Here is a 195,928-nt window from a genome sequence, read left to right on the forward strand (position 1 = left end):
CCCTCAGCAGTTGCTGTGATGAACGGAAGGTTGATGTTTGTTGTTGTTGCGGAAGAAAGCTCTTTCTTAGCTTTCTCAGCTGCCTCTTTCAGTCTCTGAAGAGCCATCTTATCGTTGCTTAAGTCTACGCCCTCTGTTCTCTTGAACTCGGAAAGCATGTAATCTGTAACTTTCTTATCAAAGTCATCTCCACCAAGACGGTTGTTACCAGCTGTGGAAAGAACCTCGATAACGCCATCACCAATCTCGATCACAGATACATCAAATGTACCACCGCCAAGGTCGTATACCATGATCTTCTGCTCTTTCTCATTGTCAAGACCATATGCAAGAGCTGCTGCTGTAGGCTCGTTGATGATACGTTTTACATCAAGACCTGCGATCTTACCTGCATCTTTGGTAGCCTGACGCTGAGCATCGTTGAAGTAAGCCGGAACTGTGATAACTGCCTCTGTTACTTTCTCACCAAGATATGCCTCTGCATCCTTTTTCAGTTTCTGAAGGATCATTGCGGAGATCTCCTGTGGAGAATATTTCTTGTCATCGATGGTTACACGGTAATCGGTACCCATCTCTCTTTTGATAGAGGAGATCGTTCTGTCTGCATTTGTAACTGCCTGACGTTTTGCAGGCTCACCTACCAGACGCTCTCCTGTTTTTGTGAATGCTACAACGGATGGTGTTGTTCTTGCGCCTTCTGTATTTGCGATAACTGTCGGCTGTCCACCTTCCATTACGGCTACACAGCTGTTTGTTGTACCTAAGTCAATACCAATAATCTTTCCCATGATTTTTTCCTCCTGTTTTAGTCTGTATCTGTTAAAATAAAGTTTGTTGTCAGTTAGTTCGCAACCTTCACCATACTGTGGCGTACTACGAAATCCTTGTAGGTGTAACCCTTCTGGAATTCTTCCACCACGATGTTCTCTCCAACCTCTTCATCCTCCACATGCATCACTGCATTATGGAAATCCGGGTTGAATTCCTTTCCCACTGCTTCGATCGGCTTCACGCCAAGCTCATCCAGTGTTGTGGTAAGCTGCTTGTAGATCATTTTCATTCCATCTGCAAAAGCATCGCCTTCCTGTGCCTGTGCAAGACCTCTTTCAAAGTTATCCACAACCGGCAGGATCTTTTCAACGATCTCTTTTGCTCCGATGATGTACATACTGGATTTTTCTTTTTCCGTTCTTTTACGGAAATTATCAAATTCAGCCATGGTACGCTTCAGGCGATCGGTAAGTTCCTCCACCTTCTGCTCAGATTTATCTTTTTTCTTCTTTCCGAAGAAGGAAGTTTTTGATTTTTCTTCTTTTTTATCCTCTGAGGCAGCTTCTTCGCCTGGAGTATTGTTTTCTTCCTCCGGCAGATCTTCTCCCTCCGGTGTCAGGTTTTCTTCTTCCTGATCTCCGTCAGTTACGGGGATTTCCTTCTCCGCTTCCTGCTCTTCGGATGTTTTCTTTGTTTCCTCCGACACTTTTTTTCTACCGCCTTTCTAAGTTTTCTTCTTTTTCAAAACGTCATCCAGATGATTCTTCAGTTCCTTCAGACTGTCCACTACATTCTCATAATCCATTCGTTTGGGACCGATGATCCCGATGGTTCCGTACATTCCGTCTCCCAGTTCATATCTGGCAGTTACAATGCTGCAGTCCTTCATGGTCTGGATTGGCATCTCATCACCGATGTAAACCTGGATTCCTGTATTCTCTCCATCTGACATCTGTTCTTTTACAAGATCGGCAAGTTCATGCTTCTCCTCAAATGCGGAGATCAGCTCCGTTGCCTTCTCTTTATCGGCAAGCTCCGGATACTTGAAGATGTTAGTTGCACCTGAAGTATAGATCTCCATATCTTCCTCTTCCACATGAATGGTGGCTGCCACTGCATCCAGAACCGTTGCCACCACACCGCTGTGGCTGCCTGCCTGTTCCTTCAGTCTGGCGATCATCCCAAGATTGATATCCTGGATCGGGATCCCATTGAGATTGGTGTTAAGAAGAAGATTCAGTTTCAGGATCGTCTGGTCGTCCATTTCCTCATCCAGATTGATGATCTGGTTCCGGACTGTGTTGTTGTCACTGACAACCACTGCCACAAGCTGAAGCTCGCTCATCCTCGACAGCTGGATGAACTTGACCTTGTTGCCGCTGTACTGCGGAACGGAAACCATGGTAGCATAGTTGGTATTGGAAGCAAGAACCTTCGCAACCTTCTTAAGCACCTTATCCATCTTATCTGTCTTCTCAATGATCAGATCTCGCAGCTCTGCGACCTCCGCTTCCTTCTCCTTCATCAACTCATTGACGTAAAGTCTGTAGCCCTTATCTGAAGGAATCCTTCCTGCTGAGGTATGAGGCTGGACGATATAGCCCATATCTGTCAGGTCTGACATTTCATTTCGGATCGTTGCGGAACTGACATTGAGATCCGCATACTTGGAAATGGTCCTGGAACCAACCGGTTCTCCGGTTTCCATATAGGTCTTGATGATTGCTTTTAAGATTTTTTGCTTGCGCTCATTCAACACCTCTTCCATGAATCCATCTCCTTTCCTTTTTATTCTTTCCTGACGGATGTTGATTCTTTTTTTACATCTGTTAGCACTCATTTTAGTGGAGTGCTAACATCTACAGTCTTTAAGATATCACCATGTAAAATATTTGTCAATATGTTTTGAAAAAAAGTTCTTATTTTTTCAAAACAAAAAAAGCATCAGTACGATGCTTTTTTGTAATACTGGTCTATGCAGTTCTGTGCCCCGGCAAAAAATTCCGCTTCTGTTTTCTGTCCCAGCATATATTTCTGAAATTCCGTTCCCATGGACGAAACGGCTTCTATGGAATCGGCACACAGTGGTCTTGCTTTCAGCTTATAATCTTTCAGATATTGCCGGATCATTTCAATGCCATCCAGATCAAAATTCTTATCCTCGATCACATCCAGTCTTGCCGGACACATTTTTGTCAGCTGTCCGTAATTTTTACTGGCCTCATATCCGGACACATACTGAAGGAACTTCAGAGCTGCTTCTTTATGATCAGAATTTTTATTCAGTACATACTGCCAGGTTGCGATATTGGTCACCTTCTCGTCAAATTCCGGAAATGGTGCCATATGGATCTTATCTTTTCCATACACGCCTGCATTCTGAAAAGTACTCAACACACCGGTATACATAAACATACATCCATACTGGCCGTTTATAAATTTTTCATTCAGCTGGTCATGCTGGTCGATCAGATTCTCCTCTGATATCATCCCTGTATCCAGCATTCGCTTCATATATTCTGCCGCTTCTCTTGTTTTCGGATCCGTCCAGTCTGTATAATCTCCTCCGAAAAAATCGACATACTCGCTGATACTATTATATATGTAAGAAATCTCCCATGCATCCCCATATGCATATTTTCCCGTATTCTGAAGCTTTTTCTGAAGGATCTCAAGATCACTGAGACAGGAGAGTCTGTCCAGACCAGCCTGATCCAGCAATTCCTGGTTCACCCAGAATGCCATGATATCCATCCTGAACGGTACCGAAAAAATATGTCCGTCTGACATGCATATTTCTTTCAGGTATTCCTGCAGAAAATTCGCCGCTGTCTCCTCTGTCATAACCGTATCTTCCAACGGAAGAAGAAATCCCTTATGTTTAAATTCGGATATCATCTCATCATTTACTGTGATCAGATCAACAGAATCATCTCCTGATGTCAGAAGAGTTGCTATTTTGGCCTGGCGATTGTCCGCATTGGCCGGACATTTTTCAATATGGATCTTTATTCCAAGATCTTTTTCCGCCTGGCTGATAAAAGAATCAAAGCCTTCTGTGCCTGCATCCACATGAAGGATCGTCAGTTCCTGTCTGTTCTCCGGCACAATATCAGATGCAGCCTCCTTCTTCTGGACTCCACATCCTGTCACTGCCAGAGCCAGGGCAAATACCCCGCAAAATACCTGTTTTTTCAATCTCTACCACCCTTTTTATCTGGGCCATCTATCCTCTTTTGACATCAACGGCTGGAACGGTGCATGAGGAAGTGTCTGATACCAGTACGCTACACTTGCCACATCATCCTGTCGTTCAAACAGGCCACGGTATCCGACGCCTATCTGCTGAATCGTAACGCGAAGATCCTCTTCAAAGCAGATTGGATCCTGTAAATGCCATCTGTAAAAGCCTCTCATTGGCGGGCAGTCATCATTATGATAAAAATTGTGGATCAGCTCGTCATGGGCAGAATAATACGGATATCCCAGATACGGCGTGTTATAATTCTGTTCCACGGTTTTTCCATCCACCTGTTTGGCAAAGCTCCAGGAACCACCAAAGTAATCTTCCGTTCCTGTTCCACAGATGGTCGGATACTCCTCATCTCCGTCAATATAAAACTTCATTTCTCCCTCGCCCCACCAGTAACGTTCCAGTGTGGTAAGTGCCATGTAGGTTCCTATATAATGGCCTTTTCCTTTTACTCCATCCAAAATTGTATAATCTTTTGTTTTTTCTGTCAACCGTTCCCTTCTCCACTGCGCATGGAAATAAGCAATATCGTCCGGAAGCTCATCATAGAGACAGTAATCTACCTGATAAAAGAAAGCCGGGATTTTATTTGCATGCTGGTTTTCCAGTGTGATCTTTGCTTTCTTCTTAAACGGCATCGGGAAATAGCAGTTAAAGCCCCTGTTTGGAACAACAGCCACCGGAACAGAATTTACAAAACATTCCCTTCCGAATCCGCAGCAGAAGAAATCACCCAGAGGACTTTCCACGGAAGGAGTTTCCTCGTCATCCCAGTACATACGGATTACAAGATCTCTCAGTACAAAGCAATCTGCCTCTGTAGTCTTGTTATCAACGGTGATCCAGATATGATTGATCTGTCCCGGTCCTTCCATTTCTGCCAGAGTTACCACAGTTCCCGGCTCAATATCCCTGAGACACGGGCTTCCTTTTCTGGACGGTCCCAGATGACTTGCAGCCATACCGCCTCTGCCTTTTTCTCCATGAGGATTTTCTGCGTTGATCGCACGGCTTTTTCCATGCTTTGCAAGTGCGATCCCTCCCAGTCCGCCTGTAAATGCCTGATACATATCTGTTTTCTCCTCTCTTTTGGAAATTAAAAATATTATATTTACGCTTTTACTCCACCTGCCATGATACCATCCATGATCTGTTTCTCAAAAACAGCTACAAAGATAATGATCGGAAGAAGGATGATCCATCCCATGGCGCTGACCAGATCCCACGGAACTCCATACATGTTGTCACGTAACGGAAGCTGTACGATGGAAACAGAAAGTACCTGAATACCATTTGAATAAAACAACGGTGTGAAAAAGTTATTCAGACAGGTAATAAAGTTGATAATGCAAACCGTAGCGATTGCCGGCTTCATCAGCGGCAGAACGATCGTAAACAGTCTCTGTGAAAAAGATGCGCCGTCAATAGCAGCTGCCTCCTCCAGTGAGATCGGGATCTCACCGACAAAGTTTCTGAGGATCAGAACCGTAAACGGTATAACGGTACTGATATAAAGAAGGATAAGTCCCGGATATGTATCATACAGCTTTACCTTCTGCATAAACTCATACAGCGGGCGGGCTGTGACAACCTCAGGGATCAGCATGGTAGCCAGAACAAACGCAAATGCAACAGAAACTCCCTTTGAGTTAAATCTTGAGAAGCCATAGGCAGCCATTGCACACAGCACGGTACTGATCACAAGTGTAATGCCTACGATCAGAACTGTATTTCCGATCTTTGAAAGCAGTCCTACATTCTGTATCAGAAATTTATAGCTTTCCAGTGTGGGATGATCCGGAAGATAATCGATCGGTGTTTTAAACAGTTCTCCTGACGGTGTGATCGAAGAAATAAAGATCCAGTAAACCGGGAACAGGATCAGAAAAGCCACAACTGCAAACAGAACCCATCTTCCAACGGCTACCACTCCATGATAAACATTATATTTTCCTGTATTCTTCACGATAATTCCCCCTAACTGTCAAACTTATTCATAACACGTATATTCAGCCAGCTGAAGATCGCCATTACAACAAACAGCAGCATAGCCAGCGCCGAAGCATATCCTACGTTTAGATTTGTAAATGCTTCTGTTGTGATTCTGTATGCGATCAGCGCAGTATCCTCTCCAGGGCCTCCAGATGTCATGGAATAAACCAGATCGAAGGTTGTCAGTCTCCAGAGTGTGAACGGAATACATAAAGTCAGGACATTTTTTGCGATCAGCGGAAGTGTGATCCGGAAAAAGCTCTGGATCCCGTTTGCACCGTCTACCTTTGCTGCCTCATAGATATCGCCGGAAATAAACTGAAGTCCGGAAAGTACAAGAATTGCAAAGAACGGAAGGTCCTTCCACAGGTCCATTGCAATTACCGCTGCTCTTGCAGTACCTGTATTGATCAGCCAGCTGTTCTGGTAACCCGGTACAAACCAGCGGATAAAATCATTGATCAGACCATAATCATTGTTAAATGCCCATTTTGCAGCCATACCGGCTACTACTGCAGGCATAGCCCACGGGATCAGCACGATGGTCCTCAGAAAACGGCGGCCTTTGAATTTCATATTCAGGATCAGTGCCAGGATAACTCCGAGGATCACATGAAAGATCATGGAAGCAACCACAAATATTGCCGTAAAGCTGATCGATGTGAGCACTTTAGGATCAGAAAATACCTTCAGGTAATTCTTGAAGCCTATAAATTCATTGATACCTGCAAGGATACTGATATTAAAGAAGCTGTTTTTCACAGTCATCAGAATGGGATATACTGTTGTAAAACCTCGAATCAGTACAACCGGCAGGATCAAAAGCCATGGTATCCACTTCATATTTTTTTTGCTTATTGTCATGGAACTTTCCTCCCTGTTCATCAAGCAATGTAAAGCAGACTTTTACCTCTGCTTTACATTGCTGTTTTTTTATATCTTTTACTTATACATATCTACCACATCCTGAGCCTTCTTGCAGAACTCATCAACTGTAATCTCGTCTTTCATACAGGACTGGAAGATTGTTCCCATATCGCTGATAAATTCCATTGTCTGTGCCACCATCGGACGTCCCTGTACATTGCATTCATTTGCATATCTGCTGTACATTTCTTTTGCCGGGTCAGAATCCGGAACTACCTTCTCTGCAACATCCTTTCTTGCAGGATATCTGTCAAATGCTTTATAGGAAGCTTCCATTCCGCCTTCATCAGCCATATACTGGAGGAATTTCACAGCTGCATCTTTATTCTTGGATGCTTTGTTGAGAACATAGCTCCAGGAATCTGTAAAGATCGCACGCTCTCCCTTGCCGCTGAAATCCGGTACCATTTCCATGTGGATCTTATCTGCGCCAAGCATATCTGCCTTTGCATAATCTGTTCCAAGGCCCCACATGAACCAGCATCCGTATTTTCCGTCATTGATCTTCGGATTCATCTGCTCATATTTATCAGCGATCTGCTCGATGGATGTTTCTTTATCAGCAACCAGATCGTGGAGGAACTGAACTGCTTCCTTGTTTTCCTCTTTGGTCCAGTCAAAATAATCGCCGCCGAACATGTTTACAAACTGTGCAAGCTCGTTAAATGCATAAGTTTTCTCCCAGGAACCGCCGTAGCCGAATCTTCCGTCCTTGGAAACAGCCTTCATATACTTCATGAAATCCTCTTTTGTATCAATGGATTTGATTCCGACCTCATCCATGATCTCCTGATTTACCCAGAATGCAAAATATCCTGTATAGCCTGGAACACCGATAATGTTTCCGTCCTTATCTGTGATCATATTCTTTACATATCCCTGGGCAAACTGATCAGCGATATCATCTGTCATTACTGTATCATTCAGTCCTTCCAGCCATCCGGAATTTTTAAATGCCGCACTCATCTCATCGTTGATCTGAATGACATCCACGGAAGCATCTCCTGTGGAAAGCATTGTGGTGATCTTCTGCTGACGGGTATCTGTATCTGTAGGTGCCGCAATTACATTAATGTTCAGGCCCGTGGCATCTTCCACATTTGCAAGCCAGTCCTCAAAATCCGGGTCTGTGGTGTCGATGCTGTATAAGGTAAGATCATATTTCTCCTCTGCGGAAACAGTAACCACGTTACCTGCCATACCCACAACCATCGCTGCTGCCAAAACTGCACTCATTACTTTTTTCTTCATATCTTTCTTCCTTTCTGGACATTTTCGTGTTTGTCCACACCTGTTTTTGATGGTTTAAGGATACCAGAGAGCCCCCTCATTCTAAATACAATATTTTATGATTTCTTTATATTATTTTTCGTTCTCTTGTATTTTTGTTGTTAATTTTTTATAATCCTTTTATATAATCTATATTTGTAACGGCTTTTTTTCACAGCTGGATTCGGTTTCATTAATTTGTTTTCGACATAAAGGAGAGTATGTACTATGAAATTCCACAAATGTATCCCACCCATTTTTTCCTCATTTCGCTATAAGCTCCTGCTCGCATTTCTGATCGCAACTATGGTACCTCTGATTTCCCTGACCTTCATCAGCTATCACATTTCCTATAACATTGCCAGAGATCGTATCATCGATTCTGCCGTAATGACTGACAAGCAGCTGGTCTCTCAGCTGAACGACCGCCTCGGTCAGGTTGAAAATGTAGCAGATACCATACAGTTTCAAATGTACTCCCTAAATCAGCCTTCCTCTAATAAGGTAGATGCACTGAAAAAATTCACCACTGTAAAAAACAATATTTCGCTGTATAAATCCACATTCGATTTCTTCCATATATATGTTTTTCTGCAGCCCGATCAGCTCGGTTCAAAAGAAAGCCTGTACTTCTTTTCCACAGATGAGCTTTCTGCATATGGTCTGGATAAAAATATTGTTTCCGGTTCAGGCTTTTCCTCTGTCTGGATACCGGTTTCCAATATGCCTCTGCCTAAAATACTGTCCACAAAAAAATCATCTGCCGATGTGATCCTCTGCGTCCGGGCACTGAAAAATCAGGCCACCGGTATTCTGGAATACGCCTACGGCATTGCTCTGGACACCTCAGAGCTTACCACTTATCTGCAGCCTGCTGCTTTGGATTCCCGCATATACAGCTACATTCTCACAGATCACGGAGAGATTGCAGCAAAAAATACATCCTCACTGAATTTATCCGGAATTTCCAAAGCACAGTTTCAGAAACTCAAAGGAAATGCAGATTCTTCTTTTCACAGCGGCGACAAATATTATAACTGCTGCACCTTAAGCAATGGCTGGCTTCATGTTACCGAAATCCCGGAAAGCTATATTCAGGGCAACACGCACATCCTGATCCGTGCCTTACTGATCACTGTCCTTATTTTCTTGCTCCTTACTGTTATCATCGTTATCCTGTTTTCCGAAAATCTTACCCGGAAGATCACTGCACTTTCCTATGCAATGGAAGCCTTTCAGCTGGGATATGACCCGGAACATCTATCTATCGTTACTGTTCCCCACCCGGATGATCCTTCCAGGTATGATGAGATTGACAGACTGGGCATCACCTTTGAAGATATGCAGCACACAATAGCCGGAAACCTGAAGTCCATTGTAAATCTTTCCGTAAACGAAGAACGTCTGAAATACCAGCTGCTCCAGTCACAGATCAATCCGCATTTTCTTTACAATATCCTGGGATCGATCCGTACCTGCCAGTCCCTTGGAAAGCTTGACATTGCTGATCAGATGATTGCAAATCTGACTGCCTTTTACCGTCTTACCCTGCGTAAATCAAAGGAACTTATTCCTATTAAAGATGAATTGGAAATTGCCCGGCTTTATCTGGAAATGGAAAAGCTCTGTCATAAAGATAATCTGGACTGGGAGATCGAAGCAGAAGATGGAATCGAAAATTTCCTGATCTGCAAGTTTACACTTCAGCCATTTCTCGAAAATTCCATTCTGCACGGGATTTCTTCGGGCACACCAGCTGTTTTCATTTCGATCCATGTTCTTTATGGCGATGATACGGTTGTGATCTCCATTGAGGACAACGGTGCCGGCATGGACTCCGAAACCCTTGCACAGCTGCGCCATGCTATTGAGCATAATGTTATTGATTATGAGAAGCATTTTGGAATTTCCAACGTAAGTTCCCGTATTTCCAACCCATTATACGGAAACGGTTCCGTAAGGATCCGCAGCAACCCCGGAAACGGCACATACGTCACCATTGAATTCGAACAGATGGAGGAAGATATCGATGAAAAAAATAATGATCGTAGATGATAATTACTTATCTGCAGAAGGTATCGAAAAAAACATAGACTGGGAAACACTGAATGCAGAGATCATCCATGTCTGCTACAATGGAACCTCTGCTATCGAAGCCATGAAAAAAGAACCGGCAGATCTGATCATTTCTGACATTGAAATGCCTGATCTTGACGGCATTTCCATGAGCCGTCAAGCTCTTGAGATCAATCCTATGGTGAAGATCATCCTGATCAGTGCCTATGATAAATTTGAATATGCAAGACGCGCTCTGCTCCTCGGTGCTCTGGATTATATCGAAAAGCCTCTGGATTATGCCTATCTTATCCAGAAGGTAAAAAACGCTTTTGCACTGATGGAAAAGGAACAGAAAAATCTCCAGCTTCTGAAACAAAGCAGGCCTCTTCTTACGGAAAAATTTTTCCGCGAGATCACACACCTTCCGTCTTCTGAAGCAGCCTACCGACTGAAGCCTTATCTTAAGTATCTGAACCTGGAGCTGAATTATGATTTTTATACAGTTGTTATTCTGGAGCTTGAAAATGCTCCGGATCTAAAAGCTGTTTACGGGATTGAAAAGTTTCAGATGGAGCTTTTCAACCTTCAGGATCTGATAACTGAGGAAACCGCTTCTCTTGATTTTGTGTATCTTCTCCCGGATATGGATGGCTATCTGTGCATTCTGGGACACAGCGGCTGTCAGTCCAACAGCTTCCGCCAGCTTACCAGCGGACTTATTTCCTCAATCGCAGATGCCTGCCAGCCACTGGGACTTTCTCTCAACGCAGGTATTGGAACAATTGTCCAGGATTTTTGGAACCTGAACCATTCTTATAAAAGCGCCGTACATGCACTGGAATACAGATTCTTTTTCCCGCATCAGAATATCTTTGACGGAAGAGAGGCTCTGGGTTCCGATCTGTCTGTTGCAGATTTTTCAGATACAAAGGAGGATGAACTGATCCGGCTTCTCTGCAAAAAGGATACCGCTGCCATAGATCTCTGGTTTCAGAATTTTTCCGACTGGCTCACTCAGAAATTTCGCACAAAGAATTTCGCTTTCATACAGATTTATTCTCTTCTTGGCCGGATCCTGAAATTTTTCTATGAATTAAATCTGGATACGCATGACCTTGAAGCTAAAATTTTGTATGTTTACAACCACATAAATGAGTTTCATAATACGGAAGAGCTATGTCAATGGCTGAAGGATCTGTGCCATCTTTTATGTCGGAAGCTTGATTCCTCCATGAATGATTATCACCAGAAGCTCTGCGAACTGGTGATTTCCTATATCAACGAACACTACACTGACAATACGCTCTGCCTCAATGATATTGCTGCCTCTGCCAATGTAAGCCCTGCTTATTTAAGTGCTCTTTTCAAAAAAAATCAGGGAATCAGTCTCAGTGACTTTATCACATCTCAGCGAATTTCCGCAGCCGCCCGTTACCTGACTACGACTACTATGAGTCTGAAGGAGATCAGCCTGAAATGTGGTTATGCCAATCAATATTATTTCAGCACCAGCTTCAAAAAGAAAATGGGGATCACACCTTCCGCCTATCGGGAACAGCATACATAACTTCTTCTCTTCTTTATAACAAAGTTACTGGCACAAATGCCAGTGCCCTTCTCCGGAATTTTACTTATAATCAATCAATAAAGAGAACCATCATATTTTTTCGAAGGAGGGATCGCTATGAAAAAATGGAAAAAATCCTGATATCTCTGATAACAGTCTTTGTACTGACCATGCTTCCGGCAGAATCGGCAATTCTGCCTGGCACAGTCTGTGTTACAGAGGCCGCTCCCAGGATCAGTTCTTCCAAGCTTACCATGATCAAGGGGCAGAGCAGAACACTGAAGATCACCGGTCTCAAAAAATGGCAGAAAATCACCTGGAAGAGCAGCAATTCCAAGATCGTCGCTGTAAACAAAGCAGGCAAACTTCAGGCAAAGGCTAAAGGCTCTGCCACCATTACAGGAACCGTTTCCAAAAGGAAATACACCTGCAAAGTCACTGTACATGCCCCGAAGCTGAACAAAACCGCAGTAACTCTGAAAGTCAGTCAGACATATCAGCTGAAGCTTAGTGGTACCAATCAGAAGATCACCTGGAAGAGCAGCAATTCCAAAATCGTCACTGTAAACAAAGCAGGCAAGCTTTTTGCAAAATCTGCAGGAAATGCTACAATTACTGCTCAGGTAAACGGGATCCGCTTTGTCTGCAAGGTTAAAATCCAGAAAAAAGCTGCTCCAGTAAAACCAGCCCCGACTTCCGCCCCGGCAAAACCAACCCCTACCGCAGCTCCGAAGCCCGGCATAAAATTAAAAAACCACATTCTGAGCAAAGGCAAAAAGGCCAGTGATGGAAGCGTAAAAATCGAGCTTAACACACACGATGAATCAAAAAAAATCGATATGGATTTAGGCGGTTTGGGTTCGTCATCTTCTTCTATGCAGGTTTCCGTAGATGAATATCGAAGTATCACATACATTCCAAAAAACAACAGTTTTAAATTCTATTTCCGGTTTTCCAGCCATGATGATTTAAAAAGTGATATTACTTTGACTTTCCCGATGAATTCTACTGCGGCTTCTTTAAACTTTTATTTTTACATGAGCATACTTCCTGATGATGAATCCGGTACACTGATCGCCACTATGAGCAGCTCCGCTCCGCTTTCCGCCATCAGGAATGAATCCTCTAATTTATCCTTCCACTTCCAGAAGCTTACAGATCCTTATGAAATCCTGACACAAAAAGATGCTTCCGAGCTTGCCAACGACACTCTGGATATGGCTGTTCCATATTGGACTGATCTTCTCAAGGGCTCCGGCATCACCCTGCGCTCCCTGGGCTTTTCAACTACAAAATAAGCTTTTCCCAAAAACAGATCGAGCATACCCGGCAACACCCCTGGCTGTAACAGCCAGGGGTGTTGTACTGTCAGCTGCTTCGCAGCCTATTCCGTTAATTCTTCCAAATTCTTTTTTAATTCGAGCATCTTGTCTCTCAGCTCAGCAGCCTGCTCGAAATTCAGGTCTGCTGCCGCAGCGCGCATCTGCTTCTCTACCTGAGCGATCACCTTCGTCAGTTCTTTTCGGTTCATGGATTCCGGATCCTTTTTAAGCTTCACTTCTGTCTCTGCCACCTTCTTCGAAACAGCGATCAGATCACGGACCGCCTTCTTGATCGTGGTTGGAGTGATGCCATGCTCCCTGTTGTAAGCCTCCTGTATCGCTCTCCTTCTTTCTGTCTCCGAGATTGCTTTTTCCATGGATTCTGTCATATTATCTGCATACATGATCACATGGCCTTCGCTGTTCCGGGCAGCACGGCCGATAGTCTGTACCAGGGATGTTTCCGAACGAAGGAAGCCTTCCTTATCTGCATCCAGGATCGCTACCAGCGTGATCTCCGGAATATCCAGTCCTTCTCGCAGAAGGTTGATCCCGACTAGCACATCAAACACATCCAGGCGCATATCGCGAATGATTTCCGCACGTTCCAGAGTGTCAATGTCTGAATGAAGGTATCGGACACGGATTCCCAGATCCTTCATATAATCGGTAAGGTCCTCTGCCATACGTTTGGTCAGGGTCGTGATCAGGACTTTGTTTTTCTTTTCAATTTCCTTATTTACTTCTGCTACAAGATCATCGATCTGTCCTTCGATCGGACGCACCTCCACCTTCGGATCAAGAAGCCCTGTAGGACGGATGATCTGCTCTGCGCGGAGAAGCTCATGGTCATATTCATATTCTCCCGGTGTCGCAGATACAAACATTACCTGGTCAAGCTTGTTCTCGAATTCATCAAAGCTCAATGGACGGTTATCCTTAGCAGACGGAAGTCGGAAGCCGTAATCCACCAGTGTCTGTTTACGGCTCTGATCACCGGCATACATACCGCCAACCTGGGGAACTGTCTTATGGGACTCATCTATAATAAGTAAAAAATCATCTCCGAAGTAATCCATCAGTGTATACGGTGGCTGCCCCGGTGCAAGCCCTGTCAGGTGCCTGGAGTAGTTCTCGATCCCGGAGCAGAATCCCGTTTCCTTCATCATTTCCACATCAAAGTTGGTACGCTCCGCAATTCTCTGAGCCTCGATCAGCTTATCCTCACTTTTAAAGTATTCCACCTGCTGCTTCATCTCTTCCAAAATGGCATCTGCTGCACGACGGATCTGCTCCTGAGGCACAACGTAATGAGATGCAGGGAAAATCGCTGCATGGCTTTCCACACTTTTGATCTCTCCGGTAAGCACATCGATATCTGTGATACGCTCGATCTCATCTCCGAAAAACTCCACCCGCACTGCCCGGTCTGTAGAATTCGCCGGAAAAATCTCCAGCACATCACCCCGGACACGAAAGGTTCCACGGTGAAAATCCATCTCATTTCTTGTGTACTGGATATCGATCAGCTGTTTGATAACCTCGTCACGATCCTTCTCCATCCCCGGCCGAAGTGAGATCATCATATCAAAAAATTCCTGCGGCGCACCTAAGCCATAGATACAGGATACCGACGAAACCACGATCACATCCTTGCGCTCACATAAGGCTGCTGTGGCGGAGAGACGGAGCTTATCGATCTCATCGTTAGTGGATGCGTCCTTAGCGATGTAAGTGTCTGTGGAAGGAACGTAAGCCTCCGGCTGGTAGTAGTCGTAGTAGGAGACAAAATATTCCACTGCGTTCTCAGGAAAAAATTCTTTCATCTCACCGTAAAGCTGGGCCGCCAGTGTTTTATTGTGGGCAAGTACCAGAGTTGGTTTATTTAACTGGGCAATGACATTCGCCATTGTGAAAGTCTTACCGGAGCCAGTAACACCAAGCAAAGTCTCGAACTGGTTGCCTTCTTTAAATCCCTCGACCAATTTCTCGATGGCCTGGGGCTGATCGCCGGTTGGCTTGTATGGGGCTTTTAATTTGAACTCATTCATGGTAAATCCCTCCATTTGTGACTTTTACTATGATCATTATCAGCCAAAAATTCGTATCCAGATTCGTAACGAAAAGCTCATTTTTATAGTGAATAGATGTGTTTCTCACCTCGTTACGAATAAAAGTCACAAAACTAATATTTGCGGATAAAACAGCACTCGGAAATACCTGAAAATACTAACCTCCGGTCCTGTCATATTTTTACTGTTTGTTCTTGTAACAGTCCCTATTATATCAAATAAATTTTTGAAAGTATATAGATTAACGCAAGAAAAAAGTACAAATGTTCGATTCTTATTTGTACTTTTTTCTATCACTACTATTCTATTTTTTATCATGCTGCGTTGAAATATTCCTCCAGAATTAAGTCTATTTCAATCACTTTCGATACTTCACTCAATATGATAAGTTTGCGTAAACGCAAAGAAACAGCGACTTTGAAAAGTCAAAGCCGCCGTTTTATACGGGCGTGTCAAATGACTGCTGTACGACGGCTTTTTTCTTTTGCCGTCGTACGGCAGATAATTATTTCTTATTTTTAATTGAAAAAGAATTTTTATAATATCGCTTATTTTTATATTTGAAAAGTTATCCCGCTTTTGCTTAGCATATTATTTTCTTAAATTAACATTCATGTAACGCCCAATATTACGCAAATTCATCGAGTCCTCTACAAACTGAAGTTCATCCCAATATGCAGACCTTTGATTATACACGCTTATAAATTATTGGTTCATCATATCCAAAAGTTCTCTTTCCATTAACTTCCATGCTTTCCGATACTTCCAGAAAATTGTTGGAAAACTTTTCCCAAAGTTTGAATGTCATTACCGGAGAGAACTGGCTTGTGCTGCCTCCCTCCCAGATTCCGTCCTTTTCATGATAAAGTGCCGGATTAAATTTTTCAGATTTTTCTAGTTTAGAGTAATCAACATTCTTCATAGAATCATATGAAAATGTATTTTTATCTTCTCCTTTTGGAATTTTATAAGAAGAAAGTAAAATTCCCTGTTCTATTTCCGTGATAAGGAAAAGATGTGGAGATGCATGACGTTTTCCATTAATTTCATAATAACTCTCTTCAACAACAAATTTTCCTTTGAAATCTTCAGGAAGGTTATTTATTTTGTCATTACAGATTGTATTTACATGTTCCGCATATGGATATGTTTTCCCTTCTGCCTGCATCTTATTAAATTGATCCTTATTATCAAAATGTCCTGTCATCATTCCTACAAAATTATCAAGTTTCATCATATACTTTACCTCCTGGTATTTGCCTAATCACACTATTCCTCTTTTGCTTTTGCCATACTGGCGATATCTCCCACTCCATTCAATACCATTGTCGGAAGATAAGCATAAGTTTTGAGTGTATCCTTCGTTGAACATCCAGAGAGAACCAATACAGTAGACATACCACTTTCCATTCCTGAAATCACATCTGTATCCATACGATCCCCAACCATTACAGCTTCTGCTGAATGACATCCAAGCATATTCAATCCTGTTCTCATCATCAGTGGATTCGGTTTCCCACAGAAATATGCCTGTGTACCTGTTGCCATTTCTATAGGTGCAATCAATGCACGACAAGCAGGAGCAATGCCGTTCTCAATCGGTCCGGAAACATCTGAGTTTGCTCCGATCAGCTTTGCACCTTTCAGAACTAAATTCGTTGCTTTCGTTAAGGTATCCAATGAATAGGAGCGTCCCTCTCCCACAACAACATAATCCGGATTTACATCATTCATTGTGATACCTACATCATAAAGTGCATTTAACAGGCCGGCTTCTCCTATCACAAATGCCGAACAGCCTGCCGCCTGTTCTTTTAAAAATGCGGCTGTTGCCAATGCACTGGTATAAAAATGTTCTTCTGGCACATCAAGTCCCATCCTAGCCAGTTTCTGATTTAATTCTCGTGGTGTATATCCACTATTATTTGTCAAAAACAAATATTCTTTCTTTTCATCATGCAACCACTGGATGAATTCTGGAACACCTGGCAATATCTGATTGCCATGATAGATCACACCATCCATATCACAGATGAATCCTTTTTTTTCATTAAAATCGATTATGGATTTTATCATGTTCATATGCGCCCTGCCTTTCTTGTTTCTTTAGAATACACCTTACTCTTTTCATAATAAAATAAAGCGCTATTTTCTACAAATATTTTTTTATTATATCATCCACACATGAAATCAAATACATAGCACTGTAAAATCAAAGTAAATATTTCGATCAACAGAACCTTTTATGACAACATCTCTTTCACACAAGTACTTCGATAATCACTTGGTGATATTTTATATCTTTCTTTAAATACTCGGTTAAACGTTCTCTGACTTTCAAATCCACTATCCAGACAAATATTTGTAATAGAATCACTCGTATTTTCCAAACGATGGCATGCATAGTTCAGCCTTGCATCATTAAGATATTGATTAAAGTTTCTATGGAATGTCTTGGAAAAGAGTCTGGATAAAACATATTTGCTCACGCCCAGGTCTTTTGCCATCTCTTCCAACGAAAACTTCTTCTTGAAATTTGCTGATATATAGGAAACTGTCTGGTAAATAAGATCGTTGCTCCCCACACTGCTCTTTTCTACCAAATTTAATTTTCCTATGCAGCGTGCCAACACAATTTGAAGATATGCCTGTGCAACAGTAATATCCGACTGTTCTGTCTCTAAAATTGCATTTATAACCCTATATACCTCCGGTTCAACCTTTTCCGCTTTGATGATTGGGTATTCAGGAGCCATGGATTGCATGATATCTGCAAATTTGGCTATCGTAAATGGCGATGCAATCAGATAAGTCGCTTTATTTACACCGGGTGTCAGTACCTGATAGTGATGAATAACATCTGGAAATACAAAGCCTATATCTCCTTTTTCCATATGGTATAGTTCCTGTCCGACACCAAGTTCTAATGCTCCACTTGTTACACAAACGATCTCCAGTGCATTATGAAGATGTGGTTCAATATGTTTTGACTTCCTATTTATTGCTATGATCTCCTCTTTTGTGTCAACATATTTTAACTGCATGAAATACTCCCCTTTGCAACATTTGTCTATATCTTCTTTCGATTTGGCAAGCAATCCTTTTACACCTATCTTATAATCAACTTGTAAATAAGGAAAGGAGGAATTGCAAATGAGCAACCTAAAAAAATATCTGAATGGCCTTTTAGTATTCTACACTGAATATTTTGAGCATCCTTACCATGTATAAATACTAAAAGGACTATTTTGTGAAAACTGAATATTTTCTTAAGGCCATTTCACAAAAATGAAGTGGTCCTTTTTTATTTTCAAAATACAGTTCAATCACTTTATATATAGAAAAAAGCACTGTCTCATCGAGCAACGACCAGACAACGCTTTCTCCTGTCAATTCTAATTTATGTCTGATGCATCTGTTACTTCATCTGCAGCAATTTCTTTTTCTGCTTTCAGTTTTTTATTTGCATCTTCTACATTCATTCTTGAAAGTACAAACATAATCAATACATCAAAGATTAACGGAAGCCAAAGATACATAAACTGCATCATATCAAGTGCAGACTGCGGCTGAGTTGCATTTGTTCCGATATATCCACTGAACTCAAGCAGCCATCCAACAACAGCGGTTCCAATACCTCCACCGATTTTTACGCCAAGAGAAGTACAAGAGTACATCGTTCCGTCAATTCTCTTTCCCTGTGTAAGATAAGTGTACTCAGAGCAGGATGCGATAACTGCATTCATATCTCCCTGCCATGGTCCCTGACCTAAGGCTGCAAGAGCTGTAAATGCCATCATCAGCGGAACACTGCCCATATATCCGGCAACAACAACAAGTGCTCTACCGATGACTGCTAAGACATAACCTCTTAAGTTCAGTTTATACATACCTTTCCACTTACCAACTAATGTCGGTGTGAAAATCAGGGCAATGATCAGTGGAATATTTACTGCCCATGCAAATTGTCCAAACAAATTCTTATTTTTCAGTACCCATGTCATGTAATAAATGCCAGCTCCAATCATGGCACCATATAACTGCTGTAAAATATATGTTCCACAAATCATCATGTAATATTTGTTTTTAACAAGAAGCTTGAATGCCTGTACCATTCCGTACTTTTCATTATCATCCTTTACTTCTCCTTCGTTAAGTTCTTCCTCCGGAAGTTCCTTAACAGAAAGTGCTGAAATCGTATTTACGACCAGACCAATGATTGCATAGATAATAGCAACCGTTCTCCATGCCGCAGCATCTCCACCACATTTATCTACAAATCCAACTGTAATCGCCTGAATCAGAAGACTTGTTGAAAATGCAAAAATAAAACGGTAAGATCACATCTGTACACGCTCTTTGCTGTTCTTTGTAATCAGTGACGTAAGTGCTGAATAAGCAATATTGTTTGCTGTATAAAACACACCATTTAACAGTGTATAAGAGATAAAGAACCATGCATATTTAGCCGTTGTTCCCAAGCTGACTGGTATTGCAAAACAGCAGACCAGCGTAATGGCACAACCAATATATCCATATAGCATCCAGGGTTTTGCTTTTCCCATTTTACTGTGTGTTTTGTCAATCATTGATCCAAAAAATATATCCGTAAAACCATCAAATAGTTTTGATACGGCAATCAGGGTACCTACGACACCTGCAGCAAGTCCTACTGAGTCCGTCAGATAGACCATCATAAAAGATGTCAGGAAGGCATAGACTACATTACCTGCAATATCACCTGATCCATATCCAATTTTGTTATACCATTTCAAATACTTTTTTTCTTCCATCGAATTTCTTTGCTCCTCATCTTCATCGCACTTAGAATTTCAAGATGTCTAACAGAGTATGATGTCTTATTCTAGTTTTTTCTCTGTTTTTGTCTGATTGCTCTGTATATCCGGACTTTACATAACAATCAGACTCTCTTTCCTTGTTTACGGGTTACATGAAACTTTATTATCCCTTTACATACGGTATCAGTGTAAACTGGAACCGGAATAATACATCATCAAATCGGTACTGCTCCAATACAACTGGACCACAACTATTAGAACCAATGCCATTTAATGCGTAGTCAACACAGAATACTACACTATCTGATTCTATTAATTCATAATTATGCGTTTTCTTCTCAAGTTCTTCCTGTGTATAATAAGAAGCATTGAATGAAAATGCCTTTTCTGCGGATGCCACAATTCCATATCGGCTGTTGTTAAGCTCTACATATTCACAATCATAATGGCTTCCATTTTCCTGTGGACGGATATAGTCCTCATGTAAATCCCCTACATCTGCCCGGTACAAACCGTGGCTCGCAGCCTGATGTTTATCACAATAACTTTCCTGTGGTCCCATTCCAAAGTATCTTACAGCTGAAAGTTTTTTATCCAGGAACATCCTCACACCAAATCTCGGAAGATCCGGGAATTCATCGTCTTTTGTTACTGCAATATCTGCATCAATCTTTCCAGCAGCTTCTATTTTCCATGTAATCGTCACATCAAGAATCTTCTGTACTGTCTCTGCCACAACGGATGCATGGCTTGTAATTTTCACACCATGTTTTCCCTGCACAACCTCTGTCGTATAGGCTCTTGTGTAAGCCTTATCATAGTGGGCTTTCTTCCATTCAGACTTGATGTACATATCGTTATCTGTTGGAGCTCTCCAAATATTTAATTCCATCGGATGGTTCAAGTATTCCCGCCCTGCGAATTTCATCTCTGTAAAGAGTGCAGTACGTTTGTCTATGGTATAAGCAAATTCACGCCCCTTGATATGAATCTGTGTATCATTTTCATTTACCTGTAATTCAGTGTCCACTACTGTTTTTGGTATCCATTTCTCTGCAAGTTTACATTTTGTATCCTCTTTACTTACCTCAATTTCATCAAATCCAAGAATATGGTCTTCATCCAACAGTGGCAATTCTTTTTTCAGATGGTAAATAAGTTTTAAATAACATTTCCCATTCTCTGGAACATTGATCTTCAGGTTTGTTTTTCCTTCCCCGTGTGGTGCCACAGAAAACTCCGGAAGTATGCCTTTGCTGATCACAAGACCATCCTGTGTCAGCTCATAACTAATCTTCACATAATCTTTCAAGTCATCAAAATCCATGTAGTTATGAAGCACCAGTTCTCCGCTTTCTTTGTTATAGGAAATAACTCTTGCCGGGCGATAAACATTCTTGTATTCCAAAAGTCCTGTATGTACCGTTCTGTCCGGATATACTAATCCATCCATACAGAAGTTGCCATCATGAATTTCTTCGCCATGGTCGCCCCCATAAGCATATATAGTCTTTCCATTCTCAGCAGTTCCATGAGCAATCGCATGATCACACCATTCCCAGACAAAGCCGCCGCACATTTTATCATTATCCTGAATCATCTGGAAGTAATCTTCAAAATCTCCAGGTCCGTTTCCCATGCTGTGACAGTACTCTACCAAAAGGAAGGGTTTGCTTCCATCTTTATCCAGATATTCCTGAATTTCGGAAAGCGCTGGGTACATCCGGCTGTACACATCCAGATTGCTGTAATCATATGTTTCATCATAATTACGGTATCTTGCACTCTCATATTGTGTGATACGGTCTGGATCAAAATTCTTTGTCCATTCCAGTGCTTTTTCAAAGTTGCAGCCATAAGCACTCTCATTTCCCATTGACCACATAACAATACAGAAACGGTTTTTGTCACGTTCCACCATGAGTTTTACGCGATCAACGATTGCCTCTTCCCATACCGGATCATCTGCAATCTTCTCATTCCATCGTTTGAACCGATTGTAATCAGTGTCTTCTTTTCTGTAGATCATAAATGGACCATGAGCTTCAATATCTGCTTCATCTATTACCATGAATCCATACTTGTCACACATTTCATAGAAAAATGGTGCGTTCGGATAGTGGCTGGAACGGATCGCATTAAAATTATGCTGCTTCATTAACGTAAGATCGGTTGTAATCTGTTCCGGATTGATTGTAAATCCAGTAACCGGATCAGAATCATGTCGATTGACACCACGGAATTTAATCTTCTGTCCATTTAAATAAATAACCTGGTCTTTAATCTCTATCTTTCTTAATGCAATGTGATCTACTATTACTTCATTCTCTGTTTCAAGAATCAGTTTATATAGATATGGATTTTCTGTATTCCAAAGTTCTGGACTTGCGATTTCTAATACAGCTGTTCCTTCTTCAGCAATACTTCCTAGTGCTACAACTGCTCCGTTTCTATCTTCAATCGAAATTTTTACATTTAACGGAGAGTAGAATTTCATTTCAATTTCTACTTTCGCAAGCATATCCTCAATTCTTGTTTTAATATGATAATCACTGATTGCCTGTTTTGGGCGTTTCAAAATGTACACATCCCGGAAAATACCACTCATACGGAATTTGTCCTGATCTTCCAAATAGGAACCATCACACCACTTCATTACCAACACTGCCACCGTATTCGTTCCATCCTGAAGTACATCGGTAACATCAAACTCACTGGTCATATGCGAAACCTGGCTGTATCCTATGTAAGAGCCATTGATCCATACGTAAAAGCAACTGTCTACTCCTTCAAAGTTCAAAAAAGATTTTGGCGCTTTCTCATCTCTACTGTACTCAAAAGTATGTACATAGGCTCCACACGGAATGTCCTGTGGCACATATGGTGGATCAAACGGAAATGGATACCGGATGTTTGTATACTGATGTGTATCATATCCAGCCATCTGCCATACACTTGGAACCTGAATCTCATCAAAATTTTCTGTATCATAATTCTTCTCAAAGAAAGAATCCTGAATGTCATAGATGCTGTTAAAATACTGGAATTTCCAAGTTCCATTCAATAACTGCATACGATCTGACTCTTCTCTGTGTTCCACCAAGTTATCCATTCTTCTGGATGCCGGAATATAATAGGCTCTGGCTGGCATTGTGTTTTCGTGCAGTACGCTTAGATTTTCATAATAACGTGGTACGATCATAAATAGCTCTCCTCCAATACATATACTTTTTTGTTCTTTGTTTTCCTAAAGCAAACCTTATACTTTACTTTTTGTTTACGTTCCTTAGTTATGTTATATATAGCTTATCCTAATCCGCAAAATATGTCTATGAATTGGATTAGACAAAATATGCACTAAATGATACAATGATAAAAAATACGAAAAGAGGTGCTGTCCTATGTATTTGAACACCGGTTATTTGAACCACTCACATATGGATTTCAAAGACAAAAGTCGTCCGCTGATTGTAGGTAGCTGTGGTACTTACCGTCTTTCCAGACATCCCAAACTTCCGACCTACCGTCCAAAGGGTCGTCTGGATTATCAGATTATATATATCACTGCTGGTTGTGGGCATTTTCATTTTGATAATGTAAATAATGAAACGATTGTTCCAGCCGGCAACATTGTACTGTACAGACCGAAAGAACTCCAAAAATATGAATATTACGGAGAAGATAAGACAGAAGTATACTGGATTCACTTCACAGGAAGCAATGTGAAAAATATCTTACGTCAATATGGGTTTCCAGATAAAGAACGTGTCTTTCAAGTGGGTACATCTAATGAATATGAACAAATTTTCAAACGTATCATTATCGAACTCCAACGCTGTCAAGACAATTATGAGGAAATGCTTGTCCTTTTGCTACGTCATCTTCTGATCAGTTTCCACCGGGAACTGACAAGAGAGCACATATTAAAAAATGAATACCTTGATCATGAGATGGATAATGCTGTTACCTTTTTCAGTGAAAACTACAATCAAAATATCAATATTGATGATTATGCTGCCTCACGAGGCATGAGTGTCAGCTGGTTTATCCGAAATTTCAAAAAATATACCGGTTCTACACCAATGCAATTCATTGTGGGAATCCGCATCAACAATGCTCAGATGTTACTAGAAACAACAACTTATTCCATCAATGAGATTTCTAAGATTGTCGGATATGATAACCAGCTTTATTTCAGTCGGCTTTTTCACAAATTGAAAGGATATTCGCCAAGAGAATACCGAAAAATAAGAAATAGGTTATGAAATCTATAATGTCATAAAAAGTGAACTACTCGGCAACTTAGTTACCAGAGCATCTGAAATCTGGCGGGATACCGCCTTTTTTCAGGGTGCGTCCATGACACCAATACTGCTTGCCTTTCGGCTATACAGCTACTTTTATTACTTCTGGATTTTTTAGTCCGGTTACGGACAGTTCCTTCTGCTTTCCGGATACGGAAAGATATTTCCGCAGGATATTAAATGCGCCTACTGCATCTGCATTGTAGCTTACTCTGTCAGTTATATACATACCCCGTTCTTTTCGGTTTGTTGCTTCTGCATATCTTTTTGATACTTCCGGTGATAACGGACTGCACTGGCTGGTATAGCTTTCCTCCTGTTTTATCAATTGGATCCCATACAGTTTCAGCTTATATCCCAGCATGATATAAAGCCTGTTATATGGCAGTCCGTGAAACTTCTGGTTGACTTTATGCCCCATATCTTTCTCTTTACGGATATTTCGGATATCTCCCACAACCACACAGCGGATATCTTCTTTTCTGCAGTATTCTGCAATCCATCTGGTCACTTTATGAAGATAATCCTTCACTGTATTCTGCTTTTTTCTGTAAAGTCTCTGGATATGTTTCGATGATCCTGGATATCTTATCCCTCTTTCCGATTGCTGCGCATACCAAACAGACTGCACTCTGGCGATCTCTTTATGAAAGTATCTTTCCAATGAAAGATATTTCCTTCCAAGGATAAAAGTCCGGCCATTTCCGGAATCATAACAGGTCATCAGATTATGAAGTCCAGGATCAATAGATAAATAATGTCCATTCTGGGAAAGCTGCTCTGGTCCTTCAATCTCATAGATAACGATAAGGTCACATTTTCCGTTTTCCGGCGGATAGATCCGCAATTGTTTTATATGATCCATGTCCCTGAAAATCTTATTTTCAAGATATAGAAATCTTTCATGGATCCCATAGGTTTCTTCCATATAGATTTTCAGATCCTTTGGCAGAGACAGCCGCAGCTGGTCTGAACCTTTCTCATGCCGGATCCCCATCTGCATGTATGTGACCGGGATATTGTCCTGTTTAAAACGGGGCGGATTTGGATCTTTGATCCCTCCGGTCTTTTTCAGGACATAGAAAGATCTCCATGCTTTGTCCAGCTGCTTGCAGGTCTCCTGTGCTGTCTGTGACGGAAGCTGTCTGTACCACAGATCTCCTTTATGCGCTTTTTTCTGATAATACCAGTCAGGATACTTTTCCAGTCCCAGCTCTTTATAATGATGACGTTCGTAGTTGCAGACATTCCAGAGTTTGGAAGCTGCATAACACATATGCCCTATGATATTGGAATATTCCGGCCGGATCTTTACAGATGTTCTGTGTGACAGCAGCATTCCTCTTCCCCCTTTGGACAGCTATGCAGATAGAAATCTACACTCCACCTTGGTTTAATACGACTTGCTCTGATGCTCAATATAACGGCGGATATTTTCCTCCGATACAGATCCGATCGTTTCCACATAATAGGAATGGTTCCACAGCTCTCCCTTCCATAGCTGGTCTCTTATTTCCGGAAAACGTTCGAACAGTTTTCTGCCGGTGATCCCCTTCAGATACTTGACAATCGCTGTTATGGACAGTTTTGGTGGAGCTGATACAAAACAGTGGACATGATCACCTTCACCACATTCAAATAAATGAACAGTAAAACCTTTATCCTCAGCGATCTGCTGCACCAGTTCCTTTAGGTATTCCTCAATTTCTGGGTTTAATATCTTCCGCCGGTATTTCACCGACCACACCATATGGTAATTAATATTACACACACAAGTCCTGTAATGTATTAGCTTTTCTTTCATACATATAGTATAACATAACAAGTAGAAATGCGCAATAAAAAACGAACATATTTTCGATTGATTATATGCCGGTTACGGCATTAATACCAAGGGATTGGGAGATTATTATATTATTTCAATGTGCAGATATGCACAATCCTGCGCTTTCATCTCGGTAATTGAATTGCCAAGGATTCCCGCTTATTGTCCTAAATATCAAAAAAGGATGCCAACGAATCAAAGCAGATTACGTAACATCCTCTTCTTTTTATTAGTGCTATTTTATAAATTCAACCGAATAGTAATACATGTACTCATTATCTGTATCTATATGCTCCCCTGCAATATCCTGTATTGGCAACGAGCTTAACCCTTTTTCTCCATAAATCAGTGCTGCTAATCCTTGCTCTGTTCCATACTCTATCTTGCATTTGTTTTCAATAGTCGTTGCTGATCTTCCATAATATTCCCTGTTTTTAACTCCCTCCAAAATTGGTATTTCTGTCATATATTTTGAATATTTATCTGCTGCGATGAGCTTTGCAGTAAAATTATCAAAATCCGGTGTAATGACAATCAATCCATTTGTGGAAGATTTCACATCTTCATAGGAAAGTTCCAAAACTTTTTTATGTGAAACTCGTTGTCCAAGCTGATATTCTGACAAGTAAATAGATAACGTTTTAAATGTATCCCTTGAATTGTATCGAAACATCATTGTTCCATCAATTCCTGATAACAATTCAGCAGTTTTCATTTCTATACTATCTGAGTCTACTGCTTCAATATAGTTTTGTGGTTGTCGCAATTTATTACATACGATGGATCCAAAAGTAACCATAGATATTCCCACTACAATAAGAAGCACTATAATGATTGACCAGTTTTTCGATAGCCTGAGGCTGGTCTCCTGTGGGTTGGTATTCGGAGTGTAATTTGAAATGATCCATACGGTTCTCCTTGTTGTTCTGAAATTTGTGGATATGTAAATACTGCCTGTTACTATATGTAAAGAGAGTGCTTTTATCTTTATTATTGTTGCTTTTACAGTATGTCATTCAGCGTAAAAAAGTATAGGGCAACCGAATATTTGTTCTATACTTTTTACTGCACCACACAAAAAGGCAGAGCCTGCTCCACTCAGACTCTGCCTCTCACTTTTTTCTTTTTATACTGCCGTCATTCTTCTACTTTTCTCTCATAAACGATCTCACCGCCAAGAACTGTCATATCCACTTTCGTGGTCTTGATCTCATCCGGATCAATCTTATAAATATCTTTCTCCAGAACTACGAAGTCTGCATTTTTTTCCACTTCGATGGTTCCGTTCTCGTCTTCTGTATAGGAAGCGTAAGCTGCGTTTTTTGTAAAAAGCTTCACCGCCTCATCTACAGACATTTTTTCGGAGGGGATCCAGCCTTCCTGTGGCTGACCGCTGATATTTTTGCGGGTGACTGCAAAATAAATATTCTCCATGGCATCAAAGCTTACCACAGGAGCATCCGAACCGCCGGACGTATGGATTCCCATATCCAGCATGCTCTTCCATGCATACACCTTATCCATACGGTGTGCGCCGATGGCAGGTTCCACTGTGTTCATATCCAGATCGATAAATACCGGCTGGATATATGCCAGAAGATCCTGGTCTTTCATCCCCTGCAAAATACGCGGATTGGTGATCTGGCAATGTACGATACCATGTCTGCCCTTTTTATTATCCTTCCGGTAAAGAGATTTCGCAGCTGCCTCAATGACCATATCCATGGCACGATCGCCGATACAGTGTACCGCTGCCTGCATCTGATGCTGGTCAAAAAAAGCAAACAGATCGTCAAGCTCATCCTGACTGAATGTGATGATCCCGGTATTTCCCGGCGAATCCTCGTAAGGCTCATTCATGGCCGCAGTTCTTGCACCAAGGGAACCATCCTGGATCAGCTTCATTGGTCCGACAGTAAAGTGATCCCCCCTCTGTCCGGTACGATATCCTTCCTCAATAAAAGCCTTCGCATCCTCCGCCCGCTCAAAAAGGCACTGCTCATAATGGCGGATACTCAGCTCCCCTCTGGCATCCAGTGCCTTGTAGGAGGCCATGATCCGACGCCAGTTTTTCCCCGGAAGTGAGGCAAGATCATCGGACTGTACACCTGTAAATCCACATTCATTCAGCTTCTTCGCACTGTATTTGATGTAGCCTTCCACTTCTTCCTGGGATGGTGCTTCCAATACGGAAGAATAAAACTGTACTGCATTTTCCTTCAGAAGTCCGGTATCCAGGTCAACCTCCTTCGCAATCTCCGGGAACTCCGGGATTTTTTTCAGAAGCTCCAGACCGCAGCTGTTGCACACAGCCACATGCCCGCAGACACGCACCATAATGATGGGGATTTCCGTTGAGAGCGCATCCAGCTCATCCTTGTGCGGATAGCGTGGCTTATCAAAATGCTCCTCATTCCAGCCTCTGCAGTAAAGCCAGGTCAGCTTCTGACCTTTGCTCTCCTCCAGTCTTTTTTTTGCTGCGGCAAGCATTTCCTCAACACTTGTACAGTCAAACAGTTTTACAGATCTTTCCACAAATGCATAATGCAGCATATGCATATGTGTATCCACAAAACCGGGCAGCATCAGCCTTCCCTTAAGGTCGATCCGTTTTTTGCAGGAAAAAGCTTCCGCTTCTTTATCAGTTCCCACAAAAACGATCCGACCATTTTCGATTCCCACAGCCTCTGCCACTTTTTCACTGTCATCCAGTGTTCTTATACATCCGTTAAAAAAAATTGTATCCACTGTTTATTTTTCCTCTTTTTCTTTTTTATCCTCGTAGAAAAGTGCCATATCCTTGTCTACCTTTCCAATTCCCATGTAACGCGCCTTGTAATCCTTCAGCAGTTTAAAGAAAGTACCACTTAAGATAAATAATGTGGCAACATTTACAAATGTAGGGAATACGGTTGTAAAGTCTGCAATTACCCACAGCTGCGCCGGTGTTCCGTTTCCGTAAAGAGTAAGCACTGTGACCAGAAGACCCCATAATGGTGTTCCAAGGATAAAAACCTTCTCTGCAATCTTCAGAACCTTCTGATTATTTTTCAGCCAGTGCTTCAGGATCACGCTGTAGTAGGTGAACCATCCGGTTGATGTTGTCAGTCCGAAAAGGAAGATACTGATCGCGATCAGTGCTCTCGCAACAGAGCCCATTCCGGACTCAAATGCTGTCAGTGTCAGCTCTGATCCCTGAAGTCCTGAATTCCAGTAGCCAGTGGTAATAACAACAAGACCTGTCATGGAGCACACTACGATAGTATCTGCAAATACCTCAAATGCTCCCATCAGTCCCTGTTTTACAGGATGATCTGTCTTTGCGGAAGCATGAATCATAGGAGAGGTTCCCCAGCCTGCCTCGTTGCTGTATACGGAACGGGCAAATCCAAGACGCATTGCTGTTGCAACACCGGCTCCCATAAATCCGCCGACTGCCGCCTGTGTTGTAAATGCGCCCTTGAAGATCATTCCAAAGGTTTCCGGCAGTTTGTCAAAATTCACTACCAGTATTGCGAGAGAGCCTACAATGTAAAGCATGCACATGATCGGTGTCATATAGGAAGAGATCACGCCGACTTTCTTTACACCGCCGATGATGATCAGATAAATCGCTGCCACATACAAAAGTGACGGTACGATGTACGGCAGGTGGAAGGTACTTCCGACAGCCTCTGATACTGTATAATTCTGCAAAGTAATGAACCATGTCATGAAAATACAGCCGCCGAACAGTACTGCAAAAAGTTTCCAGAAGGGAAGCTTTTTCTCTCCGCCAAGACCCTTCTGCATGTAGTAGGTCGGGCCTCCCTGGTACTCACCGTTTGGCTGTTTCTCTCTGTAGTATACAGCAAGTGTTACCTCTGCCATCTTGATGACCATGGCAAGAAGCGCCGCGATCCAGAGCCAGAATAATGCCCCAGGTCCTCCTGTTGCAATGGCCGTTGCAACACCGGACATATTGGATACACCAACAGTACCTCCGATCGCAATGGAAATAGCCTGGAACGGTGTCAGGCTCTTTCCGTCATCTCCGCCTTCCTGGCGACGTTCTTTACTGAACATGTTTTTCACAATGTAACCAAAATGGCGAAACTGGAAGAAACCGGAACGTACTGTCAGATATACGCCTGTAGCGAGGATCGTAATCAGCAACGGCAGTCCCCAGAGCCAGTTGGTCAGATTTTCAAATAATTCAAACATCTTTTCCTCTCCTGTCCTTCTTATTTTTTGTCTTTTGCATCCATTCGGAAAATCTGTGTATAGAATATAAAAAATCCCCGGAACATGAAGGCAGATACGGATACCCGGTGTTCCCGACATACAGCTCTTCTGCCATATATCTGCGAGCCCCGTTTCTATCCTCTTTATCCTTCATGCTCTGGGGATCTTACATTTCAGCCCACGAATCTTCCAAACAATGACAGTATATCACAGTTCCGGAGGAATTTCTACTTTTTCTGTTTGAATTTTGTATTTTTATTCATTTTTCGTGAATATTACTATTTTACCGTATGGATTCCGGATACTCCACCCCTTCCGGCATGGAATCCCATTCGTTAAGGCCAAGGCTCTGCTTGAATTTCGCCTGTTCAAGCGTAAGCTTCGGGAGATCATCCTGCAGATAATCCATCAGCTCACTGATGCCTTCCCTGGTCTTGTTATTTACCATGAAGATCCGTTCACAACCCATGTTCTCCATCCACTGTCTGACCATGGGAATGTTGGCATGGGGAGAATCCACCTTGGTGATGATCCCGATCAGCGGCCGTAGTAGAAAATTCCTGCTGCCGTCACTAAACAGGTTAAATGGCTCATTGGCTGCCTGTACAATGGCGATCACATCCGCCTCAAAGGAAAAGCAGGCCAGTCCTACGCTGAAATGCTTGGATTCCGCATATTCTCCCGGTGAATCAATAGTATCTTCATTTGTATTGGTATACTGAGTCTTATGATAATGAAGCTCTTCCCCTTTAAGCGCCTGTGTCAGGGATGTTTTGCCGGCTTCACTTCGACCCATCAGAAAAATTTTTTTCATTTTTTATCCCGTCCTGCCTCAGCTTCTGTGGATCTTACAGACATCGAATTTCAATGTCTCATGGAAAAATCGTACCACTTCCTCCACAGCTGTCATCACTTCCGTAAAACCGCCTGTCAGGATCAGCGTCCCACAGAAACGATCCATAAATCCTACTTCCACATGAGCTGCCTTCACTGCAACATCTGCCGCAACCACGATTGCCTCCCAGGGTGTGACACGGACCATGCCGATGGCATCTCCTCTGTGATCTTCACCTTCATGAACACCGATATGTAACGCAAGATTCTCATAAACAGATTTATCACTTGGTGTAAAAACATGTGCAAAGGAAAGCTCCTTTCCAGGTACTCTCACCCGGGTCAGCCGAAGTCTTCTTCCCTTAAGGTTCTCATAATCATCATGAAACAGCCTCTCCAGCAGTTCTTCCTTCGTTATCCGTTCTTCCATGGTACACTTCCTTATCGCTTGGTGATATTGCATACTACATATCCCAGAGTATCACGGAAATAATCCACGATCTCCTCCATTGCAGTCTGCACATCGGAAATCTCTCCTGTTATGATCAGTGTTCCTGTAAAACGGTCTGCAAATCCAAGATACACATTACCGCTCTTCACAGCAATATCGGATGCGATCACAGCAGACTCGGAAGGTGTCATATTCATGATACCAATTGCAGATGATCCATAGTCCACCTGCGGATTCAGTCCAAGCTTCTGATATATGATAGGTGCCGGACCACCCATGATATGGGCAAATGTGATCTCCTTACCGGCTACGGTTTCCTGTACGATTCTGATCTGATCTCTATGTTCATCCGCCATTGATGATTCCTCGCTTTCAAAAATTTCGTATTACAGCATTTTTTTAATTACTGCTATATTCTTCCCGATTGATCTATAGCACTCTCAGAAATTACTGCATCAAGTTCAGCTGTGCAAAACATAATTTGATGCGTCAGATGTTCTCGACGTACGTAATATTCGATAAGCCGGACTCTGTTCATCCGGCTTATAATTTCCCTACGTTAAATTTTACTATCTGAGCCTCTTAATGTCAATACAATTCTTCGAAAATAAGGCAAAAAACAACGTTAATTGAAATATAAATCCACAGAAAACAACATCTATTTCCACATCAGGATAAAAATCATTCAAAAATCTGCTTAAAACTCAAACACCTTCTTAATACTGTCATAATGTAGGAATTTTCCCTCTGCGGCAAACGCCCGGATCTGCTCCAGGGTTGCAAACATATATCCGTCTGTCTCTTCTGTCTGAAGCTTCAGATCCTTATCCTCCACATCCATGACAAAACGGTACACATCCACAAAGTAATTATCTCCTTCCCCCGGATTCTCTCTTTTATATGTAAAAAGGTATCCGCCCTCTGCCTCACTGGCGTCCAGTCCGGTCTCCTCTTTCACCTCACGGAGTACTGCATCACGGGAAGCCTCTCCTGCCTGGGCTGCACCGCCGGAAACCTCCCACCAGCCCGGAGCCCAGGCCTTTGTCATCACACGTTTGGTAATAAGAAAGGTCTTGTCCGGTCTTGCTACCACGCCCAAAACTGTCAGATGATACTCTCCATCCTTTAAACACCAGTCATTGCGCTTCATAGTTCGTCCTGTCGGTTTCTTATCTGCATCGTAAATATCCCAGAATTCCATTTTATCTATCTCCTGTCTTTTTACAGAACGCGGAAATACAGTCTTACATTTGATCCGTTTCAGCCTGCCCGTTTCTCCGTTTTCTGTATCTTTTTTATTTGTTATGATAACACGTTAAAATCATATATGTAAACCCCTGGATCCGATACCATTTTCCAGTTAGCGCTACCGTTCACTCCGTTCTCAGTAACCAGTTATCCTTCTGCATCTGTTTTTTTCACATTATAAACATGCAAGTACCTGCAGCCTGAAAGATGATATGCAAAAATCTATAGATTATTTTTATTATATCGCTCGTATTATGAATTAGTTTTATAGATTATTCTGTTATATAATTAACACAAACAAACGATTCTATTTAAAATAACCAGGGAGGTTTTTTCAGATGAAGAATGATTATCCGCATATTTTTTCCCCATTAACCGTTAAAAATATGACTATCAAGAACCGTATTGTTATGATGCCGATGGGCACCAACTACGGTGAACAGAACGGCGAAATGAGTTTTCTTCATATCAATTATTATGAGCAGCGTGCAAAGGGTGGCACAGGTCTCATCATCGTAGAGAACGCAAGCATCGATTCCCCGCAGGGCTCCAACGGAACCACACAGCTGCGCATCGATCATGATAACTATCTGCCACGTCTTTTCAAATTCTGTGAAAATATCCACAGATATGGAACAAAGATCGCGATCCAGATCAACCATGCAGGTGCTTCTGCAATTTCTTCCAGAATTAACATGCAGCCGGTTTCCGCATCCGATGTTCCATCCAAGGAAGGCGGCGAGATCCCGCGTCCTCTTTCCAAAGATGAGATCCTTCACATCGTAAAAAAATACGGTGAGGCTGCAAAACGTGCACAGACAGCTGGCTTTGACGCGGTAGAGATCCATGCAGGACACTCCTATCTGATCAGTCAGTTCCTCTCCCCGATCACAAACAAGCGTACCGATGAATTCGGTGGATCTGTTGAGAACCGTACCCGTTTCTGCCGTATGGTCATCGATGAGGTAAGAAAACAGGTAGGACCTTTCTTCCCGATCATGCTCCGTCTCAGTGCGGATGAGCTGATGGAGGGCGGAAATACACTGGAGGATACTCTGGAATACCTGGATTATCTTCAGGAAGAGGTTGATATCTTTGATGTTTCCTGCGGACTTAACGGTTCCATCCAGTACCAGATCGATGCAAATTATCTCCCGGACGGATGGCGTTCCTACATGGCAAAGGCCGTAAGAGAAAAATTCAACAAGCCATGTATCTCCATGGGTAATGTCCGTGACCCGAAGGTTGCTGAGCGTATCCTGGCTGACGGTGATGCAGACCTGATCGGTATGGGCCGTGGTCTGATTGCAGACCCTGCATGGGTAAACAAGGTTGCCACAGGTCATGAGTGTGACCTCCGCAAATGTATCTCCTGTAACGTTGGCTGTGCCGGAAACCGTATCGGTGTAAACCGTCCGATCCGCTGTACTGTAAACCCATCTGTTCTTGAGGGCGATGTATATAAGAAAAAACATGTAAATAAAAACTGCAACGTGGTCGTTATCGGCGGCGGTACTGCCGGACTGGAAGCTGCCTGTACAGCCGCAGAGGTTGGATGCAATACCTTCCTTCTGGAAAAAGGCAATGAGCTTGGCGGACTTGCATCTCTGATTTCAAAGATCCCTGCAAAGAACCGTCTTGCTGATTTCCCGCACTATCTCATGCATCGTGCTGAACAGCTTGATAATCTTTACATCTTCAAAAACACAGAAGGAGCACCGGAAAACATCCGCAAGTTCCATCCGAATATCATCGTAAGCTCCACCGGCTCCGCTCCGCTTCTGCCTCCGATTGCAGGACTAAAGGATCGTATTGACAACGAGAACCATAATATTTATTCTATTCTTGGTATGATCAGCCACATTAATGATTTTCCGAAGGATCTGGAAGGCAAAAAGGTTGTTGTTGTAGGCGGCGGTGCTGTAGGTCTTGATGTTGTGGAATTCTTTGCTGACAGAAACGCAGACATCTCTATCGTTGAGATGATGGATCAGATCGGACGTGATCTTGACCCGGTAAGCAAAAATGACACAAAGACCATGATGAAAAAACACAATGTACATCAGCTTACAAAAACTGCTCTCCTTGAGGTTAAGGATTCTTCCTTCCTTGTCAGGGGCGACGGTGAGCCTTATGAGCTTCCATTTGAGTACGGCTTCGTATGTCTCGGAATGAGAGCTCAGGGACAGCTTTACCAGAACCTCACAGAGGAATTTTCTTCTGAGGATGTTGAGATCATGAACATCGGCGACAGCCAGAGAGCAAGACGAATCATTGACGGTACCCAGGAAGGACGCAATATCCTTACCATTCTTGAGCAGAAGGGATACCTTTAATATTTTTCCGCTATACCCTTTCCGGGAACATTTCAATCCTTCTACCGGAAAGTGTATATAGATCTGTTACAGTTCACTCGGTGATCCGTAACATAGATTTTCCACGTCTTCCTCCCCCGCAGCCGTCCGGAGAATGTCCGCAACTTCTTCAGATCTATGTGGTGGGAGGTTTAAAAAAGACAAATCTTCATCCAGATTTTACCAATGAGAGGAGTTATTACCATGTCAGAAAGAATTACAGGACATACCGAACTGATTGGTCTTATGGCATATCCGATCCGCCACTCCAGCTCTCCTGCCATGCAGAATGAAGCTTTTGCAAAGCTTGGCTATGATTATGCATATCTTGCATTTGAGGTTGGTGCAGACGAGATCGAGGATGCTGTAAAAGCAATCCGTACTCTGAAAATGAGAGGTTCCAACGTTTCCATGCCGAACAAAACTCTGGTAGGCCAGTACCTTGACGAGCTTTCACCGGCAGCAGAAATGTGCGGCGCTGTAAACACCATCGTTAATGATCATGGTCATCTTACAGGCCATATCACAGACGGTATCGGATTTATGGCAGCACTGAAAGACAATAACATCAACGCCATCGGAAAGAAAATGACCATCGTAGGTGCAGGTGGTGCCGCAACTGCTATCGAGATCCAGGCAGCACTTGACGGTGTAGGCGAGATCGTGATCTTCAACCGCAAAGATGAATTCTGGGGCCGTGCAGTATCTACGGTAGAAAAGATCAACACCAGAACTTCAAGCCATGCTATTCTCTATGATCTGGCAGATCTTGACCAGCTGAAAAAAGAAATGGCTGACAGTTATATTTTCGTAAATGCGACAGGTGTTGGAATGAAACCACTGGAAGGTCAGTCCGTTGTTCCGGACAAGTCTTACTTCCGCCCGGAGCTTATCGTTGTTGACGTGCCTTACTCCCCTCTTGAAACTGCTATGCGTTCTATGGCAAAGGAAGTTGGCTGCAAGACAATGAACGGCCTTGGCATGATGCTTTTCCAGGGCTCCGCTGCATTTGAACTGTGGACCGGCGAACCGATGCCGATCGAACATATGAAAGAGATTCTTAACATCAGATACGACGACTAAACTGCTATCTGTTCCTGTCGTATCAGAAAGGACCATTATGAAAACAGTTCAGGTAAGAAATATCACACTCGGAGAGGGAAGACCGAAGATCTGTGTCCCGATCGTGGGACAGACAAAGGATGATATCCTCCTTGAGGCAGAGACCTTCGCAAGGATCCCCGTAGACGTTGTGGAATGGCGTGTTGACTGGTTTGAGGACGTTTTTGACACAGACAAGGTTCTGGATGTGGCAAAAGATCTCCAGACCGTTTTAAAGGACACTCCGATCCTCTTCACCTTCCGTACTGCAAAAGAAGGCGGAGAAAAAGCGATCTCCAACGAAGCTTACAAAGCACTCAACATGGCTGTCGCAAAAAGCGGCTATGTAGATCTCATTGATGTAGAAGCCTTCACAGGTGAGGAGATCGTAAAAAGCATGATCCAGGAAGCACACAGCTATGGCGTAAAGGTCATCGCTTCCAACCATGATTTTGACGCAACTCCTGAGAAGGATGAGATCGTGCGCCGTCTTCGCATGATGCAGGACTATGGCGCAGATATCCCGAAAATGGCTGTTATGCCAAGAAACAAACAGGACGTGCTTACACTCTTAAGTGCCACGCTGGAAATGTCCGAGCAGTTCGCCGACCGCCCGATCATTACCATGTCCATGGCAGGTACCGGTGTTGTCAGCCGTCTCGCCGGCGAAACCTTCGGTTCCGCCCTTACCTTCGGTGCAGCTACCAAAGCTTCCGCACCGGGACAGATCAATGTCAACGAGCTTGCACAGGTTCTTGACATTATCCACAAAAGCCTGTGATCCTGTAACCTCCCATAAAAAGGATCTACGGTAGATTTTTGTAACAGAACGCGAATTATAAACCAGTTTTTAAACCCAATTGATGTAACAAATTTTTGCAATTTTAATCCCATAATAGCAAATCTATTAAAATAATAATTAAAAACAACAAATCTCATGACAAAAAGAAGAAGTGTGCTGACCCATCCAGCACACTTCTTCTTTTTCTTTTTTTATATCTTTGTTATTCCTCTGATCAATTTTTATCCTCGATGGCATTCTCCTCTTTCTTTCTGGGGTCCCAGTTTGAAAGGAAGATATTCAGGCCGAAGCCTACAGCCAGGGCCCATGCGGATGCCCATGCAGTTCCCTGAGTTGCAAGCACCGCTGCCATAACACCTGCGATCATCTTGTCACGGTCTGTTCTGCAGTAATCCATACCGATCCTTGCACAGACAAAGGCCTGAAACATCAGAGTAATGGAGGAACCGACTCCGAAGATCGGACGGAAGAAGCTTACAACCGGAATGATCAGCACACTTAAAAACGTTGCAATACGGAAGGATGCCATACCGCCGATCAGAGACTTCATAGCTTTCTTTCCCTCCTTGTAACGGATGGAAACAGATACTGTCATTCCAACCCATAACGGACCGGAAAGCGGCGGGAACGGGGCAATGACGGAAAGGATCAGGTTCCTGATGCCGCTGACCAGGTTGGAACGGCTGGAATTGAAATCAATGTACTCATCATCTCTGGACTGGCGTGCCTCTGTAACCAGTGTCTCTGTGGTAACAAAATCACCAAATGCGATAACATAGCATACAAGTGCCAGAGGAAGCGCTTTGACAAACATGGAGACCGGCGGGATTCCCACACCAAAGATACTTACCTGTGAGATGATCTCTTTGAACTGCGGGATCTTGATAAAGGTTCCCAGCTCCAAACCAGGCGCATCCAGTTCTCCTACAAGAAGACCTACCACCATGGCGATCAGATACGGGAAAAGGTTTCCATACCTGGCAACAAGATCCAGGAATTTGTTGTTCTTTCTCTTCTCCTGATATTTATCTGAAAAGCTGATCAGGATCAGAAGGCCTACACCGGCAACGATCGCCAGCGGATACTTATGCATGTTGCCGCCCTCTCCCAGCTGTCCTGCCATAACCGTCACCGGCGCAGCAAGAAGGATACCACCCTTAACAGAATTTGGTACTGCATGGACAAATTTATCCGCAAGCTTGGTGATGCCCATAAATATGAACACGAGACCAACCAGCATCTGCAGGGCGATCATTGCCTGGATACGTTCTTTTCCCATAGGGAAGCCTTCCAGGAATACGATCGTCAGCGGAAGGGTCGGTGTGATCCATCCCGGTACAACCGGATCACCAAGTAAGCTGTGTAGCATATACAGCATGGTCTCTATGATCACACAGCTCCATGCCAGCTCATAAGGCAATCCCAGATATTGTTCCAGATAAGGAACCGCCGCCAGTGCCGTAACCCCGAGGATCAGGCCCTGGATAAACTCTACGGACTCAATTTTATAGTGAATAAACGGAAAACGAATCTGAAATGGCCCAAACGGAATGTAGGGCAGTTCGTGTTCTCTTCGCTGTCTTGCTGCACGTGCCATAACGATTCTCCTTTGTCGTTTTTTTTGATAATACATATATAGTATCTTTTATTTTATAAGTTTGTTAATTAACAAACATTTTCAAAAACGGTAAAGTCCAATCCGGGAATCGTTCCCGAATTGGAACTTTGTTTTGCACAGATTCAGTCATCTTTGTCTGTATCCATACAATGATTCACTTTTTTTACTGTAGTCAAACGGATATTCACCCCAAGGGATTTCCTTGATTCAGTCAAGCCTCTTTTCCACGGTTCATCTTAACGAACAGTGCAAGAAGGATTCCTATGAATGTCACTGCCATATTGAGAAGCAGGATCATTCTCGGAGCACTGGTTCCGGCAGTCTTTGTAATGTAGCCGGCCAATGTCAGAATGGTGTAGTTCGCAACGCTGGATGCGATCATGACCATGGATGTTGCAGTTCCCTTGTTTTCCGGGAAGAACTCCGCAGTTGTGGAAACAGCCAGCTGAAGCACACCGCCTGCGCCTGCAAAACCGATCACAAATCCACCGATAAGACAGATTGTCGGATTCTGGATAAAGTAGCAAAGTCCCAGCATGATGAAAGAGATCAGCGGATAAATGATCAGGATATTGATCTCCTTCAGTCCTTTTTTGATAAATACAGAGGAACACAGGATTGCTGCAAAGGTTCCTACTGCATAGAATGACTGGATCTTGGAAGGATCACTTAAGTTATAAAGCTTTCCGAGCTCCTGGTTACAGTTCAGCCACAGCATGAATGTAGAAGAGCTTGTAAATCCGATGAGGATTGCTGCAAGAGCTGCAGGAGTGATCTTTAATTTTGCTTTTTCTTTCTTTACTGTACCTGCTGTATTTCTCTCCGGGAATGGCAGGAACAGGATCAGGATTCCATCGATAAAGATCGCAGCACCTGCAACAATAAAGATGGTTCTGTAGGACATATTCGCCGCTACTACAAATCCGATGAGGAATGGAAGCAGAAACTGGCTGATACACATGGAGAATTTTGTAAACAGGTTCGCTACAGAAGGATTGTTTACATAAATCTCCATACATGTTGGGCTTACGCAGGTGTCCAGGAAGGAGTTTGCGATACCGCCTACAATGGCAAAGGCGTAGGCAACTCCCATAGACGGAGCAAATGCGATTCCCATAAAGTATGCTGCATAACAGATCACGCCGATGATTCCGCTTAATCTGCGTCCGAATTTGTCGGACAGGGGACCGGAAAACGGAAGAGAGATCAGTCTTCCAAGTCCAAGTGCGGCAATTACAGATACTACCATGCTGACATCCATAGTTCCATCACTTAAAGCCTTTGCTCCCCAGTGAGCAGCAAGCTCCGGCTTGTACTGACCCATGATGGAAGCTCCGATTCCATGGATGAAATATGTAAAATACAGCGCGATAGAAGTAATCACTAAATTTTTCTTACCTGTCTGGCTCATTTTTCTTATTTCCCTTCGTTCTCAGCCTGAAATTTCTGGTACTCATCTGTCGGCATCTCAAGACCTGTGTAAAGCTTGTAAGATGCTGCACCCTGCCACAGAAGCATTCCTTTTCCGCCTACCGCAAGCTTCACGCCTGCTTCTTTTGCTTCTTTTACCATCTTTGTCTCGGCCGGATTGTATACGCAGTCAGCAACAACAAGCTCCTTATGGAACATGGATTTATCAACCAGTGTGATGTCATCATGTGGTTTCATTCCTGCAAGTGTTCCGTTCGCGAGGATATCTGCGTTTGCGATCTCTTCTCTCAGTTTGTCCTGGTCGTCAAGGCAATATACGCTTACTTTGCAGTCCGGTACTTCTTTTGCAAGCTTCTCAGCAGTTCCTTTTGCTCTGTCAAGGAATGGATCGTCAGGATTGAAGATCGCGATGGATGCAGCTCCGTCAAGGGCACACTGTACAGTAAGGGCTGTAGCTGCACCGCCTGCTCCGAGGACTACCATCTTTTTACCCTTTACATCAACACCGTGCTCTTTCAGATTGCGGACAAATCCGATACCGTCTGTGATATGTCCAACAAGTTTTCCATCCTCATTTACGATGGTGTTTACAGCGCCGATGATCTTTGCTGCCGGTGAAAGCTCGTCTACACACTGAGCTACTTTGTTCTTGCAAGGCATGGTTACATTGCAGCCTCTCATTTTGAACAGACGCATTGCATCAAGAGCTGCCGGAACCTGATCCTCTTTGATATCAAATGCCATGTAAGCATAATCCAGGTTATGGTACTGGAAGCTGAAGTTGTACATAGCCGGGGATCCGGAATGTCCTACAGGGCTTCCGATCAGTGCAAGTAAACCAGTTGTTCCTTTAATTCTCTGTTCCATTTCTTTTTACCTCCTGCATTTTCCCCTGACAGACACCGGATTATTTTTCTCCGATGTCTGTCGGGCCATCTTTTTAATCTTTATACTGTCCGGTTTATCGGATAGTTATTTTCTTTTGTATCAATACGATCAGCGACTGGCAGATCAGATCCTGGAAGCTACCTCATAAGCCTCTTTTGTTGCATCCAGTGCACGTCTTGCACGGATAGCATCTCCGATCACATGTGTCTCAGGTACAAGGTCTTTGATCTTCTCTTCCAGAGGATTGTAGTTGCGGAATCCCATGGAAAGGATCACAGAATCATATCCTCTTGACTCGTGACGTACTCCGTCAGCGGTCTCATATTCTACACCGTCTTCATAGAATTTGCATACCTTTGCTCCGGTGATCTCCTTGATTCCGTAGTCCTCGAAATCCTTCATCAGATATACTCTGTGCTCGTGGATCACGTCTGCACCTACGGTATCACGGAACTCGATAACAGTTACATCATGCTCCTGCTCGCCTAAAAATGCAGCTGTCTCGCATCCAACCATTCCACCGCCGACAACGAGAACCTTTTTGCCTGCTGCTCTCTTGCCATCCAGAAGGTCAGAGCCGTGGATGATAGCCGGATTGTCGATTCCCTCGATCGGAAGGATCAGAGTCTTGGAACCGGTGGCAATGATCACGCTGTCCGGCTTCTCTTCTTTGATAAGCTCCGGAGTTACCTCACAGTTCATCACGATCTTAACGCCATCCTTCTGACAGCGATGGATGTAGCTGCGGATCATGTTTGTGATGTCACCTTTTCCCGGCGGATATGCAGCAAGTCTCATGTTTCCGCCGAGAACATCTCCTGCCTCATAAAGCGTTACCTCATGTCCTCTCTCTTTTGCGATAAATGCAGCGGAAAGTCCTGCAACACCGCCACCGATAACCATAACCTTCTTCGGCTCCTCCGCTTTCTCAAGCGGCTCTGCCTCATGACCCAGGAACGGGTTTGTCAGACAGCATACCGGATTTCCTGCATACATGTTTGCAACACAGCCCTGAAGACAGGCGATACAAGGAGTCATATCCTCAAGACGCTCTTCCTGTGCTTTCTTCGGCATAGCCGGATCTGCAAGGCTCTGACGTCCGAATGCTACAAGGTCTGCTCTTCCTTCTTTTACCATCAGTTCTGCGAACTGTGGCTCTGTATAACGTCCAACTGTGATCACCGGGATATTTACCGCACGTTTGATTTCCTCAACCTCTGCTGCAGAGAATCCACCGTGGATAACAGTCGGTGCCCACATAAACTCATCCTTGATATGAACGGCACGGGATACATGGAGTCCGTCCAGTCCGCAGCTTTCCAGATATGCTGCGATTGCTGCACTGTCGTGGACATCAAGTCCTCCCGGAACCTCATCTGCACAGTTGATTCTTGCAAGAACTGCAATTTTTCCCTGTGTTGCTTTTTTAACTTCCTCGATGATCAGACGGGAGAAACGCATACGGTTCTCAAAACATCCGCCAAACTCATCCACTCTCTTGTTTGTTCTCGGAGAAAGGAAGGTACTTACCAGATAACCGTGTGCCATATGGATCTCAACAGCATCTGCTCCTGCTTCCATTGCTCTTCTTGCTGCCTCACCGTAGCCTTTGATCAGCTCATAAACTTCCTCAGTTGTAAGCTGCTTCGGAATATCACGGCCGCACACTGACGGGATACTGGTTGCTGCTGTGATCGGTGCTCCTGCGTTCTTTGCATTTCCTTCCGGACCTGCGTTCTGAAGCTGGATGGACACCTTTGCTCCTTCTGCATGACATCCGTCGATAACCTTGCGGAAGCTCTCGATCGTAGAGTCGTCATAAAGACATGGTTTACGCGGGCCGCCCTTTGCGCCCTTGTGAACTACAGTAGCCTCGATGGTGATCAGACCAAATCCACCTTTTGCTCTTTCTCTGTAATATGCAGCGGACTGCTCACTCATTGTTCCGTCTGTGTTTGCAAAGTTATTTCCCATTGGCGGAACAACAAAACGATTCTTTACTGTCATAGGACCGATCTCGATCGGCTGAAACATCGCATTGAATTTCATATGCGTTCTCCTTTCCTTTGAAACAATCTTTTTGTTTCTTTCATGGTAACGCCCTGTCACCGGTATGACGTCGGAAACAGGGGCCCGTCTGAAATATTCGTTTCTTATATTAATTACAGTACTTCCGGCCAAGCCTCTTCCAGTACCTTCTTTGTGTTCTCATATGTATGTTTTGCAGCATACTCGATACCCTTTTCAAGGTTTGCATCGCTGATAACCTCTACGCCGATGGCATTTGGTCTGATGCCTTTTTCTTTGATCATTTTTACGAACGGTACTGTTGTTCCGATTCCTGTTCCAGGAGCAAGACGGTCATGCATGGACTCATCTCTTAAGATCGTTGTTGCATATGGTCTTTCCCATACATCGTTGATCTGGATGGATACGATCTTGTCTGCCGGGATTCCCTCAAGTACGGAAAGCTCGATCGGCTGGTTTGCTCTTACCCAGTGCCATGTATCAAGGATCAGTTTCGCATTCTCGCAGTCAGCAGCTTTTACAACAGCCCAGCCCTTTTTCACATCTGGGATTCCGCTGTATGGCATTGGCTCAACACCGATGATGTATTTGCCTGCTCTGTGGCAAAGCTCACGAAGCTTCTGTGCTGTGTACTCTACGGAATAGTTCTCCATCAGTCCGCAATTGATCTGTTTTACGTTAAATAATTCACACATATGGAAGCAGAGCTGTTCTTTGTATTTCTGCTCATAGGAACGATGCTCCTCTGCCCACTGCACGATGTACTCAACCTCTGTTACCTTCATGTCATATTTATCCAGGATCGCCAGGATATCCTCGTCGAAAAGTCCCTCATTCAGGGCATCTACGTAGGTTTCTGCTCTCAGGCCGATTCCCTCATAGCCAGCCTCTTTGGCAGCTTTTACACGGTCCTCAAATTTGCACTGATCTCCCAGTGTCCAGGAACTGATTGTGATTGGAAATTCTTTTGACATGATAATTCCTCCTGAAAATTTTAATAATTTTATTTGTTTTTTTTAAATTATTTTGTATCTTTTTTCTATAAGCATTATATAACTTTGTTAAATACAAAACAAATTGATTGTACCAGGAGAATCCATAGATTTTATCAATATATCATGTTATACTATATAAAACATATTCAGCCGTATTGCCGCCGTCACTGCATACGGCCCGGCAAATCTCTTATGTCTGTCAGACTTACCGGGGATCTGTTCGAAGTAAAACATTCAGATAAACTTACGAAAGGAGTATTGAAAAATGAATCTGTATCATCTTCGCTATTTCGTGACACTGGCTCATCTGGAACATTATACAAAAGCTGCGGATGTTCTGGCCATCACACAGCCCAGCCTAAGTCACGCGATCTCTTCTCTGGAGGAAGAGCTTGGAGTGAAATTATTTGAAAAAAACGGACGGAATGTTTCTCTCACCAAATATGGCAAGTCTTTTCTGGAGGATGTGGAACAAACCCTGAACCGGCTGGATTCCTCCGTAAACGGTCTCCAGCTTGCAGGAAAGGGAGAAGGACAGATCGATGTGGCTTTTCTCAGAACTCTGGGTGTTGACTTTATGCCAAAGATCATCCGCAGCTTTCTTAATGCCAATAAGGGAAAACAGATCCATTTCAATCTGTTCTGTGATAAGGTTCTTACCGGCGATATCCTCACCGGACTGAAAGAGAAGAAATACGATATCGGCTTCTGTTCCAAATTTGACGACGAACCACTGATCGAATTTATTCCGGTTGCCAAGCAGGATCTGGTCGTCATCGTTCCGCCGGAACATCCTCTTGCTGAGAAATCCGAGATCCATCTGGAGGAAACGCTTCCATACAAGCAGATCATCTTCAAGAAGAGAAGCGGTCTCCGCCAGATCATTGACCAGTTATTTAAGAGCATCGGTCAGTACCCGGATGTGGCTTTTGAGATCGATGAGGATCAGGTTGCCGCAGGGTTTGTTGCCAATGATTTCGGCATCTGCATTGCACCGGATATCCCGATCCTTCACTCTCTGAACCTTAAGATCCTGCCCCTTGTCTCTCCAAGCTGGCAGCGGAATTTCTACATGGCCATGCTGAAGGATGTATACCATCCGCCGGTCGTGGAAGCCTTTAAAAAATTTGTGATCGAGGAAACCTCGAGGGAGATTTTTTATAAGACCAATTAAACGATCTGTTCATCTGCAAATATATGGTCCGGATCTTTTATATCATAAAGGACAGCTGTCCGATCTCCGTTCTGTTTCTGTACGGTTTATCGGACAGCTGTCCCTTTTATATGTAAAACTATTCTGTTTTATGATCAGCAGTTATTTATTTGCCTCTGCCTCACGAAGTCTGTGGATCAGCTCCTCGCAGATCTCAAGCTCACTCTTTCCGTCTGTCTCAACAACTATATCTGCTGCTGCCTCATATTTCGCGCGACGTTTTTCCAACAGATCAGCGATAAATGAAACATTTTTGTTGTTCTCAAGTAAAGGACGGTCATGATTATCCTTTACACGTTCCAGAATCGTTTCCGGCTTTGCAGTCAGAAGTACAACACGGCCATTTTTTTTCATCTCGGTAACATTGCGCTCCCGCATCGGAACACCACCGCCACAGGATACTACAACATTAGATCTGGACTGCATCTCGATCAGAAGATTTGTCTCGAGCTCACGGAAATACTCTTCACCGTAAGTCTCAAAGATATCGGAAATGCTCATTCCCTGTCTCTCCACGATACACTGATCCATCTCCACAACATCCATGGCAAGAACATTCTTCAGATAGTCGGAGATCGTAGATTTACCAGCTCCCATAAATCCGATCAGGAAGATATTATAATTGAAAAGATTTCTGGACTGGATTCTTTTACTGTTCTGTGTGATGCTTGCAAAAACATCATTGACCTCTTTCTTATGACGTCTGCCTTCCATTCTGGCTTCCAGCCATCCTTTCTGCTTCGCCTCCTGTTCCGGCTGAAGTACCGGAAGATCGTTAGCTTCCTTGTATACCATGATGTCCTCTACGATCCTGTTTCTCATAAGGAGTGCGTCCAGGATGATCTCATCGCACTGTCCAAGGCTTTCTCTTAATACTTCTAACTGGTTCATAATATCTCCTTTACTTCGTTCATTTTATTACGGATTTCCGTCATCACTTTATCACTTTAAATCAAGTATCTGTCCTTATTATACCAACTGGTCATTTTTATCTCAACCCAAATTTTCATTGAATTTACGCATGTGATCTATAGATTATTTTTATAATTTTTAGGCACGGCAAAGATATCTGACGCAAGACTTCACGCTATGATGGACTGAATTGTTTGCAGTAATTTATGGAATTGCTATAGTATTCACGCCAGGATCTGTGTCAAAAAAATCTCCGCCCTATTACAGAAGCAGAGATTTTTTACAGAAATTTTATCACCAAGATTCTACTGTATCACTTCATAGATCCGGTAATGCTTGTATATATAATCCCGGAACTGCTCCACAAGCGCACTTGGATACCGGTTTTTCATCATTCCCATGTATATGTAACGACGGCAGTGCAGATTCTCAATATTTAAGATTTTCACAGGAAGTGTATGGATCACCGGTACATCCGGCACAATGCCTACACCAAATTCCTCCGCCACCATACCTGCCAGTGCACCATCCTCTTCTACCTCAAAGGCCGTCTCCGGTGAAAGTCCTTCCTTTTCGAAAAGCTCCCGGATCACAAAATACAGTCCGCTTGCAGGGGTAAAGGTCACCTGCGGATACTGCCCCAGCTCTTTTATGGTCACTGAATTTCGGTCTGCAAGAGCATGGTTCTCAGGCACTACAGCCACCAGCTTTTCTTCTGACACCGGCACAAAGCTGATCTCCTTCTCGCCCTCTGCCCGGGAACAGAAGATCACGTCGAATTTCTCTTCCTTCAGACCCCGGATCAGACTTCCGGTAGCTGCATTCTGAAAACGGAAATCAATCTTCTTCCCCTCCTGTTCATTAAGGAACCCCCGGACAAGCTCCGGGATAAATCTGCGTCCCTGGGTATGGATATACCCGATGGAAATACTTCCTCCCGGAATCCTTGCCGCTTCCTGTATCCTCTCCACACCAAGATTCAGGATATGTAAGGAGTCCTGCACATATTTCAGAAACATTTCCCCGTATTTGGTCATGGTCACATTTCTTCCGTGACGCTCAAAAAGTGGGACCTGCAGTTCCTTTTCAAGGTTGGAAATCGCATGGCTCAGGCTTGGCTGGGTTATATCCAGCCTCTTGGCTGCTCTGGTATAATTTTCGATCTGGGCAAGAGTCACAAAATATGTGAGCTGATTTAAGTTCATATGTCAAAAAATCCTTTCTTTCCTCCGCGCGAGAGACTTTCAGGCAGGTAAGCTCAGACACCTCGCTGCCTGGTCTGTTTCACACTCCAAGGCTCAGGAGTTCTTTTCCCGCCGCAAGTCTCTCATAAAACTGCTCATAAAAATCCCGCTTCTCATCATAAGGCTTCCTGTAAAACTGGTTTACCACATACATGTTCAGGTTTCGGATCAGATCACTGTCCTCGCTCTCATAGAGAACCGACTGGACATCCAGAAGAAAATAATGCCAGTCACAGACAAATTTTTCGTAATTTCGAAAATCCGGAGTATCTACCCATTTCCGGACCTTGATCTTACTGCGGCTGGTCTTTTTGCACTCGTGGATCTGAAGGATGTATTTAAAACCACCGTCCTCATAGTATCTTCCCAGCGGGAACAAACGGCAGAAGCCCGGACGAAAGCTGTGGATGGAGCATCTTCCGTTGCCATCCAGAAATACACATCGTTCCTCTGCCCCTGTCATCCTAAGATGCGGCAGAATATTTCCGTCTGTGACGCCAAGCTCTATTTTTCCGGCAAGCAACTGGTCCACACTTAAGTGAAGTCCCTGACTTAACCGCCATACATCCAGCGGATCCAGTACAACAGAATCTCCCATTCCCGTACAGCAGTCAAAACAGCCCTTACAATCCTGACAGTCTGCCTTTACCATGTCATTTGCCTCGTATAAACGACCGTCGGAAATTTCCTCCAGTGTAACCTCCCGCCGCATCAGACAAGTGCCTCCAGTCCTGTAACTCCCCAGTCCTCAGCCAGGCTTTTCAACCCGTCCAGGATCTCCTCCCTGGAATAATCGTGATCATCCAAGTAATCTACGTCCATATCATTGAGATGCAGATAAAAGGTAAGGGCAAGCTCCAGATAATCCGGATCATCTTCCTCCATGTTCATAAGAAGCTCATTTTCCGCTCCGTTGATGTCACCCTCATCAGCAAGTCCGATAACCTTCTTAAAAAGCTGGTCTGCCTCTGTATAATCTGCCTCTGCTGCAGGAAGTGTATACTGCGGCATATCTCCCTTAAGAAGAAGTCTTGTGATCAGTCTTGCGATATCCTGAATATTTCCTGACATTCTGTCATCCTGTAATCCCAAATCGTTTTCCTCTCTTTCTGCTGTCCTGTTCTGCCAGACACATTTCTCCGACCGACGTATCTGCATCCGGTCCTCCGCTCATCCGAACCCCGGATATCTGGACAGGCAATTTATTTAATCCAGTTTAATTCCTGACAACGCCTGCGCAAATGCATTGTTCACCGGCTCATTGGCCTCTTTCTGCTGTTTCTTAAGATAACGCTGCACATCACGCTTATTCACACCTGCACCCTCTTTGGCTCGTCTTGCCTGGAAGGATGAAAGCTTTTCTTTATAGCCGCACTGACATACAAAGGTCTCTTCTTTTCCCTTCAGAAGCATCTCCATACGCTTATGGCATTTCGGACAGCGCGCATTGGTGGTCCTGGATACTGTCTCTCTGTATCCGCATTCCCGGTCCTCGCACACCAGCATTTTGGCATTCTTTCCGTTGACTGCCAGGAGATGTTTGCCGCAATTGGGGCACTTCTTGTTTGTCATATTGTCATGGCGGAAGGTTCCCTGTCCGCCTTTGATCTCATCTACGATCTCACAGGCATATTTACGGATCCCTGTGAGGAATTTATCCTGACGGAGCTTTCCGTTTGCAATATCACTGAGCTTCATCTCCCAGTCTGCGGTAAGCTCCGGCTTTTTCAGTTCTTCCGGAACCAGCTCCAGAAGCTGTTTCGCCTTGGAGGTAATGTAGATCTCATTGCCTCTTTTTTCCATCATAAAGCTGTTGAAAAGCTTCTCGATGATGTCCGCTCTTGTGGCTACCGTTCCAAGTCCACCGGTCTCACCAAGGGTTTTTGCCGCTTTTTTGTCGTGGCTTTCCATAAAATGAACCGGATTTTCCATGGCACCAAGAAGTGTGGCCTCTGTAAATCTGGCCGGTGGTTTTGTTTTTCCGTTTGTAAGGGATGCGGATTCCACGGTAAGTTTCTGGCCTTCCGTAAGCTCCGGAAGCTGCTGGTCTTTCAGCTTATCCGATGAATCCTCTTCTTCCTCATCCTGCCAGCCTCCTTCATAGACTTCTCTCCATCCGGCACTTTTTACAATACGTCCGCTTGCTGCAAAAGTCTCTCCTGCTGCTGTTCCTTCCATATTAACCTGCTCATAAACAGCCGGCGGATACAGAACACTTAAGAAACGACGCACAACCATATCGTAGATCTTCCGCTCCTCGTTTGTCATATGATCCAGCTGTACAAACTGTTCTGTGGGAATGATAGCATGATGGTCGCTGACTTTTTTATCGTCTACAAAACTTGCATTGGCCTGGACTGGTTTATTGGCAAGAGCTCCGGCAAGTTTCCGGTAGGGGCCGGTTCCGCATGCCTGAAGACGTTCTTTAATGGTAGGAACGACATCCTTTCCGATATACCTGGAATCCGTTCTTGGGTAGGTAAGGACCTTGTGATTCTCGTAGAGCCTCTGCATGATATTCAGAGTTTCCTTTGCAGAAAAGCCGTATTTCTGATTGGCTTCTCTCTGAAGAGTGGTCAGGTCATAAAGCCCCGGCGCATAGGTCTTCTTCGGCTTTCTGGAAACCTTTGTTATGGTAAGGCTGCTTTTTCCTGCCTTTGTCTGGATCTCCTGGGCACGCTCCTTCTTAAAGGTGCGGAGGCTTCCGCTTTTTCCGTCACGCCAGGTCCAGCGTACATTTCCCGCCTGCAGAGTGATCCCGTAATAATCCTCCGGCTTAAATTCCCGGATTTCCTGCTCTCTTCTTGCGATCATGGCAAGGGTGGGGGTCTGCACACGTCCGCAGGAAAGCTGGGCATTATATTTACAGGTCAGCGCTCTGGTCCCGTTCATTCCCACCAGCCAGTCCGCCTCCGCCCTGGCCTGTGCCGCACGGTAAAGATCATCATAATCATGGCCGTTTTTAAGGTGGGCAAAGCCGTCACGGATTGCTTTGTCCGTTACGGATGAGATCCACAGACGCTTAATAGGTTTATGGCAGTCTGCCTTTGCAAGGATCCATCTTGCTACCAGTTCTCCCTCACGTCCGGCATCTGTGGCAATGATGATCTCCCCGATATCCTTCCTGTAAAGCTGGGTTTTCACCGCATTGTACTGCTTGGAGGTCTGGCGTATCACCACCAGTTTCATTTTCTCCGGCATCATGGGAAGCGTGGAAAGCTCCCATTTGGTATATTTTTTATCGTATTCTTCCGGATCTGCCAGTGTTACCAGATGTCCCAGAGCCCAGGTCACTACATAGTCTTTTCCTTCCAGGGTTCCGTTCCCCTTCTGACTGCAGTGGAGGACTCTGGCAATGTCTCTGGCAACGGATGGCTTCTCCGCAATTACTAATGATTTCATATTTTTTCTTTCACCTCTTACTCTTTGGAGCCTGTTTCCTAATGGCTCCGGGGTTCAATTATTATAGCATGAAAAAAGCACTTCGTCCAGAAAAGGGCCGAAGCCTTTTTCCGTCGAAATGCTCTTTACTTTCATATTACTCTCAGCAGCTGTTCATGCACATTTTCCACTGATCTTATAGCCCACTCCACGAACTGTTTCCACCAGATCTCCTGCCGAGCCAAGCTTCTGGCGAAGGGTACGGATATGTACATCTACGGTTCTGCTCTCCCCGTCGAATTCATATCCCCAGATCTGATTTAAAAGCTGTGTTCTGGAAAGAACCGTACCACTGTTTTTCAGAAGGAGACAAAGCATCTCGTATTCTTTCAGTGTCAGATTCACAGGCTCCTGATCAACAGTTACCTCATGTCTTCCCGGACATACATAAAGATTTTCCATACGATACTCCTCTGCGCCATTGTCCTCTGATCTCCGAAGAAGGGCACGTACCCTGGAGATCAGTTCCATCATGCGGAACGGCTTCGGAATGTAATCATCTGCACCGCTGTCCAGACCTACCACGGTATCAAACTCACTTCCTTTTGCAGTAAGCATGATCACCGGAAGTTTCCGCACATCCGGACGGATACGGATTTTTTTTAAAATAGACAGTCCGTCTTCCTCCGGAAGCATAATGTCCAGAAGCACCAGTGAAGGCAGTTCTTTTTCCAGCGCTTTCCAGAAAAGTGATGGCCGTTCAAAACCCTGTGCCTCCAGACCCTGACTGTTTAATGTATATACAACAAGTTCACGGATACTTTCATCATCTTCCACAAGATATATCATAATTTTCCTCCAGCTTCATTTTTCATCTGATACGTGCAAGTATAAAGTGCATTCGTAAAATCCAACATAGAAAAAAGGTTAAGTTTATGTAAAATATAGAAATCCTTAAGAAATTTTAATTTGTAAAAGCCGAACGTCAATGTTATGATAAAGCAGAGAGTTGTTTGGAGGTTTTTTATTATGTATTCTTTTATTGTGAATCCCAATTCAAGATCCGGTGAGGGACGTAATGTCTGGAACCGGCTTCGCAGCATCATGGAAAGTCAGGGGATCTCATATCAGTATTTTCTCACAGAATATGTGGGACACGCCACAGTACTGGCACGAAGGATCAGTGCCGCCGGAACACCGGAGGATCCGGTAACTCTGGTAACAGTAGGCGGTGACGGCACTATTTATGAAGTACTTACCGGGATCATTGATCTGTCTTCGGTTGTTTTCGGATTTATCCCGGTCGGGTCCGGCAACGATTTCTGCCGCAGTATGGGCCTGCCCTTTGATCCTTTTGAAGCGCTTCGCTCTATCCTTGAGAACAGACGGACCATTTCCATGGATGTTCCTGTTCTCCACCTTGGCAGCCATTCCTACCGTTTCGGCATCAGTGCAGGAATGGGCTACGATGCGGCAATCTGTCAGGAAGTCCTGATCACACCTGGCAAAAAATTTCTCAACCGTCTCCATATGGGTAAACTCATCTACCTTATGGTGGCACTGAAGCAATTTCTCTTCCTTACTCCGTCCCCGGTCACGATAACACTTGACGGGAACAAGCCACAAACCTTCAGCAGGACTTGGTTTGCGGCTGTAATGAACCAGAAATATGAAGGCGGAGGCTTTAAATTCTGTCCAAACGCCAGTCCGGAGGATGGTTTACTGGATGTGATCGTTATTGAAGGAATCTCCAAGCTGAAAATGCTTTTCTGCCTGCCGAGCGCTCTCTGGGGAAGACATACCCGCATTCGCGGTGTACATATTTTACAGTGCAGGAACGTACATATTACAAGTGCCCATTCCCTTCCTGTGCATAAAGACGGAGAATCCGGCGGAATCCAGCGTGAATTTTCTGTGACCATTGAAAAGAAACCTTTAAAAATCATAATGCCTGTGTTATAGTAGCAGGTAGATACTTAACAAAAAAGAAGCTTAAGGCTGACATCAGCCATACCTCAAGAAAAGGAGCGGCAAAATGTTGAGTAAAATAAAAAAATACAGGCACGGTTTTATCATAGCAATCTATTTCGTTGCCTATCTTATCCTGTTTGGATATCTGGAGCAGCGGCCTGTACGAGCCTACCATGTTGTACATACTGTTTTTGATGATATGATCCCGTTCTGCGAGATTTTTATTATTCCGTACCTTTTATGGTTTCCATATGTGGTAATAACGGTTGTGTATTTCCTGTTTCGCAATAAGAATAAAAAGGAATATTTCCAGCTGATCTTCAACCTGATGATGGGAATGACGGTTTTCCTTGTTGTTTCCTACATCTATCCGAACGTTCAGTATCTCCGCCCTGCGGTATTCCCCAGAAGCAACATCTTTACACGACTGGTGGCCGAGCTCTATCGGACAGATACTCCCACCAACATCCTGCCAAGTATCCATGTATTTAATTCCCTGGCTGTTTATTTTGCCATTCATCACTGCCAGGCACTGAAAGACAGGAAATGGCTTCAGCGAGGAGCCCTGATCCTTTCTGTTCTGATCATCCTGTCCACCATGTTTATCAAGCAGCACTCCGTGATCGATGTATGTCTTGGTACCACACTGGCACTGTTCGGACATCTCCTGTTCTATCCACAGAGAGTGGAGGATTACGAGGAACAGCGCTCCCTATCCAATATGCGCAAGAAGAAGCCGGAACAGAATTTATAAAAAAAGCCCCGTTGGGGGCTTTTTTTTAATTAAATCCATAAAACTTCTGACAGATCTTATAAGCTGCCACAAACATCTTTCTTCCACCTCTTCCGGGAAGATTGGACACCCTTCCGAAGAGACTTCTCCGAAGCTTCCGATACAGTCCCATATTCTGGTCTTTGATGTAATCCTGCAGCTCCTGTTTTTTATCCAGGCATTCCTGCGTTGCAGCTCTTACCAGCATGATCGAAGAAACGGTTGTGATGATATCCAGATAGCTGAACATATAAGCACGAAGTCTGCGGTTGCTCACATTAGCCTTCAGATAGGCGTCCACCATCAGTTTGTTTACACGGATCTGCTGATCGATACGCTTGATCATCACTTTCTCATTGACAGACTGATCATCTCTTCCAATAAAATATCGATAGAAATTTACATCCAGATAATAGAGATTTTTTACATAGGGAAGCGGCTCAAACGCAAACAGGTTATCTACGTAGAACGTATGCTTCGGAAGCTCCATTCCACAGTCATGGAGAAGTTTTGTACGGTATATCATGGAATGCATAAGGAGATACTGGCCTTTTTTCATGTGGCGTACCTCATCCCATCCGAAAATCTGGTTTGTCGGAAAACAGTGTCTGTACTGCATGACCTTTTTGCGGGTAGCTCCCTGCTTCTCATAAACGAAATTACTGATGAGAAGATCCACGGTCTCAGCCCCACGTGTCAGTTCATAAAGTGTTTTCAGGACCTCATAGTAGGCGTCCTGATTTACCCAGTCATCACTGTCCACAACCTTGAAATAAAGTCCTGTTGCGTTTTTGATTCCTGTGTTGACTGCCTGTCCATGGCCGCCATTTTCCTGATGTATAGCTTTTACGATAGTTGGATATTTCTCGGCATAATCATCTGCGATCTCGGCAGTACGGTCACTGGAGCCATCATCTACAATGATGATCTCCACTTCCTCTCCTCCGATCAGCAGGGAATTGATGCATTTTGACATATAAGCCTCTGAATTATAGCATGGTATTGCTACGCTCAAAAGTTTCATGAGTTTTCCTCCTTCATATATCTGGTGTATGCGCGAAACGCAGATGGTATTGCATATTTTTTATCGGATTCTCTCTTATCCACAAACAGGAACTCCCCCTGCGGTGCTTCTTCCAGAGAGGATACAGCGATACGATAAGCACACATCCTCCATTCAATATGGGAAAAAATGTGCTTCGCATCCGGCAGTGCTTCGATCCGCAGTGGTTCCAGCCCCATGGCTTTTACCCGGGCAAGTGCCGCCTTCTCCGTCAGATGTCCTTCCACATTTGGAAGTTCATAAAGGCCTGCCAGAAGTCCTGTATCCGGACGTTTACGGATCGCTGTACCTGCTCCATCCTGGATCACAAGGACCGTTCGCTGTTCTATGGTGCGGGCTTTCTTCGGTGCTTTTACGGGAAGTTCTTCTACAGTTCCATGCTTTCTGGCAAGGCAAAAATGCCCCAGCGGGCATTCTTCGCACTTTGCTGCTCCGTTTGGAACACAGACTACAGCTCCCAGCTCCATCATAGCCTGGTTGAAATCCCCTGGTCTGTCCTCAGACATCTGCTCTGTAAGATCATTTTCCACCGATTTCCGTACAGACTGTTTCATAATATCTCCACGGTTTTCGGTGAGTCTTGCGTATACCCGCAGCACATTTCCATCTACTGCAGGGACTTTCTTTCCGTAGGCAATGGACGCAATGGCACCTGCCGTATATCTTCCTATTCCTTTTAACGAGAGAAGTGTCTCAAAATCCTCAGGGATCCTGCCTCCATATTCTTCCATGACCTGAACAGCCGCTTTCTGCATGTTGCGGACACGGCTGTAATAGCCAAGGCCTTCCCACAGCTTGATGATCCTCTCTTCCGGTGCCGCCGCAAGGGCTGCTACATCCGGAAGTTCCTGGATAAAGCGCTGAAAATAAGGTTTCACCGCTTCCACTCGGGTCTGCTGGAGCATGATCTCAGATACCCAGGTATAATAGGCATTGTCTTTATCTCTCCAGGGCAGGATCCTTTTGTTTTTATCGTACCATTTCAGAAGGGGTTCTGCAATGTTTTCAGGCATATCGTTTCCTTTCTATAATCTTACCGGTATCGGATCACAGATCTTCATGGAATCTTCCGTGACAGCACAGTCATAGGCCAGGATGTGAACACCGGCATCTGCTGCCGTCTTAAGTGTTTCTCCAAATTCCGGATGTGTCTCCCGATTTGGTTCAAAATACCTTACATCCTTCATCTGGATCACCAGAAGAAGATACGCCTCATAGCCGTGAGCTGCTGCATGCATCAGCTCACAGAGATGCTTGATCCCCCGTTCTGTAGGTGCGTCCGGAAAGCGCACGATATTATTTTCTTCCAGAGTGACGCCTTTTACCTCGATAAAAGCCTTTCGCTTCCCGGATTCCACATACAGGTCAAAACGGGAATTTCCGTATGTCTTTTCTCTCCTGACAGTCACTTTCTCCGGAAAAAGATTTCCGGCCGCCACCCACTCTTCTGCTGCTTTATTTGGGGCCTGGGAATCCATATTGATCCAGCGGCCCTCCTTGTTCACACTGATCAGATCGTATTTCGTTTTCCTGGCAGGATTATCACTCTTTTCCAGGATCACTTCTGCTTCCGGAACAAGAAGTTCCCGGCATCTGCCTGTATTCTTCACATGGACCGTTTCCAGCTGATCTCCGATCTGCACATGAGCGATAAAACGGTTCGGCCTGTCTTTGAATATACCTCTGATCGTATTCTTATAATTCATAGTTTTTCCCTCGTAACCCTTACTATAACATAAAATCTTCAAAAGCGCAGTTGCTTTTTTTTCTTTTCTCATATAGAATTGTTTTGATAGCTGTTCACTGGTAATATTCTGCGAGGTGTTTTTTGTGAGCGAAGGTCACAGAAAACCCGAGACATACCGCACGAATTTATGCGATTAGCATAAATTCTGTGCATCGCGAAGCGTATTGCTGAGAACGGAGTGAACAGTAACTTGTTTTGTACTATGTCCAGTACAAAGGGTTGTTTTTTTTTACATATCATAGTTTTTTGGGGAGGTTTTTCTGATGGACAGTGTTATTTTTGATGTTGACGGTACGCTCTGGGATTCCACCGGGATCGTAGCTGAGGCCTGGAGTGATTACCTTATCCATACGGAGCACATGGATACCGACGTAAGCGCCAAACGACTGATGGGGCTTTTCGGCCAGCTGCTGCCGGATATCGCAAAGGCTCTTTTCCCTGAGCTTCCGGAAGCAGAACAGCTTCGTATCATCGACGGCTGCTGCCAGGCAGAGCACGAGGCACTGCTTCGCAAATGTGCTCCGCTGTATCCGGATCTTGAGAAAACACTGAAGATTCTTTCCAGCCGTTTTCCTCTTTTTATCGTCAGTAACTGCCAGGCCGGATATATTGAAGTGTTCCTGAAATCCACAGGCTTCGGACACTATTTCAAGGGCCATCTCTGTCCCGGTGACACCGGCATGGCCAAAGCGGAAAATATCATGAAGATCCGCGAGGATAATAATCTTTCCGATCCGGTTTATATCGGTGATACTATAGGAGACTTTAATGCCTGCCGGAAAGCAGGAGTTCCTTTTATCTTTGCTGAATACGGTTTCGGTCAGGTGGATAAACCGGATTACCGGATCACCAGGCCTTTTGACCTTACGGAGATATGCAGATGAGTATGAAAAGATCAAAATCCATAGACCTTACTTCCGGTCCGATCCTGAAAACGCTTTCAGAGCTTGCTCTTCCTATCATGGCATCTTCCCTTCTTGGAACTGCCTATAATATCACAGACATGGCCTGGATCGGGCTTCTGGGCTCCAAGGCAGTTGCCGGTGTCGGTGTGGGCGGCATGTATGTGTGGCTTTCCCAGGGACTGGTAGCCCTTCCACGAATGGGCGGACAGGTAAACACCGCACAATCCTGCGGCCGGAAGGATTATAAAGAGGCACGTTCCTACGCGGCCAGTGCCCTGCAGATGACCATTCTGTTCGGTCTCTTATTTTCTGCAGCAAGTATTATATTTCTTGATCCTCTGATCGGATTTTTTAATCTGACAGACCCGGAAGCATATTCTTCTGCCAGATCTTATATGCTGATCACCTGCGGACTGATCATTTTTTCCTTCCTGAACCTGACTCTCACCGGACTTTTTACAGCCCAGGGAGATTCCAGATCTCCGCTGATGGCCAATTTTCTTGGACTTGTGGGAAATATGCTCCTGGATCCGCTCCTGATCCTTGGCATTGGACCTTTTCCACGGCTTGAAACGTTAGGTGCTGCCATTGCCACAGTAACTGCACAGTTTCTGGTTTTTGCAGTGCTGGTTTTCCGGATCTTTACTTCCGGGCTGGAAACAAATGTACTTCGTGAACTTCATCTTTTTTCACGTTTTCCGGGAAAATTTTATAAAAATATCTTCCGCATTGGTTTTCCAACCGCTATCCAGAGCATGCTCTACTGTATGATCTCCATGGTACTGACCAGAATGGTTTCCGCCTTCGGTGCTGCTGCCATTGCTGTCCAGCGTGTGGGCGGACAGATCGAATCCGTTTCCTGGAACACCGCGGACGGCTTTGCCTCTGCCTTAAATGCTTTTACCGCACAGAATTTCGGTGCAAAAAAATACGACCGCATCCGCCAGGGCTACCGTATTTCCTTTGGTATCCTGACAATCTGGGGCCTTATCATAACTGCAGCCTTTGTGCTGCTCCCACGCCCGATCTCCGGACTGTTTTTCCATGATCCGGAATCCCTTGGGATTTCTGTAAATTACCTGATCATCATCGGCTTCTGTGAGGCTTTCATGTCCATTGAGCTGATGACCATCGGTGCACTGTCCGGCCTTGGTATGACCAAGCTCTGCAGTATCATCAGTATTATCCTGACAGGGGCCAGAATCCCGCTTGCCATGCTGCTGACTCATGCGGGAATGGGACTTAATGGTATCTGGTGGGCACTTTCCCTTACTTCCATCGTAAAGGGAATCATCTTTACTCTGACATTCCGGCAGACCAGCCGAACGAAATTAAACTAAATACAGACAGAAAAACTCCCCGCGGATACCGGAGCCTGATCAGACAGGTTACCGTTTCACGGGGAGTTCTGCTTTTTTACCTAAAGGATAGTTCTGATACTTCTGATCATTTTTTGATACATTTTGTTCTGAGTACAAACAGAAATACCGCAAGTATCACAAACAGAATTACTACATAGGCGATCTTTGCTGCTACACTTGTGGTAAATGCGTCAACTCCTGTAGCCACTCCGATAAGTATCAGACAGATTCCTGAAACCTTTTCCATTTTTTTCTCATCATACTTCTGGGCTCTGGCCTGTGTGTTTCCGCCTTTCATAAAAAAGGAACCGTGTCCGGTAAAAAGCATAAATCCTACTACCAGTGCTGCGATTGTAAGTATAAAGCTGAATGACTGATCAAACATAATATTTTCCTCCTGCTAAAGAACAGGAGCCACACACCGGATCACCGGCTGGCTCCTGTTTGTTTTTTGACTACAGATCCGATCAATAGAAACAGACGATCGGAACATTATACTGGATAATGTTGTAAAGCTCTCCCGCTTTATCCGGCGGCATATTGATACAGCCGTGGGAACCTCCGGTTAGATACCGGTCGCCTCCAAAGTACGGCTGCCAGTCTGCATCATGGAATCCAATGCCTCCGTTAAACGGCATCCAGTAGGTTACCGGCTGTTCATAGGAATAGGTTCCGTCTGGTTTCTTGGTGCCACGTAACACATCCGGGCTCTTCTTATAGTACAAGGTGAAGATTCCAGGAGGTGTTTTTCTCTCCGGATCACTTGCAAGTCCGGATACGATATCTGATTCAAAGATCACATTTCCATCCTGATAATACCACATATACTGTTCTGTAAGGTCCACTTCAATGTAGGTATTTCCCAGATCATTCACACCATAAGAATTGGCTCTCATGGAATAAACCGGCTCTCTGGTCGTCTGAGCTCCGGACTGGATCTCCTGGGTAAGCTGTGCCACCTCTCCGTCCTGATCGATCTTCCAGCCATATGCAGAACCGGAAACCGAAACGGTTCTTCCGCTTGTTGTCTGGAACTGACGCTCTGTACCTACTGTATCATGATCCGCTGCAAGCTGTGCCACATAATCCACGATATGCTGTTTGAAGGATGCATCATCCTGGATCAGCTGGCCCTTTTCGTCAAACTGCAGCCAGTTCTTGATGGTGCTTCCATCAAGTGTTACTGTCTCATCTCCAAATGTGTAGGTGATACTTGCCCTCGCAAAGTTATTATATGCATCCACCGTTGCCTGCAGATCTGCACTGTCGCTGGTCACATCTGCTTTCACATAAGCATCTGGGTTACTGCCAAGATCTACTTCCCCGTCATCGCTGCTGATAGCATCACTGATCATCTGATAGGCTTCTTTTACCTTCAGTTCACTTCCCTCTGTCTCCGGCACGATCGTAAACTCGGAATCATTAAAGCTTACGTACGCATTCTCCGGTGCTACCTGATTCTCTTTCTGGGCACAGTTCAGTGCTTTCACTTCTGACTCCAGCTTTGACTTGTCAAAAGCTGTCTGCTCACTGGCTGTGTAAGTCGTCTTTTCAAAAAATCCTCTCACCCATTCATAGGGCTTCTGCGCTTTCAAAAGCTTCAGAACTTCACCACTGGATATATAACGATAACTGATATCCGTTCCTTCTATAGTCTGCGGTTCCTGATCTCTGGCCTTTACCTGGATGGAATAGCCTTCCATTTTTTTTGCGATCTCCTGCTCAACCTCATATGCAGTCCTGTTGGAGCTGTCGATCCCGTTAATCGTTGTGCCCTCAAAGAAATGACTGGTGTAATAATAAGATACTCCTGCATATGCACAGCCTGCCACTACCAAAACCATGGCGGCGATCATTCCGGTTACCTTCAGTGCCTTATGCTTTTTCTTTTCGGGTATAACAATAGGTTCAAATTCAGATTCATCGATAGGTACGTAGGTGATCTTCCTTGGCCTTGCTGATTTCGAAGGTCGTGCCGACTTGTGAGCAGCTGATCTGTTATTTTTATTTTCAGGCTGAGGCTCTCCTGCAGTATCACTGACGATCTTTGCCATGGCATCATTGATCCTGTCCTCGATATCCCTCTTTTCATCGTTGCTCATATTTATTCACCTCTATGTTCATGTGCCTTTAAAAAAGGCATCTTTCCATTGATACTTTCTGGTCTTACTCACCAGCTTTTTCATTATATCATACTTTCCGGAAATTGCATCTCATTTCACGGTTTTTTTATAACTTATTTGTACCGTACAGCTTCCGCGCCATATCTTTCATAACATAGAAATACATTACCCAAAGGAGCACTGACGCAAAGATCCAGGCCACCGGACTTGCAAGACAGGTACCGATATAGCTGCTTTTTCCGGCTGCAATGGTAGCGGTGATCCCTCTTCCTGCAAGCTCAGCCACACCGGCCATCATAGGAAGAAGACCATATCCCATTCCCTGGATCCCGTTTCGCAGTACATTGACAAAATACAGAGGAATAAAAAACAGTGCCACACATTTTACATAGATTGCTACCATAGGAAGCACTTCTTCAATGTTATCTGAGATAAACAGATATGCAAAATATTTTCCCGCAAAGAACAGAAAACTACCAACAACAACAGAATATACAATTCCTATAAAATGCGAAGCCCGGAAGCCTTCCCGCACTCTCTCAAGCTTTCCGGCTCCGATATTCTGTGCATTGTAGGTAGCGCTGGCAGTTCCCTGTGCCACATATGCCTGGGTGAAGATCTGCTCGATCTTACTTCCTGCTGTAAACGCCGCCACCGCATAAGAGCCAAGCATATTTAAGGCTGACTGTACCATCATGGTTCCGATCGCCGTAATGGAATACTGCAGTCCCATTGGGATTCCCACACCGATCTGCTTGGCTGCGAGGTTACATCTGAAATACCAGTCTTCTTTTTTCATACGGAGCTCCGGCACAAACTTCCAGATATATACCAGACATAAGACTCCTGAAACTCCCTGGGAAATAATGGTAGCCCAGGCTGCTCCAGGCGCTCCCAGCTTAAACACGATGATAAATACAAGGTCAAGCACAATATTCAGCATTGCAGATAAGATCAGAAAATACAGTGGTACCTTACTGTTTCCCAGTGCACGGAGGATACTGGCCAGGATATTATATAATGCCTGGGCAAAAATCCCTCCGCAGATGATCATAACGTAAGCATATGCATCCTTGAAAATATCATCCGGCGTATGCATAAATTTCAGAAGTGCATGCATACCTGTCATGCTGACTGCTGTCATCACTGCCGAGATCAGCGCTGTCAGGATCAGTGCATTTCCCACGGTCTGACGCATCTCATCCATTTTTCCCGCACCGTACTTCTGTGCAGTCAGTACGGTAAAACCGGCAGTAAGTCCCAGAAGAAAGCCTATGATCAAAAAGATGATAGTTCCTGTTGAGCCAACTGCCGCCAGTGCCTTTGTTCCTACAAATTTTCCTACAACCACCGCATCTACCATATTGTAGAACTGCTGAAATACATTACCAATAAATACCGGGATCGTAAATCCCAGGAGCACTTTTATCGGTTTTCCCTGTGTCATGTCTGTTTTCATGAAATCTTTTTTCCCCCCCATTTAATTTGATCGTTCCTAAACTTTGTGCTGCTTTTTGTTATTCTTTTTATTATTCTTTCTGTAACTTTACAGTTGCTCAAAAGTTACCTGTTTTTATGTATCAGAGGGATTATAGTTGAAATGGAATGATTTTACAAGATGATTTTGAAAATTTTTTTCATATGTGGAAACAGAAACAATCGGATGAAAAAATCCCGGCAGATCCGTAAAAATCTGCCGGGATTCCGTGAAGCTTATTTATTTCTCAACAAGAAGAGACTCTCCTGTCATTTCCTTCGGCTGCTCCATACCCATAAGCTGGATCAGAGTCGGAACGATATCTGCAAGACATCCGTTCTCACGAAGTGTGTATTTCGGATCTGCGTTTACAAGGATAAACGGTACCGGGTTCGTTGTATGAGCTGTCCATGGCTCACCTGTTTCATAATTTACAAGCTGCTCTGCGTTACCATGGTCAGCGCAGATAAAGAGCTGTCCGTCAACCTCTTTGATTGCCTCTACAGCCTTACCAACACACGCATCAACAGTCTCAACAGCCTTGATCGCAGCTGCCTCAACACCTGTATGGCCAACCATATCCGGGTTCGCAAAGTTGATGATGATCACATCATATTTGTCAGATTTGATCGCCTCTACAAGCTTCTCACAAACCTCCGGTGCACTCATCTCCGGCTGCATATCGTAGGTCGGAACCTTCGGGGATTTTACAAGGATTCTGTCCTCTCCTTTGTTTGGCTCCTCAACACCACCGTTGAAGAAGAATGTAACATGTGCATATTTCTCTGTCTCGGCGATACGTGCCTGTGTCATATCGTGAGCTGCAAGGTACTCACCAAAGGTATTGTGAAGAAGAACCTTGTGGAATGCTACCAGCTTATTCTGGATGGTATCATCATACTCTGTGAAGCATACGAATGTGGTATCCAGTCTCTTTGCTCTCTCAAAGCCCTTAAAATCGTCATCACAGAAAGCTCTTGTGATCTCTCTTGCACGGTCCGGACGGAAGTTGAAGAATACAACGGAATCCTTATCAGAAATAGTTGCAACCGGTTTGCCGTCCTTCTCGATAACAGTCGGAAGCACAAATTCATCTGTCTTGTCATCATCATAGGAAGCCTGAACTGCTGCTGCAGCATCTGTTCCCTTTACGCCTTCGCCCTGTGTAAGAGCTTTATATGCAAGCTCAACACGATCCCAGCGGTTATCACGATCCATTGCATAATAACGTCCGGAGATCACACCGATCTCGCCAACGCCGATCTCTTTCATTTTAGCTTCCAGCTGCTCTACAAACTCTTTACCGGATGCAGGCGGTGTGTCACGTCCATCCAGGAAACAGTGTACGTAAACTTTCTTGAGTCCCTCTCTCTTTGCCATCTCAAGAAGTCCGTAGAGATGTGTATTGTGGCTGTGTACTCCACCGTCAGAAAGAAGTCCCATAAAATGGATCGCGGAATCGTTGTCTTTTGCATTCTTCATAGCAGAAAGAAGTGCCTCATTCTTGAAGAAATCGCCGTCCTGGATCTCTTTTGTGATCCTTGTAAGCTCCTGGTATACGATACGGCCTGCGCCCATGTTCATATGACCAACCTCGGAGTTACCCATCTGTCCGTCCGGAAGACCTACCGCAAGGCCGCTGGCATTGCCTTTTACAAACGGATAATCTTTCATGAGTCCGTCCATAACCGGTGTTTTTGCCTCATATACAGCATTTCCGTCATGTCTGTCATTGAGTCCGTATCCATCAAGGATCATTAAAACTGTTGGTTTTTTGCTCATAATTTTCCCCTTCTTATCTTTGATCGAAAATCTGTCCGGCACAGCTCTTCACTGATTCTGAAACCCTCTGTACCATTCAGGATTCTTTTGTTTTCCATTTTATATAGTACCAAAATCCAGAAATTTTGCAACGTTTTCTTTGACAAAAATTTGTCTGTTTTCAATTTCCCGACAACTGATACGGCTGATCTGTAAATTTACGCGAAAGATATTATTTCTGGTATACACGGATCATAGAAGAAATCTTTCTTACAGATGCGCTGTTTTCCAGTTCTTCCTTAACCTTAAAGAAAGCGCCCTCGCTTACAAGTTTGGTGATCACAACAACCTCTGCGGTATCCGGTCTCTTGCTTTCTTTCTGCATGATCTGTGCCACGCTTGCCTGATATTTTGCAAAATGCTCCAGGATTTCAGCCAGCACACCGCAGCGGTCCTCTACCTGCAGGCGGAGGAAATAACGGTTATGGGTATCTGCCATATTTTTTACCGGAAGTGTCTTATAGCAGGTGCAGCCTACTCTTCCGCAGCAATCTGCCTTCATATTACGGACTACCTCAAATACATCACCGGCAACCGCACTTGCTGTAGGAAGCTCACCTGCTCCACGTCCGTAGAACATGGTATCTCCTACTGCATCTCCGTGTACAAAAACCGCATTATAAGAATCATTGACGGATGCAAGGGGATGCTCTGCCGGGATCAGCATCGGGCAGACATAGGCCTCAACGCCGTCCTCCTGACAGCGTGCAACACCCAGAAGCTTGATCTCGCAACCCATTTCTTTTGCGTAACGGATATCCTTTGCCGTGATCTTTGTGATTCCCTCTATATGAACATTATCAAGGGTAACTCTGGAATTAAAGGCAACTGATGCAAGGATGGCAACCTTTCTTCCAGCATCAATTCCCTCGATATCTGCAGTAGGATCTGCCTCTGCATATCCAAGTTCTGTAGCAAGAGCAAGAGCATCTGAAAATTCCATTCCCTCCTGGGACATCTTGGTAAGGATAAAGTTCGTAGTTCCGTTTACGATTCCCATAACTTCCGTTACATGGTTGGCCTCAAGACTGTTCTTCAACGGGCTGATGATCGGGATTCCTCCGGCAACTGCTGCCTCAAACAGAAAATCCTTCTGCGCTGCCCTGGCAGTTTCCAGGATCTCTTTTCCGTGGACTGCGATCAGATCCTTGTTTGCAGTTACAACGTTCTTGCCGGCTTTCAGTGCTGCAAGGATATAAGTACGTGCCGGCTCGATGCCGCCGATCAGCTCGATCACAATATCAATGGAAGGATCTCCCTCAATATCTGCCCAGTCTGTTGTAAGAACAGAAGGATCGTCTACCTTCCCGGACGCTTTCTCAAGGTTACGCACCAGGATCTTTGTGATCTTTACCTGGCATCCAAGCTTGGCTGTCATTTCCTGCTCCTGGCTTTTGATCACTTTATATACACCGGTTCCTACTGTTCCGAGACCAAGAAGGGCCGCATTTACGACTTTTTCGTTCATTTTCTGATGTCCCCTTTCCGTTTTTTCCAATTTTTATCAGAGTAACTCCTATGTTATGGCAGAAAACGCTTTTTGTCAAGTTCCGGCAGAGGAAGCAATTCCAGCCAGCTGCCAAAAAGTCCGGTGATCAGTTCCTGCACCATAGCTTTTGACTGTGGTTCCAGTTTATCCAGCTGGCGCACCATGGCAGCCAGACTTTTCAGACCACCTTCCTGGATTTGGGAAATGGTATCTGCTCCGGTTGCTTCCAACACAGAAAAGAGTTCCCCGATGAGATGCTCTCTCTGCTTTTCATCCATATGGTCGATCCATTTATGAAGACTTCGATCTGACGCCGCAGCTCTTCTTGTCAAACTTTCTTTCTCTATAAAGGATGGCCCCATTACCTCCCAGGTAAAAGCATCATGCTGCAGGATTCCCTTCTGTGTACTGGCTACGATCCGCGGATCTTTCTGGTGGCTGAGCAACATACCGATCACAGATGCCTCGGGAATGATACGAGTGACTTTTGGCAAAACCCTTTCCACTCTTCCGGGACTGAAAAATCCTTCTGGAAAACCCGGGCCATCATTATCATAGACAGAAAGAAGCTTTTCCTGCAGGATGTCACTGCACTGCATCGCTGCATACATAGCCAGATTTCCTCCTTTGGAATGACCGCCGATCCGCAGCATGGACTGTATATAAGTTCCATGCGTTTCCAGATATCCCAACGCTTTTCTGTGCGAAGGAACAACTCCGTTGCTTAAGTTAAAATCCTCCTTCCATCCCACAATGGTATCATCGGTTCCCCGAAAGGAAATATATGTGGTTCCATCATCCAGTCCTATAGTCACTGCCGCAAACTGCTGAGCCTGACTGGAAAGGATTTCATTGACAAAGCCTCCTACTGTACATTTCCGGAATCTCTCCGCACAGGCCATTTTTTCAAGGAGCACCGGTGTATTCTGCAGAAATGCACTTTCTGCTTTCAGATCCTTCTTCATTTCCCGTCTGGAAAAAGCCGCAAAGAGTTCTTCTACAGAAAGAGTATTTCCGTTTTTTACTTCTGCCCTCTCATCCAGATCAAGATAGGAAAAACACGCCAGTATCAGATTGTCAACTTCATTAAAGGGTGACTGCTCAAAGGTAAGATCTCCTCTCCAGTCAAGATAATCCAGAATATTCCCCATAAAATCCTCCGCAAATGATCATATAAGCGTCTTACGCACAGCTGCAGGCTTTCTTTCTATTATAATACGTAACGGCTGCATCACAGCACAGCCATCTGATGCGTTTCTGCCGTTATCAGATAACCGTTTTCTAAAACGACATACCCTGCCAGATATTTATTGTTATCATACCATAAATCCTGATCATTTGCTCCTTTCATCCATTTTTTTTCTGAGATAAAGGATGTAATGAATGCAGCCGCAGGTAAAAGCTGGAAACAGTATCGACAGGCCTGCTGCTGACATCATATAGATCACTGCCCCTTTTCCGTCATCCGGTGTTCCTGCCACAAAGCAGTAGAACATGGTAGCTGAAAAATACAGTGTGATCACCACTGAAATTAAGATTTTAAAAAACTTCCTCATTGCTTCTCCTTTCTGCAGTGTCGATATAAGGACACTGTTGTGATTCCAATTTTACCTTCATAATAAGATTAATTCAAGGATGAATCGGACAGGATATATATATGATAAAATATGACAGATTTTGGGTCACGATGAAGGAGCGTGGGATCACTCAGTATGATCTTTATGAACATTACCAGATCACCCGTTCACTTCTGGACAGACTTCGAAAAAATAAAAATGTTGAAATTTATACCATAGACAGGCTGTGTTCCATTCTCCACTGCGAGATCGAGGACATTGTGGAACACGTTCCCGAGCCTGACGAAAGGAACGAACATACAGAAAAAGCTTCAGAGAAAAACAATCCTTACTCTGAAGATAAGAAAAACTCTCTCTGACTGTGATCAGATGCAGCTTTTTTGTTAGCTGTGCTATCCGTGTCAGGGAGAGTTTTTCTGGTTTTTTTATAAAAAGATATAAAAAAAGGGGCCGAAGCCCCTTTTTAAGTGAATCTTATTTGTAGTTTACGATCTTTCCGAAATCTGGTTTCAGGGAAGCGCCACCTACAAGACCGCCATCGATGTCAGCCTGAGCGAATAAGTCAGGAGCTGTTGCAGCGTTTACAGATCCGCCGTACTGGATACGGATCTCTGCTGCTGTAGCATCATCATAGATCTCAGCGATGCATTTACGGATATCAGCGCAAACCTCCTGAGCCTGCTCTGTTGTAGCTGTCTTACCTGTTCCGATAGCCCAGATCGGCTCGTAAGCGATAACTGCTGTCTTAGCCTGATCAGCTGTAACACCCTGGAATCCAACCTTAACCTGCTGACGGATGAAGTCCATTGTCACGCCCTGCTCTCTCTGAGTAAGTGTCTCACCGCAGCACATGATCGGTGTGATACCATGCTCGAAAGCTTTAAGCATTTTTTTGTTAACGTCTTCGTTTGTCTCACCGAAATACTCTCTTCTCTCGGAATGTCCAAGTACTACGTACTTAACGCCAGCATCTACGAGCATAGCCGGAGCGATCTCGCCTGTGTAAGCACCCTTCTCCTCGAAGTACATGTTCTCAGCGCCAACCTGGATGTTTGTTCCTTTAGCTGCCTCAACAACAGGAATAATGTCGATAGCCGGTACGCAGAATACTACATCAACTTCGTCGTTAACAACAAGCGGTTTTAAAGTCTCAACGAGCTTTACAGCCTCGCTTGGTGTCATGTTCATTTTCCAGTTTCCAGCAATAATTTTCTTTCTTGCCATTGTTTTTATCTCCTTTTTGTGTTCGTGGAACACTTTATTTTTTATCAGTCTTTATCGTTAGCTGCTGCTACACCTGGGAGCTCTTTGCCCTCAAGGAACTCAAGAGAAGCACCGCCACCTGTGGAGATGTGTGTCATCTTGTCGCCATATCCAAGGATATTTACAGCTGCTGCAGAATCGCCGCCACCGATGATTGTTGTTGCGTCTGTCTCAGCAAGAGCTTTGGCAACTGCTTCTGTACCATGAGCGAAGTTCGGCATCTCGAAGCATCCCATCGGTCCGTTCCATACAACAGTCTTGGCATCTTTTACAGCGTCTGCAAAAAGCTTCTCAGTCTCCGGTCCGATATCCATTCCTTCCCATCCGTCCGGAATCTCACCACGTTTTACAACCTGGATGTTGCAGTCATTGGAGAAGTTATCACCGATTCTGTTATCTACAGGAAGAAGAAGCTTCACGCCCTTCTCCTCTGCTTTCTTCATCATGTCAAGAGCATACTGAAGGTAATCATCCTCGCAGAGGGATGTTCCGATATGTCCGCCCATAGCCTTGGAGAACGTATAGGACATACCACCACCGATGATCAGTGTATCTACCTTGTCAAGAAGGTTGTTGATTACAGAGATCTTGCTGGAAACCTTAGCACCGCCAAGAATTGCTACGAATGGTCTCTCCGGATTGTTTACAGCGTTTCCAAGGAAATCGATCTCTTTCTGCATCAGATATCCTACAACTGCTGTTTTTACATATTTGGTAACACCTACGTTAGAGCAGTGAGCTCTGTGAGCAGTTCCGAATGCATCATTTACAAATACATCACAGAGGGAAGCAAGATCTTCGCTGAACTTGTCTTCGTTCTTTGTCTCTTCTGCACGATAACGTGTGTTCTCAAGAAGAACTACATCGCCATCTTTCATCTCTGCTACAGCAGCTTTTGCGTTCGGTCCTACTACCTCAGGATCTGCTGCAAATTTTACTTCCTGGCCAAGAAGCTCAGAAAGACGAACTGCTACAGGTGCAAGAGAAAGCTCCGGTTTCGGCTCTCCCTTCGGTTTTCCAAGGTGGGAGCAAAGGATAACCTTTCCGCCGTCTGCGATCAGTTTCTTGATTGTAGGAAGAGCAGCTACAAGACGGTTCTCATCTGTGATCTTTCCATCCTGAAGCGGAACATTGAAGTCGCATCTTACAAGTACTTTCTGTCCTTTTACATTGATATCGTCAACACTTTTTTTGTTCAGCATCTCTATATCTCCTTAACTTTTATTTCTGCAAAAGCAGATGAATAAGGGCGAGCGGTATTGTTGTCCGCTCTGTTAACAGTCATTTCCTCAGACATTTTTTTGTTTGATCTTTTGGAAAAAAAGGGCCCGGTCCTCTTCAGACCGGACCCTTTCTGAGTCTATTCTTCTACACCCGTTCGCAGAAAATTAAGCGTTCAGAAGTTTTCCGAAGTGCTTGATTGTACGAACCATCTGGCTTGTGTAGGAGTTCTCGTTGTCATACCAGGAAACTACCTGAACCTCTGTTGTGCCATTCTCAAGTGGAAGTACCATTGTCTGAGTAGCATCGAAGAGGGAACCAAATCTCATACCAACGATATCGCTGGATACGATCTCATCCTCGTTGTATCCGAAGGACTCGTTAGAAGCTGCTTTCATAGCTGCGTTGATCTGCTCTTTAGTAACGTTTCCTTCAACTACTGCTGTAAGGATTGTTGTAGAACCTGTTGGGGTAGGTACACGCTGTGCAGAACCGATAAGTTTGCCGTTAAGCTCTGGGATAACAAGTCCGATAGCTTTAGCAGCACCTGTGCTGTTCGGAACGATGTTAACTGCAGCTGCACGGGATCTTCTCAGATCGCCTTTTCTCTGCGGTCCGTCAAGTGTCATCTGATCGCCTGTGTAAGCGTGGATTGTGCACATGATACCGGATTTGATCGGTGCAAGATCGTTAAGAGCCTTAGCCATTGGTGCAAGGCAGTTTGTTGTACAGGAAGCTGCGGAGATGATCTTGTCCTCGTTTGTAAGACCCTGATGGTTTACGTTGTAAACGATTGTCTTAAGGTCGTTTCCAGCCGGAGCGGAAATAACTACGTGCTTAGCACCTGCATCGATATGAGCCTGAGCTTTGTCTTTGGATGTGTAGAAACCTGTGCACTCAAGAACTACGTCTACACCGATCTCTCCCCATGGAAGCTCTGCAGCGTTAGCCTTAGCATAGATTTTGATCTCTTTTCCGTCTACTGTGATGGAATCCTCGCCTGCTGTTACTTTATCAGCAAGAGCATATCTTCCCTGTGTAGAATCATATTTTAATAAGTGAGCAAGCATCTTAGGAGATGTAAGATCGTTGATTGCTACGATCTCAAATCCTTCTGCTCCAAACATCTGACGGAATGCAAGACGACCGATACGTCCAAAACCATTAATTGCAACTTTTACTGCCATGATAAATTCCTCCTATGAATTGAATGGTGATTAAATCGTTCCTTTGTTAAAGAAACATCAACCTGTTTCATATTGTACCTAATTCCAAACAAAAATTCAAGAGCTATTTATAAAAAAGAACATTAAAATAAATATTAAGAAAATTTCTGAAAAATGTGCTATAATTCTCTGATAGAAAGTTCTGTCCTGCTGATTCCTAAAACGGATATCTATATTCCCGCTGGGAGTTTGACTTTCCCGGATTCATAACAGGCAGATACGATCATTGTCACAGAATATAAAGGCTTGAATATGGAGGTACAAAATGGACCAGAAAATTTTATGGGACTGCCATATGCACTCCTCTTTTTCCGCAGATTCCGATACACCGATGGAAGAAATGATCCAGACTGCCGCAGACCAGGGTCTCACGGGAATCTGTTTTACTGAACATTTTGATCCGGATTATCCCGATACTCCGGAAAATCTTGATTTTTCCCTGAACATCCCTGCATACCGCCAGAAACTTGAGAGTCTTGCGGATGCTTTTAAAGACCAGATCCAGGTTAACTTCGGGATCGAGCTTGGACTTCAGCCTCAGCTTGCAGAATCTTTTTCCGATCTTCTGAAAGAAGTTCCCTTTGATTTCGTTATTGGTTCCTCCCATGTGGTGCACGGATACGATCCTTATTATCCTTCTTATTTTGAGGGCCGTAAGGAATCCGCATGCTACATGGAATATTTTGAATCCATCCTGGAAAATATCGCTGCTTTTGACGAGATGGATGTGTACGGACATATCGACTATGTAGTACGTTATGGTCCAAATCAGAACCGTCAGTATTCTTATGGAAGATATAAGGAGATCCTGGACGAGATCCTGCGGACATTGATCCGCAAAAATGTGGGAATCGAGCTGAACACAGGCGGTTATCACTACGGGCTTGGTGAACCGAATCCATGTGTCAATATTATCCGACGTTACCGTGAGCTTGGCGGTGAGATCATCACCATCGGTGCAGATGCCCATACTCCGGATAAGATTGGCTACGCTTTTGACAAGGCGGCTGATGTTCTCCGTGAATGTGGTTTTTCCTATTATGCTGTATTTAAAAACCGCCGTCCTGTTTTTCATAAGCTGTAGCTCTGTTTCTCTCTCCGGTGAGAGAGTTTACATTTTATACCGAAAATATCATTTTATCTAAGGAGGAACTCTATATGTCAACAAAAAGACTCCAGAAAAAGAAAGCTGCCATGCAGGCAAAAAAAGAAAAGCAGCTGAAAAAAAATACCAGTGCTGCCAAATCTGTTGAAAATGCTAAAGCCGAAGTGAAAAAACTTGAAACCGTAAAGAAGGAAACGCTTAAAGTCGAAACTTCCAAAACTGAACCGATCAAAGTCGAGACTTCCAAGACCGAACCGATCAAAGTCGAGACTTCCAAGACCGAGCCGATCAAGGTCGAGACTTCCAAGACTGAGCCGATCAAGGTCGAGACTTCCAAGACCGAACCGATCAAGGTCGAGACTTCCAAGACTGAGCCGATCAAGGTTGAGACTTCCAAGACCGAACCGATCAAGGTCGAGACTTCCAAGACCGAGCCGATCAAGGTCGAGACTTCCAAGACCGAACCGATCAAGGTTGAGACCTCCAAGACTGAACCGGCGAAAGTTACTACTTCCAAGACCGAGCCTCTGAAAGTCGAAACTTCCAAGGAGGACACAGCTTACGATGCCCTCTACGAGAAACGTCTGAAATACTACTACAATGATCTGAAATGGCTCTACTGCGAACTGTTCCGCGATCACCCGGAAGTTACCGGCACATTCTCAAGCCTCACAAAAAAGATGAAAGAAATCTACCGTGAGCGTTCTCTTTCCATGAAGGAAGCCGACCAGAACTGCGCTGCAGATCCTGACTGGTTCCGTAAGACTACTTTCACCGGAATGGCTGTAAATCCTGCTGACTTCGCAGATACTCTTTCCGGGCTGTCCGATAAGCTGGACTATATCAGTGAATGCAAAGCAGACACTCTGTACCTGACAGATCTTTTCCAGGCAACCTCCAACTGCTCTCTTCGCATTATCCCGGAGATCGGAACTTCCGAAGATCTGTACACACTTGCAGCTAACTGTAGGAAAGCAGGTATCCGCCTGGCTCTTGAGATCCCGTTAAGTCTTTCTGTGGATGACCCACAGTCCGGTGCGCCATGTGTGCTCCAGACTCCGGCTTATTTCAATGCAATGCTTCTTCAGATCCTGGAGCTTGCAAATGAAGGTGCTTCTGTATTCAGCCTTGGTGTCCTTCCGATGATGCCGGAAGAAAATCTCTGGAAGCTTCACTCTCTGCTGCGTATGACCCGAATGGTGTGTGAGATCGTATGCCCCGGAATTCTTCTCCTTGGCGAAACAGACCGCCCACCTGCAGAGGCTGCTGCATTTGGCGGAACTTCCGATATGCCGGAACTTCACATTGTAAACAGCACCCAGCTGATGTCCGATCTCTGGCATACCGTTGCCACAAAGGACACTGCCCTTCTCCGCCGGGGAATCGACAGAGCTGCAGACCTTCCGCAGGCACCGGTATTCCAGAATTACCTCCGTAACCGCAACACGGTACGCTGGAATCTGGACTATGATTTCCTGAAAGGAAGCTTTATCACAGAAGGGCCTCACAGAGATTATCTGAATGAATTCCTGGCAGGTATTTTCCCTGATTCCTTTGCCCGGGGTGAAATTTATGTAAATCCGGAAACCGAGAAATCTGAGCTCTGCGGAACAACCGCATCTCTTGCAGGAATCGAGCGTTTTGATTATGAAGGAAATATGGAGGGTGTCAGCCGGGGAATCCGCTATGACGTAGCACTTCATGCATTGCTTCTTTCCCTCCCCGGAATTCCGGTACTTCGAAGCGGTGACGAGGTCGGACAGCTGAATGACTACACCTATAAAACAGACATTTCCAAAGCAGCTGATCCCCGCTGGCTCCACAACGGACGTTTCAACTGGGCACTTGCCCGGAACAGAGCCGATGCCGAAACGATCCAGGGACGCATTTTCAACAGTCTTGAGCAGCTGGAATCCATCCGTGCCAGCCATCCGGTATTTGCACCTGAAGTTTCTGCACATACACTGGAAACCTGGGAAAAAGCTCTCCTTGCCCTGGTAAGAGAAACTTCTGAAGAAAAGCTGATCTGCATCTACAACTTCAGCGACCAGGATAAGGTAGCCTGGATCAACGAACAGGACGGTACCTACACAGATCTTCTCACAGGAGTTCAGAGAGACGCACAGGCTGTAGAGATCCCGGCTTTCGGATTTATCTGGCTTATGCACACAAAATAATAGCTTTGTCAGGCGGATATCCACAATCTGCATTCTCTACACAGCTCTGCACCGGATAACTGGATAACTGCTTCACAGTTTATTTGCCAAAAAAGGACACTGCCATTTTCAACGGGCAGTGTCCTTTTTTATTTCTCATATTATTATTTTCTCAGCTTATCAATAAATGCAGCAAATTTCCCCTGTTCCCCACTATCCAGCGAACGGCTGTAAATATTTCTGAGCCAGGCCGTGATCACATCGATCAGGATCGGAGAAAATGTCATCAGAAGGAACACCAGAATGATCATTCCGAATTCCAGCGATCCCAGTGTCAGAAGATTCTGCAGAACCACCGCCGCACCGAAAAAGATCACCTGCATACTGTAAATGATCACCTTTCGATACTTATTCAGAGGTGCGTAAACTGTCTTAAGTGCCGCCATATAATTCCATCCTGTTACAAGCACACAGGCTGTATTCAGCATAGCATTGGAATGGTATACATTCTGGCATACCAGCATCACACTGAACACACAGCCCGTGATGGTCACAGCAGCCGGAAATGCATTCATAAATACATGACGCAAAAATGTATGGTCGATCTTCTCATAATTATTCTCCTGTGCCAGAAGGAATGTAGGAATACCAACAGCGCAGGCACTGATCAGAGACATCTGGATCGGCTCAAAGGGATAGGAATCCCCGAAGAAGATCGTGATCAGTGACAGCAGCACGGAAAAAATCGTTTTGATCAAAAACATAGATGCCGCAGTACGGATATTATTTACAACCCGGCGTCCCTGATTCACAATTTCCGGCATTGCTGCAAAATTAGAATCCAGCAATACCACATTGGCAATATTCTTGGCAGCATCACTGCCCTCAGCCATGGCAATACTGCAGTCCGCCTCTTTAAGCGCCAGAACATCATTGACACCATCACCGGTCATGGCAACCGTATGCTTCTGAGCCTGTAAAGCCTTCACCATTGCCTGCTTCTGCTGAGGTGTTACACGTCCGAACACACTATATTCTGCAACTGCCTCGTCCATCTGTTCCTGGGTTGTGATCGTTGTCGCATCGATATAATGCTCTGCATTTTTAAGGCCTGCACGTCTGGCAATTGCAGAAACCGTCACCGGATCATCACCGGAGATCACTTTCAGATCAACACCCTGACTTTCGAAATATGCCAGTGTATCCGGCGCCTCTGCACGGATCACATCGGTAATAAGCAAAAGTCCGACAGGTTCCAGTCCCTCCGGAAGCTCCGCTCCCTCACTCACATTTACACTATGGGCAAGAACCAGCACACGAAGACCTTCCTCTGCAAATCTGCCACAATACTCCATCAACTCCGGGTTCCCTTCCGGAAAAAGAAACTGCGCTGCGCCCATCAGATAAGTACCTGTATCTGTAAATGCAGCTCCGCTGTACTTCCTGTCAGAAGAAAACGGGATCACATGATCCAGCTCCATATCCTGAGATACTTTAAATCTTGCCCTGAGTGCATCGGCAGTGGCATTCTGATCCTTCAGCACAGAAAGCAGATTTCCCATGATATGCTCGATCTCCCGGATCTTCTCCGGATCTTCCTGACTATGTTTCTCCGGGTCAGCTTCTGACTTTTCCTGTAATACGAGATTCGCGCTTCCATCCTCCTTTGCGATCGCATCTGTTGCTGAAACTGCAGAAGTCGCAGAACTCTCAGTTCCATCGCTGTCACCTTCGCCGGATTCAGGATCTTTCCCGGATATTTTCTCTGAAATCTCATCATACACCGGCGGATAGCTCTCCACCGCCTCCACACACATGGTACCCTCTGTGATAGTTCCTGTCTTATCCAGGCAGAGCGTATCCACGCGTGCAAGAGTTTCTATACAGTACAGCTCCTGCACCAGCGTCTTCTTCTGGGCCAGCTTCAGCGCACCCAGAGTCAGTGCCACACTGGTAAGAAGGACCAGTCCCTCCGGGATCATTCCCAGGACCGCTGCAACCATATTGACAACAGAATCCCGGATATTGTCTCCCACAAAATAATACTGTTTATAAAAAAGCAGCGCACCCATTGGTACGATAATGATACTGATCACCTTCAGAATGGCATTCAGGGAATTTCTAAGCTCTGAATTATGTCGTTTGAATTCCTTTGCCTCGCTGGTGATCCTTGACGCATAGTTGTCACTTCCCACATGGATGATCTGGCAGCAGGCCTGTCCCGCCGTCACAAAGCTTCCGGAAAAAAGCTCATCTCCCGGATTCTTCGGAAGATTGTCTGCCTCACCGGTAAGCAGAGATTCATTGACCTCAAGGCTTCCCTCCAGGATCTTCGCATCTGCCGGAACCTGTTCTCCGGCCTTCAGGAATATCAGATCATCGACAACCAGCTTCTCTGTAGAAATTTTCCATTTTTTTCCTTCACGCAGAACAACCGTCTTGGATTCTGTCAGGATGGCCAGCTTGTCAATCGTCTTCTTGGCACGGACCTCCTGAATGATCCCGATCACGGTATTAATAAAAATGATTCCTACAAACATGGAGTTTTTGTAGGAACCAACCAGCAGTACGAGAACCAGCAGCACCAGGTTCAGAAAATTGAAGAATGTCAACGTATTCTCCAGAATGATCTGCTTATATGTCCTGGTGTTGGGGTTTTCGTTATTATTTACCTGGCCCTGCGCAATTCTTTCCTGAACTTCTTCGTTCGTAAGTCCTGTCATGCTTCTTACTTACCTGTCCTTTCAATGGCTTACGGTTCTGTTCAACTGAAGCTTGCTCATGCCCCGGTTATGATCGTAAATAAAAGGAATCAATACTCCTCTTCTGTATCCTCTTCACCCTCGTGGATATCAGACTTCGGTTTGGAAAGACCCTCGATCTTAATGTGATGTTTCTCTGCATAATCCCAGAGAGCTGCATGAATTGCTTCCTCAGCAAGCAGGGAACAGTGGATCTTTACCGGCGGAAGTCCGTCCAGAGCCTCCATAACGGCCTTGTTGGTTACTTCCATAGCTTCCTCAATGGTCTTGCCCATTACAAGTTCTGTTGCCATGCTGCTTGTTGCAACTGCTGCACCGCATCCAAATGTTTTAAATTTGCAGTCTTTGATAATATGAGTTTCGTCATCGATATCAAGGAATATTCTCATAATATCACCGCATTTTGCATTTCCTACAGTACCCACGCCACTTGCGTTCTCGATCTCACCGACATTACGTGGATGCTGAAAATGATCCATTACTTTTTCACTATACATTATTTTTTCCTCCTGGCAAGTATTTTTATTATTTTTTCTGCTTTTTAATAAAATCTTCATATAATGGAGACATGCTTCTTAAGTTTGCAGTAATATCTTTCAGCTTATCTACTACAAAATCAACATCCTCCATAGTTGTCTCCTCGCTTAAGGTCATACGGAGAGATCCGTGTGCGATCTCATGAGGAAGACCGATAGCTAACAGAACGTGTGACGGATCCAGAGAACCGGATGTACATGCGGAACCGCTGGATGCACAGATTCCGAAATTATCAAGCATCAGAAGAAGTGACTCTCCCTCGATGAACTGGATGCTTACATTTACGTTGTTCGGAAGACGTTTTACTTTATCTCCATTGAGACGTACGTACGGGATCTCTGTGAGGATCCTGCTGATCATATGATCTCTGATCTCGATTTCTTTTGCAGTACGCTCTTTCATGGACTTGTTTGCACGCTCTGCTGCAAGACCGTATCCTACGATACCAGGAACGTTCTCTGTACCTGCACGACGTTTTCTCTCCTGTGCTCCGCCATGTACGAAGGAGCGGATCTTAACACCCTTACGGATATAGAGGAAGCCGATTCCCTTCGGTCCGTTGATCTTATGTCCGCTGGAGCTGAGCATATCAATATTGAACTCATCTACATTGATCGGGATCTGGCCGAATGCCTGAACAGCGTCTGTATGGAACAGGATTCCATGCTCATGTGCAATCTGTCCGATCTCTTTCAGCGGCTCAAGAGTACCAATCTCATTGTTTGCAGCCATAACAGAGATCAGGATGGTCTCCGGTGTAATGGCTTTCTGAAGCTCATCCAGGTCAATGAAACCATTCTCATCTACATCCAGGTATGTGACCTTGGCACCACGCTCTTTTTCAAGGTACTCGCAGGTATGAAGGATGGCATGATGCTCGATCTTTGTTGTGATGATATGGTTTCCTTTATTTTTATATGCCTCAAAGGTCGCTTTCAGAGCCCAGTTATCAGACTCGGAACCACCTGCTGTAAAATAGATCTCCTCTTTTTTGGCTCCGATCACATCTGCGATCTGCTGTCTTGCCTTTGCGATGGCAGCCTTGCTGTTTGCCGCAAAATCATAAACGGTTGAAGCATTTCCATAAAACTCTGTAAAATACGGCAGCATAGCCTCCACAACTTCCGGTGCGGTCTTTGTGGTAGCCGCATTGTCCAGATATATCATTTTTCCCATTTTCTTTTCCTCCTGTTCAGGATAATTATTTTTCGTGTATTCTCCGGCTTTCTTCGATCAGCTCACTGAGCATCAGGGTATCCACTGCATCTGTGATGCTGTCGTTGATCCTCTTCCACACTAATTTAGCCACGCAGAGATCAGAACCCTGGCAGCCACCGTCACCTTCTGTTCCCGGACATGTTGCAGCCTCCAGGCCACCCTCCAGGACACGAAGGATATCTCCCACTGAAATCTCTTCTGCCGGTCTTCCAAGAAAGTATCCTCCGGCTGCGCCGCGGACACTCTTCACAAGGCCCGCTTTCTTCAAAAGTGCCATCAGCTGCTCCAGATAGCTGACTGATATATTCTGACGGCCCGCAATACTCTGAAGCGAGACCGCTTCTTTTTCACTGTAAAGACCAAGGTCTATCAAAGCCTTAAGTCCGTATTTTGCTCTTGTTGACAGTTTCATCCGCTCACCTCTTTTTTTCAATTCCCAGTGTTTCCCTCGGATTTCATGTTTACTCTATCAGAAACATATGGTTCTGTCAAGACTAACTTCTTCATATACTGACAAAAAAGACTCAAGGTTATCCATGTCAAAAAAAATATTTCTCAAAGGAACCCTGATTCTTGCCTGCACAGGCCTTATCAGCCGTATCGCAGGTTTCTTTTATAGAATATTCCTCTCCCATGCCATTGGTGCGGAAGGTCTTGGTTTGTATCAGCTGGTTCTTCCTCTCCAGGGACTTATGGCCGCTTTATCCTATACAGGGATCCAGTCTGCCCTTTCACGCCTGATCGCGTCCAGACTTGCCCTTCAGGAGAAAAAGGAGGCACGTTTTTCGCTTGTCACAGGAACACTTATGGCTGTCTTTTTTTCTGCTGCAGCCGGTTTTCTGCTTTTTCAGCACGCATATTTTTTTGCTTCCGCAATTCTGAAAACACCGCAAACTGCCGGTCTTCTTCGCATAACAGCTGTCAGTATTCCTCTCTGTGCCATTCATTCCTGCATTGACAGCTATTATTATGCCCGGAAAAAAGCCTCTGTTCCGGCAGCCGTGCAGCTCTCGGAGCAGTCTGCACGGATCGGCACTACCTATATCCTGTATCTGATCTTTCTTTCCGAAGGACGTCCGATCACTGCATTGATCGCAGCGGGAGGTTCCCTTGCCGGAGAGACTGCCGCTTCGCTGGTGTCGCTGCTGGTAGTTTCCTTTCATTTCGGAAATCACCCTGTACACGAAAAGACTCCCGTCAGGATCTTTCCGCTGATAAAGGACCTTTTCACACTGTCTTTTCCCATTTCCCTGAACAGGATCCTTCTGACACTTCTCGGCAGCATAGAAGCGGTCCTGATCCCACAGATGCTTCTGCGTTCCGGCATGACAGCCTCAGACTCACTGAAGATCTATGGGATCTTTACAGGAATGGCACTGCCCCTGCTCCTGTTTCCTTCCACACTTACGTCTTCCGCCGCTGTAATGCTGATGCCTTCCATCGCACAGCTTGATGCACTGGGAAAGCAGAAGCAGATCCGCCGTGTCACAGAACAGACCTTTTTTCTGTGCATGTTCCTGGGATTTCTATGCGGAAGCGGATTCTTTCTTTTTGGCCCATTCCTCGGAGCATTGCTTTTTCACAGCCAGACTGCCGGAACCTACATACGGTATCTGTCTTTTATCTGTCCTTTTCTTTATACAAACACCATGCTCACCAGCATCCTGCAGGGACTTGGAAAACCGGGGCTCTGCCTGATCCACAGTATTGCCGGCATTCTCATCCGTATTTTCTCCGTTGTTTTTATAATTCCGGCAACGGGGATCCGAGGCTATTTTTACGGAATTTTTCTGGGTGAGCTGCTGCTTACTCTTCTACACGTGAAAGCGCTAAAATTTCCCTATCGACAATCGGCCAATAATCGTTTATAATAAATAATCGAAATGTCTATAGTTATGGAGGAATAAAGTACTATGAGTTTTGAATTCATAAAAAAACTGCCAACTCCTGAGGAAATCCGCAATCAGTATCCGCTCGATGCTGAACTTCAGGCGCTCAAGGAGAAACGCGATGCTGAGATTCGCGACGTTTTCACCGGAAAATCCGATAAATTCCTCGCTATCATCGGACCATGTTCTGCAGATAACGAAGATGCCGTATGCGATTATCTTTTAAGACTTCGCAAAGTTCAGGAAAAGATCGAGGATAAAGTCCTTATCATCCCGCGTGTTTACACAAACAAGCCACGTACGACCGGTGAAGGATACAAGGGAATGGTCCATCAGCCGGATCCTGAGAAAAAACCGAACCTTCTTGCCGGACTGATCGCGATCCGCAAGATGCACATGCGTGCTATCCGCGAAAGTGGCTTCACCTGTGCAGATGAGATGCTTTACCCGGAGAACTACCGTTATCTCTCTGATCTGCTTTCCTACGTTGCTGTAGGCGCACGTTCTGTTGAAGATCAGCAGCACAGACTGACTGTCAGCGGCATGGATGTTCCGGCTGGTATGAAGAACCCTACCAGTGGTGACTACAGCGTTATGCTGAACTCCATTGTTGCAGCACAGGGCGCTCATCGTTTTATTTACAGAAGCTGGGAGGTTGAGACTACCGGCAACCCACTCTCTCACGCAATCCTTCGCGGTGCAGTAAACAAGCATGGGGAAGCGATCCCGAACTACCATTACGAGGATCTTCGTCTTCTCTATGACAAATACCATGCAAAGAACCTTGCCAACCCGGCAGTGATCGTGGATACCAACCACTCCAACTCCAACAAGCATTACGAGCAGCAGGTTCGTATCGCAAGTGAGGTTCTTCACAGCCGTCAGGTAGATCCTGAGCTTCACTCCATGGTAAAGGGTCTCATGATCGAGAGCTATATCGAGCCAGGCAACCAGAAGATCGGCGGAGATCACATCTACGGAAAATCCATCACAGATGCCTGCCTTGGTTGGGATGAGTCTGAGAAGCTGCTTTACACGATCGCTGAAAATTGCTAAGTTCTGTCTGATCTGCACTTCAGGGAACAGACATTTGTGATCCTTTTACACTTTATGTTCAAAAAAAGAACCGGCATTCTTCCATTTTGGAAGCTGCCGGTTCTTTTTTGAACGCGTTTTTTATATTATTTCTTACAGATCAATGCCTCGGATGTGCTTTCATATATACGTCTCGCATTTTCGCAACGCCAAAATTCAGATAGACCTGTGTGGTGGAAATATCCGAATGTCCAAGCATTTCCTGCACACTCTTCACGTCCGCTCCATTCTGCAGCATATGTGCGGCAAAAGAATGTCTCAGTGTATGCGGCGTGATATCATGCTGAATCCCGGCTTCCTCTGCATATCCCTTCAGAACCTTCCAGAATCCCTGTCTGCTCATGGATTTTCCTGAACAGTTGGTAAAAAGACTCTCCGTCTCATTTTCTTTCACAAATTTTCCACGGGCTTCCTTCAGATATTTCTCCATGGCTGTTTTGCATACATTTCCTATCGGGATCACCCGTTCCTTATCCTCATCGTGACAGACTACATAACCAAGCCGCAGATTGAGATCCTCCAGATTCAGCCGCAAAAGTTCACTGACGCGCATTCCTGTAGCATACAAAAGCTCCAGCATGGCACTGTCCCGGATTCCCTTCGGTGTATTCAGATCCGGCTGTTTCAAAAGGCGGTCTACCTCATCCACAGTAAGGATCTCCGGCATCCGCTTCTCAACCTTGGGCGGCTTCAGTTCCAGAGACGGATCCCTCTCGATCCTGTTCTCCTGATAAAGATACTGAAACAAGGCACGGATAGATGCTACATTTCTGGAGATCGTTGAGGAAGCGAACTGTCCTCTCTCCATATAGCTGAGATAGCCTTCCAGCTCCAGTTCTCCTACATCTCGGATATCATAGATCCCACGATCTGCAAAATACACTGCCATCTTCTTCAGGTCTCTCTGGTAAGATACTTCTGTATTATGTGACGTCCTTTTTCTATTATGTAAATATGTAATAAATTCCCGTATCTCTATGTCCATTTCTCTGCATCCCGTTTCTCTAAAATCATACTCGTTTATGACTGAATTATACTGTGAATTTTACATAAAATCAAACAGTTTTTCATCGTAAAACCGCACAATTTCAACACTTTCCGGCACAAACCACCAAATATCGCAGATTTTATGGAAACCATCACTAGATATTGTGGAAATTTTCCTCAAAAAAATTTCAGGCCCTTTATAACTTTTTCTACGATCCAAGGATTCAGAAAACTTTCTGCGAGGATTCCTCCTGTATACAGCAGAAAAACTGTGATCCCCTGCCGAAAATAAGCCCCTGTTTTCTGCGGCACAAGTCCATAATTTTTCCAGATCCCATACGATTGTCTGTATACGATACCTGCAAGATAAAAATACGCCGGAATATAGACCAGATACTGCGGCATCAGAAGTCCGGCGCCGGCCACACCGCCATAAATACCAAATTCCAGAACCGATAATGCCAGGATCATTCCTGTCTCCATTCCCAAAAACAGCATATATGCGACCGTCAAAGGCACTCCGAATATTGTAAATCCGCATAAAAACAACAGAAGAAAAAAACCTCCTCTTCGTCGCAGCACTTCCAGGAAATAAGCTCCGCCGGAAATATCTTTTCCTGCAAAGCTGCGGATCAGATAAAAAGAAGCCAGGGTTTTCTGTTTCCACTCCATTTTCCAGATCAGATTCGGCAACACATTTCCCGCAAAAAATCCGGTCATAAAAAGAAGCTCCGCCGGAAAACGTCCGGCATTTTTCCACTTCCGGTTCTCTGTCTTACTCTCCATTTACTCACCCTGTACCAGTTTACGCCTGTTTTTCCAGTAATATGACCGTTTTTCCACATGACAAAAAAAGGCCGGCCAGCTAAAAAGCTGTCCGGCCTTTGATATTTCCAGAACTTTCTTCCATTGAAAGCTTATTTTGCGTAGTCAACCGCTCTGCTTTCACGGATCACATTAACTTTGATCTGTCCAGGATACTCAAGCTCTGCCTCGATCTGCTTTGCAATATCTCTTGCAAGGAGAACCATATCTGCATCACTTACATGATCCGGCACGACCATAACACGAATTTCTCTTCCTGCCTGAATAGCAAAAGATTTCTCTACACCCTTGAATTCATTGGTGATATCCTCAAGCTGTTTCAGACGATTGGTATAGGTTTCCAGGGTCTCACGTCTTGCTCCAGGTCTTGCTGCGGAAATTGCATCAGCAGCCTGTACAATACACGCGATCAGAGATTCCGGCTCCACATCACCATGATGAGACGCAACCGTGTTGATAACGATCGGGGACTCCTTGTATTTCTTGCAGAGATCTACACCGATCTGAATATGAGAACCTTCTACCTCATGGTCAATGGATTTACCAATGTCATGAAGAAGTCCGGCACGCTTGGCCATACGCACATCCACACCAACTTCTCCTGCAAGAAGTCCGGAAAGCTGTGCAACCTCAATTGAATGTCTCAGAGCATTCTGTCCATAGCTTGAACGGAATTTCATACGTCCAAGAAGCTTCAGAAGTTCCGGATGGATTCCGTGTACCCCTACATCCATGGCAGCATTCTCACCGTCTTCCCGGATCTGTGCTTCCACTTCTTTCTGGGCTTTCTCTACCATCTCTTCAATTCTTGCCGGATGGATACGGCCATCCACAATCAGTTTCTCAAGAGCCACTCTGGCGATCTCTCTCCTGATCGGATCAAATGCGGAGAGTACCACTGCCTCCGGTGTATCATCAATGATCAGATCCACACCGGTAAGTGTCTCAAGTGTACGGATGTTACGGCCTTCACGACCGATGATCCTTCCCTTCATTTCATCACTTGGAAGCTGTACCACAGAAATCGTTGTCTCGGAAACATGATCCACTGCACATTTCTGAATGGCATTGACTACATATTCCCTGGCTTTCTTATTGGCATCTTCCTTTGCTCTGTTCTCAAGCTCTTTATAGAGTCTTGCAACATCCACCTTTACGTCATCTTCTACAGATTTCAGTAATTCTTCTTTTGCCTGTTCGGAGGTAAGACCTGAAACTCGTTCCAGTTCCTGTACTCCTTTTTCCTCAAGTTCATTTACTCGTTTTTCTTTTTCTTGTAACTCGTTAAATTTCGCTGTACATTCCAGCTCACGCTTCTCCACTGCATTGGCTTTTTTGTCAACAGATTCCTCTTTTGACAAAACTCGCTTCTCGTATCTCTGCAGCTCGTTTCTCCGTTCCTTGGTTTCCCTTTCCAGTTCATTTTTAGTTCGCAGAGATTCTTCCTTTACTTCAAGTAAAGTTTCACGTTTCTTGGTCTCTGCTGCTTTCAATGCTTCATCAAGAATATTCCTTGCCTTATCCTCTGCTGTACCTATGATTTCCGCATCCTTACGTACTTTCTTGTCAACAGCAACCTTGCAAGTAACAGGAACTGCAATAAGTAGCGTGACTACCACAGCGACAATAACACCGATAATTGTGCCTGCCACAGGAGCACCTCCTTATTTAGTTTTCATTGTACAAATACAACAATACAAGTTTAGCTGTTTTTCACATTTATGTCAAGTTTTTCTCATGAAAAAGCAGATTTTGGTTAGCATATATAAACTGGCTCTTTTTCTCCGCAGAGTCATTCCATATCACGGTTCACCCGGATGTTCATTTCTTCCAGGGTATGGGAAATATCCTCATACCGGAACGCTCGTCTGGCCAGATATCCATACAGCCTTCGCATCTGTCCTTCACCAAGCTCTGTGTCCGGCGCATATTTCTTCTCGATCGTCCTGCGTAATATCTCCCGCTCGTCCGGTTCCATAAGCTCTTCCATCTCATTCCAGGCATCTAGGGCAGTCTGACGGTCCACACCCTTTAACTGAAGTTCCGAGAGGATCTTCTGACGGCTCCTGGTTTCCATGCGGAAGGAGATATAGGTTCTGGCATAACGGGCATCGTTGATATACCCATAGGACTTCACATAAGCAATGGCATCTTCTACTGCCTCCGGTGAAAATTCAGCCTGACGGAGTTTATCCGTCAGGCCTTTCTCTGTGCGGTCCATATGTTCCAGAAGCCGCATGGCTTTCTTTCTTGCACGGTTTCGTTCTTCCAGATCCAGCATGGATTACTCTTCCTTCTCTGTATCTTCTGCCTGTACTGCTGCTTCTACTGTCTCATCTGCCGGATCCAGATGATAATGTACACGAACCTTCTTCTCGATCTCATCGCGGATCTCCGGATGCTCTCTCAGAAATAATTTGGCATTCTCACGTCCCTGTCCAATCTTATCCCCTTCATATGCATACCAGGCTCCGCTCTTGTTTACGATGGAGCATTCTGCAGCCAGATCCAGGATATCTCCCTCTCTGGAAATACCGGTTCCGAACATGATATCAAACTCTGCCTGCTTAAATGGCGGAGCCACCTTGTTCTTAACTACTTTCACACGGGTGTGGTTTCCAACCATCTCTCCACCCTGCTTCAATGTTTCCACACGGCGTACATCCATACGGACAGATGCATAGAATTTCAGCGCACGTCCACCGGTTGTAGTTTCCGGATTGCCAAACATCACTCCAACCTTTTCACGAAGCTGGTTGATAAAGATCACCACGCAGTTGGACTTGCTGATAACAGCTGTCAGTTTACGGAGTGCCTGTGACATCAGACGGGCCTGCAGACCTACATGGCTGTCTCCCATATCTCCTTCGATCTCAGCCTTGGGGACCAGGGCTGCAACAGAGTCCACGATCACGATATCCACAGCACCGGAACGTACCATAGTCTCTGTGATCTCCAGCGCCTGCTCTCCGTTATCCGGCTGTGAAATATAAAGGTTGTCGATATCAACACCTATACTCTTGGCATAAACAGGATCAAGAGCATGCTCCGCATCGATAAATCCTGCAATTCCGCCTCTCTTCTGCACTTCAGCGACCATATGTAAGGCTACCGTTGTCTTACCACTGGACTCCGGTCCGTAGATCTCCACGATACGTCCCTTGGGAACACCACCTACACCAAGGGCGATATCCAGGCTTAAGCATCCTGTGGGAACTGCCTCCACCTGCATATGGGAACTGGAATCTCCCAGCTTCATGACAGAGCCTTTACCGAACTGTTTCTCAATATTTCCAAGAGCCGCTTCCAGCGCCTTCTGCTTCTCTTCACTGATCATTATGTAATCTCCTATTCTTTATTCTCTTTCTAATCAGGTTTCCTTTAATTCGAACCTTTGTTCGTGTTTTCTGTATTACATAGTATTATAAAACGGAATGATTGTCAATAAGATACTTGAAAATCTCTCTGTTTTTTTGTTGACAGGATCTCTGAAAATCCGACAAAAGGCTTCCAATACATGATTTCTTTTTTCTCTCTGAATGCAAAAAAGCAGATAAAAAGATTTCCCTCTTCATCTGCTTTTTATGCAATATATTTTCTGTCACTGATCGTTTGTCAGCTTCAGTTTGTCCAGAATATAGAATACAAGGCTTAATGCCATGGCAACCACACATGCCAGCACCATACCGGTAAGCTCAACATTTCCAAGCTTCAGGGCAATTCCGGAAAGACCTACAACAAAGACAACGCTTGTCAGCGTCAGATTTCTGGACTTGCTGTAATCCACGTGATTGTCAACCAGCATACGAAGGCCGGAGGTTCCGATCATTCCGTAAAGAAGGAAGGAAATCCCACCGATCACCGGACCGGGAATGGTACTGATCAGGGCTGCCAGTTTACCAAGGAAGGAACAGCAGATAGAAAGCACTGCCGCACCACCGATCACCTGTACACTGTAAACCTTTGTCACTGCCATGACACCGATGTTCTCACCGTAAGTAGTTGTCGGCACAGAACCAAGGCATCCGGAAACTGTGGTAGAGAAGAAATCTGCAAACAGGGATCTGTGAAGACCCGGATCTTTCAGAAGATTCCTTCCAACAATCTTTCCGGTTACGATCTGATGGCCGATATGCTCGGAGGTTACCAGAAGCAGGGCCGGAAAGATCGTCATAATGGCCTCAAAATTAAATTTGGGAGATGTAAAGTTGGGAAGAGCCAAAAATGCCGCTTCCCTTACCTGTGTAAAATCCAGAAGCCCACATGCACCTGCTGCCACATATCCCGCAATGATCGCGATCAGGATCGGAATAACAGAAAGGAAGCCCCGGAACAGGATCTGTCCGAATACCGCAACTCCAAGTGTGACCAGAAATACGATCACATTCTTCGGATCTACCTTATCGTCCAGAAGCCCTGCCGTACTTGCCGCATTTCCCGCAAGCTCCAGACCGATCAGTGCCACTACCGGTCCCATTGCCGCTGTAGGAAGCACGATATCAATCCAGTCTGTTCCGCACTGGCGGACAATCATTGCCACACACATCCCAGCAATACCCAGAACAACGAAACCACCAAGGGCATACTCATATCCATACTTGCTGATCACCAGAAGAGCCGGTGAAAGGAAGGCAAAACTGGAGCCCAAATAAGCCGGTGCCTTTCCTTTTGTGATGAAAATAAAAAGGAGTGTTCCCACACCATTCATCAGAAGCACAATAGCCGGACTGATACCAAAAAGGAATGGCACCAGTACGGATGCTCCGAACATGGCGAACATGTGCTGGATACTTAACGGTATCAGCATCTTTGCAGGTACTTTTTCTTCGACCTGTATGATTCTTTTTTCCACTCTCAAATCCTCCTGTTTTTTATTATCTCACAGATTATAGCACAGGTTTTCACATCGTGGGAGATTTTTTCTGAAAATATACGGATACTGTGTGGTATACTGTTATTATCTCCGGAAAAACAGGCGGATTCCATAAATACAGCTGCCGTCTGTTCCGGAAGGAATTTTTCAGAAAGGAATATTCTTCTATGAAAGCATACCAACGACTTCTATCCTATGTAAAAATATCCACACCCAGCAATGAAGAAAGCTCTTCTTCCCCCTCTTCCCAGTGCCAGTTTGACCTGGCCCGGCTTCTTGTGGAGGAACTGAAAGATCTTGGGATCTCTGATGTGTCTCTGGATGAACACTGTTACGTTTATGCACATCTTCCTGCTACAGAAGGTCTGGAGCACTGCAAAGCACTGGGTTTTATTGCTCATATGGATACGGTTTCCGATTTCTGCGACCATGCAGTCACACCGATGATCACAGAAGATTACGATGGAAAAGAGCTCCCTCTCGGCACAAGCGGCAGAACTCTTTCCCCGGAAATGTTCCCCCATCTTGCTTCACTTGCCGGGCGTACCCTGATCACCTCAGACGGAACCACGATCCTGGGCGCAGACGACAAGGCCGGCATTGCAGAGATCCTCACTGCGCTGGAGCATATCCTTACGGAAAAAATACCTCACGGACCTCTCTGCGTTGCTTTTACTCCGGATGAAGAGATCGGCATGGGACCGGCCCACTTTGATGTAAAAAAATTCGGTGCGGATTATGCATATACCCTGGACGGTGATACGGAAGGCGAGATCCAGTACGAAAACTTTAACGCCTGCAATGCAAAAGTAACCTTCCAGGGTGTTAATGTACATCCCGGTTCTTCCAAAAATACTATGATCAACGCAGCCCTCGTTGCCATGGAATTTAACTCCATGCTTCCGGCAGCGGACACTCCCAGGAATACAGAAGACTACGAAGGATTTTTCCATCTGTGTTCCATGAAAGGAGATGTTTCCCAGGCTGAGCTTCAGTATATTGTCCGGGATCACGATGCCGCTTCTTTTGAGATCCGTCAGAAAACGCTCACACATATCACGGAGATCCTCAATGAAAAATGGGGGGAAGGTACCGTAACTCTTACCATCACCCAGCAATACCGCAATATGAAAGAAATCATCGATACCTGCCCATGGCTGATATCTCTGGCAGAGGAAGCCTGCCACAGCTGCGGTGTCACACCGCTGATCCTGCCTATCCGCGGCGGCACAGACGGTGCACAGTTAAGCTTTATGGGACTGCCCTGCCCGAATCTCGGAACCGGCGGACATGCCTATCACGGGCCTTATGAGCATATTACAGCAGAAGGAATGGATGCCGCTGTGAACGTTACTCTGGAGATCATAAGACTGTTTTCACAGAGAAAAGACTGAAAAGAAACTTTTCTTCGAAAGTCTGCATTCCCTGAAATCTGATATAATGAAAAAATACTCACAGATCCTCCGGCTGGAAATTTGCCGAAACAGATCTGTGAGTATTTTTTTCTATGCTAGCTGTGTTCACTTTGAGTTCTGCACCGAATAACTGTATTGCCGTTTACTGATCGGACTTACAGATCAGATGATCTTCATCATTCTCGCCAGCTTCTTCATATATCTTCCACCAGGCATCATACCCAGCTCTTCTTCACCGGGCTTGCTTACAAACAGATATACAATAAAGTATACAACTGCTGCCAGGATCACGGAAATGCCTAGGCAGATCACATTGGAATGGATCAGTGCATACAGACCGTAATACACCACTCCCGCAACAACCCCCATCGGGATAGATGCAAGGAACGGGCTTAAATAAGCACTTCTCCACGGATTCTTATAGCCCATATATTTCTTGATGGAACGGTCGTTGAGAAGACACATCACAACTGCATAAACGATCTGGGCGATGACAATGGTATAAACACCAAGATTGGTAAATACCAGCAGCAGGGCCATGGCTATCACATCTGCCACCAGTGCAATGGCTGCATGGATCATCGGGAGCTTCGGCTTGCCGATTCCCTGAAGTACACCGTTGGTGATATTGGAGTTGCCATTCAGGATAATGGTGATTCCTCCCAGGATCAGAAGCTGTCCGCCTACGCCATTGGTTCCCGGGAAGATCAGTCTCGTGATCGGTCCGGAAAGAACTGCAAGACCTACTGCCGCCGGAATGGAGATCAGCATACTGATCCATGTGGCACGGTCTGTCTTCATATTTGCACCTTCAATATCGTGCATTGCATAATGCGCGGAAACCTCAGGGATCATAGATGTCGGTGCTGTACTTGCCAGGGTAAGCGGGATATTGATCAGCGTCATATAATATCCGTACTCGGAATACAAGGTCTGGATCACGTCCTTGGCAGCACCCTTGATATCCATGATACCGGAATACATATAGCTGTTGATATATCCGTTTACATTATAAATAAAAGCACTGAGAATGATCGGCATGATGATGAGCACGATATTACTCATTACATGACCCATACTCTCATTTACAGAATGGCGGTCATTGACGATCCTTTTCCGGATGATCTTACGGTTTACCCCATAAACGATCAGCATAAAGATCAGCGCGGAAGCCACACCTGCTCCGGTACCCATGGTAGCACCTGCCGCACCCCAGCGATGGACCAGATCCATATCTCCTGTTGCGGAAAAATGCTGGATAAATACATGTGACATCAGAAGCGCAAAGGTTGCCACAAAGATCTGCTCAATGATCTGCGAGATCGATGTAGGCATCATATTGCGGTATGCCTGAAAATATCCACGGAATACACCGCAGAGACCGGACATGAAAATTGTGGGCGCAAGCATCTGCAGTGCCAGACGGGCGTTAGCCATACTGTCCGGAACCAGGATTCCTGCACCAAATACACAGATCAGCGCCACGATACCGCCGGCAACTGCCGCATAGATCAGTGCACCGTAAAATACCTTCTGTGCATCCTTATATCTGTGAAAAGCGATCTTCTCTGCCATGATCTTGGATACAGCCTGAGGAATACTGAAGGACGCGATCATCAGCAGGATAAAATATACATTCTGTGCAAACTGGAAAAGTGCAAAGCTCTGACTTCCCAGTGTAGTTGAAAGCGGACTCTTGTACAGCATTCCGATGATCTTGGAGATCAGCGCCGCAACCATAAGAAAAGATGCGTTTTTCACAAGTGTGTTATCATTTTTTTTACCCATTTTACTTTCCTTAACTTAAATATTCTCAATCTGCCAGTCAACAGGTTCTACCCCATTGGCTTTCAAAAATTCATTAGCCTTGCTGAAATGCTTGCATCCGAAAAATCCCCGGTAGGCAGAAAGGGGACTTGGATGTGGTGCTTCCAGGATCAGATGCTTCGGATTATGAAGCATGGATGCCTTCATCTGAGCAGGCCGCCCCCAGAGAAGAAACACGATCGGGCGATCCTCCTGGTCCAGGATCCGGATGGCCGCATCGGTAAACTGTTCCCAGCCGATCCCTCTGTGGGAATTAGCCTGATGTGCACGTACAGTCAGCACTGTGTTCAAAAGAAGCACGCCCTGCTTTGCCCATTTTTCCAGATTACCGTTGTTTGGGATATAACATCCCATATCATCCTCAAGTTCCTTATAAATATTCACCAGAGATGGCGGTGTTTCCACACCTTTTTTTACGGAAAAGCAAAGCCCATGAGCCTGTCCGTCATTGTGATAAGGGTCCTGTCCCAGGATCACAACCTTTACCTGATGCAGAGGCGTAAAATGAAACGCATTGAACATATCTTCCGGCGGCGGAAAAATCTTTCTTGTTCTGTATTCTGTCATCACGGTTTTATAAAGTTTGGCATAGTAGGGCTGATGAAACTCACCTTTCAGTGCCTCCTGCCAGTCTCCTGCTATAGGAGCCATATCTATCACCTCTCATCCAACTTATCTTCTCACGGAAATTCCTTTTTCCGCAAGGTAATCCTTCACTTCCCGGATCTCCAGCTCTTTGTAGTGGAACAGAGATGCTGCCAGTGCCGCATCTGCTCCGCCTTCTGTCAGTGCATCATAAAAATGCTCCAGGGTTCCGGCACCACCGGAGGCGATCACCGGGATGGAAACCGCATCTGCAACGGCCCTTGTAAGTTCAATATCATACCCGGCCTTGGTTCCGTCACAGTCCATGCTGGTAAGAAGGATCTCACCTGCGCCAAGTTCTTCCACCTTCTTTGCCCATTCAAGAGCATCAATACCGGTATCCAGTCTTCCGCCATGTTTGTAGATATTCCAGCCGCCATCCTGTCTTCTCTTGGCATCAATGGCAACTACTACACACTGGCTTCCGAATTTCTGTGCGGCCTCATGGATCAACTCCGGACGGTCGATAGCTGCGGAATTTACAGAAATCTTATCTGCACCTTCACGGAGAAGCTTCCGGAAATCATCTACGGTACGGATTCCTCCGCCTACGGTAAACGGGATAAATACGTTGGCTGCAACAGCTCTTACCATATCCACCACGGTATCACGCTCCTCGCAGGAGGCAGTGATATCAAGAAAAACAAGCTCGTCCGCACCGGCTGCATCGTAAGCTTTGGCAATTTCCACCGGATCTCCGGCATCCTTAAGATCAACAAAATTCACGCCTTTTACTACACGTCCTTTATTTACATCCAGACATGGAATGATTCTTTTTGTAAACATGATTATGCCTCCTTTCCGGTGCCTGACTCAAGTGCCGCAAAATTCTCAAGGATCTTCAAGCCCCACCGGCTGCTTTTTTCCGGATGGAACTGACACGCAAATACATTTCCCTTCTCCACAGACGCATGGATGCATGTGCTGTACTGAGTGGTCGCTTTCACGATTTCTTCCTCCTCTGCCTGAAGATAATAGGAATGTACAAAGTAAACGTAGGTGTTTTCCGGAATACCCTTAAATAATCTTCCGCTGTTCTGAATATGCAGGGAATTCCAGCCCATATGCGGAATCTTCAGTCCCGGACTTGGCGGGATGCGCAGGATTTTCCCCTTCAGGATTCCAAGACCTTCCACTCCCGGTGTCTCATCACTGCTCTCAAAAAGCAGCTGCAGTCCCAGGCATATCCCAAGAAAGGGTGTTCCCTTTTCCACGATCTCATGTATTACCGGAACAAGTCCGTATTTTTTGAGATTTTCCATAGCATCACCAAAGCTTCCAACCCCCGGAAGGATTACTTTATCCGCTTTCAGAAGCACCTGGGGATCTCTTGAGACGACAGTCTCCTGTCCCAGATACTGAAGTGCTTTTTCCACACTTTTGATGTTTCCTGCATCATAGTCAATGATTCCTATCATAATAATGCTTCCTCCTGCTCTTTTGTATCTCGATATTCCTCTCTCACCTTCGATTTACATTGCTTTAGTATAACGCAAAAACAGGCGGTTGCAAAGACTTTTCTCTGCTGCCGCCCATTTTTTCACATTATCACGGTAAAGTTTTATTATTTCCGGTCCAGTGTAAACCAGAATTCCACGCCATTATCAAAGTTCTGCACGCCATATTCCTGGTTCATGCTTTCCATAATGGCCTTTACAATGGATAAACCGATACCGCTTCCGCCGTATTCCCTAGTTCTCGCTTTATCAACTTTATAAAATTTATTCCAGAGATTCGGTACATCTGCCTCAGGGATCGGAGTCCCTGTGTTAAACACACTGATCTTCACACGGTTACCCTCATCCTGCAGCTTGATCTCGATTTCTTTCTCTCCCTCCAGATGGTTCAGGGCATTGCTTACATAGTTTGTCACAACCTCTTCGATCTTAAACTCATCGGCCCATACATAAACCGGCTTCTCCGCCTCAAAGATCACTTTTGCATTCTTCTGCCCGATCATGATATTCATGGTCTGAAGCACGCCGCGGATCAGGGATACGATATCAAACCGCTCCATTACAACTGCATCTTTGCCGGATTCCAGCTGATTCAGTGTGAGAAGATTTTTTACCAGTTTATTCATCTTGGAGGCTTCATCCATAATGACATCGCAATAGAACTCTCTGCTCTCAGGATCATCAGAAATATTTTCTTTTAAGCCTTCTGCATAGCCCTGGATCAGGGCAATGGGAGTTTTCAGTTCATGGGATACGTTATCCAGAAATTCCTTTCGCATCTTGTCGATCTTGATCTTGTCCTCAATGTCACGCTGCAATTCATTATTTGCAGATTTCAGTTCACTGATGGTAGTCTCCAGCTGTGAGGACATCCGGTTGAAATTATCTCCCAGAACATCGATCTCATTGCCGACCTTGCTCTCGTATTTTGCCTCAAAATCCAGATCTGACATTTTTCTGGAAAGTTCCGTAAGCTCACTGATGGGACGGGTGATCCTCCTGGTCACGACCATAATGACCAGACCACTTAAGATTATGATCATCAGACCTACCGCAAAGTAAAACTTATTGGAAATATCAGCGCTCTCCCGGATGCTCTCAAGGGGTGTCCTTATGATAAAATAATGTTCCTCATCCAGCTGTCCCCAGCATTCCACATAATCCATTCCCGCAAACCGGTCATGCGACTGCTGGATGGTATAATTGTCACCCTGCTTCAAGGTCCGGCTCTTATCTCCGTCCTCATCCAGATCATAGACATATCCGAACAGCTTGCTCTGAAGCATTTTTTCATTTTCGCCCCAGGAAAGCCAGCTGGTATTGCTGCTGTCAATGATAACCCAGGAAAGATTGTTTCTGGAGCAGGCTCTCTGGATCTCATCGGGAATACTCTCCATACCTTTCGAGCTGTTGCTGTTCATCATCTTGTCAATATCTGTATTTTCCAGAGTTGTTCGGAGGTCCAGAAGTACATCGATCTTTTTTGTCACATAATATTTTTCAAGAAAGGCGCCGTTGATCACGGTAATAGTCAGAATGGATAAAAACAGCAAACCGATAAAGTATGCTGTGATCTGATGGCGGAGACTGTGGATCTTTTTTATTTTTTCCTTCGGTTTTTTCATTCTCCTACCTCAAACTTATAGCCCATCCCCCAGACTGTCTTGATATACTCGCCCTTATCGCCCATTTTACTTCTCAGTTTTTTGACATGAGTATCAATGGTTCTGGCATCTCCGAAATAATCATAATTCCACACAGAATTCAGGATCTTTTCTCTGGAAAGAGCGATTCCCTCATTCTCCAGGAAATAAGTCAGAAGCTCAAATTCCTTGAAGCTCAGATCCATCGGTTTATCATCTACCGTTGCCTGATGCGCTGCCTTGTCAATGACAATCCCACCTGCTGAAAGTATCTCATCCGGGTTGCTCTGTCCCGTTCTTCGAAGAATGGCTTCTACACGTGCTACAAGGATCTTGGGGCTGAAGGGTTTGGAAATATATTCGTCCACCCCGAGTTCAAATCCCAGAAGCTCATCACGCTCATCTCCTCTTGCTGTCAGCATAATGATGGGAACCTTGGAATTTTTGCGGATCTCACGACATACTTCCCAGCCATCCATCTTCGGCATCATCACATCCAGGATCAGAAGCGCAATATCCTTTTCTTTATAAAAAATATCCATGGCCTCCTCACCGTCACCTGCTTCCAATACCTGGAAATTCTTTTTGGTGAGAAAATCCTTTACCAGTTTTCTCATTCTGCTCTCGTCATCTACTACAAGAATTTTTAATGCATCCATTCTATCTTCCTCCGTTTCTCAGTCGCTGTTCCGGGCAGCTGCTGACAGCCCGAAATGCTCTGTATCATCCCTCTTTACAAAAAGCTGAGCTTTTACTTCCGGTTCATTCTAAAGCGGATATTTCCATTCCGCTTTGCTACTGCTCATAATATATCACAGGTTTGTGTTGTGTGTGTGAACGTAATTTCATTTTTTTAATTTTATCCGCAAAAAAGGAGAACCCTCTAAAAGGATTCTCCGATCTTTTCTCCCATGAATACTCTTGTTTCAATTCCTTCACGGGAATTGTTTAAAATATCTTCATCCGGCTTTACCGCATTTTTTTCGGTGATCAGCACAATGGTGGAGCCGCCGAAAGCAAAATTTCCTTTTTCGTCTCCCCGTTTCACAAATGCTTTCCCTGGCCGGTTTTCGATTCTTCCGACAAGAAGAGCACCTACCTCCATCATCAGCACGGTACGGAAATTCTCTGTTTTCAAAAGAGAATACTCTCTGCTGTTTTCCTTGTAGATCGGATAGGCATCATTGGCCACGGGGTTGACTGTATGCAGGATCCCCGGGATCCTGATGCGTCCGGACTCCGCCGCATTGTCCGGATAAATATATCTGTGATAATCCTGAACACAGAGACGAAGCACCCACACATAGCCACCCTGATATCTCTTTCCAAGAAAAGGATTCCTGAGAAGCTCCTCTATGGTATATTCGGTCTGTTTGATATGAAGACGGGCTTTTTCATCTACCGGATACACACTCACCCTGCAGTCACAGGGACTAATAAAATGTCCCGGTTCCATATCAATATGGCGGGCACCCTCCCGGATCTTCCGCTTGAAAAAATCATTGTAGGAAGTATATTTACGCTTTTCATAATCACTCATATCCAGATGATTGAACCGTATAAAGGGTTTCACCGCTGCTGCCGAAAGCCTGGAATCCAGAATCCATCCCATGGCAATGGAAACAACAGGAGTGACCAGCGGCCGGATCAGCATGCGTCCGGCTACAGAACCGTAGATTTTTTCCAGAAGGTTGTTCTGAAAGGAATCCTCCTCTGTAATATGCCCCATTCTGTCCGCTGTCCGGATCATAGATTACCCCCTCTCTCCATGGAAAGCTTATAGAGATAATTGAACTTCCACCATCCTTCGTTGTAGAAAAGTACAAGAAGAACTGCCACAGCAACTACCGCAACAATGATCACCAGCTCCCTGTTGGTGGGCTTACGGAATTTAAAATCCAGGATAAACAGAAGTCCTACCGTCAGCATTGCGATATGAAGGAGCACCACAAACCATTTATACTCCGGAAAAAGCAGGGATACCACAAATAGAAGCGGCAGGACCACAGACATGGATGTGATGGGAAGTCCCTGATAATATTTTCGGTTTTCGGAGGTTTCATTCTGACGTTTTTCCTCCATAACATTGAAGTATGCCAGACGGATCAGGCCTGCCAGACCGTAAAATAAAAGAATAGCTATTCCGTAAATATGACACATTCCAAGCTTAAATCCTAGCACAATGGGAAGGATCCCGAAACAGACGATATCTGCAAGGGAATCGATCTGGATCCCGAAGCATTTCTCTTCCTCCGTTCTGTTCTTCTTAGTTCTTGCGATCTTTCCGTCAAACATATCGCACAGTCCGGAAAATGCAAGACAGCACACCGCTGCTGAAATATGGTCCGTCACAGCGCAGAAGATTCCGATCATGGAAGAAACTACGCTTATGTAAGTCATTATTACCGTGTAATCATAAAATCCTATCATTTGCACACCTCTTTTTTCTTTTTCATGTCAGGCTATATTCACAGTCCCACAGGAGACTTACCTGATCTGGGTCAAGCAGATCTCCGCGATCTGCATTCGATCAAATCTATTCAGGATTCCTTTTTTCCGATAGTGAGCTGAGCCACCGCAGTAAACACCGCACTGATCAGCAGCTCTCCGTAATATCCCAGCCCTCTGCTAAGCACCATTCCCGGAAGCAGCAGGCCACCGAATACCGGACTGAAAATGGTAAGAAACAAAGTCTCACTGATTCCCATTCCTCCCGGAAGCGGCAGCATATCCACAGATACCGATATCACTGCCTGGAGAAAAAGGATATCCCAGAAACCGGTTCCATGGAGTCCAAAAGCCTGATATACGAACCAGGTTACTGCAAACAGTGCCATACGCTGGATAAAAGTGATCTCTATTACTTTAACGATCACCAGCGGATTATTCTTCAGATATGCCGCAGTATTTCGGTAAGTATCCATGGAAGCTTCCAGTTTTTTCAGCCGTCCCTCTTTTTTCCGTATCAGATGAAACCGTTCCAGAAGCTTCATTCCCTTCACCAGGATCGCTTTTGCAAAAAGCGGGTGAAATACCAGAATGGTCATAAAAGTGACACAGAAGATATTCAGCATCAGTCCCAGATAAAACACCGGCAGGATTCCTTCCAGGTATTTGTGAAGAAATCCTCTTCCGAAAATCGCGATCCCAATACCGATCACCACAAGCACCAGCTTATAGGTAATCGTCACGATCATCAGGATCACCGTTGACACCGGAATGGAAATCTTCTCTTTTTTCATATAGTAGATCTGCATGGGCTGTCCGCCGCTGGCGGATGGTGTGATACAGCTGAAAAAGAATCCTACAGACGAAAACAGAAAGCAGGTTCTTTTTTTCAGATGGATCCCGCTGGAACGCATCATATACCAGATAATGATGGATTCCCCCCAGATAAAAAATGCTACCAGTGCAATTCCCGGAAGCAGCCACCGTTTATCTGCCCTATGTATGGCATCCATCATGGAAGACAGGTCTTCTCCGTGAAAAACGCCGTAGATAGTCAGGGCAAAAACTACTGCCAGGAACACTCCGTTAAATATGATCTTTTTTCTGCTCTTCATCACTTGACACCTTCTGTATAGCTGTTGATCTTCTTTTCAATTTTAGTTCCAAACCGTTCATAAATATGCCAGAGTTTTGTTTTCTGTCCCAGAATAAAGCATACCTGAGCCAGGATCACGCCACCTGCCACATCCACAAGTACATGCTGCTTGGTAAAAATGGTAGACAGAAAAACCAGCACAGCCAGTGTAAACGATACCCCCTTATACCATGTCGGAATTCTTTTCTGATCCTTGATCCCCAGAAAACAGAACCAGCTTACCAGACAATGGATAGATGGAAACAGGTTATCTGCCGCATCAATGGAATACAGCCAGCCGGCCAGCAGATCCCAGATCCCGTTTCCTTCGATCACCGGTCTTGTATTGGTAGTGGGATATGCCAGAAATATGATCAGACACACACAACGGGATATAATATCCGCAGTAAAAAAACGGTAAACCTGTTCCCGCTCCTGCCTTGCCGCAAGGATATAATTCACTGCCCAAAATACATAACATCCAAAATAGATAATCAAAAACTGCGGCACAAATGGGAGCCGCAGATCAAGATTACTTTCTATATTGTGATGATACCAACCGCCTGCGATCGCCCTTGAACCGGAATATACAAGACAGTTAAATACAAATGAAAAAACAAGGGGAAAAAGCCCGTACACAGGTACGATCCCTGTTACATATTTCCAAAAACGTTTCATAAATTCACGCCTCATTATTTTATTGATATCAGGAATAAAACATATTCTTCTCCTGCTAACATCTGCTAGTCACAGTATAACAGTCGGGGCGTATGGTTTCAACTAAATATGGAAAGTTTAAGAATTGTTAAGATTTGAGTTCAGTTATTTTTTCTTTTTTGTTCATACTTTTTTCAGAATGACGTCACAGAATGACCACAAAATATGAGTATATTATTAGATGTGCAAAGGGTACTACCTTTGATAACACTTTTTTCTTTTTCATACTGCCGGGGCTACCTCCAAACAAAGCCCCGGCCTCCTTCCTTTTTATTTTCCCATTTTTTAATTATGCCATGCAAGACGTACACTGGATGGATGTACTTCTTTTGTCATCCAGTCCACATCGTTGGTGATCCAGTCCATGATCCCGAGCTGGCGTGTCTCCCATGCGATGGTTGCCTCTCTTGCTTCCGGTGTTTCTTCCACTTCCATAGTTGTGTCGATCTCATCATATCCAAAAATATATCCGCCTGCACTCCAGATGCTGAAGTTGCTGTCCGGGCCCGGATCTATTGTTTCGCCTCTCTGCGCCACAAGTCCGTCATGACGGGCTTTATATTCTTCCTCACAGCCGTCTTTTAATTTTGTCATGAACATTCTGTGGCGGATCAGCTCTTTGTTTTCTCTCACAACACCAAAATTATGATACATCAGGCGCATGTCTTTTCCAGGAGTAGAGATCCAGGTAAAGGTATCTCCGATCTTTTCAGTCAATGCTGCCTTTACTTTCTCCTCTTCCGGAGAGATCACCTCTCCGTCTGCATTTTCGTAATATCCGAAGATCAGGTCTGCCGCATTCCAGATGCTGAAATTATGGATGCCGTTACGGTCAAGATATGCAGTAAGCTCCGGCCAGATCTCGCCTAAGGTCTTACGGTAATCATTCATTTTTCCTTCTTTTACTTTCATTGCAAAAGCATGTCGTTCCATTTATGCTATCCCCCTGTTTTGATGATCCTGTGCTATGTTTTCTACTATGAGCAGATGTAGTTCTTCTGCCCTCATATGATTTGATTCTATCACTTTTATTTTGTTTTTACAATTATGAGGGCAGAATTTCCGATCACTGTTCACAGGTAATGTTACTGTTCACTCCGTTCTCAGCAACACGCTTCGCAATGCACAGGATTTATGCTAATCGCATAAATCCGCGCGGTATGTCTCGGGTTTTCTGTGACCTTCGCTCACAAAAAACACCTCGCGGAATATTACCAGTGAACAGTAACCAGATAATATTCCGCAAAGCGTGTTGCCTGACACAAAGTTATCCGTAACGATTCCCTGAGATGCTCAGGCAAGATACAACATGACCATCAGTGGCATGGTTATGATACTTACCAGCGTTGTCATTACATTGATGGTGCTGGCATAGACCGGGTCCTGATCGTAGAGCTGTGCCAGCTGTACAATCGTTGTTGCCGACGGTGTGATCACTGCCATCAGACTGATAAGCAGAATGGTTTTTCCATCCTTTACCATTGAAGCCAAGGGCAGATACTTCAAAAACAACAGTATAAGCAGTGGAGTCACCACCATTTTCAAGATCGTGATCAGATAGATCCTGGAATGGCTGAAAATATCTTTCCATTTTACCTCCGTCATGGTCATTCCAAGCATGATCATACATACCGGTCCCAGGGTGGCTGAAATCTGGCTCATGGTATTTCCAAGAATCACCGGCAGTCTGATCTGCGTGAAGAACAGAACGATGCCAAGGACAATAGCGATCAGATTGATGTTGCAGAGGATTTTTTTCCAGTTGATGCCGGCCTTCGCCTCCATCAGCGACTGTCCGTGGGTCCACATCAGGATCATCTGCACACTCAGGAAAGCACTGGCATAGATCACCCATTTTTCACCAAGAACTACCGTTACAAGAGGGATCACCAGATTTCCGGAATTGGAATAGATGATGGATTCTTTTTCTACCACACTTAATTTCAGTGGCTTGCCGATGATCTGTACAAATACCAGAAGAAAAATATGGATCAGGATGGCCGCTGCCACTGCCAGAAGGAAGCCATTCCGGATGCTTCTGGAATATTCGATCTGAAAAGCATTGATCATTACACAGGGCATGATGATGTAGATACAGATGACTGAAAGTGTCCTGCTGCTTTTTGCATCGATAAGTCCGCATTTTACCACTGTAAATCCACAGGACATCATCAGAAAAAATACGATGATCTGCTGCAATAATTGTAAAGTTATCATTTTTTCTCCCCTCCGAACGCGTCAGCTCTGTCCGATCTCTTTCAGGGCTGTCTGAAGTTGCGCGTCTTCTTTATGTGTAAGTTCTGTCCAGTCTGTGATGTCTCCGGAAAGCTCTGCTTCCACATCCGGAGTGATTCCTTTTTTGTTGATATCATTGCCCTTTGGCGTAAAATATTTTGCGATGGTGATCTTTACCGCACTGCCATCGGTAAGAGGCTGGATGGTCTGCACCACGCCCTTCCCATAGGTAGTTGTTCCTACAATCGTTCCAATCCCGTAGTCCTTTACCGCCCCCGCAAAGATCTCCGATGCACTGGCACTGTTTCCGTTTACCAGAACAGCCAGCGGCATGTCCAGTTCATTTTTTCCGTCGCAGGTTTCCTCTTCCCTTTTTCCGTTTTTGTCCTCTGTATAGACGATCAGTCCTTCCGGAAGTATTTGGCGGAGTACGCCGCAGACTGCAGTAAGAAGGCCTCCCGGATTATCACGGAGATCCACAACCAGCTTCTTCATTCCCTGATCCTTCAGATCTGCAAATGCTTTTTTATACTGATCGCTGGTCACCTCAGAAAATTCGGAGATCCGGATATAGCCGGTGTCTCCGGAAAGCATCTCATGGGAAACGGTCTGAATCTCCACATCCCGGATCTCCACTTTGACATCCCGGGTTTTCTCTTCGTTTTCCCGCTGTATGGTCAGCATTACGGAATCTTTCTCACTGTCACGGACCATGGAAGCAATATCGGAAGTTTCTTTGTCTGTAACATCAGCTCCATCTACTGCCTTGATCACATCTCCCTTTTTCAGTCCCGCCTGTTCTCCAGGGCCGCCCTCATAAAGCTGTATGATCTTTGCCCCTCCGGTGTCATCCTTCTGAAGAACGGCACCGATCCCTACGTAGGAGCCTTCATTGGAAGTATTCAGCTCTTTATACTGTTCTGCTGTGTAATAGGTGGAGTACGGATCCTTCAGGCCGGCAAGCAGGCCAGCATAAAGCCCCTCACGCAGGCTGCTTTCGTCTTTTTCATCCAGATATTCTTCATCGATCAGTTCTTCCAGGTAATTCAGCTTCTGAACCGTTTTCACATCGGAAAGCGCATTGCCTTTCGGAAACAGTACTTTCTGATAGCTGGTAAAAACAGCGCCTGTCACAACCAGCGTTGCTGCCACTCCAATGGCTATACCTTTTTTGAATTCTTTATTTTTCATATTTTTCCTTTCTTCTGCACAGCCGGTAAAGCCGATAAGATCACAGATTTTCTGTACTCCTCTGTGCGCCGTCCGGTTTTTATATACCGAAAACGGCTGCCGATATTCCGACAGCCGCTGTATATCTTATGATCACACATCATGCGGATACATAAGATTCTCTGCTATTTGGTTATACTCTGAGATGTTTTCTTGTTGTGAAAAAGCTTCCCAAAAGACCGATTCCCACACCAAGTCCAAGTCCCATGGGAACCAGACCCTCATAAATCTGCCAGATCGGAATGAAATCCACGATTCCTGTCAATACATTGAATTTTGTCAGAATAAACTCTACAGCGGAATTATACAGGAAAAACAGGCAGATCAGCGGTATCGCCGCACCGATCACACCGAGGATCATACCTTCCAGAAGGAATGGCAGTCGTACAAAAGCATCTGTAGCTCCTATGTATTTCATAATTCCGATTTCTTCCTTGCGGACAGAAATACCCATAGATACTGTATTGCTGATCAGGAATATGGAAATGATCAAAAGGATTGCGATCACGGCAATCGACACATAAGAAACCAGCTTGTTAATGGAACCAAGTGTCCTGGATGCCTGTTCAGACTGATTTACCTTCCGGACATGTTCCAGTCCCTGGATATAATTCACCAGTTCTGTCTGCTTGGTAATATCATTAAGATATACCTGATAATTGGATGAATTGGCAAGAGGGTTATCATCTTTAAATCCATCTGCCGCATCTTCATCTCCAAAATATTTCTGTTTGTATTCTTCCCATGCCTGATCTGCGGACTGATAGTCCATCCTGGCCACTTCCGGCCTGGACTGAATAGCATCGCCGATCGCCTGGATCTCTTCCTCTGAAGTGCCCTCATCAAAGAATACTGTGATCGGTACTTCTTCTTCCACCTTATGGGCAATATTACCGACGTTGTTCACGATGGAATAGAAAATGCCTACCAGAAAAATGCAGGCTGCCATCGTGATGATACATGCCAGGGAAAACATCCAGTTTCTTTTTATATTCTTAAAGCCCTGCTTCAGGGTATACCAGATCGTACTAGGCCTCATGATATCCTCCCTCTTTCTCATCGCTGATGATCTTGCCGTTGTGCATGGTGACTACTCGCTTGCGCATGGCATTGACGATGTCCTTATTGTGGGTAACTACCAGAACTGTGGTTCCTCTGTCATTGATCTGCTCCATCAGAGCCATGATCTCTTCGGAGGTTTTCGGATCCAGGTTTCCGGTCGGCTCATCTGCCAGAAGGATGTCCGGGCGGTTTACCAGTGCTCTGGCAAGAGCAACTCTCTGCTGCTCACCACCGGAAAGCTCATCCGGGTATGCCTTATACTTTCCTGCAAGTCCTACCTCCTGGAGAACCTCCGGCACACGTTTGCGTATCACACGGGTAGGTCTTCCTATGACACGCTGCGCAAATGCTACATTCTCATATACATTACGGTCTTTTAAAAGACGGAAATCCTGAAATACTACCCCAAGCTTTCTGCGATACTTGGCAACGCGTCTGTGTTTCATCTTCTCCAGACGTTCCCCGCTGACTGTGATCGTTCCGCTGGTAGAATCCAGTTCTTTCATCAGCAGCTTGATCAGTGTGGATTTACCGGAGCCACTGCTTCCTACTACAAATACGAATTCCCCTTTATCAACATGTAAGTTCGCATGATTCACAGCCGGAAGACCCGGGCCGTAAGATTTGCTCACATCTACAAGATCGATCATATATATCCTCCTCTATATTATAAAAACATAATTTTCTTAATTTTTTTGTAACATTATTGTAATATATATTCTGTTTAAATGCAAGAATAAATTTCCCGGGCCCTACAACGGTTACTGTTCACGTTACTGTTCACTCCGTTCTCAGTAACCCGCTTCGCGATGCACAGAATTTATGCTGATCGCATAAATTCGCGCGATATGTCTCGGGTTTTCTGTGACCTTCGCTCACAAAAAACACCTCGCGGGACATTATCAGTGAACAGTAACCTGTTCACTCCATTCTCATTAATGCGCTCCGCGGAATATTACCAGTGAACAGTAAGCAACAGCCCTCTTCAAATTATTTATTTTAACGTAAAAATACCAAAATTACAATAGAGTCATGGATGTTATCTGTGAAGTTCATGTGAATTCGTTACTGCTCACTCCGTTCTCAGTAACACACTTCGTGAATGCTTCCAAACAGGAGGGACATTTACAACAATATTCCATGATGAAAAACGCTCATACAAAAACTGCCACCTATTCCGGGAAGGAATAAGCGGCAGTTTAAAAGTTCTAATATGTTGCCTTAATATATCAAACTATCATCCTGCATTCCGAATGCTATTAGTACTCTAATGTCTCCATATATTTCATATATCGAACAACCATCAGCGCGATCTTAAATGTAATGGCATCCTCAAACACTCTCAAATCAAGGCCTGTACTCTTCTGGAGTTTATCCAGACGATATACCAGCGTATTTCTGTGGATATACAGCTGACGTGAAGTTTCCGATACGTTCAGACTGTTCTCAAAGAATTTATCGATGGTGACAAGTGTCTCCTCATCGAAATCATCCGGAGATTTGTTGTCAAAGATCTCGCGGATAAACATCTTACACAGAGGAATAGGCAGCTGATAGATCAGACGTCCGATTCCAAGTGAGCTGTATGCGATAACTTCCCTGTCTCCGAAGAAGATCTTGCCTACATCAAGGGCCATACGCGCTTCCTTGTAGGAACGTGAAACTTCTTTCAACTCATTGACAATGGTACCGTATGCCATGTGGACATCCTCACCATCTTTATTCAGATCCAGAGTATCCATAATCGTATGAGCCAGCTTATCCATCTCCGGATAGCCCTCTCCCTCTTCCAGTTCCTTGACTATAATGATGCTCTTCTCATCAACAGCAGTGATAAAATCTCTGCTCTTTCCGCCAAAAAGGCTTTTCACGCTCTCTACAGAGCTGTGATCTTTCTCCTGGTTCAGTTCCAGGATCATAACTACACGACGGACATCTGCTTCAATATGAAGCTTCTTCGCTCTGTTGTAAATATCCACCAGAAGAAGATTATCAAGAAGAAGATTCTTGATAAAGCTGTCTTTGTCAAAACGCTCCTTGTACGCAACGATCAGATTCTGGATCTGGAAGGCTGCAAGCTTGCCTACCATATAAGTATCCTCATCATCTCCGTGGGCTACCAGGACATATTCCAACTGATAATCATCACAGACCTTAAAGTACTGAAATCCCTTGACAAGCTGGCTGTCCGCCTGGGATTCTACAAAAGCCTGGATATCTGCCGGCTGGATCTCAAAATCAGAAAAGGTAGACGCAAGTACCTTGCCGTCTGTGTCAATGACACAAAATTCCGTCCTTGATATTTCTTTAAGTCCCTCGAGCGTATTCTGTAACACCTGATTCGATATCATTCCGTTCAATCCCTTCTCACTTATGTGTATGCTTATCTTCTGTCTTTCCCTCTCTATCTATGGCTATTTTAATACAAAATCACCAAAAATGAAAGAGTAAAACTGAAAAAATTTACAAATTTTTGTTGAAATCCGCCTAATTTTTCTCTATAAAACCTTCTCCATGAACTTCTCTTGCATCGGAAACGATCACAAAAGCGTTGGGATCAATATCATCTACCAGCTCTTTCAGCTTCACAATTTCCTTTTTGTTTACCACACAGAAGATGATCGTCTTCTCCTGACCGGAATACATCCCCTTGCCACAGATTCCTGTCGCTCCGCGATCCAGGTCTTCCATAATAACTCTGGCAACCTCATCCGGCTTCTCCGTGACGATAAATGTCTGTTTGGAAAACTTCAGACCTTCGATCAGACTGTCGGATACTTTTGTTACCAGATAAACCGCAATGATGGCATACAGGGCCCGCTGGATACCGAACACATACATTCCTACGATCACAATAAGCCCATCAATAAACTGCATGATCTGTGCGATGGAATAATGACGCATATACTTCTGGATCAGTGCTGCCATCATATCCGTTCCGCCTGTGGTTCCCTGTCCAAGGAAAACCATTCCAATGCCGATTCCCAGGATCACACCACCGTATACAGCAGCCAGAAGGAGATCATCTCCCGCAATATTCCACACCGGCTGAATGGCAAGCCAGGTTGAGAGGGAGATCTCACCGACCAGAGCTTTTCTTACAAAGGAAAAGCCTTTGATCCGCCATCCCAGAAAAAACAGCGGGATGTTCAGCGTGATATTGGTAAGCCACAGTGGAACCCCGCCATCTACGATCCCACCGGTCCAGTGCTTCACCAGGATCGCAATACCGGAAAAGCCTCCGGTTACCAGCCCGGTTGCATCAAAAACGGAATTGATGGCAAGTGCCATCAGCCCGGTTCCTACTATGATCAGAAGATAATCCAGATACCAGTCCTTTTTTTTCACAAGACTCATAAAGTGCTCCTTTCATTTTTTACAGCAATTCCCGGAATTTCTGTCTTGAAATGTCCTCAATATTTCTATTCCGCTGTGAAAATCCCAGAAATGCTATAGTATCATATGACAACTGCATCAGTTTCCCGCACTGACGTGTCATAAAAAGAACGGGACCGTACACTATTCTGCGTCCGTTCCCGTTCTCCATGCTATTTTTCTGTCTTTTTATTTATAAAATGAACAAATTCATAGCTTTCCATTATCTGAAAGTATTTTACGATTCTCGGATAAAGCGGTTCTGCCTTATCTCCGAAATGCTCTTTCACCAGCAGGGCAAGCTCCTGCACGGTTTTGGCTCCATCGATCTCAGGCCAGATAAAAGTTCCCATTTCATCAAGATGAACCTTGGAAAACCTTGGCTTGCCAAAAACCTTCTGCGCGATGGTATTGAACATACCCTTATTCTCTATCTCAAGAATGATCCGCTGCTTCAGGTCCCGGTGCCACCGGATCGACTGGTTTGTTTCCGGGATCAGATCAAGATAGTTGATATCCTGTTTCTTATCCTTTTTGTTTTTTCTCATCAGGCTTTCTTCTTTCTCCAGATAGAGAATTTAAGCAGTGACAGGATCATGATGATCATCAGCACAACACCGCCGATATTTCCAAGGTTTACAACGCCGGACATATCAAGGCTGATACCGACAACTGCAAAGATCGCAAGAAGAATTCCAACAAGACCCTCGCCGGCGATCATACCAGCACAGTACAGAGTACCATCTGTGGCCTGAGCTGTCTTGGTTTTTTCGTCAACACCTTTTCTGCGGTCAAGTAATCCACGAACGATACCACCGATCATGATGGTTGCGTTCAGGTAAATCGGAAGGTAAAGACCGATTGCGAAAGGCATTACCGGGATACGGAGGATCTCAAGGCAGATTGCAAGGAATACACCTACAAATACAAGTCCCCATGGAAGGTTTCCGCCCATGATTCCCTCAACGATCATCTTCATAAGCTGAGCCTGCGGAGCAGGGATCTCTGCTGTACCGTAGCCCCATGCTGCATCCAGAAGATACAGAACACCGCCGATAGCAAGACCGGAAACAACAACACCGAGCATCTCGCCCATCTGCTGCTTCTTAGGTGTAGCACCAAGAAGGTATCCTGTCTTAAGGTCCTGAGAGGTATCACCGGCGATCGCTGCGATGATACAGATAACAGAACCAACAGCGATCGCTGCTGTCATTCCGTCGATACCTGTTTTACCGGAGCTCTTGATCGCAAATGTAGCAATCAGAAGAGTAGCGATAGCCATACCGGAAACCGGGTTGTTGGAGCTTCCTACAAGACCTACCATACGGGAAGATACTGTTGCAAAGAAAAATCCAAAAACTACGATGATAACTGCACCAAGAAGAGTTACCGGGATTGCCGGAACGATCCAGATGATAAATACCATTGCTATAACACCGAGAAGGATGAACTGCATCGGAAGATCCTGTGCGGTTCTCTCTGTGCTTGTGTTCTTGCTTCCCTTCATACTCTTCATGGAGTCACGGAAGGTTGTAACGATCAGCGGCAGGGATTTGATCAGGGAAATGATACCGCCTGTTGCGATAGCACCTGCGCCGATATATTTAACATAAGTAGACCAGATCGCTGATGCTCCGCCGTTTGCGTAAAGCTGGGCAATGGTCGTTCCCTCTGCTGCCGGATACATCCATGTATCAGGTCCGAACAGGCAGATCAGCGGAATGATGACCATCCAGCCGATAAGAGAACCGGTAAACATGTAGGATGCGATCTTCGGTCCTACGATATAACCAACACCGAGAAGTGCCGGATAAACCTCCATACCGATCTCACCCTTGAAGGATTTAAATGCTGCAGAAACATCTGCCGGAAGAAGCTTCAGTCCATCAACAACAAATTTGAAGATGGCAGCAAGTCCCATACCGGAGAATACTGTGGAAGCATTTGCTCCGCCTTCCTCACCGGCAAGAAGAACGTCTGCGCAGGCAGTTCCTTCCGGATAGAGAAGAGTTGCATGCTCTTTAACAATGAGGGCATTACGAAGGGGTACCATGAAAAGTACACCAAGGATACCACCGCAAAGTGCGATCAGAGTGATCTCAACGATGCCTGGTTTGCTTGTAAGTCCTTCCTCTGCCCAGAGGAACAGTGCAGGCATGGTGAAGATAGCACCTGCTGCAAGAGACTCACCGGCTGAACCGATAGTCTGGACCATATTGCTCTCCAGAATGGAGTTTCTGCGAAGAATCACGCGGATAACACCCATGGAGATAACTGCCGCCGGAATGGAGGCAGATACTGTCATACCAACACGAAGACCAAGGTAAGCATTGGCTGCGCCGAAGATGACAGCAAGAATACATCCCATGATCACAGATGTAACTGTGAGCTCCGGAGTGATTTTCTCCGCAGGAATGTAAGGTTTGAACTCTGTGTTTTTGTTCATATTTCCTCTCCCTTTATCTAGTAAATTAGTAACGTTATATAGTATAGCAAATTTCGCAGTATTTTGCAAGAAATTATATCTGAGATATTATATATTATTTACAATTTTCTGTATAATTATAAGCAAATAATTGGTCACTATGCAGCTTTTATGCTAACATAGTGACCTTATTCCTTACAATTGAATATTATACATTTAAAATAAAATACTTTTTTTTTTCAGTTGTCCGTTTCCAGCTGTTTTGTCAGATATCGTCCTACGATCTTTGAGAAATTTCCGATATCCCGGATATAGGCAAAATCCTTTCCAAAAATCTTCTTTTCCGCCGGAAGATCCTTCTCTTCACCTGCAAATACCCCCAGAACACTGACGCCCTGGCTCCGAAGACGCCGCACCTCTGTTGCAGTATCTGAAATGGCATATTTTCCCTGATAAGGGGCCGGATTTTTTGCATTGGGGCGGTTTATGATCACATCGTAGGGGCGTCCGTCACTTAAGATGATCAGGATCTTTTTTTCCTCTTCCCTCTGCAAAAGACTGTATCCCGCTGCTTTTATGGCAAGCCCGTCCCGATTATTGGAGGAAGTCACATAATTGAAAATATCCTCATCTGCCGAAACCGGATCATCATATTCCCGGAACCTGTGCAGGATCGTATGATCCCAGAATGTGCAGTAGCTCATAACCCGATGAGGGATTTCCACATTGCTCAGGGCAGAGCTGATCATATAAGCCTGCAGTGCCACATCTCCCTGTCGGCTCATCTGTGAACCACTGGCATCGATCAGTATATCCACCACAAAATCCGTATTGTCTCCACGAAGAATCCTCTTAAAAAGATTTGCCTCACCGCTTCTGCCTATACGCCACAGCCTGGAAGGAACGATAGTTCCCCGGTCTGATAGGACTTCCTGGTTTTCACTTCGGATCACCAGTGCTTTTTTCAGGAGTTCAGTCAATATGGCAATATTTCGTTTTGCAATTCTGTGCTTGTCATGATAGATCCATATGTTCTTATTACGCAGACGCTTTGCATACTGGTACTGATAATTATCACGAACCGGATTTTTCAGGATTCCTTCTGTAAAATACAGGCTGCAGTCTCCGTGTATTCCCCGGCACATAAGATGGTTCATTCTTTTTTCTTCCGCAGGTGTGAGATAGGTTTTTCCAAAATTCAGTTCCACATAGGTATGAGCTTTCTGAAGAGCTTCCTCTGAAATCACCGTGATCTTGTTTTTCACCTTACGTTTTTCTTCCATATCCTGTGTCAGCGAGGAATCTTCAATATCTGTCATCCGGTCTGTGAGCTTTTCCACGTAATTTTCCAGAGCTTCCTCATACATCTCTTCATTAAGGTAGTCTTCCCAGCCAAATTCCGTCAGTTCTTCCAGCGTCACCGCCATTACCCGTTCAAGGGAACCGTTTTTCTTCTCAAAGTCCGGATCGATGACCGCATTATAGAGGCTGTCGATGATCCGAATCAGTTCCATGGTGTCTCTGCTTTCTGCGCAGGCATAGATCTGATCCCGGAATGCAGACAGTTTTTTCTCCAGAGGCTGTACGCTTCCTGTAAGTACATCACGGAATACTGCAATTTTCAGCCTGTCTAACAGCTTATCGTAGGAAGGCAGGGTTTCATATTCCTGATCCAGGATATCTTCCAGAGCTTTTTTTCTCATGCGGCGAACCCCGGGGCGCTCTTCACAGATCCGCTCTCCCACTGCCGCTTCGATACAGAGCTGTGTCAGCCCGGTCAGCTCCGTCTCAGAGGCATCCAGATAGATTTTTTTTACAAGATAAAGGCCAAGCAGATTTTTGTCAAAATATCTGGCAAAAGCCCCCTGTTTGATCCCATCGTAAAGAGCGATCTCTTTTGAGCGGAGAAACAGCGATACATCCGGCTTCACATCCAGTGTATAGTCGCCGCTTACCGTCCAGAGGAGATTACGGATCCGGTTTTCCAGCTCCATCTTGTAATCTTCTATAGAAAGTTCTTCTGTCAGATCTTTATGCATAGACATCGTCCTTTGTCCACTCTTCCGGGATCCTTGTACGGACTACATCGTCCACGATCTCCTTTTCAAAAATATCGAAGGTTTTGTTCACCACTCCCATCTGCACTGCTGCCAGGGGAGAAAGTCCTGCACGAACAATCTTCATGGCAGCCAGAAGTCCTCGAAGATCCAGCGCTTTTGTGGAGATCTCACTGTTTACGGATTTCTTCTGAAGATCCATAAATACACCGATAAACTGTTCCACTGCCTTTTCCTTTGCCTCCGGGAACATTTTGCGGAAAATAAATCCCAGGGTTTCTTCTGTCTGCGCTGGCATATCGATCACCAGGAAACGGGAAACCAGAGCTTCGTTCAGCTCCTTTGTTCCTGCATATCCGTAGTTCATGGTTCCGATAAAACGTGCCGCAGGATGAAGGTCGATCCGGTCATAGCCCGGAACATCAATGGAGCGGCGATAGTCCAGAGTTGCATGAAGGACAGAGACCGCATCGTTCTTTGCCATATTGATCTCATCCAGAATACCGAAGCCACCATACTCGGCACACTGATAGATGCTGCCCTTTCGGAGGCAGACTTCATTGTTTACAAAGGTATCCGTTCCGATCAGGTCTCCACTGTTTGTATTGACATGGAAAGATACATTATAAACCGGACGGCCAAAAGCATATGCCAGATTTTCTGCCAGGATATTTTTTCCCGTGGCCTTTGGGCCTGCAAGAAGAAGATTTTCTCCTTCCAGAAGTCCTGCAATGGCCATTTCCAGGATTTCTTTTCCGTAGAACGGTATGGACGGTCTGGTAACTCTGGCTGCAGCCCCCTCATCAACGTTATAATTTCTTCGAAACTCCTCGATACCGTGGATCAGGCTTTCGGAAACGTTCTGTTCTTTTAAAAATTCTAATTCTATCATATATACTTACTCCTGAATCTGATTGAATACCGCAGATATCCTCATCCGCAGTTATTATATGATCCTATGACGGATAACCGCTTACAGATTTTTTCTCCGCCAGGTAAAAAACGGGACAGATCTTACATCTGTCCCGTCATTTGATTTCAAAGATGCCGCTGCACCCAGGGAACATCTCTTATTTCCTGTATTTTATTTAACCGATCATACCTCAAAGATCAGATCACCGTAGGATGGCATCGGCCACATATCTTTATCTACGATCATCTCAAGCTCGTCTACAGGTTTTCTTAAAGCCTGCATTGCCGGTACCACGCTCTCTCTGAAGAATACAGCACGGTCACGTCCCTCTTCATGGGATTCCGACTCAGCGATCAGTCCGGAAAGCTTATCCATAGCTGTCTTGGTCTCAGCAAGAAGTGCGGAGGTTTTTTCCAGAAGACTTGTCTGTACACTGACATCAAGCGCTGCGCTCACTGCCTTCACAGAATTGATGGACTCTGCAAGAACCGTTGTATAACGGATCACTGCCGGGATGATCTGCTTGGTAGCTACATCCACCATGGTCTTGGCCTCAATGTTGATAGCCTTTGCATAGCCTTCATACTGGATCTCTGCTCTGGACTCAAGCTCTGCTCTTGTAAATACATTAAAGGATTCAAAAAGCTTCACAGCCTTATCTGTAGTCAGCGCAGGAATGGCATCTACCATGGACGGAAGGATCGGAAGTCCACGTCTCTTTGCCTCTGCCTCCCACTCCGGTGCATATCCGTTTCCGTTGAATACAATACGCTGATGCTGGATCGCATACTCCTTGATCAGGTCATGTACTGCAGTATCAAAATCGTCTGCTGCTTCCAGACGGTCGCATGCATCGCGGAATACTTCTGCTGCGATCGTGTTCAGAACTACGTTGCACTCGGAAATGGAATCACGGGAACCAACCATACGGAACTCAAATTTGTTTCCTGTGAACGCAAACGGTGATGTTCTGTTTCGGTCTGTAGCATCCTTCATAAAATCCGGAAGTGTCTTAACACCGGTATCCAGGATCTCGCCGGTCTTACTGTGTGTGGCGGTACCTGTGCTGATCAGCTGCTCCAGAACATCCTGAAGCTGCTCACCAAGGAATACGGAGATAACTGCCGGCGGTGCCTCGTTTCCTCCGAGACGTTCATCGTTTCCAACGTCTGCTGCAGACTCTCTCAGAAGATCTGCATGCTCATCAACGGCTTTCAGGATACAGGTGAGAACAAGAAGGAACTGGATATTCTCATGAGGAGTTTTTCCCGGCTCAAGAAGGTTGATCCCGTCATCCGTTGTCAGGGACCAGTTGTTGTGCTTACCGGAACCGTTAACTCCTGCAAACGGTTTCTCATGAAGCAGGCAGCGCATACCATGGCGACTTGCAACTTTTTTGAGGATACGCATCATGATCTGGTTGTGATCTGCTGCAATATTTACCGGTGCGTAGATCGGTGCCAGCTCATGCTGTGCAGGTGCAACCTCATTGTGCTGTGTCTTTGCTGTTACGCCCAGCTTCCAGCACTCCTCGTTGACTTCCTTCATGTATGCGGAGATTCTCTGACGGATGGTTCCGAAATAATGGTCATCCATCTCCTGTCCCTTCGGCGGCATAGCACCGAAAAGAGTTCTTCCTGTATAGATCAGGTCTTTTCTCTGGAGCCATTTCTCCTTATCAACCAGGAAATACTCCTGCTCAGCTCCAACGGAAGGAGTTACTTTTTTTGATGTTGTATTTCCGAAAAGGCGAAGAAGTCGAAGCGCCTGTGTATTGACCGCTTCCATGGAACGAAGAAGCGGTGTTTTCTGGTCAAGCGCCTCTCCTGTGTAGGAGCAGAATGCTGTGGGGATACATAAGATCCCGCCGGCTGCGTCATGACGTACAAAGGCAGGTGATGTGCAATCCCATGTTGTATAGCCTCTTGCCTCGAATGTTGCACGAAGTCCTCCGGATGGAAATGAGGATGCATCCGGTTCACCCTTGATCAGCTCCTTGCCAGAAAAGCTTAAGAGTACCTTTCCGTCCTCTCTTGGCGCTGTGACAAATGCGTCATGTTTCTCGGCAGTAACACCTGTCAGCGGCTGAAACCAGTGACAATAATGAGTAGCACCTTTCTCAATAGCCCATTCCTTCATCTCATGTGCAACCACATCAGCGATCTCCATGGACAGCTCCTTACCCTCTTCTATTGTCTTTTTCAGTTCGCGGTATACTTTCTTCGGCAAACGGTCCTGCATAACAGAATCGTTAAATACATCGCAGCCAAAGATTTCCTTTACGTTGATATAATCTCCCATTTCTTCCTCCTTTTCGTTCCTGTATATCCAGTCTTTCTTATGAGGAAAGACATTTTCACCTCTGTATGATCACCTTGTCTTCGGATACTCGGATCATTCTTCGCTCTTCTGGGTAATCTCCTTGATCTCCTGCATTTTCTGGTTCAGCCGGCTTTTTTTCTGTTTCTTACTACTGGTAAGATAAAGGTTCATGGCCTCATGAAGATTATCGATCTCCACACGGGTCTGATCTCCACCGAACTCTCCATCCAGCGTCCATGGAACAGCCTCCTCTGACTCTATCACAACATGCGCAGACTTAAAAGAATAAATCAGATCTGTATTATCCTCTGCAGTAAGAAGCGCAGTCATGATCTCCTGAAGCTCCAGCGGATTCTTCGGATTGGTGATCAGTGTCACCTCAAACAGTCCGTCATTCATATCCACGTTTTTTCCGGTAAGATTCTTAAATCCGCCTACAGATCTGGAATTGCTGATCATACCGTAGATAAAATCATTCTCCACAGTCAGCTCATCGGAGGTTACCTTCAGATGATAGGATTTCACCTCAAAAAGCTGCTTCATCCCTTCCAGCACATAGGCAACATGTCCCAGGATATTTTTCAGATCCTGGTCTGTCTCATAGGAAACATTGGTAAACAGTCCAAACGCAGCCACATAGGCAAATGTCTGGTTATTAAATTTACCGATATCACAGTGATAGATCTGCTCCTCCATGATCATGGAGGCAGCTGCAGTCATACTCTTCGGCATAAACAGACTGTTGGCAAAATCATTGGTGCTTCCTGCAGGGATATACCCGATCGGTGTCTGGCTGCCCACTTCCACGATTCCGGTAACCACCTCATCCAGTGTACCGTCACCTCCACTGCAGGCGATCAGATCTACCTGATCTGCATATTCCTTCACCTGTTCATAAGCATCCTTCGGTCCCTGCGTGGCACGGATGATCACTTCGTACCCACCTTTATTAAAGATATCCACAATGTCCAGCAGATGCATCTTGATTCTTCCTTTTCCTGCTTTGGGGTTGAAAACAAAAAGCATTCTTTTTTTCATTATACAATCCTCATTTCCCGAAATGATTCGTTATGTCTATTCTTTTACTATGATAAAAAAAACGATGTAAAATGTCAATCTTAACTTTTCACATCTGGTCTTACCACAAGCAGCCGGAATTTTATAACAAAAAAAGTCCAAAAACCCAATAAAATTGAATCTTCAGACCTTTTGTTAAGTAGCGAGAGGGGGATTCGAACCCTCGACACCACGGGTATGAACCGTGTGCTCTAGCCAACTGAGCTATCTCGCCATATTCTTTTGTAACATGGGACCTATAGGGCTCGAACCTATGACCCTCTGCTTGTAAGGCAGATGCTCTCCCAGCTGAGCTAAGATCCCATATAAATAGCGAGAGGGGGATTCGAACCCTCGACACCACGGGTATGAACCGTGTGCTCTAGCCAACTGAGCTATCTCGCCATATCTTTTTGTAACATGGGACCTATAGGGCTCGAACCTATGACCCTCTGCTTGTAAGGCAGATGCTCTCCCAGCTGAGCTAAGATCCCATAACAGTTGTTCGTCTTAGGAACTCTTCCGTTCCGCAACTCGCTTTGCTATTATATAATGGTTTGTGACTTGTGTCAACAGTTTTTTTCACTTTTTTTAATTTTTTAAAAAATATATGCTTTTTTGTATTTTTACAGTGGCAGGGAGGTCTGAAATCCCCTGCCGCTGTAAGGATGTTATGGGCAAAGTATTGCCCATAACTTGATACTCCCGGATTGCTCCGCTGCACGCAGCTCACGCAATCCTCAAACATTCGGAATCCGCTAATTTACTACGTAAATTGCTACTTCCTCATGTTTGGCGGGGTCCAAGTTCAAAAGTCTTATCGTGCAAGCACGAACGACTTTTTGACCTTTTCCCCCTGGTATTATCTGAAGTACTCAACACCAGATTCAAAAATCTTGATATCCTGCTCTCCGTAGATATTGACAGCAACGCCTGCGTCACGACGCTCACTGTGTGCCATCTTTCCGAGAACACGTCCATCCGGGCTTGTGATTCCCTCGATGTTCATATAAGAGCCGTTTACGTTAAACTCACCCTCATATCCAGTCTCATCTACCGGTACATACTCCGTTGCGATCTGTCCGTTTTCCTTGAGTTTCTTCAGCCACTCATCGTTTGCGACAAAACGTCCCTCACCATGAGAAGCCGGATTACAGTATACACCGCCAAGCTGTGCTTTCTGAAGCCATGGAGACTTGTTGCTGACAACCTTGGTGTAAACCATCTTGGATACGTGGCGTCCGATGGTGTTGTAGGTCAGTGTCGGAGAATCCTCTTTCTGTCCGCAGATCTCACCGTACGGTACCAGTCCCAGTTTGATCAGTGCCTGGAATCCGTTGCAGATACCAAGAGCAAGACCGTCACGCTCATTGAGGAGCTTCATAACTGCCTCCTTGATCTTCTCGTTCTGGAACGCGGTAGCAAAGAATTTCGCGGATCCGTCCGGCTCATCTCCAGCTGAGAAGCCGCCCGGGAACATGATCATCTGTGCCTGATCGATGGCTTTCTCAAAGAGCTCTACAGAATCATGGATATCTTCTGCTGTAAGGTTCTTGAATACCTTTACGTCTACCTCGGCGCCTGCTCTCTCAAATGCACGGGTACTGTCATACTCGCAGTTTGTTCCAGGGAATACCGGAATAAATACACGCGGTTTTGCAACCTTATGTTTGCATACATAGATGCTGTCTGCTTTGTAAAGGGAACCGTCATCTGCCTTGACATCCTCGGTTCCTGCTGCTGTTTTAAATACATTCTCCAGAGTTCCTTCCCATGTGGAAAGCGCCTCTTTCAGAGTGATCTCTGTATCACCGTAGGTGAACTTCGTATTATCCGTAACCTCACCGATCACAGTATAGGTAATGGCAAGCTCACCGACTTTTCCATCCGGAACCTCACAGATGATATCGCCGAATGCCGGAGCAAAGAAATCTCTTGGATCAAGGTTATGCTCGATCTTTACACCCATGCCGTTACCAAAGGCCATCTTGCTGACTGCAGCAGCGATTCCATGACGGTCAAGTGCATATGCGGAGATCACACGGCCTGCCTGGATATCCTGGTGTAATTTATCATACTGCTCCATAAGAGCCGGGTAATCCGGAAGATCATAGGAATCCTTCGGTGCACGGAGCCATACCAGCTTGCTTCCTGCTTTTTTGAGCTCCGGTGTGATCACATCTTTTACCTTTGCAACATCCACTGCGAAAGACACCAGTGTCGGAGGAACATCAATGTCATTGAAGGTTCCGGACATACTGTCCTTACCGCCGATGGAAGGAAGGCCGAATCCGATCTGTGCCGCATAAGCGCCAAGCAGTGCGGAGAACGGCTGGCTCCATCTCTTAGGATCTTCTGTCATACGACGGAAGTATTCCTGGAAGGTGAAACGGATCTTCTTATAGTCACCACCGGTTGCAACGATCTTGGCAACAGACTCGGTTACTGCGTAGGCAGCTCCATGATACGGACTCCATGAGGAAAGATATGGATCAAAGCCGTAGCTCATCATGGTAACAGTCTCTGTTTTTCCGTTCTGTACCGGAACCTTTGCAACCATGGACTGTGTCTCTGTCAGCTGATATTTGCCACCGTGAGGCATAAATACACTGCCTGCGCCGATGGAGCCGTCAAACATCTCCACAAGACCCTTCTGTGAGCATACATTCAGGTCAGCAAGAGTATCCATCCATTTTTTCTTTACATCTGTTACATCCGGACGTTCCTCGAAAAGATTTCCGTCCTTTGACGGGATCTCAACCTCAACGGAGGTCTCCTGATGTGCACCGTTGGTATCCAGGAATGCACGGGAGATATTTACGATCTCTTTTCCTCTCCAGTTAAGGACAAGGCGTGGCTCCTCCGTTACAACTGCAACCGGAATTGCCTCGAGATTCTCTTCATTTGCAAATTTCAGGAAAGTATCCACATCTTTCGGGTCAACTACAACAGCCATACGCTCCTGAGACTCAGAGATGGCGATCTCAGTACCGTCAAGACCTGCGTATTTTTTCGGAACCTTGTCGAGGTCGATCTGAAGTCCCGGTGCCAGCTCGCCGATGGCAACGGAAACACCGCCTGCGCCAAAGTCGTTACATTTCTTGATGATATGGCTGACTTCCTCTCTGCGGAACATCCTCTGGATCTTACGCTCGGTAGGCGCGTTACCTTTCTGCACCTCAGCGCCGCAGACCTCGATGGAAGCCTCTGTGTGGACCTTGGAGGAACCGGTTGCACCGCCGATACCGTCACGACCGGTACGTCCGCCAAGAAGGATGATGATATCTCCAGGATCGGAATTTTCACGGATGACCGCACGTCTCGGAGCCGCACCCATAACCGCACCGATCTCCATACGTTTTGCAACGTAGTCCGGATGATAGATTTCTTTTACAGCACCGGTTGCAAGACCGATCTGGTTTCCGTAGGAACTGTAGCCGTGGGCTGCGCTGCGGACAAGCTTCTTCTGCGGAAGTTTACCCTTCAGAGTTTCCTTTACGGATACGGTAGGATCTGCTGCACCTGTCACACGCATTGCCTGATATACATAGGTACGTCCGGAAAGCGGATCACGGATGGCTCCGCCAAGGCAGGTTGCCGCACCACCAAAAGGCTCGATCTCCGTCGGATGGTTGTGTGTCTCGTTCTTGAAGTTGATCAGCCACTCTTCTTCTTTCCCGTCCACGTCCACCGGTACCACGATACTGCAGGCATTGATCTCATCAGACTCTTCCTGGTCTGCAAGCTTGCCTTCTGCTTTCAGTTTCTTCATTGCCATAAGTGCAAGATCCATCAGGCAGACAAACTTATCATCACGGCCCTTGTACATATCCTTATGGGCATCCAGATATTCTTTGTATGTTTTTTCAATAGGAGTCTTATAATCACCTTCGTCAAACTTCACGCTGGTAAGCTCTGTGGAGAAAGTAGTATGACGACAATGATCAGACCAATAGGTATCCAGAACACGGATCTCTGTCATGGAAGGATCGCGTTTCTCTTCATTTCTGAAATAATTCTGGATATGCTGGAAGTCCTTAAATGTCATGGCGAGGTTCAGAGAAGAGTACAGCTCCTTCAAATCAGCCTCAGCCATATCCTTGAATCCGTCAAAAATCTTCACATCCTCAGGATCAGGGAATACTGTTACCAGTGTTTCCGGCTTCTCAAGACCTGTCTCACGGGAATCCACAGGGTTGATGCAGTGATGTTTGATCGCCTCAAACTCTGCATCTGTAACGTTTCCTTCGATTACATAAGTAGTTGCTGAACGGATGATCGGTGCTGCATTCTCATCCAGGAACTGTACACACTGCACTGCAGAATCGGCTCTCTGGTCAAACTGTCCGGGAAGGAATTCTACGGAAAATACACGTGCGCCCTCTGTCACATCAAATTTTTCAAGATACAGATCATCTACCGGCGGCTCTGCAAATACGGTCTTGCAGGCTTTCTCAAATACTTCATCGGAGATATTCTCCACGTCATAACGGATCAGCTCACGGACTGCTGTCACAGTGCTGATACCAAGATAATGTTTGATCTCATGTTTCAGTTCCTTTGCTTTTACTGCAAAGGCAGGTTTCTTTTCTACATACACACGTCTTACGTTGCTCATAGAAGGCTCCTTTCTCTATATCCGATAATAAGGATGGTAAACGTGCAGAAAGCATTTCAGTCTTTCTTTTCTGCTGAAAATATAGTATCATAGGAAATATCATTAGTAAAATTAATATATCTTATATCATTTATAAGCGGAGGATTTTTCACATATGGATATCAATCTTGAACTTTACAAAGTGTTTTATTACGTGGCCACGACGCTGAGCTTTTCGGAGGCTTCCAGACAACTTTTTATCTCACAGTCTGCAGTAAGCCAGGCCGTCAAAAACCTTGAAAAAAAGCTGGGCCATACTCTGTTTGTGCGCAGCACCAAACGGGTCATCCTGACACCGGAGGGAGAGCTTCTTCTCCAGCATGTAAAGCCGGCTCTTTCCATGCTAAACGAGGGAGAAGCTGTCCTTTCCGGAGAAGGAAATCTTACCGGTCAGCTGCGGATCGGTGCCAGCGATACTCTGTGCCGCTATTTTCTCATCCCCTATCTCCGCCGTTTCCACAAGGATCATCCGGAGGTACGGATCAAGATCATCAACAGTACTTCCATCGGATGTGCGGAGCTTCTGGAAAACGGCCAAGCTGAGCTGATCGTCACCAACTACCCGAATTCCCGGCTTTCAGCCCACACCAAGCTTCAGACTGTGCTGGAATTCCGGGATATCTTCGTGGCAAATCCGGACTATTTCACCATGGGCAAATCGCCTCTTTCCATGGAAAATCTTCTGGATTATCCCATCCTGATGCTCGCTCCAAAGAGTACCACCAGCGAATATCTTCATCAGGTGTTTGCAGCCCAGGGACTGAAGCTGCTGCCTGAGGTTGAACTGAACAGCAACGATCTGCTGATCGATCTTGCAGAGATCGGACTTGGTATTGCCTGTATCCCGGATTATATGCTCCGCAACCGTCCGGGTCTGGAACCTGTCCATCTGAAAACACCTCTGCCCGCAAGAAGTGCCGTGATTGCTCATCATGAAGCACTGCAGCTTTCCCAGGCTGCCCAGTGCTTTCTTAAATATTTTTCCCAGATCTGATACGATCAAGTTCCTGCCGCTTACTGCTTTTCGCGATCGAAGCAGGATACTTCCCTGATTCAGTAAAAAAGCCACCGGAATCTGCCATAAGGTTATTACGATCCTTATGTACTCAATTCCGGTGGTCTTTTCTGTTATTGATATCGGTCAGATATTATTCTTATTACTTACGCTTCAGCCTTCGGCATCACGTCTGCTGCCGCAGTGATATACTCATTCTCGATCTTACTGAACAGACCGCTGTCTGCAAGCTCTGCAAGCTTCACGTCAATCGGCATCTTGCCCAGGACCGGAACCTTCAGTTCTGCAGCGATCTCATCGATATGGCTCTCGCCAAAGACCTTGATCTCTTTTCCGCAGTCCGGACATTTCACATAGCTATAGTTCTCCACGATTCCAAGGACCGGAACCTTCATCATATCAGCCATGTTATAGGCCTTCTTGACGATCATGCGGACCAGATCCTGCGGAGAAGTAACGATCACGACACCCTCGATCGGCAGGGACTGGAATACTGTCAGCGGAACATCTCCGGTTCCTGGCGGCATATCTACAAAGAGATAATCCAATTCACCCCAGATCACATCACTCCAGAACTGTTTTACCATATTTGCAAGGACCGGACCTCTCCAGATCACCGGTGTCTCCTCATCCGGGAGAAGAAGGTTTACAGACATAACCTCGATTCCGTTTGCAGTTGGCATCGGATAGATCCCATTGTCACTGCCCTGTGCATTGCCCTTGATGCCATACATCTTCGGGATGGACGGACCGGTGATATCAGCATCCATAATGCCCACTTTATATCCCTTGGAAGCCATCAGGTTTGCCAGGGAGCCTGTTACGAAGGATTTACCCACGCCTCCCTTTCCGCTGACAACTCCGATCACATGTTTTACGTCAGAAAAAACGTTTGGTTCTGCCATGAGGCTCTGGGGCTGTTTCTGTCCGCAGCCTTCACAGCTTGATTTGTTGCAGGATGTATTGCTACACTCTTTTGCCATAATAGATTCCTCTCATTCTTTGTATTTACACAGACAGAACTGGCTCTCTGTCCGTGTATTTTTCTCATTCACGATCTCTCATGAACTCCTTACCTTACTTCATAAATCTGTCGATCGCTTTTTCCAGTTCCTTGATAGCATCCCTGTCTCCATGCTCCACGGCATCCACGATGCAGTGTTCTATATGATCCTGCAGTATGATCTTGCCTGTATTATTGATCGCAGATTTTACGGCTGACAGCTGGATCAGCACTTCGCTGCAGTCACGTCCTTCCTCCACCATACGCTTAATGGATTCCATATGCCCGATGGCCCTGGAAAGTCTGTTGAGTACGGCCTTGGTCTGTGCGTGGCTGTGATGATGAGGATGTGTGCCATCGTGAGTATGCACATGTTCCTGTTCCCCGTGGGTATGTTCAAGAACGGTTCCATCCTCGAGAACGTGCACATGTGTTTCTTTCATGTGTATTTCCTCCTTCAGATCTCCGTGAAAGAACAGCGCTGCCGGATCATAGATGTCTGAATGTCAAAAATGATGGTTCCGTCTTCCAGTACTGTCTTCTCGTAGGAGACATCCTTCCCCTGAAATTTCTGTTTCACATACGCTTCCGGATCTGCAATCTCCACTTCTTCCACAAATACATCACGCATCTGATTTCTCGGACATTTGTTAAAAATTTCCCAGATTACTTCGTACTCTTTCATCTGTGCCTGTTCCTTTCTTAGTCATCCTATCCATTATAATAATTTTATGTTTTTTTGTCAAAAATAATTGCACTCACGCAAATATTGTCGTATGATACATATTAAAAATATTACTGCTCTGTCCGTGGGCAGTAAACATATATTAATGTGATAAATCAAAGGAGATAAATTTCATGCAGCTTTTAAAAGACAGAATTCTGACAGACGGCGTAGTAAAAGAAGGAAATATTTTAAAAGTGGACAGCTTCCTGAATCATCAGATGGATATTGACCTGATCAACGAGGTCGGCAAAGAATTCAAGAAACGTTTTGACCACTGTCCAATCACCAAGATCCTTACCATCGAGGCTTCCGGTATCGGTATTGCCTGTATTGCGGCACAGTATTTCCATGTACCGGTTGTATTTGCCAAGAAAGCACAGAGTGTGAACCTTGACGGCGAGATGTACACCACCAAGGTAGAGTCTTTCACCCACAAGAAAGTTTACGATGTGATCCTTTCCAAGAAATTTCTCGGACCGGAAGATCACGTACTCCTGATCGATGATTTTCTTGCCAATGGCTGTGCACTTCTCGGTCTGATCGACATCGTTAAGAAATCCGGCGCAACTCTTGAAGGAGCCGGAATCGTTATCGAAAAAGGCTTCCAGTCCGGCGGACAGACCATCCGTGACATGGGTATCCATCTGGAATCCCTTGCTATCATTGATTCCATTGCTGATGGCAAACTTACTTTCCGTGAATAAGATTTATCATAAAAAATACTCCTGGAAACTTATATACATTGTTTCCGGGAGTATTTTTATTTTTATCACAGCCAGATCATGATATCATTTCTGATCTATGCATCTGCACCCTTTTCCGCTTTCTCTGAAGGTGTCGGAGTTACTGTTTCCTCCGGTGTCGGTGTTCCGGAAATTTCCGTTTCTTCCTTTTCCGATGAAGCCGATGCAGCTTCCGGTGTATTTTCATCTATATCCGGTTCTTCCGTCACCGTAGCTTCCGATGTCACTGTCGGCGTTGGTGTGGCAGTTGCCTCCGGCATGATCTCTTTTTCTTCATAATATCCGTCATCCACTAGCATCTGATAATTATCTGCATCGATCAGCTGGATATCACTGGTCACAGTTCCCACGATCTTGGTCCCGTTGTCATACTGCTCATAATCGGAGATCTCCGGCTTCTCCCCTTTCAGAAGAGCATCCACCATCGTCACACAGTCATGTGCCAGTACACGGTTATCAAACAGCAGATCATCCTCAATCTTTCCCTGGATCACAGCGGTCACTGCTTCTGCCTCACAGCCGCCTCCTGTGATCATAGGCCAGCCATCCTCTCCAGACACATGTCCCGCATCCTCCAAGGCATCCACAGCCCCAAGTGCAAGGTCGTCGGCACCTGTGCAGATAATATCCGGCGCACCCTCTGTATAATTCTGAGAAAGGATCTCCGCCATATCATTCTTTGCGGTATTTCTTCCGGAACGCATCACTGCAGTATCATCAAAGGTCAGCTTTCCTGAAGTACATACCAGTGTTCCGTCGTCGAAATATTCCTGAAGCTTCTCCATCACGCCATTATAAAAGAACAGTGCGTCACGATCATCCGGAGAGCCCATAAGGAACTCAATGGTCAGAGTTTTCTTTTCTTCCCGGGCTTTCTCCAGATCCATTTTTTTTATGATGGAATCTCCCACCATTTTTCCGGCTTTTCTTGTATTAAAGGTAACATAATAGTTGACCTTATCTGTATCCATGATCAGCTGATCGTAAGAAATCACAGGGATAGATTTCTCATACACCTGCTCCAGCACATCGTTCAGGCTGTAAGCATCTGAAGGTGCGATGACAAGTGCAGAAAGCTCTTCATCGTCCAGAATGGACTGGATCTGTGATACCTGCGTATCACTGTCTTCATCTGCCCAAAATAGCTCTGCATCATATCCATCATCTTCCAGTGTATTCTGAAGAGTTTCTCCATCCGCAGACCAACGGGGATCATCTGCTGATGAAGGCAGAAACACACCTACTTTCTTATCTGCTGCCGCAGTTTCTTTTGCTTCTTCTTTTTCTTCTTCCTCTGCATCATTGCTGTTTTTGGCTTTTCCTTCCGGGTCTTCAGACTCCACACTTTCATTGGCTGCCTCTGTCGCCTCTTTGTTTTTTCCACAGCCGGAAAAGGCTGCTGTAAAGACAAAAGCTCCCACAAGCAGGATTGCTGTTTTTTTCTTCATGATCAAATCTCTCCTATAAGCCTTTATAGTCCTTTGCCAGTGATTTCAGATAGTCTCTGTAGGCAGCTGCAGATTTCTTGGGTTTCAGGATACGTACACTGCCGCCCATCCCAGTCAGCCATCCGTAGAATTTTCCATTTTCCGGAAGCTCTGCAGTTACCGTCAGATCTCCGCTATCTTTCATCTTATATTCTGCATCTGTGCCGAAAAAGTCACGCACCTCCGCCTGTACAGCTCCGGTACAGAGAAGTTTTATTTCTTTTTTTATGGTTCCGGCTGAAGCCTCAAGAAGCTTCCGGTACCCTGTCACAGAGGTCTCATGAATATCTTTAGTTTCATGAATCTCCTTAGCTTCCGCAGTCAGCCCGGGTTCTTCAGACGGCTGTTCCTCTCCGGCACTCTCACCGGCAAGATAATACCCACCCGGTCGTTCTCTTGTATAACGGATATCCATTCCAAAAGAACGTAATACCTCCACATCATCATAAATGCTCTTTCGCTCTGCACGGATTCCCTGTTTCTCAAGATTCTCAAGGATCTTCTGCATAGATATTACCCGATGCTCCCCTGTTTCCCGCAGCATTTTTTCAAGGTACAGGATCTTCGCCTTCTGATTGTTTGATTTTGCCATACTGCCCTCTTATCCTTCGTTTTTTACAAAGCGATGGAAAATATAGGAGTTTGCCTCCTGTTCCTCGCTGTCGTCCAGTTTCTCAAGTTCGATCTTTTTACCGTATTTCTTTTCCAGTGCACGGCTGATCAGAAGATCTGCAAGCTGCGGGTTCTTGGGAAGAAGCGGTCCGTGAAGATACGTACCGATCACATTTTTGTATACAACCCCTTCCTCACCGGATTGTCCGTCATTTCCGTATCCTGACAGAACCTTTCCCAGGGATCTGTTGTTTCCGATGGTGGTACGCCCTCCATGATTTTCAAAACCTACGATGGGCATATCAAAAAGATCGCTCTGCATCACAATGTTTCCAATAAGGCGGCCTTTTCCCTGCTCAGTGCTCATATCTACAAGCTTCAGACCCTCGATCATTCCCTGATCCGTCTTATAATAATTTCCAAGGAGCTGATACCCTCCACAGATTGCGATCACAACTCCATTGTCTTCCACATACGCCTTGAAATCCTTCTGGATTTCCTTCAGCTTTTCACATACCAGCATCTGTTCTCTGTCGGAGCCACCGCCAAGAAGTACGATATCCAGTTTGGAAAAATCGATTTGGTCATCCAGTTCATAAGCTATGGTTTCTGCCTCGATTCCTCTCCAGAGACAGCGCTTCATCAGACACTGGATATTTCCTCTGTCACCGTAAAGGTTCAGAAGATCCGGATATAAATGCCCTATCGTTATCTTCATTTCTCACCCTCCAGTTTCTTCAGGATATTTCTGGTGCCAAACAGCGCCGTATAATTTACAAGTACATAAAGATTGCCGCATCCATCCCCGATTCGTTTGCGGATGGCTGTCTCCACATCATTTTCCAGCATGGACGGGATATCCACATATTTCAGACGGAGGCGCATATCCTGACACCGGATACCACTGACTGTGATGGAATTGATATTGTCCCCTCCGAAAAGATCAAAATCCACATCCCAGAGCCAGGAGATATCTTTTCCATCCTGTGCATTATCATTGATCACAATGATGATATCCTTTGGTGATCCGTCCTGCATCACAGCTGAAATGTTCTGGTTAAAACCGGCCGGATTCTTGGCAAGATTCAGAACAACACTGGTGCCCTTGATCCGAAACTGTTCATTGCGTCCGTTCTCCGGATTAAACTTCCGGAGCATCTCATTAAAATGCTCCGCCTTAAAGCCTGCGGTACGAATTCCCGCATAGGCAGCCAGAATATTATACACATTATAGAATCCCTTATAATTGGCCACGATCCGTTTATCCTCCACTGTAAAGGCAATCTGATCATCCACCTTCACATCTGTGGCATCAAAGTCGATCTCCGGACGTTTAAAGCCGCATTTCGGACATCTGTAGTCTCCCAGCTGACTGTAATGATAGAAGCTGTAGATCAGCCTTTCTCCACAGCACTTACAGAACCGGCCCTCACGGATCTCGTTTGTTTTGTTCTCGATCACCGGTTTGCTGATCCCGTAGGTTACAAAAGGATTTCCGCAGTCCATGGCAAGATATGCAGACAGTGCATCATCACCATTGACAATGACCTTCATATCCGGAACCTTTTTCATCATTTCTTCCAGGATGTTCATAGTGATATCGATCTCGCCATAACGGTCCAGCTGATCACGGAACAGATTGGTCATAACCATATAATCCGGTCTGATCCTTGTGAACACATGTCTTGTGGATGCCTCATCCACCTCGATACAGGCATAATCCGCATCCAGTTTTCCGCTGAATTTTGCCCCCAATACAAAGGCTGCCACAACTCCGTTGAGCATGTTGGAACCGGTATGATTGCAGATGACCTTTTTTCCCTCTGCCTCAAGGCCTGCGCACAGCATGTTATTGGTTGTGGTCTTTCCGTTTGTTCCGCATACTACAAATATTTTTTCTCTTACCTGAGAAGAAAGCTCTTCCAGGATATCCGGACAGATCTTCATCGCGACCTTACCGGCCCAGGTCACACCCTGCCGGCCCATAAGCTTACAGACATGTCCTGTGATCTTTGCTGCCATCACAGCAATGGTTGTTCTTATTTTCATAATCTTCTGATTCCTTTGTTTTTATTTCTCTTACCACAGATCTTCCGCTGTCAGGAAATCGGTACAGATTCCTTCTGCTCCCTGCGAAATGTATCTTCTGGCCTGGTCACGGTCATTAACCGTATAAACATACAGACTGATCCCGTTTTTTTCAAAGATCTTCTCCGTTTCTTCTGACCAATACTCCCAGTATACTGTTGCTGCCGGAATTCCCTTTTCTTTACAGAAGGATGCAATATACTCCAGCTCTTCCACAGAATACTCCTGCCACAGTGAATATACATAGGAAGGAAAAGAATAGAGCATGGCCGTTCCGGGAAACATTGCTTCATTGTAGATTTCCGGAATGATCCGATCCAGCGTCTCACCGGCACCTGCATTCCTGGCGATTTCCACATAATCACTGTAATCCTCCAGTGTTCTCTGATAATTGCGAAGAGAATACTGTTTGGAATCGATCAGTACATATGCATCCGGATAATCTTTCAGAAGAAGGAAAAAATCCTCCAGTGTCATGGGGGTGTATTTCCCATATATTTTACTTTGTCTGAATTCCTTTTCTGTAAGGACTTTTTTTCCGTTGCCATCCCACTGTCCCATGGAATCGTTCCAGTTATGCCTGCAGACCCATACTCCATCGGATGTCCTGGAAAGATCCAATTCAAAAAGACGAACTCCCTGTTCATACATGAACAGAAATCCCTCTCTGGAATTCAGGTAATCCTTTCCGTCCATACCTCCCAGAGCATGTGCAATGGTCCTGTAGTCCTTCCAGCTAAATCCTCCTGATGTATTCCGGGCAGTTTCTGTTTCCGGGAAACTACCTCCCAGAAGAAAAAGCGATACAAACAGTATTTCCAATGTCAGTATAAAACGTCGCATCATCTCAGGCAACAAAAAAATGCACAAGACGTAAAGGAAAACATTTCCTCGCTGCTTTCCTTTTTATCTTCTGCAAATTTATCATATCCGGGAACCTGTCCCAAATCATTCCTATATTGTTTCTGTCCGGTAATACCAAAAGTCCCACCGACCATGTTTATCATCCTTTCGCATACGTGTAGTCGTATTTCATACATTACCGATTGTACGCTAAAAAAGGATAATAATCAAGTTAATCCTCTTCTTCCTCGTCATATTCCTGCTGAAGCCTCAGATATTCATCATATTTCTCGTGTGCATTCCGATTATAGGATCGGGAGATCGGTATTACATGCTCTCCGATATGGAAGCTGTCATTTTCAGCTCCTGTGACCCGTTCCATATTTACTATAAAGCTCTGATGACACCGCAAAAATGTACCGTCGTCAAGCTGTTTTTCGAAGTCATTCAGCTTACCTCAGGTTTCCTTTTCTTTTCCAATTCTTCCAATAAAAGCTCGCCGCTTTTAAATATCCGAATTTCTGACCCTGGAACGATCCGCTCAAGCTGTTTGTGAAGTTTTCTCGCATCCGTCTGCATATCATCACAAATGGCAATGGTCATCATCGTCATATTTATGTATCCCCTTTTACTCCATCATTGTTACTTTTTGTTCTATATATTATACCATGATTTGTTATTCAAATTATGATATCTTAATGTAATTTATGGTCGAAAACCCACCATTTATGCATTTTTTCGAGTTTTTTGGAATATTAAAAAAGGACATCTGCATTTCTGCAAATGTCCTTTAAATCGGTCAGAAGTAAATTATACAAGCTCGATAAGAACTTCCATTGCTGCATCGCCTTTACGCTGTCCGATCTTAACGATTCTTGTGTAACCACCGTTACGATCTGCGTATTTCGGAGCGATCTCGCTGAACATCTTGTCAACCATGTCAACTTCTTTTGTATTTTTCTTTCTGCCAGCGCCCTTAGCAGGAACCTCTGTTACAGGATAGAAAACTTTCATCATCTCACGACGTGCATGAAGTCTGGAAGGAGCATCTTTCTTGATCTCTTTCTGAACTTCATCGTAAACTGTTTTCTTTTTGCCGTCTACGACTTCTTTTACACGTTTTCCGTCAGCATCTTTACGAGCAACCTTAGCTGTTACTGTAACTGTCTCGAAATTGTCTTTCTCACGTACAGCCATAGCGATAAGTCCCTCAGCGATCTTACGGATCTCTTTAGCCTTAGCTTCTGTTGTCACGATCTTTCCGTGATGAAGAAGGTTTGTAACCTGATTTCTGAGAAGTGCTTTTCTCTGGTTAGATGTTCTGCTTAATTTTCTATATTTTGCCATTTTATTATCCTCCATCTGTGGGACACCAGGACATGCTTGTTCGGTCTTACTGCCCTGCTGCTGACACCCCACTCATTACTCTGTTTCCGGATTATTCCTCTGTAGGCTGGAGCTGAAGTCCCAGCTCTTTGAGTTTTGCAAGTACTTCCTCTAAGGATTTGCGGCCCAGATTACGAACCTTCATCATATCGTCAGAAGTCTTGTTGCATAATTCTTCAACCGTATTGATACCGGCTCTCTTAAGGCAGTTGTAGGAACGAACTGAGAGCTCAAGCTCATCAATGCTCATCTCCAGAACCTTTTCCTTCTCATTGTCTTCTTTCTCGATCATAACCTCTGCGGTCTTAGCATTCTCGGAAAGATCAATGAACAGGTTTAAATGCTCGCTGAGAACCTTCGCTGCAAGGCTGACTGCCTCATCCGGATCAAGTGTTCCATTGGTATATACATCCAGTGTAAGCTTGTCGAAGTCAGTTACCTGACCAACTCGTGTATTCTCTACGATCATGTTGACTCTGTCTACCGGTGTGTAGATCGCATCCACTGCGATCATACCGATCGGCATGTCATCGGTTTTGCCTTTGTCTGCACTGATATAGCCACGTCCCTTTGTAATGGTAAGCTCCATGGCCAGTCTGCAGTCTTTTCCACCGTTCAGGGTTGCGATCACCTGATCCGGGTTCATGATCTCAATATCCTGATCTGCCTGGATATCAGCTGCTGTAACAACACCTTTGCCCTCACACTCAATGTATGCGGTCTTCGGCTCATTGTCACTGCTGTGATTCTTAATGGCAAGAGATTTCAGATTCATGATGATTTCGGTCACATCTTCCTTCACGCCCGGAATGGAGCTGAATTCATGAAGTACACCATCGATCTTCACCTGGCTTACTGCAGCTCCCGGAAGGGAGGACAGCATAATTCTTCTTAAAGAATTGCCAAGGGTAGTACCATAACCTCTTTCCAGAGGCTCTACAACGAATCTTCCAAACTTCTTATCTTCGGATATTTCGGTAATTTCGATTTTTGGTTTATTGAAATCAAACACTATAAGGTTCCCTCCTTCTGGGTTAATCAACATTCGAGGGTATTACCAATTTTTGTAACTGTAGACACAGTAAACAGTTACTAATTATTTAGAATACAGCTCGACGATAAGCATCTCGTTTACAGGAACATCGATCTGCTCTCTTGTAGGAAGCTCTTTAACTACACCCTTCAGGTTCTCCTGATCAACGTCGATCCACTCCGGAACAAGTCTTCCGCCAGTGATCTCAAGGATTCCTTTATATCTCTCAGAGCCTTTGCTCTTCTCTCTGATCTCAATTGTGTCTCCTGCTTTGCACAGGTAGGACGGAATGTTTACACATTTTCCGTTAACAAGTACGTGCTTGTGATCTACGATCTGACGAGCCTCTCTTCTTGTTCTGGCAAATCCCATACGGAAGACGATGTTGTCAAGTCTGCTCTCAAGCATAACCATAAGGTTCTCACCTGTCTGGCCCTGCATTCTGTCGGCTTTCTTGTAGTAGTTACGGAAAGGTTTCTCAAGAACTCCGTAGATAAATTTTGCTTTCTGTTTCTCTTTTAACTGAAGACCATACTCAGACACCTTGCGGTTTGCACGTTTTAACTGTCTTGTGGACTTCTTATCAATTCCTAAGTAAATCGGATCCAGGCCAAGGGATCTGCATCTTTTCAGAACAGGTACTCTATTTACTGCCATTTCAACTACCTCCTAATTAGACTCTTCTGCGTTTTGGTGGACGGCATCCGTTGTGAGGAACCGGAGTTACGTCACGAATGCTGGTTACTTCAAGTCCGCATGCCTGAAGCGCACGGATTGCAGCTTCACGGCCTGAGCCCGGGCCTTTTACCATAACGTCTACTGTTTTTAATCCATGAATTAAAGCAGCCTTTGTTGCAGTCTCTGCTGCCATCTGTGCTGCATAAGGGGTAGATTTCCTTGAACCTTTAAATCCAAGACCACCGGCACTTGCCCATGAAAGAGCGTTTCCTTCGTTATCTGTCAGTGTGACGATTGTATTGTTGAAGGAAGACTGAATGTGTGCCTGTCCGTGTTCAACGTTTTTCTTGACACGACGTTTTGTCGTTTTCTTTGTAACTTTTGCCATTTTAAAACTAACCTACACTTTCCTTTTATTGAAATTAATTAGTTATATCTATAAATTATTTCTTCTTGTTTGCAACAGTTCTCTTCGGTCCCTTGCGAGTTCTCGCATTTGTCTTAGTCTTCTGACCACGAACCGGGAGTCCTTTACGATGACGGATACCTCTGTAGCATCCAATCTCCTGCAGTCTCTTGATGTTAAGGGCGATTTCCCTTCTCAGATCACCTTCTACTGTCATTGTCTCATCAATAACAGCACTCAGTCTCTTAACCTCGTCATCAGTCAGATCTCTGACACGTGTGTCAGGATTAACCTCTGCTTTAGCAAGAATTTTGTCTGCGCTTGGTCTACCAATTCCATAAATGTAGGTAAGACCGATTTCAATACGTTTCTCTCTTGGTAAGTCTACACCAGCTATACGAGCCATGTACTGTTTCCTCCATTTTCTGTTTCTGAAAGTTCCGCATATCGTATGTCACTTGCTCTCGCAAGGTGAAATGGGACATATCGACCTGCCGCTTTCTTTTCTAGTTTCCTAATTGGGGTGCCTCGGTAAAACACCCAGCTGTAATTGGCGAATCACAGCCTTTCCGAAATTGCGGATCTTAACCGCTGTTGCCTCTCGGTATTAGGCAATACATGCTTATTATCTGTTCAGTAGAACAACCCTGCCGGGTGTTTCATACTGCAGCCGCACGTTTCACAAACATTCCAAAGAAGTCCCGATATGGAAATCAACCCTGACGCTGTTTGTGCTTCGGGTTCTCACAGATGATTCTGATGGATCCCTTTCTCTTAATGACCTTGCACTTCTCGCAGATCGGCTTTACAGATGATCTTACTTTCACTGGAAATCCTCCTTCCGTAAATTAGTCTCATATCTGCAGTTTCACAGGCGCACTCATACACAGTATTTGCGCGCTTGAAATATATACTAACACCTGTTTTCCTGAAATGCAAGAAAAAATTTAAAAAATTTTTGATTTTTTTTGCAGGCTGTATTATAATGGGTGGCAAAGTCCGGCAGACATATAGAATCTGCCTATTTTAATGAAAGGAATCTTTACATATGCATACGGAAATGAAATATCGTTTTCTGATACATTACACCTTATCTTTTATCGGTGGATACCTGGGGCTTTATGCCATTGTGTCAAGAGCTGATCTTTTCGGCAATGCCCAGACAGCCAATCTTCTTGGTGTTGTGCGGGATCTCATAGGCAGGGATTTTTCGGATATGCTTCTGCGTGTGGGTGCGCTTCTCATATATATGGCTGCTGTTATCCTTACGGTCTGGATCCCAGATCATTTTTCCGCAGATCTTCGTTTTATCAGTATCGGGATCGATATCTTTGCGATCCTGCTCCTGGGATTCTTTCCTTCCGGAATGTCTCCGGTTGTGGCTCTTTACCCTGTGTTCTTTGCAATGCCTTTCCAGTGGTGTACCTTCAAGGCTCCCGGCGGATATAACAGCTCCACGATCTTTTCCACCAACAACCTTCGCCAGTTCACCACAGCTGTCACTCAGTTCCTTATGAAAAAGGACAGCGCACAGTGCGATAAAGCAAAATTCTACGGAATGACGCTGCTTTCTTTTCATACAGGTGCAGCTTTGTCTCTGATCCTGTATATGACCTGCGGTCTCTCAGGCGTATGGCTCTGTCTGGTTCCTGCCTTCTATGCTGTATGGCTGATCAGTGCAGACCGGAATACCGCAGCCGATACACCGGCAGTTACCCGAAGCACAGCTTCTGACGGCAGCAGCTTCAGAAATCTTTCCTATAAGAAAAAAGAGGCCTGACTTTATTTTAGCTTTGATAAAATAAGAGGAAATGTGATCTGTTTTTACACTGTCACATTTCCTTTTTTGTTTACGCGTAAGCCCCTCTGACGCTTACAGCTTATATGCGTTCGAAATCCAGTATCATGATTTTGAATGGCCACAAATTGATTTCATCTATATTTCTCATACTATCCTCATAACATATCAATATGCTCTGTAACTTGTTTAAACATTCCACGGTATTTACATTGCGCTTACCGGGAAAATCTTTTATAATTGTTCCAGAAATCATAAATCCTGCTATATATTTTTGACCGAACATGAATGGAGAATTGAAATGCCCAAAAGTATTTACGAAGATATCTATAAAGATCTGAAAATGAAAATAGAGGACAACACCTTTGCCTATCAGGAGCTTCTGCCTTCCGAAAACACTCTGATCCAGACTTACAGCTGCTCCCGCAATACTCTGCGACGTGCGGTCAGTCTTCTTGTCAGTGACGGCTATGTACAGACCATGCAGGGAAAAGGTGTCCGCAATATCTACCGTCCAAACGAGAAGACTGCTTTCACCATCGGAGAGATCGAAACCTTCAAGGAATCTGCTGCAAGGAACGGTCAGAATGCCCATACGGAGGTGGCTCTTTTTACAGAGCTTTGTATCAGCAAAAATCAGTCAGCTTACACAGGATTTCCCGCTGGTGCAGAAGTATATTATATTCAGCGTATCCATTATCTTGAAGATATCCCGCTGATCATCAACCATAATTATTTTCTGAAGGAATCCGTTCCCGGCCTTACTGCCGAGATTGCCAGTCATTCTATCTATGAATATCTGGAACAGGTGCTTCATATGACCATTGTCAACAGCAAACGTATCATGACTGTGGAAAAGGTTACAGAAATTGATGAAAAATATCTTCATCTGAATGTAAAGGATTATAACTGCGTGGCTGTGGTGTCCAGCCAGACTTATAACAGTGACGGTGTGATGTTTGAGTATACCCAGTCACGGCACAAACCGGATCATTTTCGATTTTATGATAATGCCCTGCGCCGATGAGCCAGGCTCATAACTGCTTCGCAGCTATACGGTTATGAGCAGGTGACAAATGTGGCTCACAAATATCCGCCTAGATCTGTATAGATACCTGGATCTGTATAGATGCTGCAGTTTCCTATTTTCCAAAATTATGTTATACTGAAACGATCAACGGAGAGAGGAAATTTTATTTTTATGAAAAAACGAGAATCTTTTAACAGCCGCTGGGGGTTCATTCTGGCCTGCATCGGGTCTGCGGTTGGAATGGGAAATATCTGGATGTTTCCCACCAGAGTTTCCCTGTATGGCGGGGGATCGTTCCTGATCCCGTATTTTATTTTTGTGGCACTGATCGGCTTTACCGGGGTGATCGGTGAGATGAGCTTTGGCCGCGGGACACGTTCCGGGCCCATTGACGCCTTCGGCATGGCCTGTGAAACCAAATGCAGACGAAGGCTGGGTGAAACACTGGGCTGGATACCGGTGATCGGTGCACTGGCCATGGCTATCGGTTATACGGTTGTTATGGGATGGATCTTCCGATATATGCTCGGAACCTTTACAGGATCTACCCTGGCACCGGCAGATATTGAGTCCTTTGGCGCCAAATTCGGAGGCATGGCCTCTGCCTGGGGAAATAATCTCTGGCAGCTGGCTGCTCTTGTGATCTGCATGTTTATCCTGATGTACGGCGTTGGAAGCGGCATCGAAAAGGCCAATAAAGTGATGATGCCTATCTTCTTTATACTGTTTGTGATCCTTGGCATCTATGTTGCCTTTCAGCCGGGAGCTGCTGCCGGATACCGCTATATCTTCCGCGTGGAGCCGGAAGTTCTGGCAAAGCCTTCCACCTGGATCTTCGCACTTGGACAGGCATTTTTCTCCCTGTCTGTTGCAGGCAACGGTACACTGATCTACGGATCTTATCTTCCGGACAGCGAAGATATCCCTGCATCTGCTGCAAGGGTAGCACTTTTTGATACTCTGGCTGCTATGCTGGCAGCACTTGTTATCATTCCGGCCATGGCTACCACAGGTGCCAAGCTTGACCAGGGCGGTCCCGGACTTCTGTTCATCTACCTGCCGCACCTGATCAAAACCATGCCTGGCGGACAGATCATTGCCATCATCTTTTTCGTAGCTGTGTTCCTTGCAGGCATGACCTCGCTTATGAACCTTTATGAAGCCCCCATTGCCACAGTTCAGGAAAAAACAGGTCTTGGCCGGATTCCTTCCTGCATGGTGATCGCCGTAATCGGCGTTGTAGCTTCTCTGCTGATCCAGGGCATTGTTTCTGACTGGATGGATGTGCTTTCCATCTATATCTGTCCTCTCGGCGCAGGATTTGCAGGGATCATGTTCTTCTGGATTTTCGGCCGGAGCTATGTGGAAAGCCAGATCAGCAAAGGCCGCGAGAAACCATTCACGAAATATTTTTACCCGGTGTGTAAATATCTTTATATTCCGGTGTGCTTTCTGGTGCTGATCCTTGGTGTTGTGCTGGGTGGGATCGGATGATAAGGTGATAACATAAGTAAAATAAAAAATTATCTGCATAAACAAATCCCCCGAAAAATGATTTTTTAATCATTTCCGAGGGATTTTTATGTTTTATCTTATAATATTCGTAAAGCCAGGATTTTCGATTTGCTGCATATCCTGAATACACTCACTTCACAGTTTGTCAACAAGTTTAAGTTTTACACTGATTTCCAATTATTCTACATTCTTAGAGTGTATCCGGTTTCTCCACTTCATAGTCAGACCAAGATGCAGCCGTATCGCTGCCTGAGAAACGTAAAAAAATGTGAGTGATAAATTCCACTTCAGATTCTTTTCTGCAGAAAAGGCAAAAAAAGACCCGGCAGCTTGACGCCACCAGGTCATCCTTTACAATATTTCTTATTTATCTCTCCAGATGATTCTTCCTTTGGAAAGATCATACGGAGAAAGTTCGATCGTTACTTTATCTCCCGGGAGAATACGGATAAAATTCATACGGAGCTTGCCACTGATATGTGCAAGTACCACATGTTTGTTTTCCAGTTCCACTTTAAACATCGCATTAGGCAGTTTCTCCAGAACAGTGCCTTCTACTTCGATCACATCTGCTTTTGACATTTTTTACCTCCTATGTCATGACAACAATTGCTGCTTACAGATTCGTAAGCGTCAGAATCTCTGGTTCCCCATCGGTGATGAGGATCGTGTTTTCATAGTGGGCGGAAAGTGAACCATCCATGGTTACCACTGTCCACTCATCGTCCAGCCATGCCACGTCCGCACGACCAAGGTTGATCATGGGCTCGACGGCCAGGGTCATTCCCGGAAGGAGCTTGATGCCCCTGCGCTTCTGCGGGAAGTTTGGAATCTGCGGATCCTCATGAAGATGAGTTCCGATTCCATGTCCTACAAGGTCACGTACAATACCGTAACGGTATTTCGCTGCGTGGGCTCCGATGGCTTTGGAAATATCATTTAAATGATTTCCGGCTTTTGCCATTTTCAGTCCTTCAAAAAAGCACTCTCTTGTAACCTTAATGAGCTGCTGTGCTTCTTTGGATACTTCACCTACCGCATAGGTACGTGCTGCGTCAGAATGGTAGCCCTTATAAATCAGGCCGGCGTCGATCTTAACCAGATCCCCGTCCTGGATAATCTTCTCCTCGGATGGAATTCCATGCACAACCTCATCATTCAGGCTGATGCAGAAAGAAGCCGGAAAACCTCCGTAGTTCAGAAAGTTCGGAATACAGCCCATAGACCGGATCATTTCTTCCCCGATCTTATCAATCTCTTTGGTGCTGACACCCGGTTTGATGTAAGGGATCAAACCGTCATGCACCTTCTCAAGAAGATGGCCTGCTTCTCTCATAAGTTCGATTTCATGCTGTGTCTTAATTGTTACGGACATTCTTATTCTCCTAAGATGTCAACGATCTCCTGGAATACCTCATTCAGATCCCTGGTTCCGTCTACCGTCTTCAAAACACCCTGTGTGGTGTAATAGTCAATCAATGGCTGTGTCTGCTCATGATAAACATTCAGACGCTTCTGAACTGTTTCCGGCTTGTCATCATCACGGAGTACAAGCTTGTCACCACAGGTATCGCAGACCCCCTCTGTCTTCGGTGCTGCAAATACAACGTGATAAGTTGCACCGCATTTCACACATGCACGGCGTCCGCCCATACGTTTCACGATGTTATCATCCGGCACATCCACATCGATCGCATAATCAATTTTGCTTCCAAGTTTGTTCAGAGCCTCTGTCAGACATTCTGCCTGCGGAATTGTTCTCGGGAAACCATCCAGAACATACCCTTCCCTTGCGTCATCCTGCTGAATTCTGTCAACAACAAGGTCGCAGGTCAGTTCATCCGGAACAAGAAGTCCCTGATCCATGTAAGTTTTTGCTTTGTTTCCAAGCTCGGTACCGTTTTTGATGTTAGCACGGAAAATATCTCCTGTGGAGATGTGCGGAATCCCATATTTCGCCGCAATTTTCTTAGCCTGAGTACCTTTACCTGCCCCCGGTGCACCCAACATAATAATTCTCATAGCATACCCTCCATTTTCCTGTTTTCTGCCTGATTTTCAGACAGTCCTGTTTACAAATCAAGGCTGCGACACTTTCGCACCGCAACCTTCATTTTCAATTAGTTCAGGAAGCCTTTGTAATTACGTACAAGCAGCTGAGATTCCACCTGCTTAACGGTCTCCAGGATAACACCTACGATGATGATGATAGATGTACCGCCGAAGGAAACATCCGCACCGAACACACCGTTGAAGAAGAACGGTATAACGGCCACGATAACAAGACCTACTGCACCTATAAATATAATATAATTCAGGATTTTAGTCAAATAATCTGAAGTCGGTTTTCCCGGACGGATGCCTGGGATAAAACCGCCCTGCTTTTTGATATTATCGGCTACTTCCAACGGATTAAAGGTAATTGATGTATAGAAGTATGCGAAGAATACGCAAAGTACCACATACACGATCAGACCCCAGCTGTACTGGATCTGACTTGGATTACACCAGTTATTGGAGGAAAGTCCTCTTAAGATCTCACTTCCGATGCCCGTTCCGTTTCCTTTGCCAGCGAACTGAGCAATGATCGACGGGAAAGACATGATAGAGGAAGCAAAAATAACCGGGATAACGCCGGCAGTATTTACCTTGAGCGGGATGTTTGTGGACTGACCGCCCATCATTTTACGTCCAACCATCTTTCTGGAATACTGAACCGGAATTCTTCTCTCTGCTCCGTTGAGGATAAGTACGAGCACTACAACAAACAGAATAATCACAGCAATGATGCAGGCTGCAAGCATTCCTTTTGCAATTGTTTTGCCCTTGACGAAGTTCTCATAAAGAAGGGACATATCACTCGGGATCCTGGACACGATATTGATAGTCAGGACGATGGAAATACCATTTCCAATGCCCTTCTCTGTAATACGCTCGCCCAGCCACATAAGCATTGCGGAACCCGCTGTTAAACTTGCAACAACTACGATTCCTTTAAGGAAGCTCATGTTCGGGATCATACCCTGACGTCCAAATCCGATTGCCATGGCAACAGACTCAAACAGAGCAAGACCAACCGTTACATAACGTGTGATTGCTGTAAGCTTTTTTCTTCCTTCTTCTCCGTCACGCTGCATCTCTTCCAGTGCCGGAATGGCAATGGTAAGAAGCTGAATGATAATGGAAGAAGTAATGTAAGGTGTGATGTTCAATGCGAAAATTGACATCTGAGTAAAGGAACCGCCGGTGAACGCATCAAAGAAATTGAATGCGTCACCGGTATTAGATTCAAACCACTGCTTAAAGAAGTCACTGTCGACTCCCGGTACAGGAAGCTGGGATCCGATTCTGATCACGAATATCATCCAGATCAGATAGAGAAGCTTTCTTCTCATTTCCTTTACTTTGAAAACACTCTTAAGAGTCTCAAACATTAGATCACCTCTACTGTACCACCAGCAGCTTCAATTTTTGTTTTTGCAGTCTCGCTGACAGCGTTTACTTTAACATTAAGTTTTTTTGTAAGCTCGCCGTTTCCAAGGATCTTAACACCATCACCGATCTTGGAGATTGCACCGCTTGCAAGTAAGCTGTCAACTGTAACCTCTGCGCCATCCTCAAAACGATTGAGAACGTCTACATTGATTGCGATAATTTCTTTAGAGTTTCTGTTAGTGAAACCTCTCTTAGGAAGACGTCTGTATAAAGGCATCTGACCTCCCTCGAATCCCGGTTTCTTGTGTCCGGAACGAGCAAGCTGTCCTTTATGTCCTTTACCAGCAGTTTTGCCGTTTCCTGAACCATGTCCACGGCCTCTTCTGAAGTTATCGCTATGCTTGGAACCCTCTGCGGGTCTTAAGTTTGATAATTCCATTCTGGCACCTCCTTAATCTTCTACTTTTACCAGGTGCTGCACCTGCTGAATCATTCCTCTGGTTGCAGCGTTGTCTGGCATCTCAACTGTTTTATGCATCTTTGTAAGACCCATAGCTTTTACAGTTTTTTTGTGTTTCGGTACTGCACCGATTGGAGATTTTACCAGTGTAACCTTGATTGTATCTGCCATTTCCATATCCTCCTTAACCCAGAATCTCATCTACAGATTTTCCGCGGAGCTTTGCAACCTCTTCCGGAGTCTTTAACTGGCTCAGGCCTGCGATTGTTGCCAGAACTACGTTCTGTTTATTTCTGGAACCCATACATTTTGTACGGATGTTTTTGATACCTGCAAGCTCGATTACGGCACGTGCCGGGCCACCGGCGATAACTCCAGTACCTTCCGGAGCTCTCTTCAGAAGCATCTCAGCGCTTCCGAATTTTCCGATGAAGTCATGTGTAATGGAATTGTTCTCGTCTCTTGCAACAGTAACAAGCTTCTTCATAGCGTCCTCTTTACCTTTGCGGATCGCCTCCGGAATTTCTGCTGCTTTTCCTAAACCTGCACCAACGTGTCCATTGCCGTCACCTACAACAACTAAAGCTGTGAAACGGAAGTTACGACCACCTTTAACAACCTTGGTAACACGCTTGATTGATACTACTTTATCTTCTAACTCTAACTGACTAGCATCAATAAGATTACGTTTCATGTGTTCTTTTCCTCCTCTTAGAATTTCAGTCCAGCTTCTCTTGCTGCATCTGCCAGTGCTTTAACTTTTCCGTGGTAGATATATCCACCTCTGTCGAAAACAACGCTCTCGATACCAGCCTCAACAGCTTTTTTACCGATCACTGTTCCAACTTTTGCTGCAGCCTGTACATCATCAGTGTTCTCAAGCTCTGCTTTTACGTCCTTCTGGAGAGTAGAAGCGGATACTAAAGTTTTACCAACTGTGTCATCAATAATCTGTGCATAGATGTGCTTGTTGGAACGAAATACTGCCAGACGAGGAGTAGTTGCAGTTCCGTTTAAATGATGACGTAATCTTCTATGCTTCTTTTCGCGAATTTCGCTTCTGGATGCTTTGTTAATCATATTCTCACTCTCCTTAATTATTTCTTACCGGTCTTACCGACTTTACGTCTGATAACTTCGTCAACGTACTTGATTCCCTTGCCCTTGTATGGCTCAGGTCTTCTCTTGTCTCTGATCTCAGCTGCGTACTGGCCAACTTTTTCTTTGCTGATACCAGATACGATGATCTTGTTTCCGTCAACTGTGGACTCAAGACCTTCTGGATCTTCCATCTCTACCGGGTGAGAATATCCGAGGTTAAGTACAAGTTTCTTGCCCTGCTTAGCAGCTCTGTAACCAACACCGTTAACCTCAAGCTCTTTTTTGTATCCTTCGCTTACACCAACAACCATGTTGTGGATAAGGCTTCTTGTTAAGCCGTGAAGGGCTTTGATTCTCTTTAAGTCGTTCGGTCTTGTTACAACTACATGACCGTCTTCAACTTTGATCTCTAACTCTGTCGGGAGTGCTCTCTCAAGTGTTCCCTTAGGTCCTTTTACTGTTACAACGTTTCCATCTGCGACTGTAACCTCAACGCCAGCTGGAATTGCAACCGGAAGTCTTCCGATTCGTGACATAAATTTGTCCTCCTTACTTAGATTGTCGGAGAGGGCCCATGCCCTCTCTGTTTTCAGTTTAAAAGCTATATGACTGCTTCGTTAAGCGGCTTTGGCCTACCAAACGAATGCAAGTACCTCGCCACCAACCTGAAGCTTACGAGCCTCTTTGTCAGTGATAACGCCTTTGTTTGTGGAAAGGATTGCGATACCAAGTCCACCAAGAACCTTCGGAAGCTCATCCTTGCCTGCGTATACACGAAGACCTGGTTTGGAGATTCTCTTAAGTCCTGTGATGATCTTCTGGTTTTTGTCCTCACCATATTTCAGTGTGATGTGAAGAGTTTTAACAACTCCATCCTCAACCAGATCATATTTTGCGATGTATCCCTCATCTACAAGGATGTTTGCGATAGCAATTTTCATCTTGGATGCCGGTACGTCTACAGTGTCATGTTTTGCAGTATTTGCGTTACGGATTCTTGTAAGCATATCTGCGATCGGATCGCTCATTGTCATGTAAGTTTCCTCCTCTTTCTTCAGACTTTACATGTCGTGTGAATATTATTTAAATGATTAAAAAGTTGCTTTCGCCTCGGCCTACCAGGAAGCTTTCTTAACACCCGGGATCTGACCTTTGTATGCCAGCTCACGGAAGCAGATTCTGCAAATTCCGTATTTTCTCAGGTATGCATGTGGACGGCCACAGATTCTGCAGCGAGTATACTCTCTTGTGGAGAATTTAGCTTTACGCTGCTGTTTAATTTTCATTGCTGTCTTAGCCATGAATCTTTTCCTCCTATTTAGCAAATGGCATGTTGAATAATGTCAGTAATTCGCGTGCCTCTTCATCTGTTTTAGCAGTTGTAACGAAGATAACATCCATTCCTCTTACTTTATCAACCTTATCGTACTCAACCTCTGGGAAGATCAGCTGCTCTTTGATACCAAGAGCATAGTTTCCTCTGCCGTCGAATGCGTTCGGGTTAACACCACGGAAGTCACGTACACGTGGAAGAGCAAGGTTGATAAGACGATCAGCGAACTCATACATCTTCTCGCCTCTCAGAGTAACTTTACATCCGATCGGCATACCCTCTCTGATTTTGAAGTTAGCGACAGATTTTTTAGCTTTTGTAGCGATTGCTTTCTGTCCTGTAACAAGTTCCATATCTGCGATTGCAGCGTCAAGAAGTTTAGCGTTCTCTTTTGCCTCGCCAACACCCATGTTAACAACGATTTTCTCGAGTTTTGGCACTTCCATTACGTTTTTGTATCCGAATTTCTTGGTCATGGCATCCATGATCTCGTTCTTGTAAAGATCTTTTAATCTACTCACCTTTATATGCCTCCTCTCTTAATTAATCGATTGTCTTTCCTGTTGCTTTGGCAACACGAACTTTTTTGTCTCCATCCATCTTGAATCCAACTCTTGTAGCTTTTCCGTCTACAACGAGCATTACGTTGGAGATATGAAGTGGAGCTTCTTTTGTCACGATTCCACCGTTCTGATTAGCTGCGGACGGTTTAGCGTGCTTTGTAACCATGTTTACGTTCTCAACAACTACTGTGTTGTCTTTTACGTTAACTGCAAGGACCTTTCCGTCCTTACCTTTATCTTTTCCAGCGATTACCTTTACAGTATCACCTTTTTTAATTTTCATAGCTGACATTCGGCACCCTCCTATAATACTTCCGGAGCTAAGGAAACGATCTTCATGAATTTCTTCTCACGAAGCTCTCTGGCAACTGGTCCAAAGATACGTGTTCCTCTCGGAGTTAAGTCATCCTTGATAATTACGGCAGCATTTTCATCGAAACGGATGTAAGATCCGTCTTTACGACGAGCGCCTTTTTTAGTTCTAACAACTACAGCTTTAACAACGTCACCTTTTTTAACAACGCCGCCTGGTGTTGCATCTTTAACCGTAGCAACAATTGTGTCACCGATGTTTGCATATCTTCTTGTAGAGCCGCCCATAACACGAATACAAAGGATTTCTTTTGCACCAGTGTTGTCGGCAACTTTCAGTCTAGTTTCCTGCTGAATCATACTGGTTTCCTCCTTATTTAGCTTTCTCTACGATCTCAACCAGTCTCCATCTCTTGTCCTTGGACAGCGGTCTGGTCTCCATTACCTTAACGGTATCTCCGATGTTGCACTCATTGTTCTCGTCATGAGCTTTTAATTTATATGTTCTCTTCACGATTTTTTTGTAAAGAGGATGTTTTACATGGTCTTCAATTGCAACTACGATGGTCTTATCCATTTTGTCGCTGATAACCTTACCCACGCGGGTTTTTCTCAGATTTCTTTCCACGATTTATGTCCTCCTGTCCTATTTGGAAGCGTTTGCCTGCTCAGTGATTACTGTCTGGATTCTGGCAATATTTTTACGAACCTCTTTGATTCGTCCTGTATTGTCTAACTGGTTTGTTGCATTCTGAAATCTCAGATTGAAAAGCTCTTTTTTAGCAGCTACTAATTCTTCATTCAGTTCTGCAACTGACTTTGCTTTTAAATCTTCCACGAACTTATTAATTTTCACTGTTATCACCGCCTTCTAAGTCTGCACGAGAAACGATTTTACATTTACATGGTAACTTGTGCATTGCAAGACGTAATGCTTCACGGGCAACCTCTTCGGACACGCCTGCAATCTCAAACATAACACGACCTGGTTTTACTACTGCTACCCAGTACTCCAGAGCGCCTTTTCCGGAACCCATTCGAGTCTCAGCTGGTTTAGCTGTTACCGGTTTATCCGGGAAAATCTTAATCCAAACTTTACCGCCACGTTTGATGTAACGGGTCATAGCAACACGGGCTGCCTCGATCTGATTAGATCTGATCCAACATGGCTCAGTAGCAACAAGACCGAAATCACCATAGTTGATAACATTGCCTCTAAGGGCTTTTCCTCTCATGGAGCCACGGAATTGTTTACGACGTTTTACTCTTTTTGGCATTAACATTATTTATCGCTCCCTTCCTTAGTTCCTTTTGTCGGAAGAATCTCACCATTGTAGATCCATGCCTTAACACCAACTTTACCGTATGTGGTGTCTGCTTCCGCAAAGCCATAGTCGATATCTGCACGAAGTGTCTGAAGCGGGATTGTTCCCTCGCTGTAGAACTCTGTACGAGCCATATCAGCTCCGCCGAGACGTCCGGATACGGAAGTCTTGATTCCCTTAGCGCCAGCCTTCATTGTTCTCTGCATTGTGGACTTCATAGCACGTCTGAAGGAAATACGGTTCTCAAGCTGAAGAGCAATGTTCTCAGCAACCAGCTGTGCATCTTTGTCCGGTCTCTTAACTTCTTTGATGTCAACGATAAGCTTCTTGTCTGTGTATTTCTGAAGCTCAGCTTTAACTTTCTCGATCTCTGCGCCGCCCTTACCGATTACGATACCAGGTTTTGCTGTGTAGATGATGATCTTAACTCTGTCAGATGCTCTCTCGATCTCGATTTTGGAAACACCTGCGCTGTATAATTTCTTTTTAAGGAATGTTCTGATGTTGTAGTCTTCTACCAGGTAGTCAGCAAACTTGTCTTCTGCATACCATCTGGAATCCCAATCCTTGATAACTCCGACTCTAAGGCCATGCGGATTAACTTTCTGTCCCATGCTTTTCCTCCTTACCTTTCATCAAGCACAACTGTGATATGGCTAGTTCTCTTCTCGATTCTGTAAGCTCTACCCTGTGCTCTCGGCTGAATTCTCTTCATTGTAGGTCCCTTATCTGCATAGCATGCTGCAACATAAAGGTTGTCTGCGTTCATTCCGTTGTTGTTCTCAGCGTTTGCTACTGCTGACTCAAGCAGTTTTTTGATCACGCTGGAAGCGTATCTCGGATTGTATGTCAGGATACCAAGTGCTGTCTGTACATCTTTGCCACGGATCGCATCTAATACGTAGCAGGCTTTCTGAACAGAAATTCTTGCATAAGATAACTTTGCAGACGGCCTTGTCTCTCTATTATTCTCATTTCTGGCTCTCTTTATCTGGCTTCTATGTCCTTTTGCCATCTTAAAGTGCCTCCTTTCTTAAATTCGATATCTAAGTTATCTGCCAGCTGTCTTAAATTGACAGCGGGCAGTTATAAATCTGATGACTAGCGTACTCCGGACTTCTTCTCGTCTTTTCCGTGTCCTCTGTAAGTTCTTGTTGCAACGAACTCACCAAGTTTGTGTCCTACCATATCCTCTGTGATATATACCGGCACATGTTTTCTTCCGTCATGAACAGCGATTGTGTGTCCTACGAAAGACGGGAAGATTGTGGAACGGCGAGACCAAGTTTTGATTACGGATTTATCATTTGCAGCGTTAAGAGCGTCTACTTTTTTAAGTAAGCTCTGGTCTGCAAAAGGTCCTTTTTTCAGTGAACGAGACATGCTTTCTCCTCCTTATTATTTCGATAATGCTTTTCCATCGCGTCTTCTTACGATGTACTTGTTGGACTGTTTGTTTTTCTTTCTGGTCTTCAGGCCGAGAGCAGGTTTGCCCCACGGTGTGCAAGGACCTGGGCGTCCGATACCGGTCTTACCTTCACCACCACCATGTGGATGGTCATTCGGGTTCATTACGGAACCACGAACTGTAGGTCTGATACCCATGTTACGTTTACGTCCGGCTTTACCGATGTTAATAAGGTTGTGATCTCCGTTTCCGATTACACCAACAGTTGCGCGGCATACGATCGGAACCATTCTCATCTCACCGGAAGGAAGACGAAGTGTTGCGTACTTTCCTTCTTTAGCCATGAGCTGTGCGCCGTTTCCTGCAGAACGAACCATCTGTCCGCCTTTTCCAGGATGAAGCTCAATGTTGTGAACCATAGTACCAACCGGGATAAGCTCCAGTGGAAGGCAGTTTCCAACACGAACCTCAGCTTCCGGACCATTGTAAACCTTCTGGCCTACTTTAAGTCCCTCTGGAGCGAGGATGTAAGCTTTCTCGCCATCTGCGTAGCAGATCAGAGCGATGTTAGCTGTTCTGTTCGGATCGTACTCGATTGTTTTAACTGTTGCAGGGATTCCATCTTTTCTTCTCTTGAAGTCGATGATTCTGTATTTTCTTCTGCTTCCGCCACCCTGATGTCTTACAGTGATCTTACCCTGATTGTTACGTCCAGCGTTCTTCTTAAGGGAAGTAACGAGGGATTTCTCTGGTTTTGCAGCTGTAATCTCAGAGAAGTCGGAACCAGTCATATGTCTTCTTGACGGTGTATATGGGTTATAGCTTTTGATTCCCATGATGTTTCTCCTTTCGAATTTGTTCTCGTGCTTTCGTGCACATATTCGGACTTATCTGTTAATTAAAGTCCCTCAAAAATCTCGATATCTTTGCTCTCTTCTGTAAGAGCTACGATAGCTTTTTTAGTCTTAGCAGTTTTTCCAACTACCATTCCACGGCGTTTTTTCTTTCCATCACTGTTGATGGTGTTTACGCTCTTAACTTTTGTTCCCTCGAACATCTTCTCAACAGCCTCTTTGATCTGAGTCTTGTTAGCTTCCGGATGTACAAGGAATGTATATTTCTTCTCACCCATGTCTGCCATGGATTTCTCTGTGATAACCGGACGGATGATTACGTCATAGTACTGAATACTTGCCATTATGCGTATACCTCCTCGATAGATGCAACGGCATCCTTTGTAACAACTACGGTGTTGTGTTTCATAACATCGTATGTGTTGATTGTAGCCGGTGTTGCAGTTTCCACGTCAGCGATGTTTCTTGCGGAAAGAACTACGTTCTGATCGTTGTCAGCTGTGATTACAAGAGCTTTCTCTGCTTTCAGGTTTGTAAGAACCTTCTGCATCTCTTTTGTCTTAACCTCAGCAAGTGCAAGGCTGTCAACAACAACAAGTTTATTATCCTGAACCTTGGATGTCAGAGCGGATTTAAGAGCTGCTCTTCTTTCCTTCTTGTTCATTTTCACTTCATAATCTCTCGGAACCGGAGCGAATACAACACCGCCGCCTGTCCACTGTGGTGCACGGATGGAACCCTGTCTTGCATGACCTGTTCCTTTCTGTCTCCACGGTTTTCTTCCGCCGCCTCTTACCTCAGAACGAGTTTTCGCTTTCTGAGTTCCCTGACGGTTATTTGCAAGCTGACGAACAACTGCAAGATGAACGAGATGCTCGTTGATCTCAACGCCGAATACTGCGTCATTCAGCTCCATTGTGCCAACTTCATTGCCTTCCATATTATAAACAGTTACATTAGCCATTCTGATGCTCCTCCTTTCCTATTATAAGGACTTTACTGTCTCTTTGATTGTAACCAAAGATTTCTTAGGTCCTGGAACAGCACCCTTAACTAACAGTAAGTTATTTTCTGTATCTACACGTACGATCTCAAGATTCTGAACAGTTACCTGAACATGTCCCATGTGACCTGGCATATGTTTTCCTTTGAAAACCTTGCTCGGATCGGAGCAAGCGCCGTTGGAACCTGCATGACGATGATATTTAGAACCGTGAGCCATAGGTCCTCTGGACTGGCCATGTCTCTTGATGGCGCCCTGGAAGCCTTTACCTTTGGAAACTGCAGTAGCATCGATATGATCTCCTGCTGCAAAGATATCAGCCTTGATCTCCTGTCCAACCTCATACTCGCCGGCATTGTCAAATCTGAACTCTTTTACAAATCTCTTTACAGCTACACCAGCTTTGTCAAAGTGGCCTTTCTCCGGTTTGTTGACCAGTTTCTCTCTGATCTCGCCGAAGCCAACCTGAACTGATGTGTATCCATCGTTCTCCTCAGTTTTAACCTGAGTTACAACGCAAGGACCTGCCTGTAAAACAGTTACCGGAATTAACATTCCATCTTCATTGAAGATCTGAGTCATTCCGACTTTAGTAGCTAAAATAGCTTTCTTCATTTCTTTCTTCCTCCTTATAGCGGATTACCATTCGGTAATCATATAGTTAATGTCAAATGACATTATTAGCGGTTTTTCATCTTGATATCGATGTGAACACCAGCCGGCATTTCCAGTCTGGAAAGTGCATCTACTGTTTTCTGAGTTGGTGTCAGGATATCGATAAGTCTCTTATGTGTTCTCTGCTCAAACTGCTCTCTGGAATCTTTGTATTTATGAACAGCTCTTAAGATTGTAACAACCTCTTTCTTAGTAGGAAGCGGAACCGGTCCACTTACCATTGCTCCGTTCTTCTTTACTGTCTCGATGATCTTTGCTGCAGATGCATCAACGAGCTGATGATCATATGCCTTTAATGTGATTCTCATTACCTGATTTGCCATAAAAAAAGTCTCCTCCTATTCGTACTTATATAGCAGTACGACAAGCGGCGACTGTACACATCTCCGTGTGTGTCATGGTATATTTGCACACACGTCCCATCCCAAGATGGTTATTGAACTTTGTACAGTGACTTGTCGTCAGTTTCCTAACTTGACATTCGCTCCACGGAAAACCTGCCAGTGTGGCAGCAACCTCGCGCTTCATAGCTATCAATGTCACAGCAAGGATTAGTATATACGATGATTCTTCAGAATGCAAGCCTTTTTTTTAATTTTTTTGATTTTTTTTAAAAAAGAAGAAAATGGCTCATTTCTGAACCATTTTCTTCTTATATAATAGGTACTTATTTTATTCTTCCATATCGTCCACATCACCACTGATGATATCCGAGTAATCAAACAGTGTAACCTTCGTGATGTCATCCTTAACGATATCCGGTGCATCACCGGCCTTCTTTACGCGGCTTGCAAGCTGCGCTGCGGAATAAGACGGCATCGCAAGGCTTCCAATGGTAACCGGCTCCTCTTCCTCTTCCGGAACCTCTTCGACCTTTCCGGCCGGATGCGGCTTTCTGTTTTCTTCAACCGTACGTTCTGCCATTTCCAGTCTGGAAAGCATATCTGCTTCTTCTGAAGTGGCTGCTGCAATCTCTTTCTTAAGTTCCGCATGAGCTTCACTTGCGGCAGTCTGTGCAGTCTGCTGTATGGCAGCCTTCTTTTTATTCTCCGAATAGCCTGTAACATCCTCTTCGTCAATCTCATCTACGAAACCGCCCGTACGGACCTTACGCTTATCTGCTTTTTTATTTTTGTGTTTTCGTGCCTTTTCTTCCTGAATGATCTCTTTTTCTTCTTCCTTCATTCTTATGGCACGTGCTTTTTCTTCCTGCTTCAGTTCTTTCCTGGACTTCACATAACCCGGTTCCGGATCGTTCACATCTTCCTCAATATCATCCGGCTCTTTCTTCCAGAGTTCTGCGATCACATACAGGATGATCAGGAACAATACGACCAGACCAAGAATGATCAGGCCTTCAATACTTTCTGTAGCCACCATAAGATATCCCACATAGCCAATGGTAACTACAACTTTTGGAACATAATCTCCAACCTTAATGGTAAAAGTCTTTCCTCCGGAAACGGACTGATCTGTTACTGTTCCGGTTCCCTTGGAGGCATCGAGATTGGTGATCGTATATTTATATGTCTCGGAATCTTTCTGTACAAGGATCGGAGTACCTGCGCTGATCGCAGAACTCTTCTCCGGGATCGCATATGTAACAGATCCGACTGGGAGGTTCGTTGCCTTATCGGATTTATCCACGATCACTGTTCTCACCCCGAAGAACGGCGGAAGAACAAGTCCCAGTACACAGATCAGTGTGCATATCACAACAAAATGTACGATAAATTTCAATACTTTTGACATAGGTAATCTTCCTCTTTCATATTTGTAGGTACTTTGAAGCGGAAAGGGATACAGCGGGAATCGGTCTTCCTTTCCGTCTGTATCCCTTTATATTCCACATCCGCAGGAATCTACCATTTTCCGCGGACTGCTCTGTTCCAACTGATTACTGGTTGCTTAAATACTGTTCAATGCTCTCCATCGCTGCATTCTCATCATCACCGTTGGCAGACAGTGTAATCTCTTCTCCAGCGTCAAGTCCCAGAGTCATCATTCCCATAATGCTCTTTGCATTGACTCTTTTTTTGCCAATCTCAACATAAATTTCACTGTTAAACTGGCTTGCCACCTGAACAAGCTGTGCTACAGGTCTTGCCTCCAGTCCAGTGGATAAGTTGATAGTGATTGGTTTTTTAATCATAATAGCTCCTCCTTGTTCTCCCGCAGCTCATCTGCGATCTCACTCAGCTTGCGAAGCCGGTGATTCACACCTGATTTGCCCACCTGCGGATTCAACATCATACCTAATTCTTTCAGTGTGGCATCCGGATACTGCAGTCTCAGCCTGGCTATCTGTGCCAATCCATCACTTAAGCTCTCAAAGCCGATAGTTCTGCTGATCAGCTGTATATCTTCCACCTGTCTCACTGCCGCATTTACCGTTTTATTGATATTCGCAGCCTCACAGTTCACCTTACGGTTTACCGTGTTACGCATTTCCTTAAGTATCCGGATGTTCTCCAGATCCATAAGGGCTACGTTCGCCTCCATGACTGCCAGCATGTCAACGATCTGCGCGCCTTCCTTCACATAGACCACATATGATTTCTTGCGCACCACAATTTTAGCTTCTACGTGAAAACTGCGGATAATCCCCTGTAATTGTTCTGCTTTCCTGCTGTCCGGACACACGATCTCAAAATGATACCCTTTCTCTGGATCACTGATCGAACCGGACGACAAAAAAGTACCGCGAATAAATGCCCGCTTGCAACAGTTCATCTGAACCACAAGCGAATTATCCATTTCAAGTAAACCGGTTTCGTTATCCACAGAAAGCTTTGTCCCCTGCAGTACTTCCTCTGTTCTGGCAGGATCCGTAACCTCAACAAGATATACCTTACCCCGTTTGAGATGAGCCCCTTCCCGGATAACAATCGCTGTCTCTATATTAAAGGTTTTTCGCAATAATGTAAAGCTTTTTCTTGCAACTGCTTCATTTTCTGTCTGGATCCATAGTTTTCTGTTTCCATCCGACATTTTTTCCACACGGCCGCAGCCGCAGAGCAGTGCCGCCAGTTCTGCCACCTGACAGTGCCTGGCCAGACTAAGCTGTCCTGAAAGTTCTTCTTTGACTTTTCCTGAAAATGACATCCCGAACCCTCTTTTACTGTTTCCCTGCCACCCTTTTCATCGCGGCAGTTATTTTTTCAGAAGTCTGTCCTTCTCCGCATCCCTGTGCTCCAGGCGGATGCCGTATTCATCCGATTTGGAAAGCCTGGAAAAAAGTTCTCTGGCAATCGTAACAGAACGATGTTTCCCCCCTGTACATCCGATACCGATCACAAGGCTTGTTTTCCCTTCTTTAATGTAGTTAGGGATCAGAAAACGGATCATATCCTCCAGTTTGTCCGCGAAGGCTTTCGCCGTATCACTGGCCATCACATAATTGAACACTTCATCGTCAAGGCCTGTCAGAGGACGCAGTTCATCCACATAATAGGGATTGGGAAGAAATCGCACATCAAACACAAGATCTGCATCTGCCGGGATTCCATACTTAAAGCCGAAGGAAAGCACAGAGATCATGATATTGCTGAACTCTCTGTCATCCACAAAGATCTTTTCGATTTCCTGGCGAAGCTCCCTAGTAAGCAGATGGCTGGTATCAATGATATAATCCGCACGTTTCCGGAGAAATTTTGTTTTCTCACGTTCCAGGCGGATTCCCTCATCCACTCTCCCTGCTCTTGCCAGCGGGTGGCTTCTTCTGGATTCTTTATAGCGTTTTACAAGGACAGAATCCTCTGCATCCATAAACAGGATCTCGTAATCATACCCGGTCTGCTTCATACGGTCCAGAACTACTTCCAGTTCATCAAGGGCACTTCCGCTTCTGGCATCGATCCCCAGAGCCACATTTCTAACATTTTCGCTCTGCATCTCAGGAAGAAGGGAAGCAAATTTTTCCAGAAGCTGGATTGGAAGATTATCCACGCAGAAATATCCCATATCCTCCAACATTTTAAGTGCAGCTGTTTTTCCTGCTCCTGACACTCCTGTAACGATCACAAAACGCATAGTCTCTCTTCCTTTCCATTTCTTCTTCCGTTATCTGCAAAGCGTACATACGCATTCCTGTTCCCTCTGTTTCGTATCCTGGGTACCTGAAAGCCGGACTACGCTGAGCCTTTTAGGTCTGTGCGATCGGATCCACAGACAAGTAAGTGGTATAATTATTTTGAAAACGATGTACCAGAAATGGTCATCAGGCTTCAAAATCACCCAGGAACTTCACCTCCGGTTCCAACGTAACTCCATATTTCTTATAAACGATATCCCTGACATTATCCATCAGCGTGCGGACATCCCTGGCAGTTGCACCGCCTGCATTGATCACAAAGCCACAGTGTTTCTCAGAAACCTGTGCACCACCTACCTGATATCCAGCAAGACCGCTGTCCATGATCAGCTTACCTGCAAAATATCCCTCCGGTCTCTTAAAGGTACTTCCAGCACTGGGATACTCCAACGGCTGTTTGGTGGTACGACGGATCGTCAGATCTTTCATGGTCTCACGGATCACTTCCGGATTTCCCTCCTTCAGCTGCAGCTTTGCTTCCAGCACGATATAACCTGCGGTTTTGATGATGCTGGTACGATATCCCAGTTCCAGTTTATCTGCCGGAAGGGTAACGATCTCTCCCTCCTCATCCATCACAGTTACCTCTGTGAGAACATCCTTCATCTCGCCGCCATAGGCACCTGCATTCATCACAACCGCACCGCCCATAGTTCCCGGGATCCCGCCTGCAAACTCAAAGCCTGTAAGAGCTGCATTTTTTGCTGCTGCTGCCACCGATGAAAGCAGCGCACCTGCCTGTACGGTGATCTCTGTTCCTTCTACGGTAACGGCAGACATATTTTTGTAGATCTGGATAACTGCTCCACGGTAACCGCCGTCTCCTACCAGAAGATTACTTCCATTTCCGAGGATAAAATAAGGGATCGCACTTTCTTTACAGATTTTTACGATACGCCCCACATCTGTGTCTTTATCCGGCATCAGAAAATAATCCGCCGGACCTCCGATCTTAAAAGTTGTATGACGGCTCATTGCTTCGCCTGTAAAAACACGTTCTTCTCCAAGAAGATCGCAGAACTTTTTTATGATTTCTGAATTCACTTTTTATTTCCTCAGTCTTTCTGTTTTATTTCTGTAAAGCAGACATTACTGTTCCGCCTTGACTTATGCTCATGAACTGGATCTGTCCGTGATCTGCGCTCAATTTCTCATTTGCTGTCAGCTGTGTGAAACGTTTCCGGCTGACAGTATATCCCGCACAACTTCTCCCGCCAGCAGATATCCCGCAGTCCCTGTCACAAAGGAAATATTTCCTTCGGCAGGCTTCTTCACCATAGTTCTTCTCCGTCTGAAAAGCTTTTCTTTTGCCGGTTGTTCTCTGGAATACAGTACTTTGAGTTTACGTATTCCCTGTTTACGCAGTTCTTTTTTTATGATCCTGGCCGCCGGGCATACTGTGGTCCTGCTGATATCCGCAACCTCAAGTCTAGACGGGTCTATCTTGTCCCCGATGTCCAGGCAGGAGATCACAGGCACACGTTCCTCCCTTGCTCTGCTGATCAGAAGCAGTTTTGACGACAGTGTTCCCATTGTATCCACAATATAATCAAAGGAACGCAATTCAAACATTCCCGCAGTCTCCTCATTATAAAAGGTTTCGTAGGTATGCACCAAAATATTCTCATCAATATCCCGGATTCTCTTCTTGGCCGCCTCTACCTTGCTCATTCCCAGAGTAGAATGAAGTGCCAGCACCTGGCTTCCGATATTCGTCAATGTGATCTTTTCATGATCGATCAGTGTCAGACTCCCCACACCGCAGCGCGCAAGTGACTCTGCCACCTGTGATCCGGCTCCGCCAAGACCGAATACTGCAATTTTCGCCCTGCTGAGTTTTTTTACACCTGTATTTCCAACGAGCAATTCCATACGTGAAAAAGCATCCTGCATATCCGTCCTCCTGACACTGTTTTTTCTTTTGATTGAGAAAGACAGCGCCTGTCCGCCGCTGTCCATATTCCTTTTTATTATACTATCTCTGTCCGTAAATGTACAGATATTCTTGTTTTTTAAGATTTTCGCATAAAAAATTTATATTTTCTCATACTATTCCCATACAATCCCACAAGGAGGTTCTGTCCATGCTTCAACAACTGATTCTGTGCTTTATCGGTTTCTGTGCCGGGATCATCGTTGCAGGAGGTGTCTCCGGACTGCTGATCGGCCTTTCCATTGTTCCCCGCTATGCAGGTATCACGCATACAGCTGACCAGATTTTTCTTTATGAAGATCTGACACTTCTGGGAACAGTTGCCGGAACCGTCGTCACCCTGTTTCCGATCAGAATTCCGCTGGGACCTTTTTTCCTGGCTGTCTGCGGAGTATTTTTCGGAATTTTCCTGGGCGGCTGGATCCTTGCACTGGCAGAGATCGCAAAAGTCTTTCCCGTCTTTGCCAGACGGCTGAAGCTCTCTCAGGGGCTTTCTCCGGTAATAATTTCCATTGCTGCCGGAAAAGCCCTGGGCTCCCTGTTTTATTATGCCATGAGCTGGATGTAATTCTTACTGTCACTCTACCATCTCACGAAAGGATTTTCCATATGCAAAATATCAACCAAAAAAAATATGAACAATATGTCAAGCAGCTTACTCCCACCCACAGTCTGCCGCTGAATATGTCAAAAGCTTTTCTCACAGGCGGACTGATCTGTCTTCTTGGACAGGTTATCTTAAACACAGCACAGGCTCTCGGTGTAGATGCTTCCGATTCCAGAACCTGGTGTTCTGTCATTCTCATTCTCTTAAGCGTCCTTCTCACAGGCTTTGGTATTTATCCCAAAATCGGCAAATTCGGCGGTGCAGGAAGTCTTGTTCCCATTACCGGATTCGCCAACTCAGTGGCTGCATCCGCCATTGAGTTCCGGGCAGAAGGACAGGTTTTCGGCATAGGGTGCAAGATTTTTACTATTGCAGGCCCTGTGATCCTCTACGGCATCTTAAGCGCCTGGGGACTGGGTGTGATCTATTATATCCTAAAGATCCTGGAGGTGATATCATGAGCAAAAATCTCAGACTTGGCGCAGCCAGCATTGCATTTTCACAGCCTTTGTATATCGAAAGCGCCGCATCCATCGTCAGTCAGAAAGAGGCGGACGGTCCTCTTGGAGATCTTTTTGACCTGGTCTGTGAAGATCCCATGTTTGGCTGTGACACCTGGGAATCTGCGGAAAGCACACTGCAGAAAGAAACTGCCACTCAGGCCATAAGCAAAGCTGGACTGAGCTCCGAAGATATCCATCTGATGTTCGCCGGAGATCTTCTCGCTCAGACATCAGCCACCTGTTTCGGCTCCGCTGGACTTGGAATTCCCTTTTACGGTCTTTACGGTGCCTGCTCCACCATAGGGGAAGCACTTTCTCTCGGTTCCCTTGCTCTGACCGCCGGATTCGGCACACGGGTCTTATGTGCCACCTCCAGCCATTTCGCAAGTGCGGAAAAAGAATTTCGTTTTCCTCTGGGATACGGAAACCAGCGGCCGTTTTCTGCCACCTGGACAGTAACCGGAAGCGGTGCCTGTATCCTAAGTACATCTCCTCCCGGAGAAAAAGCTCCTCTGCGCTCCGGCAAAGGCTGTGCTGCTATCACCGGCCTTACTGCCGGCCGTGTGATGGATTATGGTCTCAGGGATTCCATGAACATGGGAGGCTGTATGGCTCCTGCAGCCTGCGATACCATTGCACGAAGCTTTTCGGATTTCAGGCGGACGCCTTCGGATTATGATGCCGTCTTTACCGGGGATCTGGGGATCATCGGGCAGAAAATTCTCCTGGATCTTCTGAAGGAACAAAATATCCGGCTTTCTCCCATTCATAAAGACTGCGGTATCCTGATCTATGACGATCCTTCTCAGGACACCCACGCAGGAGGAAGCGGCTGCGGCTGTTCTGCTGTAGTCCTTGCCTCCTACATCCTTCCGAAGATTGTATCCGGAGAATGGAAGCGGATCCTTTTTGTACCAACAGGAGCGCTTCTTTCCAAAGTAAGCTTTAATGAAGGTGACAGTATTCCGGGTATTGCCCACGGAGTTGTCATCGAGCATATGGAGGTATGAGCATGGATTACTTTAACGCATTCTGGTTCGGCGGCCTTGTCTGTGCCCTGATTCAGATCCTTCTGGACAAGACAAAGCTGATGCCTGGCCGTGTGATGGTACTTCTGGTATGTAGCGGCGCCCTGTTAAGTGCCGTTGGCGTCTACCGGCCGCTGGTGGATTTTGCAGGTGCCGGGGCCTCCGTCCCGCTGATCGGTTTCGGACATGTATTATGGGAGGGTATGAAAAAAGCCATTGAAGAAGACGGCATCCTTGGGCTTTTTACAGGAGGCTTCACTGCCTGTGCTGCCGGAGTTTCCTCCGCCCTGATCTTCTCTTATCTGGCCAGTCTCTTCTTCCGTCCAAAAATGAAAAAATAATATTCCGGGAAAGGAGTTTTTTCTCATGAGTGATACTCTTTATCTGCAGCTGGATCAGAACATTGAAGTCACCAACCCACATGTATATCTTCAGGATATCGCTGCACTTTCCATGAGTGACCCCAAAATCCTCAATCATCTGCGGGTCATGCCTGTGATCGTTCTGGATGCGAAAAAGCCCGGACGCTATGTGATGTCTGTCTCGGATCTTCTGAAAAAGATCCAGAAGCTGGAACCCTCCATTGATATTTCTCCCATCGGGGAAACGGATTTTATCATCACCTACCGCATCAGCTCTGCCACAGGAAAAATTCTCCGGTATGTAAAAATCCTTTTTGTATGCCTGGTTTCCTTTTTCGGCGCCGCTTTTTCCATTATGACCTTTAATAATGACGTAGATATGGGCAGCCTTTTTAGCCAGTTTTACACTCTTGTTACGGGAAAAAGTTCCTCCGGCTTTACCATCCTGGAAATTTCCTACTCCATCGGGATCGGCCTCGGCGTACTGATCTTCTTTAATCATTTCGGGCATCTGAAGCTAAGCGATGATCCCACACCTATGCAGGTGCAGATGCGGACCTATGAGGATGATGTAAACCGGACACTGATCGAACAGGCTGCACGAACAGAAAATCCAGAAACTGAAGCATAACCAGAGCACACTCTCATATCCGTACAATTCCGCCGCCTGTCGCACAAAAAAAGCTCCCTGCAGATTTCTCTGCAAAGAGCTTTTTTTATATAATATGGGTTTACTTTTTTTCTGAAATGATATTTACAGAAGTCCTCCGATGGATAAGAACAGAGGAGCAAATACCAGTGATACAATAGTCATAAGCTTGATCAGGATGTTAATGGAAGGCCCTGATGTATCTTTGAACGGATCGCCGACTGTATCGCCGACAACGGCTGCTTTGTGCGCCTCGCTGCCTTTTCCGCCATGATGACCTGTCTCGATGTATTTTTTTGCATTATCCCATGCACCACCTGCGTTGGACATGAAGATCGCCATCAGTACACCTGTTACAAGAGCACCGGAAAGAAGTCCTCCAAGAGCCTCAACGCCAAGAACAACACCTACGATAACCGGAACAACGACCGCCATGATTCCAGGAAGCATCATCTCGTGAAGAGCTGCTGTTGTGGAGATCGCAACGCATGATTTGTAATCCGGTTTCTCAGTTCCCTTCATGATACCCGGTTTCTCACGGAACTGGCGTCTTACTTCCTCGATCATCTTGTAAGCAGCCTTGGAAACGGATTCCATTGTGAAGGCCGAGAAGAGGAATGTAAGCATACCACCGATAAAGATACCGATCGTAACACGAGGAGCAAGGATATTGATTGCATCCAGATTTACTGCATTCGCATAAGATACAAACAGAGCAAGCGCTGTAAGAGCTGCGGAACCGATTGCGAAGCCTTTACCCATAGCTGCTGTTGTGTTACCTACAGAATCAAGCTTATCTGTGATCTCACGAACTGACTCATCCAGACCTGACATCTCTGCAATACCACCGGCATTGTCAGCGATGGGTCCATACGCGTCAACGGCAACTGTGATTCCTGTTGTGGAAAGCATACCAACTGCTGCAAGAGCGATTCCGTATAATCCATCCACACCGTATGCTACAAAAATACCAACACAGATCAGCAGGATCGGGAATGCTGTAGATTTCATACCTACTGCGATACCACTGATGATAGTTGTAGCTGCACCTGTCTCAGACTGCTCGCCGATTCCCTGAACCGGTTTATAATCTGCAGATGTGTAATACTCTGTAATGTTTCCGATGATGACACCGACAACAAGACCTGCGATCACAGCAATGGCTGCCTTCATGTCTCCGAAGAGAGTCTTGCTGAGGATCAGGGACACGATGATAACAAGTGCTGCAGATACATAGCTTCCTCTTGTGAGGGCTTTCTGCGGATTGGAATTATCATCACCTTTTACAAAGAATGTTGCAATGATGGATGCGATCAGTCCACAGCCTGCAATAGCCAGCGGATAGAGAACACCGGAAACTGCTCCGGCTACCGCACCAAGTGTAAGGGCAGATACCAGAGATCCTACATAGGACTCAAAAAGGTCTGCACCCATACCGGCAACATCACCTACGTTATCACCTACGTTATCCGCGATAACAGCCGGGTTACGAGGGTCATCCTCCGGGATTCCTGCCTCAACCTTACCTACAAGGTCAGCTCCTACGTCAGCTGCCTTTGTATAGATTCCACCACCAACACGTGCAAACAGTGCGATGGAAGAAGCACCAAGGCTGAATCCGGAAAGTACGTCAACGTTCTTTGTGATGATATACACAACGCTGACACCCAGTGCACCAAGACCTGCAACACACATACCCATAACAGCACCGCCGGAGAATGCAATGGAAAGAGCCTTGTTCATTCCTCCCTCTTTTGCTGCATTTGCTGTTCTTACATTAGCCTTTGTTGCAACGGTCATACCGCAGTATCCTGCGATTGTTGAAAACAGAGCACCTACTACGAAGCAGATTGCTGTTACCCAGCTTCCAACTCCGATTCCGATCAGTACAAAAAGTACGGCTACAAAAATAACCAGGATCTTGTACTCTGCTGTTAAGAAGGCGCGGGCACCTTCTGCGATCGCACCTGCGATCTCCTTCATTCTGTCTGTTCCTGCATCCTGCTTGCTGACCTTCGCTGCAAGGTATGCTGCGAACAGAAGTGCCAGTACTGCTGCCACCGGCACCAAATACATGTAGTTTTCCACTCTTTTTACCTCCGTTCATGTATTGTTAATACTTTATCACATTATTTTGCATATTTCAAATAGAATTTTCACTTAGTTTTTTGTTAATATTGTGATATAATAAAAATTTATATAAATGGGATAAAAATTTTTTATATTATTGCTCGCATTTTTTCAGTTTCAGACAGCTTATATAATAGGAAGTTTTTTATATCTCTATTTGGACAAAATTTCCATTTTTCTTTCCAGAAGATTTTTTTCCAATAATTGTTTTTCTGCATTTTCGAATCCAATTCGTTCTATAGTCTCGGCAAAACGTTCTCCCTTTAATCCCTGGTCCTTAAAAAGCAGGATTGCCTTCTCAATAACATCTAGTGCCTCTTCCTCTGACGTAAAGATCCGGTTCAGGGCCTTTCCATGAGAAATTTTCTTTCCCCAGCGTCCACCGATATAGATCTTGAATCCGTAGGTACCGTCCGGGATGGAATGGAATGGACATTTTCCCACACACCTTCCGCAGTGTCTGCAAAGCTCCTCATCAATGTGCAGTTTCCCGTCAACGACTTTCGCCACTTTGTTTGGACATGCAGCTTCAATGGCACATTTTTTGCAGCCCTTGCATGCCTCGCTGTCAAAGTGCGGGATCCTCTGTCCGATGATCCCCACATCATTCAGATTTGGTTTCACACAGTTATTCGGGCATCCGCCTACTGCGATCTTAAATTTATGCGGCAGTGCAACCTGACGGTAGCCTTTATAGAATCTCTGGAAAATCTCTTCTGAAATTGCATAGGAATCCAGAAGTCCATACTGACAGGTGGTTCCCTTGCAGGATACTACCGGTCGGACCTTTGCTCCTGTTCCTCCTGTCTCCAGACCTTCCTTCGCAATAAATTCCTGAAACTCTTCGATCTTTTCATAGGGGATTCCCTGGATCTCCACGGAGAGCCTGGTCGTGTAGGTAAGATTTCCGTTGCCGAATTTCTCTGCTGCTTCCGCCATACATCTGTGCTGTGCCGCTGTCACCTTTCCGTTTACAGTGATCACCCGTGCAGAAAATTCATCGGTTCCCCGGTTATTTAAAAACCCCTGCCCCTTCAGTCTTTTCTCTTCCTCTTTGCTTACAGTTAATGCTGACATATTTTCTCCTCCTGGTCTCACCGGCATTCCGATACTTTCCCACGGTATCGTTGCCCTGTATTTTGCAATGTTGAAATCGTTTTCACTTACTTCCTACTATACCACTTGAAGATGTATTTGAGAAATGATATTATTTTATAAAAATGATAGGTTTTACCTATATACCAATTTACAATAAAAGGAGATTCCATATGACCATCCGCCATCTCACTGTTTTTGCGGCCGTTGCGGAACAGGGCTCCATGAGTGCTGCTGCCAAACATCTTTATCTTTCCCAGCCAACAGTCAGTCAGGCCATCCGTGAGCTGGAAGCTCATTATAACGGCCTTCTCTTTGAACGTCTTGGAAAAAAGCTTTATCTCACAGAACGGGGAAAGATTCTTCTTCCCCATGCCCGTGAAATGATCCGCCAGTTTCAGCAGCTGGAAGAGCTGATGCAGAACCAGGGACAGTCTTCCACCCTGAAGCTTGGCTCCACCCTCACTGTGGGAACCTGCCTGACCCCATCCATTATCCTGGATCTGCAGAAAAAAATCCCGGACCTTGACGTTTACTCCTTTGTCACCAACACGCAAAATATCGAACAGAAGCTTCTGCGTTCTGAGCTGGACGCTGCTGTGGTAGAAGGTGAGATCCATTCCCCGGACCTTGTCGTTCTTCCCATCATCGACGACTGCCTGGTCCTTGCCGCCGGAAAAAAGCATCCGTTTTACCGCAGAGGACGCATCCATGACCAGGAGCTGAACAACCAGAAATTTGCAGTCCGGGAATATGGAAGCGGTACCAGACAGCTTTTTGAAGATTACACCCTTCGCCATGATCTGAAGATCCGGACTGCCTGGGAAGCCAACAGTCCGCAGGCACTGCTGAACGCAGTGCTGTATAACCAGATGCTCTCTGTTATGTCCATCCGTCTTATGCATCATGAGATCCGTCACCGTTCAGTCCGGGTCTTCTGCAACGAAGCAGGGGAATGGAACCGGAAATTCAAGCTGGTCTATCACAAGAATAAGTTTCTTACCCCTGCTATCTTTGAGCTGGAAAAGATCCTTCACACCTATCAGCAGCTGGAACTACCCTCTGTCATGGGTGTTCTGGAACAGGAATAAGCAGGGGACTTACCTGATCCAGTAAAAAAACGGCCGCACATATCGCTCTTACGATATGTACAGCCGTTTTCGTTTTTTATCTCACCCGACAAGGTCGGATCTTTTTTTGAACCGGATATTTAGTTTGATTCGTTGAACACGTTTTTATCCAGTGCACCGTTCTGGTGTGCAACGATGGTTGTGCAGACTGCATCACCGGTAATGTTAACCGCTGTTCTGGTCATATCCAGGATACGGTCAATACCCATGATCAGACCAATTGCCTCAACCGGAAGTCCTACAGAGTTAAATACCATGGTCAGAGTAACAAGACCAACACTTGGTACACCGGCAGTTCCTACGGAAGCAAGGGTTGCAGTTCCGATAACTGTCACATAATCCATCGGACTTAAGTGGATACCGAAGGCCTGTGCCGCAAATACTACGGCAACACCCTGCATGATAGAGGTACCGTCCATGTTGATGGTAGCTCCAAGAGGAATGGTGAATGAAGAAATCTTCTTGGAAACACCCACTTTTTTGGACAGGGTATCAATGGACATCGGGATCGTGGCATTGGATGTAGCTGTTGAGAATGCAAATGCCATAACCGGGAAAAATTTCTTGATGAATTTTATCGGATTCAGTCCTGTGAAGATCTTCAGCAGGATCTGGTATACGCCGAAGCACTGGATTGCCAGTGCAAGGAGAACACCGATCATATATTTTGCCAACGGGATAAATGCGCTGAAACCGATGTTTGCAAAGGTTCTGCTGATAAGGCAGAATACACCGATCGGTGCAAGTGCCATGATCATCATGGTCATCTCCATCATGATGTCATTGAACTGGCTGAAAAAGTTCGCTACTGTCTCTGCGCGCTCTCCCATTTTCGCAAGGATCACACCCACGATCAGGGCAAATACGATAACCTGAAGCATGGTTCCGCTTGCCAGGGAATTGATCGGATTGTCCGGAATGATATTCAGGATGGTATCCGTAAGAGAGGTCGCCTCCATAGTCTCCACAGAGGAAGCGGAGGACTGAATAGAGCTCATATCGAGTCCCACACCCGGATTGATCAGATTACCTACCGTCAGAGCAACCGAAACAGCCAGAGCTGTAGTTGCCAGATAAAATACCAGTGTTCTCACACCTACGGTTCCAAGCTTCTTGGTATCACCGATGGACATACTTCCGCAGACAAGGGAACAGAATACCAACGGTACAACCAGCATTTTCATCAGACGGATAAATCCCTGTCCGATCACATAAAGGATTCCCTCCACGATCACATCTTTCTTGAAGCTGCTGTCAGGAACCAGGTAACAGAGAATGATTCCCAGTATCGCACCTGCGATCAGCGCCACAAAGATCTTCGTGGTAAGGCCCATTTTCTTTTTCTGCTGTGTTTTCTCTTTTATATTTTTCTCTTTCATTCTAGTCCTCCGCTCTTTCATCCATATATTCTTTCAGCGATGCTTTCCAGTCCGGCATGTCATACACTTCAATAATACGGAGGATAAAATTATCAAGGACGGCATATGGCGGTCTGACAGAAGAAAGATCTGACTGCTCTGTCGGCACGGATCTCAGTTCGATCTCCTTTCCTGCAAGGCGAAGGATCTCGGTTGCAAACTCATAACGGTTGCATACACCGCTGCAGGTTACGTGATAAGTTCCATATTCGTTGGTATCGATAAGATACAGGATCATTCTTGCCAGATCCTTGGCGCTGGTCGGTGATCCGAACTGATCCGAAGCAACGGAAAGCGCCTGGCCTTTTTCTGCTGTCTCCAGCACACGGTTTACAAAATTGTTTCCGCCTTTTCCGTATACCCAGTTGCTTCGGATAATGAAATGTTTGTGTGTAAACTCTTTTACATAGTTCTCTCCGGCTCTCTTGGAACGGCCGTAAACAGTCAGCGGATTGGTATCGTCAAACTCTGTATACGGTTTTTTGCTCTTTCCGTCGAAAACATCATCTGTGGAAAGCTGGACGATCTTTGCCCCGCATTTTCTTGCCACGATGCTTAAGTTTCTTGCTCCCAGTGCGTTGACACGGTATGCATGTTCCGGATTCTTCTCACACTCATCGGTATCTGTGATACCGGTGCAGTTGATGATCACATCCGGACGGTTAATGGAACCGAAGTTGATCACTTCATCTGTGTCTGTGATATCCAGCTCATCAAGATCTGTGTTCAGAGTCTCGATCTGCATTGGATCCAGAACATCATTCAGTGCCCGTCCGATCTGTCCGTTGGCACCTGCGATCCATACTTTTAACATCTTTCTACCTCCCTGGTGTAATATGTGTGATATATAAAATAAAGAGACATTGATTTAGATCAAAACCAATGCCCCTTTAACCTATATACTGTAATATATTTTATCAATATCACAAAAAACTGTCAAGAAAAAAGCCCCTGTTTCCATAAGGTTCCTGCTGCTGATGTTACTGCCCACCAGCAGTATTTCCTCAAGATGTTTTTGTGAACAGAATTTACAGAAATCCTGAGGATCGGGAGTTCCATAACTCCCGATTTTGTATTGTAAATTCTGTCCCATGAATTATAATCTAAACAGGAGATCATCTAAAAACACATACAAAGGAGAAACTTATGAAAAAGCTAAAAAAATTAACATCTCTGCTATTTCTGTTCTGCTGTCTTTGCTTCTGTCTGATCCTGTTTCCACAGACAGCCCGGGCAGGCTCTCTTACGCCAACCGCACAGGACAATCTCAATGTCAGGTTACGCCGTACCTCTGATCTTATTCCTGTTTCCGGCGGATACATGAGGGTCTTCCACCAGAAAAATTCTGTCGGCGTTGAATATTACGATAATGATCTGAAGATCAGAAGCAAGCGCAAGATCAACATGGAGCTTCCACTGTGGGGTGGCTTTTATGCCGGATCTGACGGATATTATCTGGTAGAAGGCCAGACAAACAACAAAGAAAACGATTCCGCTGAGGTCATCCGCGTTATCCGCTACGATACAAGCTGGAACCGGAACGGTGCAGCAGCAATTACCAGTAACCCGGAGCTTTTTGGCGGTGAGGTCCGCACGCCCTTTGACTATGGCTGTGTGGAAATGACAGAAAGCAACGGCAAACTCTATGTTGTTACCGGTCACGAAGGATATGTGGATCCCTCTGTCGGTCAGGGACATCAGGGCTTCCTTATGGTCGAGATCGACCAGGCAACCATGAAAGGAAAGATCGTTTCCTGCGATCTGTGGCATTCCTTTGCACAGTATATCAAATCACAAGGTTCTTATCTCTACGTACTGGAGCAGAGTGAGGGTTCACGATGTACAATTCTTTCCAGATACGACAGCACTACACTTGCCTGCACCACCATAGAGCTTTTGCCATACGGAGGCTCACATACTTCTGTGTGGGCACTGGCCTGCTACGCAAGCGTTGACGGCATGGCTGTTTCCTCTGACAGTGTATTATGCGTTGGCACTTCCATCGATCAGTCCAAATATGATAAGGTATCTGAAAACACGCCTCATAACCTTTATCTGTCCGTCACACCAATGTCTGACTTTTCCGAAAAAGCAACCATTACCAGGAAGCTTACCAACTTTACAGGCGGAGGAAAAAGCTTTGCGGGCGTAAAGATCACCAAAATAAATGACAACCGTTTTATGATTTCCTGGGAAGAATACGTCTCCGACGATAACAAGAAAAACTCTTCCGCTAACGATCCGCTCTCTTCCAGCACCCTTCATTATCTTTTTGTGGACGGAAAGGGAAAGAGTCTCAGCAAAGAGTTTACAACAGCTGCTCCGATTTCTGATTGTCAGCCTGTGGTAAAGGATTCCAGGGTCGTTTATTATGCTTCAAACTCCAACACCTTGAACTTTTATTCCATTAATTCCGACAACGGAAAAGCTGACAAAAAAACTTACCATATCGCAGGTGACAACGCAACCTGGAATTTCAAAAACGGTATCCTTACGATCTCCGGCTACGGACCACTTTCTATTTCCACAGAGGAAAACCACCGATACCCGGTCTCTTCAACAAAAGGCTGGTTTTCCTTCTCCAACGATTCCTCCTGGAAAGCTATCAAAAACCAGATCAGAAAGGTAATAATAAAGCCCGGGATCACAAGTATTTCCGAAAGGGCCTTTGTTTCTCTTCCTGAGCTGAAAGAAGTGGACATCCAGAAAGGGGTCACAAAGATCGGAAAAGAAGCTTTCGCCTACTGTGACAAGCTATCCAGGATCAACATACCTGATACTGTTAAAAGCATTGGAACGGATGCTGTGTGGGGCGGCTACGGGTATGTCAACTCTCATGCATATTTTTGCAAGATCCATGCTCCGTACGGCTCTTACGCAGTTACATATGCCAAGAAAAACAATATCAGCTATGCATGCAATATTTCCGATGCAGCTGTAACAGGGATCAAAAAAACATATACCTATACAGGCTCTGACATAAAGCCCGTTCCAACCGTAACTCTTGGAAAAGCAAAGCTTTCTGGCATCAATGATTATCATGTGACATACCAGAACAATAAAAAAGCAGGAACTGCTACCCTGAAGATCATCGGTGATTACCATTTCTACGGAACCATCACCTTAAATTTCCAGATCACTCCTGCAGCCACACCAAAGCCACAGACTGCAAAAACATTCCGGGATGCTTATAATGTCTACACAGTCAATACCACCGGGACTTCCGTAGCACTGAAGGGACCACGTTCACGCAATACTGTCACTGCAAAGATTCCGGCCACTGTCAAAGCTAACGGAAAAACCTACAAAGTCACAGCCATTGCAGCCAATGCCTTCAAAAACTGTAAAAACCTGAAACAGGTAACGATTTCAGGAAATATCACAAGCATAGGTGCCGGAGCCTTCCAGGGATGCACAAGTCTTCGTACTGTAAAAATCGGTTCCCGAGTTTCTGCGATCGGCACAAAAGCTTTCTGTGACTGTAAGGCCCTTACCTCTGTCACCATACAGACAGGACGTCTTACTTCCAAAAGCTCAGGTAAATATATCTTCACAAGAGCAGGTCAGAATAATTACAAAAAACTGACTGTAAAGGTTCCGGCAAGCAGACTTTCCTCTTACAAAAAGCTGTTTCAGAGCCAGGGTCTGTCCACACAGGCCAGGGTTATCAAATAGTCAGGATCGTACCTTGCATTTCCACGCCCCTTATGCTATACTCAGTTTCGCTGCAAAAGCCCGCAAAAACCAAGGTCGTACAGGGCTTACAAGGCGGTCACCGCCTATAAATGTGCCGAGTGTTCGTGACCTTCCACTCGTAAAACAAAACTAAAGGAGAATAAAAAACATGAAAAACAAAGGTACTCATTTTCTGGTACAGGGAGCTGCCATTGCAGCTGTATATGTTGTCCTGACACTGGTATTCGCGCCACTTAGCTTCGGTGAAGTTCAGATCCGGTTTTCCGAGGCGCTGACCGTGCTTCCGTTCTTCACACCGGCTGCCATCCCGGGACTGTTCGTGGGATGTATCATCGCCAATCTTCTTGGCGGTGCGATTCCGGTTGACATCATTTTCGGAAGCATTGCCACACTTATCGGTGCATTCTTTACCTACAAGCTTCGCAATACAGGCAAATGGACAGCCCCAATCCCGCCGATCGTTTCCAACATTGTGATCGTTCCTCTTGTGCTTCGTTACGGATATGGCATTAACCTTCCTATCCCGTTTATGATGCTCACAGTAGGAGCCGGCGAATTTATCTCAGCCGGTGTGATCGGTATGATCCTTCTTGGAGCACTTTCCAAATACAAAAATGTACTTTTTCATAAAAAAGCAGCAGTCTGACTAAATCTGCTGCCCACAAAAAGGAGCCATGAGAAAACAGCAGCATTTCTCATGGCTCTCTTTTATTTTTTCTCTGCGGATTCCTGCAGACTGCGCAGGATCCTCTTTTCCATTCTGGATACCTGTACCTGGGATACGCCAAGCTCATGGGCGATCTCCATCTGGGTCATGTTCTGAAAATACCGCATATAGATCAGCCTCCGCTCCTTTGCCTCCAGAGTTCCCAGTATCTCTTCCAGAAAAATCCTGTCCAGTACTTTTTCCTGCCGGTTTTCTTTTTCCGGAAGCTTGTCCATCAGAGAAATCTCCGTTCCCTCACCCTGATAGATCGTTTTGTGAAGAGATTCCACCTCTGCACCGGATTCCATGGTCATTACCAGTTCTTCTATGGAAATTCCCATTTCCTCTGCCATTTCTCCCGTCGTAGGTTCCCGCTCCAGCCGGCGTGTCAGTGCTTCTCTCACCTGATAGATCCTGTAGTGGTTTTCCTTCAGAGAACGGCTTACCTTCAGTATCCCGTCGTCCCTGAGATAACGTTTGATCTCTCCGATGATCATGGGAACGGCATAGGTGGAAAATTTCACATCATAGGACATGTCAAACTTATCCACAGCTTTCAGAAGTCCGATGCTGCCGATCTGGAACAGATCCTCCATCTCCACCCCTCGTCCCAGAAAACGCTTTGCCACACTGTATATCAGTCCTGTATTTTCCTCAAACAAAAGATCTCTTGCCGCTTTATCCCCCTGGTGTGCACGCCCGATGAGGACAAGAGTACGATCCATAGTTACCTCCTGATGATCTTTTTCATGTGCACTGTAGTTCCACGGCCAACCTCCGATTCCACCTGAAGCTCATCCATAAACGCCTCCATGAATGTAAACCCCATACCGGAGCGGTCTTTATCAGCCTTTGTGGTAAACAGAGGCTCCATGGCTTTTTTGATATCCGGGATCCCGGCTCCGTGATCTGTCACATCTACCTGAAGCTCCTGCCCCCGGAGACGACATTCTACCCGGATCTTATGTATCTCCCCTTCATACCCGTGTATGATGCAGTTGGTCACTGCCTCCGATACTGCAGTCTTCAGATCCGAAATTTCCTCCAGCGTAGGATTCAGCTGTGTGCAGAATGAAGCCACAGCAACTCTTGCCAGTGCTTCATTTACCGGTCTGCTGTCAAAAATGATCGTCATTTCATTTGTGTTTTCCATCATAAACACCCTCCTGTTCACCTGCCGATTTTTTAATTCCACAGATTTCAATATATTTTCCCACTCCGGATAGCCGTAAAAGCTTTGCAATATGACTGTTCACATTGACAACCTGCACACATTTCCCCCTCATGCCAAGTGCCCGGTACCTACCCATCAGCAGACCGATCCCGGAACTGTCCATAAAAACGGTCTCTGAGAAATCAAAAATCATATTTTTTATATAGTTATGTCCAATAATCCGGTCTGAATCTCTCCGGATCTCATCAGAAGCCGGATGATCCAGTTCCGCCGGAAGATGTACAGTCAGCACGGTTCCGGATTTTTCAAAACCTGATGTCATTCTATCATTCCCCCATTTTTGATTTTTTATTCCATTTCTCATGACCAAAGGGTAAAAAAAGAGGAATGCGCCAACGCACATTCCCCTTATCCGAGGTTTCTCCTCTGTATGAATTATGATATTTTTTATTCTGTATAACCTCCATCGTAAGAGGAATCCTCATATCCTCCGTCACTGTAGCTGCTGTCTTCTCCGGAATCTCCGTCAGAGCTCTGTGTATCTTCTCCATCCGAAGCTGCGGCATCCGCTCCAGCTTCAGCTGTTCCATCTGTACTGCTGTCAGCACTGGACGTTCCGTCAGAAGCTCCGCTCCCGATCCCGCTTACACCGGTCTTTCCGCTGATAGTACTGTAAATCCCCTTTGCAGAATCTGACAGTGTATCCACATATACCTTCTGTAGTTCCAGCGCCGCTGTATCCAGATCCTCCTGCTGCATGGCAGTATATGCATTAAACAAAGCCTCATAGCTCTGACTGCGTTTCTGCTCTTCCTCTGCCTGCTTGGCAACTGCATCTGCCGTATCACTGGACTGGGCAGCTTCTCCCTGAGCTTTGGTAAGCTCCACGCTCTGGCTGGAAAGAGAATCACTGTACTGTATGATCTGCTGATTGGCCTGCCTGTAAATATCCTGTTTCACAGCCGGCAGTACAAGGAGCCAGAATGCTGCCGCCCCTGCCGCAAATCCAAGTACTGTGGTAAAGAAAAGTGATATCTTTGATCTTTCTTTATAAGACGACGGCCTTACAACGATTTCTCCTGAAATATTATCATTCTCATTTTTTTCATTTCCAAACAAGCCCTTACGCCGTTTTTCCATCTTTGTGGTAACACCCGTCTGCTCGTCAACTTCACGCAGGAAACGAAGTGTGGTGGTATTGGTCTTGTCGATCCTGGCTGCTTTTTTCAGGGTCCTTCTCGCCTTATTCCACTCCTGATTCTTCATCTGGATCAGAGCAAGAAGATGATACCCCTTGATCAGCTTGGGATTCTGGGACAGGATCTTTTTCAGGCGGATGGCCGCCATATCCTCATGGCCTTCCCTGCACATGGCAAGGGCATTGTTATATTTCTTGATGCTTTCGTTGATTGTTTCCAGTTTGTTCTGGTTTGCCTGAAGCCTGGCAATATATTCTGAAGCCAGATTTCGGTTCTTCTGGATATTCTTGCTGATGACCCACTCACTCAGTGCGGCAACCACCTCACCGGTCTCAAAATATACAAGACCAAGAAGATTTCTTGCACGGATATTCCGTTTGTCATAGGCAAGACTTTGCTTCAGACAGCTGATCGCCCCAGACAGATCCCGGATGCTGGCTTTTTCCAGCCCCTGATTATAATAAAGCTTGGAAAGATAATCCACCTTCTTCTGGATCAGTACATTGGCTCCACAGTGCGGACAATAATCCAGATCTGTATCCGTCAGGAACGCTCCACAGTTTATGCAGTTCATCCACTTCTCCTTATCTTACACGTCTGTTGCTCTTGACCTCACGCAGCATCTCCTGGAGTACATCCATGATATCTGTGATCTCCCGGTCATAAATGACACCTTCTACATCTGCCACATCCAGACATGGTTCAAATTTCTTCAGTTCCTCTTCGTAATCGATCATAATTTTTTCCTCCTGATCACAGCCTTGATCTCACCGACCAGATAAAGGGATCCTACACAGAACAGCATTCCATCCTCACCTTTTTCCTTTGCTGCCCGTTCAAAAGCTGCTGGAACATCCTCTATTGCTTCCACTTCCGGTACTCCGTCTTCACGGAAGATCTCCGCAAGCTCTTCTACCGGAACTTTACGGTATCCGCCTACCTGTGTGACGATCACATGTCGAAAACGGATCCTGCTACAGATCGTGCGGATCATATCCGTATAGTCCTTGTCATCCACTGCGGAAAACAGCAGAGTCAGAGGAATTTCCTTCTGGAAATGTTCTGCTGTCTCTACAAACTTCTCAACACCGTCTTCGTTATGTGCGCCATCCACGATCACACCCGGAAGAACCGTTTCCATCCTTCCCTGCCAGCGTGTTTTTGCCATACCAGCCTTCAGAGCCTCCAGAGATACCGGAATCTGATTTTCCAGTACCTGAATGGTTTTCACCGCAAGAGCTGCATTCATAACCTGATAACGGGCGATAAACGGTATATCAAATACGGTATCGCCATATGTCTCGTCCTTAAGAGAAAATCGGATTCCGTCCTTTGTGATCTTATGGATCTCTGTATCTTCCCGTTTCAGCTCATAATATGGACATCCCAGCTTCTCTGCATGCTCACGCATCACTCCGGCCGCATCCGGATCATTTCCATCGTAGATCACCGGAACCCCCGGCACCATGATCCCTGCCTTCTCTCCTGCGATCTCGGAAACTGTATTTCCAAGATACTGCATATGATCGAGGCTGATGGATGTGATCACACAGGCTGCCGGATTCTCCACAGCAGTGGTTGCATCCAGACGTCCGCCAAGACCGGTCTCCAGTGTTACATAGTCCACGCCGGCTTCTGCAAAGATCACCATTCCCATCAGAAGGAGTGTCTCAAAATAGGTGGGATGATAGCTTCCCTCCGCAACCAGCTCATCGGAAAGCTTCTTAACTTTTTCAAAAGCACGAAGGAAAGTATCGTCATCGATCACTTCCTCGTTGATCTGAAAACGCTCGTTGATCTCCACCAGATGAGGAGATGTAAAAAGTCCGCAGGAATATCCTGCTTCCCGAAGGACCGATGTGATAAAAGCACAGGTACTTCCCTTTCCGTTGGTTCCTGCCACATGGATCACACGGAATTTCCTCTGCGGATCTCCAAGTCTTCTTAAGCATTCTCTGGTATGGTCCAGGCTGTTCTTAGTAGTAAATCTCGGTATATCTTCAATATACGCAACTGCTTCTTCGTAATTCATAAAAAAAACCATCACTTATCTATAATGTATTCGTAAAGAACTTTTGGGGAGAAAAGCTTCTCCCCTCCTGTTCGTTACGATACCATTATATAATAGTGGTGGAAGATGTCCAGTCCTAATCGTAATATTTTATCCGACATTTTTTGTATCAGAGTATCTTTTCTATGCCATTTACTGGTTGTCTGTACTGTTTTCTTCACCGGAATCTTCTGTGGATTCCGTTTCTAACGCTGTATCCGTTTCCTCCATTGACCCTGTATCAGAACTGCTCTTTTCACTGTCAAGCTTCCACTTGCTGTCAGCGAGCAGCGCATAAACCGCCCGGTCATGGCTCTTTGTCATGGCCTTTCTTGTGGAACTGTTACTTCGCTGCACTACCGAGAGCCGGTCAAAATCATCCAGTTCCTTTCCGGTAATGATCAGCTTGGTAGGATTCACGTAAACCGTATCATACCATTCTCCGTTGATCTTCACCTGGCTGGACGGCGTAAAGTTTGTTCCCTGGATATAATAGGTGTGATCCGTCTCAGACACAACCTGAATGGAATCCAGCGTGGTATCATAGATTCCCATACGCATCTTTGTCCGCTCAAAAGGATTCGCTCCGTCATATGTATACTGCTTTCCGTAGAGAAGATCGTACTGCAGGGTCTCCAGATCCACCTGATAATTTTTGGTATTTCTTCTTGCCTGATGATACTTGAAAACATTTCCCTCATGGATACCTACACGATCCATAACCTCTGCTGCCATCTGGTATGCCGCAAGATTTTCTTTCTTTTTCTTAAGTCCGAAATTATCCCACATCACATACTCTGTCTGGAACAGATATTTATTCTCCACATCCTCCACGGTCAGTCCCATGGTCGGCAGATGATCACCATACATGACCAGTACCACATCTTCCGGATAATCTGCAAGCCTGTCAGTCAGCTCTTTGACAAAATTATCCATCTCATGGATCTGATTTACATAATACTCCCACTTATTATTCAGCTCGTCAGTAGGTGCCCCGGAAACTGTGATCTCCGGATTTTCCAGTACCGGTTCTGAAGGATAATCTCCATGTCCCTGTACGGAAATAGTATATACATAATCAGGCCCTTCTGTAGAATCCAGACACTTGACGATCTCATCGGTGAGGACACTGTCCTTGGTCCAGCCCAACGAGTTCTTCTGGTTTTCATCCTTCATATACTCTGCCGAAGTGAAGGTATCAAATCCCAGATTCGGAAAAATACTTCTTCTTCCGTAGAAATTCGCCTCATTATTATGTACTGCATGAGCAGTATAGCCCAAATTCTTCAGAATATACGGTGCGCTCTCACATGTAGTTTCCTTAAGGATACTCTTGTAAGGATACTCTCCCGGTCCAAAATAATGAAGGCTCATTCCGGTAATGGATTCAAACTCAGTATTTGCGGTTCCGGCTCCTACGGAAGGTACCTTATAATATCCGGAGGAATACTCCTTCATCAGCTTTCTGAAATTCGGAATAGGATCTTCTGACAGCTCCAGATAATTTACCAGCGTAGGATCAAAAAAGGACTCCAGCTGTAAAAACAGAATATTCGGATGACTGCCTTCTTTCGTTTCCGGAAGATTTTCTTCCGACTTCTCGATCCTTTTGATCTCGCTTTTGGAATAATCTCTCGGGGCACTGATTCCGGTATTAAAGATCGTCGTTGCCAGACAGTAAGGATATCCGTAATCCTCATAAGCTATGGCAATATTTCCAAAATAATTGGAAAGAACTCTTTTTTCCAGAGCAAGCTGTGTGATTCCTCCAAATGCAAGAACCCCAACCAGGACCAGTGGAATATTCACCTTATATTTCAGCTTGCCTCTGTACTTCGGCGACCTTATCAGGATGATCAGAAGGATCAGAACCGCAATTCCCAGAAGAACTGCACCTATGGTCATCTGGGTATGGGTCAGATATTTTTTTGCAATACTGAGACCATCTGTCAGATTCTTCACATCCGGTCCTGTAAACGGTGTGACACGGTTGAGAAGAAGCACACCGTTTACGATTCCCAGAAACAGCCATAAGCTGCCCACAAAGATACGCCAGAAAATTCTCTTTCGGAAGAGATAAACAATCAGCATCGTCGTAAAGATAAACGCTGCATTATAAGCAAATACAAGCGGCCTTGTGGTCATGTAGGTCCACGCCTCTGTGAACGAGTGCCTGCATATGGCCTCGATCACAAAGTACAGGACTGCACAGCCCAGAGCCTGAAGTATCAGCGAAATCTTATTGAAAAAGTTACACCACTTCATTAAAACACTCCTTCGTTATTTCACCATCTGTGTTAACTGCAGGTTCACTTTCTCTTTCATCTCTTTGTATTTCTCAAGTTTCTCCTTCTCTGCCTCTACCTTGGCTGCAGGTGCCTTGTTCACAAAATTCGGATTGTTCAGCATTCCCTCGCAGCGTGCGATCTCTTTTGTAAGTCGCTCCTGCTCTTTTGTGAGACGTTCGATCTCTTTTTCACGGTCGATCAGATCCTCCAGCGGCAGATAAACCACACCGTCTGCCACAACGATGGATACCGCATCCTCACCGATTCCGTTCTTATCCTGCTGTACGTGGATCTCTTTTGCAAACGCAAGGTTTGTAAAGGATTTCTTGCAGGACTCAAAACGTGCACAGCACTCTGCATCCTTGCCTACGATGTAGATATTGGTCTTTCTGTTCTGCGGTACGTTCATCTCGTTTCTGGTGTTACGGATTCCACGTACAACCTCCTGGAAGCTTGAAACTGCTTTCTCAGCATCTGCAAAATCCATCTCGTCTTTGTATACCGGCCAGTCGGAGATCATGATGGACTCTTCCTCCGGAAGCAGTGTGCAGTAGATCTCTTCTGTGATAAACGGCATGAACGGATGAAGAAGCTTCAGTCCCTGTGTCAGCGCAGTGCGGAGTGTCCACAGTGCATCGTTTGCTGCTGCCGGGTTTTCCTCTGCCTTCCACAGTCTTACCTTTGCCATCTCGATATACCAGTCACAGAGCTCATCCCACAGGAAATCATAGACCTTCTGTACGGCAATTCCAAGCTCATATTTATCCATATTCTCAGTAACATCACGGATCACTGTGTTCAGTCTGGAAAGGATCCATTTATCCTCGTTGCACAGTGCGTTCAGGTCTTCCGGCGCTGTTACTGTCTTGCCCTCCAGGTTCATCATAATGAAACGGGAAGCATTCCAGATCTTATTTGCAAAGTTACGGCTGGATTCTACACGCTCCCAGTAGAAACGCATATCATTTCCAGGTGCATTACCTGTCATCAGTGTCAGACGAAGGGCATCTGCGCCGTATTTGTCGATAACCTCCAGCGGATCGATACCGTTTCCAAGAGACTTACTCATCTTACGTCCCTGTGAGTCACGTACCAGACCGTGGATCAGTACATGGTGGAACGGTGTCTCACCGGTCTGCTCCAGTGCGGAGAATACCATACGGATAACCCAGAAGAAGATGATATCATATCCGGTTACCAGAACATCTGTAGGATAGAAATACTCAAGCTCCGGTGTCTTATCCGGCCATCCAAGTGTGGAGAACGGCCACAGTGCGGAACTGAACCAGGTATCCAGAGTGTCCTCATCCTGATGCATATGTGTGCATCCGCATTTCGGGCATTTCTCCGGCATCTCTCTTCCAACCACCATCTCACCGCACTCATCGCAGTAATAAGCCGGGATCCTGTGTCCCCACCAAAGCTGACGGGAAATACACCAGTCACGGATATTCTCCAGCCAGTGCAGGTAAGTCTTGTCAAAACGTGCCGGAACAAACTGAAGGTTTCCGTCGTCCAGAGTTTTGATAGCAGCTTTTGCCATTTCGTCCATTTTTACAAACCACTGTGGTTTGATCATCGGCTCTACCGTTGTACCGCAGCGGTCATGGGTACCAACACTGTGGCTGTGCGGAACAACCTTTACAAGAAGTCCCTGCTCCTTCAGGTCCTCTACCATGGCCTTACGTGCCTCGTAGCGGTCCATACCTGCATATTTTCCGCCAAGGCTGTTGATGGTAGCATCATCATTTAAGATGTTGATCTCCTCAAGGTTATGACGGCGTCCAACCTCAAAGTCGTTGGGGTCGTGTGCCGGTGTGATCTTAACGCAGCCTGTTCCGAATTCCTTGTCAACATACTCATCGGCAATAACCGGGATCTCTCTGTCTGTAAGAGGAAGCTTCAGCATCTTTCCTACAAGGTCTTTATATCTTTCATCCTCCGGGTTTACAGCAACTGCTGTATCGCCGAGAAGTGTCTCCGGACGAGTGGTCGCGATCTCAACAAAACGTCCTTCCTCACCTACGATGGGATAATTGATGTGCCAGAAAAATCCGTCCTGGTCCTCATGTACAACCTCTGCATCAGAAATAGAGGTCTGGCATACCGGACACCAGTTGATGATCCTGGAGCCTTTGTAGATATAGCCTTTCTCATAAAGGCGGATAAATACTTCCTGAACAGCCTTGGAGCAGCCCTCATCCATGGTAAAGCGCTCACGCTCCCAGTCTGCAGATGCTCCCAGCTTTTTCAACTGATTGATGATCTTTCCGCCGTACTCCTCTTTCCATGCCCAGGCATGTTTCATAAATTCGTCACGGCCGATCTCGTTCTTATCAATCCCTTCCTTACGAAGCTTCTCTGTTACCTTAACCTCTGTAGCGATGGCTGCATGGTCAGTTCCCGGCTGCCAGAGAGCCTCATAGCCCTGCATTCTTTTGAAACGGATCAGGATATCCTGCATGGTCTCATCCAGTGCATGTCCCATATGCAGCTGTCCGGTTACATTGGGCGGCGGCATTACAATTGTAAAAGGTTTTTTATCCGGATTAACTTTTGCATGGAAGTATCCGTTATCCATCCATTTTTTGTACAGACGATCCTCAATACCCTTGGGATCATAAGTCTTTGCAAGTTCTTTACTCATGTTTTCCTCCTGAATCTTTCTGATTATAGGAACCTTAAAATGCTCCTGTTCTCTGCAAGAAAAAACACGCCCTCCACACAAAAGCCAATAACTAATGTGCGAAGGGCGATCATTCTCGCGGTACCACCTTCATTATCCGGAAAAAACATCTGTTATTCCCGTCTATCTCTTGTCCCTTAACGCGGGGTACGTGAAAACCTACACAGCAGCATCTGCATCTGTTCTGCATTTCTGCTTTCAGTTTCCCGGCTCCTAAGCTACCTTCTGCAGTCCTCCATCTGAAAATGCCTTTCAGCCTGCGCTTCTCTTGCGTCTGTGCATTTCTCTCTGTCAGCGTAGATCTGCATACTCCTCTTATTCAACACCTTTGCCATGTTCCTACTATAATGAAATTTTCTTTTTTTGTCAAGACAGAGGCCTTATTTCAAAACTAAAAATCAAAATAAAAAAGAATATCTCCACCGGTTATTTTTTCCAATGGAGATATTTTTTTATCTATCTTTCTTTTATTGTTTTGTACTCCTTCTCAATGCCTGCGATCAGTGTTTTCATTGTATATTCCAGAATTTCATTTCCGAATGCTTCCGATGATTCTCGGACCGGATGACGTCCTGCAATACCGATCAGATTACTCTCATCTTCTTTTACCTGTCCAAAGTCAACCAGTTCCGGCCGAACAGCCATTACAATAGATGTCTCATTTGCTCCGGCATGATCATTCTGATATTTCAGTCTCTCATCATCCGCATAGGTCCATGCTGTCATAATGCACAGTCCGTATTTTTCTTCTGCCTCTTCCTTCATTTCCTGAAATGCATTTGTTGACGGACCGTGTCCATGTCCCACAACGATGCGGACTCCTGCTCTGGAAAGCTGTGCAAAAATACTGCGCAACAGATCCTGAAACAGTCCCTTTTCCATCCAGTAAGCACTGCCCTTCATCTGCTGGGCACAATAAGTATTCAGTGCGCCCTCTGTATTGATATCCATTCCATAAAATACAGTTCCCCGATCATCAAATAAACGGTCAGGTCCCATGAACAGCATCGGAAGCACTACACCACCGACCTTTTCTGCCACCCGGACAAACAGTTCTTTTGACTGGATCCCGTCAGCTCCAAGAGGCATATGCGGACCATGCCATTCCAGTGTGCCAAGTGGCAGATAGGCAACCGGCATCTCCTTTATCCTCTGTACACATTCTTCCGGAAGTAATTCCTCGTATAATACTTTTTTCATGCTCGTCTCCTCCTTATCCTTTTACCGCTCCGGCAATTACTCCCTGTATGATCCATTTCTGGCAGACCATATAGAAAATAACGATTGGTATGATCGCCAACACCAGCATAGCCATCATAAGTCCCAGATCGATAGAGCCATATCCTCCTCTAAGATACTGGATCGCTACAGAGATCGTTTTGTATTCAGAGCCAATTACAAGATATGGAAGCAGATAGTCGTTCCAGATCCACATGGCATTCAGGATCGCAACTGTCATGACGGTAGGACGTATCACAGGAAGCACGACATTAAAGTAGATTTTCATAATAGAACAACCATCGATCATTGCCGCTTCTTCCAAAGAAACCGGGATTGATTTGATAAAACCTGTAAACATAAACACTGACAAGCCGGCGCCAAATCCTACATAGATAAACACAATGCCGATCAGATTGTCCAGCTTAAACATATTTGACACTTTAACAAGAGTAAACATAACCATCTGGAACGGTACGATCATTGCAAAAGCGAACAGATAATACAGTACCTTTGTAAAATGACTTTTTACACGTACCAGATACCATGCTGTCATCGAAGTCAGCAGAACAATAAGGACCACAGATGCTACAGTTATAAATAAAGTAATAAAAAATGCCTGTATAAAACCAGTCTTGATCAGACCCTCTCCATAATTCGCCATTTTTACAAAGGAGTCAGCATTAGGAAGTGCAAACGGTGTACTGTTGATATACAGCTTGCTCTTAAAGGAATTCATAAATACAATAATGATCGGGGCAATAAATAAAACCGAGATCACTGTAAGAATTACGATCATTGCTATTTCGCTTTTCTTGTTTTTCATCAGCTTTCAACCTCCTTACGCCGTGTGACAACAAGCTGCGTTACTGAGATTGCAGCTACGATCAGCAAGAACAGCACCGCTTTTGCCTGTCCTATTCCCTCATATCCCATCCTGTTGTAGAATGAATTATAGATGTCCAGTGCAACCAGCGAAGTTGATTTTCCCGGAAGTCCTGCTGTCAGAGCAAGGTTTAAGTCGAACATTTTAAATGCATTTGTCGTTGTCATAAACAGACAGATCGTAATTGCAGGCATGATCAGAGGCAGGATGATCTTTGTAACCATCTGTCTCCGGTTTACTCCATCGATAAGAGCCGCTTCCTTTACATCCTCTGAAATATTCTGGATAGCCGCAATGTAAATAACCATCATATATCCGATCATCTGCCAGTTCATGGCGATCACCATTCCCCAGAATCCGTATGAGGCCTTCACAGTAAGCGTTGTTTTGAAAAAAGCAAGAACACCATTGATGATCAGCTGCCAGATATAACCAAGTACGATTCCGCCCAGGAGATTTGGCATAAATATAACTGTTCGAAAAATATTTGTTCCACGGAGCTTTCTCGACAGCACATAGGCCAGTGCAAAAGCGATCAGATTGATAGTCACAAGATTTACAAGCACAAATTTAACGGTAAACCAGAGAGAAGCCAGGAAATCCTTATCCTGGAATGCAACTATATAATTGCTCAGTCCAACCCACTGTGCATCTGCCACAGTCGTAAATTTAGTAAATGAAAGATAAATTCCCAGTATAAATGGAATAATAAATGCAACTGTAAATGCGATCAGTGTTGGCAGTACCAATATCACAAATCTCTTTTTAAAAGCTTTTTCCATCTTTTACAAACCCTCTCTTTTATTACACAGGGCAGAAACATTTCTGTCTCTGCCCATGCTCTTCTACTATTGTGCGATCAGAGCTTTCTCCGATGCCCAGCAGTCGATTGTCTTCTTCACTACATCATCCCATTCCATACTTCCCTGTGCATACTCAAGAAGATAGCTTCCAAGCTGGTTTTTAAATTCCTGGCTCGGGAATGTTGCAAAATCCCAGTTGACCGTGTATAAAGAATCATCGTTCATATAAGTCAGCATATCCTGTACAAGCGGGTTATCCGGTCTTTCATCCTCTCCAAATGTGGTAAACGGAGGAATCATTCCAAGGATTCCATTACAGTATGCTTTTCCGCTGTCACTGTTGAACAGCCACTCAAGGAACTTCTGAGAAGCTTTCTGGTCAGCTTCATTAGCCTTGCTGTTTACACAGATATAGTTTTCTGTTCCAACACAGAGTCCCTGTTTTTCTTCTCCCTCTACTCCTGTGTAGATTGGAAGGAACTTAATATCATCCTCTTTGACTACGTTTCCATCCAGGTCATAGATCATTGCCCATCCCCAGTTTCCATTCTGGATCATAGCCACATCGCCCATTGCAAATTCTGCCATGGATTCCTCAACATTTTTAGCACCGACCATAGTTGGCTCTGTACATGAATTGTTCAGATAAAGATCAAAAATATTTTTGAAATTCTTATTGTATGTAAATTTGATCTCATCCAGATTATCTACGTCATCATCTTTATACTCATAGTAGATCGGAAGATTCATAAGATGTGTCTGCCAGCGCCAGTCTTCTCCAGGAGCAAATGAAGTAGATCCGAAAACTCCCTGGATTCCAAGATCATCTTTATGCTTTGTCATATCCTCTACTACAGTTTTAAGTGTGTCGAAATTTTTGATCTCTTTTGTATCTGAAATATCAACGGCTTTATCCGGAAGTGCAAAATACTTCTTCATAATTGCATCATTGTAGATGATTCCATATCCTTCTACCGCATACGGTATAGCATATACGCCATCTCCGTCTGTGATCGCCATATCTTTGTCAGTCAGCCATTCATAAATCTGGGAATCCTTCAGATCAGCACAGTAATCTTTCCAGGTCTGATAGCCGATCGGTCCGTTAACATTGAAAAGTGTCGGCATTTCTTTTTTGGAAAGCTCGGATTTTAATGTCTGCTCATAGGTTCCGCTTCCTGCCGTAACTACTTTCATATTGATTCCGGTTTCTTTTGTAAAGCTTCCTGCTACTTCTTCCCATTCAGCGGAAAGCTCAGATTTAAAATTCAGGAAATATACAGAGCCTGTATCTTCTTCGTCTGTATCTTTTTTGGCTGTATCTTCCTTGACGGTATCTTCTTTGGCGGTGTCTCCTCCGGAATTGCCAGTATTTCCGGCTGTTCCGCATCCTGCAAGAGTCAGCAGTGACATTGATGCCGCAATACCAGCGGCAATTAATTTTTTCGCTTTCATATTTTTCCTCCTATTTTTCATAATGACCAGGAATCCCCACACTGTCACGGATCTGCAGCAGATATTCATTTTCCTTTTCATCACATGGTCTCTCGACTCCATCCTGTAGATACAGCATGCCGTTTATGATACTTTTTGCCTGATATTCTACCGGCTGACTGATCGTAGACAGTGAGGGCGTTATGCGTTCCGAAAACGGAATACCGTCAAACGAAACTACAGATACGTCCTCCGGAATTCTGTAACCATGCTTCATGATCCAGGACATTACCTCTATCGCAACTTCATCGCTAAAACAAAACAATGCCGTTGGCAGCTTCTGAGGTACAAATATCTTCTCTATCACAGAAATCAGACTGCTTTTTTCATAGTCTCCATGGATCTGACCGATCAGGGACTCTTCTTGATCCAGCTGCATCTGCTTTACAGCTCTTAAAAATCCCCGTTTCCTTGCAATAAGGAAGCTGTCGTCCATTTCGTCAATGCAAAAGATGCCCCCTATCCTTCTGTGGCCAAGCTGGGCAAGATAGCATATGGTCTCATAGACAGAGCTTTCATTTTTTTCCATGATATTCAAACGCATTTCCGGTGACTGCATATGACAGACTTTAATCCTAAAATGTTCTTTTATATACGCTTCCTCTTCCCGTGAGAGCAGAAAAAGGCTAAAGCAGACTTCGATTCCTCTGATCTCCAGTTCTCTTAATGCTTCCAGTTTTTCCTCAAATCCTGAATTGCAATAACGGATAATACAGCCATATCCCATCTTACATGCAAACTCATTCAGATACCGAAACAACAGAAGCTGATACTGATTAATGTAGTTTGTCATTATAAAGCCGAACAGTTTTGACTTCTTACCAGCCAGATACTGTGCGTGAACGCTGGGATTATAATTGTACTTTCTGATGGTATCTACCACTCTTTTCTGCAGCTTCTCGCTGACTGGTTTGGAACGGTTGATAACACGGGAAACTGTAGCGATCGAACACCCGCTTTTTTTCGCGATAAATTTAATATCTATATTTGCCATATTTAAAATTCCTCCGGAAGAATTCTATGGTTACATCTTACAGGAAAACGTTTACATTTCAATTGTGAAATACTTACAAAATTAGCTTCAGGCAGATCATGGTCATCCCAGTCTTTCAGGATATTCATTACAAAACTGCCTGCATACAGGGAAATATGTAAAATTCCTGTATGCAGACAGTCTTATCATTTCATTATTTTATTCCACGCTCTTCAGTGACTCTACCATATTGATCTTTTTCAGCTTAAAATGCATCACCATATTTACAAACATGGAGAACCCAAAGGTAATGATTCCACTGTAAACAAAGCTTATTGGCTTGATATTTCTTCCGAACATTACCGCATCTACCTCAACGGTTGTGATCACATACCGGTGGAGGAAGATTCCGAACACTGCGCCTGCCAGAATCCCTATGAAGGACAGCAGGATATTTTCCCGGAATACATACTGGGAAACTTCGCCATCATAAAATCCCAGGACCTTCAATGTTGCAAGCTCTCTCTGACGCTCTGTGATATTGATGTTGTTCAGATTATACAGTACCACAAATGCCAGCATTCCGGCAGAAATAATCAGGACCCAGATCACCGCTCCGAGGGATCCCAGCATTCGCTCTACCTGACCTGCTGTGCTGCTTGTATAGCTGATACTTAAAGCTGCCGGATATTTCAGGATTGCATTTCCAAGAGTTTCCAGATCACTCTCTGCATCCTCTTTCATAGTATATACTGTACTTGAATATTCCGGTTTCTCTCCGAATGTTTTTTCATAACAGGGTGGGGTCATGTAAACGTAATGTCCCATATAGTTCTCCGTGACAGCAGTGATCTTTACTTTATATTTTCTGTTGTCTTTCTCCAGGGTAATCTCGTCTCCTGTTTTCACACCGATAAGAGAAGCCGTTTTTTCACAGATCACCGCTCCATCATCGGTAAGCTCATACTGCTCGTGGGACTTTCTGTCACGTAATGTTACATCCTCTTTAAAATTTTCCGTATTTTCCGGAACATACACATAGATACTGACACTTCCCTTTTCTTTTGGTGCCGTCATCTTGGTGAGCTGCACACGGGTATAGTGATCGATCTCGCTGTTTCCGTCCAGGAATTTCAGAAGATCCTTTTCCTGGCTGTCTGTGGCATCCTCATCATTGATCACCATGGCATCATAGTGCTGGATCTGGTCATATTGGAGAATTGCAATATCCATAATGGAATCATAAAGTCCGAATCCTACAAGCATCAGTCCCATGCTTCCTGCAATTCCGAAAATGGTCATAAAAAGACGCTTTTTATAACGGAAAAGATTTCGCATGGATGATTTCCAGGAAAAGCTCAGATGCTTCCAGATAAAGCTAATCCGTTCAATAAGGATCCGTTTTCCTTCTTTCGGTGCAGGCGGACGCATCAGAGATGCCGGTGTTTCTGCCAGGGTCTTTGCGCAGGAAAACAGTGTAGCGCCCATAGTACAGATCACCGCTGCCCCGGAAGCGATCAGTGCATATTGTAACTCATAATCCAGCTGCATGTGATCGCCAATATTCCAGTACATGATTCCATACGCCTGGATAATGATAAACGGAAGAACCTTTTCTCCGAAAAGTACTCCTGCGATACTTCCACCTACTGTAGCCAGAAATGCGTAGCTGAGATACTTGGATGCAATGGATGCTTTTCCGTATCCCAGCGCTTTCATGGTTCCGATCTGGGTTCGCTGTTCCTCCACCATTCGTGTCATCGTGGTAAGACTGATCAGAGCCGCTACAAGGAAGAATATCATCGGGAAAACCTTTCCGATGTTTTTCAGTCGCTCTGCGTTATCACCAAAATCCGAATATTCTGGAAGGTCATTGCGGTCCGTGACGATCCACTCCGGTGTTTCAATATCATCCACCTCTTTCTGGGCATCCTCGATCTTCTGCTGGGCTTCCGCAATTTTGTCATCGGCTTCTTTTTTGCCGTCCTGATATTCTTTCTTTCCATCGGAAAGCTTCTTTTTGGCGTCCTCCAGGTCTTTTTTGGCGTCTTTTAATTTCTGTTCATTTTCCCGGATCTCTTTTTCACCATCCAGGAGCTTCTGTTCATTTGCATCCAGTTCTGCCTGACTGCTGGTAAGCTTTTCTGTGTTGGCCTGGATCTCTGCCTGACCGGCATTTAACTGGGCCTGTTTTTCCTCCAGCTGCTGCCGCCCTGAGCTGAGCTGGGCTCTGGCCGAATCCAGCTGACTCTGGCCATCATCCAGAGTTGCCTGGTTTACCGCAATTTCTTCTTTTGCCGCGGAAAGCTCTGCTTTCTTTGTTTCCAGTTCTTTTTTCCCTTTATCCAGTTCTTCCTGGCCTTCGTTCAGCTGTGCCTCTGTCCTGGAAAGTGTCTCTTCCTGTTCTTTGATCTGGCTGAAGCCCTCATTGATCTGACCTAGGCTGCTCTCCAGTTCAGCTCTTGTCTGGGCCAGCTCTGATTTTTTTGCAGTAAGCTCTGCCTGCGCCCCGTCGATCTGGGCCTGACCGGCATTTATCTGTTCTTCCATTGCACTGATCTGACCATTTAAAGTCTGGATCTGCGTGGAAAGCTCCGCCAGCTCTTCCTCGGTTTTTCCTGCTTCCACACCGGCGTCATACTGCGCCTGCAGCTCCGCCGCCTGACTGCTTAATGCCTCTTTCTGGCTGGTCAATTCATCCAGCTGTGCCTGCTGCCCGGAAAGGGCTTCTTCACTGGAACTGATCTGGGATTCGCCCTCGGAAACCTGTACAAGTCCTGCCTCACACTGTTCTTTCTGACCGGTGAGAGCAGTCTTTGTTTCTTTGATCGTATTCTTTCCCGTTTCCAACTGTTCTCTTCCACTGTCAAGCTCAGCCTGTTTGCTTTCCAGTGTTTTTTCCGCTTCCCGGAGCTGGACCTCACCGTCACTTACCTGCTGTTTTGCGGCATTCAGCTGTTCATATCCGGCAGTCAGCTCTGCCTGCTTCTCATTTATCTGTGCTTCGGAGTCGGCAAGCTGGGATCTGGCAGTATTTAACTGGGACAGACCGTCTTCCACCTGCTGTTTTGCGCTGTTAAGCTGAGACCATCCATCTTCAATCTGCTTTCTTCCGTCAGCAAGCTGCTGTTTTCCATCGGTCAGCTCCTTTTTTGCATCACTGAGCTGCTGTTTTCCATCTTCGTACTCTTTTTTTCCATCCTCATACTTCTTCTGCCCATCATCCAGCTTTTTCTTCGCGTCGCCAAGTTTTTCCTCTGATTCCTTCTTTCCGTCCTCAAGCTCTTTTCTGGCATCATCCAGTTTTTCATTGGCTTCTGCGACGATCTCATCGTAGCGCAGGCTGCACTGTTCTTTTTCGATGCCTTCCACACGCTTCTGTATTTTCCTGATAAGATTATCGTAAGCATCGGTATAGCTGATCACATCCCCGGATTCATGGACCATAATATAGATCTGGGTAAAAGCTTCCTGTTCAAAATCCTCAGGAAGAATGTATCCGAAGCCGCTGACCTCACCGGATCCAAGAGTCGTATTTCCTCTGTTAAATGAAATATAAAGAGGGCTGCTTCCGATTCCCACAACTGTATAGGTTGTTTTTTTCAGAAGCTCACTGTCTCCATCCTCACTGACAGATATGGTATCCCCGATTTTATACCCCCGATTCTTTGCAAATGGCTTGTCCAGAAAAATCTCGCCGCTTTTTTCCGGTATCCTTCCTTCATCTGCTGTAAGTAGATTAAAATTGCTGCTGATAGATTCCAGATGAAGAACCTTCCTGGCATCGTCCTCTCCACTCATAACATCCGTAGAGTAGCTGCCCTCAGCCAGTTCCACATCGTCAATATCCGATACCGCTTTTACATCACGCTGAGTCAGTCCCAGGGTTCCCTGGATCTTCAGATCCATCAGCTTTGCTGCTTCATAATAAGCATCTCCGGAATATCTCATATCCGGAGAAGACGCCTGGATCCCGGAAAAAAATGCAACACCCAGTGCCACGATCAGAAAGATCGAGATAAAACGTGCTTTACTTTTCCGGATCTCCATCCAGAAATCTTTGTGTAATGCCTTCATTCCGTCACCTACCATTCAATCTCTTCCACTGGTGTGGGATGTGCATTTTCAGTCATCCTGGAAACCTTGCCGTTTTTGATCTTGATCACACGGTCGGCCATAGGTGTCAATGCAGAGTTATGAGTAATGACAATAACCGTCATGCCCCGTTCCCTGCAGGTATCCTGAAGGAGCTTCAGGATTGCCTTGCCGGTCTGATAATCCAACGCTCCTGTAGGTTCATCACAGAGCAGAAGCTTTGGATTCTTCGCCAGCGCTCTGGCTATGGAAACTCTCTGCTGCTCACCGCCGGATAACTGTGCCGGAAAATTGGTCAGTCTCTCCCTCAGCCCTACTTCCTCCAGAACTGTCCTAGCATCCAGAGGATCCTTACAGATCTGAAGAGCAAGCTCCACATTCTCCAATGCAGTCAGATTTGGCACCAGATTATAAAACTGGAATACAAATCCAATATCCTCCCGTCGGTATCCGGTCAGCTGCCGGTCTGTATATTTTGCGATATTTTTTCCATCGATCCAGACATTGCCGGATGTGGCCTTATCCATTCCGCCCAGGATATTCAGCACCGTTGTCTTTCCGGCACCGCTTGGTCCTACCACAACCACAAATTCTCCTTTTTTTATCCGGAAGCTGATCTCATCCACAGCTATGATCTTCACTTCTTTTGATCCATAGATTTTGGATACATTCTCCAGCTTCACATATTCTTCCGTATGCTCCATTTCCACCCCTCCTCTTTACTCTCTATATGATTTCAGGGGGCTTTTATCTGCCCCCTTTTAATTCTCTCACTCACGTATCACAGCTGTAGAAAAATGTTTTCGGCTGTGATCGAATATTATCAATAACTATATTTATAAGTATATCGGTTCTTAATTCAAAATGCAATTTCTACTTATATTTTACAAAGATTTTTCATTCCTGCGCATTTGTATTTTACATTTCTTTTCTATAATACAGACAGATAAAGGAAATCAATATTATGGCTGACTGTTGCTGACAACAGCAGAAGTATAATTCCAGCAAAACAGGAGGAATGGATTATGTATAAAGTACTGTGGAATCACTTAGATCAAAATTTAAAAAAGGCCCCTGCGCCAGCTGTTTTTCTTGCACTTTTGACAGTTGGATGGAGTGTAGCCGGAATTCTTGCAGGATTACTTGTTTGTCTGGAACTTCAGACAGAACTGATGGTGAAGCTGACTGTGATCTTATGTGCCGGTGGATACGCCGGACTGATTCCCGGTTTCTTCGGTGGGATCTTTTATCTTTACCGAATGGATCTTCGGAAACCTTCTGCGGGTCCTGCAGCTGATCTGGCAGCTGAAGCGGAAAAAGCTTCTGCCGATCCTGCTTCATTGATCTATTTTCACAATAATTGACAAAAAAGCAGAACTCTGCCTGGTTGTACAGGGTTCTGCTTTTTTTATTGAATATGTGTATTAAGTTTGATTACTTTCTTATGGAATCCGCAAGCTTTTTTGCTTCTGCTGTCAGTTCTCTTATTTTGTCAAATTCTCCTGCCTTCACAAGATCTCCTTTTACCATCCAGCTTCCGCCGCAGCAGAGGATTTTGTCACAGGAAAGATAGTCCTCAAGGTTTTTCGCATTGATCCCGCCGGTAGGCATAAAACGGATTCCTGTATAAGGAGCTGCCATAGCCTTGATCATTGAAATTCCACCTGCCGGTTCTGCCGGGAAGAATTTTACTACCTTAAGACCTCTTTTCACTGCCTGCGCAACCTCAGATGGTGTGATACATCCCGGGAAAACAGGAATGTCTTTTTCCAGACAATAGTCTACGATCTTAGGATCAAAGCCCGGGCTTACGATAAATTTTGCTCCGGCGCCAACAGCCGCGTCTACCTGTTCTGTTGTAAGTACGGTACCTGCTCCCACAAGCATTTCCGGGAACTGCTCTGCCATGAGACGGATAGACTCTTCTGCTGCTTCTGTGCGGAATGTCACCTCTGCACATGGAAGGCCGCCCTCAACCAGAGCCTTTGCCAGCGGTACTGCATCTTTTGTATCTTCCAGCACTACAACCGGAACCACACCAAATTTCTGAAATTTTTCTGCTATCTCTTTCATCTGAATTTCCCTTCCTTTTTATCTTTTTATATCAAAGTTCATTTCCATCACATGTCTGATCATAGATACATCATCGGTAATGTTTCCATCACCATGGATCGTATGCTTCACAGCACTGGCAGCAACACCGAAATTCACGGTATCTTCCGGTGTATACTCATTCATAAGGCCATAGATGATCCCACTTACAAATGCATCTCCGCCACCGACACGATCAAGAATGTGGAAGGTCAGGCGCTTGCTTTCGTAAGTCTTTCCGTTTAACCAGAGATATGCCATAAGACTGTTTTCACTGCAGCTATGTGCAAAACGGACATGTCTTGCAATGCATTTTATATTCGGATATCTGTCCGCAAATGCCCGGAACACTTTTTCCTGCTGTTCAAAATCCGGCTGAAACGGGATTCCATCCTTTACATCCCCTGCACTGTGGTCTTCTTCATTTTTCCAGATATGGTACGGCTCGATCCCGAAAAGGACATTTACATATGGAAGACAAAGTGTACAGAAATCTCTGGCCTCTTCCCAGGTCCACAGCGTACTTCTGAAATTTCCGTCAAAGCTTACGGTCATGTTCATTTCTTTTGCTGCCTTCAGGCAGTTTAAGATCAGATCCCTGCATTTTGTTCCAAGAGCAGGGGTGATCCCGCTCAGATGCAGCCATGTATATCCTTCCAGCAGTTTTTTCACATCTGTTTTGCTGAAGTCATACTCGGAAAAAGCGCTGTGCTTTCTGTCATAAACTACCTTGCTGGGGCGGATCCCGTAACCTGTCTCCAGATAATAAGTTCCAAGACGGTGTGTCGGAGTTTCTTCCTCTGTGGAATAAACCACACTGTCACAGTTCACATCATTGCTTCTCATCATACGTACAGCACTTTTTCCAAGACTGTTATCCGGAACTACTGTAAAAAATGAAGCATCTATTCCAAGATTTGCCAGGGAAAGGGCGACATTCGCCTCGCTTCCCCCGTATCTTGCCTCAAAGGTTGTTGCTGTTCTGATTTTTTCATAATCCGGCGGTGTCAGACGCAGCATGATCTCGCCGAGAGTAATAAATTTATGTTTCATGATCAATACTCCAGATAGGCTCCCTTCATTGGGCTTGCAGCATGCTCACTGAAAAGTCTCAGCACACCTTTTTTGTATTTTGGTTCTCTTGGCTTCCAGTTTTTACGTCTCTCGGCAAGGATCTGGTCGATCTCTTCCATTGACTTTCTTTCGCCTGCGATTCCGATGATGTTCAGCTTTCTTTCCATAACGTCGATCTCAATAAGGTCGCCTTCCTCAACAAGTGCGATTGGGCCACCGTCAACAGCCTCAGGGCTGCAGTGTCCGATAACAGGGCCTGTAGATGCTCCGGAAAAACGTCCGTCTGTGATCAGTGCGATACTCTTTCCAAGCTCTTTATCACTGCTGATTGCCTCAGATGTGTAGAACATCTCCGGCATTCCACTTCCCTTTGGTCCCTCGTAACGGATGAATACTGCATCACCTTTCTGAACCTTATGCTTCAGAACTGCATCCAGACACTCCTCTTCACTGTCGAACGGTCTTGCGCGGAGAACGGATCTGAACATTTCCTTCGGGCATGCGGTGTGTTTGATCACAGCTCCCTCAGGTGCAAGGTTTCCACGGAGAACAGCGATGCTTCCGTCGGTTCCGATTGCCTTGTCATATGGACGGATGATATCTTCCTTTGTAAGGTTTACATTGTAACGTTTGTTAAATTCCTGAAGCCATTTGTCGCATTTCTCATAAAATCCGTTGTTCTTCAGCTCCTCAAGGTTTTCTCCGAGAGTCTTTCCTGTAACTGTCATAACATCCAGATGGAGATGTTCCTTGATCTCCTCCATGATCGCCGGTACACCACCTGCATAATAGAAGCACTCAGCAGGCCAGCGTCCTGCAGGACGTACATCCAGAAGATATCTTGCATTTCTGTGCAGTCTGTCAAAGGTATCACCTGTGATCTCAATGCCAAACTCATGTGCGATCGCCGGAATGTGAAGCAGACAGTTTGTACTTCCGGAGATTGCAGCGTGTACAAGGATCGCATTCTCAAAGCTGTCCATAGTTACGATATCAGAAGGACGCATATTTTCCATCTGTGCGATCCTTACTGCCTGTCTTCCTGCCTCTCTTGCGAAAGCAAGAAGATCCGGGCTTGTTGACGGCATCAGAGCTGTACCAGGAAGTGTAAGTCCAAGTGCCTCTGCCATGATCTGCATTGTTGAAGCTGTTCCGATAAAGGAGCAGGCTCCACAGCTTGGGCAAGCATTGCATTTTGCCCAGTCAAGCTTCTCTTCGTTGATCTCTCCACGCTCAAACTTTGCACTGTACATTCCCAGCTGCTCAAGGGTCAACATCTCAGGTCCCGCATTCATGGTTCCGCCCGGAACAAATACGGAAGGGATATTTACTCTTGCAAGTCCGATCAGATTTCCAGGTACACCCTTGTCACAGCTTGAAAGATATACACCGGCATCAAATGGTGTTGCATTTGCATGGATCTCGATCATGTTTGCGATCATTTCACGGCTTGCCAGGCTGTAGTTGATTCCGTCTGTTCCCTGGCTTTCACCATCACAGATATCGGTACAGTTATAGCGTGCACCAAAACCACCTTCTTCTGCGATTCCTTTACGAACTTCTTCCACAAGGATGTTCAGGTGTCCGCTTCCCGGATGGCTGTCACCATAAGTGCTTTCCACCATGACCTGAACCTTTCCCAGATCTTCTTTTTTCCATCCTGTTCCAAGGCGCAGCGGATCAAGCTCCGGTGCAAGCTTTCTCATTTCCTGACTTACTAACTTCATGATTTTTTCCTCCATTTCCTATTCTCTGATCAGATTCAGATTTTCCAGCTTTTCTCTAAGTTCCTTTACATCCTCTTCTTCTGCTCCGATTTCCACATTATTAAATGTAGGAAGGCTGAATACTCCCAGTATGGACTTTGCATCTACGACATATCTTCCACAGATCAGTTCCACATCCTTCCGGCAGCCGGATGCAGCCTGTACAAGATGCTTTGCATCATACATGTCTCTTAAATAAACCGGTATCTTTATCATTACGCTCTTCCTCCTATGCAAAAATTGAAATAACAAAGCCTACAACAAGTGCTGTAACACCGATCAGTGTTTCCATGATCGTCCAGGATTTTAATGTCGTTTTTTCGTCAATCTCAAGGAAAGTACTTACCAGCCAGAATCCGGCATCATTTACATGACTCAGTGCAGTTGCACCACCGCAGATCGCACAGCACATAGCAGCTCTGTAAAGCATGCTTGTATCCATTACTGCCGGCATAGTCGCCATGATTCCTGATGCCATGGTCATTGCCACAATGGAGCTTCCCACAGATGCCCTTACCAGGATTGCGATCAGAAACGCGATCAGGATCAGCGGAAGACCGCTTTTTTCCAGGGCCGGTCCGATAATATTTCCAAGGCCGGAATCCTGAAGCATCCATCGGATCACTCCGCCGCTGGCGATGACCAGAAGGATCATTCCAACCGGTCTCAGTGAATGATCCAGTATTTTCTTTAACTGTGCACCGGTAAAGCCACGACGGATTCCAAGAAAATACATTGCTGCAAGCGTTGCGATAGTCAGTGCCAGAAACGGTTTTCCGATAAATCCGAGAAAACTCTGTATTCCTGCCGGAATTGGCATGTATTTAGATACAGTACTGAGAAGGATCAGAACAAGCGGGATCAGTATCACGCCCAGCACCAGACCAAATGGCGGCAACTCTTTTCCATCATCTTTGATTTCTTCCACATTGGCCGGAAGTTCAGTGAAAATTTTGTTTCCAACCAGATTTCCCCAGATAATTCCTGAAACCAGCATACAGATCAGTGCAGTTGGAACTCCAACCATGATCATAGTTCCCAGGTTTACGCCAAGTGCATTGGCAACCAGTACAGATCCCGCAGAAGGCGGTACAAAAGCATATCCGCTGGCAAGACCTGAAAGAAGTGGGATTGCATAATACAGTGTGGATTTTTTTGTCTGCTTTGCAACACTGAATACCAGTGGGATCAGTACTACAACACCTGCTTCAAAAAATACGGTTGTACCGATCACCAGTCCGGTAAGTCCCAGTGCCCAACCGGCTTTTTTCTGACCGAATTTGTCGATCAGTGTTTCCGCTATTCTCTGAGCGCCTCCGCTCACTTCCAGTATTCCGCCGAACATGGAACCCAGTCCTACCAGAAGTGCGATTCCCTGTAATGTCTTTCCAACACCTTTTTCTACTGTGTCTGAGATCATTTCCAGTGGCATTCCGGCACCTGCACCGATGATGATCGCTGAAATCATCATTGACAGAACCGGATGCAGTTTAAATTTGATGATCAGCACCAGCAGGATCACAATTCCCACTGCCGCAGCAAGCATCAATCTCATTGGATCTGCTGTAAATGTTGTTTCTTCCATTTTTTCTGCTTTTGCCTCCTTAATTCATCCGATGTTTTACTTTTCGTTAAATACATCTGACCTTTCTGTTGTTTTTTCTTTTGAATTGTACTGATTTTCTTTATTTTCGTTTCAATTCATCTGATGTATTTATAATATATTCATTCTTGCAAAAACGCAATACTGTAATTTTATCTAAATTATCGTCTTATTTTTTGTGCATTTTGTCGTTTTGACATTATAGTTTAAAGGAATTATTATAGATATAAGGAAAATATAAAAAGAAATAACGAATAGAAATGGAGAAACTCATATGATGATTTCGTCATCAGAAGAAAAAAGTCTTCCGCAAAAATTATCGGAAGACATCATCGCATTTATTTTAAAGGAAAATCTGCAGCCTGGAGACAAGCTGCCTAATGAAACGGTTCTGTCCGAACGTCTGAATGCCGGAAGAAGCTCTGTCCGCGAGGCAATGAAGCTTCTTGCTTCCAGAAATATCGTGACGATCCGTCAGGGATCCGGAACCTATATCGCATCATCTCCGGGAATGGTGGAGGATCCGCTGGGATTAACCTTTATCGGCAACAAGCAGAAGCTGATCCATGACCTTCTTGAAGTCCGTTTTCTGCTTGAACCCTCTATTGCAGCAATGGCTGCCACCCGCGCCAATAAAAAAGATATAAAAAAAATCACCACACTTTGTGATGATGTTGAAGCATTATTAAAAAAACATGTGGATCATACCCAAAAAGACATTGAATTTCATACAGCGATCGCGCTGAGCAGCAAAAATGTTGTTGTTCCGCGGCTGATTCCCGTAATTAACAGCTCTATTCCATTATTTGTCGAATCAACCAGTGGTGCTCTACACGAAGAGACAATTGAAACACATCGCGAAATCGCAGCTGCCATTGCAGAGCATGATGCTTTGCGTGCTCAGGATGCCATGTATCTTCATCTGGTTTATAATCGTAAACGAATCCTGCTTACGGAAAAAAATTCCTGATCTGTCGGACAGCATCAGGAAAGGATGCTGTCCGATCTTCCAGAAGTCTGTCTTCAGCAAGTACATTTTTATAGGAAAAATAAGCCCTGGAAATTCATCTTTCCAGGGCTTTCTAAGAGGTGCCACCCGGATTTGAACCGGGGATAGAGGTGTTGCAGACCTTTGCCTTACCACTTGGCTATGGCACCATGCTCCCCCTGTTGGACTCGAACCAACGACACTGCGGTTAACAGCCGCATGCTCTACCGACTGAGCTAAGGAGGAAATATTTAATTTAAGGATTATACCTTAAAAACTACATACATGCCTGTTGATCGTTAATCAAACTCTTGAATCAATTCTTAACCTGCGTTTCTTGGTCAAGCCCTCACCCGATTAGTAACAGTCAGCTCCATGTGTTACCACACTTC

Annotated in this window: 185 protein-coding genes, 6 tRNA genes and 1 pseudogene (1 of these 192 running past the window's edge); 33 read left to right on the forward strand and 159 right to left on the reverse strand. The window is 45.0% G+C overall.

Translation table 11 applies throughout. The annotated features are described in order from the left end of the window. The 8 genes from dnaK to NE638_RS01760 form a co-directional block, all read right to left on the reverse strand. On the reverse strand, positions 1 to 788 hold the 5' portion of the coding sequence (gene dnaK, locus NE638_RS01725) for a molecular chaperone DnaK (protein ID WP_015527076.1). 1,105 nt of this gene lie to the left of the window's left edge; only the first 788 of its 1,893 coding nucleotides appear in the window; the start codon lies at positions 786 to 788; its stop codon lies off the left edge, out of view. Between the two features lie 53 nt (positions 789 to 841). Next, complete coding sequence (gene grpE, locus NE638_RS01730) at positions 842 to 1,477, reverse strand: nucleotide exchange factor GrpE (protein ID WP_059085388.1); 636 nt, start codon at positions 1,475 to 1,477, stop codon at positions 842 to 844. An 18-nt stretch (positions 1,478 to 1,495) separates the two neighbouring features. Beyond that, positions 1,496 to 2,539: a heat-inducible transcriptional repressor HrcA gene (gene hrcA / locus NE638_RS01735; RefSeq protein WP_059085387.1), complete on the reverse strand. Its 1,044-nt coding sequence runs from the start codon at positions 2,537 to 2,539 to the stop codon at positions 1,496 to 1,498. 176 nt (positions 2,540 to 2,715) lie between these two features. Then, positions 2,716 to 3,969 carry an ABC transporter substrate-binding protein gene (locus NE638_RS01740; RefSeq protein WP_237971358.1) on the reverse strand — a complete coding sequence of 418 codons (1,254 nt, stop codon included), beginning with the start codon at positions 3,967 to 3,969 and terminating at the stop codon, positions 2,716 to 2,718. Between the two features lie 15 nt (positions 3,970 to 3,984). Beyond that, positions 3,985 to 5,094, reverse strand: a complete 1,110-nt coding sequence (locus tag NE638_RS01745; RefSeq protein WP_021652327.1) for a glycoside hydrolase family 172 protein — start codon at positions 5,092 to 5,094, stop codon at positions 3,985 to 3,987. Between the two features lie 41 nt (positions 5,095 to 5,135). Next, positions 5,136 to 5,990 carry a carbohydrate ABC transporter permease gene (locus tag NE638_RS01750; RefSeq protein ID WP_021652326.1) on the reverse strand — a complete coding sequence of 285 codons (855 nt, stop codon included), beginning with the start codon at positions 5,988 to 5,990 and terminating at the stop codon, positions 5,136 to 5,138. A gap of 11 nt (positions 5,991 to 6,001) precedes the next feature. Then, on the reverse strand, positions 6,002 to 6,880 hold the full coding sequence (locus tag NE638_RS01755) for a carbohydrate ABC transporter permease (RefSeq protein ID WP_044961978.1): 879 nt from the start codon (positions 6,878 to 6,880) through the stop codon (positions 6,002 to 6,004). Positions 6,881 to 6,958: 78 nt separating this feature from the next. Beyond that, complete coding sequence (locus NE638_RS01760; protein WP_015527072.1) at positions 6,959 to 8,194, reverse strand: ABC transporter substrate-binding protein; 1,236 nt, start codon at positions 8,192 to 8,194, stop codon at positions 6,959 to 6,961. Positions 8,195 to 8,440: 246 nt separating this feature from the next. On the opposite strand from NE638_RS01760, the gene NE638_RS01765 reads away from it, so the two are divergent. The 3 genes from NE638_RS01765 (at position 8,441) to NE638_RS01775 (ending at position 13,135) form a co-directional block, all read left to right on the forward strand. Next, entirely contained in the window at positions 8,441 to 10,267 is a 1,827-nt protein-coding gene (locus tag NE638_RS01765; RefSeq protein ID WP_059085385.1) for a sensor histidine kinase, read from the forward strand. Then, positions 10,242 to 11,837 (forward strand): response regulator, encoded by a 1,596-nt coding sequence (locus NE638_RS01770; RefSeq protein ID WP_021652321.1) that lies wholly within the window; start codon positions 10,242 to 10,244, stop codon positions 11,835 to 11,837. Before NE638_RS01765 ends, NE638_RS01770 begins: the two co-directional genes overlap by 26 nt. Positions 11,838 to 11,962: 125 nt before the next feature. Continuing rightward, positions 11,963 to 13,135, forward strand: coding sequence for an Ig-like domain-containing protein (locus tag NE638_RS01775; protein ID WP_173745706.1), 1,173 nt, complete (start codon positions 11,963 to 11,965; stop codon positions 13,133 to 13,135). Between the two features lie 86 nt (positions 13,136 to 13,221). Here NE638_RS01775 and uvrB read toward each other — a convergent pair whose 3' ends face one another. The 6 genes and pseudogenes from uvrB to NE638_RS01805 all read right to left on the reverse strand — a co-directional run bounded on the left by uvrB (position 13,222) and on the right by NE638_RS01805 (position 23,232). Beyond that, positions 13,222 to 15,210 carry an excinuclease ABC subunit UvrB gene (uvrB, locus tag NE638_RS01780; RefSeq protein WP_138277199.1) on the reverse strand — a complete coding sequence of 663 codons (1,989 nt, stop codon included), beginning with the start codon at positions 15,208 to 15,210 and terminating at the stop codon, positions 13,222 to 13,224. 709 nt (positions 15,211 to 15,919) lie between these two features. After that, on the reverse strand, positions 15,920 to 16,468 hold the full coding sequence (locus tag NE638_RS01785; RefSeq protein WP_015527045.1) for a hypothetical protein: 549 nt from the start codon (positions 16,466 to 16,468) through the stop codon (positions 15,920 to 15,922). 32 nt (positions 16,469 to 16,500) lie between these two features. Further along, entirely contained in the window at positions 16,501 to 17,313 is an 813-nt protein-coding gene (locus tag NE638_RS01790; protein ID WP_021652318.1) for an HAD-IIA family hydrolase, read from the reverse strand. A 161-nt stretch (positions 17,314 to 17,474) separates the two neighbouring features. Then, positions 17,475 to 18,275, reverse strand: coding sequence for a helix-turn-helix transcriptional regulator (locus NE638_RS01795; protein ID WP_019163021.1), 801 nt, complete (start codon positions 18,273 to 18,275; stop codon positions 17,475 to 17,477). A gap of 351 nt (positions 18,276 to 18,626) precedes the next feature. Then, positions 18,627 to 20,024 (reverse strand): annotated as a pseudogene (locus NE638_RS01800) (MFS transporter). Positions 20,025 to 20,193: 169 nt separating this feature from the next. Next, positions 20,194 to 23,232, reverse strand: coding sequence for a glycoside hydrolase family 2 TIM barrel-domain containing protein (locus NE638_RS01805; RefSeq protein WP_173745707.1), 3,039 nt, complete (start codon positions 23,230 to 23,232; stop codon positions 20,194 to 20,196). A gap of 199 nt (positions 23,233 to 23,431) precedes the next feature. On the opposite strand from NE638_RS01805, the gene NE638_RS01810 reads away from it, so the two are divergent. Then, the gene (locus NE638_RS01810; RefSeq protein WP_173741623.1) at positions 23,432 to 24,295 is read left to right on the forward strand and encodes an AraC family transcriptional regulator; all 864 of its coding nucleotides are present in this window, start codon (positions 23,432 to 23,434) and stop codon (positions 24,293 to 24,295) included. Positions 24,296 to 24,416: 121 nt separating this feature from the next. On the opposite strand, the gene NE638_RS01815 is transcribed toward NE638_RS01810, so the two are convergent. From NE638_RS01815 to NE638_RS01860, 10 genes are all read right to left on the reverse strand, one after another. Continuing rightward, the gene (locus NE638_RS01815; RefSeq protein WP_244092655.1) at positions 24,417 to 25,673 is read right to left on the reverse strand and encodes an RNA-guided endonuclease InsQ/TnpB family protein; all 1,257 of its coding nucleotides are present in this window, start codon (positions 25,671 to 25,673) and stop codon (positions 24,417 to 24,419) included. Positions 25,674 to 25,727: 54 nt separating this feature from the next. Next, positions 25,728 to 26,138, reverse strand: a complete 411-nt coding sequence (gene tnpA / locus NE638_RS01820) for an IS200/IS605 family transposase (RefSeq protein ID WP_173745708.1) — start codon at positions 26,136 to 26,138, stop codon at positions 25,728 to 25,730. Between the two features lie 256 nt (positions 26,139 to 26,394). Beyond that, complete coding sequence (locus NE638_RS01825; protein WP_244092656.1) at positions 26,395 to 26,958, reverse strand: hypothetical protein; 564 nt, start codon at positions 26,956 to 26,958, stop codon at positions 26,395 to 26,397. 338 nt (positions 26,959 to 27,296) lie between these two features. Next, positions 27,297 to 28,907, reverse strand: a complete 1,611-nt coding sequence (locus NE638_RS01830; RefSeq protein ID WP_173745709.1) for an amidohydrolase — start codon at positions 28,905 to 28,907, stop codon at positions 27,297 to 27,299. Positions 28,908 to 28,910: 3 nt separating this feature from the next. Continuing rightward, positions 28,911 to 30,362, reverse strand: coding sequence for an alanine/glycine:cation symporter family protein (locus NE638_RS01835; RefSeq protein ID WP_173745710.1), 1,452 nt, complete (start codon positions 30,360 to 30,362; stop codon positions 28,911 to 28,913). Beyond that, complete coding sequence (locus NE638_RS01840; protein ID WP_015527038.1) at positions 30,355 to 30,537, reverse strand: hypothetical protein; 183 nt, start codon at positions 30,535 to 30,537, stop codon at positions 30,355 to 30,357. The genes NE638_RS01835 and NE638_RS01840 overlap by 8 nt, the downstream gene beginning before the upstream one ends. 129 nt (positions 30,538 to 30,666) lie before the next feature. Continuing rightward, positions 30,667 to 31,197, reverse strand: coding sequence for a EutP/PduV family microcompartment system protein (locus NE638_RS01845; protein WP_021652307.1), 531 nt, complete (start codon positions 31,195 to 31,197; stop codon positions 30,667 to 30,669). A gap of 18 nt (positions 31,198 to 31,215) precedes the next feature. Further along, positions 31,216 to 31,647, reverse strand: coding sequence for a BMC domain-containing protein (locus NE638_RS01850; protein WP_015527036.1), 432 nt, complete (start codon positions 31,645 to 31,647; stop codon positions 31,216 to 31,218). Between the two features lie 11 nt (positions 31,648 to 31,658). Continuing rightward, positions 31,659 to 32,024, reverse strand: coding sequence for a BMC domain-containing protein (locus tag NE638_RS01855; protein ID WP_015527035.1), 366 nt, complete (start codon positions 32,022 to 32,024; stop codon positions 31,659 to 31,661). A 341-nt stretch (positions 32,025 to 32,365) separates the two neighbouring features. Continuing rightward, positions 32,366 to 32,869 carry an NUDIX hydrolase gene (locus NE638_RS01860; protein WP_092069605.1) on the reverse strand — a complete coding sequence of 168 codons (504 nt, stop codon included), beginning with the start codon at positions 32,867 to 32,869 and terminating at the stop codon, positions 32,366 to 32,368. A 385-nt stretch (positions 32,870 to 33,254) separates the two neighbouring features. Between NE638_RS01860 and NE638_RS01865 the strand changes: the two genes are divergently transcribed. The 3 genes from NE638_RS01865 to aroD all read left to right on the forward strand — a co-directional run bounded on the left by NE638_RS01865 (position 33,255) and on the right by aroD (position 37,152). Continuing rightward, positions 33,255 to 35,252, forward strand: coding sequence for an oxidoreductase (locus NE638_RS01865; protein WP_173745711.1), 1,998 nt, complete (start codon positions 33,255 to 33,257; stop codon positions 35,250 to 35,252). 222 nt (positions 35,253 to 35,474) lie between these two features. Then, complete coding sequence (locus NE638_RS01870; protein ID WP_173745712.1) at positions 35,475 to 36,353, forward strand: shikimate dehydrogenase; 879 nt, start codon at positions 35,475 to 35,477, stop codon at positions 36,351 to 36,353. Between the two features lie 37 nt (positions 36,354 to 36,390). Then, positions 36,391 to 37,152 carry a type I 3-dehydroquinate dehydratase gene (gene aroD / locus NE638_RS01875; RefSeq protein WP_147603348.1) on the forward strand — a complete coding sequence of 254 codons (762 nt, stop codon included), beginning with the start codon at positions 36,391 to 36,393 and terminating at the stop codon, positions 37,150 to 37,152. 235 nt (positions 37,153 to 37,387) lie between these two features. Here aroD and NE638_RS01880 read toward each other — a convergent pair whose 3' ends face one another. The 5 genes from NE638_RS01880 to NE638_RS01900 all read right to left on the reverse strand — a co-directional run bounded on the left by NE638_RS01880 (position 37,388) and on the right by NE638_RS01900 (position 44,112). Further along, positions 37,388 to 38,770, reverse strand: coding sequence for a hypothetical protein (locus tag NE638_RS01880; protein WP_173745713.1), 1,383 nt, complete (start codon positions 38,768 to 38,770; stop codon positions 37,388 to 37,390). 232 nt (positions 38,771 to 39,002) lie between these two features. Continuing rightward, positions 39,003 to 40,202: an MFS transporter gene (locus NE638_RS01885; protein ID WP_173745714.1), complete on the reverse strand. Its 1,200-nt coding sequence runs from the start codon at positions 40,200 to 40,202 to the stop codon at positions 39,003 to 39,005. 5 nt (positions 40,203 to 40,207) lie between these two features. Further along, entirely contained in the window at positions 40,208 to 41,089 is an 882-nt protein-coding gene (gene aroE, locus NE638_RS01890; protein ID WP_173745715.1) for a shikimate dehydrogenase, read from the reverse strand. A 144-nt stretch (positions 41,090 to 41,233) separates the two neighbouring features. Further along, positions 41,234 to 43,159: an FAD-dependent oxidoreductase gene (locus NE638_RS01895; RefSeq protein WP_015527026.1), complete on the reverse strand. Its 1,926-nt coding sequence runs from the start codon at positions 43,157 to 43,159 to the stop codon at positions 41,234 to 41,236. A gap of 113 nt (positions 43,160 to 43,272) precedes the next feature. Next, the gene (locus NE638_RS01900) at positions 43,273 to 44,112 is read right to left on the reverse strand and encodes a sugar phosphate isomerase/epimerase family protein (RefSeq protein ID WP_022426446.1); all 840 of its coding nucleotides are present in this window, start codon (positions 44,110 to 44,112) and stop codon (positions 43,273 to 43,275) included. Between the two features lie 286 nt (positions 44,113 to 44,398). Between NE638_RS01900 and NE638_RS01905 the strand changes: the two genes are divergently transcribed. After that, positions 44,399 to 45,307, forward strand: a complete 909-nt coding sequence (locus NE638_RS01905) for a LysR family transcriptional regulator (RefSeq protein ID WP_021652297.1) — start codon at positions 44,399 to 44,401, stop codon at positions 45,305 to 45,307. Between the two features lie 141 nt (positions 45,308 to 45,448). Here the strand turns inward: NE638_RS01905 and NE638_RS01910 are convergent, their stop codons facing one another. The 6 genes from NE638_RS01910 to NE638_RS01935 form a co-directional block, all read right to left on the reverse strand. Further along, on the reverse strand, positions 45,449 to 46,237 hold the full coding sequence (locus NE638_RS01910) for a shikimate kinase (protein ID WP_021652296.1): 789 nt from the start codon (positions 46,235 to 46,237) through the stop codon (positions 45,449 to 45,451). A 326-nt stretch (positions 46,238 to 46,563) separates the two neighbouring features. Then, positions 46,564 to 47,463 carry a LysR family transcriptional regulator gene (locus NE638_RS01915; RefSeq protein WP_015527022.1) on the reverse strand — a complete coding sequence of 300 codons (900 nt, stop codon included), beginning with the start codon at positions 47,461 to 47,463 and terminating at the stop codon, positions 46,564 to 46,566. Between the two features lie 79 nt (positions 47,464 to 47,542). Then, positions 47,543 to 48,214 (reverse strand): YkgJ family cysteine cluster protein, encoded by a 672-nt coding sequence (locus NE638_RS01920; protein ID WP_173745716.1) that lies wholly within the window; start codon positions 48,212 to 48,214, stop codon positions 47,543 to 47,545. Further along, positions 48,214 to 48,660: a DUF6483 family protein gene (locus NE638_RS01925; RefSeq protein WP_015527020.1), complete on the reverse strand. Its 447-nt coding sequence runs from the start codon at positions 48,658 to 48,660 to the stop codon at positions 48,214 to 48,216. The genes NE638_RS01920 and NE638_RS01925 overlap by 1 nt, the downstream gene beginning before the upstream one ends. 48 nt (positions 48,661 to 48,708) lie before the next feature. After that, positions 48,709 to 50,904: a DNA topoisomerase III gene (locus NE638_RS01930; RefSeq protein ID WP_173745717.1), complete on the reverse strand. Its 2,196-nt coding sequence runs from the start codon at positions 50,902 to 50,904 to the stop codon at positions 48,709 to 48,711. A gap of 153 nt (positions 50,905 to 51,057) precedes the next feature. Next, on the reverse strand, positions 51,058 to 51,732 hold the full coding sequence (locus NE638_RS01935; protein ID WP_148447401.1) for a response regulator transcription factor: 675 nt from the start codon (positions 51,730 to 51,732) through the stop codon (positions 51,058 to 51,060). A gap of 180 nt (positions 51,733 to 51,912) precedes the next feature. On the opposite strand from NE638_RS01935, the gene NE638_RS01940 reads away from it, so the two are divergent. Beyond that, positions 51,913 to 52,845, forward strand: coding sequence for a diacylglycerol/lipid kinase family protein (locus NE638_RS01940; protein ID WP_173745718.1), 933 nt, complete (start codon positions 51,913 to 51,915; stop codon positions 52,843 to 52,845). A gap of 73 nt (positions 52,846 to 52,918) precedes the next feature. After that, positions 52,919 to 53,608 carry a phosphatase PAP2 family protein gene (locus NE638_RS01945; protein ID WP_129974534.1) on the forward strand — a complete coding sequence of 230 codons (690 nt, stop codon included), beginning with the start codon at positions 52,919 to 52,921 and terminating at the stop codon, positions 53,606 to 53,608. A gap of 25 nt (positions 53,609 to 53,633) precedes the next feature. On the opposite strand, the gene NE638_RS01950 is transcribed toward NE638_RS01945, so the two are convergent. Genes NE638_RS01950 through sfsA form a run of 3 tightly spaced genes read right to left on the reverse strand, consistent with a single transcriptional unit; the run spans position 53,634 to position 56,395 of the window. Then, positions 53,634 to 54,650: a glycosyltransferase family 2 protein gene (locus tag NE638_RS01950; RefSeq protein WP_118752574.1), complete on the reverse strand. Its 1,017-nt coding sequence runs from the start codon at positions 54,648 to 54,650 to the stop codon at positions 53,634 to 53,636. Next, positions 54,647 to 55,702 carry an A/G-specific adenine glycosylase gene (gene mutY / locus NE638_RS01955; RefSeq protein ID WP_059085368.1) on the reverse strand — a complete coding sequence of 352 codons (1,056 nt, stop codon included), beginning with the start codon at positions 55,700 to 55,702 and terminating at the stop codon, positions 54,647 to 54,649. Before mutY ends, NE638_RS01950 begins: the two co-directional genes overlap by 4 nt. A gap of 12 nt (positions 55,703 to 55,714) precedes the next feature. Then, the gene (sfsA, locus tag NE638_RS01960; RefSeq protein ID WP_129974536.1) at positions 55,715 to 56,395 is read right to left on the reverse strand and encodes a DNA/RNA nuclease SfsA; all 681 of its coding nucleotides are present in this window, start codon (positions 56,393 to 56,395) and stop codon (positions 55,715 to 55,717) included. Between the two features lie 304 nt (positions 56,396 to 56,699). Here sfsA and NE638_RS01965 point away from each other — a divergent pair, with 304 nt between their 5' ends. Then, positions 56,700 to 57,320 (forward strand): HAD family hydrolase, encoded by a 621-nt coding sequence (locus NE638_RS01965; RefSeq protein ID WP_129974537.1) that lies wholly within the window; start codon positions 56,700 to 56,702, stop codon positions 57,318 to 57,320. A gap of 2 nt (positions 57,321 to 57,322) precedes the next feature. Next, entirely contained in the window at positions 57,323 to 58,681 is a 1,359-nt protein-coding gene (locus tag NE638_RS01970; protein WP_173745747.1) for an MATE family efflux transporter, read from the forward strand. A 106-nt stretch (positions 58,682 to 58,787) separates the two neighbouring features. Here NE638_RS01970 and NE638_RS01975 read toward each other — a convergent pair whose 3' ends face one another. From NE638_RS01975 to NE638_RS02005, 7 genes are all read right to left on the reverse strand, one after another. After that, on the reverse strand, positions 58,788 to 59,087 hold the full coding sequence (locus NE638_RS01975; protein WP_015527011.1) for a DUF3784 domain-containing protein: 300 nt from the start codon (positions 59,085 to 59,087) through the stop codon (positions 58,788 to 58,790). A gap of 82 nt (positions 59,088 to 59,169) precedes the next feature. Next, positions 59,170 to 60,804 (reverse strand): L,D-transpeptidase family protein, encoded by a 1,635-nt coding sequence (locus tag NE638_RS01980; RefSeq protein ID WP_243113434.1) that lies wholly within the window; start codon positions 60,802 to 60,804, stop codon positions 59,170 to 59,172. A gap of 127 nt (positions 60,805 to 60,931) precedes the next feature. Further along, positions 60,932 to 62,284 carry an MATE family efflux transporter gene (locus NE638_RS01985; protein WP_173745719.1) on the reverse strand — a complete coding sequence of 451 codons (1,353 nt, stop codon included), beginning with the start codon at positions 62,282 to 62,284 and terminating at the stop codon, positions 60,932 to 60,934. 258 nt (positions 62,285 to 62,542) lie between these two features. Further along, the gene (gene gpmI, locus NE638_RS01990) at positions 62,543 to 64,084 is read right to left on the reverse strand and encodes a 2,3-bisphosphoglycerate-independent phosphoglycerate mutase (protein ID WP_015527007.1); all 1,542 of its coding nucleotides are present in this window, start codon (positions 64,082 to 64,084) and stop codon (positions 62,543 to 62,545) included. Between the two features lie 211 nt (positions 64,085 to 64,295). After that, a complete protein-coding gene (locus NE638_RS01995) occupies positions 64,296 to 65,591 on the reverse strand; it encodes a homoserine dehydrogenase (protein WP_021652282.1) in 1,296 nt (431 codons plus the stop codon). Positions 65,592 to 65,644: 53 nt separating this feature from the next. Beyond that, positions 65,645 to 66,763, reverse strand: coding sequence for an Mbeg1-like protein (locus tag NE638_RS02000; RefSeq protein WP_173722595.1), 1,119 nt, complete (start codon positions 66,761 to 66,763; stop codon positions 65,645 to 65,647). A 183-nt stretch (positions 66,764 to 66,946) separates the two neighbouring features. Then, positions 66,947 to 67,168, reverse strand: a complete 222-nt coding sequence (locus NE638_RS02005; protein WP_021652279.1) for a hypothetical protein — start codon at positions 67,166 to 67,168, stop codon at positions 66,947 to 66,949. A 101-nt stretch (positions 67,169 to 67,269) separates the two neighbouring features. Here NE638_RS02005 and NE638_RS02010 point away from each other — a divergent pair, with 101 nt between their 5' ends. Then, the gene (locus NE638_RS02010; protein WP_015527002.1) at positions 67,270 to 67,548 is read left to right on the forward strand and encodes a helix-turn-helix domain-containing protein; all 279 of its coding nucleotides are present in this window, start codon (positions 67,270 to 67,272) and stop codon (positions 67,546 to 67,548) included. 115 nt (positions 67,549 to 67,663) lie between these two features. On the opposite strand, the gene tpiA is transcribed toward NE638_RS02010, so the two are convergent. The 3 genes from tpiA to gap form a co-directional block, all read right to left on the reverse strand. Further along, positions 67,664 to 68,413, reverse strand: coding sequence for a triose-phosphate isomerase (tpiA, locus tag NE638_RS02015; protein ID WP_015527001.1), 750 nt, complete (start codon positions 68,411 to 68,413; stop codon positions 67,664 to 67,666). 44 nt (positions 68,414 to 68,457) lie between these two features. Then, positions 68,458 to 69,654 (reverse strand): phosphoglycerate kinase, encoded by a 1,197-nt coding sequence (locus NE638_RS02020; protein WP_015527000.1) that lies wholly within the window; start codon positions 69,652 to 69,654, stop codon positions 68,458 to 68,460. Positions 69,655 to 69,840: 186 nt separating this feature from the next. Continuing rightward, the gene (gap, locus tag NE638_RS02025) at positions 69,841 to 70,860 is read right to left on the reverse strand and encodes a type I glyceraldehyde-3-phosphate dehydrogenase (protein ID WP_021652276.1); all 1,020 of its coding nucleotides are present in this window, start codon (positions 70,858 to 70,860) and stop codon (positions 69,841 to 69,843) included. Between the two features lie 304 nt (positions 70,861 to 71,164). On the opposite strand from gap, the gene NE638_RS02030 reads away from it, so the two are divergent. After that, positions 71,165 to 71,983: a histidinol-phosphatase HisJ family protein gene (locus NE638_RS02030; RefSeq protein WP_022426901.1), complete on the forward strand. Its 819-nt coding sequence runs from the start codon at positions 71,165 to 71,167 to the stop codon at positions 71,981 to 71,983. Between the two features lie 74 nt (positions 71,984 to 72,057). After that, positions 72,058 to 74,181: an alpha-amylase family glycosyl hydrolase gene (locus NE638_RS02035; protein ID WP_173745720.1), complete on the forward strand. Its 2,124-nt coding sequence runs from the start codon at positions 72,058 to 72,060 to the stop codon at positions 74,179 to 74,181. Positions 74,182 to 74,324: 143 nt separating this feature from the next. Here NE638_RS02035 and NE638_RS02040 read toward each other — a convergent pair whose 3' ends face one another. The 4 genes from NE638_RS02040 to NE638_RS02055 form a co-directional block, all read right to left on the reverse strand. Further along, entirely contained in the window at positions 74,325 to 76,883 is a 2,559-nt protein-coding gene (locus NE638_RS02040; protein WP_173745721.1) for a cation-translocating P-type ATPase, read from the reverse strand. Positions 76,884 to 76,972: 89 nt separating this feature from the next. Next, the gene (gene nifU, locus NE638_RS02045) at positions 76,973 to 77,419 is read right to left on the reverse strand and encodes a Fe-S cluster assembly scaffold protein NifU (protein ID WP_015526995.1); all 447 of its coding nucleotides are present in this window, start codon (positions 77,417 to 77,419) and stop codon (positions 76,973 to 76,975) included. Between the two features lie 28 nt (positions 77,420 to 77,447). Continuing rightward, entirely contained in the window at positions 77,448 to 78,635 is a 1,188-nt protein-coding gene (gene nifS, locus NE638_RS02050) for a cysteine desulfurase NifS (protein WP_021650819.1), read from the reverse strand. Between the two features lie 25 nt (positions 78,636 to 78,660). Further along, positions 78,661 to 79,089, reverse strand: coding sequence for an RrF2 family transcriptional regulator (locus NE638_RS02055; RefSeq protein ID WP_015526993.1), 429 nt, complete (start codon positions 79,087 to 79,089; stop codon positions 78,661 to 78,663). Positions 79,090 to 79,213: 124 nt separating this feature from the next. Between NE638_RS02055 and NE638_RS02060 the strand changes: the two genes are divergently transcribed. Together NE638_RS02060 and NE638_RS02065 are read left to right on the forward strand one after the other, a co-directional pair. Then, the gene (locus tag NE638_RS02060; protein ID WP_173745722.1) at positions 79,214 to 80,548 is read left to right on the forward strand and encodes a polysaccharide biosynthesis protein; all 1,335 of its coding nucleotides are present in this window, start codon (positions 79,214 to 79,216) and stop codon (positions 80,546 to 80,548) included. Between the two features lie 42 nt (positions 80,549 to 80,590). After that, the gene (locus NE638_RS02065) at positions 80,591 to 81,622 is read left to right on the forward strand and encodes a 3-deoxy-7-phosphoheptulonate synthase (protein ID WP_015526991.1); all 1,032 of its coding nucleotides are present in this window, start codon (positions 80,591 to 80,593) and stop codon (positions 81,620 to 81,622) included. A gap of 139 nt (positions 81,623 to 81,761) precedes the next feature. Here NE638_RS02065 and xerD read toward each other — a convergent pair whose 3' ends face one another. The 6 genes from xerD to uraA all read right to left on the reverse strand — a co-directional run bounded on the left by xerD (position 81,762) and on the right by uraA (position 88,325). Further along, positions 81,762 to 82,646, reverse strand: coding sequence for a site-specific tyrosine recombinase XerD (xerD, locus tag NE638_RS02070; protein ID WP_015526990.1), 885 nt, complete (start codon positions 82,644 to 82,646; stop codon positions 81,762 to 81,764). A gap of 179 nt (positions 82,647 to 82,825) precedes the next feature. Beyond that, positions 82,826 to 83,434 carry a stage II sporulation protein M gene (locus tag NE638_RS02075; RefSeq protein ID WP_092069579.1) on the reverse strand — a complete coding sequence of 203 codons (609 nt, stop codon included), beginning with the start codon at positions 83,432 to 83,434 and terminating at the stop codon, positions 82,826 to 82,828. 131 nt (positions 83,435 to 83,565) lie between these two features. Then, entirely contained in the window at positions 83,566 to 85,125 is a 1,560-nt protein-coding gene (gene rny, locus NE638_RS02080) for a ribonuclease Y (RefSeq protein ID WP_021650814.1), read from the reverse strand. Between the two features lie 140 nt (positions 85,126 to 85,265). Further along, positions 85,266 to 85,754 (reverse strand): regulatory protein RecX, encoded by a 489-nt coding sequence (locus tag NE638_RS02085; protein WP_173745723.1) that lies wholly within the window; start codon positions 85,752 to 85,754, stop codon positions 85,266 to 85,268. Between the two features lie 3 nt (positions 85,755 to 85,757). Then, complete coding sequence (gene recA / locus NE638_RS02090) at positions 85,758 to 86,810, reverse strand: recombinase RecA (protein WP_173745724.1); 1,053 nt, start codon at positions 86,808 to 86,810, stop codon at positions 85,758 to 85,760. Positions 86,811 to 87,074: 264 nt separating this feature from the next. Beyond that, positions 87,075 to 88,325, reverse strand: coding sequence for a uracil permease (gene uraA / locus NE638_RS02095; protein ID WP_173745725.1), 1,251 nt, complete (start codon positions 88,323 to 88,325; stop codon positions 87,075 to 87,077). 188 nt (positions 88,326 to 88,513) lie between these two features. Between uraA and pepT the strand changes: the two genes are divergently transcribed. Further along, complete coding sequence (gene pepT / locus NE638_RS02100) at positions 88,514 to 89,740, forward strand: peptidase T (RefSeq protein ID WP_173745726.1); 1,227 nt, start codon at positions 88,514 to 88,516, stop codon at positions 89,738 to 89,740. A 183-nt stretch (positions 89,741 to 89,923) separates the two neighbouring features. Here the strand turns inward: pepT and NE638_RS02105 are convergent, their stop codons facing one another. From NE638_RS02105 to NE638_RS02240, 28 genes are all read right to left on the reverse strand, one after another. After that, positions 89,924 to 91,549: a putative polysaccharide biosynthesis protein gene (locus NE638_RS02105; RefSeq protein WP_021650806.1), complete on the reverse strand. Its 1,626-nt coding sequence runs from the start codon at positions 91,547 to 91,549 to the stop codon at positions 89,924 to 89,926. A gap of 15 nt (positions 91,550 to 91,564) precedes the next feature. After that, on the reverse strand, positions 91,565 to 92,239 hold the full coding sequence (ung, locus tag NE638_RS02110; protein WP_021650805.1) for a uracil-DNA glycosylase: 675 nt from the start codon (positions 92,237 to 92,239) through the stop codon (positions 91,565 to 91,567). Between the two features lie 21 nt (positions 92,240 to 92,260). Next, positions 92,261 to 93,019, reverse strand: a complete 759-nt coding sequence (hisF, locus tag NE638_RS02115) for an imidazole glycerol phosphate synthase subunit HisF (protein ID WP_059085355.1) — start codon at positions 93,017 to 93,019, stop codon at positions 92,261 to 92,263. Positions 93,020 to 93,021: 2 nt separating this feature from the next. Next, complete coding sequence (hisH, locus tag NE638_RS02120) at positions 93,022 to 93,651, reverse strand: imidazole glycerol phosphate synthase subunit HisH (RefSeq protein WP_021650803.1); 630 nt, start codon at positions 93,649 to 93,651, stop codon at positions 93,022 to 93,024. A gap of 146 nt (positions 93,652 to 93,797) precedes the next feature. After that, positions 93,798 to 95,315 carry a sensor histidine kinase gene (locus tag NE638_RS02125; RefSeq protein WP_161208718.1) on the reverse strand — a complete coding sequence of 506 codons (1,518 nt, stop codon included), beginning with the start codon at positions 95,313 to 95,315 and terminating at the stop codon, positions 93,798 to 93,800. Then, a complete protein-coding gene (locus NE638_RS02130; RefSeq protein ID WP_015526981.1) occupies positions 95,312 to 95,992 on the reverse strand; it encodes a response regulator transcription factor in 681 nt (226 codons plus the stop codon). The genes NE638_RS02125 and NE638_RS02130 overlap by 4 nt, the downstream gene beginning before the upstream one ends. Positions 95,993 to 96,216: 224 nt before the next feature. Beyond that, the gene (locus NE638_RS02135; RefSeq protein WP_021650800.1) at positions 96,217 to 97,083 is read right to left on the reverse strand and encodes a phosphatidylserine decarboxylase; all 867 of its coding nucleotides are present in this window, start codon (positions 97,081 to 97,083) and stop codon (positions 96,217 to 96,219) included. After that, positions 97,080 to 97,763 carry a CDP-alcohol phosphatidyltransferase family protein gene (locus NE638_RS02140; RefSeq protein ID WP_021650799.1) on the reverse strand — a complete coding sequence of 228 codons (684 nt, stop codon included), beginning with the start codon at positions 97,761 to 97,763 and terminating at the stop codon, positions 97,080 to 97,082. The genes NE638_RS02135 and NE638_RS02140 overlap by 4 nt, the downstream gene beginning before the upstream one ends. A 110-nt stretch (positions 97,764 to 97,873) precedes the next feature. Next, complete coding sequence (locus tag NE638_RS02145; RefSeq protein ID WP_173745727.1) at positions 97,874 to 98,896, reverse strand: lysylphosphatidylglycerol synthase transmembrane domain-containing protein; 1,023 nt, start codon at positions 98,894 to 98,896, stop codon at positions 97,874 to 97,876. Beyond that, entirely contained in the window at positions 98,896 to 99,594 is a 699-nt protein-coding gene (locus tag NE638_RS02150; RefSeq protein ID WP_173745728.1) for a phosphatase PAP2 family protein, read from the reverse strand. Before NE638_RS02150 ends, NE638_RS02145 begins: the two co-directional genes overlap by 1 nt. Positions 99,595 to 99,918: 324 nt before the next feature. After that, on the reverse strand, positions 99,919 to 100,566 hold the full coding sequence (locus NE638_RS02155) for an L-rhamnose mutarotase (protein ID WP_015526977.1): 648 nt from the start codon (positions 100,564 to 100,566) through the stop codon (positions 99,919 to 99,921). 360 nt (positions 100,567 to 100,926) lie between these two features. Further along, the gene (locus tag NE638_RS02160; RefSeq protein WP_173745729.1) at positions 100,927 to 101,850 is read right to left on the reverse strand and encodes an AEC family transporter; all 924 of its coding nucleotides are present in this window, start codon (positions 101,848 to 101,850) and stop codon (positions 100,927 to 100,929) included. Positions 101,851 to 101,871: 21 nt separating this feature from the next. After that, a complete protein-coding gene (locus tag NE638_RS02165; protein WP_173745730.1) occupies positions 101,872 to 103,059 on the reverse strand; it encodes a S41 family peptidase in 1,188 nt (395 codons plus the stop codon). Positions 103,060 to 103,231: 172 nt separating this feature from the next. Further along, positions 103,232 to 104,137: a permease-like cell division protein FtsX gene (gene ftsX / locus NE638_RS02170; RefSeq protein ID WP_015526973.1), complete on the reverse strand. Its 906-nt coding sequence runs from the start codon at positions 104,135 to 104,137 to the stop codon at positions 103,232 to 103,234. Further along, positions 104,127 to 104,810, reverse strand: coding sequence for a cell division ATP-binding protein FtsE (gene ftsE / locus NE638_RS02175; RefSeq protein WP_015526972.1), 684 nt, complete (start codon positions 104,808 to 104,810; stop codon positions 104,127 to 104,129). The genes ftsX and ftsE overlap by 11 nt, the downstream gene beginning before the upstream one ends. 609 nt (positions 104,811 to 105,419) lie before the next feature. Next, positions 105,420 to 106,511, reverse strand: coding sequence for a PucR family transcriptional regulator (locus NE638_RS02180; RefSeq protein ID WP_015526970.1), 1,092 nt, complete (start codon positions 106,509 to 106,511; stop codon positions 105,420 to 105,422). A 136-nt stretch (positions 106,512 to 106,647) separates the two neighbouring features. Then, positions 106,648 to 107,517, reverse strand: coding sequence for a YitT family protein (locus tag NE638_RS02185; protein WP_147603372.1), 870 nt, complete (start codon positions 107,515 to 107,517; stop codon positions 106,648 to 106,650). A 191-nt stretch (positions 107,518 to 107,708) separates the two neighbouring features. Then, entirely contained in the window at positions 107,709 to 108,083 is a 375-nt protein-coding gene (locus tag NE638_RS02190; RefSeq protein ID WP_021650789.1) for a PqqD family protein, read from the reverse strand. Continuing rightward, on the reverse strand, positions 108,083 to 109,981 hold the full coding sequence (locus NE638_RS02195; protein ID WP_114002028.1) for an OPT family oligopeptide transporter: 1,899 nt from the start codon (positions 109,979 to 109,981) through the stop codon (positions 108,083 to 108,085). Before NE638_RS02195 ends, NE638_RS02190 begins: the two co-directional genes overlap by 1 nt. 218 nt (positions 109,982 to 110,199) lie before the next feature. Next, positions 110,200 to 111,999 (reverse strand): nitric oxide reductase activation protein, encoded by a 1,800-nt coding sequence (locus tag NE638_RS02200; protein WP_173745731.1) that lies wholly within the window; start codon positions 111,997 to 111,999, stop codon positions 110,200 to 110,202. Beyond that, positions 111,992 to 112,909, reverse strand: a complete 918-nt coding sequence (locus NE638_RS02205) for an AAA family ATPase (RefSeq protein ID WP_173745732.1) — start codon at positions 112,907 to 112,909, stop codon at positions 111,992 to 111,994. Before NE638_RS02205 ends, NE638_RS02200 begins: the two co-directional genes overlap by 8 nt. Before the next feature lie 204 nt (positions 112,910 to 113,113). Further along, positions 113,114 to 115,231 (reverse strand): glutamine synthetase III family protein, encoded by a 2,118-nt coding sequence (locus NE638_RS02210; protein WP_021650786.1) that lies wholly within the window; start codon positions 115,229 to 115,231, stop codon positions 113,114 to 113,116. A gap of 93 nt (positions 115,232 to 115,324) precedes the next feature. Next, complete coding sequence (locus NE638_RS02215) at positions 115,325 to 116,290, reverse strand: diacylglycerol/lipid kinase family protein (RefSeq protein WP_059085348.1); 966 nt, start codon at positions 116,288 to 116,290, stop codon at positions 115,325 to 115,327. 179 nt (positions 116,291 to 116,469) lie between these two features. After that, positions 116,470 to 116,543 (reverse strand) — tRNA-Met (locus NE638_RS02220). 16 nt (positions 116,544 to 116,559) lie between these two features. Next, a tRNA-Val gene (locus tag NE638_RS02225) sits at positions 116,560 to 116,632 on the reverse strand. A gap of 7 nt (positions 116,633 to 116,639) precedes the next feature. Further along, positions 116,640 to 116,713 (reverse strand) — tRNA-Met (locus tag NE638_RS02230). 16 nt (positions 116,714 to 116,729) lie between these two features. Further along, positions 116,730 to 116,802 (reverse strand) — tRNA-Val (locus NE638_RS02235). A gap of 368 nt (positions 116,803 to 117,170) precedes the next feature. Further along, on the reverse strand, positions 117,171 to 120,926 hold the full coding sequence (locus tag NE638_RS02240; RefSeq protein ID WP_173745733.1) for a phosphoribosylformylglycinamidine synthase: 3,756 nt from the start codon (positions 120,924 to 120,926) through the stop codon (positions 117,171 to 117,173). Positions 120,927 to 121,080: 154 nt separating this feature from the next. Here NE638_RS02240 and NE638_RS02245 point away from each other — a divergent pair, with 154 nt between their 5' ends. Then, positions 121,081 to 121,959 carry a LysR family transcriptional regulator gene (locus tag NE638_RS02245; RefSeq protein ID WP_021650784.1) on the forward strand — a complete coding sequence of 293 codons (879 nt, stop codon included), beginning with the start codon at positions 121,081 to 121,083 and terminating at the stop codon, positions 121,957 to 121,959. Positions 121,960 to 122,126: 167 nt separating this feature from the next. Here the strand turns inward: NE638_RS02245 and NE638_RS02250 are convergent, their stop codons facing one another. The 3 genes from NE638_RS02250 to NE638_RS02260 form a co-directional block, all read right to left on the reverse strand. After that, positions 122,127 to 122,963 carry an Mrp/NBP35 family ATP-binding protein gene (locus NE638_RS02250; RefSeq protein ID WP_015526958.1) on the reverse strand — a complete coding sequence of 279 codons (837 nt, stop codon included), beginning with the start codon at positions 122,961 to 122,963 and terminating at the stop codon, positions 122,127 to 122,129. 94 nt (positions 122,964 to 123,057) lie between these two features. Next, on the reverse strand, positions 123,058 to 123,426 hold the full coding sequence (locus NE638_RS02255; RefSeq protein ID WP_015526957.1) for a metal-sensing transcriptional repressor: 369 nt from the start codon (positions 123,424 to 123,426) through the stop codon (positions 123,058 to 123,060). 14 nt (positions 123,427 to 123,440) lie between these two features. Next, complete coding sequence (locus tag NE638_RS02260; RefSeq protein WP_015526956.1) at positions 123,441 to 123,668, reverse strand: hypothetical protein; 228 nt, start codon at positions 123,666 to 123,668, stop codon at positions 123,441 to 123,443. A 173-nt stretch (positions 123,669 to 123,841) separates the two neighbouring features. Between NE638_RS02260 and NE638_RS02265 the strand changes: the two genes are divergently transcribed. After that, on the forward strand, positions 123,842 to 124,414 hold the full coding sequence (locus tag NE638_RS02265; RefSeq protein WP_015526955.1) for a xanthine phosphoribosyltransferase: 573 nt from the start codon (positions 123,842 to 123,844) through the stop codon (positions 124,412 to 124,414). 95 nt (positions 124,415 to 124,509) lie between these two features. On the opposite strand, the gene NE638_RS02270 is transcribed toward NE638_RS02265, so the two are convergent. The 13 genes from NE638_RS02270 to rpmJ form a co-directional block, all read right to left on the reverse strand. Then, a complete protein-coding gene (locus NE638_RS02270) occupies positions 124,510 to 125,901 on the reverse strand; it encodes a substrate-binding domain-containing protein (RefSeq protein WP_173745734.1) in 1,392 nt (463 codons plus the stop codon). Between the two features lie 13 nt (positions 125,902 to 125,914). Beyond that, complete coding sequence (locus tag NE638_RS02275) at positions 125,915 to 126,532, reverse strand: WYL domain-containing protein (protein ID WP_015526952.1); 618 nt, start codon at positions 126,530 to 126,532, stop codon at positions 125,915 to 125,917. A 9-nt stretch (positions 126,533 to 126,541) separates the two neighbouring features. Further along, positions 126,542 to 127,270 (reverse strand): type 1 glutamine amidotransferase, encoded by a 729-nt coding sequence (locus tag NE638_RS02280; RefSeq protein ID WP_147603378.1) that lies wholly within the window; start codon positions 127,268 to 127,270, stop codon positions 126,542 to 126,544. Beyond that, positions 127,267 to 128,601, reverse strand: coding sequence for a MurT ligase domain-containing protein (locus tag NE638_RS02285; RefSeq protein ID WP_015526950.1), 1,335 nt, complete (start codon positions 128,599 to 128,601; stop codon positions 127,267 to 127,269). The genes NE638_RS02280 and NE638_RS02285 overlap by 4 nt, the downstream gene beginning before the upstream one ends. A 30-nt stretch (positions 128,602 to 128,631) precedes the next feature. Further along, entirely contained in the window at positions 128,632 to 129,336 is a 705-nt protein-coding gene (locus tag NE638_RS02290) for a phosphatidylinositol-specific phospholipase C/glycerophosphodiester phosphodiesterase family protein (RefSeq protein WP_227588377.1), read from the reverse strand. A 379-nt stretch (positions 129,337 to 129,715) separates the two neighbouring features. Beyond that, a complete protein-coding gene (locus NE638_RS02295) occupies positions 129,716 to 129,895 on the reverse strand; it encodes a LytTR family transcriptional regulator DNA-binding domain-containing protein (RefSeq protein WP_235812329.1) in 180 nt (59 codons plus the stop codon). Between the two features lie 35 nt (positions 129,896 to 129,930). Then, positions 129,931 to 130,095 carry a hypothetical protein gene (locus tag NE638_RS02300; RefSeq protein ID WP_161206335.1) on the reverse strand — a complete coding sequence of 55 codons (165 nt, stop codon included), beginning with the start codon at positions 130,093 to 130,095 and terminating at the stop codon, positions 129,931 to 129,933. Between the two features lie 198 nt (positions 130,096 to 130,293). Then, positions 130,294 to 130,830, reverse strand: coding sequence for a bL17 family ribosomal protein (locus tag NE638_RS02305; protein WP_021976084.1), 537 nt, complete (start codon positions 130,828 to 130,830; stop codon positions 130,294 to 130,296). A gap of 91 nt (positions 130,831 to 130,921) precedes the next feature. Then, complete coding sequence (locus NE638_RS02310; RefSeq protein WP_059085345.1) at positions 130,922 to 131,881, reverse strand: DNA-directed RNA polymerase subunit alpha; 960 nt, start codon at positions 131,879 to 131,881, stop codon at positions 130,922 to 130,924. A gap of 84 nt (positions 131,882 to 131,965) precedes the next feature. Further along, positions 131,966 to 132,559, reverse strand: coding sequence for a 30S ribosomal protein S4 (gene rpsD / locus NE638_RS02315; protein ID WP_015526943.1), 594 nt, complete (start codon positions 132,557 to 132,559; stop codon positions 131,966 to 131,968). Between the two features lie 16 nt (positions 132,560 to 132,575). Then, on the reverse strand, positions 132,576 to 132,968 hold the full coding sequence (gene rpsK, locus NE638_RS02320) for a 30S ribosomal protein S11 (protein ID WP_015526942.1): 393 nt from the start codon (positions 132,966 to 132,968) through the stop codon (positions 132,576 to 132,578). Positions 132,969 to 133,023: 55 nt separating this feature from the next. After that, positions 133,024 to 133,392 (reverse strand): 30S ribosomal protein S13, encoded by a 369-nt coding sequence (gene rpsM / locus NE638_RS02325; protein WP_008707282.1) that lies wholly within the window; start codon positions 133,390 to 133,392, stop codon positions 133,024 to 133,026. Positions 133,393 to 133,699: 307 nt separating this feature from the next. Then, positions 133,700 to 133,813: a 50S ribosomal protein L36 gene (gene rpmJ, locus NE638_RS02330; RefSeq protein WP_003022746.1), complete on the reverse strand. Its 114-nt coding sequence runs from the start codon at positions 133,811 to 133,813 to the stop codon at positions 133,700 to 133,702. Positions 133,814 to 134,034: 221 nt separating this feature from the next. Here rpmJ and NE638_RS02335 point away from each other — a divergent pair, with 221 nt between their 5' ends. The 3 genes from NE638_RS02335 (at position 134,035) to NE638_RS02345 (ending at position 137,308) form a co-directional block, all read left to right on the forward strand. After that, a complete protein-coding gene (locus NE638_RS02335; RefSeq protein WP_173745735.1) occupies positions 134,035 to 134,766 on the forward strand; it encodes a YoaK family protein in 732 nt (243 codons plus the stop codon). Between the two features lie 319 nt (positions 134,767 to 135,085). Beyond that, the gene (locus tag NE638_RS02340) at positions 135,086 to 135,811 is read left to right on the forward strand and encodes a UTRA domain-containing protein (protein WP_173740432.1); all 726 of its coding nucleotides are present in this window, start codon (positions 135,086 to 135,088) and stop codon (positions 135,809 to 135,811) included. 174 nt (positions 135,812 to 135,985) lie between these two features. Continuing rightward, complete coding sequence (locus tag NE638_RS02345) at positions 135,986 to 137,308, forward strand: sodium-dependent transporter (RefSeq protein ID WP_173745736.1); 1,323 nt, start codon at positions 135,986 to 135,988, stop codon at positions 137,306 to 137,308. A 384-nt stretch (positions 137,309 to 137,692) separates the two neighbouring features. On the opposite strand, the gene infA is transcribed toward NE638_RS02345, so the two are convergent. The 31 genes from infA to NE638_RS02500 form a co-directional block, all read right to left on the reverse strand. Next, positions 137,693 to 137,911, reverse strand: coding sequence for a translation initiation factor IF-1 (gene infA / locus NE638_RS02350; RefSeq protein ID WP_005428560.1), 219 nt, complete (start codon positions 137,909 to 137,911; stop codon positions 137,693 to 137,695). Positions 137,912 to 137,945: 34 nt separating this feature from the next. Next, positions 137,946 to 138,704 (reverse strand): type I methionyl aminopeptidase, encoded by a 759-nt coding sequence (map, locus tag NE638_RS02355; protein ID WP_015526936.1) that lies wholly within the window; start codon positions 138,702 to 138,704, stop codon positions 137,946 to 137,948. Positions 138,705 to 138,706: 2 nt separating this feature from the next. Continuing rightward, the gene (locus NE638_RS02360) at positions 138,707 to 139,351 is read right to left on the reverse strand and encodes an adenylate kinase (protein WP_015526935.1); all 645 of its coding nucleotides are present in this window, start codon (positions 139,349 to 139,351) and stop codon (positions 138,707 to 138,709) included. 98 nt (positions 139,352 to 139,449) lie between these two features. Then, on the reverse strand, positions 139,450 to 140,763 hold the full coding sequence (secY, locus tag NE638_RS02365) for a preprotein translocase subunit SecY (protein WP_015526934.1): 1,314 nt from the start codon (positions 140,761 to 140,763) through the stop codon (positions 139,450 to 139,452). Then, on the reverse strand, positions 140,763 to 141,203 hold the full coding sequence (gene rplO / locus NE638_RS02370) for a 50S ribosomal protein L15 (RefSeq protein ID WP_015526933.1): 441 nt from the start codon (positions 141,201 to 141,203) through the stop codon (positions 140,763 to 140,765). Before rplO ends, secY begins: the two co-directional genes overlap by 1 nt. A gap of 12 nt (positions 141,204 to 141,215) precedes the next feature. Further along, entirely contained in the window at positions 141,216 to 141,395 is a 180-nt protein-coding gene (rpmD, locus tag NE638_RS02375) for a 50S ribosomal protein L30 (protein ID WP_015526932.1), read from the reverse strand. Positions 141,396 to 141,408: 13 nt separating this feature from the next. Continuing rightward, on the reverse strand, positions 141,409 to 141,918 hold the full coding sequence (rpsE, locus tag NE638_RS02380) for a 30S ribosomal protein S5 (RefSeq protein WP_015526931.1): 510 nt from the start codon (positions 141,916 to 141,918) through the stop codon (positions 141,409 to 141,411). A 17-nt stretch (positions 141,919 to 141,935) separates the two neighbouring features. Beyond that, entirely contained in the window at positions 141,936 to 142,304 is a 369-nt protein-coding gene (gene rplR / locus NE638_RS02385; protein WP_015526930.1) for a 50S ribosomal protein L18, read from the reverse strand. Between the two features lie 17 nt (positions 142,305 to 142,321). Then, entirely contained in the window at positions 142,322 to 142,861 is a 540-nt protein-coding gene (gene rplF / locus NE638_RS02390) for a 50S ribosomal protein L6 (protein ID WP_015526929.1), read from the reverse strand. Between the two features lie 96 nt (positions 142,862 to 142,957). Further along, a complete protein-coding gene (rpsH, locus tag NE638_RS02395) occupies positions 142,958 to 143,359 on the reverse strand; it encodes a 30S ribosomal protein S8 (RefSeq protein WP_015526928.1) in 402 nt (133 codons plus the stop codon). 81 nt (positions 143,360 to 143,440) lie between these two features. Beyond that, positions 143,441 to 143,626, reverse strand: a complete 186-nt coding sequence (locus NE638_RS02400) for a type Z 30S ribosomal protein S14 (RefSeq protein WP_015526927.1) — start codon at positions 143,624 to 143,626, stop codon at positions 143,441 to 143,443. 13 nt (positions 143,627 to 143,639) lie between these two features. Beyond that, positions 143,640 to 144,179 carry a 50S ribosomal protein L5 gene (gene rplE, locus NE638_RS02405; RefSeq protein WP_021650765.1) on the reverse strand — a complete coding sequence of 180 codons (540 nt, stop codon included), beginning with the start codon at positions 144,177 to 144,179 and terminating at the stop codon, positions 143,640 to 143,642. 22 nt (positions 144,180 to 144,201) lie between these two features. Beyond that, positions 144,202 to 144,513, reverse strand: coding sequence for a 50S ribosomal protein L24 (rplX, locus tag NE638_RS02410; RefSeq protein WP_021650764.1), 312 nt, complete (start codon positions 144,511 to 144,513; stop codon positions 144,202 to 144,204). An 11-nt stretch (positions 144,514 to 144,524) separates the two neighbouring features. Further along, complete coding sequence (gene rplN, locus NE638_RS02415; RefSeq protein ID WP_019162495.1) at positions 144,525 to 144,893, reverse strand: 50S ribosomal protein L14; 369 nt, start codon at positions 144,891 to 144,893, stop codon at positions 144,525 to 144,527. Between the two features lie 13 nt (positions 144,894 to 144,906). Beyond that, positions 144,907 to 145,161: a 30S ribosomal protein S17 gene (gene rpsQ / locus NE638_RS02420; protein ID WP_021650763.1), complete on the reverse strand. Its 255-nt coding sequence runs from the start codon at positions 145,159 to 145,161 to the stop codon at positions 144,907 to 144,909. Between the two features lie 18 nt (positions 145,162 to 145,179). Beyond that, positions 145,180 to 145,389, reverse strand: coding sequence for a 50S ribosomal protein L29 (gene rpmC, locus NE638_RS02425; protein ID WP_021650762.1), 210 nt, complete (start codon positions 145,387 to 145,389; stop codon positions 145,180 to 145,182). After that, positions 145,379 to 145,816, reverse strand: a complete 438-nt coding sequence (gene rplP / locus NE638_RS02430; protein WP_015526924.1) for a 50S ribosomal protein L16 — start codon at positions 145,814 to 145,816, stop codon at positions 145,379 to 145,381. Before rplP ends, rpmC begins: the two co-directional genes overlap by 11 nt. Next, positions 145,816 to 146,472, reverse strand: a complete 657-nt coding sequence (gene rpsC, locus NE638_RS02435; RefSeq protein WP_015526923.1) for a 30S ribosomal protein S3 — start codon at positions 146,470 to 146,472, stop codon at positions 145,816 to 145,818. Before rpsC ends, rplP begins: the two co-directional genes overlap by 1 nt. Positions 146,473 to 146,483: 11 nt before the next feature. Further along, entirely contained in the window at positions 146,484 to 146,873 is a 390-nt protein-coding gene (gene rplV / locus NE638_RS02440) for a 50S ribosomal protein L22 (protein ID WP_015526922.1), read from the reverse strand. 86 nt (positions 146,874 to 146,959) lie between these two features. Then, positions 146,960 to 147,241 carry a 30S ribosomal protein S19 gene (gene rpsS / locus NE638_RS02445; RefSeq protein ID WP_015526921.1) on the reverse strand — a complete coding sequence of 94 codons (282 nt, stop codon included), beginning with the start codon at positions 147,239 to 147,241 and terminating at the stop codon, positions 146,960 to 146,962. A 15-nt stretch (positions 147,242 to 147,256) separates the two neighbouring features. Further along, positions 147,257 to 148,102 carry a 50S ribosomal protein L2 gene (rplB, locus tag NE638_RS02450; RefSeq protein WP_015526920.1) on the reverse strand — a complete coding sequence of 282 codons (846 nt, stop codon included), beginning with the start codon at positions 148,100 to 148,102 and terminating at the stop codon, positions 147,257 to 147,259. A 62-nt stretch (positions 148,103 to 148,164) separates the two neighbouring features. Next, positions 148,165 to 148,464: a 50S ribosomal protein L23 gene (gene rplW, locus NE638_RS02455; RefSeq protein ID WP_015526919.1), complete on the reverse strand. Its 300-nt coding sequence runs from the start codon at positions 148,462 to 148,464 to the stop codon at positions 148,165 to 148,167. Further along, entirely contained in the window at positions 148,464 to 149,084 is a 621-nt protein-coding gene (gene rplD, locus NE638_RS02460; protein ID WP_015526918.1) for a 50S ribosomal protein L4, read from the reverse strand. The genes rplW and rplD overlap by 1 nt, the downstream gene beginning before the upstream one ends. Positions 149,085 to 149,105: 21 nt before the next feature. Beyond that, positions 149,106 to 149,738, reverse strand: coding sequence for a 50S ribosomal protein L3 (gene rplC, locus NE638_RS02465; RefSeq protein WP_015526917.1), 633 nt, complete (start codon positions 149,736 to 149,738; stop codon positions 149,106 to 149,108). Positions 149,739 to 149,803: 65 nt separating this feature from the next. Beyond that, complete coding sequence (gene rpsJ / locus NE638_RS02470; RefSeq protein ID WP_015526916.1) at positions 149,804 to 150,121, reverse strand: 30S ribosomal protein S10; 318 nt, start codon at positions 150,119 to 150,121, stop codon at positions 149,804 to 149,806. Positions 150,122 to 150,470: 349 nt separating this feature from the next. Next, positions 150,471 to 151,550: a hypothetical protein gene (locus NE638_RS02475; protein ID WP_173733873.1), complete on the reverse strand. Its 1,080-nt coding sequence runs from the start codon at positions 151,548 to 151,550 to the stop codon at positions 150,471 to 150,473. Positions 151,551 to 151,695: 145 nt separating this feature from the next. After that, entirely contained in the window at positions 151,696 to 151,950 is a 255-nt protein-coding gene (locus NE638_RS02480; RefSeq protein WP_015526913.1) for an HPr family phosphocarrier protein, read from the reverse strand. Beyond that, positions 151,947 to 152,903: a DNA-binding protein WhiA gene (gene whiA / locus NE638_RS02485; RefSeq protein WP_110103642.1), complete on the reverse strand. Its 957-nt coding sequence runs from the start codon at positions 152,901 to 152,903 to the stop codon at positions 151,947 to 151,949. The genes NE638_RS02480 and whiA overlap by 4 nt, the downstream gene beginning before the upstream one ends. A 48-nt stretch (positions 152,904 to 152,951) precedes the next feature. Continuing rightward, positions 152,952 to 153,830: an RNase adapter RapZ gene (gene rapZ, locus NE638_RS02490; protein WP_015526911.1), complete on the reverse strand. Its 879-nt coding sequence runs from the start codon at positions 153,828 to 153,830 to the stop codon at positions 152,952 to 152,954. A gap of 187 nt (positions 153,831 to 154,017) precedes the next feature. Next, positions 154,018 to 154,935 (reverse strand): UDP-N-acetylmuramate dehydrogenase, encoded by a 918-nt coding sequence (murB, locus tag NE638_RS02495; protein ID WP_021650759.1) that lies wholly within the window; start codon positions 154,933 to 154,935, stop codon positions 154,018 to 154,020. A 117-nt stretch (positions 154,936 to 155,052) separates the two neighbouring features. Beyond that, a complete protein-coding gene (locus NE638_RS02500) occupies positions 155,053 to 155,784 on the reverse strand; it encodes a tRNA threonylcarbamoyladenosine dehydratase (RefSeq protein WP_022426384.1) in 732 nt (243 codons plus the stop codon). A 191-nt stretch (positions 155,785 to 155,975) separates the two neighbouring features. Here NE638_RS02500 and NE638_RS02505 point away from each other — a divergent pair, with 191 nt between their 5' ends. Genes NE638_RS02505 through NE638_RS02525 form a run of 5 tightly spaced genes read left to right on the forward strand, consistent with a single transcriptional unit; the run spans position 155,976 to position 158,955 of the window. Then, positions 155,976 to 156,392: a stage V sporulation protein AB gene (locus NE638_RS02505; protein WP_015526908.1), complete on the forward strand. Its 417-nt coding sequence runs from the start codon at positions 155,976 to 155,978 to the stop codon at positions 156,390 to 156,392. A gap of 41 nt (positions 156,393 to 156,433) precedes the next feature. Next, positions 156,434 to 156,892 carry a SpoVA/SpoVAEb family sporulation membrane protein gene (locus tag NE638_RS02510; RefSeq protein ID WP_173745737.1) on the forward strand — a complete coding sequence of 153 codons (459 nt, stop codon included), beginning with the start codon at positions 156,434 to 156,436 and terminating at the stop codon, positions 156,890 to 156,892. Then, positions 156,889 to 157,944 (forward strand): stage V sporulation protein AD, encoded by a 1,056-nt coding sequence (locus NE638_RS02515; protein WP_022426382.1) that lies wholly within the window; start codon positions 156,889 to 156,891, stop codon positions 157,942 to 157,944. Before NE638_RS02510 ends, NE638_RS02515 begins: the two co-directional genes overlap by 4 nt. A 2-nt stretch (positions 157,945 to 157,946) precedes the next feature. Further along, positions 157,947 to 158,303, forward strand: a complete 357-nt coding sequence (locus NE638_RS02520; protein ID WP_059085334.1) for a SpoVA/SpoVAEb family sporulation membrane protein — start codon at positions 157,947 to 157,949, stop codon at positions 158,301 to 158,303. A gap of 25 nt (positions 158,304 to 158,328) precedes the next feature. Further along, positions 158,329 to 158,955, forward strand: coding sequence for a stage V sporulation protein AA (locus NE638_RS02525; RefSeq protein ID WP_173745738.1), 627 nt, complete (start codon positions 158,329 to 158,331; stop codon positions 158,953 to 158,955). Positions 158,956 to 159,078: 123 nt separating this feature from the next. On the opposite strand, the gene NE638_RS02530 is transcribed toward NE638_RS02525, so the two are convergent. Both NE638_RS02530 and NE638_RS02535 read right to left on the reverse strand, forming a co-directional pair. Then, the gene (locus tag NE638_RS02530) at positions 159,079 to 161,061 is read right to left on the reverse strand and encodes a sodium-translocating pyrophosphatase (RefSeq protein ID WP_044961021.1); all 1,983 of its coding nucleotides are present in this window, start codon (positions 161,059 to 161,061) and stop codon (positions 159,079 to 159,081) included. A 195-nt stretch (positions 161,062 to 161,256) separates the two neighbouring features. Continuing rightward, on the reverse strand, positions 161,257 to 162,180 hold the full coding sequence (locus tag NE638_RS02535; protein WP_118169340.1) for a 4Fe-4S binding protein: 924 nt from the start codon (positions 162,178 to 162,180) through the stop codon (positions 161,257 to 161,259). 191 nt (positions 162,181 to 162,371) lie between these two features. Here NE638_RS02535 and NE638_RS02540 point away from each other — a divergent pair, with 191 nt between their 5' ends. Then, the gene (locus tag NE638_RS02540) at positions 162,372 to 163,289 is read left to right on the forward strand and encodes a LysR family transcriptional regulator (RefSeq protein WP_173738842.1); all 918 of its coding nucleotides are present in this window, start codon (positions 162,372 to 162,374) and stop codon (positions 163,287 to 163,289) included. Between the two features lie 119 nt (positions 163,290 to 163,408). Here the strand turns inward: NE638_RS02540 and NE638_RS02545 are convergent, their stop codons facing one another. Both NE638_RS02545 and rfbD read right to left on the reverse strand, forming a co-directional pair. Beyond that, on the reverse strand, positions 163,409 to 164,707 hold the full coding sequence (locus NE638_RS02545; RefSeq protein ID WP_015526900.1) for a dicarboxylate/amino acid:cation symporter: 1,299 nt from the start codon (positions 164,705 to 164,707) through the stop codon (positions 163,409 to 163,411). A gap of 1 nt (position 164,708) precedes the next feature. Then, entirely contained in the window at positions 164,709 to 165,560 is an 852-nt protein-coding gene (gene rfbD, locus NE638_RS02550) for a dTDP-4-dehydrorhamnose reductase (protein ID WP_015526899.1), read from the reverse strand. A gap of 332 nt (positions 165,561 to 165,892) precedes the next feature. Between rfbD and NE638_RS02555 the strand changes: the two genes are divergently transcribed. Continuing rightward, the gene (locus NE638_RS02555; RefSeq protein ID WP_059085329.1) at positions 165,893 to 168,421 is read left to right on the forward strand and encodes a leucine-rich repeat domain-containing protein; all 2,529 of its coding nucleotides are present in this window, start codon (positions 165,893 to 165,895) and stop codon (positions 168,419 to 168,421) included. A gap of 169 nt (positions 168,422 to 168,590) precedes the next feature. Then, complete coding sequence (locus tag NE638_RS02560; protein WP_015526895.1) at positions 168,591 to 169,088, forward strand: QueT transporter family protein; 498 nt, start codon at positions 168,591 to 168,593, stop codon at positions 169,086 to 169,088. A 62-nt stretch (positions 169,089 to 169,150) separates the two neighbouring features. On the opposite strand, the gene NE638_RS02565 is transcribed toward NE638_RS02560, so the two are convergent. From NE638_RS02565 to NE638_RS02635, 15 genes are all read right to left on the reverse strand, one after another. After that, positions 169,151 to 169,873 (reverse strand): SigF/SigG family RNA polymerase sporulation sigma factor, encoded by a 723-nt coding sequence (locus NE638_RS02565; RefSeq protein WP_021650746.1) that lies wholly within the window; start codon positions 169,871 to 169,873, stop codon positions 169,151 to 169,153. Between the two features lie 2 nt (positions 169,874 to 169,875). Continuing rightward, entirely contained in the window at positions 169,876 to 170,301 is a 426-nt protein-coding gene (spoIIAB, locus tag NE638_RS02570) for an anti-sigma F factor (protein WP_015526893.1), read from the reverse strand. Continuing rightward, entirely contained in the window at positions 170,285 to 170,644 is a 360-nt protein-coding gene (locus NE638_RS02575) for an anti-sigma factor antagonist (RefSeq protein WP_044961012.1), read from the reverse strand. The genes spoIIAB and NE638_RS02575 overlap by 17 nt, the downstream gene beginning before the upstream one ends. Positions 170,645 to 170,769: 125 nt before the next feature. Further along, a complete protein-coding gene (locus NE638_RS02580) occupies positions 170,770 to 172,095 on the reverse strand; it encodes a tetratricopeptide repeat protein (RefSeq protein WP_021650743.1) in 1,326 nt (441 codons plus the stop codon). 10 nt (positions 172,096 to 172,105) lie between these two features. Continuing rightward, a complete protein-coding gene (locus NE638_RS02585; RefSeq protein ID WP_015526890.1) occupies positions 172,106 to 172,258 on the reverse strand; it encodes a hypothetical protein in 153 nt (50 codons plus the stop codon). After that, positions 172,255 to 173,553: a bifunctional folylpolyglutamate synthase/dihydrofolate synthase gene (locus NE638_RS02590; RefSeq protein ID WP_173745739.1), complete on the reverse strand. Its 1,299-nt coding sequence runs from the start codon at positions 173,551 to 173,553 to the stop codon at positions 172,255 to 172,257. Before NE638_RS02590 ends, NE638_RS02585 begins: the two co-directional genes overlap by 4 nt. Before the next feature lie 171 nt (positions 173,554 to 173,724). Continuing rightward, entirely contained in the window at positions 173,725 to 175,836 is a 2,112-nt protein-coding gene (locus NE638_RS02595) for an LTA synthase family protein (RefSeq protein ID WP_173745740.1), read from the reverse strand. 15 nt (positions 175,837 to 175,851) lie between these two features. Then, on the reverse strand, positions 175,852 to 178,506 hold the full coding sequence (locus NE638_RS02600) for a valine--tRNA ligase (RefSeq protein ID WP_173745741.1): 2,655 nt from the start codon (positions 178,504 to 178,506) through the stop codon (positions 175,852 to 175,854). Between the two features lie 495 nt (positions 178,507 to 179,001). Continuing rightward, positions 179,002 to 179,745: a creatininase family protein gene (locus NE638_RS02605; protein ID WP_059085324.1), complete on the reverse strand. Its 744-nt coding sequence runs from the start codon at positions 179,743 to 179,745 to the stop codon at positions 179,002 to 179,004. 13 nt (positions 179,746 to 179,758) lie between these two features. Continuing rightward, positions 179,759 to 180,589: a carbohydrate ABC transporter permease gene (locus tag NE638_RS02610; protein WP_059085323.1), complete on the reverse strand. Its 831-nt coding sequence runs from the start codon at positions 180,587 to 180,589 to the stop codon at positions 179,759 to 179,761. Then, positions 180,589 to 181,431, reverse strand: a complete 843-nt coding sequence (locus NE638_RS02615) for a carbohydrate ABC transporter permease (RefSeq protein ID WP_059085322.1) — start codon at positions 181,429 to 181,431, stop codon at positions 180,589 to 180,591. The genes NE638_RS02610 and NE638_RS02615 overlap by 1 nt, the downstream gene beginning before the upstream one ends. A 66-nt stretch (positions 181,432 to 181,497) precedes the next feature. Next, entirely contained in the window at positions 181,498 to 182,907 is a 1,410-nt protein-coding gene (locus NE638_RS02620) for an ABC transporter substrate-binding protein (protein ID WP_059085321.1), read from the reverse strand. A 10-nt stretch (positions 182,908 to 182,917) separates the two neighbouring features. After that, on the reverse strand, positions 182,918 to 183,940 hold the full coding sequence (locus NE638_RS02625) for a LacI family DNA-binding transcriptional regulator (RefSeq protein ID WP_059085320.1): 1,023 nt from the start codon (positions 183,938 to 183,940) through the stop codon (positions 182,918 to 182,920). A gap of 198 nt (positions 183,941 to 184,138) precedes the next feature. Continuing rightward, the gene (locus NE638_RS02630; RefSeq protein WP_244094790.1) at positions 184,139 to 187,996 is read right to left on the reverse strand and encodes an FtsX-like permease family protein; all 3,858 of its coding nucleotides are present in this window, start codon (positions 187,994 to 187,996) and stop codon (positions 184,139 to 184,141) included. A gap of 8 nt (positions 187,997 to 188,004) precedes the next feature. Beyond that, positions 188,005 to 188,718: an ABC transporter ATP-binding protein gene (locus NE638_RS02635; protein WP_021977039.1), complete on the reverse strand. Its 714-nt coding sequence runs from the start codon at positions 188,716 to 188,718 to the stop codon at positions 188,005 to 188,007. Between the two features lie 321 nt (positions 188,719 to 189,039). Between NE638_RS02635 and NE638_RS02640 the strand changes: the two genes are divergently transcribed. Further along, the gene (locus NE638_RS02640; RefSeq protein ID WP_021650735.1) at positions 189,040 to 189,378 is read left to right on the forward strand and encodes a hypothetical protein; all 339 of its coding nucleotides are present in this window, start codon (positions 189,040 to 189,042) and stop codon (positions 189,376 to 189,378) included. A gap of 70 nt (positions 189,379 to 189,448) precedes the next feature. Here the strand turns inward: NE638_RS02640 and NE638_RS02645 are convergent, their stop codons facing one another. From NE638_RS02645 to NE638_RS02665, 5 genes are read right to left on the reverse strand one after another with little or no spacing between them, the layout of a single operon-like run. Then, positions 189,449 to 190,087 carry a bifunctional 4-hydroxy-2-oxoglutarate aldolase/2-dehydro-3-deoxy-phosphogluconate aldolase gene (locus NE638_RS02645; RefSeq protein WP_021650734.1) on the reverse strand — a complete coding sequence of 213 codons (639 nt, stop codon included), beginning with the start codon at positions 190,085 to 190,087 and terminating at the stop codon, positions 189,449 to 189,451. Between the two features lie 18 nt (positions 190,088 to 190,105). After that, positions 190,106 to 191,158 carry a sugar kinase gene (locus NE638_RS02650; protein WP_173745742.1) on the reverse strand — a complete coding sequence of 351 codons (1,053 nt, stop codon included), beginning with the start codon at positions 191,156 to 191,158 and terminating at the stop codon, positions 190,106 to 190,108. Positions 191,159 to 191,160: 2 nt separating this feature from the next. Then, on the reverse strand, positions 191,161 to 192,906 hold the full coding sequence (gene ilvD / locus NE638_RS02655; protein ID WP_173745743.1) for a dihydroxy-acid dehydratase: 1,746 nt from the start codon (positions 192,904 to 192,906) through the stop codon (positions 191,161 to 191,163). A gap of 18 nt (positions 192,907 to 192,924) precedes the next feature. Then, the gene (locus tag NE638_RS02660) at positions 192,925 to 193,161 is read right to left on the reverse strand and encodes an HPr family phosphocarrier protein (protein ID WP_021650731.1); all 237 of its coding nucleotides are present in this window, start codon (positions 193,159 to 193,161) and stop codon (positions 192,925 to 192,927) included. Between the two features lie 13 nt (positions 193,162 to 193,174). Continuing rightward, positions 193,175 to 194,530, reverse strand: a complete 1,356-nt coding sequence (locus NE638_RS02665; protein WP_059085313.1) for a GntP family permease — start codon at positions 194,528 to 194,530, stop codon at positions 193,175 to 193,177. Between the two features lie 295 nt (positions 194,531 to 194,825). Between NE638_RS02665 and NE638_RS02670 the strand changes: the two genes are divergently transcribed. Continuing rightward, complete coding sequence (locus tag NE638_RS02670; protein ID WP_173745748.1) at positions 194,826 to 195,518, forward strand: FadR/GntR family transcriptional regulator; 693 nt, start codon at positions 194,826 to 194,828, stop codon at positions 195,516 to 195,518. Positions 195,519 to 195,635: 117 nt separating this feature from the next. Here the strand turns inward: NE638_RS02670 and NE638_RS02675 are convergent. Beyond that, a tRNA-Cys gene (locus tag NE638_RS02675) sits at positions 195,636 to 195,706 on the reverse strand. 3 nt (positions 195,707 to 195,709) lie between these two features. Next, positions 195,710 to 195,782 (reverse strand) — tRNA-Asn (locus NE638_RS02680). Positions 195,783 to 195,928: the final 146 nt, after the last annotated feature.

The sequence above is a fragment of the Blautia sp. MSK.18.38 genome (genome assembly GCF_024460535.1).
GTDB lineage: Bacteria > Bacillota > Clostridia > Lachnospirales > Lachnospiraceae > Blautia_A > Blautia_A fusiformis.

Bases quoted from the DNA above. Each gene is read 5' to 3' on its own strand.
- hrcA (WP_059085387.1), bottom strand. From the start codon at position 2,539: ATGGAAGAGGTGTTGAATGAGCGCAAGCAAAAAATCTTAAAAGCAATC.
- NE638_RS01745 (WP_021652327.1), bottom strand. From the start codon at position 5,094: ATGTATCAGGCATTTACAGGCGGACTGGGAGGGATCGCACTTGCAAAG.
- NE638_RS01755 (WP_044961978.1), bottom strand. From the start codon at position 6,880: ATGACAATAAGCAAAAAAAATATGAAGTGGATACCATGGCTTTTGATC.
- NE638_RS01760 (WP_015527072.1), bottom strand. From the start codon at position 8,194: ATGAAGAAAAAAGTAATGAGTGCAGTTTTGGCAGCAGCGATGGTTGTG.
- NE638_RS01765 (WP_059085385.1), top strand. From the start codon at position 8,441: ATGAAATTCCACAAATGTATCCCACCCATTTTTTCCTCATTTCGCTAT.
- NE638_RS01770 (WP_021652321.1), top strand. From the start codon at position 10,242: ATGAAAAAAATAATGATCGTAGATGATAATTACTTATCTGCAGAAGGT.
- NE638_RS01775 (WP_173745706.1), top strand. From the start codon at position 11,963: ATGGAAAAAATCCTGATATCTCTGATAACAGTCTTTGTACTGACCATG.
- uvrB (WP_138277199.1), bottom strand. From the start codon at position 15,210: ATGAATGAGTTCAAATTAAAAGCCCCATACAAGCCAACCGGCGATCAG.
- NE638_RS01785 (WP_015527045.1), bottom strand. From the start codon at position 16,468: ATGATGAAACTTGATAATTTTGTAGGAATGATGACAGGACATTTTGAT.
- NE638_RS01790 (WP_021652318.1), bottom strand. From the start codon at position 17,313: ATGAACATGATAAAATCCATAATCGATTTTAATGAAAAAAAAGGATTC.
- NE638_RS01795 (WP_019163021.1), bottom strand. From the start codon at position 18,275: ATGCAGTTAAAATATGTTGACACAAAAGAGGAGATCATAGCAATAAAT.
- NE638_RS01805 (WP_173745707.1), bottom strand. From the start codon at position 23,232: ATGATCGTACCACGTTATTATGAAAATCTAAGCGTACTGCACGAAAAC.
- NE638_RS01810 (WP_173741623.1), top strand. From the start codon at position 23,432: ATGTATTTGAACACCGGTTATTTGAACCACTCACATATGGATTTCAAA.
- NE638_RS01815 (WP_244092655.1), bottom strand. From the start codon at position 25,673: ATGCTGCTGTCACACAGAACATCTGTAAAGATCCGGCCGGAATATTCC.
- tnpA (WP_173745708.1), bottom strand. From the start codon at position 26,138: ATGAAAGAAAAGCTAATACATTACAGGACTTGTGTGTGTAATATTAAT.
- NE638_RS01825 (WP_244092656.1), bottom strand. From the start codon at position 26,958: ATGGTTACTTTTGGATCCATCGTATGTAATAAATTGCGACAACCACAA.
- NE638_RS01835 (WP_173745710.1), bottom strand. From the start codon at position 30,362: ATGTTTGAATTATTTGAAAATCTGACCAACTGGCTCTGGGGACTGCCG.
- NE638_RS01840 (WP_015527038.1), bottom strand. From the start codon at position 30,537: ATGAAGGATAAAGAGGATAGAAACGGGGCTCGCAGATATATGGCAGAA.
- NE638_RS01845 (WP_021652307.1), bottom strand. From the start codon at position 31,197: ATGAAAAAAATTTTTCTGATGGGTCGAAGTGAAGCCGGCAAAACATCC.
- NE638_RS01850 (WP_015527036.1), bottom strand. From the start codon at position 31,647: ATGGAAGAACGGATAACGAAGGAAGAACTGCTGGAGAGGCTGTTTCAT.
- NE638_RS01855 (WP_015527035.1), bottom strand. From the start codon at position 32,024: ATGGCGGATGAACATAGAGATCAGATCAGAATCGTACAGGAAACCGTA.
- NE638_RS01860 (WP_092069605.1), bottom strand. From the start codon at position 32,869: ATGGAATTCTGGGATATTTACGATGCAGATAAGAAACCGACAGGACGA.
- NE638_RS01865 (WP_173745711.1), top strand. From the start codon at position 33,255: ATGAAGAATGATTATCCGCATATTTTTTCCCCATTAACCGTTAAAAAT.
- NE638_RS01870 (WP_173745712.1), top strand. From the start codon at position 35,475: ATGTCAGAAAGAATTACAGGACATACCGAACTGATTGGTCTTATGGCA.
- aroD (WP_147603348.1), top strand. From the start codon at position 36,391: ATGAAAACAGTTCAGGTAAGAAATATCACACTCGGAGAGGGAAGACCG.
- NE638_RS01880 (WP_173745713.1), bottom strand. From the start codon at position 38,770: ATGGCACGTGCAGCAAGACAGCGAAGAGAACACGAACTGCCCTACATT.
- NE638_RS01885 (WP_173745714.1), bottom strand. From the start codon at position 40,202: ATGAGCCAGACAGGTAAGAAAAATTTAGTGATTACTTCTATCGCGCTG.
- aroE (WP_173745715.1), bottom strand. From the start codon at position 41,089: ATGGAACAGAGAATTAAAGGAACAACTGGTTTACTTGCACTGATCGGA.
- NE638_RS01895 (WP_015527026.1), bottom strand. From the start codon at position 43,159: ATGAAATTCAATGCGATGTTTCAGCCGATCGAGATCGGTCCTATGACA.
- NE638_RS01900 (WP_022426446.1), bottom strand. From the start codon at position 44,112: ATGTCAAAAGAATTTCCAATCACAATCAGTTCCTGGACACTGGGAGAT.
- NE638_RS01905 (WP_021652297.1), top strand. From the start codon at position 44,399: ATGAATCTGTATCATCTTCGCTATTTCGTGACACTGGCTCATCTGGAA.
- NE638_RS01910 (WP_021652296.1), bottom strand. From the start codon at position 46,237: ATGAACCAGTTAGAAGTATTAAGAGAAAGCCTTGGACAGTGCGATGAG.
- NE638_RS01915 (WP_015527022.1), bottom strand. From the start codon at position 47,463: ATGAACTTAAATCAGCTCACATATTTTGTGACTCTTGCCCAGATCGAA.
- NE638_RS01920 (WP_173745716.1), bottom strand. From the start codon at position 48,214: ATGCGGCGGGAGGTTACACTGGAGGAAATTTCCGACGGTCGTTTATAC.
- NE638_RS01925 (WP_015527020.1), bottom strand. From the start codon at position 48,660: ATGCAGATACGTCGGTCGGAGAAATGTGTCTGGCAGAACAGGACAGCA.
- NE638_RS01930 (WP_173745717.1), bottom strand. From the start codon at position 50,904: ATGAAATCATTAGTAATTGCGGAGAAGCCATCCGTTGCCAGAGACATT.
- NE638_RS01935 (WP_148447401.1), bottom strand. From the start codon at position 51,732: ATGATATATCTTGTGGAAGATGATGAAAGTATCCGTGAACTTGTTGTA.
- NE638_RS01940 (WP_173745718.1), top strand. From the start codon at position 51,913: ATGTATTCTTTTATTGTGAATCCCAATTCAAGATCCGGTGAGGGACGT.
- NE638_RS01945 (WP_129974534.1), top strand. From the start codon at position 52,919: ATGTTGAGTAAAATAAAAAAATACAGGCACGGTTTTATCATAGCAATC.
- NE638_RS01950 (WP_118752574.1), bottom strand. From the start codon at position 54,650: ATGAAACTTTTGAGCGTAGCAATACCATGCTATAATTCAGAGGCTTAT.
- mutY (WP_059085368.1), bottom strand. From the start codon at position 55,702: ATGCCTGAAAACATTGCAGAACCCCTTCTGAAATGGTACGATAAAAAC.
- sfsA (WP_129974536.1), bottom strand. From the start codon at position 56,395: ATGAATTATAAGAATACGATCAGAGGTATATTCAAAGACAGGCCGAAC.
- NE638_RS01965 (WP_129974537.1), top strand. From the start codon at position 56,700: ATGGACAGTGTTATTTTTGATGTTGACGGTACGCTCTGGGATTCCACC.
- NE638_RS01970 (WP_173745747.1), top strand. From the start codon at position 57,323: ATGAAAAGATCAAAATCCATAGACCTTACTTCCGGTCCGATCCTGAAA.
- NE638_RS01975 (WP_015527011.1), bottom strand. From the start codon at position 59,087: ATGTTTGATCAGTCATTCAGCTTTATACTTACAATCGCAGCACTGGTA.
- NE638_RS01980 (WP_243113434.1), bottom strand. From the start codon at position 60,804: ATGAGCAACGATGAAAAGAGGGATATCGAGGACAGGATCAATGATGCC.
- NE638_RS01985 (WP_173745719.1), bottom strand. From the start codon at position 62,284: ATGAAAACAGACATGACACAGGGAAAACCGATAAAAGTGCTCCTGGGA.
- gpmI (WP_015527007.1), bottom strand. From the start codon at position 64,084: ATGAGCAAAAAACCAACAGTTTTAATGATCCTTGATGGATACGGACTC.
- NE638_RS01995 (WP_021652282.1), bottom strand. From the start codon at position 65,591: ATGAACGAAAAAGTCGTAAATGCGGCCCTTCTTGGTCTCGGAACAGTA.
- NE638_RS02000 (WP_173722595.1), bottom strand. From the start codon at position 66,763: ATGGGGAATATTCTGGATTATCTTGACTGGAGAGGAGATCTTACCTTT.
- NE638_RS02005 (WP_021652279.1), bottom strand. From the start codon at position 67,168: ATGAGGAAGTTTTTTAAAATCTTAATTTCAGTGGTGATCACACTGTAT.
- NE638_RS02010 (WP_015527002.1), top strand. From the start codon at position 67,270: ATGATAAAATATGACAGATTTTGGGTCACGATGAAGGAGCGTGGGATC.
- tpiA (WP_015527001.1), bottom strand. From the start codon at position 68,413: ATGGCAAGAAAGAAAATTATTGCTGGAAACTGGAAAATGAACATGACA.
- NE638_RS02020 (WP_015527000.1), bottom strand. From the start codon at position 69,654: ATGCTGAACAAAAAAAGTGTTGACGATATCAATGTAAAAGGACAGAAA.
- gap (WP_021652276.1), bottom strand. From the start codon at position 70,860: ATGGCAGTAAAAGTTGCAATTAATGGTTTTGGACGTATCGGTCGTCTT.
- NE638_RS02030 (WP_022426901.1), top strand. From the start codon at position 71,165: ATGGACCAGAAAATTTTATGGGACTGCCATATGCACTCCTCTTTTTCC.
- NE638_RS02035 (WP_173745720.1), top strand. From the start codon at position 72,058: ATGTCAACAAAAAGACTCCAGAAAAAGAAAGCTGCCATGCAGGCAAAA.
- NE638_RS02040 (WP_173745721.1), bottom strand. From the start codon at position 76,883: ATGACAGGACTTACGAACGAAGAAGTTCAGGAAAGAATTGCGCAGGGC.
- nifU (WP_015526995.1), bottom strand. From the start codon at position 77,419: ATGTATAGTGAAAAAGTAATGGATCATTTTCAGCATCCACGTAATGTC.
- nifS (WP_021650819.1), bottom strand. From the start codon at position 78,635: ATGGGAAAAATGATATATCTGGACAATGCGGCTACCACAAAGACCGCA.
- NE638_RS02055 (WP_015526993.1), bottom strand. From the start codon at position 79,089: ATGAAACTGTCAACAAGAGCAAAATACGGACTTAAGGCTTTGATAGAC.
- NE638_RS02060 (WP_173745722.1), top strand. From the start codon at position 79,214: ATGTCAAAAAAAATATTTCTCAAAGGAACCCTGATTCTTGCCTGCACA.
- NE638_RS02065 (WP_015526991.1), top strand. From the start codon at position 80,591: ATGAGTTTTGAATTCATAAAAAAACTGCCAACTCCTGAGGAAATCCGC.
- xerD (WP_015526990.1), bottom strand. From the start codon at position 82,646: ATGGACATAGAGATACGGGAATTTATTACATATTTACATAATAGAAAA.
- NE638_RS02075 (WP_092069579.1), bottom strand. From the start codon at position 83,434: ATGGAGAGTAAGACAGAGAACCGGAAGTGGAAAAATGCCGGACGTTTT.
- NE638_RS02085 (WP_173745723.1), bottom strand. From the start codon at position 85,754: ATGCTGGATCTGGAAGAACGAAACCGTGCAAGAAAGAAAGCCATGCGG.
- recA (WP_173745724.1), bottom strand. From the start codon at position 86,810: ATGATCAGTGAAGAGAAGCAGAAGGCGCTGGAAGCGGCTCTTGGAAAT.
- pepT (WP_173745726.1), top strand. From the start codon at position 88,514: ATGAAAGCATACCAACGACTTCTATCCTATGTAAAAATATCCACACCC.
- NE638_RS02105 (WP_021650806.1), bottom strand. From the start codon at position 91,549: ATGGGTAAAAAAAATGATAACACACTTGTGAAAAACGCATCTTTTCTT.
- ung (WP_021650805.1), bottom strand. From the start codon at position 92,239: ATGGCTCCTATAGCAGGAGACTGGCAGGAGGCACTGAAAGGTGAGTTT.
- hisF (WP_059085355.1), bottom strand. From the start codon at position 93,019: ATGTTTACAAAAAGAATCATTCCATGTCTGGATGTAAATAAAGGACGT.
- hisH (WP_021650803.1), bottom strand. From the start codon at position 93,651: ATGATAGGAATCATTGACTATGATGCAGGAAACATCAAAAGTGTGGAA.
- NE638_RS02125 (WP_161208718.1), bottom strand. From the start codon at position 95,315: ATGAAAAAACCGAAGGAAAAAATAAAAAAGATCCACAGTCTCCGCCAT.
- NE638_RS02130 (WP_015526981.1), bottom strand. From the start codon at position 95,992: ATGGATGCATTAAAAATTCTTGTAGTAGATGACGAGAGCAGAATGAGA.
- NE638_RS02135 (WP_021650800.1), bottom strand. From the start codon at position 97,083: ATGATCCGGACAGCGGACAGAATGGGGCATATTACAGAGGAGGATTCC.
- NE638_RS02140 (WP_021650799.1), bottom strand. From the start codon at position 97,763: ATGATAGGATTTTATGATTACACGGTAATAATGACTTACATAAGCGTA.
- NE638_RS02145 (WP_173745727.1), bottom strand. From the start codon at position 98,896: ATGAAGAGCAGAAAAAAGATCATATTTAACGGAGTGTTCCTGGCAGTA.
- NE638_RS02150 (WP_173745728.1), bottom strand. From the start codon at position 99,594: ATGAAACGTTTTTGGAAATATGTAACAGGGATCGTACCTGTGTACGGG.
- NE638_RS02155 (WP_015526977.1), bottom strand. From the start codon at position 100,566: ATGGAACGACATGCTTTTGCAATGAAAGTAAAAGAAGGAAAAATGAAT.
- NE638_RS02160 (WP_173745729.1), bottom strand. From the start codon at position 101,850: ATGATAACTTTACAATTATTGCAGCAGATCATCGTATTTTTTCTGATG.
- NE638_RS02165 (WP_173745730.1), bottom strand. From the start codon at position 103,059: ATGAAAAATAAAGAATTCAAAAAAGGTATAGCCATTGGAGTGGCAGCA.
- ftsX (WP_015526973.1), bottom strand. From the start codon at position 104,137: ATGAGGCCTAGTACGATCTGGTATACCCTGAAGCAGGGCTTTAAGAAT.
- ftsE (WP_015526972.1), bottom strand. From the start codon at position 104,810: ATGATCGATCTTGTAGATGTGAGCAAATCTTACGGCCCGGGTCTTCCG.
- NE638_RS02180 (WP_015526970.1), bottom strand. From the start codon at position 106,511: ATGATATCGAATCAGGTGTTACAGAATACGCTCGAGGGACTTAAAGAA.
- NE638_RS02185 (WP_147603372.1), bottom strand. From the start codon at position 107,517: ATGAGTCTTGTGAAAAAAAAGGACTGGTATCTGGATTATCTTCTGATC.
- NE638_RS02190 (WP_021650789.1), bottom strand. From the start codon at position 108,083: ATGAGAAAAAACAAAAAGGATAAGAAACAGGATATCAACTATCTTGAT.
- NE638_RS02195 (WP_114002028.1), bottom strand. From the start codon at position 109,981: ATGAACAAAAACACAGAGTTCAAACCTTACATTCCTGCGGAGAAAATC.
- NE638_RS02200 (WP_173745731.1), bottom strand. From the start codon at position 111,999: ATGCATAAAGATCTGACAGAAGAACTTTCTATAGAAGATTACAAGATG.
- NE638_RS02205 (WP_173745732.1), bottom strand. From the start codon at position 112,909: ATGATAGAATTAGAATTTTTAAAAGAACAGAACGTTTCCGAAAGCCTG.
- NE638_RS02210 (WP_021650786.1), bottom strand. From the start codon at position 115,231: ATGGGAGATTATATCAACGTAAAGGAAATCTTTGGCTGCGATGTATTT.
- NE638_RS02215 (WP_059085348.1), bottom strand. From the start codon at position 116,290: ATGAAAAAAAGAATGCTTTTTGTTTTCAACCCCAAAGCAGGAAAAGGA.
- NE638_RS02240 (WP_173745733.1), bottom strand. From the start codon at position 120,926: ATGAGCAACGTAAGACGTGTGTATGTAGAAAAGAAACCTGCCTTTGCA.
- NE638_RS02245 (WP_021650784.1), top strand. From the start codon at position 121,081: ATGGATATCAATCTTGAACTTTACAAAGTGTTTTATTACGTGGCCACG.
- NE638_RS02250 (WP_015526958.1), bottom strand. From the start codon at position 122,963: ATGGCAAAAGAGTGTAGCAATACATCCTGCAACAAATCAAGCTGTGAA.
- NE638_RS02255 (WP_015526957.1), bottom strand. From the start codon at position 123,426: ATGAAAGAAACACATGTGCACGTTCTCGAGGATGGAACCGTTCTTGAA.
- NE638_RS02260 (WP_015526956.1), bottom strand. From the start codon at position 123,668: ATGAAAGAGTACGAAGTAATCTGGGAAATTTTTAACAAATGTCCGAGA.
- NE638_RS02265 (WP_015526955.1), top strand. From the start codon at position 123,842: ATGCAGCTTTTAAAAGACAGAATTCTGACAGACGGCGTAGTAAAAGAA.
- NE638_RS02270 (WP_173745734.1), bottom strand. From the start codon at position 125,901: ATGAAGAAAAAAACAGCAATCCTGCTTGTGGGAGCTTTTGTCTTTACA.
- NE638_RS02275 (WP_015526952.1), bottom strand. From the start codon at position 126,532: ATGGCAAAATCAAACAATCAGAAGGCGAAGATCCTGTACCTTGAAAAA.
- NE638_RS02280 (WP_147603378.1), bottom strand. From the start codon at position 127,270: ATGAAGATAACGATAGGGCATTTATATCCGGATCTTCTGAACCTTTAC.
- NE638_RS02285 (WP_015526950.1), bottom strand. From the start codon at position 128,601: ATGAAAATAAGAACAACCATTGCTGTGATGGCAGCAAAGATCACAGGA.
- NE638_RS02290 (WP_227588377.1), bottom strand. From the start codon at position 129,336: ATGGACGGAAAGGATTACCTGAATTCCAGAGAGGGATTTCTGTTCATG.
- NE638_RS02300 (WP_161206335.1), bottom strand. From the start codon at position 130,095: ATGACGATGATGACCATTGCCATTTGTGATGATATGCAGACGGATGCG.
- NE638_RS02305 (WP_021976084.1), bottom strand. From the start codon at position 130,830: ATGGCAAAATATAGAAAATTAAGCAGAACATCTAACCAGAGAAAAGCA.
- rpsD (WP_015526943.1), bottom strand. From the start codon at position 132,559: ATGGCAGTAAATAGAGTACCTGTTCTGAAAAGATGCAGATCCCTTGGC.
- rpsK (WP_015526942.1), bottom strand. From the start codon at position 132,968: ATGGCAAAAGTTACAAAGAAAACGACAAAACGTCGTGTCAAGAAAAAC.
- rpsM (WP_008707282.1), bottom strand. From the start codon at position 133,392: ATGGCTCGTATAGCTGGTGTAGACTTACCAAGAGAGAAACGTATTGAA.
- NE638_RS02335 (WP_173745735.1), top strand. From the start codon at position 134,035: ATGCATACGGAAATGAAATATCGTTTTCTGATACATTACACCTTATCT.
- NE638_RS02340 (WP_173740432.1), top strand. From the start codon at position 135,086: ATGCCCAAAAGTATTTACGAAGATATCTATAAAGATCTGAAAATGAAA.
- NE638_RS02345 (WP_173745736.1), top strand. From the start codon at position 135,986: ATGAAAAAACGAGAATCTTTTAACAGCCGCTGGGGGTTCATTCTGGCC.
- infA (WP_005428560.1), bottom strand. From the start codon at position 137,911: ATGTCAAAAGCAGATGTGATCGAAGTAGAAGGCACTGTTCTGGAGAAA.
- map (WP_015526936.1), bottom strand. From the start codon at position 138,704: ATGTCCGTAACAATTAAGACACAGCATGAAATCGAACTTATGAGAGAA.
- NE638_RS02360 (WP_015526935.1), bottom strand. From the start codon at position 139,351: ATGAGAATTATTATGTTGGGTGCACCGGGGGCAGGTAAAGGTACTCAG.
- secY (WP_015526934.1), bottom strand. From the start codon at position 140,763: ATGTTTGAGACTCTTAAGAGTGTTTTCAAAGTAAAGGAAATGAGAAGA.
- rplO (WP_015526933.1), bottom strand. From the start codon at position 141,203: ATGGAATTATCAAACTTAAGACCCGCAGAGGGTTCCAAGCATAGCGAT.
- rpmD (WP_015526932.1), bottom strand. From the start codon at position 141,395: ATGGCAGATACAATCAAGGTTACACTGGTAAAATCTCCAATCGGTGCA.
- rpsE (WP_015526931.1), bottom strand. From the start codon at position 141,918: ATGAAACGTAATCTTATTGATGCTAGTCAGTTAGAGTTAGAAGATAAA.
- rplR (WP_015526930.1), bottom strand. From the start codon at position 142,304: ATGATTAACAAAGCATCCAGAAGCGAAATTCGCGAAAAGAAGCATAGA.
- rplF (WP_015526929.1), bottom strand. From the start codon at position 142,861: ATGTCACGAATCGGAAGACTTCCGGTTGCAATTCCAGCTGGCGTTGAG.
- rpsH (WP_015526928.1), bottom strand. From the start codon at position 143,359: ATGACAATGAGCGATCCGATCGCAGATATGCTTACAAGAATCCGTAAC.
- NE638_RS02400 (WP_015526927.1), bottom strand. From the start codon at position 143,626: ATGGCTAAGACAGCAATGAAAATTAAACAGCAGCGTAAAGCTAAATTC.
- rplX (WP_021650764.1), bottom strand. From the start codon at position 144,513: ATGTCAGCTATGAAAATTAAAAAAGGTGATACTGTAAAGGTAATCGCT.
- rplN (WP_019162495.1), bottom strand. From the start codon at position 144,893: ATGATTCAGCAGGAAACTAGACTGAAAGTTGCCGACAACACTGGTGCA.
- rplP (WP_015526924.1), bottom strand. From the start codon at position 145,816: ATGTTAATGCCAAAAAGAGTAAAACGTCGTAAACAATTCCGTGGCTCC.
- rpsC (WP_015526923.1), bottom strand. From the start codon at position 146,472: ATGGGACAGAAAGTTAATCCGCATGGCCTTAGAGTCGGAGTTATCAAG.
- rplV (WP_015526922.1), bottom strand. From the start codon at position 146,873: ATGGCAAAAGGACATAGAAGCCAGATAAAGAGAGCCAGAAATGAGAAT.
- rpsS (WP_015526921.1), bottom strand. From the start codon at position 147,241: ATGTCTCGTTCACTGAAAAAAGGACCTTTTGCAGACCAGAGCTTACTT.
- rplB (WP_015526920.1), bottom strand. From the start codon at position 148,102: ATGGGAATCAAAAGCTATAACCCATATACACCGTCAAGAAGACATATG.
- rplW (WP_015526919.1), bottom strand. From the start codon at position 148,464: ATGGCAAGTATTCAGTACTATGACGTAATCATCCGTCCGGTTATCACA.
- rplD (WP_015526918.1), bottom strand. From the start codon at position 149,084: ATGGCTAATGTAACTGTTTATAATATGGAAGGCAATGAAGTTGGCACA.
- rplC (WP_015526917.1), bottom strand. From the start codon at position 149,738: ATGAAGAAAGCTATTTTAGCTACTAAAGTCGGAATGACTCAGATCTTC.
- rpsJ (WP_015526916.1), bottom strand. From the start codon at position 150,121: ATGGCAAATCAGGTAATGAGAATCACATTAAAGGCATATGATCATCAG.
- NE638_RS02475 (WP_173733873.1), bottom strand. From the start codon at position 151,550: ATGTCAAAAGTATTGAAATTTATCGTACATTTTGTTGTGATATGCACA.
- NE638_RS02480 (WP_015526913.1), bottom strand. From the start codon at position 151,950: ATGATTAAAAAACCAATCACTATCAACTTATCCACTGGACTGGAGGCA.
- whiA (WP_110103642.1), bottom strand. From the start codon at position 152,903: ATGTCATTTTCAGGAAAAGTCAAAGAAGAACTTTCAGGACAGCTTAGT.
- rapZ (WP_015526911.1), bottom strand. From the start codon at position 153,830: ATGCGTTTTGTGATCGTTACAGGAGTGTCAGGAGCAGGAAAAACAGCT.
- NE638_RS02500 (WP_022426384.1), bottom strand. From the start codon at position 155,784: ATGCAGGATGCTTTTTCACGTATGGAATTGCTCGTTGGAAATACAGGT.
- NE638_RS02505 (WP_015526908.1), top strand. From the start codon at position 155,976: ATGCTTCAACAACTGATTCTGTGCTTTATCGGTTTCTGTGCCGGGATC.
- NE638_RS02510 (WP_173745737.1), top strand. From the start codon at position 156,434: ATGCAAAATATCAACCAAAAAAAATATGAACAATATGTCAAGCAGCTT.
- NE638_RS02515 (WP_022426382.1), top strand. From the start codon at position 156,889: ATGAGCAAAAATCTCAGACTTGGCGCAGCCAGCATTGCATTTTCACAG.
- NE638_RS02520 (WP_059085334.1), top strand. From the start codon at position 157,947: ATGGATTACTTTAACGCATTCTGGTTCGGCGGCCTTGTCTGTGCCCTG.
- NE638_RS02525 (WP_173745738.1), top strand. From the start codon at position 158,329: ATGAGTGATACTCTTTATCTGCAGCTGGATCAGAACATTGAAGTCACC.
- NE638_RS02535 (WP_118169340.1), bottom strand. From the start codon at position 162,180: ATGTCAGCATTAACTGTAAGCAAAGAGGAAGAGAAAAGACTGAAGGGG.
- NE638_RS02540 (WP_173738842.1), top strand. From the start codon at position 162,372: ATGACCATCCGCCATCTCACTGTTTTTGCGGCCGTTGCGGAACAGGGC.
- NE638_RS02545 (WP_015526900.1), bottom strand. From the start codon at position 164,707: ATGAAAGAGAAAAATATAAAAGAGAAAACACAGCAGAAAAAGAAAATG.
- rfbD (WP_015526899.1), bottom strand. From the start codon at position 165,560: ATGTTAAAAGTATGGATCGCAGGTGCCAACGGACAGATCGGACGGGCA.
- NE638_RS02555 (WP_059085329.1), top strand. From the start codon at position 165,893: ATGAAAAAGCTAAAAAAATTAACATCTCTGCTATTTCTGTTCTGCTGT.
- NE638_RS02560 (WP_015526895.1), top strand. From the start codon at position 168,591: ATGAAAAACAAAGGTACTCATTTTCTGGTACAGGGAGCTGCCATTGCA.
- NE638_RS02565 (WP_021650746.1), bottom strand. From the start codon at position 169,873: ATGGATCGTACTCTTGTCCTCATCGGGCGTGCACACCAGGGGGATAAA.
- spoIIAB (WP_015526893.1), bottom strand. From the start codon at position 170,301: ATGGAAAACACAAATGAAATGACGATCATTTTTGACAGCAGACCGGTA.
- NE638_RS02575 (WP_044961012.1), bottom strand. From the start codon at position 170,644: ATGACATCAGGTTTTGAAAAATCCGGAACCGTGCTGACTGTACATCTT.
- NE638_RS02580 (WP_021650743.1), bottom strand. From the start codon at position 172,095: ATGAACTGCATAAACTGTGGAGCGTTCCTGACGGATACAGATCTGGAT.
- NE638_RS02585 (WP_015526890.1), bottom strand. From the start codon at position 172,258: ATGATCGATTACGAAGAGGAACTGAAGAAATTTGAACCATGTCTGGAT.
- NE638_RS02590 (WP_173745739.1), bottom strand. From the start codon at position 173,553: ATGAATTACGAAGAAGCAGTTGCGTATATTGAAGATATACCGAGATTT.
- NE638_RS02595 (WP_173745740.1), bottom strand. From the start codon at position 175,836: ATGAAGTGGTGTAACTTTTTCAATAAGATTTCGCTGATACTTCAGGCT.
- NE638_RS02600 (WP_173745741.1), bottom strand. From the start codon at position 178,506: ATGAGTAAAGAACTTGCAAAGACTTATGATCCCAAGGGTATTGAGGAT.
- NE638_RS02605 (WP_059085324.1), bottom strand. From the start codon at position 179,745: ATGAAAAAAGTATTATACGAGGAATTACTTCCGGAAGAATGTGTACAG.
- NE638_RS02610 (WP_059085323.1), bottom strand. From the start codon at position 180,589: ATGAAAAACAAGAAAAGCGAAATAGCAATGATCGTAATTCTTACAGTG.
- NE638_RS02615 (WP_059085322.1), bottom strand. From the start codon at position 181,431: ATGGAAAAAGCTTTTAAAAAGAGATTTGTGATATTGGTACTGCCAACA.
- NE638_RS02620 (WP_059085321.1), bottom strand. From the start codon at position 182,907: ATGAAAGCGAAAAAATTAATTGCCGCTGGTATTGCGGCATCAATGTCA.
- NE638_RS02625 (WP_059085320.1), bottom strand. From the start codon at position 183,940: ATGGCAAATATAGATATTAAATTTATCGCGAAAAAAAGCGGGTGTTCG.
- NE638_RS02630 (WP_244094790.1), bottom strand. From the start codon at position 187,996: ATGAAGGCATTACACAAAGATTTCTGGATGGAGATCCGGAAAAGTAAA.
- NE638_RS02635 (WP_021977039.1), bottom strand. From the start codon at position 188,718: ATGGAGCATACGGAAGAATATGTGAAGCTGGAGAATGTATCCAAAATC.
- NE638_RS02640 (WP_021650735.1), top strand. From the start codon at position 189,040: ATGTATAAAGTACTGTGGAATCACTTAGATCAAAATTTAAAAAAGGCC.
- NE638_RS02645 (WP_021650734.1), bottom strand. From the start codon at position 190,087: ATGAAAGAGATAGCAGAAAAATTTCAGAAATTTGGTGTGGTTCCGGTT.
- NE638_RS02650 (WP_173745742.1), bottom strand. From the start codon at position 191,158: ATGAAACATAAATTTATTACTCTCGGCGAGATCATGCTGCGTCTGACA.
- ilvD (WP_173745743.1), bottom strand. From the start codon at position 192,906: ATGAAGTTAGTAAGTCAGGAAATGAGAAAGCTTGCACCGGAGCTTGAT.
- NE638_RS02660 (WP_021650731.1), bottom strand. From the start codon at position 193,161: ATGATAAAGATACCGGTTTATTTAAGAGACATGTATGATGCAAAGCAT.
- NE638_RS02665 (WP_059085313.1), bottom strand. From the start codon at position 194,530: ATGGAAGAAACAACATTTACAGCAGATCCAATGAGATTGATGCTTGCT.
- NE638_RS02670 (WP_173745748.1), top strand. From the start codon at position 194,826: ATGATTTCGTCATCAGAAGAAAAAAGTCTTCCGCAAAAATTATCGGAA.